The 230,686-nt window shown below is 66.0% G+C and carries 182 protein-coding genes, 7 tRNA genes, 1 other RNA gene, 1 pseudogene and 1 riboswitch; of the genes and pseudogenes, 103 read left to right on the forward strand and 88 right to left on the reverse strand.

The annotated features are described in order from the left end of the window. Positions 1-46: 46 nt before the first annotated feature. Positions 47-346 (reverse strand): hypothetical protein, encoded by a 300-nt coding sequence (locus KF724_09360; GenBank protein MBX3355892.1) that lies wholly within the window; start codon positions 344-346, stop codon positions 47-49. 45 nt (positions 347-391) lie between these two features. Between KF724_09360 and KF724_09365 the strand changes: the two genes are divergently transcribed. After that, positions 392-961, forward strand: a complete 570-nt coding sequence (locus tag KF724_09365; protein MBX3355893.1) for a thioredoxin family protein — start codon at positions 392-394, stop codon at positions 959-961. A 79-nt stretch (positions 962-1,040) separates the two neighbouring features. Here the strand turns inward: KF724_09365 and KF724_09370 are convergent, their stop codons facing one another. The 6 genes from KF724_09370 to gltX form a co-directional block, all read right to left on the reverse strand. Then, positions 1,041-1,721, reverse strand: coding sequence for a methyltransferase domain-containing protein (locus KF724_09370; protein ID MBX3355894.1), 681 nt, complete (start codon positions 1,719-1,721; stop codon positions 1,041-1,043). A 23-nt stretch (positions 1,722-1,744) separates the two neighbouring features. Further along, on the reverse strand, positions 1,745-4,474 hold the full coding sequence (locus KF724_09375) for an HAD-IC family P-type ATPase (GenBank protein MBX3355895.1): 2,730 nt from the start codon (positions 4,472-4,474) through the stop codon (positions 1,745-1,747). After that, positions 4,471-5,178, reverse strand: a complete 708-nt coding sequence (locus KF724_09380) for a class I SAM-dependent methyltransferase (protein MBX3355896.1) — start codon at positions 5,176-5,178, stop codon at positions 4,471-4,473. Before KF724_09380 ends, KF724_09375 begins: the two co-directional genes overlap by 4 nt. Further along, positions 5,175-5,933: a DUF1080 domain-containing protein gene (locus KF724_09385; GenBank protein ID MBX3355897.1), complete on the reverse strand. Its 759-nt coding sequence runs from the start codon at positions 5,931-5,933 to the stop codon at positions 5,175-5,177. Before KF724_09385 ends, KF724_09380 begins: the two co-directional genes overlap by 4 nt. Beyond that, positions 5,933-6,006, reverse strand: a tRNA-Val gene (locus KF724_09390). The genes KF724_09385 and KF724_09390 overlap by 1 nt, the downstream gene beginning before the upstream one ends. Positions 6,007-6,087: 81 nt before the next feature. Beyond that, on the reverse strand, positions 6,088-7,860 hold the full coding sequence (gene gltX / locus KF724_09395) for a glutamate--tRNA ligase (protein ID MBX3355898.1): 1,773 nt from the start codon (positions 7,858-7,860) through the stop codon (positions 6,088-6,090). 27 nt (positions 7,861-7,887) lie between these two features. Here gltX and KF724_09400 point away from each other — a divergent pair, with 27 nt between their 5' ends. The 13 genes from KF724_09400 to rpoD all read left to right on the forward strand — a co-directional run bounded on the left by KF724_09400 (position 7,888) and on the right by rpoD (position 28,417). Continuing rightward, positions 7,888-8,364 carry a YfcE family phosphodiesterase gene (locus tag KF724_09400; GenBank protein ID MBX3355899.1) on the forward strand — a complete coding sequence of 159 codons (477 nt, stop codon included), beginning with the start codon at positions 7,888-7,890 and terminating at the stop codon, positions 8,362-8,364. 54 nt (positions 8,365-8,418) lie between these two features. Next, on the forward strand, positions 8,419-9,636 hold the full coding sequence (gene corA, locus KF724_09405; GenBank protein ID MBX3355900.1) for a magnesium/cobalt transporter CorA: 1,218 nt from the start codon (positions 8,419-8,421) through the stop codon (positions 9,634-9,636). Between the two features lie 56 nt (positions 9,637-9,692). Then, complete coding sequence (locus tag KF724_09410; GenBank protein MBX3355901.1) at positions 9,693-11,114, forward strand: magnesium chelatase; 1,422 nt, start codon at positions 9,693-9,695, stop codon at positions 11,112-11,114. After that, positions 11,114-12,883: a hypothetical protein gene (locus KF724_09415; protein ID MBX3355902.1), complete on the forward strand. Its 1,770-nt coding sequence runs from the start codon at positions 11,114-11,116 to the stop codon at positions 12,881-12,883. Before KF724_09410 ends, KF724_09415 begins: the two co-directional genes overlap by 1 nt. Then, on the forward strand, positions 12,880-16,881 hold the full coding sequence (locus tag KF724_09420) for a DUF748 domain-containing protein (protein ID MBX3355903.1): 4,002 nt from the start codon (positions 12,880-12,882) through the stop codon (positions 16,879-16,881). Before KF724_09415 ends, KF724_09420 begins: the two co-directional genes overlap by 4 nt. 192 nt (positions 16,882-17,073) lie before the next feature. Continuing rightward, positions 17,074-19,224, forward strand: a complete 2,151-nt coding sequence (locus KF724_09425) for a glutamine synthetase III (protein MBX3355904.1) — start codon at positions 17,074-17,076, stop codon at positions 19,222-19,224. Positions 19,225-19,330: 106 nt separating this feature from the next. Then, a complete protein-coding gene (gene tig / locus KF724_09430) occupies positions 19,331-20,794 on the forward strand; it encodes a trigger factor (GenBank protein MBX3355905.1) in 1,464 nt (487 codons plus the stop codon). Beyond that, on the forward strand, positions 20,791-21,111 hold the full coding sequence (locus KF724_09435; protein ID MBX3355906.1) for an SHOCT domain-containing protein: 321 nt from the start codon (positions 20,791-20,793) through the stop codon (positions 21,109-21,111). The genes tig and KF724_09435 overlap by 4 nt, the downstream gene beginning before the upstream one ends. A gap of 104 nt (positions 21,112-21,215) precedes the next feature. Then, complete coding sequence (clpX, locus tag KF724_09440; protein MBX3355907.1) at positions 21,216-22,664, forward strand: ATP-dependent Clp protease ATP-binding subunit ClpX; 1,449 nt, start codon at positions 21,216-21,218, stop codon at positions 22,662-22,664. Then, on the forward strand, positions 22,661-23,332 hold the full coding sequence (locus tag KF724_09445; protein MBX3355908.1) for a GAF domain-containing protein: 672 nt from the start codon (positions 22,661-22,663) through the stop codon (positions 23,330-23,332). Before clpX ends, KF724_09445 begins: the two co-directional genes overlap by 4 nt. A gap of 258 nt (positions 23,333-23,590) precedes the next feature. Further along, positions 23,591-23,857: a 50S ribosomal protein L28 gene (gene rpmB, locus KF724_09450; protein MBX3355909.1), complete on the forward strand. Its 267-nt coding sequence runs from the start codon at positions 23,591-23,593 to the stop codon at positions 23,855-23,857. Between the two features lie 550 nt (positions 23,858-24,407). Beyond that, positions 24,408-26,504, forward strand: a complete 2,097-nt coding sequence (dnaG, locus tag KF724_09455) for a DNA primase (protein MBX3355910.1) — start codon at positions 24,408-24,410, stop codon at positions 26,502-26,504. 74 nt (positions 26,505-26,578) lie between these two features. Continuing rightward, on the forward strand, positions 26,579-28,417 hold the full coding sequence (rpoD, locus tag KF724_09460; protein ID MBX3355911.1) for an RNA polymerase sigma factor RpoD: 1,839 nt from the start codon (positions 26,579-26,581) through the stop codon (positions 28,415-28,417). 307 nt (positions 28,418-28,724) lie between these two features. On the opposite strand, the gene KF724_09465 is transcribed toward rpoD, so the two are convergent. After that, on the reverse strand, positions 28,725-30,194 hold the full coding sequence (locus tag KF724_09465; protein MBX3355912.1) for an NAD-dependent succinate-semialdehyde dehydrogenase: 1,470 nt from the start codon (positions 30,192-30,194) through the stop codon (positions 28,725-28,727). Between the two features lie 138 nt (positions 30,195-30,332). On the opposite strand from KF724_09465, the gene KF724_09470 reads away from it, so the two are divergent. The 4 genes from KF724_09470 (at position 30,333) to KF724_09485 (ending at position 35,632) form a co-directional block, all read left to right on the forward strand. After that, on the forward strand, positions 30,333-30,605 hold the full coding sequence (locus KF724_09470; GenBank protein MBX3355913.1) for a WXG100 family type VII secretion target: 273 nt from the start codon (positions 30,333-30,335) through the stop codon (positions 30,603-30,605). A 63-nt stretch (positions 30,606-30,668) separates the two neighbouring features. Further along, positions 30,669-31,412, forward strand: coding sequence for a hypothetical protein (locus KF724_09475; GenBank protein MBX3355914.1), 744 nt, complete (start codon positions 30,669-30,671; stop codon positions 31,410-31,412). Next, positions 31,409-31,627, forward strand: coding sequence for a hypothetical protein (locus KF724_09480; GenBank protein MBX3355915.1), 219 nt, complete (start codon positions 31,409-31,411; stop codon positions 31,625-31,627). The genes KF724_09475 and KF724_09480 overlap by 4 nt, the downstream gene beginning before the upstream one ends. A 30-nt stretch (positions 31,628-31,657) precedes the next feature. Further along, positions 31,658-35,632, forward strand: a complete 3,975-nt coding sequence (locus KF724_09485; GenBank protein ID MBX3355916.1) for an AAA family ATPase — start codon at positions 31,658-31,660, stop codon at positions 35,630-35,632. 53 nt (positions 35,633-35,685) lie between these two features. Here the strand turns inward: KF724_09485 and KF724_09490 are convergent, their stop codons facing one another. The 4 genes from KF724_09490 to KF724_09505 form a co-directional block, all read right to left on the reverse strand. Then, entirely contained in the window at positions 35,686-36,054 is a 369-nt protein-coding gene (locus KF724_09490) for a cupin domain-containing protein (GenBank protein MBX3355917.1), read from the reverse strand. A gap of 59 nt (positions 36,055-36,113) precedes the next feature. Beyond that, positions 36,114-37,397: an HRDC domain-containing protein gene (locus KF724_09495; GenBank protein ID MBX3355918.1), complete on the reverse strand. Its 1,284-nt coding sequence runs from the start codon at positions 37,395-37,397 to the stop codon at positions 36,114-36,116. A 211-nt stretch (positions 37,398-37,608) separates the two neighbouring features. Further along, on the reverse strand, positions 37,609-37,848 hold the full coding sequence (locus tag KF724_09500) for a DUF167 domain-containing protein (protein MBX3355919.1): 240 nt from the start codon (positions 37,846-37,848) through the stop codon (positions 37,609-37,611). Between the two features lie 47 nt (positions 37,849-37,895). Next, a complete protein-coding gene (locus tag KF724_09505; protein MBX3355920.1) occupies positions 37,896-39,509 on the reverse strand; it encodes an excinuclease ABC subunit UvrC in 1,614 nt (537 codons plus the stop codon). Between the two features lie 231 nt (positions 39,510-39,740). Here KF724_09505 and KF724_09510 point away from each other — a divergent pair, with 231 nt between their 5' ends. The 6 genes from KF724_09510 to KF724_09535 all read left to right on the forward strand — a co-directional run bounded on the left by KF724_09510 (position 39,741) and on the right by KF724_09535 (position 48,953). Next, complete coding sequence (locus tag KF724_09510; GenBank protein ID MBX3355921.1) at positions 39,741-40,115, forward strand: hypothetical protein; 375 nt, start codon at positions 39,741-39,743, stop codon at positions 40,113-40,115. A 165-nt stretch (positions 40,116-40,280) separates the two neighbouring features. Next, complete coding sequence (locus KF724_09515) at positions 40,281-41,582, forward strand: dihydroorotase (protein MBX3355922.1); 1,302 nt, start codon at positions 40,281-40,283, stop codon at positions 41,580-41,582. A 140-nt stretch (positions 41,583-41,722) separates the two neighbouring features. Further along, the gene (locus tag KF724_09520) at positions 41,723-44,350 is read left to right on the forward strand and encodes a hypothetical protein (GenBank protein ID MBX3355923.1); all 2,628 of its coding nucleotides are present in this window, start codon (positions 41,723-41,725) and stop codon (positions 44,348-44,350) included. Positions 44,351-44,460: 110 nt separating this feature from the next. Continuing rightward, positions 44,461-45,492, forward strand: a complete 1,032-nt coding sequence (locus KF724_09525) for a hypothetical protein (protein MBX3355924.1) — start codon at positions 44,461-44,463, stop codon at positions 45,490-45,492. A 246-nt stretch (positions 45,493-45,738) separates the two neighbouring features. Beyond that, positions 45,739-48,462, forward strand: a complete 2,724-nt coding sequence (locus tag KF724_09530) for an MMPL family transporter (protein MBX3355925.1) — start codon at positions 45,739-45,741, stop codon at positions 48,460-48,462. Continuing rightward, positions 48,459-48,953 carry a heavy-metal-associated domain-containing protein gene (locus tag KF724_09535; GenBank protein ID MBX3355926.1) on the forward strand — a complete coding sequence of 165 codons (495 nt, stop codon included), beginning with the start codon at positions 48,459-48,461 and terminating at the stop codon, positions 48,951-48,953. The genes KF724_09530 and KF724_09535 overlap by 4 nt, the downstream gene beginning before the upstream one ends. Positions 48,954-48,987: 34 nt before the next feature. Here the strand turns inward: KF724_09535 and KF724_09540 are convergent, their stop codons facing one another. Then, the gene (locus tag KF724_09540) at positions 48,988-50,067 is read right to left on the reverse strand and encodes a DHH family phosphoesterase (protein MBX3355927.1); all 1,080 of its coding nucleotides are present in this window, start codon (positions 50,065-50,067) and stop codon (positions 48,988-48,990) included. Further along, the gene (gene ribF / locus KF724_09545; protein MBX3355928.1) at positions 50,064-50,996 is read right to left on the reverse strand and encodes a riboflavin biosynthesis protein RibF; all 933 of its coding nucleotides are present in this window, start codon (positions 50,994-50,996) and stop codon (positions 50,064-50,066) included. The genes KF724_09540 and ribF overlap by 4 nt, the downstream gene beginning before the upstream one ends. A 114-nt stretch (positions 50,997-51,110) precedes the next feature. Here ribF and KF724_09550 point away from each other — a divergent pair, with 114 nt between their 5' ends. Beyond that, entirely contained in the window at positions 51,111-54,074 is a 2,964-nt protein-coding gene (locus tag KF724_09550; protein ID MBX3355929.1) for an NAD-glutamate dehydrogenase, read from the forward strand. A gap of 81 nt (positions 54,075-54,155) precedes the next feature. Here KF724_09550 and KF724_09555 read toward each other — a convergent pair whose 3' ends face one another. Together KF724_09555 and KF724_09560 are read right to left on the reverse strand one after the other, a co-directional pair. Further along, positions 54,156-55,382, reverse strand: a complete 1,227-nt coding sequence (locus KF724_09555; GenBank protein MBX3355930.1) for a patatin-like phospholipase family protein — start codon at positions 55,380-55,382, stop codon at positions 54,156-54,158. A gap of 47 nt (positions 55,383-55,429) precedes the next feature. Continuing rightward, a complete protein-coding gene (locus KF724_09560; GenBank protein MBX3355931.1) occupies positions 55,430-56,806 on the reverse strand; it encodes a patatin-like phospholipase family protein in 1,377 nt (458 codons plus the stop codon). Between the two features lie 194 nt (positions 56,807-57,000). On the opposite strand from KF724_09560, the gene KF724_09565 reads away from it, so the two are divergent. Both KF724_09565 and KF724_09570 read left to right on the forward strand, forming a co-directional pair. Beyond that, positions 57,001-58,689, forward strand: coding sequence for a mucoidy inhibitor MuiA family protein (locus KF724_09565; GenBank protein MBX3355932.1), 1,689 nt, complete (start codon positions 57,001-57,003; stop codon positions 58,687-58,689). Then, positions 58,686-59,192, forward strand: a complete 507-nt coding sequence (locus KF724_09570; GenBank protein ID MBX3355933.1) for a hypothetical protein — start codon at positions 58,686-58,688, stop codon at positions 59,190-59,192. The genes KF724_09565 and KF724_09570 overlap by 4 nt, the downstream gene beginning before the upstream one ends. A gap of 72 nt (positions 59,193-59,264) precedes the next feature. On the opposite strand, the gene KF724_09575 is transcribed toward KF724_09570, so the two are convergent. Further along, positions 59,265-60,257 (reverse strand): sugar phosphate isomerase/epimerase, encoded by a 993-nt coding sequence (locus KF724_09575; protein MBX3355934.1) that lies wholly within the window; start codon positions 60,255-60,257, stop codon positions 59,265-59,267. Between KF724_09575 and KF724_09580 the strand changes: the two genes are divergently transcribed. Together KF724_09580 and KF724_09585 are read left to right on the forward strand one after the other, a co-directional pair. After that, positions 60,241-62,052 carry a hypothetical protein gene (locus KF724_09580; GenBank protein MBX3355935.1) on the forward strand — a complete coding sequence of 604 codons (1,812 nt, stop codon included), beginning with the start codon at positions 60,241-60,243 and terminating at the stop codon, positions 62,050-62,052. The genes KF724_09575 and KF724_09580 overlap by 17 nt on opposite strands. Positions 62,053-62,087: 35 nt before the next feature. Further along, the gene (locus KF724_09585; GenBank protein ID MBX3355936.1) at positions 62,088-64,082 is read left to right on the forward strand and encodes a hypothetical protein; all 1,995 of its coding nucleotides are present in this window, start codon (positions 62,088-62,090) and stop codon (positions 64,080-64,082) included. 35 nt (positions 64,083-64,117) lie between these two features. Here KF724_09585 and queG read toward each other — a convergent pair whose 3' ends face one another. From queG to KF724_09620, 7 genes are all read right to left on the reverse strand, one after another. After that, the gene (gene queG, locus KF724_09590; GenBank protein MBX3355937.1) at positions 64,118-65,245 is read right to left on the reverse strand and encodes a tRNA epoxyqueuosine(34) reductase QueG; all 1,128 of its coding nucleotides are present in this window, start codon (positions 65,243-65,245) and stop codon (positions 64,118-64,120) included. Next, a complete protein-coding gene (gene hpnE / locus KF724_09595) occupies positions 65,242-66,690 on the reverse strand; it encodes a hydroxysqualene dehydroxylase HpnE (GenBank protein MBX3355938.1) in 1,449 nt (482 codons plus the stop codon). Before hpnE ends, queG begins: the two co-directional genes overlap by 4 nt. Next, positions 66,639-67,550 (reverse strand): phytoene/squalene synthase family protein, encoded by a 912-nt coding sequence (locus KF724_09600; GenBank protein MBX3355939.1) that lies wholly within the window; start codon positions 67,548-67,550, stop codon positions 66,639-66,641. The genes hpnE and KF724_09600 overlap by 52 nt, the downstream gene beginning before the upstream one ends. Then, positions 67,547-68,545, reverse strand: coding sequence for a squalene/phytoene synthase family protein (locus KF724_09605; GenBank protein MBX3355940.1), 999 nt, complete (start codon positions 68,543-68,545; stop codon positions 67,547-67,549). Before KF724_09605 ends, KF724_09600 begins: the two co-directional genes overlap by 4 nt. 87 nt (positions 68,546-68,632) lie before the next feature. Then, positions 68,633-70,210: an RNA polymerase factor sigma-54 gene (gene rpoN / locus KF724_09610; protein MBX3355941.1), complete on the reverse strand. Its 1,578-nt coding sequence runs from the start codon at positions 70,208-70,210 to the stop codon at positions 68,633-68,635. Between the two features lie 2 nt (positions 70,211-70,212). Further along, positions 70,213-70,854, reverse strand: coding sequence for a recombination mediator RecR (recR, locus tag KF724_09615; protein ID MBX3355942.1), 642 nt, complete (start codon positions 70,852-70,854; stop codon positions 70,213-70,215). A gap of 132 nt (positions 70,855-70,986) precedes the next feature. Then, the gene (locus KF724_09620) at positions 70,987-72,360 is read right to left on the reverse strand and encodes a PIN domain-containing protein (GenBank protein MBX3355943.1); all 1,374 of its coding nucleotides are present in this window, start codon (positions 72,358-72,360) and stop codon (positions 70,987-70,989) included. A 97-nt stretch (positions 72,361-72,457) separates the two neighbouring features. On the opposite strand from KF724_09620, the gene ffs reads away from it, so the two are divergent. Further along, an RNA gene (ffs, locus tag KF724_09625) (signal recognition particle sRNA small type) lies at positions 72,458-72,554 on the forward strand. A gap of 29 nt (positions 72,555-72,583) precedes the next feature. After that, a complete protein-coding gene (dnaX, locus tag KF724_09630; protein ID MBX3355944.1) occupies positions 72,584-74,308 on the forward strand; it encodes a DNA polymerase III subunit gamma/tau in 1,725 nt (574 codons plus the stop codon). On the opposite strand, the gene KF724_09635 is transcribed toward dnaX, so the two are convergent. The 19 genes from KF724_09635 to KF724_09725 form a co-directional block, all read right to left on the reverse strand. Further along, on the reverse strand, positions 74,259-76,025 hold the full coding sequence (locus KF724_09635; GenBank protein MBX3355945.1) for a flagellar hook-basal body complex protein: 1,767 nt from the start codon (positions 76,023-76,025) through the stop codon (positions 74,259-74,261). The two genes, dnaX and KF724_09635, sit on opposite strands and share 50 nt — an antisense overlap. 15 nt (positions 76,026-76,040) lie before the next feature. Then, entirely contained in the window at positions 76,041-76,529 is a 489-nt protein-coding gene (locus tag KF724_09640) for a hypothetical protein (protein MBX3355946.1), read from the reverse strand. Next, a complete protein-coding gene (locus KF724_09645; protein ID MBX3355947.1) occupies positions 76,466-77,464 on the reverse strand; it encodes a flagellar hook-length control protein FliK in 999 nt (332 codons plus the stop codon). The genes KF724_09640 and KF724_09645 overlap by 64 nt, the downstream gene beginning before the upstream one ends. Continuing rightward, on the reverse strand, positions 77,412-78,119 hold the full coding sequence (locus KF724_09650; GenBank protein ID MBX3355948.1) for a hypothetical protein: 708 nt from the start codon (positions 78,117-78,119) through the stop codon (positions 77,412-77,414). Before KF724_09650 ends, KF724_09645 begins: the two co-directional genes overlap by 53 nt. After that, a complete protein-coding gene (locus tag KF724_09655; GenBank protein MBX3355949.1) occupies positions 78,116-78,559 on the reverse strand; it encodes a flagellar FliJ family protein in 444 nt (147 codons plus the stop codon). Before KF724_09655 ends, KF724_09650 begins: the two co-directional genes overlap by 4 nt. Then, on the reverse strand, positions 78,556-79,983 hold the full coding sequence (locus tag KF724_09660; protein MBX3355950.1) for a FliI/YscN family ATPase: 1,428 nt from the start codon (positions 79,981-79,983) through the stop codon (positions 78,556-78,558). Before KF724_09660 ends, KF724_09655 begins: the two co-directional genes overlap by 4 nt. Beyond that, a complete protein-coding gene (locus KF724_09665) occupies positions 79,983-80,696 on the reverse strand; it encodes a hypothetical protein (GenBank protein MBX3355951.1) in 714 nt (237 codons plus the stop codon). Before KF724_09665 ends, KF724_09660 begins: the two co-directional genes overlap by 1 nt. A 27-nt stretch (positions 80,697-80,723) precedes the next feature. Beyond that, the gene (gene fliG, locus KF724_09670) at positions 80,724-81,764 is read right to left on the reverse strand and encodes a flagellar motor switch protein FliG (protein ID MBX3355952.1); all 1,041 of its coding nucleotides are present in this window, start codon (positions 81,762-81,764) and stop codon (positions 80,724-80,726) included. A 47-nt stretch (positions 81,765-81,811) separates the two neighbouring features. Next, complete coding sequence (locus KF724_09675) at positions 81,812-83,437, reverse strand: hypothetical protein (protein MBX3355953.1); 1,626 nt, start codon at positions 83,435-83,437, stop codon at positions 81,812-81,814. Positions 83,438-83,581: 144 nt separating this feature from the next. Beyond that, positions 83,582-83,923, reverse strand: a complete 342-nt coding sequence (gene fliE, locus KF724_09680) for a flagellar hook-basal body complex protein FliE (protein ID MBX3355954.1) — start codon at positions 83,921-83,923, stop codon at positions 83,582-83,584. A gap of 6 nt (positions 83,924-83,929) precedes the next feature. Next, on the reverse strand, positions 83,930-84,355 hold the full coding sequence (gene flgC, locus KF724_09685; GenBank protein ID MBX3355955.1) for a flagellar basal body rod protein FlgC: 426 nt from the start codon (positions 84,353-84,355) through the stop codon (positions 83,930-83,932). Positions 84,356-84,582: 227 nt separating this feature from the next. Continuing rightward, entirely contained in the window at positions 84,583-84,999 is a 417-nt protein-coding gene (locus KF724_09690) for a hypothetical protein (protein ID MBX3355956.1), read from the reverse strand. Positions 85,000-85,026: 27 nt separating this feature from the next. After that, a complete protein-coding gene (locus KF724_09695; GenBank protein MBX3355957.1) occupies positions 85,027-86,466 on the reverse strand; it encodes a sigma-54-dependent Fis family transcriptional regulator in 1,440 nt (479 codons plus the stop codon). Further along, a complete protein-coding gene (locus tag KF724_09700) occupies positions 86,454-87,497 on the reverse strand; it encodes a hypothetical protein (protein MBX3355958.1) in 1,044 nt (347 codons plus the stop codon). Before KF724_09700 ends, KF724_09695 begins: the two co-directional genes overlap by 13 nt. Further along, entirely contained in the window at positions 87,494-87,844 is a 351-nt protein-coding gene (locus tag KF724_09705; protein ID MBX3355959.1) for a hypothetical protein, read from the reverse strand. The genes KF724_09700 and KF724_09705 overlap by 4 nt, the downstream gene beginning before the upstream one ends. Beyond that, positions 87,841-89,886, reverse strand: coding sequence for a hypothetical protein (locus tag KF724_09710; protein MBX3355960.1), 2,046 nt, complete (start codon positions 89,884-89,886; stop codon positions 87,841-87,843). The genes KF724_09705 and KF724_09710 overlap by 4 nt, the downstream gene beginning before the upstream one ends. Before the next feature lie 144 nt (positions 89,887-90,030). After that, the gene (locus KF724_09715; protein MBX3355961.1) at positions 90,031-91,611 is read right to left on the reverse strand and encodes an RDD family protein; all 1,581 of its coding nucleotides are present in this window, start codon (positions 91,609-91,611) and stop codon (positions 90,031-90,033) included. Beyond that, positions 91,608-92,633 (reverse strand): hypothetical protein, encoded by a 1,026-nt coding sequence (locus tag KF724_09720; protein ID MBX3355962.1) that lies wholly within the window; start codon positions 92,631-92,633, stop codon positions 91,608-91,610. The genes KF724_09715 and KF724_09720 overlap by 4 nt, the downstream gene beginning before the upstream one ends. Then, complete coding sequence (locus tag KF724_09725) at positions 92,633-93,151, reverse strand: hypothetical protein (GenBank protein MBX3355963.1); 519 nt, start codon at positions 93,149-93,151, stop codon at positions 92,633-92,635. Before KF724_09725 ends, KF724_09720 begins: the two co-directional genes overlap by 1 nt. A 7-nt stretch (positions 93,152-93,158) precedes the next feature. Here KF724_09725 and KF724_09730 point away from each other — a divergent pair, with 7 nt between their 5' ends. Together KF724_09730 and KF724_09735 are read left to right on the forward strand one after the other, a co-directional pair. Then, entirely contained in the window at positions 93,159-94,163 is a 1,005-nt protein-coding gene (locus KF724_09730; GenBank protein MBX3355964.1) for a diadenylate cyclase, read from the forward strand. Positions 94,164-94,165: 2 nt separating this feature from the next. Next, positions 94,166-95,221 (forward strand): hypothetical protein, encoded by a 1,056-nt coding sequence (locus tag KF724_09735; GenBank protein MBX3355965.1) that lies wholly within the window; start codon positions 94,166-94,168, stop codon positions 95,219-95,221. A gap of 201 nt (positions 95,222-95,422) precedes the next feature. Here KF724_09735 and KF724_09740 read toward each other — a convergent pair whose 3' ends face one another. Genes KF724_09740 through tal form a run of 3 tightly spaced genes read right to left on the reverse strand, consistent with a single transcriptional unit; the run spans position 95,423 to position 98,533 of the window. Beyond that, entirely contained in the window at positions 95,423-96,712 is a 1,290-nt protein-coding gene (locus KF724_09740) for a tyrosine--tRNA ligase (protein MBX3355966.1), read from the reverse strand. Between the two features lie 4 nt (positions 96,713-96,716). After that, positions 96,717-97,457, reverse strand: a complete 741-nt coding sequence (locus KF724_09745) for a hypothetical protein (protein ID MBX3355967.1) — start codon at positions 97,455-97,457, stop codon at positions 96,717-96,719. Further along, positions 97,454-98,533, reverse strand: a complete 1,080-nt coding sequence (gene tal / locus KF724_09750) for a transaldolase (GenBank protein MBX3355968.1) — start codon at positions 98,531-98,533, stop codon at positions 97,454-97,456. The genes KF724_09745 and tal overlap by 4 nt, the downstream gene beginning before the upstream one ends. Positions 98,534-98,640: 107 nt before the next feature. On the opposite strand from tal, the gene pgi reads away from it, so the two are divergent. Beyond that, positions 98,641-100,320 carry a glucose-6-phosphate isomerase gene (gene pgi, locus KF724_09755; GenBank protein MBX3355969.1) on the forward strand — a complete coding sequence of 560 codons (1,680 nt, stop codon included), beginning with the start codon at positions 98,641-98,643 and terminating at the stop codon, positions 100,318-100,320. Positions 100,321-100,467: 147 nt separating this feature from the next. On the opposite strand, the gene KF724_09760 is transcribed toward pgi, so the two are convergent. From KF724_09760 to recA, 3 genes are all read right to left on the reverse strand, one after another. Continuing rightward, a complete protein-coding gene (locus KF724_09760) occupies positions 100,468-101,655 on the reverse strand; it encodes an aminotransferase class V-fold PLP-dependent enzyme (GenBank protein ID MBX3355970.1) in 1,188 nt (395 codons plus the stop codon). Positions 101,656-101,789: 134 nt separating this feature from the next. Further along, positions 101,790-101,873 (reverse strand) — tRNA-Leu (locus KF724_09765). A gap of 201 nt (positions 101,874-102,074) precedes the next feature. Then, positions 102,075-103,427: a recombinase RecA gene (gene recA / locus KF724_09770; GenBank protein MBX3355971.1), complete on the reverse strand. Its 1,353-nt coding sequence runs from the start codon at positions 103,425-103,427 to the stop codon at positions 102,075-102,077. Between the two features lie 347 nt (positions 103,428-103,774). Between recA and KF724_09775 the strand changes: the two genes are divergently transcribed. Beyond that, positions 103,775-104,329 carry a hypothetical protein gene (locus KF724_09775; protein MBX3355972.1) on the forward strand — a complete coding sequence of 185 codons (555 nt, stop codon included), beginning with the start codon at positions 103,775-103,777 and terminating at the stop codon, positions 104,327-104,329. 85 nt (positions 104,330-104,414) lie between these two features. Here the strand turns inward: KF724_09775 and KF724_09780 are convergent, their stop codons facing one another. After that, positions 104,415-105,386, reverse strand: coding sequence for an SDR family oxidoreductase (locus tag KF724_09780; protein MBX3355973.1), 972 nt, complete (start codon positions 105,384-105,386; stop codon positions 104,415-104,417). Beyond that, entirely contained in the window at positions 105,386-108,157 is a 2,772-nt protein-coding gene (locus KF724_09785) for a serine/threonine protein kinase (GenBank protein MBX3355974.1), read from the reverse strand. The genes KF724_09780 and KF724_09785 overlap by 1 nt, the downstream gene beginning before the upstream one ends. Before the next feature lie 86 nt (positions 108,158-108,243). Between KF724_09785 and KF724_09790 the strand changes: the two genes are divergently transcribed. From KF724_09790 to KF724_09835, 10 genes and pseudogenes are all read left to right on the forward strand, one after another. Next, positions 108,244-109,386, forward strand: coding sequence for an anhydro-N-acetylmuramic acid kinase (locus KF724_09790; protein ID MBX3355975.1), 1,143 nt, complete (start codon positions 108,244-108,246; stop codon positions 109,384-109,386). A 108-nt stretch (positions 109,387-109,494) separates the two neighbouring features. Then, positions 109,495-110,202: pseudogene (locus KF724_09795) on the forward strand (response regulator transcription factor). Between the two features lie 28 nt (positions 110,203-110,230). Continuing rightward, positions 110,231-111,427 carry a PAS domain-containing protein gene (locus KF724_09800; GenBank protein MBX3355976.1) on the forward strand — a complete coding sequence of 399 codons (1,197 nt, stop codon included), beginning with the start codon at positions 110,231-110,233 and terminating at the stop codon, positions 111,425-111,427. 150 nt (positions 111,428-111,577) lie between these two features. Continuing rightward, complete coding sequence (locus tag KF724_09805; GenBank protein ID MBX3355977.1) at positions 111,578-112,573, forward strand: PstS family phosphate ABC transporter substrate-binding protein; 996 nt, start codon at positions 111,578-111,580, stop codon at positions 112,571-112,573. Between the two features lie 140 nt (positions 112,574-112,713). Then, positions 112,714-113,874, forward strand: a complete 1,161-nt coding sequence (pstC, locus tag KF724_09810) for a phosphate ABC transporter permease subunit PstC (protein ID MBX3355978.1) — start codon at positions 112,714-112,716, stop codon at positions 113,872-113,874. Beyond that, the gene (locus KF724_09815) at positions 113,871-115,100 is read left to right on the forward strand and encodes a phosphate ABC transporter permease PstA (protein MBX3355979.1); all 1,230 of its coding nucleotides are present in this window, start codon (positions 113,871-113,873) and stop codon (positions 115,098-115,100) included. Before pstC ends, KF724_09815 begins: the two co-directional genes overlap by 4 nt. A gap of 38 nt (positions 115,101-115,138) precedes the next feature. After that, positions 115,139-115,984, forward strand: coding sequence for a phosphate ABC transporter ATP-binding protein (locus tag KF724_09820; GenBank protein MBX3355980.1), 846 nt, complete (start codon positions 115,139-115,141; stop codon positions 115,982-115,984). Positions 115,985-116,018: 34 nt separating this feature from the next. Further along, positions 116,019-116,675 (forward strand): phosphate signaling complex protein PhoU, encoded by a 657-nt coding sequence (gene phoU / locus KF724_09825; protein ID MBX3355981.1) that lies wholly within the window; start codon positions 116,019-116,021, stop codon positions 116,673-116,675. A gap of 394 nt (positions 116,676-117,069) precedes the next feature. After that, positions 117,070-117,204: a 50S ribosomal protein L34 gene (locus tag KF724_09830; protein MBX3355982.1), complete on the forward strand. Its 135-nt coding sequence runs from the start codon at positions 117,070-117,072 to the stop codon at positions 117,202-117,204. Continuing rightward, positions 117,201-117,758 (forward strand): AAA family ATPase, encoded by a 558-nt coding sequence (locus KF724_09835; GenBank protein MBX3355983.1) that lies wholly within the window; start codon positions 117,201-117,203, stop codon positions 117,756-117,758. Before KF724_09830 ends, KF724_09835 begins: the two co-directional genes overlap by 4 nt. 6 nt (positions 117,759-117,764) lie before the next feature. Here KF724_09835 and rnc read toward each other — a convergent pair whose 3' ends face one another. Together rnc and KF724_09845 are read right to left on the reverse strand one after the other, a co-directional pair. Next, positions 117,765-118,520 carry a ribonuclease III gene (gene rnc, locus KF724_09840; protein ID MBX3355984.1) on the reverse strand — a complete coding sequence of 252 codons (756 nt, stop codon included), beginning with the start codon at positions 118,518-118,520 and terminating at the stop codon, positions 117,765-117,767. A gap of 175 nt (positions 118,521-118,695) precedes the next feature. Next, a complete protein-coding gene (locus KF724_09845) occupies positions 118,696-119,049 on the reverse strand; it encodes a PilZ domain-containing protein (protein ID MBX3355985.1) in 354 nt (117 codons plus the stop codon). A gap of 377 nt (positions 119,050-119,426) precedes the next feature. Between KF724_09845 and KF724_09850 the strand changes: the two genes are divergently transcribed. Beyond that, on the forward strand, positions 119,427-120,431 hold the full coding sequence (locus tag KF724_09850) for an undecaprenyl-diphosphate phosphatase (protein ID MBX3355986.1): 1,005 nt from the start codon (positions 119,427-119,429) through the stop codon (positions 120,429-120,431). Between the two features lie 144 nt (positions 120,432-120,575). Then, positions 120,576-121,052, forward strand: a complete 477-nt coding sequence (locus KF724_09855) for a hypothetical protein (protein MBX3355987.1) — start codon at positions 120,576-120,578, stop codon at positions 121,050-121,052. A gap of 48 nt (positions 121,053-121,100) precedes the next feature. Here the strand turns inward: KF724_09855 and ligA are convergent, their stop codons facing one another. Genes ligA through KF724_09875 form a run of 4 tightly spaced genes read right to left on the reverse strand, consistent with a single transcriptional unit; the run spans position 121,101 to position 125,792 of the window. Then, positions 121,101-123,155 (reverse strand): NAD-dependent DNA ligase LigA, encoded by a 2,055-nt coding sequence (gene ligA / locus KF724_09860; protein MBX3355988.1) that lies wholly within the window; start codon positions 123,153-123,155, stop codon positions 121,101-121,103. 39 nt (positions 123,156-123,194) lie between these two features. Then, positions 123,195-123,530, reverse strand: coding sequence for a hypothetical protein (locus KF724_09865; GenBank protein ID MBX3355989.1), 336 nt, complete (start codon positions 123,528-123,530; stop codon positions 123,195-123,197). Further along, complete coding sequence (locus KF724_09870; GenBank protein ID MBX3355990.1) at positions 123,527-124,357, reverse strand: sugar phosphate isomerase/epimerase; 831 nt, start codon at positions 124,355-124,357, stop codon at positions 123,527-123,529. Before KF724_09870 ends, KF724_09865 begins: the two co-directional genes overlap by 4 nt. A 19-nt stretch (positions 124,358-124,376) precedes the next feature. Next, positions 124,377-125,792, reverse strand: a complete 1,416-nt coding sequence (locus KF724_09875; GenBank protein MBX3355991.1) for a thioredoxin family protein — start codon at positions 125,790-125,792, stop codon at positions 124,377-124,379. 114 nt (positions 125,793-125,906) lie between these two features. Between KF724_09875 and KF724_09880 the strand changes: the two genes are divergently transcribed. From KF724_09880 to KF724_09900, 5 genes are read left to right on the forward strand one after another with little or no spacing between them, the layout of a single operon-like run. After that, the gene (locus KF724_09880) at positions 125,907-126,635 is read left to right on the forward strand and encodes a hypothetical protein (protein ID MBX3355992.1); all 729 of its coding nucleotides are present in this window, start codon (positions 125,907-125,909) and stop codon (positions 126,633-126,635) included. A gap of 6 nt (positions 126,636-126,641) precedes the next feature. After that, positions 126,642-127,877, forward strand: a complete 1,236-nt coding sequence (locus KF724_09885; GenBank protein ID MBX3355993.1) for a hypothetical protein — start codon at positions 126,642-126,644, stop codon at positions 127,875-127,877. Between the two features lie 27 nt (positions 127,878-127,904). Beyond that, positions 127,905-129,401: a DUF1800 domain-containing protein gene (locus KF724_09890; GenBank protein MBX3355994.1), complete on the forward strand. Its 1,497-nt coding sequence runs from the start codon at positions 127,905-127,907 to the stop codon at positions 129,399-129,401. Between the two features lie 48 nt (positions 129,402-129,449). Further along, a complete protein-coding gene (locus KF724_09895; GenBank protein ID MBX3355995.1) occupies positions 129,450-130,751 on the forward strand; it encodes a DUF1501 domain-containing protein in 1,302 nt (433 codons plus the stop codon). A gap of 59 nt (positions 130,752-130,810) precedes the next feature. After that, a complete protein-coding gene (locus KF724_09900) occupies positions 130,811-132,496 on the forward strand; it encodes an AarF/ABC1/UbiB kinase family protein (GenBank protein MBX3355996.1) in 1,686 nt (561 codons plus the stop codon). A gap of 87 nt (positions 132,497-132,583) precedes the next feature. Here KF724_09900 and KF724_09905 read toward each other — a convergent pair whose 3' ends face one another. From KF724_09905 to KF724_09920, 4 genes are read right to left on the reverse strand one after another with little or no spacing between them, the layout of a single operon-like run. After that, positions 132,584-134,647, reverse strand: a complete 2,064-nt coding sequence (locus tag KF724_09905) for a DEAD/DEAH box helicase (protein MBX3355997.1) — start codon at positions 134,645-134,647, stop codon at positions 132,584-132,586. Next, a complete protein-coding gene (gene rsmG, locus KF724_09910; protein ID MBX3355998.1) occupies positions 134,640-135,503 on the reverse strand; it encodes a 16S rRNA (guanine(527)-N(7))-methyltransferase RsmG in 864 nt (287 codons plus the stop codon). The genes KF724_09905 and rsmG overlap by 8 nt, the downstream gene beginning before the upstream one ends. Before the next feature lie 36 nt (positions 135,504-135,539). Next, on the reverse strand, positions 135,540-136,760 hold the full coding sequence (locus tag KF724_09915; GenBank protein MBX3355999.1) for an FtsW/RodA/SpoVE family cell cycle protein: 1,221 nt from the start codon (positions 136,758-136,760) through the stop codon (positions 135,540-135,542). After that, a complete protein-coding gene (locus KF724_09920; GenBank protein ID MBX3356000.1) occupies positions 136,757-139,093 on the reverse strand; it encodes a hypothetical protein in 2,337 nt (778 codons plus the stop codon). The genes KF724_09915 and KF724_09920 overlap by 4 nt, the downstream gene beginning before the upstream one ends. Positions 139,094-139,301: 208 nt before the next feature. Here KF724_09920 and ychF point away from each other — a divergent pair, with 208 nt between their 5' ends. Beyond that, positions 139,302-140,390, forward strand: a complete 1,089-nt coding sequence (gene ychF, locus KF724_09925; GenBank protein MBX3356001.1) for a redox-regulated ATPase YchF — start codon at positions 139,302-139,304, stop codon at positions 140,388-140,390. Between the two features lie 165 nt (positions 140,391-140,555). Here the strand turns inward: ychF and mraY are convergent, their stop codons facing one another. From mraY to queA, 4 genes are all read right to left on the reverse strand, one after another. Continuing rightward, the gene (gene mraY, locus KF724_09930) at positions 140,556-141,755 is read right to left on the reverse strand and encodes a phospho-N-acetylmuramoyl-pentapeptide-transferase (protein MBX3356002.1); all 1,200 of its coding nucleotides are present in this window, start codon (positions 141,753-141,755) and stop codon (positions 140,556-140,558) included. After that, positions 141,752-143,215, reverse strand: coding sequence for a UDP-N-acetylmuramoyl-tripeptide--D-alanyl-D-alanine ligase (locus KF724_09935; GenBank protein MBX3356003.1), 1,464 nt, complete (start codon positions 143,213-143,215; stop codon positions 141,752-141,754). The genes mraY and KF724_09935 overlap by 4 nt, the downstream gene beginning before the upstream one ends. Then, entirely contained in the window at positions 143,212-144,954 is a 1,743-nt protein-coding gene (locus tag KF724_09940) for a UDP-N-acetylmuramoyl-L-alanyl-D-glutamate--2,6-diaminopimelate ligase (protein MBX3356004.1), read from the reverse strand. Before KF724_09940 ends, KF724_09935 begins: the two co-directional genes overlap by 4 nt. Before the next feature lie 276 nt (positions 144,955-145,230). Next, the gene (queA, locus tag KF724_09945; protein MBX3356005.1) at positions 145,231-146,520 is read right to left on the reverse strand and encodes a tRNA preQ1(34) S-adenosylmethionine ribosyltransferase-isomerase QueA; all 1,290 of its coding nucleotides are present in this window, start codon (positions 146,518-146,520) and stop codon (positions 145,231-145,233) included. A gap of 602 nt (positions 146,521-147,122) precedes the next feature. Here queA and KF724_09950 point away from each other — a divergent pair. The 3 genes from KF724_09950 (at position 147,123) to KF724_09960 (ending at position 148,685) form a co-directional block, all read left to right on the forward strand. Next, on the forward strand, positions 147,123-147,413 hold the full coding sequence (locus KF724_09950; protein ID MBX3356006.1) for a hypothetical protein: 291 nt from the start codon (positions 147,123-147,125) through the stop codon (positions 147,411-147,413). Continuing rightward, positions 147,410-147,727, forward strand: a complete 318-nt coding sequence (locus tag KF724_09955) for a hypothetical protein (GenBank protein MBX3356007.1) — start codon at positions 147,410-147,412, stop codon at positions 147,725-147,727. The genes KF724_09950 and KF724_09955 overlap by 4 nt, the downstream gene beginning before the upstream one ends. A gap of 454 nt (positions 147,728-148,181) precedes the next feature. Further along, positions 148,182-148,685 (forward strand): hypothetical protein, encoded by a 504-nt coding sequence (locus KF724_09960; GenBank protein MBX3356008.1) that lies wholly within the window; start codon positions 148,182-148,184, stop codon positions 148,683-148,685. Between the two features lie 4 nt (positions 148,686-148,689). Here the strand turns inward: KF724_09960 and KF724_09965 are convergent, their stop codons facing one another. Next, positions 148,690-149,769: a hypothetical protein gene (locus KF724_09965; protein MBX3356009.1), complete on the reverse strand. Its 1,080-nt coding sequence runs from the start codon at positions 149,767-149,769 to the stop codon at positions 148,690-148,692. Between the two features lie 36 nt (positions 149,770-149,805). Continuing rightward, positions 149,806-150,327 (reverse strand): peptide deformylase, encoded by a 522-nt coding sequence (gene def / locus KF724_09970; protein ID MBX3356010.1) that lies wholly within the window; start codon positions 150,325-150,327, stop codon positions 149,806-149,808. 164 nt (positions 150,328-150,491) lie between these two features. On the opposite strand from def, the gene KF724_09975 reads away from it, so the two are divergent. Beyond that, complete coding sequence (locus KF724_09975; protein MBX3356011.1) at positions 150,492-151,979, forward strand: hypothetical protein; 1,488 nt, start codon at positions 150,492-150,494, stop codon at positions 151,977-151,979. A gap of 53 nt (positions 151,980-152,032) precedes the next feature. After that, entirely contained in the window at positions 152,033-152,788 is a 756-nt protein-coding gene (gene kdsB / locus KF724_09980) for a 3-deoxy-manno-octulosonate cytidylyltransferase (protein MBX3356012.1), read from the forward strand. On the opposite strand, the gene KF724_09985 is transcribed toward kdsB, so the two are convergent. After that, complete coding sequence (locus KF724_09985; protein MBX3356013.1) at positions 152,748-155,486, reverse strand: HEAT repeat domain-containing protein; 2,739 nt, start codon at positions 155,484-155,486, stop codon at positions 152,748-152,750. The two genes, kdsB and KF724_09985, sit on opposite strands and share 41 nt — an antisense overlap. Before the next feature lie 137 nt (positions 155,487-155,623). Here KF724_09985 and KF724_09990 point away from each other — a divergent pair, with 137 nt between their 5' ends. Further along, positions 155,624-157,474 carry a CTP synthase gene (locus KF724_09990; GenBank protein ID MBX3356014.1) on the forward strand — a complete coding sequence of 617 codons (1,851 nt, stop codon included), beginning with the start codon at positions 155,624-155,626 and terminating at the stop codon, positions 157,472-157,474. Positions 157,475-157,614: 140 nt separating this feature from the next. Beyond that, a tRNA-Met gene (locus KF724_09995) sits at positions 157,615-157,688 on the forward strand. Between the two features lie 15 nt (positions 157,689-157,703). Here KF724_09995 and KF724_10000 read toward each other — a convergent pair. The 4 genes from KF724_10000 to KF724_10015 form a co-directional block, all read right to left on the reverse strand. Next, positions 157,704-159,137 (reverse strand): hypothetical protein, encoded by a 1,434-nt coding sequence (locus tag KF724_10000; protein ID MBX3356015.1) that lies wholly within the window; start codon positions 159,135-159,137, stop codon positions 157,704-157,706. A gap of 78 nt (positions 159,138-159,215) precedes the next feature. Further along, a complete protein-coding gene (locus tag KF724_10005) occupies positions 159,216-160,658 on the reverse strand; it encodes a hypothetical protein (GenBank protein ID MBX3356016.1) in 1,443 nt (480 codons plus the stop codon). A 292-nt stretch (positions 160,659-160,950) separates the two neighbouring features. Then, a tRNA-Arg gene (locus KF724_10010) sits at positions 160,951-161,024 on the reverse strand. A gap of 49 nt (positions 161,025-161,073) precedes the next feature. Further along, entirely contained in the window at positions 161,074-161,211 is a 138-nt protein-coding gene (locus KF724_10015) for a hypothetical protein (GenBank protein MBX3356017.1), read from the reverse strand. A 99-nt stretch (positions 161,212-161,310) separates the two neighbouring features. On the opposite strand from KF724_10015, the gene KF724_10020 reads away from it, so the two are divergent. The 3 genes from KF724_10020 to KF724_10030 all read left to right on the forward strand — a co-directional run bounded on the left by KF724_10020 (position 161,311) and on the right by KF724_10030 (position 164,071). Continuing rightward, on the forward strand, positions 161,311-162,324 hold the full coding sequence (locus KF724_10020) for a hypothetical protein (protein ID MBX3356018.1): 1,014 nt from the start codon (positions 161,311-161,313) through the stop codon (positions 162,322-162,324). Beyond that, positions 162,321-162,830 carry a tRNA (cytidine(34)-2'-O)-methyltransferase gene (locus tag KF724_10025; protein MBX3356019.1) on the forward strand — a complete coding sequence of 170 codons (510 nt, stop codon included), beginning with the start codon at positions 162,321-162,323 and terminating at the stop codon, positions 162,828-162,830. Before KF724_10020 ends, KF724_10025 begins: the two co-directional genes overlap by 4 nt. Before the next feature lie 170 nt (positions 162,831-163,000). Continuing rightward, positions 163,001-164,071, forward strand: a complete 1,071-nt coding sequence (locus tag KF724_10030; protein MBX3356020.1) for a prepilin-type N-terminal cleavage/methylation domain-containing protein — start codon at positions 163,001-163,003, stop codon at positions 164,069-164,071. Between the two features lie 123 nt (positions 164,072-164,194). Here KF724_10030 and KF724_10035 read toward each other — a convergent pair whose 3' ends face one another. Continuing rightward, the gene (locus tag KF724_10035) at positions 164,195-164,989 is read right to left on the reverse strand and encodes a hypothetical protein (protein ID MBX3356021.1); all 795 of its coding nucleotides are present in this window, start codon (positions 164,987-164,989) and stop codon (positions 164,195-164,197) included. A gap of 170 nt (positions 164,990-165,159) precedes the next feature. Here KF724_10035 and KF724_10040 point away from each other — a divergent pair, with 170 nt between their 5' ends. Further along, a complete protein-coding gene (locus tag KF724_10040; protein ID MBX3356022.1) occupies positions 165,160-166,254 on the forward strand; it encodes an Mrp/NBP35 family ATP-binding protein in 1,095 nt (364 codons plus the stop codon). A gap of 27 nt (positions 166,255-166,281) precedes the next feature. On the opposite strand, the gene KF724_10045 is transcribed toward KF724_10040, so the two are convergent. Genes KF724_10045 through KF724_10055 form a run of 3 tightly spaced genes read right to left on the reverse strand, consistent with a single transcriptional unit; the run spans position 166,282 to position 168,866 of the window. Then, positions 166,282-167,502 (reverse strand): aminotransferase class I/II-fold pyridoxal phosphate-dependent enzyme, encoded by a 1,221-nt coding sequence (locus tag KF724_10045; protein ID MBX3356023.1) that lies wholly within the window; start codon positions 167,500-167,502, stop codon positions 166,282-166,284. Positions 167,503-167,538: 36 nt separating this feature from the next. Continuing rightward, positions 167,539-168,540 (reverse strand): NAD-dependent epimerase/dehydratase family protein, encoded by a 1,002-nt coding sequence (locus KF724_10050; GenBank protein MBX3356024.1) that lies wholly within the window; start codon positions 168,538-168,540, stop codon positions 167,539-167,541. 29 nt (positions 168,541-168,569) lie between these two features. Further along, a complete protein-coding gene (locus tag KF724_10055) occupies positions 168,570-168,866 on the reverse strand; it encodes a hypothetical protein (GenBank protein MBX3356025.1) in 297 nt (98 codons plus the stop codon). A 104-nt stretch (positions 168,867-168,970) separates the two neighbouring features. Between KF724_10055 and KF724_10060 the strand changes: the two genes are divergently transcribed. The 3 genes from KF724_10060 to KF724_10070 all read left to right on the forward strand — a co-directional run bounded on the left by KF724_10060 (position 168,971) and on the right by KF724_10070 (position 171,203). Then, positions 168,971-170,014, forward strand: coding sequence for a hypothetical protein (locus tag KF724_10060; protein MBX3356026.1), 1,044 nt, complete (start codon positions 168,971-168,973; stop codon positions 170,012-170,014). Between the two features lie 97 nt (positions 170,015-170,111). Beyond that, positions 170,112-170,183 (forward strand) — tRNA-Thr (locus tag KF724_10065). Between the two features lie 180 nt (positions 170,184-170,363). Next, positions 170,364-171,203 (forward strand): DUF3883 domain-containing protein, encoded by an 840-nt coding sequence (locus KF724_10070; GenBank protein ID MBX3356027.1) that lies wholly within the window; start codon positions 170,364-170,366, stop codon positions 171,201-171,203. A 188-nt stretch (positions 171,204-171,391) separates the two neighbouring features. Here the strand turns inward: KF724_10070 and KF724_10075 are convergent, their stop codons facing one another. Continuing rightward, positions 171,392-173,563 carry a hypothetical protein gene (locus KF724_10075; GenBank protein MBX3356028.1) on the reverse strand — a complete coding sequence of 724 codons (2,172 nt, stop codon included), beginning with the start codon at positions 173,561-173,563 and terminating at the stop codon, positions 171,392-171,394. 212 nt (positions 173,564-173,775) lie between these two features. After that, positions 173,776-173,990: riboswitch (cobalamin riboswitch) on the forward strand. Between the two features lie 205 nt (positions 173,991-174,195). On the opposite strand from KF724_10075, the gene KF724_10080 reads away from it, so the two are divergent. Together KF724_10080 and KF724_10085 are read left to right on the forward strand one after the other, a co-directional pair. Then, positions 174,196-175,200 (forward strand): hypothetical protein, encoded by a 1,005-nt coding sequence (locus KF724_10080; GenBank protein MBX3356029.1) that lies wholly within the window; start codon positions 174,196-174,198, stop codon positions 175,198-175,200. Next, positions 175,197-176,012 carry a type II secretion system protein gene (locus KF724_10085; protein ID MBX3356030.1) on the forward strand — a complete coding sequence of 272 codons (816 nt, stop codon included), beginning with the start codon at positions 175,197-175,199 and terminating at the stop codon, positions 176,010-176,012. The genes KF724_10080 and KF724_10085 overlap by 4 nt, the downstream gene beginning before the upstream one ends. Before the next feature lie 216 nt (positions 176,013-176,228). Here the strand turns inward: KF724_10085 and mutL are convergent, their stop codons facing one another. Further along, the gene (mutL, locus tag KF724_10090; protein MBX3356031.1) at positions 176,229-178,127 is read right to left on the reverse strand and encodes a DNA mismatch repair endonuclease MutL; all 1,899 of its coding nucleotides are present in this window, start codon (positions 178,125-178,127) and stop codon (positions 176,229-176,231) included. Here mutL and KF724_10095 point away from each other — a divergent pair. Beyond that, a complete protein-coding gene (locus KF724_10095) occupies positions 178,126-179,016 on the forward strand; it encodes a metallophosphoesterase (GenBank protein ID MBX3356032.1) in 891 nt (296 codons plus the stop codon). The two genes, mutL and KF724_10095, sit on opposite strands and share 2 nt — an antisense overlap. Here the strand turns inward: KF724_10095 and KF724_10100 are convergent. The 3 genes from KF724_10100 to pckA form a co-directional block, all read right to left on the reverse strand. Continuing rightward, positions 178,937-180,625 (reverse strand): NAD+ synthase, encoded by a 1,689-nt coding sequence (locus KF724_10100; protein MBX3356033.1) that lies wholly within the window; start codon positions 180,623-180,625, stop codon positions 178,937-178,939. The genes KF724_10095 and KF724_10100 overlap by 80 nt on opposite strands. Positions 180,626-180,767: 142 nt before the next feature. Continuing rightward, positions 180,768-181,361, reverse strand: coding sequence for a helix-turn-helix domain-containing protein (locus tag KF724_10105; protein MBX3356034.1), 594 nt, complete (start codon positions 181,359-181,361; stop codon positions 180,768-180,770). Between the two features lie 119 nt (positions 181,362-181,480). Further along, positions 181,481-183,100 carry a phosphoenolpyruvate carboxykinase (ATP) gene (gene pckA, locus KF724_10110; protein MBX3356035.1) on the reverse strand — a complete coding sequence of 540 codons (1,620 nt, stop codon included), beginning with the start codon at positions 183,098-183,100 and terminating at the stop codon, positions 181,481-181,483. Positions 183,101-183,243: 143 nt separating this feature from the next. On the opposite strand from pckA, the gene KF724_10115 reads away from it, so the two are divergent. From KF724_10115 to KF724_10135, 5 genes are all read left to right on the forward strand, one after another. Further along, positions 183,244-183,316 (forward strand) — tRNA-His (locus tag KF724_10115). A gap of 207 nt (positions 183,317-183,523) precedes the next feature. After that, positions 183,524-184,342, forward strand: coding sequence for a hypothetical protein (locus KF724_10120; protein ID MBX3356036.1), 819 nt, complete (start codon positions 183,524-183,526; stop codon positions 184,340-184,342). A gap of 101 nt (positions 184,343-184,443) precedes the next feature. Beyond that, positions 184,444-185,115, forward strand: coding sequence for a hypothetical protein (locus tag KF724_10125; GenBank protein MBX3356037.1), 672 nt, complete (start codon positions 184,444-184,446; stop codon positions 185,113-185,115). Next, positions 185,106-185,178 (forward strand) — tRNA-Phe (locus KF724_10130). Before KF724_10125 ends, KF724_10130 begins: the two co-directional genes overlap by 10 nt. Before the next feature lie 35 nt (positions 185,179-185,213). Then, on the forward strand, positions 185,214-186,620 hold the full coding sequence (locus tag KF724_10135) for a hypothetical protein (GenBank protein ID MBX3356038.1): 1,407 nt from the start codon (positions 185,214-185,216) through the stop codon (positions 186,618-186,620). Between the two features lie 6 nt (positions 186,621-186,626). On the opposite strand, the gene KF724_10140 is transcribed toward KF724_10135, so the two are convergent. Continuing rightward, positions 186,627-187,103, reverse strand: a complete 477-nt coding sequence (locus KF724_10140; GenBank protein MBX3356039.1) for a hypothetical protein — start codon at positions 187,101-187,103, stop codon at positions 186,627-186,629. Positions 187,104-187,268: 165 nt separating this feature from the next. On the opposite strand from KF724_10140, the gene KF724_10145 reads away from it, so the two are divergent. After that, positions 187,269-188,156 carry a hypothetical protein gene (locus KF724_10145; GenBank protein MBX3356040.1) on the forward strand — a complete coding sequence of 296 codons (888 nt, stop codon included), beginning with the start codon at positions 187,269-187,271 and terminating at the stop codon, positions 188,154-188,156. Between the two features lie 179 nt (positions 188,157-188,335). Here KF724_10145 and hflX read toward each other — a convergent pair whose 3' ends face one another. Then, entirely contained in the window at positions 188,336-189,826 is a 1,491-nt protein-coding gene (gene hflX, locus KF724_10150; GenBank protein MBX3356041.1) for a GTPase HflX, read from the reverse strand. A 180-nt stretch (positions 189,827-190,006) separates the two neighbouring features. On the opposite strand from hflX, the gene tsaD reads away from it, so the two are divergent. The 22 genes from tsaD to KF724_10260 all read left to right on the forward strand — a co-directional run bounded on the left by tsaD (position 190,007) and on the right by KF724_10260 (position 218,673). Then, on the forward strand, positions 190,007-191,128 hold the full coding sequence (gene tsaD / locus KF724_10155; protein MBX3356042.1) for a tRNA (adenosine(37)-N6)-threonylcarbamoyltransferase complex transferase subunit TsaD: 1,122 nt from the start codon (positions 190,007-190,009) through the stop codon (positions 191,126-191,128). Between the two features lie 66 nt (positions 191,129-191,194). Then, positions 191,195-192,601 (forward strand): hypothetical protein, encoded by a 1,407-nt coding sequence (locus KF724_10160; GenBank protein MBX3356043.1) that lies wholly within the window; start codon positions 191,195-191,197, stop codon positions 192,599-192,601. Then, a complete protein-coding gene (locus KF724_10165; protein MBX3356044.1) occupies positions 192,598-193,692 on the forward strand; it encodes a hypothetical protein in 1,095 nt (364 codons plus the stop codon). Before KF724_10160 ends, KF724_10165 begins: the two co-directional genes overlap by 4 nt. Continuing rightward, positions 193,689-194,246 carry a peptide chain release factor-like protein gene (locus KF724_10170; protein MBX3356045.1) on the forward strand — a complete coding sequence of 186 codons (558 nt, stop codon included), beginning with the start codon at positions 193,689-193,691 and terminating at the stop codon, positions 194,244-194,246. Before KF724_10165 ends, KF724_10170 begins: the two co-directional genes overlap by 4 nt. Positions 194,247-194,308: 62 nt before the next feature. Beyond that, positions 194,309-195,502 (forward strand): amidohydrolase, encoded by a 1,194-nt coding sequence (locus KF724_10175; GenBank protein ID MBX3356046.1) that lies wholly within the window; start codon positions 194,309-194,311, stop codon positions 195,500-195,502. A 120-nt stretch (positions 195,503-195,622) separates the two neighbouring features. Then, a complete protein-coding gene (locus tag KF724_10180) occupies positions 195,623-197,857 on the forward strand; it encodes a hypothetical protein (GenBank protein MBX3356047.1) in 2,235 nt (744 codons plus the stop codon). Then, a complete protein-coding gene (locus KF724_10185; GenBank protein MBX3356048.1) occupies positions 197,845-199,698 on the forward strand; it encodes a hypothetical protein in 1,854 nt (617 codons plus the stop codon). The genes KF724_10180 and KF724_10185 overlap by 13 nt, the downstream gene beginning before the upstream one ends. Positions 199,699-199,848: 150 nt before the next feature. Next, positions 199,849-200,274: a 50S ribosomal protein L11 gene (rplK, locus tag KF724_10190; protein MBX3356049.1), complete on the forward strand. Its 426-nt coding sequence runs from the start codon at positions 199,849-199,851 to the stop codon at positions 200,272-200,274. A gap of 5 nt (positions 200,275-200,279) precedes the next feature. Then, positions 200,280-200,990, forward strand: a complete 711-nt coding sequence (gene rplA / locus KF724_10195) for a 50S ribosomal protein L1 (GenBank protein MBX3356050.1) — start codon at positions 200,280-200,282, stop codon at positions 200,988-200,990. A 31-nt stretch (positions 200,991-201,021) separates the two neighbouring features. Then, the gene (gene rplJ / locus KF724_10200) at positions 201,022-201,582 is read left to right on the forward strand and encodes a 50S ribosomal protein L10 (GenBank protein ID MBX3356051.1); all 561 of its coding nucleotides are present in this window, start codon (positions 201,022-201,024) and stop codon (positions 201,580-201,582) included. Positions 201,583-201,708: 126 nt separating this feature from the next. Next, positions 201,709-202,116: a 50S ribosomal protein L7/L12 gene (gene rplL / locus KF724_10205; protein ID MBX3356052.1), complete on the forward strand. Its 408-nt coding sequence runs from the start codon at positions 201,709-201,711 to the stop codon at positions 202,114-202,116. A 349-nt stretch (positions 202,117-202,465) separates the two neighbouring features. After that, positions 202,466-205,450, forward strand: coding sequence for a DNA-directed RNA polymerase subunit beta (gene rpoB / locus KF724_10210; protein MBX3356053.1), 2,985 nt, complete (start codon positions 202,466-202,468; stop codon positions 205,448-205,450). Next, the gene (locus KF724_10215) at positions 205,447-206,310 is read left to right on the forward strand and encodes a hypothetical protein (protein ID MBX3356054.1); all 864 of its coding nucleotides are present in this window, start codon (positions 205,447-205,449) and stop codon (positions 206,308-206,310) included. The genes rpoB and KF724_10215 overlap by 4 nt, the downstream gene beginning before the upstream one ends. Before the next feature lie 112 nt (positions 206,311-206,422). Continuing rightward, a complete protein-coding gene (gene rpoC / locus KF724_10220; protein MBX3356055.1) occupies positions 206,423-211,072 on the forward strand; it encodes a DNA-directed RNA polymerase subunit beta' in 4,650 nt (1,549 codons plus the stop codon). A gap of 13 nt (positions 211,073-211,085) precedes the next feature. Then, on the forward strand, positions 211,086-211,559 hold the full coding sequence (locus KF724_10225) for a YkgJ family cysteine cluster protein (protein MBX3356056.1): 474 nt from the start codon (positions 211,086-211,088) through the stop codon (positions 211,557-211,559). After that, positions 211,556-212,164 (forward strand): hypothetical protein, encoded by a 609-nt coding sequence (locus KF724_10230; GenBank protein MBX3356057.1) that lies wholly within the window; start codon positions 211,556-211,558, stop codon positions 212,162-212,164. Before KF724_10225 ends, KF724_10230 begins: the two co-directional genes overlap by 4 nt. Positions 212,165-212,177: 13 nt before the next feature. Next, entirely contained in the window at positions 212,178-212,741 is a 564-nt protein-coding gene (locus KF724_10235; protein ID MBX3356058.1) for a DUF4190 domain-containing protein, read from the forward strand. 15 nt (positions 212,742-212,756) lie between these two features. Next, entirely contained in the window at positions 212,757-214,388 is a 1,632-nt protein-coding gene (gene rimO, locus KF724_10240; protein ID MBX3356059.1) for a 30S ribosomal protein S12 methylthiotransferase RimO, read from the forward strand. A 1-nt stretch (position 214,389) separates the two neighbouring features. After that, complete coding sequence (locus KF724_10245; GenBank protein MBX3356060.1) at positions 214,390-215,130, forward strand: hypothetical protein; 741 nt, start codon at positions 214,390-214,392, stop codon at positions 215,128-215,130. Beyond that, the gene (locus KF724_10250) at positions 215,130-215,645 is read left to right on the forward strand and encodes a hypothetical protein (GenBank protein MBX3356061.1); all 516 of its coding nucleotides are present in this window, start codon (positions 215,130-215,132) and stop codon (positions 215,643-215,645) included. Before KF724_10245 ends, KF724_10250 begins: the two co-directional genes overlap by 1 nt. Before the next feature lie 73 nt (positions 215,646-215,718). Further along, positions 215,719-217,527 carry a translation elongation factor 4 gene (lepA, locus tag KF724_10255; protein ID MBX3356062.1) on the forward strand — a complete coding sequence of 603 codons (1,809 nt, stop codon included), beginning with the start codon at positions 215,719-215,721 and terminating at the stop codon, positions 217,525-217,527. Positions 217,528-217,944: 417 nt separating this feature from the next. Continuing rightward, complete coding sequence (locus KF724_10260) at positions 217,945-218,673, forward strand: OmpH family outer membrane protein (protein MBX3356063.1); 729 nt, start codon at positions 217,945-217,947, stop codon at positions 218,671-218,673. A 53-nt stretch (positions 218,674-218,726) separates the two neighbouring features. Here the strand turns inward: KF724_10260 and lipB are convergent, their stop codons facing one another. Continuing rightward, a complete protein-coding gene (gene lipB, locus KF724_10265; protein MBX3356064.1) occupies positions 218,727-219,395 on the reverse strand; it encodes a lipoyl(octanoyl) transferase LipB in 669 nt (222 codons plus the stop codon). A gap of 89 nt (positions 219,396-219,484) precedes the next feature. On the opposite strand from lipB, the gene lpxA reads away from it, so the two are divergent. The 5 genes from lpxA (at position 219,485) to KF724_10290 (ending at position 225,759) form a co-directional block, all read left to right on the forward strand. Next, entirely contained in the window at positions 219,485-220,378 is an 894-nt protein-coding gene (lpxA, locus tag KF724_10270) for an acyl-ACP--UDP-N-acetylglucosamine O-acyltransferase (protein MBX3356065.1), read from the forward strand. Between the two features lie 50 nt (positions 220,379-220,428). Then, positions 220,429-221,208 carry an MBL fold metallo-hydrolase gene (locus KF724_10275; GenBank protein ID MBX3356066.1) on the forward strand — a complete coding sequence of 260 codons (780 nt, stop codon included), beginning with the start codon at positions 220,429-220,431 and terminating at the stop codon, positions 221,206-221,208. Continuing rightward, positions 221,205-223,139 (forward strand): hypothetical protein, encoded by a 1,935-nt coding sequence (locus KF724_10280; GenBank protein ID MBX3356067.1) that lies wholly within the window; start codon positions 221,205-221,207, stop codon positions 223,137-223,139. The genes KF724_10275 and KF724_10280 overlap by 4 nt, the downstream gene beginning before the upstream one ends. 85 nt (positions 223,140-223,224) lie before the next feature. Continuing rightward, on the forward strand, positions 223,225-223,824 hold the full coding sequence (gene rpsD / locus KF724_10285; protein ID MBX3356068.1) for a 30S ribosomal protein S4: 600 nt from the start codon (positions 223,225-223,227) through the stop codon (positions 223,822-223,824). Between the two features lie 36 nt (positions 223,825-223,860). Then, a complete protein-coding gene (locus KF724_10290; protein ID MBX3356069.1) occupies positions 223,861-225,759 on the forward strand; it encodes a hypothetical protein in 1,899 nt (632 codons plus the stop codon). A 93-nt stretch (positions 225,760-225,852) separates the two neighbouring features. On the opposite strand, the gene KF724_10295 is transcribed toward KF724_10290, so the two are convergent. From KF724_10295 to KF724_10310, 4 genes are all read right to left on the reverse strand, one after another. Next, on the reverse strand, positions 225,853-226,296 hold the full coding sequence (locus tag KF724_10295; protein MBX3356070.1) for a hypothetical protein: 444 nt from the start codon (positions 226,294-226,296) through the stop codon (positions 225,853-225,855). A gap of 92 nt (positions 226,297-226,388) precedes the next feature. Continuing rightward, positions 226,389-229,238, reverse strand: a complete 2,850-nt coding sequence (gene ileS / locus KF724_10300) for an isoleucine--tRNA ligase (protein ID MBX3356071.1) — start codon at positions 229,236-229,238, stop codon at positions 226,389-226,391. An 83-nt stretch (positions 229,239-229,321) separates the two neighbouring features. Continuing rightward, on the reverse strand, positions 229,322-229,501 hold the full coding sequence (locus KF724_10305) for a hypothetical protein (protein ID MBX3356072.1): 180 nt from the start codon (positions 229,499-229,501) through the stop codon (positions 229,322-229,324). Then, positions 229,498-230,646: a ZIP family metal transporter gene (locus tag KF724_10310; protein ID MBX3356073.1), complete on the reverse strand. Its 1,149-nt coding sequence runs from the start codon at positions 230,644-230,646 to the stop codon at positions 229,498-229,500. The genes KF724_10305 and KF724_10310 overlap by 4 nt, the downstream gene beginning before the upstream one ends. Positions 230,647-230,686: the final 40 nt, after the last annotated feature.

A 230,686-nucleotide genomic window follows, 5' to 3' on the forward strand; every position in this document is an offset into this window, starting at 1 on the left:
GGGGCATTGCCCCACGCGGATGCGCGTGGGCTGCGCGCCCGGGGGCTCAGAAGCGCACCAACATCGGAAGCAGGCCCAGCACGGCGAGCACCAGCACGATGGCCACCAGCACCATCGTGCGATCACGGAAACCCTTCGCTTCCGGCGGCACGCGCGAAGTCGCGCCCTGGATGGCTTCGAAGCACTCGGGACACTTCACGGCATCGTCATAGACCTCGGCACCGCAGAAGGGACAGTGCGCCTCGTCGCCGCTGAAGCGCTCGAGATCCTCGTCCGATGGACCGAGATCGACCGAGTCGCCCTCGTCATCGGGCTCGTTGCATGGACGAATGCCGCAGCACGCCATGCGAGCATGGTAGAGCGGAGGCCATCTCGGGGCTACGCTGACCTCATGCCACCGCTTGCCTCCACCATGGTCCCGCTGGGAACCCCCTGCCCCGACTTCCATCTCACCGATGTGACCTCTGGACGCGTGATCTCGCGCGACGACATGGCCAAGGCACCGGCGCTGCTGGTCATGTTCATCTGCAACCATTGCCCCTTCGTGAAGCACATCCGCGCGGAACTCGCGCGCCTGCCTCGTGAGTACGCGGCGAAGGGCCTCGCCACGGTGGCGATCTGCTCGAATGACCCCGTCTCCCACCCCGCCGACGGTCCCGGCCCCATGAAGCAGGAGGCGATCGACGCGGGCTACACCTTCCCCTATCTGCACGACTCCGAGCAGCGCATCGCCCGCGCCTTCGATGCCGCCTGCACGCCGGATTTCTTCCTCTACGACGGAGCTCGTCGGCTCGTCTACCGAGGCCAGCTCGACTCCAGTCGGCCCGGGATCAACCTCCCCGTCGACGGCGCCGATCTGCGGGCCGCCATCGACGCGGTGCTCGCCGGGCGTGCGCCATCACCGGAGCAGAAGCCCGCGATCGGCTGTTCGATCAAGTGGCGCGCGGACGCCGTGGCCTGAGCGGGTGAGTTTGAGCCGCCTTGCCGCTCCTCGAAGCACTGCATTGCGGCGCGGTGACTCGCCTCGCTCGCGGACTGACTCATGGCTTCGTCAATCGGACGACCATCAATCCCCATGCCGGTGGGATGTGCACGCGCTCGGCCACTTCCACTTCAAGGCCCGCGCGCTTCGCCATATCCGCGAGTAACCCCCGGGTCAGCACGCGTCGGCGCGTGCGCTGGGAGACCTTGAGCCACCACGCCAGCCAGCGCATCTGAAGCGCCTCGAGGGTCCAGTCGAGGATGACCACGCGCCCGCCGGAAGCCGTGACGCGCGCGAACTCGGAGAGGGCCGCCTCCTGGCGATCGAGCAGGTGGAAGGCATTCGCACAGACCGCCAGGTCGACGCTCCCGGATTCAACCGGCACCTTCTCCGCAGGGGCCTCGCACAGGTGAATGCCTTCGAGACCGAGCGCTTCGAGGCGCTCCTGCGCTCGCGCAAGCATCGCTTGGGAAAGATCGACCCCGACGATCTCGGCCTTCGGGAAGTGATCCGCCAGCGCGGCCGTCACGACTCCGGTGCCGCAGCAGACATCAAGCACGCGCGACGCCGGCGGCAGGTCACGGATCGCATCGAGCACGATGGCGCGCGACCACGCGGTGTAGCGCCGGAAGCGTCGGTCATAGTTGGGCGCATAAGCGCGGTACCTGGAGCGCACCATCTCATGCTGATGCTCCGGCGCTTCAGGTGAGGTTCCCGTGGCACTCAGGCTGTCACCCATCGGCCACCATCCTAAGACACCGCTCAGGAGAGCGCTCGACCTGCCGCCGGTGGTCCCTTCGCAGCGCGACGGTCGAGCGCACGCCGCCTGAGCCACTTCTCAAAGCCCACGATGATCCCGATGAGCCACGCGCCCGCGACAATGAGCGTCCACGCTGTCAGGTCCGGTCCCTCGGTGCTGAAGAGCGCCTGCATCGGCCCCCAGTGGGCAAACGCAACCTGCACCAGCACCATGCCGAAGACACCGAACCAGAGCCATCGGTTGCTGAACCAGCCGACGCTCCAGACCCCTCGCAGGAGCGAACGGCAGTTGAAGAGATAGAAGATCTGGCACCAGACGACACCACTGACGACGATCGTGCGAGCCTGCGCTTCGCTCATCTCCCGCGCCAGCGCCCACTCGAAGAGGGCGAAGCCCATGCCCGAAATGAGGATTGTCATGAGGCCTGTCCGCATGAAGACCTCGAAGGTGAAGAGCGGCGCACCGGGATTCCGCGGTGGGCGCTCCATGAGGTCGGGCTCGTGCGGCTCGAAGGCGAGCATGAGCCCGAGCAGGAGCGCCGTCGTGAGATTCAGGTAGAGCGCCTGCACCGGCAGAATGGGAAGGGCGACTCCAAAGACGACCGCCGCAAGGATGATCATCGCGGCACCGCCATTGGTCGGCAGCGTCCAGACGATGAACTTCGTGAGGTTGTCGAAGACACCGCGCCCCTCTTCAACAGCCGCTTCGATTGTTGCGAAGTCATCGTCGGCCAGGACGACATCGGAGGCCTCCTTGGCGGCGTCAGTCCCGTTGCGTCCCATCGCGACGCCGACATCGGCCTGGCGGAGCGCGGGCGCATCGTTGACGCCATCTCCCGTCATGGCGACGACATGACCGAGCGATTGGAGCGCCTTGACGAGCCGGAGCTTCTGCTCCGGGGTCATGCGGGCGAAGACCGAGACTCGATCGGCGAGTTCCGGCAGCGCTTCATCCGAAACATGGCCGAGTTCAGCGCCGGTGACGACCTCGCCCTCGCGCTTCTCCGCGGCCACGAGTCCGAGCCTCCGAGCGATGGCGAGTGCAGTGCCCGGATGGTCTCCGGTGATCATCTTCACCTCGATGCCGGCGCTCCGGCAGCGCAGGATCGCCTGCTTCGCCCGCTCGCGCGGTGGATCGATCATGCCGATCAATCCGAGGAACTCGAGATTGGGCGGCAGGTGATGGGGGTCGAGCGCCGCATCGGGTGCCAGCACACCGCGGGCGCAGGCGATCAGGCGCAGTCCTTCGTGGGAGAGCCGCGACGCCTCGGCGCGGATGCGCGCCCGATCGATCGCGACGGATCGATCGCCATCGAGCATGGTGGCGCTGCCTTCGAGCACGCGCTCGACGGAGCCCTTGAGCATCACTTCGCGCCCGTGGCGTGACGCCATGAACTGCCGCTCCGACTCGAAGGGAATGAGATCGTCGATGGGCGAGGCGTCGCGCAGCGCCCGGGTGTCGATGCCCGCCTTCTCCGCCGCGACGAGAATGGCGACTTCCGTCGGGTCGCCGTCGAGGCGCCATCCCTCCGCGCCCCGGTGCAGAGCCGCGTCATTGGCAAGCGTTCCGGCACGAAGACAGCCCGCGAGCGCCGGGTGATCGTCGAGTCGATCGGCCTCCTCGATCGCGCCGCCCGCAGGCGTGTCGCCATGGCCCGTCACGGCGTACTCGCGCGCCGCGGTCCAGATCGAGCGCACCGTCATGCGGTTCTCAGTCAGCGTGCCGGTCTTGTCCGAACAGATGACCGTGGTGCTTCCCAGCGCCTCGACCACGGGCAGCTTGCGGATGATGGCGTTCCGCGCCGCCATCCGGTGCACGCCGATCGCCAGCGTGACGGTGATGACCGCTGGAAGCCCCTCGGGAATGGCGCCGACGGCGAGCGCCACGGCCGCCATGAAGGTCTGGAGCGCCCCCGCGCCGTGCATGAGACCCACGAAGAACATCAGCGAGGCGACCAGCAGGATCGCCCAGGTCAAGAGACGACTGAACTCGGCGATGCGCCGCGTCAGCGGAGTTTCGATCCGGTCGGCCTGGCGAACCAGCCCGCTGATACGGCCGATCTCCGTCGCGTCGCCGATCTCGACCACCACCGCGACGCCCTGCCCGCGCGTCACAACCGTCCCGGCGTAGACCATGCCAGCGCGATCGGCGAGTTCGGTGCCCTCGTCCATGGCGTGCACCCTCTTGGCAATGGGCACCGACTCTCCGGTCAGCGCCGACTCATCGACGAAGAGGTCGCGCACCTCGACGAGCCGCATGTCCGCCGGAACCGCGTCGCCCGATTCGAGCAGCACGATGTCGCCCGGCACGAGATCGGCCGCGGGCACCTTCGTCCGTTGTTCATCACGGCGGACTCGCGCCGAGACGCCGAGAGCCTGAGCGAGCGCCTCGATCGCCGCCGAGGCGCGCCGCTCCTGGATGAACCCCACGATTCCATTGACGACCACCACGCCGATGATCACCCCCGAGTCGATCCACTCGCCGAGAAGCGCAGTGATGACCGCCGCTGCGATGAGGATGAGCACAAGCTCCGAGGTGAACTGGCCCAGCAGCATCCGCCAGGCGCTCGTCCGCGCCTGGCGGGTGATCCGGTTGAAGCCATGGATGCGGCGTCGCTCCTCCACCACTCGCGCATCAAGGCCGCGTCGCGGATCGACCTCGAGCATCGAGAGCACGGCGGCCGCATCGAGCGCATGCCACACCGGCGACGAGGGCCGTGATGCGCCGCTCACGATCGCCTCCTCGCGACGAGGTGATGCACATGCCAGCGCTTCCGCACGCCGGGGAGCGGTTCGCCCTCGCGCTCGACCTCCTCGTGGGCGAGCAGATCAAATGACTCGAAGAGACGCGGCAGATCCACCGCGGTGTGAGCACTCATGGTGCCGGGGTCACTCTCCACCACGAACTGGTCGCGCGGTCCAAAGAGCTGGCCGACGAAGAGACCGCCGGGAGCAAGCGACGCGGCCAGGCGCGCCCAGAGCGCCTCGAAGTGATGCTCCGGGCAGAAGGGCAGTGCAAAGCCGGCGTGCACCAGGTGGAACGCCGCAACGGGGAGCGGCGTGTTCTCAAATGGAGCGTGCACCAACTCCAGACGATCGAGGGCCGCGAGCCGTTCCGCCCGGGCCCGGGTCGCGGCCAGCATTCTCGCACTCGCATCGGTCGCGACGACGCGCCAGCCGCTCGAAAGGAGGAACTCCGCTTCCTGCCCGAGACCGCAGCCGAGATCGAGGGCATGAAGGACGTCAATCCGGCCGCCAGAAGCTCGCGTGATCGAATGTTGGTCGAGGGCCTTCACCAGCCACTCGCGGGGACCGAGTTTCTCCGTCGCGCGCTCATAGAGCGCCATGCGCTCGGGTCCGAATGAGGGGATCGGAACCTCGTTCGGCGCCGACGGTGCCGCGCCACTCAGCCCAGCCTCGGCGCCACCATCACTCACCGGATCGGACGGATCTTGATGTTCCTGAAGGCGACCTCGTCGCCGTGATCTTGAAGCGCGATGTGCCCCGAATCTTTCGTGGCAAAGGCGGGCATGTCCTTGAACTTGCTCTTGGCGATGCGCTCCTTCCAGTCATCGCTCGAGGTATCGAAGGTGGCCGTCTGCACGCCATTGAGCCAGAGTTCAACCTTGCTGCCCTGGACGAGGATTCGCGCACGATTCCACTCCCCCGCGGGCTTCACCGCGCCCTCGGGCGCGGGGTAGAGGGCATAGCACGCGCCCGCCGAGGTGTATGGCGTCCGCCCGTCGACATGGCCCGCGTCGTCGAGGATCTGCATCTCGGGCCCGGTCTCCCAGGGGTAGTTCTTCTCCTCGCCGACATGCCACATGACGCCCGAGTTGCCGGCAGGCCCCACCTTCCACTCGCAGACAAACTCGAAGTCCTTGTAAGTCTCGCGCGTGACGATGTCTCCGCCCGGCCCCTTGCGCACGAGCGTCCCATCGACGACCTGCCAGCCGTCGGGCAGCGACTCCTTGCGGAATCCGCGGAAGTGCTGCGATGCATCCTTGCCGTCAAAGAGCAGAACCCAACCGTCGGCCCGCTCCTTGTCGGTCAACTCGTTCATGGCGCTCTCCTCAGCCGGAGCGTTCACAGCAGGCGAATGGGGAGGTCCCGGCGCCCGAAGCGGTGGATCCGCCATCGCGCTTCCGAAGGCGAGGTTGACCACAGCCGCCAGCAGGTGAATGTTCATCATGGACCGTACTGGACTTGAACCAGTGACCTCCTGCGTGTCATGCAGGCGCGCTAGCCAACTGCGCCAACGGTCCGAGGGCAGGAAGTGTAACGCGCCACACCCCGAGAGACCAGTGGCAAGCGTTCGTGACGGAGCCGGGGTGGCGTGGATCCGGTCAGCCCGAGGCACCTGAAGTCACTCGGTCAAGCGCGCGGGCGATTCGGGTGAGGGTGCTCGCCCGCCCGAGGATGGCCAGGGTGTCGAAGATCGGCGGACTCACCGTACCGCCGCTCACCGCCACGCGAAGCGGCTGGGCGACATCGCCGAGACGCCCCTCGGCATGGCGCTCCGCATACGCCTTCACCACGGCTTCGAGGTCAGACGCCGTCCACGAGGCACACTCTTCGAGCCGCGTCTTCAGTTGCTCGAGGTGCGCGACACCCTTCGCATCAAGCACCTTCGAGACAGCCTTTGAGTCGAACTCGAGTGCTTCGTCGGGAATGACCAGGAAGCGATTGGCACGAAAGAGATCATCGAGCGTCTTGCTGCGCGCACGACTCGCCTCGGCCAGCGCGGAGAACTGTTCGCTGGTCAGTCGCACCATGAAGGCGGGGTGCTCTCGCTCGCCGTGATCGCGCGCCAGCCGCTCGAACTCCTGCGGCGAGAGGGCCTGAATGGCGTCGAGGTTGAATGCAAGGAGCTTGGCGCGATCGAACTTCGCCGGGGTCTTGAGCACCCTGTCGAGATCGAAGTGACCGATGAGGAACTCGAGATCGAACTTCTCCAGATCGTTGCCCGGACTCCAGCCGTTGAGCGCCAGGAAGTTGCAGAGGACTCCGGGCAGATAGCCCGAGCGACGGAAGTCATCGACATTGATCTCCGGGAGATTCACACCAAGGGCGGTCGCGAGCGCCGTGGACTGGCCCACGGGAAGCTGCACAGTCTTGTCGGCGAGCCACTTTGTGAACTGCTCCTGACTCGGCATGGCCGCGGAGATCGCCGCCGCCTCGGGCCCCGGCGGCACGGCGGGGAGTTCGCGAAGGCCGCGTTCCTGCACCGCCTTGCGAAGCACCTTGTCCTTGTCGCGCTTGCTCATCTTCGAGCCATCGGGGTTGAAGATCAGCGGCAGGTGGCCATAGACCGGACGCCGAAACCCGAGGGCATCCTGAAGGAGCATGTGCCGCGCCGTGTTGTTGAAGTGCTCCTGCGCTCGCAGCACATGGGTCACGCCCATCAATTCATCGTCGACCACCACAGCGAAGTGGTAGGTCGGGAAGCCGTCGGCCTTGCGGATCACGAAGTCATCGATCTCGCCGGGGGGCAGAGTGGCGTCGCCGAGGACGGCGTCGCGGATCACCACCTCGCCCTGCGGCGCGGCGAAGCGGATGACCGCAGGCATGCCCGCCTTGAGGCGGCTCTCGACTTCTGATGACGACAGCGATCGGGCCGCGCTGCCGTCGTAGCGATAGGGAATGTTCCTCGCCTTGGCGTCGCGACGATGCGACTCAAGCTCCTCGGCGGTGTCGAAGGCGTAGTAGGCACGCCCGCTGCGCAGAAGCTGATCGAGGTAGCGCTGGTAGATCTCCAGCCGCTGCGCCTGGAAGTATGGTCCATGGTCGCCGCCGCCGGATTGGTCGAAGACGGGGCCTTCGTCCCAATCAACGCCGAGCCACGCCAAGTCCTGAAGGAAGGCAATGCTCGCTGCGTCGCTTGAGCGCTTCTGATCGGTGTCCTCGATTCGAAGAATGAACTTCCCGCCGCGCCCCCGGGCGTAGGCCCAGCAGAAGAGCGCGGTTCTCGCACCGCCGACATGGAGGTGACCTGACGGACTCGGCGCAAAGCGGGTGACGACGACCTGACCGTCAGCGGACGCCCGGCGATCGTCGACGCCCGTCTGCGTCGCCGAGCCGTGACCGCCGTCAAGAACTTTCAGTGGACCCTTCTGCATGACTCCCCAAGGCTACCCTCCTCGCGGATGCGCGTCGGACTTCTCTCAGATAGTCATGGCCGAGCCGCCCGAACGAGAGACGCGGTCCGCCTGCTGGTCGGTCGCGGTGCGGACATCCTGCTCCATATGGGTGACATCGAGACCGAAGAGGTTCTCGACCAGCTTGCGGGGTTGACCGCGCATGTTGTCTTCGGCAACAACGATGACGAAATCTCCCTCGGCCGATATGCAGCCTCAATTGGCCTGACGGTTGCCCATCCGCTGGGTCAGCTCTCGGTCGATGGCAAGACGATTGCCTTCACCCATGGCCATCTCGGGTCCAGCCTTCGGGATTGGCGGGGAATCGACTACTTCGTTCACGGACACACCCACCAGCGGCGCGATGAGCGGCGCGAGGGCACACGCATCATCAACCCTGGCGCGCTGCACCGGGCGCCCGTCTACTCGGTGGCGCTCCTCGACCCTGCGTCGGACGCGCTCGAGTTTCTCGATCTCGGGGAGTGAGGCTGCGCCCCGCCCCTGCCGTGCCCGCACTCCCGCGAAGGTAGTCTTCAATCCGTGAGCCGTCGTCGTCGTCGACCGCGTGCACTTCCGACGCCCGGGCTTCCGCCCGGGACGCTCTCGGTCGACCCCGAGGCGGGTCCCACGCGAATCCGCGCCTTTGGTTTTTCGCCCGAAGGCTTCGAGGAACTCCCCTCGGCGGACCGGGCCGCGCTGACCCGGCTTGCCGAGAAGTGGCCCATCATCTGGGTCGATGTCGAGGGCCTCGGGGATGCCGCAGCCCTGACCATGATCGCCGACCACTTCGGACTCCATCCGCTGGCGATGGAGGATGTCGTGGACACCTCGCAGCGCGCCAAGGTGGAACCCTATGGTGAGATCACCTTCATCGTCATGCCGATGCCGCGCAGCGGCGATGAGTTCAACACCGAGCAGCTCTCACTCTTTCTCGGTCGTCAATGGGTGGTGACCTTCCAGGAATCATCTCCCGGCGATTGCCTCGGCGGCATTCGGGACCGGATCCGATTCGGTCGCGGGCGGGTGCGGCGCAGTCCCGCGGCGTATCTCGCCTACGCGCTCATCGATGCCGTGATCGACGGGTACTTTCCCATCGTGGAGCAGCTCGGCGATCGGCTGGATGCGCTCGAACACCGGGTGCTCGAACGCCCGGATCATCGCCAGATCGTTGACATGCGCGTCATCAAGCGACAGCTCGCGCGGCTTCGTCGAGCCATCTGGCCTATGCGAGATGCCGCGACGACCATGATCTCCCTCGACACGGTCTTCGCCCCGGAACTCCGCCTCTTCATCCGCGATGCTCACGACCATGTCGTGCGGCTCATGGACATCATCGAAACCGATCGTGCAATGGCCAGCGACCTGATCGAGATTCACCTGAGCGCCATCTCCGCCAGGCAGAGCGAGGTCAACAAGTTCCTGACCATCATCGCGACCATCTTCCTGCCCCTGAGCTGGATCGCCGGCATCTACGGAATGAATTTCGAGTTCATGCCGGAGCTTCATTGGGCCTTCGGCTATCCGATGGCGCTCCTGATGATGGCGGCATTCGCCGCGGGGCTCCTCATCTACTTCTATCGCAAGGGCTGGCTCGCACCGAGCGGATTCGGGAGCCTCAAAGAGGAGCGACATGCCGATGGCCCCCGGGGCGCGCCGCCAAAGGAGGCATCCGCGCTTGGGGCTCCGACCGGAGGGGACCGACCTTCGCCTCCGCAGCATCCAGTCAGGGACGCGCCGCGAAATGCTCCGCTGGAGTGACTGCGCCCCAACCTACCCTCACGAGTGACCGGCGGGTGCCGGACTCGCCCTGCGCCATGCCCAGCCAACCACCTGCCGTTCGAACTCTGGCCGAGCTGCGCGCAAGCGGCTGGGTGTCCCGTCGGGTCAAGGATGAGCTTCGATCCAACTTCGAGCGAGCCCTCGCCATCGGAGAGGAGCTCTTCCCCGGCATCGTCGGTTACGACGACACGGTTCTGCCCGAGGTGGCCAACGCGATTCTCGCGGGTCACGACATGCTCTTCCTCGGCGAGAAGGGTCAGGCGAAGAGCCGGCTCATGCGGCTCCTTCCGCGCCTTCTTGATGAGTGGCTGCCCTATGTCGAGCTGCCCGAGTGTCCCGTTCACGAGGATCCCACGCGACCTATCACTGCCATGGCGAAGCGCTTTCTCGCGGAGACGCCCGCGGAGAAGGTGCCGATCGCGTGGTGGCATCGAAGCGAGCGTTACGCCGAGCGCCTGGCACCGGGGACGCGCTTCGCCGATGTGATCGGGGAAATCGACCCTTCAAAGCTGGTTGCGGGTCGTTCGCTCGGCGCGGAAGAGGCGCTCCACTTCGGCCTGATTCCGCGCATGCATCGCGGCATCTTCGCCATGAACGAGCTGCCGGATCTGGATGACTCGGTCCAGGTCGGCCTCTTCAATGTGCTTGAAGAGCGCGATGTGCAGATTCGAGGCCACCCGGTTCGCTTCGATCTCGATGTGATGATCCTCTTCAGCGCAAATCCCGCCACCTACAACCGGTCGGGCAAGGTCATTCCGCAGCTCAAGGACCGGATCGGTTCAACCATCGTCACCCACTACCCGCGAGAGCGAAGCGACGGCATCAGGATCACGCGGCAGGAAGCGGGCGTTGATCTCGGTGGCGACTTCCCGGTGGTCGTGCCGCCTTTCATGGAGGAGATCATCGAGGCGATCAGCGTGGCGGCGCGGAGGAGCCCCCATGTCGATCAGGCGAGTGGCGTGAGCGCCCGCTTCAGTGCGGCCAACTGGCGCACGATGGTGGCGAGCGCCAGGCGTCGCGGCATTCAGCTCGGTGAGCGCCCCGCCGTGCCGCGCGTAAGCGATCTCGCCCACCTGCACGCTTCGGCGCTCGGCAAGCTCGAACTCGACCTCATGGGCACGCATCAGATGACAGAACGACAGATCATCGATGCGATCGTGGCCGAGGCGATCGGCGTCGTCTTCACCGAGTACTGCGACGAACACGGGCTCGAGGAGATCGCCGACATCTTCGCGAAGGGCGTGCGGATCGAGGTCGGCGACCAGCTTCCCTCGCAGCACTATGCGGAGCGCTTGAGCCGCGTTCCTCCCGCGTGGGAGAAGGCCTTTGAGGTCAATGTCGCCGGCGATCCGGCCGTGCGAGCGAGCTGCGTCGAGTTCGTGCTCGCCGGGTTGCACGCGACCGACCGCATCTCCCGCTCGCAGTCGCACGGGCGCATCGTCTACGAGGTCTCCTGATGTCGGAGCCGCCGCGCCAACCATCGCCGGCAAACCCCGACCCCGCTCGATCGACGCTCGGTGGTGTCATTCACGCGTACCTCGGATACGACCCGGTCAACTTCCCTCCGCCGCGGAGTGCGCCGCCGGACATCGCCGGGGCCGCCTTCGAGCACATGCTTCACCATGGCTCGCTGCGCCGACTCACTCCCGAAGAGCTCGCTCGAGCGGTGACGATCGATCCCTCGCAAATCAAGGGCTTCGGACCGAGCATCGAGTCGTTGCTGGCCTTGCTCGAAGAGCGCCGCGCGAAGATCCTGGCCACCTGGGAGAGCGACTCCGTGCGGCGCCGCGCCGATGAGGCCTTCCGCACCCTCGCGGCATCGATGACCCCACCACCCAAACTCGCTTCCCGCTTCGAACGAGAAGTCCGCGAAGGCCAGTTGCGCGACCTCGAGCGTCTCTGGTACGAGGTCGACGAGCAGTCACCCTTCGCGCGCCAGCTCGTCCACCTCGTGGAGCGACTGGGCGACCGCTTCCAGGTCGAGGCGCTCGCCTCCCGCTGGGTGTTCACAGGGCGAGCGCCGCTCTCGATCGAAGAGGCGCTGCGGCTCAAGGAGGAGCTTGAAACAATCGAGCGCCTCATCGAGCAACTTCGTGAAGCGCTCAAACACGCGAGGATCGCGCTCATCGACCTCGAGGCGCTTGAACAGTTCGCGCCACCTGAGGAGATCGAGGGGCTGCGCGACATTGAGCGCCGGGTGCAGGAGATGATCGAGCAACTGGCCCACGCCCAGGGCATCGAGCGCTCGGCGCAGGGCTGGTCGCTGACGCCGAGGGCGATGCGTCTCTACCAGACGCGTCTGCTTCAGGAGATCTTCAACGGCCTCTCAGCGGGCCGCAGCGGTCGCCATGAGGGTGTGCAGGCCCTCGAAGGCGAAGTCGAGCTGCCCACGACACGCCCATGGAACTTCGGCGACCCGCTGAGCGGGCTCGACGCGGCCGAGTCGATCACGAACGCGCTGCTGCGCCGCGCGGCCGACGCGGCGGGCGCCCCGGGGGCCGACGCATCGGAAGCGCCGCTGACCCTGACCCCCGAAGATCTCCGGATCTTCAAGAGCCGTCGGACTCCACGCTGCGCAACGGCGGTCATTCTCGACATGTCAGGATCCATGCGCTACGGAGGGCAATATGTCTCCTGCAAGCGGATGGCGCTTGCGCTCGACGGACTCATTCGTCGCGAGTACCCGGGCGACTCTCTCTTCTTCGTCGAGATGTACACGCTCGCGAAACCTGTCCGCAGCGCCGACCTCGCCTCCCTGATGCCCAAGCCGGTCTCGATCTCGCGGCCGGTCGTTCGGCTCCGCGCCGATCTCGCCGATCCGCGCCTCGGCGAGATGGATCTCCCCCTTCACTTCACGAACATCCAGCGGGCTCTTCAACTCTCCCGCCACTTCCTCGCGGCCCAACCAACCCCCAATCGTCAGATCATTCTGCTCACCGACGGCCTGCCCACGGCGCACATGGAGGGGTCGAACCTCTTCATGCTCTATCCCCCCGATCCTCGCACCGAAGCGGCCACGATGCGCGAAGCGCAGATGTGTCGGCGTGACGGAATCACGCTCAATGTGATGCTGCTGCCCTCGTGGTCGCAGGATGAAGATGATGTCGGCTTCGCCTATCGCATCGCCGAGTCGACGGGTGGCCGCGTCTTCTTCACCGGCGGGCGGGAGCTCGACCGCTTCGTGGTTTGGGACTACCTGACGCGTCGGCGTACCATCATCGGATGAACTCCGCGGAAGCGAGGGGTGCACCACAAGTCACCGGCAGGCGAAGGCGCCGGCTCCGATGGCTCATCGTTGCGCTTGTGGCGTTCATGGTCATCTATCTTCCCGGCGGCTTCCTCGGCGTCCCCTGGGCGGCGAATCGCTGGGTCCTGCCCGCGATCAATGGAGCGATTCCGGGCACGCTCGAAGTGGCGGAGATTGCCTTCAATCCGCTGAGCCTGACGCTCAACCTTGGCCGCGGACGCCTCACCTCACCCGAGGGCACGACGCTTCTTGAGTTCGACGCACTTCGCTGCGGAGTCTCCCCCATCTGGAGTGTGCTCACGGCAAGCTGGTGCGTGCGCGAGCTGATCATCGAGCGCCCCTCTCTCTCGGTGGTGATCGATGAGGAAGGTGATGTCGATCTTCTGCGGGCGCTCGTGACTCCCGGAGCGGCGACCTCCGCTGAGCCGAAGCCGCTGATCTCGAGGATTCCCCACCTGCGCATCGCGCGCGGCGAAGTCCGCGCAGCGTCGGCCCGCTTCACCGATCGCTCGCGAGGCGAAGTGTTCGAGGCGTCATGGTCGGACATCAACTTCGATTTCGGCTCGCTCGACCTCCGACCTCACCGACGAAGCGGCCACCTTCTGACGGCGAGATCAACCAACGGGGCCACCGCGCGCTGGGAGGGCTCATTCACGGTCGATCCACCGACGGCGCGCGGCGAAGTGACGATCGAGGGTTTCCCGATCGCGCCGCTCATGCCCTACCTCGCCCGTGCCACCTCGGCAACGATCGTCGACGGACTTTTGAACGCTCGCCTGCGCTACGAAGCGGCTCCCACCGATCGCCCCGCCGTGCTTCGCGCGTCCATTCCCATGGCCACACTCGAGCGGCTCCGGATCCTCGATGGCCGGGACCTGCTCATCGAGTCACCTCGCCTGACCCTGACCGACGCCGATCTGGATCTTGTCGCTCGCACCGCAAACATCCGCTCGCTCCGCCTCTTGAACTCAACGCTCCACCTGGTTCGCGCCGAGGATGGCCGACCGGCCATTCTCCGACTCTTCCCGTGGGCCGATCGGGAGGGGCTTGCAGCCCTCGAGGAAATGCACGGACGCGACGACGATCAAGGTGCCGACCTCACCGAATTCCCGGTCGAACGCGTCGCCGCCGCGGTGAACGCGATTGTGCGCGGCGCGACCGGAGAGTGGACCATCGATCTCAAGAGTCTTGCTCTGCACGATCAGGTGGTCTCCTACATCGATCGCTCCCCACGACGGGTCGTCGAGACGACGCTGCGCCGCGCTCGACTTGACGCAGGGCCGATTCGAAGCGCGCAGGAGTTGGCGGCACCGTTCTTTCTTGAAGGCGTGCTGGGGACGAACGGCGCGCTCCGTCTCGAAGGAATGCTTCGCCCGCTGAGCGCCAAGGTCGAGGTGCAGGTCGATGCCGATGAGATCGACCTCACACCTTTCGCCCCCTATCTGCCGCCGCAATTCCTTCAGGATCTGCCCCCCACGGAACTCACCGATGGTGTCGCCCGAGTGGCGGGCCGCGTCGTGGCGAGCGTTGATCTGGCCGCCGACACCATTTCCGTTGACTGGCGCGGAGCGGCGCTGTTGCGCCAGCTTGAGTTGAGTTTCGCCGAGCGTCAACCCCTGCTGGCGCTCCAGGCGATCGCAGCCGATGGACACATCACCGCACTACTGCAAGGGGATGAGTCGGTGAACGCGTCGTGGGATGGCGAGGCCCATCTGGAGGGCCTCTCACTCGGCGTGCCCCTGCCCGACCTGAAGGCGGAGACCTCGCTTGAAGGGGCCACCGCCAAGGGCCAGGCGTCGATTCACCTCGTCAATCAAGTTCGATCCGAGGCGGCTTGGAGTGGAGCATTCAGCACCAAAGCGCTTGCCGCCCGAGCCGAGCGCAGCGATCTCAACGCGGCCGCACAGCTTGCAACCTTCAAGTGGGATGGCGCCCTTCGCGTGGTCGCCGGTGAAGGCGAGAGCGATCCGCTCCGAGTCACCTCCGAAGGGTTGATTCATGCGACCGCTGCCGCCGGAACCGTGCGGCAGGATGGCGGCGATCGCTCGGCCACCATGAGTTCCTTCAAGCTCGACGGGAACAGCACGCTCCGCCGCGTCACGGACGGCAGTGCGCACCTCGAGTGGATCGGCCGATTCGACTTCGAGCAGGTCTCCGCGGAAACGCCGCTCGCGCCCGCCGGAGTCGCCCGGGTCGAGTGTGGCGCCCTTCGCTATGCCGGGGTCGTGATGGCCTCGTCCTCTCCCGATGGAACTGCGAGCGCGCGAAGCGAGGGTGCGCTGACCGCGGTTCGCGCCCAGGCGAGCGCCGAGGGAACCGAGTTTGGCGCACTCACGGCGGGCGCCGAGGAGCTCACCTATGCCGGTGTTGCCGCGATCGAGCGCGGCGCTGCGGTCGATGCCCTGCGCGAGCGTTCAACTTCGGATGCCCCCGGCGCTCAGGCCACGCGCGCTCTGCCATCGAGAGGTTCAAGCGCCGCGCCATCGGCCGAGCCCATGCCGTTGCTCGTCGCCGCCGGTGAAGTCACGGGCCGCGAACTCGCCCTTGCAGCCCCGCGCTTCGACGACGCGCAAGTGTCGATCGGCCATCTGCGGGCGAGCCACATCGATCTCGTCTCGATCGGACCTCGTGTCGAAGTGGGCGAAGTGGTCATCACGCGCGCTCGCGCGGAGTTGGCTCGTGCACTCATCGGTCCAATGGCCGAGGGTGAGTCGAGCGCGACCGATGAGCGCAGCGCTCCTTCGATCGCCGACGACCGCACGCGTGCACCTGAACCCACTGCACCGGCCACGACGACCTTCGAGCACGGCCTCGACACCTCGTCGCTGCCCGAGGTCCTGATCCGTCGTCTCGAACTTGCCGACGCTTTCCTTCGCCTTGTTGACCTCTCGACCTCACCCGCCGCCACGCTTCTCGTGAGCGAGGTGAATGCCGAGATCGATGGCCTCGGCACACGAGCCGCTGAGCCAGCCGAACTCACCATGACGGGCCTCGTTCAGGAAGCAGGCCGCTTCGACCTTCGGGGAACTCTCGATCCCGTTGATCCCACGCGCCAGACCGACATTCAGTTCACACTGTCGAGCCTCCCCCTCAAACCCTACGACCCCTACGCCAATCGCTTTGTAGGACATGAGATCGACTCAGGTCGACTGGCAGTGCAAATGCCGGTCTCGATCCACGAGGCGCAGCTTCGCGGCACGCTCGACGCCACGCTTGATCGCTTCTTCCTCGGTCGCAGCGTGCCGAGTCCCGAGGCGATCAATCTTCCCGTGAAGCTCGGCCTCGATCTCCTTCGGGATGGTGACCAGCGCATCGCCGTCAGTGTTCCCTTCGAGGGCGACCTTCGGGATCCGTCATTCAGACTTGGCGGAGTGATCTGGCAGGCCATCGTGAATCTCATCCTTCGCGCGACCACGGCGCCATTCACCCTGCTTGCCGCGCTGGTCGGCGCCGGGGACCGCGATCTCTCGATGGTGCTCTTTGAGCCGGGCTCGTCGGAACTCACCTCGGAGCGCAGCGCCGACATCGACATGCTGGCCAAGGCGCTCAACGAAAGGCCGGCGCTCTCCCTGCGCGTTGTCGGCATCACCGGCGCTTCCGCGGACGAAGGGGCCCTTCGTGCGGCGGGTCTCGATGACCGCCTTCGCGCCGCAGCGGGTCGTGAGACTTCGGGGCCCATCCAGGGTGAGGCCCGTCGTTCGGCGATCTCCCGCGCGTATGCGCTTCTGCCTGCGGAAGTGCGCACCGCCGTCGAAGCGAAGTCGGGCTCGCGGCCGCCGGTCGAAGCGATGGAGCGGGCGCTCCTCGACTCCATCGAGATTGATGACCAGGCGTGGCAGGCGATCGCCCGAGCGCGGGCGGAGGCCGTGGCCCGGGAACTCATCACGGTGAACGGAATATCGGAGGAGCGGATCACCGTCGATGTCGAGGCGGGTGACGCCGAGGGCCCGCCCCGCGTCGCCTTCGAGATCCGGTAGCCCCCGCCATCGTCGATCCGTGGCAATCACAGCGAAAGCACGCAATTCATCGGCCCCGCCAGCCGATCCGCCTCCTCTACACTCAACCGTTTGATTCGGCCTGGAACACGACGTTCCAGGCACCGCCGCTCGCACGCCTCCGACACCACCCCCATGACCATCCCTCGGCCAAACTCCAAGGACTCCGCCGCCATGACCTCCCCGCGTCTCACGCCCTCCGGCGCCCCCGTGCGCGGCAGTGACATCTTCGGCCAGCTCACCTTCAGCGGCGACACGATGCTGAAGCGTCTTCCCGGCGATGTCTATCAGAAGCTTCAGAAGACGATCAATGAAGGTTCTCCGCTCGACCCCGCCATTGCCAACACCGTCGCCGTGGCGATGAAGGATTGGGCCATCGAGCATGGCGCGACCCACTACTGCCACTGGTTCCAGCCGCTCACGGGCATGACTGCCGAGAAGCACGACGCGTTCCTCTCACCGCTGCCCGATGGTGGCGCGATCGAGACGCTCTCCGGCAATCAGCTCATTCAAGGTGAGCCCGACGCATCGAGCTTCCCCTCGGGCGGCATTCGAGACACCTACGAAGCCCGCGGCTACACGATCTGGGATGCGACCAGTCCCGCCTTCCTTCTTCGGAACCCCAGCGGTGTCGTGACGCTCTGCATTCCCACGGTCTTCGTGAGCTGGACCGGCGATGCGCTCGACAAGAAGACTCCGCTGCTGCGCTCGATCGACGCCGTGAGTTCGCAGGCGATGCGCATTCTGCGGCTCTTCAACGCCGACGCCGGAGTAACCCGTGTCATCACCACGCTCGGCTGCGAGCAGGAGTACTTCCTCGTCGACCGATCGCTCTTTGAGAAGCGCCTCGACCTCGTCATCACGGGCCGCACGCTCATGGGTGCCACGGCACCGAAGGGCCATCAGCTCGACGACCACTACTTCGGCTTCATCGCCGATCGTGTCATCGCCTTCATGGCCGATGTCGAAGCTCGGCTCTTCGAACTTGGCGTGCCCGTCAAGACCCGTCACAACGAGGTGGCGCCGGGCCAGTACGAGATCGCCCCCATGTTCGAGAACGCGAACATCGCGGTCGACCACCAGATGCTGACCATGCATGTCCTCCGCATGACGGCCCGCGAGCATGGCTTCTTCTGCGCCATGCATGAGAAGCCCTTCGCCGGCATCAACGGCTCGGGCAAGCACAACAACTGGTCGCTCTCAACGAGCACCGGCGTGAACCTGCTCGACCCGCGGGACGAGACGCACTCGAACATGCAGTTCCTCGTCTTCCTCTGCGCGGTGATCCGCGCGGTGGATGTCTACGCCGACCTGCTCCGCGCGTCGATCGCGAGTGCGGCCAACGATCACCGTCTCGGCGCGAATGAGGCACCGCCTGCCATCATGTCCATCTACCTCGGTTCGATGCTGACGGACATCCTCGACCAGCTCGAGAATGGCAGCGCGCGGAAGACGCTCAAGGGTGGCACGCTCGATCTCGGCGCCCACACGCTCCCTCATCTGCCGCGCCACACCAGCGATCGCAACCGCACCTCGCCCTTCGCCTTCACCGGCAACAAGTTCGAGTTCCGCGCTGTCGGCTCAAGCGCCAGCGTCGGCTGGCCGAACACGGTCCTCAACACGATCGTCGCCGAGAGCCTTGATGTGCTCGCCACCGAGCTTGAGAAGAAGGCGGGACGCAACTCCACTCCGGCCAAGCTCGAAGCTGCCGTCCGCGCGGTCCTCAAGGAAGTCGTCAAGAAGCACCGGCGCGTCTGCTTCGATGGCGATGGCTACAGCGAGGCGTGGCACAGGGAAGCGGAGAAGCGCGGCCTGCCGAATCTCCGCAGCACTGCCGACGCCCTGCCGGTCTTCGGCTCGAAGAAGGCGATCGACCTCTTCACGAAGTACGGCGTGCTCACCAAGCGCGAGCTGGCGGCGCGACACGATGTGCTCATGGAGTTCTATGTCACCGTCGTCGGCATCGAGGCGCGCACCATGGCCCGCATGGTTCGGGGCCAGATCCTCCCTGCGGCGCTTCGCGCTCAGACGGAGCTCGCCGATGCCCTCGCCGCCGCGGAAGGTGCCGAGATCGACGCCGAGGACACCCGCCGCGAACTCCTCTCGCTCGCATCGACCATCACATCGCTGCGGAACGCCTGCTCTCAACTGGAGAAGGCCGAAGCGCACGATGACGATGACACCGCTCGGCACATGCGCCATGTGCATGAGAAGGTCGTCCCCGTGATGGCCGAAGTTCGGCGTCTCTGCGACGAACTGGAGCGAGTGGTTCCAGCGGATCTCTGGCCCCTGCCGACCTACGCCGAAATGCTGCTCATGCGGTGATCGGAGTCGGCTCGGCCGATCGCTATACTCGTTTCCCCGTCGAAGTGGCTTCGACGCCGGGCGCCCTGTGGCGCCGCCATTCACCCACCAACGGATCGACTTTCTCATGGCCGACAGCGAGACCACGACCCTCACGCCCACCGTTGATGTTGCCGACGCGGGACCTGCGCGGAAGCGTCTGACCATCACCATTCCCGCAGAGAATGTCGATGACCGCATCGAGACGAGCTTCGGCGCGCTCCAGATGGAGGCTGCCGTGCCGGGGTTCCGCCGTGGACGGGTGCCTCGGGCGCTCCTTGAGAAGCGCTTCGGAACCGCGCTCCTGAACGAGGCGCGGTCGCAACTCCTGGCCGACGCCTACTCCAAGGCGCTCGAAGAGAAGGGCCTGAAGCCCGTCTCCCAGCCCGAGCTCGAGACTGCCGCCAAGGAACTTTCGCTCGCGCGTGGCAAGTCGCTCACCTTCACGGTCGATGTCGAAGTGGTTCCTGAGTTCGAGCTTCCCAAGCTCGAAGAGGTCCCCGTTCGTCGCCCCACGGCGGAAGTCACCGCCGAGCATGTCGAGGCGGAACTGCGCCGCAACCAGTACCGCTTCGGCACGCCGAGCCGCATTGACGGCCCCTTCCAGCCGCTCGATCGATTGCTCGGTCGCGTCGTCGTCAACCTGAACGAATCGAGTGATGTCTTCTTCGAGAGCAATGAGGCGCTCGTGGTGGTCCCCGATGTGGCGGACCAGGGCCGTGGTCAGCTGCTCGGTCTCCTCTTCGAGGACCTTGGCCCGCGCCTTGAAGGTCACTCCGTCGGCGAAGAACTCATCTTCGAGACGACCGGACCCATGGGTCATGAGCGCGAGGAGCTGCGCGGCGCGAAGGTGAAGATTGCCTTCACGATCCGAGAGGCCGAGCGCATCGAACCGGCCACGCCGGAGTCACTCGCCGAGCAGTTCGGCCTCGGCTCATCGGAGAACCTCCGGGAGCAGATCCGAATCGGACTCGAGCGGCGACGCGACAACGAGCAGCGGGCCGCCATGCGCGAGCAGGTCTTCCGCTATCTCGTCGATGCAGTGAACTTCGATCTTCCCGAGAAGCTCTCGCAGGCGCAGGTCCAGCGCAATCTCGACATCATGCGCATGGAGATGCTCCATCGCGGCATGGAGGGAGAGGAAGTGGAGCGTCGATTGGCAGAGCTCCGCAGCGCCAGCGAGGATGACACCCGTCGTCGCCTGAAGCTCTTCTTCATCCTGGCGCGGCTCGCCGAGCACTTCAAGGTGGAGGTCAGCGAGGCGGAAGTGAACGGTCGCATCTCGCAGATCGCCATGTCGCGCAACATGCGCCCCGATCAGGTCCGCCTTGAGCTCGAGCGCTCCAACCGCATCAACGATGTGGCGCTCTCGATCCGCGAGGCGAAGACTGCGGACCGCATCATCGACCGCGCGATCATCACCGATGTCGATGCCGCAAGCTGGAATGCCGAACTTGAGGCGGCCCGCAAGGGTGCCACCGCCCCGAAGGAGGCAAAGGCAGCTTCGAAGGCGGCCGGCAAGGGCCGAGGCAAATCCGGATCGCCCGAGTGACCCCACTCTCGATCATGGCGGCGACCCCGGCTCCCGGCGGAACACCCAACGCCTCCGATGTCTTCATGACGATCCTGCCCTACGCGGTCGTCATCATCCTGGTGGCGATTGCGGGAGGCGTGATCATGATGATCAGCCGTCGCAAGATCGACTCGGCCGCCGCGGCGGGACCGGTCGGATTCACGCTCGCCGATCTCAAGGAACTTCGAGATCGCGGAGAACTCAGCGAGGAGGAGTTTGAGCGCGCGAGACAGGAAGTGATCGCCCGCGCGCGGAAGGCGTTCCGTGCCGGTGGTGACGGTCCTGCTGTCCGGTAAAGGTCGCTGCATCGATTCTGAACGGGACGCGCGCGACTCGCTCGGTACACTTGGAAGTTGGCGGTCAAAGGAGAACCGCCGTGGTCCCCCATTGGAGATCCTGGATGCCGCCGACCGATCGTCCGTCGCGCCCCGCAAGTCCCCGCTCACCATCTGCGACCAACGGAGGTCAAGGCACGACCGGTTCTTCGGGTGGTCCGGGCGGCGGAGCAGGTGGCGGCTCTGGTCCGTCGGGAGGTGGAGGCGGCGCTTCGGGCGGAGGAGGCCCACCACCCGGGGGCGGTGATGGCGGCGGTTTCCGCGGTCGCAAGGTGACGACCTGCTCCTTCTGCGGCAAGACGAGTCGCGAAGTCGGGCCGATGGTGGAAGGCCCGAGCGATGTCTACATCTGCTCCAACTGCACGGACCTCTGCCAGAACATCTTCAAGCAGGAGAAGCGGCGCATTTCCGGAAGCCGGCCTCTCTTCAGCCAGATTCCCTCGCCTCGCCATGTCAAGGAGTTCCTCGATCAGTATGTGATCGGGCAGGACCTCGCGAAGCGCACGCTCTCCGTGGCGGTGCACAACCACTACAAGCGCCTGACGCAGGTCGATGCCGAGGGCGTCGATGTCGAACTCGACAAGAGCAATGTGCTCCTCATCGGTCCGACTGGAACGGGCAAGACGCTGCTTGCGCGAACGCTCGCGCGGGTGCTCAATGTCCCCTTCGCGATCGGTGATGCGACCACGCTGACCGAGGCCGGCTATGTCGGCGAAGATGTCGAGAACCTTCTGCTCAAGCTTCTCCAGGCCGCCGACTTCGATCTCGAGAGTGCGCAGCGCGGCATCATCTACATCGACGAGATCGACAAGATCGGCAAGACCTCTCACAATGTCTCGATCACGCGCGATGTCAGCGGCGAAGGCGTGCAGCAGTCGCTCCTGAAGATGCTCGAAGGCACCGTCGCCAATGTGCCGCCGCAGGGAGGCCGAAAGCACCCCGAGCAGCAGTACATCCAGATGGACACGACGCACATCCTCTTCATCTGCGGCGGCAGCTTCGAGGGGATCGACAACATCATCCGCAAGCGACTCGGTCGCAAGCGGATCGGCTTCAGCGCCGATGGTCCTCGAGCACCTCGCCGCGAGGCGGAAGTGGCCGACCTGCTCGCGCAGATCACGCCCGAGGATGTCCTCGAGTTCGGCATGATTCCCGAGTTGATCGGGCGCCTGCCACTCCTCTGCCCGCTCATGCCGCTCTCCGTCGAGGCGATGGTCTCGATCCTCACTGAGCCGCGGAACGCCCTCATCAAGCAATACCGGCACCTCTTCCGCCTCGAAGGCGCAGACCTCGAGTTCATGCCCGACGCCCTTGAAGCGATCGCCGAGAAGGCCCTCGCGCGGCAGACGGGTGCCCGCGCACTTCGAGCCGTCTTGGACGAGCTGATGCTTGACCTGATGTATCACCTGCCCGAGGTCGACAACACCGGCGTCACCTATGTCATTGATCGCGCCGCGGTCGAGCATGGCCACAGCTTGCATCAGGTGGCGCGGCGACGAGCCGAGTCCGCATGACTCCCGAGCGGGCCGCCGCGTATGAGCGCCTCGCCGAGGCGTTTCGCGCGCCACTCGCGCGAGATGCAGGCGACGCGAGGCCGGAGCGGGACGGCACGACCGCTGATCGGGCACTCCGCATGGCTCGCTTCATCGATGTCGCGTGGCCTGTTCTTGCGCCGACGGGCGTGAGTTGGATCGGCTTCTATCTGGCGGTCGAGGTGCCGACCTCGGACTCGACCGGCGCGTCGGGCGCTGCCGCATCGGGCACTGCCGTTTCGGGCGCTGCCGCGCCATCGACGGGCACTCCGTCACCGGATCACATCACCGAGGCTGTGGAGCTCGTGCTTGCCGCGCGGGCGCCGAAGCCCGCCTGTTCTCCGATCGGACTGCACGGCGCCTGTGGTCGATCGCTGCGGACGGGCCGCCCACTCGTGGTCCGCGATGTGCGCGATCTTGGTGTGAACTACATCGCCTGCGATCCGCGTGACCGGAGCGAAGTGGTCGTTCCCTGCCTCGATGCATCCGGTGTGCCCTGGGGCTTGCTCGATGTGGACAGCCACGACCTCGCCTCATTCGACGACGACGATGCCGACCGGCTCAACGAGCTGCTGGCGCTGGCCGGGCTGAGCGAAGCTTCGCAGGCAGGCTCGTCGCACCCGTCTCGTGCCGTGATGCACGGCCATTGACGCATGTGCCAAGCCTCGCCGATGCCGCGGGGCTGGCCGAGGTCGATTGAACCGCCGACGCCGCCGAGATTGCAGCGGTTGTCGAGATCATTGATCCCCGTCTCTCCCGCACTATGGCCCCCCCGACGGGTGAATCTCCCGCGACCGGCGAGGCGGCGTGTTCAGCCGACCGAAACTCCAAGCCGGCCAGGGGCTTGCATGACCGCGAGGGGTCCTGATACCCTGCCCGGCTCGATTCACGGTCTCTGGAGTCCCCCCATGCCTCGCGTCTGCCACTTCACCGGTGCCCGAACCTCCTCTGGAAACAAGCTTCAGCGTCGCGGCAAGGCCAAGTACCTCGGTGGCGTCGGCATCAAGACCACCTCGGTCAAGAAGCGGAAGTTCAAGCCAAATCTCCAGACCGTCAGCGCCGTCATCGATGGCGCCCCGAAGCGGATCAAGGTGTCGACGCGAGCCATTCGACAGGGTCTGGTCGTGAAGCCCGTGCGGCGTCGCTATGTCTACGGCGCGGGCAAGACCGCCTGAAGATCGCTGCAAAACTCGGGCCAATCTCGGGATTGATCGGTCACGCTCGTCGGAATCGGGGGTGAGTCGGCCCTGCCGTTGCGGTGCGCCATGATCACGCCATGATCGTGCGATGATCATCCCTTGATCGCGCAGAGATTGCGGCTGCACGCATCGACAGAACTTTGACCCGACGAGCGTTTCAGCCTGGTTCAGGATTGACTTGGGCCGCGCGTGGACTATTGTTTCGCGTCCTCGCGGTAACCCACCGCTCGTTTGTCCACCACCGCGGGCCATGGTTGGCCTGATCAGGACTCGAGCAACCACTGCCTACCGCGACGACAGCGTTTCGACCGCCTCGGGCGGTGTGTGGCTTGACGATGCAACGCCGGCGCTCGGCTGCATCGCTCGATCCAGACTCCCTCACGGTGTTCGAATCGTCCATCCGGAGCATCCGTCGCGGCAAGGGCGCCCGCGGCGTGTGGTTGAGCCCTGGTCGCGTGTCGCGGGTGTGTTGAATCACAGTGGCGGTGCAACGGCACCGACCTCAGAGGGCGTTCGCGTTCCGTTCATGCAGAGTGATCGAGATCGAGTTCTGGAAGCCACGGACCTCGTGGCCCTGATCGGCGAGCATGTCGCCCTGCGCCCGAAGGGGCGCGAGCATGTCGGTCTCTGTCCCTTCCACGACGATCGCACGCCGAGCATGGCGGTGGTGACCCACAAGGGGAACGCGTTCTATAAGTGCTTCGCCTGCGGGGCTGCGGGCAATGCCATCGACTTCATGATGCAGTACCACCGGATGGAGTTTCCGGAGGCGCTGCGCACGCTGGCATCACGGGCGGGCATCGAACTTCGTCGCATGGAGCGCGACGCTTCGAGCAGCGACCCCGCGTCCAGTCGCACGATGCTGCGCCGGGCTCATCAGTTGGCGCAGCGTTTCTTCCGCCATGCCCTCGGTGATGAGAAGCTTGGGGCACCCGCGCGCGACGCGCTCACGAAGCGGCGCCTCGCTCCCGAGATGGTCGAGCGCTTCGCGCTCGGCGCAGCACCCGATGGCTGGGATCACTTCGTGCGCCATGTCGAGCGCCTTGCGCGACACGCCGGTGGCGCCGGCGGATCATCGCGCGGGTCGGCCTCGTCTGCAGACGCCGATGAGTCGGCCCCCGTGCGTGCGGCCTTCGAAGCCGCCGGATTGATCCGACAGGGTCAGCGCGGACCCATCGATGGCTTCCGCAATCGGCTCATCTTCCCGATCTGTGATGAACTCGGCGCTCCCATCGCCTTCGGCGCTCGCAAGATCAATCCCGACGACGAACCCAAGTACCTGAACAGCCCCGAGAGCGCCATCTTCCACAAGGGGCGAAGCCTCTACGGCCTTCATCTGGCGAAGCGATCGATCATCGAGCGGCGGGTCGCCCTCGTCTGCGAGGGCTACACCGATTGCATGGCGTGTCATGGCGCGGGGTTCGACCACGCCGTCGCCACGCTCGGGACCGCGCTCACCCATGATCATGCCAGGATGCTCCAGCGACTCGCGGAGCGCGTCATCCTGCTCTTTGACGGCGATGAAGCAGGCCAGCGCGCGGCCGATCGTGCGGTTGAAGTCTTCTTCGCCGAGACCGTCGATGTCCTCATCTGCACGCTTCCCGACGGGCTCGATCCCGATGAGCTCCTCTCGCAACCGGAGGGCGCCGAGCGCTTCCGCGCAGCGCTCGAGGGCTCCGTCGATGCTATCACCTATCAGGTGCGGCGCTTCGAGTCGCAATGGCGCCTCGCCACGGGCTTGAGCGGCCGCCAGCAGCGCCTTGAAGCGATGGTTCGACGCCTGAGTGACCTCGGTCTCGGACGCATGACAGGCATCAGAAAGCAACTGGTCCTCTCGCGCCTCGCGGATCTCTCCGGCGTGAGAATCGATGAACTCGAGCGAGCGATCGCGTCGCTCACTAAGCCAGTCAGCGGCCGACCCGATCGAGTGGCCATCGGACAGCCTGCAGGCGCCGGGCGACCCGCGGTCATGTCGTCACCCGCGAGCCCGGCCGTCGAAGTCGGCCGAGAGGACACGACCGATGATCGTGGCGATGCGCCTCGAGCGACGCCGACATCCCCGCGCGGAGGCGCGGAACGCAGCGAGGCCCTCTCGGCGCGGCAGCGCGCTCGCTTGGACGCGGAGCGGAACCTGCTCGCGCTCCTGCTGGCGGCGCCGGAACTCGCCGGGGAGTCGCTTCCGACTGAAGATGGCGCCCTCCCCATCACCGAGGCCTTTGCCCCAAGTGCCTTCGAGGGCCCCGGCCATCAGGAGATCGTCGACGCGTTATGGCGCGGGATCGAGTCCGGGAACGCCCCCACGCTGCAATCTGTTCTCGCAGATCTCGAGAACGGCGTTGACAAATCGCTCGCATCCAGCCTCTTTTCAATCGGGGCGAGGCGTCTCGACCCCGCGTTCCGCTCCGAACGGAGCCCCAATCAGGCGGTCCAGGAGGCCGCCGCAGACCTCGATCGCATCCTGCGACGCGAGACCCTGGATGCTGCGCGACCGATTCCGGACGCGCCGCTCACGCCGGATCTGCTGGTCGCCGAGCTTGAAAGGCTCCGCCGGCTTGGTCCGAATCCCGCCGCCATCGCCCGAACGGGTGGCGGAGGTTCTTCGTTCAACCGGGCGCGCCTATAGTCGTCGCCCAAAATTCGACCTCGCATTCTCCCTTCCCGCAGCACACATTCGTCGTTCAAACCGGAGTCACCGCCTTGAGCCTTTCGATCACCGATCTCCCGCCCGTCCTCCGCAACCTCGTGGAGGCAGGCCAGAAGCGCACCTGGATCTGTTACGAGGAACTCAACACCTGCCTTCCGGATGAGTTCGTCGACCCTGATCGGCTGGACGAACTCCTCGAGCTCTTCCGCGAGCTCAGCATCCTCATGATCGACATGCCCGAGGTGCGGCGCAATTCGTGGCGCCTCTTCGAGGCTCCCCTTCAGACCAATCTGAAGTTCCAGCGCGACGACCCGAAGAAGACCGCCAAGGTGCCGAAGCCTCCGATGATCGAGGAGGACGGCGTCGTCATGCCGCCGGATGATCTGCCGCCGTTGGACCATCGCGATCCGCAGCTTCCGGAGCCGCCGGAGGAGGAGGATGTCCTCGACGACCTCGACGCGCAGGCGGCGGTCGAGCAGGCCATCGCCGAACAGGGCAGCAAGCGCATCGACGATCCGATCCGCATGTACCTCACGCAGATGGGCACCATTCCGCTGCTCACGCGCGAGGAGGAGATTCGTCTCGCGAAGAAGATCGAGACGACCCGCATGATCTTCCGTCGCATGGTGCTCGAGAGCGACTACGCCGCGAACCAGGCGATCGAGATTCTGCGCCAGGTCCATGCCGGCCAACTCCCCTTCGACCGAACGATGCGCATCTCGACGGCGGAGGCGAACGCCAAGGACAAGATCGCGGCCCGTATTCCCTACAACACCGAGACGGTCGTGCGACTCCTCAACCTCAATCGCGAGGCGTGGGAGACGCTCGATGCGAAGCAGACCTCCGAGACGAAGAAGGCGGCGCTGCGCGATGAGATTCTGAAGCGTCGCCGCAAGATCGCGACGCTTCTCGAGGAGTGTTGTCTCCGCACGGGGCGCATCCAGCCGCTCTACCGCAAGCTGGTCGCGATCAACAAGAAGATCAAGGAGATCCAGCGCTCGATGCAGAAGGCGGAAAAGCATCCGGAGCGCTTCGACCCCGAGGACCTCGTGGTCATGCGGGAGGAACTCGACGGCATGCGCCATCTTGTCCTCGAGGAGCCCGGAGATCTCGATCGCCGCATGCAGGCGATCGCCCGAGTCTTCGGCGAGTACGAGCAGGCGAAGCGAGATCTTTCCGGCGGCAACCTGCGACTCGTGGTCTCGATCGCCAAGAAGTATCGCAACCGCGGCCTGCCCTTCCTCGACATCATTCAGGAGGGCAACACCGGCCTGATGCGCGCGGTCGACAAGTACGAGTACAAGCGTGGCTACAAGTTCAGCACCTATGCCACCTGGTGGATTCGACAGGCCATCACGCGGGCCATCGCCGACCATGCCCGGACCATTCGCGTTCCGGTGCACATGATCGAGACGATGAGCAAGCTTCGGAACATTCAGAAGCATCTCCTTCAGGAGCTCGGTCGCGAGCCCACCGTCGAGGAGATCGCCGTGAAGGCGAAGATGCCCATCGAGGAGACGCGGCGGGTCATGAAGATCAGCCGCCATCCGATTTCGCTCGATCGACCCGTCGGCGAGAGCGAAGACAGTCACTTCGGCGACTTCATCGAGGACGAGCGCCAGGAGAGCCCGACGGAAACCGCCACCAACGACATGCTTCGCTCGCGCATCAACGATGTGCTGAAGACACTCACCTATCGCGAGCGGGAGATCCTGAAGCTCCGCTACGGCATCGGCGACGGCTACACCTACACGCTGGAAGAGGTCGGTCGCATCTTCAAGGTCACGCGCGAGCGCGTGCGCCAGGTGGAGAGCAAGGCCCTCAAGAAGCTCCAGCACCCCGTCCGACGACAGCGGCTTGCAAGCTTCCTCTCCGGCGAAGACGAGACCTGATCGAGGTCGACGGCCCCCACGAGTGTGACAGTGACTGCTGTTCTCCCCTCTTCGAGGGGGGAGATCAGGAGTTCCGTGGCGCGCCATGGCGTTGATCCCCGTCGGATCCGCACTTGTCGCCATCCGCCACGGTGTCTCTCCCGATCATCCGATCGATGGGCGCGGCCCCCTGTCGGTGGGGAGGTGGGAGTCCAACCTCGAACTCGTCCCGGGTGCAGATGTCCCGGCGCTGTCCCCCGGCAAGGGGCATGGGAGTCGGCCAGCGCCCTGAGGGACTTCGAGTTCGAAGCTCAAGTCGATCGAGCCCTCAGAGCCCGAGGCTGATGTAGCGCAGGTCGATGTATTCGCGCAGGCCGTGGTGGCCACCTTCGCGACCGAAGCCCGACTGCTTCACGCCGCCAAAGGGCGCTTGCGCGGTACTCGGCAGCGCGTCATTGGCGCCGATGACGCCAAAGTCGAGGCGTTCCGCCACGCGCCAGAGCCGACCGACATCCCCCGTATAGAGATAGGCCGCCAGGCCGTATGGCGTGTCGTTCGCCAGTTCGATCGCCTGCGCCTCCGAATCGAAGACCTGCACGGGCGCGACTGGACCGAAGGTCTCTTCGATGGTGCAGCGCATGCCGGGCCGAACCCCGGTGAGCAGCGTCGGTTCGAAGAAGCGATCGGCGAGCGAGCGACCGCGCGGGTCGCGCGGTGTCGCGCGCCGGCCGCCCACCACGACCTGGGCGCCGCCGTCGCGCGCCTCGGTGACATGCGCCTCGACCTTCCGCATCGCGGCGTCGTCGATGAGCGGACCGATCGAGATCCCGTCGACATCTCCCGGACCGACCGTGAGCGACGACATCGCGGCAGCGAGCCGTTCGACGAACGCATCATGCACGGAGCGCTCCACGAGAAAGCGATTCGCGCAGATGCAGGTCTGACCCGCATTGCGGAACTTGCTCGCGATGGCCCCCGCCACCGCGCGGTCGAGGTCCGCATCGGCGAAGACGATGAAGGGCGCGTGACCTCCCAGTTCGAGGGAGAGTCGGACCACTCGATCGGCAGCGCGCCGCATCAATTCTCGCCCGACTTCGGTGCTGCCCGTGAAACTCACCTTCCGCAGCACCCGGTGGGCGAAGAGCGCCTCGACGATGGGCACCGGTTCGCCGGTCACGACATTCAGCACTCCGGGGGGGACACCCGCGTCTCGCGCGAGCGCACCGAGCGCCAGCGCCGAAAGCGGCGTCTGCTCCGCAGGCTTGACCACCTGCGTGCACCCGACGGCGAGCGCGGAACCCAGCTTGCGCGTGATCATGGCCAGCGGGAAGTTCCACGGCGTGATGGCGGCGGTCACGCCCACCGGCCGCGCGAGCACCAGCAGGCGCTTCGCTGCGCTGTTCGCGGGAATGATCTCTCCGCCGAGGCGCTTTCCCTCTTCCGCCGCCCACTCGAGAAAGGTCGCCGCGTACTCGACCTCGCCGCGCGCCTCGGCGAGCGGCTTCCCCTGCTCCGCGGTCATCACCATCGCGAAGCGCTCCCGATCGGCGCGCAGTCCCTGCGCGAGCGCCAGCAAGACGGCGGCGCGCTCCGACGCCGGGCGATCACGCCACTCCGGGAACGCCGCCGCGGCGGCATCGAGCGCCGCGATCGTCTCCTCCCTGCCCGCCGATGGGGCCGAGCCCACAACCTCATCGGTCGCCGGGTTCCGAACTTCGAAGCGCTTCCCGGACGCAGCCTCCTGCAACACTCCGCGAATCAGCATCTTGCCGTGGCTGCTCACCGCGTCCAACTGCATGCGCGAAGCGTACACTCCTGAGGAAATCGCTCGGGGCAATCCCGCCTTCAGAGCGACGCTTCGCTCGCACGAGCGACTGTCAGGGACTCCGCCGGTTCACACTTCGGCGCACCATCCGGCGCCACCAAGGAAGCAGCCATGGCCAAGGCCGTCGTCGACCCCGTCGAACTTCGCCGATTCGCGACCGATCTCCGCCGCTTCGTGGGCGACATTCAGCAACAGATGTCCACGCTCGGCGCGCGCATGGGTACCCTCAGCCAGACCTGGAAGGATCAGGAGCAGGCGAAGTTCGCCGAGGAGTTCGACGCCACGCTCAAGGTGCTTCAGCGCTTCGTGAAAGCTGCAGAGGTGCACGCGCCATTCCTGATGCGCAAGGCCGATCGCATCGAGGCCTATCTCCAGCAGCGATGATCGCGCCGGCTGCTCGCCTGCCGGTGGCTCTTCCGCCGACGGCATCGCCGCTCGAACCACCCCATGTCTGAAGCCGCGAAGGTCCTTGACCTCGACGAACTCGCCCGTTTCCGCGCCGCGGTGATCAAGGCGCTTGATGAGCTGCGCCTGGCCGTTGATGAGGCCGACTCGGACATCGGCCGCTTGCGCGTCTGGATCGAACGCGACCAGGTCCGCTACTGGACGGGGCAGACCCGCAAGGCACAGGAACTGGTCGCCCTCTGCAAGAGCGCTCTCTACCGCAAGCAGATGGTCACCAGCAGCAAGGACCAGAAGCCCTCCGTTGTCGATGAGAAGAAGGCGCTCGAGCGCGCCAAGGCGCGACTTGACCTATGTGAGCGCAAGATGGCGATGACCAAGCGGTGGGCGATTCAGATCTCGCGCGAGGAGATCCTCTTCAAGGCCGGCATGGCCCCGCTCACAAGCTTCGTCGAACGCGACCTGCCTCACGCCGTCACGCTGCTCGCGCGCATGCTCCAGCACCTCGAGGCGTACATGCGCGTCGAGGCACCGGACCTCGTCTCGTTGCTCGGGGATCGGCAGTCGCAGGAGATGATCTCGGAGATGCGCCGCCAGGGAACGACGCGCACCGCCGACGCCATGGCCGAGGCCGTCGCCGAGGAGGACGCTGCCACCGATGAGGGCGAAGTGCCGGAGCCGTTCGACGCCGCTTCCGAAGCGCCTGACCAGTGCGACAGCGGCTCATCGCCCCCCGCTCCCTCACCCGGTCGCCCCCGTTCACCCTCTGACTCGGAGAATTCCCCATGAGCGTCGCCGGCGCACGCATGAGAATGGACCTTGCGATCAAGGACCTTCGGACCAAGTGGGCCCAGGTGCGGGATCGCTGGAACGATCCGGTGAGCCACGCCTTCGAAGAGAACTACCTCAATCGGCTCGATGACGCGGCGCGCATCGCCGGTGGCGCACTCGACAAGATGCGCGACACCGTCGCCCGCGCTCGCCGCGACTGTGACGACCGGTAGAGTCGCGCGCCACCCTGTTACGATCCGAGCGTGGAGACGAACGACCCCGCGGCCCTGGAGCGACAGGCACTGAACCTCGAGCGGCGTGCGCTCGTTGATCTCATCGCCGGGTCCGAGGCTCGCTCGACGCGCCTGGCGGAGATCGCCGCGCAGCGACAGCGGGATCTCCAGGTGAACGACACCACGCATGCGGAGCGCATGGCGGCGATTCAGGAGACCTTCTCCCGATCGACCCATGGAGCGAAATCTGCGAGGGACCGGACCATCGCCGAGGCGGAGGCGACCTTCGCCGCGGAGATGATGAAGCTCGCGCGAAAGCGTGAGACGGTCGTCCAGAAGGCGCGCACGATGGCCGACGAGGCGCGCACCGCGGCGCAGCGCCAGCACGATGAGGCCATCTGGCTTGCCGAGAGCATTTACGAGGGAGCGGAGGGCACTCCGCGCACCGACTACGAGCGCACCCGCGAAGAGATCTCCACCCGGCGCGGCGAGCTTCAGGGCGTGGCGGACCAGGCGCTGGTGCTGATCCGGCGCTACCGCCAGCGCGTGCCCGCCCGGGTTCCCCCGACCGAGGCGCAGCGCGAATCGGCGATTCGCAATTCCTCGATGGCGATGACGACGGCGCTCGCCGTCGCGCAGAACCAATTGACGGTGCTGCGCGGGCTCCCCATTCCGAAGCTCTTCCGCGGACCGATCCTGCTCGTGCCGTGGATGATCCTCGTGGGTGCCACTGTGGGCGCGGTGGGCGCGTGGCGTGGATTCACTGATGGCGTCGCATTGGTCGGCGCGGGGCTCGGCGCGACGCTCCTCTTCGTCGCCGTCATCGCGCTCCTGTGGGTCGTGGCTCGGCGCCAGGTGCGGAACGCCTGGGCGCCGGTCGCCGAGTCGATGGCCACCTTCAGTGCCGCCGCCGACTTCGCTCTTGAACAGGCCTCGAATGAGCGCGCCGAGCGCGAGCGGCAACTGGTCGAAACGCGCGACAGGGAGATCGCACGGGCGCAGGCGGCGCTCGCGCCGCGCCTCGCCGAGATCCAGGCCACTGAGGCCGATGCGCTGCGCCAGATCGAGGAGCAGATTCCGGCGCGCCGCCATCGCATCGCCGACACGAGAGATCGCGAGGTGACGGCGGCCCGATTGAAGTATGAGCAGGAGAGCGCCGATGCGACGGCCCTTCGGGATCGGGAGAACGCGACTGAGATGGCGCGGGTGGCCAGCCGCCGCGCGGAGATCGATGCACGCGCCGATCGAGACGAGCAGGAGACCGTGGCGGCCTGGCGCGCGCTTCAGGAGCGGACGCTCGAAGTCAGCCAAGCCCTCGCGACCGCCGATCACGCCCGATCGCCGGGATGGAGTGACCCCTCGTGGACTCAGTGGACGCCACCGCGCACCTTCGCACCGGTGGCGCGGCTCGGTGCGCTCAAGGTCGATCTTGCGGCGATTCCCCACGCGCTTCCGGAGCAGCCCGAACTCGCGTGGCCTCTCGACGGGCGACCGCCCCGCTTCGACTGGCCGGTCACGCTGACCATTCCTGAACGAGCCTCGATGCTGATCGAGTGCGATGCACCGGGGCGGGATCAGGCGATCGCCACGCTCCAGGCGACGATGATGCGGCTGCTCACCGGCCTTCCCCCGGGCAAGGTGCAACTGGTGGTCGTCGATCCAGTCGGGCTTGGCCAGTCGTTCGCGGGATTCATGCACTTGGCCGACTCGAGCGCGAAGCTCGTTGGCGATCGCATCTGGACAGAGCCGCGGCACATTGAGCAGAAGCTCATCGACCTGACCGAGCACATGGAGACGGTCATCCAGAAGTACCTGCGCGATGAGTTCCCGACCATCCGCGACTACAACGAGCAGGCGGGTGAACTCGCCGAGCCCTATCGCTTCCTGGTCGTCGCGGACTATCCCGCGAGCTTCACCGAGCCCGCCGCGGCTCGACTCAACAGCATCGTGAGTTCAGGCGCCCGCTGCGGAGTCTTCACACTCATCATGCGTGATCTGCGCCGCGAGCTGCCGCCGACTGCCGATCCGGTGCTCCTCCGCCGCGACGCTCTTCGCCTCGAGTGGCGGGAAGACCGCTTCCGACTCATGGAACCGGAACTCGAAGCGCTGCCTCTCAGCCTCGACCCGGCACCGCCTCCGGAACTGGTCATTCCCACCATGCGCCGCGTCGGGGAAGCCGCCGTTGACGCGGGGCGCGTGGAGGTCCCCTTCTCAGTGATTGCGCCGAAGCCGGAGCGCCTCTGGAGCGAGTCGTGTGCGGCCACCCTGCGCGTGCCGCTCGGTCGCACCGGTGCGACCAAGCTCCAGTCGCTCATCCTTGGCGAAGGCACCAAGCAGCATGTGCTGATTGCCGGCAAGACCGGCTCCGGCAAGTCGACGCTGCTCCATGCGCTCATCACGAACACCGCGCTCTGGTTCGGTCCCGACGAGGTCGAGATGTATCTCATCGACTTCAAGAAGGGTGTCGAGTTCAAGACCTACGCGGAGCATGCTCTTCCCCATGCGCGGGCCATCGCCATCGAGAGCGATCGCGAGTTCGGCTTGAGCGTGCTTCAGGGACTCGACGGAGAGTTGAAGCGGCGCGGTGATCTCTTCCGTGATCTCGGACTCCAGGATCTGCGTGGCTATCGAGCGCTTGGGCGTCCGGAGCCGATGCCGCGCATTCTGCTCATCGTCGATGAGTTCCAGGAGCTCTTCATCGATGATGACAAGGTCGCGCAGGAGGCCTCGCTGCTGCTCGACCGACTCGTCCGCCAGGGTCGAGCCTTCGGCATGCATGTCATTCTCGGCTCCCAGACGCTTGGCGGCGCCTACTCGCTGCCGCGCACCACCATGGGCCAGATGGCGGTCCGCATTGCCCTCCAGTGCAATGAAGCGGATGCGCAGCTCATCCTCTCCGATGACAACACCGCCGCTCGTCTGCTCGGGCGCCCGGGCGAAGCGATCTACAACGATGCAGGCGGATTGGTCCAGGGGAACTCACCCTTCCAGATCGTCTGGCTCAACGACTCGGAGCGCGATGCTTGGCTCGATCGCTGCACGCAGGCGATTCGACAACGGGCCGACGGACGCCCCACTCCCCCGCCACCGATCGTCTTCGAGGGCAATGTTCCCGCCAATCTCGCGGCGAATCCGCTGCTGCGCCGCGCTCTCGACGGCACAGGATGGTGTCCGGCGCCGACCGGTGCCGCACCCTCGGCGTGGCTCGGAGAGGCGATCAGCATCAAGGACCCGACTTCGCTTCTCTTCCGTCGCCAGAGTGGCGCGAACGCCGTGGTCGTCGGCCAGCAGGACGATGCCGCAAGCGCGGTGATGATCTCCTCGCTCATCTCGCTCGCCGCGCAGATGGCTCCCGCGCGGAGTCGCTTCATCATCATGGATGGTCTCCCCGCGGACGGTCCCTTCGCCGGCGGCCTCGAGCGCGTGGCCAGAGAGTTGCCCCACCCGATCGAGATCGTTCCCTACCGCGAGGTCGACCAGGCCATCCGCCGCATCGGCGAAGAGGTCGCCCAACGCACCGTGGCCGACGATGGTGAGCCGGCGGCGCTCTTCGTCATGATTCACGCGCTCCACCGCTTCCGATCACTGCGGCGCAGCGACGATGACTACGGGTTCGGCGGCGGCGACGCGGCACCGACGACGGCCTCGCTTCTCGCCTCGATTCTTCGCGACGGTCCGACCGTCGGCGTCCACACGATCACCTGGGTCGACACTCTGGCCAGCCTCCAGCGCAGCCTCGATCGAGGGGGTTTGCGCGAGTTCGACCAGCGCGTCCTCTTCCAGTTGAGTTCAACGGATTCAAGCACGCTCATCGACTCGCCGGCCGCGACGCGACTCGGGGCCAATCGAGCCCTGCTTTACAGCGAGGAACAGGGCACGCTCGAGAAGTTCCGGCCCTATCGAATGCCCGGAGAGGAGTGGCTGCGCTCCTTCACCGATCGCCTGCGCCAGTGGGCGAGCGCACCATCAACTCCGCAGGGAACAGCCGCAAGGCGGAGTCCCTGAGCGCACCGGAAGGCGCGCCGCACCGCGCCGTGACTTTGGACTGAAGGGCCGCCTCAACTTCCGGGCACGGGCTTGCCGCAGTCGAAAGTGACCGGCACGAAGCACAGGAACCGGAGTGGATCGCGTCCGGTGTTGCGGAACTGATGCATCTGATTGGCCTCGATCAGGAGCGCCGACCCCGCGGAGACGCGGTGCACCTCGGCACCGTGCTGTACTTCGGCTTCGCCTTCGAGGATGACCACTTCGTGCTCGTAATTGTGCGCGTGGTGTGGAGTGTGCCCCCCCGGCTCGACCACAAAGTGACGCATCGAGAAGGTCGGGGCGCCATCGGCGCGTCCGACCAGAACCTCCATACGGACACCGCTCACTCCATCCATGGCCAGCGGCGCTGCACTCTCAGGGCGGATCGATCGAACCAGCATCACCGCAGTGTAGGAGACCGCTCTGGAACCTCGGCTTTGCCGAGATCGCGCCGACGGCCTCACCCCTCGGCAGATGAACCTTCCGGAAGATCGCGCAACCCACCTCGCCAGCAGAGGCGCAGCGGCTCGCGACCTTCAACGAAGCGCTCGATCCAGTCGCCGAGGGCTTCGCGCCGCCAGTCTCCGGCAGCAAAGAGCGGTGGATCTCCCGTCGATGGCGCGGTGTCGGTCTCCGCGCCGCCATCACCGGAAGATGCGACCTTGCCTCGGTTGCCCCCTGCGGCACGACCCATCCGCGCCAGGCGGGCCGCGTACCACTCGGAGAATCCACTGCGGCTCATGAGGAGCCCGGGGGCAAGGTCGAGCGCCAGGCAGCGAGCCTGCGCCGCGAGCCACAGGGCGTCGATCTCCGCACGAACCGAGGCGTCTTCCAGCAAGGCCGCCGGATCGCCACTCGCCTGAGGAAGCGTCTTCGCCCTCTCCACGGCCGCGAGAATCTCATCCGCGTGATCCTGCACGATCTTTCTCGGAACTCCGCGAAGCGAGCCCAGTTGTGCCTTCGTCGCCGGTCGTCGTCGTGCAAGTTCGAGCGCCACCGCGTCAGGGAGAAGCGCCCTCGGCGGCATATCCTCGCGCTCGGCAAGGGCATGCCGCACCAGGATGACCTCGCGCAGCGTGCTCATCGCGGTGGGCTTCAGCGACTCACCCCGCGCCGCCCGCTTGATCTGTCGCGCCGGGTCGAAGACGAGATCTCCAGCCAGCACCTCCTCGCTCTCGCGAAGGGCCCACTCGCGCCGGCCCCGGCGATCGAGTTCCCGCTCGAGTTCCATCCACGCCAGCGGCAAGTAGCGCACATCATCGGCGGCGTAGCGAAGTTGCGACGGGGTCAGCGGCCGCGCATCCCAGTTGGTGAAGGTGTGCGCCTTGGCGGGTCGATGCCCGACGAGTTGTTCAACCATCGCGCCGAGACTGCATGGCCACGGCATGCCCACCATCGCCGCAGCGATCTGCGTGTCAATCAGCCTCTCGGGTTGTCGGCCGAGCGCCAGGCGCACCGCTTGCACATCCTGCTCTCCCGCATGCACCACGGTGAGCATCGCCGGGTCGGCCACCAACTCCCAGATCGGCTCGAGCGAGTCGAACTCAAAGGGATCGACGAGCGCCACGCGCTCCGGAGTCGCAAGCTGCACGAGGCAGATCCGCGGACGGAAGCTCTCCTCGCCGATGAACTCGGTGTCGAAGGCGAGGACCTGGTGCCCCCGCGCGTGCGCAACAAACGACTCAAGGTCGCCCGGCGTGACGATCATCTCCGGCGCTCCACCGGGAACCATCGGGTGCGACATGACCGCCATCGCCCGACCGGATGAATGCTCCTCGGCGGCGGCGTGCTGTCGGGATCTCTTGCGTCGTCGATGGTTCACGAGTCAGAACAACTTGGCCCCGGGTACCCGCCCCAAGCGGATTGACAATGCTACATTCGCGCTCACGACTTCCAAACACCAAATCCGACAGCGATCGATCCTCCTGCGGGGTGAAGTCGTCAGCGCGCGGCGCTCATCCGATATCTTCGAGGCGCTCCGGCGCGAGGCCTTCAATCCTGACCTGCTTCTCCGGGGACGCATGGCCGCTCAGAATGTGAATGGATCGGCGCGACACTCCGAGGGCGTCGGCGAGCACCTCGACGAGCGCCTCATTGGCGCGTCCATCCTCGGGTGGTTCCTGCACGCGGACCTTCAGTCGATCGCCGACGACTCCGCCCGCACCTCGGCGCGATGCTCGAGGCACAACCTTCACCCGAAGGACTACGCCTTGCTCGTCACTCGACACCAGGAACGGCGGCCTCACGAGGGCTCGCCCTGCGACGGCGCGTCACTTCCGTCGATCGACTTCCGCTTCGGTGTGCGCAGCGGCTTCGGCGTACGCCGGTGTTTCGGCGGCGGTCCCGGGACACTCGGCGGATCGCCTTCATTCGGTGGACGCTCCGCCAACTCGCCCGCGGCGCTGGCTCCGGACGGCGCCGCCTTCGACTGCGCTCTCTTGCGCCGCCGTGCGCTCCCGATGAGCGGCGCATCAACTCCGGTGACCGCGCGGCGTCGCAGGACATGGTGATAGTGCCTCGCGAATCGGTGCGCTTCATCCCTGATGGCCTGACAGAGCTTGAGGCCGGGGTTCTCCCGGCCAAGCCGGATCGGCTCGCTCTCATGCTGCACAAAAATGAGCTCGTCCTTCTTCGCGAGGGCAATCACCATCGGCGGCTGCTGCTCCAGCGCCTCGAAGGCATCGAGCGCCGCGCGAAGTTGCCCCGCTCCTCCATCGATGAGGATCAGATCGGGAAAGAGCTCTTCACCTCGACCCGCTTCGCGGTATCGGCGCCCGACCACTTCGCGCAGCGCCTGGTAGTCATCGTTTGAGGCACTGCGGACGCGAAAGCGCCGGTACCCATCCTTGAAGGGTCGGCCATCGACAAACGCCACCTTGCTCGCGACCGTCTCGCCTCCGCCGAGATGCGCAATGTCGAAGGCCTCCATGCAGCGGATCGGCTGCTCCAATCCCAGCGTGCGGCGCAGGCTCCGCTCCCCCGCCGACGGATCGCCCGCCACGAAGGTCACCTCCGGCTGCCAGTCGTACTCGACCTCGCCGCGGCGGCGCTCGCGGTCATCAAGCTTCTCGATCGCGGTGATCTGGTCGCGGAGTACGGCGGCCTCTTCGAAGCGCCGCGCGGCACTCGCCTTCTCCATCTCCTGGCGCAGCTCGCGCAACATCACGCTTCGCCGGCTCTCGAAGAAGCGCAGGAAGCGGTCGATGTCCCGTCGATAGCGTTCGCGCGAGACACGATCAGCACACGGCGCCGTGCACTGCCCGATCGAGTGAAGCAGGCAGGGCCGGACGCTCCGGTTGCGCGGATCACCTTCGCGGATCTCCAGCTCACAGGTGCGGAACTGGAAGACGCGCTGGAGGAGCTGGACCGCGTGACGCAGGCTGGCGACGCTCGTGAACGGCCCGAAGATCCTGGCTCCCTTGAAGCGCTCGCTGGCCGGGTCGCGCGTCACGAACACACCAGGGAAGTCGTCCCGCATCGTCACCGCGAGATAGGGAAAGGTCTTGTCATCGGTGAGTCGCGCGTTGAATCTGGGGCGCAGGTCCTTGATGAGGCGCGCCTCCATCAGCAGCGCCTCCCACTCCCCTTCACACTCGATGACATCGAAGTCTCGGATCGCCTCGAGCATGGGTTCCTTGCGAAGCCCGTGGTCGGCGCTCTGTTGGAAGTAGCTCGACACGCGCGACGGCAGCGACGACGCCTTGCCGACATAGATGACGCGCTCCTCAGCGTCCTTCAACAGGTAGACCCCCGGGCACCTGGGGAGCTCCCGGGCCCGCGCGAGGAGCCGTGCGCGGACTGTGTCACCATCGTCACAACCACCGCCGGGGGGCTGATCTGGTGCGGGCTCTTGCATGGATCCTGTCACGGAAGAAAGGGTAGATCTCTCGATGATTTCGGGGGGAAAGAGCGCTCTGGCAGGCCTGCGCGTGCGAGGAGCACGGCTCGCGACCGAGAGCGCGGAATCTGCCGAAGAAGTGGCATCCCGCCTGCCCCAAGCCGATATCATCGCCAACGGCCAGTGCGCACTGGCCACTCATTGTGTTTCGGAACACGAGTTTGGAACCCTTCGAAGGAGAGTGATTTCATGAAGCGATTCTGCATGTTCGCGGCTGGCCTCGTGCTGGCCTCCATGGCCGCCTGTAACACGACCCCGAACGCCTCGCAGGCGAGCCCCGGTACCGTCAGCGGCACCAAGGCTGGCTGCTGCGCGAAGGCCTCGTGTGGCGACTCGGCCGCCCCCGGCGCGGTCAGCGGCGAGAAGAGCGGTTGCTGCGCGGCGAAGGCCGGCTGCGGCGACAGCGCTTCGCCCGGTGCGGTCAGCGGCGCGAAGAGCGGTTGCTGCGCGGCGAAGGCTGGCTGCGGCGACAAGGCTGAGGTTGCTCCCGGCGCCGTCAGCGGCACCAAGAGCGGTTGCTGCAAGTCCAAGAGCGGCTGCTCCGGCAAGACCACCACGAACTGACGCCCTCCGGCCAGTTCTCGCTGGCCGACAGGACGCATGATCGAAGGAAGGGCTCGCTCCGATTTCGGAGCGGGCCCTTTCCATTGGCCATTGATGGTCCCCTGACAACAGCCGGGGCGCAGACCGATGCCTTCGCCGGCCGATCCGCGGCTATATTCCGCGGCGATGCCGTCGACAGAAGCACCACGCGTCTTGCTCCGAGGCGGGCGCGTGATTGCCCCGAATCACGGCCAGGACGGCCCTGCCGACCTCCTCGTCGTCGGCGACCGGATCGAGCGCATCAGCACCACCCCACTTCGCGACAGTGACGCGCAAGTGGTTGATTGCGACGGCTGCCTCGTGGCACCGGGCCTGATCGATCCGCATGTTCACCTTCGTGAACCGGGTGCCGAGTACAAGGAGACGATTCGTTCGGGCGCCGAGGCGGCAGTCGCCGGCGGATTCACGACGGTCTGCTGCATGCCGAACACAGCGCCGGCGATCGACCTCCCGAGCCTCGTTGACTTCGTGCAGATGCGGGCGCGCGAAGCGGGCTTCGCTCGTGTCTTCTGCGTTGGCGCTGCCACCGTCGGTCGGCGTGGCGAGGCTCTCGCCCCCATCGGCGCCATGGCCCGCGCCGGTGCGGTCGGCTTCACTGACGATGGCGACTGCGTGGCTGAAGCGGCCGTCATGCATCGCGTGCTCCTCACCTGCCGCAGCGTCGATCGCGCATTCATGCAGCACTGTCAGGAGCCGTCGCTGACGCGCGACGCAGTGATGCACGCGGGTGCCATCTCTGCCAAACTCGGCCTCACCGGCTGGCCGAGTGTCGCCGAGTCCCTCATCGTGGAGCGTGATCTGCGGCTCAATCGCAAGATCGGCTGCCGCTGGCACGGCCAGCATCTCTCGTGCGGTGACAGCGTGGAGATTCTCAGGCGAGCCCGCGCTGAAGGCGCGCCTGCGACCGGCGAAGCGTCCCCTCACCATCTGCTCCTCACCGACAGCGCCTGCGAAGGCTACAACCCGCAGGCGAAGATGAATCCACCGCTCCGCGGCAGCGCCGATGTCGAGGCGCTCCGCAAGGGCGTCGCGGACGGCACGATCACCGTGCTCGCCACCGATCATGCGCCGCACACCTCGAGCGAAAAGGCGCGCGACTTCGCCGCGGCGCCATTTGGAATCATCGGGCTCGAGTGCGCATTGCCGCTCTATGCGAAAGCGCTCGTTGAGACTGGATTGATCGAGTGGCCGCGCCTGATCGCCCTCATGACCATCGAGCCCGCTCGATTGTGCGGCCTCGATCGAATGGGCCTCGGCACGCTCTCCGTGGGTGGACCCGCTGACATCACGGTTATCGACCCGGCGCTGAAGTGGACCATCGATGTGGCCTCATTCAAGTCGCTGAGCCGGAACTGCCCCTTCGATGGCTGGAGCGTCACCGGGCGTGCGATCAAGGTTCTCGTCGGCGGCCGGCTCTTTGAGAATTGACGAAGCGTTGTCTGTTGACTTCCGAGAGTCCCCGATTACGCTCCTCAGTGTGTTGCCAAGGGACTCGAGGGTCCCGGCACGGCGTTTGGCGAGCCGTTCGTCGTGGGCGTCGCAAGCAACTGAAAGCTGTGGAGAAGGTGATGAAGAAATTGGCTGGAATCGTGGTGGCGGGTCTCTTCTCGTCCATCGTGGCGGCGGACATCAATCCCAACTGGACCATCGCACGCGTGTGGGACGAGGAGACTCTGGCCGCTATTCGGCTGAGCACGCCTCGGCCACCGGTGCATGCTCGAAACCTCTACCACATGTCCTCGGCCGTCTACGACGGCTGGGCGACCTACGACCCGGTCGCGCGCGGACGCTTCTTCTTTGAGAAGCACACGGCGAAGGACATCGAGGCCGCGCGGCACGAGACGATCAGCTTCGCTGCATACCGAATCCTGAAGAATCGTTTCGTCGCGGGCAATGGTCCGAACATCGTCCAGATCAACGCGAACATCGATGCGACCTTCGCGGCGCTGGGCTACGACAAGAACTTCACCTCGACGGTCGGCAACTCGCCCGCCGAGATCGGCAATCGCATCGCGTCGATCATCATTGCTCAGGGCAATGTCGACGGCTCGAACCAGGCCGGCAACTACGCACCGAACAATGGCTACACGCCACAGAACCCGCCGATGCCCTTCAAGGTGCCCGGCACCAACATGTTCCAGCCCAATCGCTGGCAGCCTCTCGCCTTCGACTTCCTGATTCTCCAGAACGGAGAGATCGTCGGTGCGTCGATTCAGGGCGTGCTCTGCCCGCACTGGGGCCCGGTGACCTCGTTCGCACTCACGACCTTCGATCGCGATCCCGTCACGGGGATCTATTTCAGCGCCGTCGATGGAAGCGGTCCGCCAGTGCATGGCTCCTTGCAGATGAAGCTCGACGCGGTCGATGTCATCCAGAAGAGTTCGCTGATGGACCCCACGGATTCGCCGCTCATCGACATCTCTCCCGCCGTCTGGCACAACTGCCCCCTGGGCAGCTATGTCATGAACGGCTACGGTCTCAACCCGGTCACCAACGAGCCGTACGCGCCGAACATCGTGAAGCTTGCTGACTACGCCCGCGTGGTTGCAGAGTACTGGGCCGACGGCCCGACCTCGGAGACGCCCCCCGGTCACTGGCACAAGCTCGCCAACGAAGTTTCCGATGTCATGGCCGCGCAGAACATCCCCTTCCAGATCGGTGGCGTTGGCCCGGTCCTGGACCGCCTGGAGTGGGACGCGAAGCTCTACATCACGCTCGGTGGAGCGAATCACGATGCGGCGATCGCCGCATGGGGCCGCAAGGGCTACTACGACTCCGCTCGTCCGATCTCGCTCATCCGCTGGATGGCGCAGCTTGGACAGTCGAGCGATCCCGGCGCGCCAAACTACCACCCGTCAGGTCTTCCGCTCATCCCCGGACTCATCGAGCAGGTCACCGAGGAGGATGTCCTTCCGGGCGGTCGCTTCGCTGATTTCCCTCACCTCGTCTATGAGCCGCTCTCCGGCGAGCCGATCGGCATGAACTCCCATGTCGGCAGCCTGGCCATTCGAACCTGGCTCGGCGGCTTCTACGGAGGCGTGACTGGTGTCGCCAACTTCGGCGCTTTGCCCGGCCATGTCTATCGCACGGGATCGGGCTGGCATGTCGGTGGCTGGCATGTCGGAACCAATGACTCACCGGGCGTTCTCAACCCCGGCATCCGCGCTCGAACCCCGATGATCACCGAGATTCGCCTGAGCCAGGTGGGCGATCCCGTGGATCAGTTCATCGAGCTCAGCGGTCCCCCCGGAATGTCGCTCAATGGACTGACTTACATTGTCATTGGTGATGAAGTGCAGACCAAGGTTCCGAGCCCCCAGGGACGCATCCAGAATGTCGTTGATCTCTCCGGCCACCAGATTGGTGCCAATGGAACTTTCGTGATCGCCAAGGCGAGCTACACGCTCGGCAAGGCCGATGCGATCATGGACCAGCCCATCCGGAAGATCGGCAACTCGACGCACCTGCTCGTGAGCGGATTCAACGGCTATCTCGGCCAGGATCTCGACTTCTTCGACGCGGGCGAACTCGACTGGGAGCAGTGGGACTCCGTCATCGACTCGGTGGGTCTCCGCAGGACGGCAGACCAGGCTGGCCTCTATACCACCACCGTCGTCGGCCCAGACCTCGCCACGAACCAGCTCTACGGCGTCGGCTGGGAGCTCGCGGATCGCTGGATGCCCTACCAGTCGTCGGCCTTCGTGACGCCGCCCTTCCCCGGCTACACCTCGGGTCACAGCACCTACAGCCGCGCGGCGGCCGAGGCGATGGTCGTGTTCACCGGCAGCCAGTACTTCCCGAACGGCCTCTTCTCATTCACCATGCCGACGGGATGGTCACACTTCGAGATCTCGCCCTCTGAGAACATCACGCTCCAGTGGGTGAGCTACTACGACGCCGCCGATGAGGCGGGTATCTCCCGCATCTACGGCGGTATTCATCCAATGGCCGACGACCTCCCAGGTCGAGTGAGCGGATCCTCGGTCGGCAAGCGCGCAGCGGCTCGTGCGCTGGCCCTCTTCCGAGGCCACTGGCAGTCGCCCGACATCAACCTTGACGGCAATGTCGACGGCGCGGACCTGGCGATCGTGCTTGGCAACTGGGGTCAGCCCGGCCTGTCGGACCTGAATGGTGACGGCACCACCGATGGTGCCGACCTCGCCATCCTGCTCGGCCTCTGGGGGACTCAGGGCTGATGGGTCACGGTTGACCTCGTGACTGATCGAGTGTGTGCTCAAGGCGCCGGTGTGCGTTCCTCACGGGACGGCGCCGGCGCCTTTCTTGTCGGGATGCGGAGACTCAAGCCATGTTCATGATCGAAGCCCTCGCTCTTGCCTGCGCCCTGCACGCGTCGACTGCAGCGACGACTCCCCCGACACCGCCGGCTCCGGCGCCTCGGGCGGTGCCGGACGCTCCGCGCGATCCTGCCGAGCCTGCGCCTGCCCCGGCGCCGCAGGAGAGCGCCACCGAGGCGGCGCCCCTTCCTTCCGCCACCGAGATTCTCGATCGATATGTCGAGGCCCTGGGCGGCCGAGAGGCGTGGGCCAGCGACACCAGGCGAACGGTCAGAATGCGAGTCGAGATTCGCTCGCAGGTTGGCCCTCAGGGGCTGCCGAATGAGGCCACGGGTACCGTCGTCGTGCATCGCAAGGCGCCCGACCTCTTCGTCTCGACCATGAACATCGAGGGGGTCGGCACGATGGTCAAGGGGTACGACGGAGTCAATGCGTGGAGCATCTCGCCCGACGGTCGAGTGCGTCGCCTCGAAGGCGCGGAACTTCGCGAGCAGCAGCGCGAAGCGTGGATCGATCGCGATCTACGACTGCAAGAACTCTACGAGAAGGTCGAGGTGATCGGCGCCCGCGAGTTCAGCGGTGAGCCTTGCTGGCTTGTGCGTTTCACAGATTCCGATGGCGCCGTGGCCCAGGGGTGGTTCAGCGTCGACTCGGGGCACATGCTCGGATTTGGACGGCGATTGCAGAGCCCCGTGGGATTGCTCTCGGTGGTGCAGCGCTTCGATGCCTTTCGCGACTTCAATGGGCGCGTGGTTCCGACTCGCATCTCGCAGACCGTCGGGAACACGACGCAGACGATGGTGATCCAGTCGATTGAGACCGATGCGATCGACGAGGCGCTCTTTCAGGCACCGGCGAATCTGCCGCCGCCCACCGAGGTCGACGCGCCCAGGGATTCCCCCGATGGGGCCGCGGAGATAGCGGCGCCGAGCGCTCCGAACGGCGCGGCCAATGGCTCGGATCAAGACAACACGAAGCACAACCCGCCCTCTGAGGGTTCCGCGAAGCCGTCGGCCGACGAAGCGCCGAGCGCTTCGCCATGACAGTCCTCCGCCGGTGAATTCGGGTTACGATCTCTCGCTGCGCGCCCATGCCTGACACGGACTGAGCCGTGTGGCGGCCTTCGTCGCCCTCGCGCGCGAAGCCACGAGTGTCGTGATTCGACCATGCCTTCGAGCCACCTGACCACAAGTGTCGTGACGGGCCTCTGTGCCAGAGTGCTTCCCTGGAGCACCGTCATGACAACGCGTGTGCCCGGAGGTTCGGCCTGAGGCCGAAGTGATCACCAGATGCGCCGCCGATTGATGGACACGCTTGCGGCCTTCCTGCTCCAGCATCGGCTTCGAGTGCTGACCCTGCTGGTGGGATTGGCGCTGGCCGCGTCGATCTATGCCGCCCGGACGCTCCGGCCCGATGCGGACACCGACTCCCTGATCGGTGAACACCACCCTTTCATGGTGGAGTATCGCGACTTCAAGCGCATCTTCGGAGACCTCGAGTACCTCATCATCGCCGTGGATGCGAAGCCGCTCGGTGCCGTGCGGCCGCGCCACGCCGAGGCGAAGCAGGCGGTGGTGGCGCTCGTCGAAGCGCTCCGCGCAGATCCCGAGCTGCCCGAAGTGCATGGCTTCATCACTTCAGATGAGCAGTGGCGTCTGGCGCCATGGAGCCCGGGGATGAGCCAGGAGGAGTTGCGAGGTCTCCTGCTTGCCTCCGATGCGTTCCCTTCGCTCCTCTCCCGCGCCCCCGCCCACGAGGTGCTCGCCCAGGCGCAGGCGCGCCTTGACCGCCTCCTCTCACCCGGGGCCGAAACCGGCGGACGAGCGGCGCTTGAGCGCGAAGGCGCAGCCGCCATCTTCGCCCTTCGGGCCATCGCGGCGGGGCAGAGCGCAGGAGATGCCCACTTCGCGCTGGCGACCGAGCGGCCACTCCGATTTCTCTCGATTCCCGATCCACCGCATGAACTCGGTCGCTTCCTCTTCGTGACGATCCTCCCAAGGAAGGACTACGGAACGCTCTCGGTGATCCGTGAGCCGCTCGATCGGATTCGCGCGGTCATCAACCAGGTGCAGCGGCAGGTTCCCGATGTCGAGATCGGCCTCACTGGAAAGCCGGTGCTCCAGGCCGATGAGATGTCCACGACGAACACCGACATGACCCGCGCCGCAATCGCCGGCGTCGGCCTGGTGTCGCTGCTCTTCATGGTCGTCTTCCGAAGTGTGCGCCGGCCGCTCCTGGCCGTGGTCGCGTTCGGAGTTGGCGCCGCGATGACCTTCGGGCTCGCGTCGCTTCTGGTGGGGCGATTGAATCTGCTGAGTCTCGTCTTCATGCTGGTGCTTGTCGGTGTCGGACTCGACTACGGCATCCACATGGTGGCCCGCTACTCCGAGGGGCGTCGGCGCTTGCAGCGGCGCGGCGCCATCCGGCACATGATCCGGACGGCAGTCCCGAGCAATCTCACCGGCGCGCTGATTGCCGGGGGCACCTTCCTGATCGCGCTTTTCACTCCATTCCAGGGATTGCGCGAGCTGGGGATGATCGCCGGCATCGGGCTCGTCGTCTGCATGATGACGATGGCGCTGCTCCTGCCCATCCTGCTCGACCTCTTCGACAATGGCGGCAAGATCAGAACGACATTCATCATGGGGCGCGAACGGCCCGCGACCGCTCGAACCGATCGCGCCGAACTCGCGACGAGGCACCTGGCCATCCTCGTGATCGGACTCGGTCTCGCCATCACCGCTGCCGTGGTCGCGCCCGGGCTCGTTCGCTTCGAGAGCAACCTGCTCAAGCTCCAGGCTGACACGGTCGATGCCGTGCGCTGGGAGAAGCGGATCATCGAGGACGATGCGAGCGAGACCTGGTTCGGAGCGGTTATCGTCAATGAGATCGAGGACATTCCCCCGGTGGTTGAGGCGGCTGGCCGCGAGCCCGCCATCGGTGCCGTGCGGAGCGTGCTCGACCTCGTCGCCATGCCGACGCCGACGCGGACGACACTCCTTGAGGCGCTCGGCGAGGCGACGCGGATTCCGGGCTTGAGTGCGGCCGCTTCGCCGACCGCCGCAGCACCGGCGAGCGCTCGATCGAACGGTCTCGCCAGTGCGGGCGCCATTTCGCGCGACGACCTTCTCAATGCGGCGGGGTCAGTTGGCAGGATGGCGCTTCTTGCGGCGGTCGCTGCACCGGCGCAGGCGAGCGAGCTGCGAGACCTCGGCCGCCGTCTTCACGCGCTCGCCGACGAACTCGACCCCGCCGTGCACTCCGAGGCGATGATCTCCGCGCGACATCTGGCGATCGAACTTGGCCTTCGGCAGGTTGCACGATCACTTGCGCAGATGGGCCTCGGCGCACGAGGCACGCTGCGCGACGCCTTGCCCGACGCAGTGCGCGATGAGTTCACAAGCGAGAGCGGGCACTTCTGCGTTCGGCTTCACCCGGCGCAGGATGTCTGGGAGTTCAAGCCCATGCAGGCGTTCGTCGCCGCGATGCGTCGAGTCGATCCGCAGGTGACCGGGGTGCCGATCACACAGTTCGAGTCGATGCTCCTGCTTGAACGGAGTTTCCTCATCCAGGGCGTCGCCTCCGCGATCTTCGTCGCCCTGGTGCTCTTCCTCGATCTGCGCTCGATCAGGGAGACCGTGGCGTGCCTGGTGGCTCTGGGCGCCGCGCTCGCCTGGACCCTCGGGATGATGGCGCTTCTCGGCGTGAGCTTCAACCTGGCGAACTTCTTCGGTATCCCCATCGCCCTCGGCCTCGGTTCAGATGCGTGCATCCACATTGCCCATCGCGCCCGCGAAGGTCTGAGGGCCGGCTTCGGCAGCACCCGCCGCGCCGTGATGGTGACGGCGCTCACCACCGTGATCGGCTTCGGCGGCCTCCTCTTCGCCCACCACCGGGGGCTCCAGAGCCTTGGCGTGCTGATGGTGATTTCCACCCTCTCGATGCTGGCCGCGACCACCCTCCTGCTGCCCGCCTTGCTCCGGGCGGCGGCCCGCCTACCATCCCGATCATGAGCACCTCGAGAACCTTGACCGGCATCGTCATCGGGGCCTTGACCTGCTCCCTTCCCTTCGCGCTGGCGGGCTGCGACTGCAGCGTTTCCGAGAGCGCCACTTCGCAAGTTGCCAAGACCAAGGCGAGTGATGACGACGCCGCCGATGCGCATCACGGACCGACTCCGGTCGCCGAGATCGACCTCCACGACCCCGAGGCGGGCTTCGATCCGAACGCCATTGCCGCGACCTTCGAATACGAAATCGAAGGCATGCATTGCAAGGGATGCGCTTCGTCGGTCCGCCGCCGAATCGCGCGCCTGCCCGGAGTCGCCAACTGCACCGTGGACCTCGAGACCAAGCGTGCCGTGGTCGAACTCGAAGAGCCGCAGAACGATGCGGCGATCCGCTCCGCCATTCTCCGTCTCGGCTACAAGATTCGAGTTCCCATCGCCTCCGCCGACACGCCGAAGTCCGACGCATTCGACAGCAAGGCTGACTCCGCAAGCTGAGGGAAGAACTGACCCCGCGTCACTCGGGGCCCAGTCACACCTTCAGCGTGTCGAGTTCCGCTCGCACGCATTGAAGGACTTCGTCGAGTGTTCCCTTGATCCGTGCGCCGGCGGCATGGACATGGCCACCGCCGCCGAAGCGTGCGGCAAAGGCATTCACATCAACGATGGCACCGCCGGCCTCGATCGGCGGCTTGCTGCGAAAGCTGAGCTTCACCTCTCCAACTTCACTCTGGGAGAGAAGGACGCTCACTTCGACTGAGCCGATCGCCATTGGCACATTGATCAGGCCGGAGAGATCCTCGGGACCGCCGCCCGACGAGGAGAAGTCTTCGCGCGAGAGCACCATGACGGCGGCCTTTCCCGCCGCGTGCAACTCCAGCGAGGCGAGCGCCCGCGCGAGAATCCGCATGCGCTCCGGCCGCGCCGTCTCCTCGATGATCCGGTAGAGGCGATCCTTCGACACCCCGGCGCGAAGCAGGCGCGCGACGGCGTCAAAGACCGCGGCATCGGCATTCGAGAAGCGAAACCAGCCGGTGTCGGTCGCGAGGCCGATGAAGAGCGCTTCCGCGAGCGACCCCTGCTCGCGCTCTCCCGGTGCTCGCAGGGGAACTTCAAGCGCGTCGACGACTCGAAGAAGGAGCTGCGTGGTCGACGCGCACGCGGGATCAATGAGACGCTCGCTCGCGACCGTCGGATCACCACCACGATGATGATCGATGAGGAGCGTCTTCTCCGCCCTGCTCCGGACCCACGGCGCCATCAAGTCGAGCTGCGACCAGCTTCCGGTGTCGACGACGACCACCATGTCGGGCTCCTCGGTCGGAAGGGCGCGGCGCGGATCACCAATGTGTTCATCACGAAGAAACGCGCCGAGCGCGAGATCCACCGGCCCCCCAAGCCATGCGTGCGCCTCGCCTCCAAGGCGGCGCACCATGCGAAGGATCGCCAGCACGCTTCCGATCGCATCTCCGTCGGGCTTGACATGAGTCGTGACCACGACGCGCTTCGCCGAACGCAGGCGAGCCGCCGCGCGGGCCGCGTCGATGTTGCCCACATAGGGCCCCGGCGCCGACCCCTCAGGACCCGCCCTTTCGCCCGCTCCTCTGCTCATGCCGTGGCTCCCTGCGGCTCTCCCGCTTCTTCCATGACGCGACGGACCCTCTCGACATCGCGGCCCATCTGCGCAATGAGCGCCTCGACGCTGTCGAAGCGATACTGCTCCCTGATCCACGCGGCGAAGCTCAGTCGAAGCGGCCAGCCGTAGGCCTCCGTCCAACCGTTGAAGTCGAGCAGGAATGACTCGCAGGTGCGCTCGCTGCGCCCGAAGGTCGGCTTCGTTCCAACGCTGACAGCCGCCGCGCGGGTCGAGCCATCGGGTAACTCCGCTCGAGCGGCGTAGATCCCATCGGCGGGAAGCATCAGGTCGCCGTGGTCGATGTTGGCGGTCGGGTATCCGATGGTCCGGCCTCGCTGATCGGCGCGAACCACTCGGCCGGCAAGTTCAAAGGGTCTGCCGAGAATCCGGGCGACATCCTCGACGCGCCCCAGGGCGAGCAGCCAGCGCGCGAGTGAACTGCTCGCAGTGACCTTCGAGCAATCCCGAAGTGTGACCTGGACCCGGTCTACAGTGGCAACCGCGAATCCCATGTCGACGCCCAGCTTCTTCAGGAGCTCGAGGGTGCCCGTGCGGCCGCGACCGAATCGGAATCCGGGCCCCTCAACGACGAGCGTGAAGTGCAGGCGCTGTTGCAAGTCCCGGATGAAGTCGACGGCGTCGGTCGCAAGGAACGAATCGGTCGAGTTCAGGACGACCACCTCGTCGGCACCGGCTCGATGCAGCAGCTCCGTCCGCTCCTTCAGGGAGACCAGCCTCGGGGGGGCATCCCCCGGGCGAAGCACCGCAAGCGGGTGGGGATCGAAAGTGACCGCGACCACCCGCCCCTCCGGTCCAACACCGGCCCGGGCTCGATCCAGGAGCGCCCGGTGGCCGAGGTGCACTCCGTCAAAGTTGCCGATACAGCAGGCGGTTGGGGCGGGCATGGCGAGGGGAGCGAAGCACTCCCGGAAGCGTTATCCGGGAAGCTCACCGTTAGAAAGAGGGGTCAGCTTAGGGGAGTCCTTGATCCTTACGCCACCTAGGGGTAAGACAATCGGATGCGCTCGCCCTCTTCGGCTTCATCCAGCGGTACCGCCCCCACCCTCGGCGCTCTGCCGGATCCGACCCATCTCGTCGACGACCTCGTGCGCGGCTTCCGGGAGTCCGCCGACAACCTCGTGCCGTGGTTCGTGTCGCAGATGCCACCGATGTACTTCCAGGACACGCCGGTGGACGATGTGCGTCGCCATCTGCGTGCCATCATCGCGGCGCGCACCAGCGGTTCGCCGCTTGATACCACGCTCCGCAGCGAGGATGGCCGCATCCTGACGCGCATCACGCCGGGCAATCGTCCAGGCGTGCTCGCCGAACTCGTCGGCGCACTGCCGATGGAGCCGGAGCTCCGAGCGGCGAAGATCCACTCGAGCGCCGATGGCCAACTGGTCCTCGACACCTTCGAGTTCGGTGATCGCACGCCCTTCGATCCATCGGATCCCGCTCAGGCGGAGAAGCTGCGCCTCTTCATCGAGCACGCGAAGCTGCACATTCCCGAACTCTCCGAGGAGCAGGTCGCCCGCTACACGCAGGGCTGTGCCGCGGAGTATGTGCTGACCCTCACGCCCTACCGCTTCTTCAAGCACTGGCAGCTCCATCGCGCCGTCAGCGGCACCGATGGCACGCGCGTCGAGATCGAGGCCGAGGCCGATCCCTCGCAGACTCGCATCACCATCGCCTTCTCGAATGCCCGAACGCGCACCATGCTCGAGCGCGTCGCCATTTTGCTGAGCCGCGGTCGAATCAACATTCTCCGCGCGTATCTCGATCAGGTGAAGGATCCCCCCGCGGGCGCGGTGAGTTTCCTCGGCTTCGTGCTCCAGACGGCCGACGGCCAGCCGATCGACCCCGAGGGTGAGCTCTGGAAGCGCGTGCACGCCCAGTTGCTGCGGATCAAGTGGATTGACTTCGACATTCTGGACCTCGCGGGGCGCCATCCGGAGCTGACCCTGCCTCAGGCTGAAGCGATCATCGGGTTCGTCGACCTGGCCCACCAGGTGCTGGTCCACACGAATTCCTTCCTCTTCGCGACCGAGCGGATCATGTCGAAGGCCGAGCTTCACATGGCGCTCACGACGCGCATCGTCGATCTCTTCGCCGAGCGCTTCAACCCCGAGTCTCCGATGCCCGACGCCGAGTTCGACCGTCGGCTTGCGGAGTGCCGTGCGGAAGCGGAGTCGGTCAAGGGCGCGGACGGTGTCGGGACGATCCTGACGACCTTCGTGGACATCGTCGCGGCCACGCTTCGAACGAACTACTGGCTGCCCCGGCGATTCGGCCTCGCGCTGCGACTCGATCCGAAGCTGCTGGTCACTTCTCGGCGCCCCGAGCTGCCATACGGCGTCTTCTTCGTCCATGGTCGCGGCTTCAATGGCTTCCATGTGCGCTTCAAGGAGATTGCCCGCGGAGGTCTGCGCGTGGTCAGACCACGCACGGCGGCGGAGCACGCCCGCGAGAGCGAGCGCCTCTACGACGAGGTCTACGGCCTCTCCTTCGCCCAGCAGCTCAAGAACAAGGACATCCCCGAGGGCGGCGCCAAGTGCGCCATTCTGCTGGAGCCCGGTGCCGATGTCACCCGCTGCGTGAAGGCATTCGTGAACTCGATTCTCGACCTCATCACGCCCGATCCCGAGGTCACGCAGCTCATCGTCGATCGTTGGGGCCGGCAGGAGCTCATCTATCTCGGACCGGATGAGTACATCACGCCGACGCACATCGAGTGGATCGTTGCGCAGGCGAAGAAGCGGAAGTACCCGCTCCCGAACGCCTTCATGAGTTCGAAGCCCGGGGCCGGCATCAACCACAAGGTGTACGGCGTCACCAGCGAAGGCGTGAATGTCTTCCTCGAGGTCGGATTGAAGGCCAGGGGCATCGATCCCCGCAAGCAGCCCTTCACCATCAAGATCACCGGCGGTCCCGATGGCGATGTCGCCGGGAACATGATCCGCATTCTCAACCGTGACTACGGGGCCAATGCACGGATCATCGGCATCGCCGACGGCTCGGGCGTCGGTGAAGATCCCGCCGGCCTCGATCACGAGGAACTCCTGCGCCTGTTCCGCTCGGAGCTCCCGATCGCCCACTTCGACAAGGCGAAGCTTTCGCCCAAGGGTCGCGTGGTGGCGGTCGATGAGCCGGAAGGGCTGCTCCTTCGCAACACGCTGCACAATCGGCTCGTCTCCGATGCCTTCGTTCCCGGCGGCGGTCGTCCGGCCACGATCGACGAGCGCAACTGGATGGAGTTCCTGCGCCCGGACGGCACGCCATCGAGCCCGCTTATCGTCGAAGGCGCGAACCTCTTCCTGACCCCCGAGGCGCGGAAGTTCCTCGCGGCCAAGGGCGTCACCATCGTGAAGGACTCCACCGCGAACAAGTGCGGCGTCATCTGCTCGAGCTATGAGATCGGGGCGTGCATGGTGGTCGACGATGAGGAGTTCCTCAGGATCAAGCCGACCTATGTCGAGCAGGTGCTCGAGAAGCTCCGCGCCTTCGCGCGGGCGGAGGCGATGTTGCTCGTCGCGGAGGATCGGCGTCATCCCGAGACACCTCTCTCGGAGCTGGCGACAACGGCGAGCCGAGTGATCAATGCCGCGGCCGACGCGATCCAGGCGTCGATGGTCCGCTGGAGCGACAACGACCGGGCCATTGCGAGAAATCTCGTCCGCGCCCACCTGCCGGCGGTGCTCTTCGAGGTCGCCGAGGAGCGCATCTGGAGCCAGATTCCCGCTCCCTATCTCGAGTGGATGGTGGCCAAGCGCCTCGCCTCGAGCATCGTCTATCGCGAGGGCATGGACTTCTTCGCCAACCTCGATCCCGGCGCCATCGGCGGGCTTGCGCGGCGCTACCTGCGCAAGGACGAAGAGAACCGCAAGCTCGTCGCCGCGGTGCGCGAAGGTCGGATTCCCGATCCGAAGCGCCTCGCCGAGATACTCGAGCGGGCGGGCACGCGGGCGACGCTCCTCGACTGAGGCAGCGAACGCTTCAACTCATGGCGTGCATGGCATGCGCCGCGCGGCCATCGCCGCCACGGAGTCGCGGCGCGCCCACGCTCAACGGCCGGGGTCGAACCCCGGCGGCGCTGACGCCCACGGGTATCCGGCTCGCCCGAGCGCTTCGCCCACATCAAAAAGCTGCTTCATGTAGACGGGATCGAAGGCTTCCTTGCTCTCGGCATTGAAGTCGGGCGGAATGAAGGCGAGCCTGTAGTCGAGGCCGTCGCGTCGGCAGCCGAGATAGATGCGGTAGAGGTCGCCGATCCCCTGCGTGCGAATGAGGGTGTCAACCGCACGAATCGAAATCGGCAGGGTGCGGCGCGGGACCGCTTCGTAACTCGCCGCAAGGTGCGAGTTTCTGATCACATAGACATGACGCTCTCGCTGGATGCCGAGTTCCTTGTCGATCTCCTCGAAGCTGAACGAGGATGGATAGAGAAAGACCTGCGAACAGACGCCTCCGTCGGCGTGCATCTCGTCGTAGCGGGCCCCATCGGCCTCGACCTCGATCATGACGGGCGGGAACACCCCGGGAATCGCTGCCGATGCAATCAGCACATCCCGAAAGAGGCGAAGCGCATCGGGGTGGCCGCTCCGCGCGATGCGGCCCATGATCCAGATGACGGGCCGCTGGGCGTCCATGTGCGTGGTCGCGATGATGAGGACTCGACCCTCTCGAGAGGCCTCGCCGACCTTCTCCATGACTTCCTGCGTCACGAATCTCTCGACGAGATGTCTGAGTGGAGTGCTGTCCGCCATGCCGTCGGAGAGAAGCCCTCCGAGAACGCCACGCATCTTCGCGACATCGGCCGTCGAGACGGTGGTGTAGACCTCCTTCAGCACATGGTCGTACTCCTGCCCCAGAAAGGCGAATGGCGCAATGAGCGCCCCGGTCGAGACGCCTGTCACGATCTTGAAGGTCGGACGATCACCGCGCATCGACCATCCACAGAGGAGGCCGGCGCCGAAGGCGCCGTTGGAACCTCCACCGGAGAGTGCCAGGAAGTGCGCCGGGGGCAGTTGATCGAGTGAGCGAACACCGAGGGCGTCGGCTTCGCGCCGAAGGGAAAGGGCGAAGGCCTCCTCGAGCCGGTGATCCTCCTCGTCGCCCCAGTAGCGGACATCGTGCATTCCGGGAATCGTCGCCTGCTGCACGAGCTCCCTAGGAATGGCGTTGCGAGGCGGCGCCGAACAGCCGAGCGCCAGCAGTGGGATGGCGACGAGATGCGCAAGGAAACGTCGTGTGGTCCGGGACGCGCGGTTGCGAGAGCTTGATGGTGTCATCGAGTGTCCATGCTTCAATCGCGGAGTGAGTGAGCGATTCACCGGTGTCATCCCCCCCGGCCGGGATTGATCAAGCCTCCACCGTCGGTCCCGGGAGTTGCCTCGGGTGGCAGCACCGCGGGCTCACCGAAGCCGGGCGGCGCCGTGCGCCATGGGAATCCACCCTTGGCCATTTCGAAGCCGAGGTCGAAGAGCGCTCGCATGTGCTCCGGATCGAATGGTTCCGCGTTCAAGTCGACATAGGCATTCGGGATCGAGGCCAGCCGATACTCGAATCCATCGCGGAGGCACGCGAGGTAGATCCGGATCAGATCTCCGATGCCCTGCGTCTTGATGAGCGTGCCGATGGCTCGCCGTGCGATGGGGAGCGTCCGACGCTCGATGCTCTGAAAGGACGGCCCGATGCGCCCATTGCGGATGACATAGACGCTTCCACCGCGCGAGCTCACCTCGGAAGGCAGACCATCGAAACGGAATGACGACGGATAAAGGAAGACCTGCGTGGTCACGCCGCCATCGGCATGCATCTCGTCATAGCGATGAAGCGTGCCATCGACCTCCACCTCAACTTCGATCATCGCCGGTGGAAAGACACCTGGAATGGCGGCCGATGCGAGAAGCACCTTGCGGAAGAGCGCGAGGGCGTCGGGGTGACCGCTTCGAGCGATCGCGCCCATCGACCAGATCACCGGGCGCTCCGCGTCCATGTCCGTGGTTCCGATGATGAGCAATCGCCCCCTTCGAGACTCCTCCGCGACGGCTTCGAGGACCTTGTCGTCAACGAACTGCTCGACCAGCGCTCGAAGTGGATCATTGTCCGCGAGCGCGTCGGAGACGAGCCCCCTGATCAAACCTCGAATCCTGGCGATGTCAGAGAGCGACACGCTGGTGTAGACCTCTCTCAGGAGATCGTCGTAATCGGGCCCCAGGAACGCGAACGGCGCAATCAGCGCCCCCGTCGAGACCCCGGTGACCACCTCGAACTGCGGACGCGTGCCATGGACGGTCCAGCCGCAGAGAAGGCCCGCTCCGAATGCGCCGTCGGAACCACCCCCGGAGAGCCCCAGAAACTGCGCCTGCGGCAACTCCCTCAGGCTGCCCAGGCCAAGCGAGGCTCGCTCCCGATCAAGCGCGGCGACAAAGGCCTCCATCATCTGCGGGTCCGCGGCGTCGCCCCAGAAACGCACGCCAGGCATTCCTGGAACGGTCGCAAGTCCGCTCTTCTCTTCCGGGATCGGGTTGCGAGGCAGCGCTCCGCACCCGGGAGTGAGAAGCAAGGCGACCACCAGCATGACACCCAGCACCACGACCGCGGCACGATCGCCGCCAAGCCGAATCAGATGGCGTCGAACGCACCCACCCTGCGATGGAGCAGCGCCGAATCGACTGCGCCACTCGTGAACGACTTTCGCACAGGCCATCATTGCAGAATCCTGGTGAGCCGATGCCGTGATTCACACGAAGCAGGCCTCGACGCAGGGTAGCATCCACCTGCGAGAATCGCGGGCACATACCAGCGCTGCCGGCCATTCAGTTGAACCCAGGAGCCGACACTATGCACGGACTGTTCACGAGGCTATCCCGTCGACGGGGCGCAGTCACGGCTGCAGTCCTCCTTGTGTCGATCGCGGCCAGCGCCCACGCGCAAGTCGAGGGTCCACGGTCCATCGACATCAGGACGCTCAAGGTCGATGCGCCGATCACCGCGGTGACGGTCTATCAGGGCCGAGCAGCGATCACGCGAACAACCACGGTCTCTCTTGAACAAGGCGCTCATGCGCTCCACTTCGTCGGACTGCCCGCCTCCATTCGCCCCGAGACTCTTCAGGCGAGATCGACACCGGGTGCCACGCTCACCAATGTCGAGTACCTCGAGCAACCAGTCGCCGCCGACACCGGCTCCCCCGCGATGGTCGCGCTCGACGCCGAGATTCAGTCGCTCCGAATCGTCATCGAGCGCCTGGCGGAGGATCGCTCGCTGACGGCATCGCAGGCGCGCCTGCTCGACCAGATCGGCACCCGCGTCTCCTCTGACGCCACGCGGGATCTCGGCAACGAGCGACTGGATCTCGGAGCGCTTCAGAGTCAACTCGAGTTCGTTCATCGCGAACGAACCCGCCTCGTCGAGGCCGATCGTGCTCTGGCGGATAGGCAGCGCGAAGTCGAGCGGTCGCTCAAGGCGCTCGAGGCGCGACGCGCAGCCATGGGCCGTGGCGGCTCGGTCGAGCGCTGCGCGGAGGTCACGCTCGCCGTGCCCCAGTCCGCGGAGGTCACCGTTTCACTGACCTATCTCGTCACCAATGCGGGATGGGTTCCCGCCTACTCGGTCCGCGCGGCGACCGACCGAAGTGCCGTCTCGATCGAGTTCGATGCTTCGCTCCTTCAGCAGAGCGGCGAGGATTGGAACGATGTCGCCCTGACCATCTCGACCGCACAACCGACGCTCCGGGCCGATCCGCCCACACTGACGCCGCTCCTGATCGGCGTGATTCCGCCGCCTCCCCCGCCGTCACCCACCCGCTCGGCCGTCTCCAGCGAGCGACTGGCGGCGGCGCCGGCACCTGGCGGAGCAGCCCATGACTCCATGGCGTTCGCGAAGAACGCCGCCGAGCTCGAGGCATGGAGTGGCGGTGCCGCCGTTGTCGACGGTGGTACGGCCGTGAGCTTCGAACTTCCTCGCCGGATCAGCGTGCCGAGCAACGCCGATCGCCGGACGCGCACGCGCGTCGCCACCATTGCGCCGAAGGCGACCTTCGTCCACACGGCCGTTCCCCTTCTCACCGATGCGGTCTACCTTCGAAGCCGATTGATCAACGAGAGTCCCTACCAGCTCATCCCGGGGCCCGCCCAGGTCTTCATGGGCAGCGAGTATGTCGGCACGGCGCCGATGGGGCTCGTGGCGCCGGGAGGCGAGTGCATCGTGGACTTCGGCATTGATCGCTCGATTCGCGCGGTGCGCACGCTGGTCTCGAAGATCACCTCCGAAACCGGCGTCTTCTCCAAGTCAAGAGAGACGACGCGCCGCTACCGGATCGTCATTGAGAATGGCAGTGGCAGGCCGATCGGACTTGAAGTGCTCGACCGTCGCCCGGTGAGCCAGGATGAGCGCATCACGGTGACGACCGAAGGCTTGACTCGGCCCCTCTCGACCGATCCCGAGTATCTCCGGGACGAGGCTCCGATGGGCATCCTGCGCTGGGATCTCTCTGTCCCGGCCACATCGACCGGCGCGAACGCGATGACCGTCGAGTGGACGACCAAGGTCAGTGCGCCGCGCGACCTGCGCATCTCGGAGTTTGCCGATTGATCACCCGAGTCATCGTGGTCCTGCTGGTCATCCTTGCGATCGATGCGGCGATCGTGCTGCTCCTGGTCTCGTCGGGCCCCGCACTCGGCGTGCATTTCGCGGCGATCTCGATCGCGATGATCGCGCTCATCGCGCTCGTCTCTTTTCACCTGATCTGGCGCCCTGTCTTTGCCCGCTACCCACTTCAGCCGCGGGGGCTCGATGCGACGACCCGAAGATTCCAGAGCTTCAGTCTCGGCATCCTGAATCTTGGCTTCAGTGTTCACACCACCGCCGATGAGGAGTTCCTGCACCTTGAGCCGCTGATCATCTGGCAGCTGCTCGGGGCCATGCCCGCCAGTGTTCCATGGAGCGCCCTCTCCCCGCGCCCCACGCCCATCAAGCCCCTCATCGGCGTCGCGGTCCGGCTCGATGGCTGGACGCTCGTCGGACCTCGCTGGTGCCTTGAGCGCGTGGGTGCCCGCGAGGAGCCCGTCTCGCCTTCGAAATCCCAGACGCGGTGACGGACGAGCGGTTCGACAGTGATCGCCGCAGCCCACGACGGCGCCGGTCGACGGACTCCGAGTGGCGCACGCTCAGGTCCACCAGGGCTTCGCGGCCGGCTCCTCGATGATGCACTGCGAGAGAAAGTCGACTGCGCGGAGGAAGCCCTCTTCCACGCTCATGAGCGCGTCTTCGTGCTCAATCGAGAGCACATGGTCGTAACCGTGGCGGCGCAGCATGCTCACGAACGGCTTCCAGAACTCGGTGCCATGTCCGTCGCCACAGGTGCGGAAGCTCCATGCGCGGTGCTTCAGATCGCCATAGGGGCGCGCATCGAGGTAGCCGTTGCGAGGCCCTTCGCTCGGACAAAGTTCGGTGTCCTTGGCATGCACATGGAAAAGGAGCCCCGCCTCGCCGAGATCGCGCGCCGCGAGAATCGGATCGATCCCCTGCCAGAAGAAGTGTGATGGATCGAGATTGGCCCCAAGCACGACTCGGCCCTTGAGACCGCTCGCCTTCATGGCACGAGCGCTGAGGCGAATCAGCGTGTCGGGGTTGTAGACGCAGAAGCCCGGATGCGCCTCCCACGCGATGCGAACACCATGCTTCGACGCAAGCTTCGCCTGCGCCGCCCAGTAGGGCACGAGCACTTCATCCCATTGATAGCGAAGCGTGTCGAGAAAGTCGCCGGGCCATGGGCAGGTGACCCAATTCGGCGACTTGTCGCCCCGTGCGCCGCCAGGGCAGCCTGAGAAGGTGATGACGATGTCCGTGCCGAGACACGGGGCGAGCTTGACCGCGGTCTCGAAGGCGGAGTGATGGTCGCGCGCCACACCGCGACTGGGATGCACTGGATTGCCGTGCACCGCGAGGCCCGATAGCGAGAGCCCGTGATCAGCCAGCAGCGAGCGAATGCGCCGCTGCTCAGGCGCGCTCGCCAGCACGCGACGCGGATCGAAGAAGGGCTGCCCCGGATAGGCACCGACGGGGAGCTCGATTGCCGTCAGACCGTTCGACGCCACAAAGGCGCAGACTTCCTCAAGAGGACGGCCCGCAAAGAGTGCACTCATGACGCCAAGCTTCATTGGACGAACTCCTCCGGGAAGGCCCTGGGAGGCGCACGACGCCATCCACAACGGCTCCTCCGACCATGCTCCGGATGGCAGTGTGCCCGATCCCGGGGTGATTGTGGGGCTGCATCACCCCGAGAGTTCGGAACCAGCGCGAATCCTCGGTAAGATGCCGCGCTCCATGACTGGCTGGCTTCTGAGTTGCGTGCTCGTGGGGAGCGCGGGCGCCTTCGATGACTCTCCTTCGCCGCCTCCGGCGCCGCAGGATGCGCCCGTGCCGGTGCAGCCGGTCCCTTCCCCGAACTCACCCTCCGCGAGCCCGCCCGCATCGGCTCCCGAGCCAGCCCCCGCGCCAGTTCCGAGTGCCGCGCCGAGTGAGCCTGCGCCAACTCCTGCGCCAAAGCCGACGCCCGAGCCAACAGCGCCGCCCGCGGCGGAGCCCGCGCCCGCATCCGACTCTTCGAGAACGAGCCCGCCTCCTCGACCGCGCCGAGTCTGGGTTTTCATCGACCGCTACAAGGAAGCGGGCGGCGTGGTCGAGTCGGAAGATGACTCGACGCTGGTGATCCGCGACAGCACGGGATCGGTCGCAAGCTTCTCGAAGGGTCGCCTCGTCGGCATCGTTCGGCTCGTCGACCCTGAAGAGGGCGGACAGGATGGCATCATCCATCTCCGTGACGGCACCGACCTCAGAGCCCTGATTCACTCCGATGATTTCAGTGAGGTCGTGTATGAAATCGCTGGAATCCGAACCCGCATGCCGCGTGAGGCCGTCGCGGGCGTGACCCTTGAGCCGGGCTTCGAGGAGAAGTACCAGCGCTTCAAGGAGACCATCCGGGAGAACGAGATCGACAAGCGGCTCACCTTCGCGCGTTGGCTCGTGGCGGAGAAGCGCTTTGAACTGGCCGCCGATGAACTTCGATCGCTCACTCGCGAGATCGATCTTCCCGAGGGGCGCGACCTCCTGCGACAGGTTGAAGCGCAACTCGCGATGCAGGCGGCGGCCGCCAGGCGACGGGCCGCACGCGGACAGACGGAGGAGACCGAACCAGTCGGCGGCGAACCTCGCGCTCGGCGCACGACGGGCCCGGTGGAGTTGAGAGACATCCTCCCCTCACGGCTGCTCTCCCCCGACGATGTGAACCTGATCCGCGTCTATGAAGTGGATCTCAAGCGTCCGCCGCGCATCGACATCCCGCCGGATGTGATTCGCGACCTCCTCACGCGCTACGGCTCGAGCCCGCTCGTGCCGACCGGTCACGACGAGCGAAATCGAATGTTCTCCTGGGAGCCGACGCGAGTGCTGCGGCTCCTCTTCGAGTTGAAGGCGCGGGACCTCTACCCCCGCGTCCGGGTGACGAGTGAGCCATGGGCGCTCAATGTCTTTCGCACCAAGGTGCATGATGCGTGGCTGATTCCGAACTGTGCCACCAGTCAGTGCCACGGCGGCATTGATGCGGGGCGCTTCTTCCTGCACCGGCAGGACAGCCGGACTGATCGAGTGCGATACACGAACCTGCTCATCCTGCTGCGATCGAAGCTCGACCACCCGCTGGTCGACTTCGAGGATCCCGAGTCGAGCCTGATCATCCAGTACGGAATGCCGCGCGCCGAAGCCCGCTATCCGCACCCCGATGTGAAGGGATGGCGGCCGGTCTTCACGGGCACGGCCAAGGCCCTCAAGGGCGACACGATGCAGTGGATTCGCGGCATGTACAGCCCTCGCCCCGAGTACCCGGTCGACTACGAGCCGCCGCGGCTCCAGAGCCTCGACCGGACGGCGGTCGACGGTGAGCCCGTCGAGCGGTGACGGCGGCGGATCCCTCCGCTATCCTTCACACTCTCATGCGTTTCGACACTCGCCGATCGATCGTGACGGCCGCACTGGCCGCGCTTCCACTCCTGCTCCTGCCCGCGTGCGAAGATGCGCAAAGCGTCTCGGAGCGAGTCGCCACGGCCAAGCTCGAAGAGGCGCTGGCCCAGGCGGCGAAGGTCTATCGCGATGATCCCTTCAATGCCGACGACGAGCAAGCCCTTGCCGCCGCCGGTGAGCTGCGTCGAATCGCCCAGTCGATCTCCTCCGTGCAGGGTGCCTCTCCCGGGCAGCGCAGCGCGCTCTTGATGGCGGCATCGTCGCTCTCACGACAGGCAGCGGCCCTCGAACTCCAGGTGGCGATGCGCCTTGAGCAGCACCTTCGATTCGAGCGATTGGCTGTCAATCAGGCGGCCGGTGGCGCCGCAGGCCTCGAGTCCCTGGCGACGCCGCTCGAGCGCATCGACTTCGCCTCGGCGCGGACGACACTCGCCACGCAGCGTGAGCAGACCGAAGCGCAGCTTCGACAGTTCCAAAGCCAGATCAAGGCGCTGGAGGGCGCGATGGCGCTCATCGACCAGCAGATTGCGACGCGCAACGCTGAAGCGCAGTCCCTCGAGCAGGGCGCCAGCCAACTGCGACTCCAGGCGCGGGAGCTCTCCGCCCGCCAGGCGTTGCCTCTGATTGAACAAGCCGCCGATTTGCAGCAGCGCAATGCTGAGATTCGCGGTGCGCTCGGCCTGCGCCAGTCGGAGCGCAACGCGATTGAACCGGAGCTGTTCAGCGCCCGAGCGCTCGGCACCGGCGGCGCCGCGATGATGGAGTCAACCGACGCGGCCCTCCAGAATCTCCAGGCCCTGACGGACACGGCGCGGGACGCGGCGAATCGCGCCCGTCGCAGCGCCAGCGAGATCCGCGGCCAGGGCAAGACACGGATTGAGGCGGTCATGGCCTCGATGAGCGAGACTCTTGAGCCGCGCTACCAGGCGGCGGTCGAGGCGCTCGAGCGAGCGGCCACGCTGGCCTCACAGGCGGCCAGCGGAACCGACGCCGACGGCGCAGACTCCGCCAAGATGGCGCAGGCGTCCGCCCAGTTGGCCCTCGCGCGGGCCATGTGGCAGCGGGCCGGTGCTCTTGAGGAACATGTCGATCTGCTTCGTCGGCTCGAATCCGCCGGCGGATGGGGCCAGTCATCGCAGATCGCCGCCGCCATCGAGGCGACGCAGGCGACGCGAAACGAGGCGCTCGAGCGAGCGGGCGACCTCTTCAGCGAGGCCGTCGATTCGCTGGGCCAGCTTCGCACCGCCGCTCGGGTGAACAGCCCCGAGATCGCGGGGCTCACGCGGCAGGCGCAGCAGGCGCTGCGTCGACTCGGTCGGCCCGAAGGAAGCGCCCCCGGCGGGGAGATGCACGATGACCTCGACCGTGGCGTCGCTCCGATCGTGAACGATGGACTGCCCGGCGCCCCCAGTGTTGAAGCTCTCGTTGCGCTCCTCTCAGGTGGTGCCGACGGCGATCCAACGGCCAGCGCACGCGTGATGCGCTCACGCTCCGCTCCGCAGCTCATTGACGCCATGGTGGGCATGGCCACTGCGATGGAGCCATTGCGCGCGGCCATGGTACGGCAGTTCGGATCTGCGGGCGTGCTCGCAGCGGCGAGTTCCGCGGCGGGCATGGCGCCCCCCGGCGCGGCGCGAATCGTGAGCCAGAGTGAGACGGGCGCCGAGATCGAGCTTGCCGGTCCGGGCGGCTCCGTGACGGCCACCGCCTTCGTCGAGGACGGTCGCTGGTTCCTCGACTTCGATGCCTACATCGAGAAGATCGCCCCGGGGCAGAGCATGATGATGGCCGCCGCGCTGCCCATGATGACCGCCATGACCAGCGCCAGCAAGAAGGCGGCCGAGGCCATCGCCGCGCGCGTCGATGCGGGCGAGTTCGCCAGCGCCGAGGAGGCCTTTGCGGCCTATCAGCAGGAGATGGCCAAGGCGATGAGCGGAGCCATGGGCGGCATGGGCGGCGGCTTCTGAGCAAGCGTCAGGTCTTGAGGTGGACTTTGAACCGATCACGGGCTTGAGTCAGCCCGGGCCAGCGCCCGGCGCGCAGTTTCTCGCACCACTGAGTCCTCACTCTCGTCGCTTGTGATCGCTGCCAGGCGCCGCCGGACCGTCTCATCGCGCGGGTGTCGCCCGAGATGTGCCCCGAGCAGAATGACCGCGTTGCGTCGCCACATGGAGCGCGTCGCCCGGCGGAGAATCGCCGTGGTGGCCGCTGCTCGGTGGTGCGCCTCACTCCAGCCGAGGACTTCAAGAAGGTCGAGGGGATCGATGCGCGGTTCATACCCGGCGCCGACACCGGCCCGACGCGATCGTCTGGTCGGCTGGTTGTGGGGACAGACCTCCTGGCAGTCATCGCAGCCATAAAGCCAACGCCCGGGCGTGGCTTCAAGGCGTGGATCAACTTCTCCCGAGTGCTCGATGGTCGAGTAGCTCAGGCAGCGCGAAGCATCGACCGACCAGGCGGTGATGGCCCCGGTCGGACAGGCGTCGATGCAGCGCGTGCAGCTTCCGCATGGGTCGGGCGAGGCGGCTCGAGGCTGCGCGAGGAGTGGCATGAGCGGAAAGGTCGTGACGATTTCTCCGAGCGAGAGCCAGCTTCCGAGGCCCTCGGCGATGAGCAGCGTGTGCTTGCCGATTCGACCGAGCCCCGCCCGCATGGCATGCTCGCGCTCGAGAATCGGCGCCGTATCGACGCAGATGCGAAAGCGATGGGGAGTGTGCCGCGTGCGCCACTCTCTGGCGAGAGGCTCGAGTCGTGAGCGGATGATGGCGTGGTAATCACCGCCCCGGGCGTAGCGGGCCACGAGACCGCGGCGATCACTCGCGTTCTCCGAATCGAGCATGGCTCGCCGCCCATCGTGATAGCGATCGGCGACACAGATGACGCTCCGCGCTCCCGGGACGAGCACGCGCGGGTCGAGGCGTTCCGCCACATGCTCGGCGAGCCACGCCATCTCTCCGTGACGACCATCGTCGAGCCACTGCCGAAACTCCGGGGCGTGGTCACTTGCAACCGCGTCGCAGATCCCGACCAGCGCGAAGCCTGACTCGCGGAGACGCTCCACCACTTCGTCGGTGAACGCGCGCCGCTCCGACTGCGACGGTTCAGCCGGTGTCGAGTCGCCGGGCTTCATCTCAGACCCAGCCAGCGGACGAGGCGACCGATGGGCAGATCGGCGATGACACCACCGCTTCCCGTAATGGCCTGGGCCGTGTGATATCCGCTGCGCACAGCACCTTCCATCGTGGCAGGCCAACCCGTTCGGCACCAATCACCGGCGATGAAGAGATTGCGGCACCCGGCGCCGATGCCGACGAAGTCCGGCGTGCACCCCGGTCGGAACGCATCGACACCCGCTTCGCAGGCGAAGGTCGCTCGCTTCTCCTTGACGGAGCGGACTTCAAGGGGCTCCAGACTACCGCTCCCGGGATAGGCCCAGCGGATGTCGTCGAGCACGCGCCGAGCAATCTCCCGTTCATCGAGCTCCATCCATGCATCAGCGGCGGAGATGACCGCGTGAAGGTGAGCGCGACCGCTCTCATCAACGCCCTTGTTGAAGAGCCACTGCGTCGCCCGCCCCGGAAGCACCAGATGAGGCGTCTGCATGATCGGCTCGGCGAAGAAGAGATGCACTCCGAGAATGGGCGAGGGCCTCAGGGCATCAAGCCTCTGAAGACGACGATCGGCGGCTCGAAGCGTCTCCGAGCAGAGTTTCGAGAGACGATCCCAAGGCACCGTGGAAATCACCGCTCCCGCGGGGATGAACCCCTCGTCGGTCACAACGCCAGTGACGCGATCTCGCTCAAACGCGATCGCCTTCGCGCTGAGGCCAAGGCGCACCTCACCGCCGCTCCTGGCGAGGAGCGCTTCCGCAGGGTCATAGAGATCGACCAGCGGCACACGGCTCAATCCGATCGCGCTGGCGAAGTCGGAGCCGAGGAACCCCTCCTGGAACACCTGCATCGCGGAGGCTGCGTCAACCTTGGCGCAGGGAAGGTTGCAGGCGCTGACGACAACCGGTTCCCAGAAGCGCTCGATCGCACCGGCGGGCTGACGAACTGCTTCGAGGAAAGCGTGGAACACTTTGCCGCGCCACGCCTCGCGGCCGGCGAAACCCATGCGAATGAGCCGCCACATGGCGCGACCGACCGCGCGCCGCTCAGCGAGCGTGAGCACGCCGAAGCGAAGGAAGCTCCCCGTGAAGTGAAGCGGTGGCGCCAGACGACCCGGCCGCAGCTCGCGCGGCGGTCGCGGCGGATCCGCCCACCATGTGGAGCGATGCCATTCGATCCGATCGAGGACGCCTAGGCGATCGTAGAGATCGAGCAGGTTCGTGCAGCACCCCATGACGACATGCTGACAGTTGTCGAGGGTGCGCCCCGAGCGCGGGTCAACGAAGCTCGTGGCGCGCCCTCCCAGTCGAGGTCGCGTCTCAACAACGACCGCCTTCACACCCGCTTCCGCCAGTCGAAGCGATGCGGCGATGCCCGCCAACCCCCCGCCGATGACGACCACCGACTCGGGGGTCATGGTCGTCCCGATGACGCCGCCTTGAAGCGGGCCCTGAAGGCGATCCACGCCTTGCGTGCGGCGCTCAGTCGGATGCGTCGCTCGCGCACCACGCGCTCAGGATCCGCAAGAATCTTCTCGAGGAGCCCGCGATAGATGGTCGTCATCGCCCAGAGCGTCGGCTCGCAGCTCTGCGTGATCATGCCGTCGAGAGCGAGCGAACTCTGGTAGTGGGCTCGGGCCCGATCAGCCTGCGCCTTGATGAACTCCGTGCAGCGATCCGCGGGAGTCCATCGCCGCACCATCTCGGGCGTGAGCTCCATCGCCTCGAAGTCTCGTGCCGGCAGGTAGACATGCCCCTTGTCGAAGTCCTCGCGGAAGTCACGCAGCACATTCGTGAGTTGAAAGGCGATGCCGCGATCGATCGCCAGCTTCGGTGCCTCGGGATCATTGAATCCCCAGACATGGATGCAGATGAGCCCCACCGTGCTCGCCACTCGATAGCAGAAGCGCCGGAGGTCATCCCAGGTCTCATGGGTGTCTCCGCGGATATCCGCGAGTTGACCATCGAGCATGTCGTGGAAGTCCTGCCGCCGGATGGGCCATCGCTGCGTGACCTCACTGAATCCGATCCAGAGCGGCGAATCATCGACCGGCTGCCCCCGGAAGGCCGCATCGGTCGCCGCCCGGAACTCCGCAATCCGCTGGCAGCGCTCCTCGGGTCCGGCACCGCCGGCGTCGGCGAGGTCATCGGCCTGGCGCATCCACGCGTAGATGATGAACATCGCGAAGCGCTCCGGCTCCGGCGTCAGGCGCAGCCCGTAATAGAAGTTCCTCGCGCGGCGACGGGTGATCTCCTCGCAGGCGCGCGCCGCTTGGAGCAGCGCCTCGGTCGGGGGTCCAAGCGAGATGGGGGCGACGGTGCTCATGCCGGAACCCTCGCCGCGCTTGGCACGCTTGGTGCGGCCGTGGACCCCGCGCGGCGTCGCTGCGCCCGCGCCATCCAGAGCGCCTGGAGCACGAGCGTCGCCTTGCGCACGCGGGCGAGGCGCGGTCGGGTGATGCAGGTCTCAAGGCCCCACGCCTCGATCTTGGAGAGCACATGGCGCCCACCGGCGCAGAAGAGCCAGATGATCGGTCGATGCGCCGGAGCGACCCGTTGAAGCAGGACCTCGCCCGCCTCCCACATCGCCCAGGTCCGATCGATGCACTGCCGAAGCACACCGCGATAGAGCTCGAGGAAGTCGCGATCGGGGGCGTACCCGAGCGCCACGGTCCGTTCGAGGCGTCGCTCGAAGTCGGGAATCGCCCCGAAGAACTCCCTTGGAATGTAGAGACGCCCCCGCTCCTGCCAGTCGCGCCGGACATCCTGCCAGTGGTTGGTGAGCTGGAGCGCAGTGCAGATTCGATCACTCGGCTCGAAGTGATCGGCGTCGCGCGGCTCCCCCAGGATCATCAGGACCAGACGCCCGACGGGATCTGCGGAGAGGCGGCAGGAAGCCATCAATTCATCCCAGGTCTCCCAGCGCGTGCGCCGCTGATCCCACTCAAAGGCGCGGATGAGATCGTCAAAGGGCGCGATCGGCAGATCGTGACGAACGATCGTCGGGTGGAGCGCCGTGAAGACGGGATGCCGAGGAGCCCCGGCGAAGCACGCTTCGAGTTCCCTGCGCCACCATCCGAGCAGTTCGAGTGATCGCTCGGGAGAGCCCATCTCATCACCGAGGTCGTCGGCCCAGCGGCAGAAGGCGTAGAGCGCCGCGAAGTCGTCGCGCCGATCCTCGGGGACGAGGCTCGTGAGGACGCTGAAGTTCTCGCGGCTCTGCCGGGCCATTCGTGCGCACCACGCCCGCGCCGACTCCGTCGTCATCGTGTCGCAGCGGTCGGGTCCGTACGAGTCAAGAAGCTTGGCAATGTCGGTCACGACTCGCGTCCGTCCTTGCGGAGAATCTACCAAGGCCCCCGCCTCAGTGAGAGGAGCGTGCATGGGACGCGCCATGCGCCCGACATTTCACCCCTGCTCCGGTGGCGACGAGCGGGCGGGAAGTTCATGCAACTTCCGCAGCTTTGCCGCAGGAATTCCAAGCTGATCGCGATACTTGACCACCGTGCGCCGCGCAATGTCCACGCCACGCTCGCGCAACACCTTGGCGATGGCCTCGTCAGAGAGCGGGCGATGCTTGTCCTCGCCGTCGATGACCTCCCTGAGCAGGGTGCGGATGGCCTCGAAGCTCATCGACGCCCCATCTCGAGTCTCAAGACCGCCGGTGAAGAAGCGCCGGAGTTCGACCAGTCCGCGCGGCGTCGAGAGCCACTTGCCGGCGACGGCTCGGCTCACGGTCGCCACATGAATGCCGAGCTGATCGGCAATGTCACCCATCGGCAGCGGCTTCAGATGCTCGGGCCCTGCGTCGAACCACTCGCGTTGCCGCGCCACCACGGCGGTCACGACACGCAGGAGAGTCGCCTGCCGCTGCTCGAGCGCGTCGATCAGCCACTTGGCGCTGCGGATGCGATCGGTGAGATAGCGCCTCGTCTCTGGATCGGCGCGGCGATCCTTGACCATCTCGCGGTACTGCTCGGCGATTCGAAGCGAGGGGACGGTGCCGTCCGCGAGGGTGCAGACATAGTCATCGCGCTCGCGGTCGTACTCGACGATCACATCAGGCACGATCGGGCGCTCTCTGCGGGAGACCAAGTCGGATCCTGGCGCGAGCGAGAGGCGCCGCAGCAGCCGCTTCGCATCGGCAATGCGCTGGAAGTCGAGCCCGCTCCGTTCCACGATCTGCGGGATGCGATTGGCGAGAAGATCGTCGTAGTGATCGCGGAGCAGCGTTTCGGCATCGCGCCATCCCTGGAGATCATCGGGCGCCGGTGGCTCGGGAACACCCGCGAGTCTCGCGCCAACTTGCAGTCGCAGCGATTCGCGCTGATCTCGCGCCAGCAGCCCGGGTGGCTCGAGGAATGCCTGCGCCACCAAGAGCGCTTCTTCGAGCTGAGCCGCCGTCCATGGACCGCCGGGAGCCTCGGCCGACTGCGCCGCGATCGTCTCGAGGTCGGCACCGAGCAGACCGTCGTCGTTCGCGTAGGCAATCAGCCAGCGACCTCGTGCTGCAAGATGCTCCGGCACCTCCGCGAGCGCCCACTGGCGCTCGAGCGACGACGAGAGCGTGAGCTCGCGATCGGGGGCGTTCGCCATCGCCTCCATCTTGCGATCGGCGCTGCCTTCATCGGCCCGGTGCACGATGCGCGGCGCGCCATCGTGATCCTCACCCTCTCCATAGACGCGCTCGAACTCCCGCGCCAATTCGAAGTTGGCGCCATCCTCGGAGATCTCGAGCGGCCGCTCGGTGAGGGCCACCGACGAGGCGTCCTCTCCGTCATGGTCCTCGGCGCCGTCGTCATCTCCCGGCATGGACTCCGCCTCGGGCTCGACCAGTTCGAGCGCCGGGTTCTCCTGAAGCTCCTGCTCCACGCGCTCGCGGAGTTCCTGCGAGGCGAGCTGGAGCATCTCCATCGCCTGGATCATGCGCGGCGCCATGCGCAACTGCGAGGAGAGGCGAAGTTGGGGTGAGGCCTCGAATCGCATGGCTACTCGAGATCCCGCCGACCGGCGATGGCATCGGCCAGAACGGCGCGCGATGCGTACTCGATGTGGGAGCCGCTCGGCAGTCCCCGGGCAAGCCGAGTCACGCGGACGCCGAGCTTGCGCAAGCGATCCGCGACGACAAGGCCCGTCGTATCGCCCTCGAGGTCGGGGTTCATGCCGAGAATAACCTCGGCGACGGCCACTCCGCGAGCGTTGCGAGCAGGCTCGCGCACGCGTCGTTCGAGATCGGCCAGCGTGAGCGAGTCGGGGCCGACGCCATCGAGTGGATCGACGCGTCCCATGAGCACATGGTAGAGGCCTCGGAACATGCCGGTCTGCTCCATGCTGACCAGATCGCGCGGCTGTTCAACGACCAGCACCACGCTCGCATCGCGCCGCTCATCGGCACAGAGGTGGCAGGGATCTCGATCGGTCAGGTTCCAGCAGGTGGAGCAGTGACGCACCTTCTCCTTCACGGCACGAATCGCATCGGCGAGGCGCAGGGCTTCCTCACGATCCGCCTTCAGCACCCAGAAGGCCATGCGCTCCGCCGTGCGCCGTCCCACTCCCGGCAAGTTCGACAGCTCATTGATGAGCTCCTGCACCGACTCGGGATAGCTCGACTGGGAACGACTCTCGCTCACGAGGACAGTCTAGGGGCTCCGGGATCGCTTCCGAAGCGGCGCGCGAATCGTCTTCCGCGCGAATGGCCGGTCCGGTCGACCGTGGGGTCCCCCCAGCGGAATCTTGATGTGGGGTCTTGACTCGGTGCTCGATCAGCGCCGCGGATTCCTGCCTCGCGATGGCGCACTCTCGCTTCGGCCAGCCGGGCGCCCCGTCACGCGCGGCTGCGAGGTCGCGGCCTCGGCCATGCGCGGAGCGGCGCTGGGCGATCCATCGGGCAGGCGCGGCTCGACCCGGGCGAAGACCAGCCGACCCGCCTGCGTCTGGAGCGTGTTGGTCACGGTCACCGCAAGGACTTCGCCCACGCGCGATGCCGCGTCGTCAACCACCACCATCGTGCCATCAGGCAGGAAGCCGACGCCCTGCCCTTCATTCTCACCTTCACGGGCGATGGTCACGGTCAGCGCGTCACCGACGCTTGCCACCGGACGCACGGCCGCTGAAAGTTGGTGGAGGTTGAGGACGGTGACGCCCTGAATGCCGCCCAGCTTCTGGAGATTCGAGTCCGTGGTCAGGACCCGCATGTTCTCCTTTCGCGCCACTTCGAGCAGCATGCGATCGACCGGCATGCCCTCGACCGAGTACGCCTCGATCGAGACATCGGCCTCCGGCGTGCGCTGAAGCTCGGCGACGAGATCGAGGCCGCGCCGACCGCGCTGCCGCTTCTGGCGGTCGCCGCTGTCGGCCAGCCGCTGCAACTCCTCGAGCACGAAGCGGGGAATGATCAGCGACGCGTCGAGGAAGCCGCTCGCAGCGAGTTCGCGCACGCGACCGTCGATGAGCGCGCTCGAATCGACCAGCATCGGGCGGAGCCCGCGTCGCTGCCGGGCGAACTCCACATAGGGAATCACGAGGCGGAAGTCATCCTTGGTGGTCAGGACCACGATGACCGTCAGGTAGCAGATGATCAGGCCGATGACGACCTTCACGAGGTTCGTGTAGATGCGAACCAGCGGAACCTTGTCCAGTTCCCACGCGCTCATGATCATCTCGATGAGCGCACCGAAGCCGACGGCCGCGACCAGGCCGACGGAGATGCCGATGTAGACGCCAACGACGCTCGAGAGGCGCTTGTTCGGCGTCATCAGGTCGACAAGGACCACGATGACTCCGACCATCGCACCGGCAACGAGCACGCCGAGCAGCGTCCACCCAGTGAAGTGCGTGTTGGTCGTGCTCGAGAAGACGAGCGCCGTGACCGTCACGATCAGCACGATGAAGATGCTGCGGACCGTCATCATCAATAGACGACCGGCTCGCTGCGACGATCCTTCGAAGCCCAGCGGCATGCCGACTCCGCGGCGGACCGGCTCGGCGTCCCGCGAGGACGGCGCCTCCGGGGCGACGGGCGCGGCGCCGCTCTCCATGCGCTCCAAGCGCTCCGGGCTCACGGCGCTTGGCGCATCTCCCCCGATTGTGTGTCCGTTGGCGACAGCCGAGGGAGCCTCCTGATCGTGATCATCCACGGGCCTCGGCGAACCTTCCATCATCGTGAGTCTATGCATCGGCTTCGGGAGCACCATGGCTTTGCTAGGATGCCCCCCTGCGACGGCGACGGAGGACGGTCGGGTCCGTTGGACGGTCGTCCCGGGAACCAGGTCAGGGCCTGACGGCAGCAGCCTTCAACGGCGGCAACCGAGCCCTCGGCAACCTGGCCGTCCTCCGCGTCGTTGCGCTTGAGGTCGCGGCGTGGCCACACGAAAGACTCCATCCAAGCGCGCCGCTGCAGAGCCGAGTGTCGAGGGCGATGCGCCCCGGGGTTACACGGTTCTCGCGCGGCGCTACCGCAGCCGGAGCTTCGACGAGATCATCGGCCAGGAGCCGATTGCCCGGACGCTCAGGAACGCCATCGCCCAAGGGCGCGTTGCGCATGCGTACCTCTTCTGCGGCACGCGTGGCGTGGGCAAGACGAGCATGGCGCGCATCTTCGCCGCCGCCCTGAATGTGAGCGATCAGGCGGAAGCCGAGGCGATCCGGGACGCCATCATGCGCGGCCAGGACATGGATGTGATCGAGATCGACGGCGCGAGCAATCGCGGCATCGACGATGCCCGCGAGCTCATCGCCGCCGCGGGCATTGCTCCGGCGCGAAGCCCCTCCAAGATCTACATCATCGACGAAGTTCACATGCTCACAACGCCGGCGTTCAACGCGCTCCTGAAGACCATGGAGGAGCCACCGCCAAATGTGAAGTTCATCCTCTGCACGACGGAAGCCCACAAGGTTCCGGCGACCATCCAGAGTCGCTGCCAGCGCTTCGACTTTCGCGCGATTCCCCCGAGCCAGATCGGGGAGCATCTCCGGGATATCTTCGCCCGCGAGGGGATTTCGGCCCAGGACGAAGTCGTGCGCCTGCTCGCGCGCCAGGCGAACGGATCGATGCGGGATGCGCTCTCTCTGGCCGATCGCCTCATCGCCGCGAGCGAAGGTGAGCTCACACGCACCCTCGCCGAGGAAGTCCTTGGCCTTCCGGATGAAGAGCGTGTCTCCTCGCTCGTCGAGGCGATCCGGGCTGGCGATGCGGCGCTGGCCCTTGAGCGAAGCGCCGAGCTGCTCGAGCAGGGCATTCCCGTGGAGCGAGCGCTTGAGTTGCTCGCCGATCGCTACCGCACCCTCATGCTGACGCGCGTCTGCGGCGCAGAATCAACGCTCCTTGACCTTGGCGCCGAAGCGCGGCGCGCTGTCGCGTCGCAGGTGGCTGACACTCCACCGGAACTCTTCGTTCATCACATCGCCCTCTGTGATGCGGCCGCGCGGCATGCCCGCGGTGCAAGCACGCCCCGCACCATCTTCGACGCCACGATCGTGCGGCTCGCACTCTCCGATCGCTTCACCTCGCTTCGCGAAGCGCAGCGCGACGCCTCGGGAAAGGGTCCGCGAATGGACGCTCCACGGGGAGCGCCCGCGGCCGGAGGTGCATCCGTTTCGGACGCACCCGGTCGGGCTCGCGGTTCGCTGCCCGCCGCCGTGGCGCCTGCTCGCCCGCAGTCGGCCGCTTCGGGCGAACCGCCACGACCTGCGCCGCCGCGCAGCGTCTCGGCTGAGGCACTCACGCCTCGGCAGAGCTCGACTCAGGACCATCCCCCACGCCCCGGCGCATCTGTGTCGCAGGGAGCATCACCCGCAGCCGAAGCACCGCGGCCCGCGTCGCCTCGAAGCGCGACCGGTGTTGGCGATGCGACGCGCGCGACCGAGGCTGCATCCGCGGCGAGTGGCGTGCGCCGCACACCGCTGCACGGTGCCGATCTCGTGGCGGCGCGCAATGAGGTGGTCAACCATCCCGTGGTCCAGCGGGCCATGGACCTCTTTGACGCATCCATTCATCGAATTGAGCGGATCGAGCGGGCCATGCCCGCCGCGCCCGTCAGCGACCCAGCGTCAGAAGACCCCGAAGAAGCTCATCCGCCGTCGTGATCACGCGACTGGCGGCACTGAACCCGGTGGTCGCCTGCACCATGTCGACGAACTCCTGGGAGAGATCGACATTGGCTTGTTCGAGAGCGCCGCTCAAGACCCGGCCCATTCCGAAGGTGCCCGCGCCACCGACGATGGCATCGCCCGAGAGCGAGGTGGCGCCGAACTGATTGTCTCCGAAGTCCATCAATCCGTCGGCATTGGCGAAGCGGGCGATCGCAAGTTGGGCGAGCACCTGCGTCAGTCCGTTGGTGAATCCACCGACGACGAGCCCATCGGCACTCACCGCGAACTGGCTCAGCGTGCCGGGTGGTGCGCCGTCATTGGAGACGGTGGCGATGGCGCCGTTTGAATCAGCCAGCGCTCGAAGCGGACCGAGCGCACTCGTGAGATTGATCGAGAGCGGCTGCCCCGGGCCGTTGTTCGGAGGTGTCCCCTGCGGCACGATCAGTTGCATGTTCTGCACCGAGGTGAGCTGCCCGTTGCCGTTGAATGAGACGCTGCCCACCTGGATCACGCGGGGAAGCACCGTGGGATTGTTGCTCTCAACCAGCATCTGCCAGGTCGTCGAGCCATCGGGCTGCCGAGCCTGCAGAACGAAGGTCACATCGACGAGCGCGGGGTTCCCCAGCGAGTCATAGACCGCGATGGTGGTTCGAACGCTCTCGCCGTTGGCCTCCTGCACCTGCGCGAGCAGGAATGGGTTCGTCTGCCCCACCGAGCCGCCGTTGACGACAATGTTCGCATTGGTGATCGTGAGCGACTGGACCGTGCCCTCGTTACCGGTGATGACGAGTTGCCCGTCGACGATGGCGACACCGCCACCGAGCGACTGACCATTGACCGTGGTCGAATCCAGGCCGAGCGATGCAGCCATGAACGCGGCGAAGTCGGCGAGTGTGACTCCATGCGCAATCGCTCCGGGAACCGGATCGGCGGAGATCGCGAAGGTCTGCGACGGAATCGGCTTCCCGCCCTTCAGGATTCCGGTGAGCGTGATGGTGCGCGGGTCATCGGCCGGGTCGAACGCGACGATCGAGGTCCCCGTGCCGGTGCCATCATCGATGTAGAGCGTGGTCTCGGTGAGATCCTCATCGCCCACCGCGAGTTGAGTCATCTCGGGATCGAGATAGAAGACCTGACTCAGGTGCCTCGACCCCTGCGAGGCCACGATGCCGGAGGCGTTCAATGTTCCACCGATCGCGACGGTGCTCGTTGCCGCCGCAATAGTGAGCGTGCCGAGCGGAATGTTGATAGGTTGCGTGGCGGTCTGCACGATCGAGCCGTTCGCATCGACCGGGAAGCCCTGCAGGAACAGGCCATTGCGGGTGACGAGATTCCCCGCGGCATCGAGAAGGAATGTCCCGTCGCGCGTGAAGCGCATGACCGGACCGTTCTGCACCATGAAGAAGCCTGCGCCGTCGATCGCCATGTCGGTGGCGATGCCCGTCGCCGCAATGGGACCCTGGATCCAACTTCGCGAGAGGCCGCTCGAGATCGAGCCCATGCCGACACTCGCCGGCAGAGGGCCGCCGCCACCTCCGGACATCATGCCGCCGATTGATCCCGAGACACCATAAAGCGGCGTGAAGTGAACACGGTTCGCCTTGAAGGCGGTGGTGTTCACATTCGCGATGTTGTTACCGATGACATCGAGGCGCCTCGTGTTGGAGAGGAGCCCCGAGAGACCGGTCATGAGTGCGTTGACACTGGCCATGGGGAGTTCCCGCGATCAGGAGTTGCCGTCCTTGCCGTCGGTTCCATCGTTGCCGTCAGAGCCGCCGTTGCCGGACGCATCGCCGCTGCTGTTCGGCGAGGGCTTCGAGGCGTGGATGCTCTGCACGAGCCCCATCGGAACAAGGTGACCGCTCTCCAGTTCGAGCAGCGGGCCGTTGGCGCTCTGGATGACGCCGATCACGCTTCCGGACACCGGCAGGAGTTCCGTGGAGTACCCCTTGATGTAACGGCCGATCATGTCGCTCGCGCCCCAGCTTGAGGCGGAGTCTGCGACCTTCGAGAGTCGCTGACCGAGCTCCATGTTGGTCTGGATGCTGCGGATCGAGTCGATCTGACGCAGCAACTCCGAAGAGTCGTTCGGCTTGAACGGATCCTGGTTGCGCAGTTCGGTGAAGATGAGTTTGACGAAGTCCTCGCTCTTCAACTCGCCGAAGCGGCTGGGAAGGAGCGTGGGGCCTGGAGAGGTGGAGGCGATGACGGACATGAGGCGGATCCTTCAGCGTCTCCGGGCGCCTCGAAGATGGGTCGTGCGACTGACGCCATGGCGAAGACAACTTCGCTTCGTCGGCGCAGCTCGCGTTCGGCCTCCTGCCGACCCTGGCTGGCGTGGCCTCCCGCGTCGAAGGAGTCACCGAGTCCCTGGCGCGTCGTCTCCTCAACGCGCCGGAACTCGGTCGGCTCAACACCGAGCCGTCCGACGGAGATGCCCTGCCGCTCGAACGATTGCCGGAGCATGCTGAGGTTCCCCTCAAGCAAACGGGATGCCTCGGCGCCTCCCCGGAAGAGAACTTCGATCCTCCCTGCCTCGAACCGCATGCGGATCTCCAAGGTCCCCAGTTCCGGCGGCGAGAGACGCATCACGAGCGTGCCGCCTCGCTGCTGGAGGAGCGCGTGAACACCTCGTTCAACGAGCCGAAGTCCGGCGGCTCCTGCGCCAGGCGCAGGAAGTGCGCCTGAGGACGCGTGGGGCGACTCCTGCACTGCGGCGTTTCGGCCGGCCGAGATCGCCCCGGTGGGCAGCGCCGCAGGATCATCGGCCGCCACGGCACCGACGAGAAGCTCCGTGACCGGTTCAAGTTGGGGCACACCCAGCGCCTCGTTGTCGACCGCAAGAGTGGCCATCAGCAGCGCAGCGTCCTCATGACGAAGGGGACGCATCGCGGGAGCAGCGCTCGCGTCTGCCGCGGGCGCATCCGCTCGAGGCGAGGCATCGTCACGAGCCGCTCGACCGCGCCCCTTGCCCTGATCGCTCTCAATGGGCGACGACGCACCCGATTCCATAGGGCTCTTCACCGTCGCCGCCTGCCCCTGCTCAAGGCGCCATGTCGTTGTTCGCCCGCCCACGGAGTTCGGCGGCGCAGCCAGATCAGCGATGGGGTGCATTGGAATGGGCATGGCCACCTCGCCCCTGGAGGGCATGGAGAAGATCGGCTGCCAAGGCCGCCTCCTCTGCACTCTTCATCTCGCGCAAGATGCGATTCGCGTTGAATCGCGACATCTGCTCGAGATACCGGACAGCATCGTCGATGCGACCTCCCCGGGCCGCCTCAACGATCCACTCCTTCGCCTGCCTCGGTGACGCTCCCTCGAGCAGGGCCACGGTGCGACGGAACTGCTGATCCCTGCGACTGGCTTCATCGGTGTCGAGTTGGGCGCGGCGCGCGGCAACCTGTCGCTCGAAGGCCGCCTCTTCATCGCGCAGGAGCGTGGCTCGCTCATCGAGCGAGCGCCCCAGAAGGCGCGCCTCTTCGAGCACCATGCGCTGCCTAATCTGCGCCTGGTCGAGAGCCCTGTCGATCTCCGCCGCACGCTCACCGGCGGTTCGAGGTGGAGTCGCCAGACGAACGCGCTCGATCTCCATCGAGGCCACCCGCTGCTCCTCGGCCTCAAGATGCTCGCGCCGGGCGCGGGCCTCGGGAATCGGCGTGAAGACGAGCGCCCGCAGCTCGCCGAACCGTTCACCATCCATGCGCTCGGTCGCGAAGAGCCAGCCGAGGAAGATGGCGAGCGCCACGAGATTGACGGCCGCCAGCACACCCAGCGCGAAGAGGAGTCGTCTGACCACGGCGCTCATGCCCACTCTCCCGTGCAGCGAGCGGCGATCTCATCAAGCGACGCCTGCTCAGATCGCTCACGCCGTGCCACTTCTTCGCGTTGCCGTCGCTCTCTGAGGAGTTCGACCGCGCGGCGATCCGCCGACGCCGCCGCGAGCACCGCTCTCGCGTGCTGAAGTGCTGGTGCCATCGAGAAGAGCGCCTGCGTCGCCCGGCGTCGATGACGCTCTTCAATCAGGGCCGCATGCGCCGTCAGGCGAAGGGTCGCGGAGTCAAGACGCCCCTCGAGGGCATCGCGTAACTCCTCCTGGGCCGCTTCGATCCGTGCGCCAGCAGCACGAATCGCCTCTTCAGCCGCGAGCTTCATCCGCTCCTGCTCGGCGAGGGCAACAGCCACGCGCAGCTCGGTGTGACGACGCACGCGCAGCACCGATTCAAATGGCCGCGGTGCGGGGCTCATGCGGCGACGCCCTCGGACTTGACGGTGTTAACGCGAGGCGCGGCGACCGCCCTCGTGGCGGCGGCCGTCGTGCCCGCGTTCGAAGCGGGCGCCCGGCGCCGCAATGCCTCGGCCTCGGCACAAAGCTCGGCGAGCGTGGCGAGCGCCACCTGACGCGGCGCGGACTCATCGAGCTCCTGCCGCAGGAACTGATCGATCCGCTCGCGCAGGGCGATTGCCACATCGGCATCGGGGTTCGATCCGCGTGCATACGCACCGATCGAGAGGAGCTCCTGCACTTCCCGATGCGCCGCGAGCAGTCGCAGCATTGCACGACGCGAACGACCATGCTCCGCCGCGGAGACCGCGTCGGCGGAGCGGGAGACGGAGTCGAGCACCTCGATCGCGGGAAAGTGCCCGCGCGACGCAAGGGCGCGAGAGAGCACGATGTGGCCATCCAGCGCACTGCGAGCCGTATCAGCGATGGGCTCCTGCAGGTCATCGCCGTCAACGAGTACGGTAAAGAACGCGGTGATGGCGCCGCGTCCCTCGATGGCCCCCGCCCTCTCAACAAGGCGCGCCATCGACGCGAAGACGCTGGGCGGATAGCCGCGCGTCGTCGGCGGCTCACCGGCCGAGAGCCCCACCTGGCGCTGCGCCTGCGCCAGGCGCGTCAAGCTGTCGAAGAGGAGCATCACCTGGCGACCGGCGTCACGAAAGTGTTCGGCGATGGCGAGCGCCGAGTGACACGCGCGCACGCGCATGAGTGGCGACTCATCGCCGGTCGAGGCGACGACCACACTGCGGGCGCGTCCTTCGTCGCCGAGCACGACATCGACGAACTCGCGCACCTCGCGGCCGCGCTCGCCCACGAGCGCGAGGACGACCACATCGGCGGCACAGCGGCGAGCGAGCGTCGCAAGCAGCGTGCTCTTGCCCACACCGGCGCCTGAGAAGAGCCCCAGTCTCTGCCCGCGCCCGACCGGCAGCATGGCATCGATCGCGCGAATGCCCGTTTCGATCGGCTCTCGCACCGGCTGTCTCAGCAACGGATTGATGGACCGTGGATGCAGCGGACGCGGCCGCAAGCGCGGCGCTTCTCCGCCTCCATCGAGCGGTCGACCGAGTGCATCAACCACACGCCCGATCAGGGCGTCTCCCGCCATCGCCACCGCAGGCAGCGGATCGGCGATGACGCGATCACCCGCAGCAACACCGGAGACCGCGTCGAGCGCCATGACCACCGTACTCCCGCCATCAAAGCCGACCACTTCGCCCATGGCGCTTCCACTCGACTCACCCCGCGGCTCGATGCGAACGGTCGCGCCGATCGGCAGCCGCAATCCTTCGACGGTGAATCCCAAGCCGCGACAGGCGCGCACGGTTCCGGAGAGCCGGCGGGGCTCGAGATGACGGAGCGTCTCGAAGTGGGAGACGAGATGCATCAGATCGCACTCCCCTCGGGCAGCGGTCCGAGCAGCGTTCGCACGACACGATCGATCATCGGGTCAACGGAGGCGTCGACTTCACCACCCGCGGCGCGAGCGATGCAACCGCCACGACCGACGGAGGCGTCCTCGACCAGGCGCACTTCGCCACTGGCCATGCGATGAGCCAGCGGCGCGAAATGCCGCTCGACTGCAGCGCGATCTTCGGGATGGACCACGATGACCGCCTCGCTCGGAGCACCGAGAACCTCGAGCGCCCGGGCCGCCTGCACGGCGGCGAGGTCGGGATCGCCTCGCGGCGCCGCATGCACCACGCGTCGTCCGATCTCGGTGCCTAGACGCACGGCCGCACGAGCGAGCGAATCGATCAGTTCATCGCGTCGGGCGCGGAAGAGGTCGAGCGCCGTCGTCCACTCGGCGGCCACGCGATCGAGCTCGGCCTTCGCCTCGGCGTGAGCCGCTTCGCGGCCTTCGCGGAGCCCCGCCTCGCGCCCTTCGGCACGGCCGCGCTCGAACCCCTCGCGCCACGCCTCAAGCCGCCGCGTCTCCGCATCCTGCTGGGCTTCAAGCGCCGCACCGGCGCGGAGCGCCTCGGCCTCCACGCGGGCGCGCTCGAGCACCTCGCGGGCCGCACGGTCGATGTGTCGCAGGTCAAGGACCGCGCCTGGTCCAAGCGTGCTCGATGTGCGTCCCTGCTTGATGACTGCCATGATCTGAACCGTCCCTCAATCTCTCGCCTAGACGACCAGATCGCGCTCCCGGCCCCGTCCGGCAATCACGATCTCACCGGCATCCTCGAGACGCCGAACAAGGTCGACGATCCGCTGCTGCGACGACTCGACCTCGCTCACGCGAACGGGTCCCATGTACCCCATCTCCTCGCGCACCAGTTCGGCGGCGCGGGAACTCATGTTCGCGAAGATCTTCGCCTTGAGCGCATCCGACGCCGTCTTGAGTGCGAGACAGAGCTCCTTCTGATCGATCTGCTTGAGCACCGCCTGAATGCCGCGATCGTCGACCAGCAGAATGTCCTCAAAGACGAACATGAGCCGCCGGATCTCCTCGACGAGCTCCGGATCCTGACCCTCGACGCCTTCCATGATGGTGCGCTCGGTGGATCGATCGCAGAGATTGAGCATCTCCGCCACGCGGGCGACGCCCCCGACCTTCTCCGCCGCATGATTGAGCATGTTCGAGAGGCGCGCCTCAAGCGCCGCCTCGACCTCGCGCACGATTTCCGGATTCGTCTGCTCCATTTCCGCGACGCGCCGGACCACTTCAACCTGCTTCTCTGGCGCGAGCCCCACGAGGATCTCACTCGCCTTGTGATGAGGCAGGTGACTCACGATGAGCGCGATCGTCTGGGGATGCTCATCCTGGATGAAGGTGAGCAGGTTCTCGCTCTCCGCCTTCTGAAGAAAGGCGAATGGTGTCTTCTGGACCTGCGTCTGGATCTGCTGGATGACGCGATCAGCCTCCTTGGGATCAAGACTGCGCCTGAGGAGCGCCCTCGCGTAGTCGAGGCCACCATCCTTCAGGTACCCCTGCGCCAAGGTGAGCGAATAGAACTCGCGAATCACCGCAAGGCCGAGGGCTTCGGGCACATCACCGAGTGTGGCGAGCATGCCGGTGACTTCCTCCACCGCCTCAGTCGGCATCTCGCGCAACAGCTTGCCTGCCGCTTCGGAGTCGAGCACAAGCAGCAGGATTGCCGCCTTGGTCGTGCCGTCGAGTTCAGCGGGGTCGTTCGGGAGCTTCTGTCCAGGTCGCCATGCCATGGGGAGGTCGTCTCAGCACTCAAGGTGCAGTCACTGCATCGGCCGGTTCAGCCAGCAGCGCGCATCCACCGACGCAGGAGGGATGCCGCTTCCGTCGGACTTCGATCCACCATCTCGTTGATCTGCTTGAGCATCTGGCGCCGTCGAAGGCTCTCATCGTCGACTTCGCGCCCTTCAAGCGGCGGGGTCTCCGCTTCAGCTTCGCCCACGACATCCGCAGCCATGCCCGGAGACACGGAGCCGATCGGCTCAGCGGGCTCGCTGCTCTCGGCACTCGCCGCCACCGCAGTGGTCGGCGCGGCCTTCGGCAGAGCGCGCCACGCGATCAGGAACATCAGTCCGAGCGCCACAGCGCCGATCGCCATGAGCCCGATCATCGGGCCCATCGATGAACCCCCCGTGAGCGGGCCGAAAAGACCGACGAACGCAGCGGTGGGCACCGGCTCGGGTTCAGGCTCAGGGCGCACATCGGCATAGACACTCACGGTCACCGTGCCGCTGCGCGAGCCATCGAAGGTGTCGGTGTCAATCAGCGGCTCCACGCTCCGGCGGATGCGATCGAGCTCCTCGAGCCGAATCGCCTCGAGCGCCGCTTCATCGGGCTCGCCACTGCTGCCCGGGCGCACACGCCACAAGTGCACGATGTAGCTTCGCGGGACATTGATCGAGGCGTTGATCTTCGCGGCGTAGCCGGTCGGGTCTCGGATCAGCGCCGTCTCGCTTGGGAAGCGCGGATCGAGGCGCTGCTCCGACTGCTCCGAGGATGCGCTCTGTCCCCGATTTGACTGGATGACACTCACACCGACATTGGGTCGAAGGCCGACATCTCCGCTCGGCGCGGGCCCCTGTGTGTTCGTTGCGCTCGATCGCTCGGAAAGCGGGCCGATGACCGGCTCCCGGAAGCTCTGCTCGCGACGACTGATGTCCTTCGTCACAACCTGGGCGTGCACGGCCACCATCACGCCGGGAATGAAGGCGAGGTGCTGCTCGATGCGTCGCTGCACGACAGCCTCAAGCCGCGTCTGCTGCTCGAGATTGGTGCCGACGGCAAGGTCCTCGGCGCGACGGGCATGGCGACGGCGCCCCGCCATCGCGTCCGTGACGGTGACATTCTCAACCTTGAGCCCGGGATGCGCGCCGGCGACGAGTCCGGCGACCGCGTCCACGAGGTCCTGTGACATTTCATCGCGCTGCATGACCACGGTGACGCTCGCGGTCGGCGGGACATGCGCCATGCCGAGTCCGGTGGTCCGCTGCGGATCGGCGATGACCACGCGAGCACTGCGAACCCCACGGTACTGCGAGATCATGCGCTCGAGCACGCCCATCGTGGCCGCCAGGCGCAGAAAGCGTGACTGCTCCTGACTGTGGAACGGACTCTCCTGCTCAATCAGCGTGTTGAAGTCGATGAGTCGATCACCGCCGACGCCACTCTCCGAAAGCCCGGCGAGCACCGCGGTGCGCCGATCGGCGGCCACCAGCAGCCGTCCCTGGCGTTCCTCGTGATCGACCCCCTGCTGCTGAAGCCAGAGGCGTGCGGCACCGATCGACTCGGGACTGATCGCGAGCGGGACCTTCGCCGGTCGCCCACCCGCGTACATGATGGCCAGAAAGAGTGCGAGCGCAGCGACAATCGCGACGGAGCCGATGAGCACACGACTGCGAGGGCTCATCTCCGACAACTTCCGTCCAAGAGCGTCGTATGCGTCTCTGAAGCGCTCCACGCGCTGGGCCTCCATGCCGTTCCGATCTCACGCGGGATCAACCCGCGAACTCCGTGCGCCATCCATGGCGCAGCGGTCATTCATCGATCGGACTTAGATGCGGATCTGCTTGACTTCCTCGTACGCCTCCATCATGCGATTTCGAACGGCCAGCAGCATTCTGAATGCGGTGTCGGCCTTCTGGGTCGCGATCATGACGCCTTCGACATCGGAACGACGACCGGCCACGAGATCTTCGGCGGCGAGATCGGCGTCTCCCTGAAGGCGATTCACTTCATCGATCTGTCGGGCGACTTCGGCGAGGAAGTCGCGCTCGAAGCTGGGGCCATCGGCCGAACCCGTTCCAGCAGCGGAGCGATCGGCTCCCGGCGCGGCCGGATGAAGCGCACCAAGGTGGCTTCCAGCGGGTCCGAGCATGCTCAGTGGATCACTCATGGCAGGTCACGCAAGCAGGCCCAGCGCAGAGGCGTAGATCGACTTGGACGCCTCGACCGCTGCAATATTGGCTTCATAGGCTCGAACGGCATCGAGGGCGTCGATCTGCTCCATGACCGGATCCACATCGGGGTAGCGGACATAGCCCTCGGCATCGGCGTAGGGGTGGCCCGGCTGATAGCGCAGGTCGAAACTGTCGCTCTCACGGATGTTCGCGACCCGGACACCGAGGGGCTGCTCGGGCCAGGCCCCGGCGAGCGAACCTGCGGCTGGGTCGCCCACCGCGAACTCGACGCTGCGGCGGCGCCACGGTGCAAAATTGCCGTTGGCGTCGAGCAGCGTCTCCTGATTCGCGAGATTGGCGGCGATGGTCTCGAGGCGCACTCTTTGCGCGACGAGTCCGGAAGTGCTGATGTCGAAGAGGCCATACATGCGCGATCTCCTGCCGTTTGGTCGGCGTGAGGTCTCCTGATGCAAAGCACGCGCCAGGAGAGGAGCACCCGCTCCGCCGCCGGCCGCTCGAGCCTTCGCGGGTTCGTCGCGCGATCATCGCCATCGAGACGCTTCGCCCGACGCGACAACGGGTGTTGCAGGAAATCTGCCATCGAAGACTGCGATCCCGCCCCCGCCGCCGCCAGTTGGCTCCGAACAGCCTCTGCTTACGGCCGCTCGCGGATGGCGCTCAGGATCTGCGCAGTGCGATGGCGATGGAGTTCCGCCGCGGCCCTGAAGGCAAGCACATTCTCAGCGAGATCGGAGAGGAGCCGATCGCCGTCAGCGTCAGTGCGGTCGTGGAAGAGGATGTTCTCGCTGCGCGGCCGAGGCTTGAGCACGACCTCCTGCCCAACGAATCGCACGGTCTCCGAGTCCTGCGGAGCAAACGGCGCGGCACCCTGCCTGGCCCGATCGATCGCGTCGCGAAGGCTCTCCTGAAACGCATCCACGGAGACATCTACGGGTCGAAAGCCGGGGGTCGAGAGATTGGCGAGGTCATGGGCCAGCACGCGCTGCCGTGCCGCAGCGAAGCGCATGACCGTCTCAAGGGTGCGCGAAGTGGTTGTTTCGAGCGGATCCATGCTCACGATTCTGAAGTCAGCGTTGCATCACACGGTCGGGGCGATGCGGCCCTCATCCTTCCACCGACGGAGCTTCAGGCCCAGGGTGCGGACTCCGATGCCGAGCGCTCGAGCCGAACGCTCACGATGGCCGCGATGACGCTCGAGCGTCCGGAGGATCACATCGCGCTCCAGCGTCTCGAGCGTGATCGTGCCGTCGCAGATCGGCAGCCCGCCGGGCAGGACCTCAACGGCAGCCGACTCTTGCGGCACCAGAGCATTTCGCGCGGAGTTCCCGTTCAGGTGCGGCGGCAGACCGATCCACGGCGCAAGCAGACGCGCGGGAATCATCTCCTCGGAGGCGAGCACCGCAGCTCGCTCACAGACATTGCAGAGCTCGCGGACATTGCCAGGCCACGCGTAGGAGCGAAGCAGTTCCGCCGCATCGGGAGAGAGTCGGCGGCGGGGCCGACCTTCGCGCCGCGCCACCGCCTCGAGGAAGTGCTCGGCGAGCTGTGGAACATCGTCGAGCCGCTCGCGGAGGGCGGGCATGCGGACGGGAAGGACATCGAGTCGGAAGTAGAGGTCGCCGCGGAAGTTGCCCGCCTCGACTTCCCGTCGCAGGTCCCGATTGGTCGTCGCGATGACACGAACATCGACCTTGATCGGATGACTCGAGCCGACGCGCTCGAAGCAGCGCTCCTGAAGGACGCGCAGGAGTTTCGCCTGAAGTTCAGGTGGGATCTCACTCACCTCGTCGAGCAGCAGAGTGCCGCCGTCGGCGAGTTCAAAGCGACCCTTGCGGAGGCGATCGGCGCCGGTGAAGGAGCCTTTCTCATGGCCGAAGAGTTCGCTTTCAAGCAGAGCTGGGGAGAGGGCCGCACAGTTGACCGCGAGGAACGGCGCACTGCGGCGAGGACTGTGGGCGTGCACGAATCGCGCCGCCACTTCCTTGCCGGTCCCGCTCTCGCCGGCGATGAGGACGGTGCCATTGCTCTCGGCGAGCCGCTTCAACTCCTCTTGAAGCTGAAGCATGCAGTGACTGTCGCCCACAAGTCGCCCCGCTGCATCGGGCGCTCCGTGGGGTGCATGAACGACGCGCAGAAGCTGATTCTCACGAAGGAGCCGAACATGCTCGATGGCCCGCTCGACCGTCAGCGCGAGTTCATCGCCGGTGAAGGGCTTCGTCACATAGTCGAAGGCACCGGCCTTGAGGGCCCGCACCGCCGTCTCGACCGTGCCGTACGCCGTCATGAACACCACGGGCAGCGATTCGTCGATGCGCCGGATCTCCGCGAGAAGCTCGAGCCCATCCATGCCCGGCATCTGAAGATCGGTCACCACGGCGTCGACCCCTCGCTCCGCGAGCCGCGTGAGCGCCTCGCGTCCTCCCGGTGCCGCGATCACACGATGTCCTCGGCGAGCGAGCACGGTGCCGACCGAGTCGCGCATGAGTTCCTTGTCATCCACCACCATCACGCTGCCCATGATTCACTCCTGGGGTCATCCCCGGACTGTTGCTCCCCGCACCGAGGAAGAAGAAGTTCGACTCGAGCGCCGCCGAGCGAGCTTCGCTCGATCCGGACGGCTCCACCGTGCGCATCCGCGATGCGATGCACGATGGCCAGTCCCAGCCCGGTGCCGCTCGCCCGGGTGGTGACAAAGGGGGTGAAGACTCGATCCATGATCGCCGGATCGAACCCGGTGCCACTGTCCTCGACGGCGATGCAGATCATCGGTGTGCGGCACCCATCGGCGCCGAGGCGCTCGCGCATGCCTGCGTCGATTCGAATGGAACCACCATCGTGCCCCGCCGCCACGATGGCCTCCACGGCGTTGCGCACGAGATTGACGAGCGCCTGCACAATCGACTCGAGATCGCCTGAAACTTCGAGTTCGGACGGGACGCGGACTTCAACACTCGCCCCCTCGCTCTCGATCTCGGCGCTGCACGCCGCGAGCGCCTCCTGCACCGACTCAATCACCAGCGCACTTCGCGTGGCGCTGCGGGCACTTCGAGCGAATCGCAGCACTCCACCCACGATCGAGTCGAGCCGCGTGATGGCACGGGCGATCTTGTCGAGCACTTCGCACTGCTCCGGGCGATCCGCGAGATCTTCACGCAGCACTTCCGCATGCAGGGCGATGCTGGCCAGCGGATTGCGGATCTCGTGGGCGATCCCGGCAGCCATCTCGCCGAGTCCGGCGAGCGCGCGACTGCGCCGAAGGCCGTCGCGGGCCTCTTCAAGTTCGCGCTGGAGACCTGCCACGCGCTCCTCGAGACGGCGATGCGTCTCGCTCAGCCGCGACGACACCTCGTTGAAGACGCGCAGGAGATCGGGCAGGTCGGGAGGCGACGCGTCGGATCGGGGCGAAGTCCCCGTCGATCCGGACCCAGGCGTCGCTTCGATCGGCATCTCATCGAGCCCCTGCTCTGCCGCGTGAAGGACCGGCCGCGCCTTCGCGGCGCGGATCGCAGATGCTCCTGCACGACTCACTTCCACCGACGCAGGTGTCATGCAATGCGCTCCGTGAATCGCGCCTCGTGGCGCTCACGATGGCGCGCCTCGGCTGGCAGCGCGAAGGCTTGTCGCAGCGCGTCATCTCGGCTGCGATTCGCGGCCTCGCTCATGGCACGGGTCGCGGCCTCCACCCGTTGCAGCAGGTCGGCAAGGCGTCGTCGCTCTTCCGGAGTGGCCGACACAAGAACCGTAGGCGTGCACGCACCACCGAGCTTCCAGATGATCTCTTCTCGCCTGGAGAGGTGCGCCTCGACCTCCTCGTCGGCGGCGGATGCGAGTGGCGGATGCGCCTCCGACAGTGAGGCGAGCTCTTCAGCAATTGCACAGAGTTCACTGAAGGTCATCGGGCACCTCCTGCCAGCAGCGTCGAGCGTTCGTTGGCCGGATTGTCAATCGCAGCGTGATCATCGCTGCCCTCACTCACGGCGAACCACCGTCGCCACTCCGCCCGAGTCATGAGGCGAGGTTCGGAGTCAAGGACCTCGATGCGTCGAAGCGCACGACGGCGAAGCGCTTCGATCTCGCCTTCACCGACGACCATCAGACGGGCCAGCGCCACGAGAGCCGCCTCACTGCCTGCATGGCGGCGATCGGTCTCCTCATAGGCAAGGATCGCTCGCTGCACATCGCCCAGAGCCTCAAGCGAGGCGGCAAGTCCGAGGCGAGCAAAGGCGCCTCGATCGCGTGACCACTCGTCCTGCGTGGTCAGCTCCTCAAGATCAATCCGCGCCACGGCGAGCGCAAAGAGATCGGATGACTCCCGCCACGCCAGTTGAGCCTGGCGCAGGGCGTGGGCCGCGTCGGAGGGAGCCGCCGGGCCGCGCGAGATCTCCTCGAACGAGAGCGCTTCGCCGCGCCATGCATCAGCAAGGAGCAGCGTCACCTCGAGCGACGCGGGATGCCCAGGGTCCCGGCGCCGAGCTTCATCGAGACGGCGACGGGCGGTCACCGAGTCGCCCAACGAAGAAGCCAGCCGTCCACGCTCGATCAGCGCCTCGACAAAGACGGGTGACTCAGGGTCGATTCCTCCGCGACCCTGAATCACCTCATCGAGAAGAGCCACCGCGTCGTCTGTTCTTCCGTCCGCACGCATGGAGCGAGCCGCAGCAATGGTTGCTCGCGCCGCGTGGGGACTGTTGGGATAGGCCTTCAGGAGATGACGCCACGCATCCACCGCCTCACCGAAGCGCCCGAGACCGTGAAGGGTTTCAGCGACCCTCGCGAGCACCTCCGCGCGCATCGGATCGGAGGTCGGCCGCGCAAGCAGCCACTCACGCCAGGTCACGACCGCATCGTCCCCAAGCCCAACCCGCTCCCAGCACTCCGCGGCAAGATGCAGCGCCGCGGTTCGTCGCTCGAGCGTCGATGCCGACGAGTCGGTCGCCATCCGCTCGGCGACCTCGCGCGCCGCCGCGGCTGCCGCCAGCAGTCGCCGATTGATCCGCTCCGCCGCGGTGGGATCAATGGGGTCGCTCCGCTCAAGCAGATCGATGGCATCGGCGCGGCTCAGCGCCGCCAGCCGCTCCAGCAGTGCGAGACGAACGCTTCCCTTTCCCCCCAATTCGAGCGCGATCTCATGAAGCCTGATCGCCGCACTTCGAGCATCGCTCGAAACGGCCTCGTCGGCGAGTTCGATCGCCACGGCAAGCATGCGCGGCTGCCCGAGGGCGCTCCGGGGGTCAAGCGAACGATCCAACTGGAGGGCACTTTCGAGCGCCGCCGCGGCAACAGCGTGGTCTCCCCGCGACGAACGCAGGAGCGCCTCCGCCAGCCGGAGCCGCGACGCGGGAACCGGTGAAAGAGCGCGATCGAGCCAGGGTTCCGCGACGCGCCTGCCTGACGCGAAATCTCCGGCGAGGGCGAAGTCGAGGGCGAGTTCCGCGTCAGCCCAAGCTCGTTCGGGATGTTCATCATCCATCGAGCGCCGCCAGGCGAGACACTCCGCCGAAGCGACTTCGGCTCGCCCGGCAACCCGCAGTGCGTGCAGCCGGAGTGAACGCCAAGCTCCGTCAGCGGTGACACTGCCACTCAGTTCCTCACTGGCCATCACTTCAAGGGCGCGCTCCGCTTCCTCAAGCGCCAGCAAGCGCCGGACAGTGAGCATCATGTGGCGGCGTCGAAGATCGCGATCCGCTCCGGGGGGCAGCGAAGGGAGTTCGACTCCCGCGCCATCAATGCCCAGAAGCGCGAGTTCGGCCTCCGCGAGCCGTTCAAGTGGAGTGCGCTCGACGGGAGGTGGCGGTGCCGATCGAATCCACCACACCGCGCCCGCAGTGACCACCAACACGGCGCCGAGGACCACCGCGCTCCAGCGCTTCGAGAGCCTCCAAGTCGCTGTGCCCTCCGTCGAAGCGGGGGCGGGTGTCACATCGGGCTCGTCGCGCACGAGATCCTCTCTTCGCCGGGACGCCGGCGAGTCGACCGCGCGGCGAGTCCATTCGCCGCGTCGCACTCCGATATCGGCAGCGGGCCGCTCACCCCTTGAAGGAGGGGCGGTTGCCTCTCCCCGCTCCCCCACGACGGCGAAGAGCTACGCCGTGGGGGCGGCTTCAGTTACCGCGCGGCGTCGGACCACGCAAGTGGCCGAGATTGTCTCGCCCACCCCCTGCCCCAGCGGATGCAGAAGAGTGAAGATTGCCAGGAGCTGCATCTGGAGAACCACCGACTTGAAGATGTTCCGGGCCAAGGTCTGCCCCGGAGTCGGATCGATCGATGGGGCGTCCGCCCTCATCGAAATGACGCGTCCACCGAAGATGCGCTTCCCCGGGGTCGTGGCGAAGGCGAACTCCCAGAGCATGGCAATGAAGACGGTGACGATCGGGGCAACGATCATCGGCAGCGCCGCATCGGAGTCGACGACGAGCCAAGGCAGGGAGAGGAACGCCGACCACGGCACCCCGAGCATGAACTTCGTGATGACGATTCCCGGAACGAGGTCGACACCGAGCGCCGCGAGGCGCAGGGTGAATGGCATGGGCTCCCACCCCTCGGGAAGACGCTGCTCCCGCTCATCACGGATCGAGCGGACGAAGAAGACCACCATGAGCAGGGAGATGACCACGGCGCCGAGAATGGGCAGATGACTCCACGCCGAGGCGAGCGAGCGCTGCGGGCTCAGCACGACCGGCGCAGCGATCGAGCCCTCGATCGGATCGATGCGCCTCAATCGCGGCGAGCCGGTGGCACCATCGATGAGGTAGGGCGCTTCACGGAACCAAGCGAGGGCGCTCCCCTCGGGGATTGAGTCATCCAGCGTGAGCAGGAGTCGCGGTCCATCATCGGGAAGCGTCATGACCTTGCGTTCAAGGGTTGTCCCCGCTTCTCCTCCGCCACTTCTGGTGACCAGGGCGATCAGCGCCGGTCCTCCCACCGGCTGGATTTCGAAGTCTCCGTCAAGGCCAAGCGGATGCTGCGTCCAGACCTCGCCGTCGCCGCGCCATCGATCCCATGTTCCTTGCGCACCCGAAGTCGCGAGCACCGACAGCCCCGACTCACGCGGTTCAAGTCGCCGCTTGGATGCGCTCTCAACGGGCTCGGGCAACGACAGACGATTCCATGATCCGCGGCGCAACTGCCACGCGGTCGGCTCCCCTTCGAAGATGGCAGTCACCCCCTCGGGTGACGCGACCATCGATTCGACCAGCGCTTCGCTCGGAACCTGCGGCTGCAGAATGAGCCGATCACCCGGCGCCGAGATCCAGAGTCCTGTCGCGGGATTGCGACGAGTGCCCGTTGCAAGAAGATGCGATCTCGGAAGGAGCGCACTCCTCGGAGGAAAGAGGAGCCATGCGTCACCGCCCCAGGCACCGATCGCCGCGGGGTGCGCCGAGATCGGGAGTCCCGGGCGATACTCACCCTCGTTCATGCCCGGTGCCACATGACCAAGGGACGCGGCCAGCGCTCCGCGCCGAAGCACGAACCAGAGGTGTTCGCCACCTCCCGAGGCCGCGATCACACTCGGGTGCGGGGCAATGGCCGGCGCCTTGGCCGCTGGATTGGTCGGCGCTGTGTTCGCGGTGTGGGCAGCGCCGTCATCGCCCATGGCGACGCCCGTTCCGATCAACACCATCGCGAACATCACGCCGTGGAGGAGCGTCCTAAGAGTGGTCACGGCGCCCCCTCGTCGCTCTCTTCGATGTCCGCTCGAAGTGAGGTTCGGACCACCACGGGATCGAAGAGGCGGTCCACGATCCGATCACTCGTGGCCACCGGCCGATCGAGTTCAATCAACCACTCGGAGGCTGATCGACCCTCGCGCGGTGGAATCGTCATGCGAAGGCGCGTGGCGACGACGGGCCACTCACCGGGGGCAACGCCCCGTCGCTCGACGCGCCGATGAGCGTCGTAACGCACGGACGCCACCGCTTCGTCGTCGCGATCGAGGAGATCAAGCCCCACCAGGACCCACTGCGCCGATCCCTGCACTCGAGACGGAGCAAAGAGCGCCCGCAAGGGCACGCCTCCGGACTCCGGCTGAGGTTCGATGCGCACTGCTCGTTCCGTCGGATCCGTGGGTGAGAGTGGATCCCACCCTGCGGCCTTGCCCAGCGACTTCAGCCCGAAGAGGAGCAAGAGGGCCTCCGCTTCCACGCGATCGCTGCCGGCTTCCGCGACGGTGCCCGCGCCGCGCTCGCTCCCCGTTGCACCGCTCTTCGCATCTCGATGACGCCGAAGTTGAAAGCGCGTCGGCTTGCCGAAACCGTCGTACCACCACCAGAACAAGTCGTTGGTCCCGGCGACAAGGAAGACCTCGCCCAGTTTGCTCACTCGAAGCGACGCTTCGCGCGGGGCGCGATATCGAAGATCAAGATCGCCCTGTTCGAAGTGGCGAGCCTCCCCATCGCGCCAGTTCACCTGCACGATGCCCGACGACACAAGGAAGGGAAGGCGTGACACCTCGGCGTCATGGGCCGCGATGAGATTCTGAGGCGTCAGTGCCTCGGCATCGACCCCACGCGCATCCCCGGCCGGAGTCGTGTCCCGGCCGGGACCTGGCCCGATCAACGCAGGCCGTTCAGACGCGGGCCACGCAGCGCCTTGCGGACCACTCTCAGAGCAGCACCCCGCGGCCGCGAGCGGCAGGAGTGGAACGAGCGCACGCCAGCGACCCAGCATCCGACCGGTCATCGCCATCACGCAAGATCCGATTCGACGAGGGCTCCGATCTGCTCCGCCATGACGCGCAGATCCTCCTCGGAAAGGTGCGGATTGACGACGCGCAGCACCGGGGCATCATCGCCACCCCCGCGCCGTTGCAGGAGCCACACTTCGCGATCATCCTCCCGCTCCACCCGGAGGTGCTTCAACCGCCGCTTCCGAAGAAGCATGAGCGCCACCAGCCATCGAAAGGCCTGTCGCTCGGCACGCGGATCATCGGCGAGTCGATCGAGCATCTCATCGAGCACCTCGTCGTCGATGACGATGCCGCGCCGCTCATCGGGATGGGGGACGACCGTCCGCCAGAAGTAGAAATCGCCCGAGGGTCTTGCCCCGCGGTCCCACGCGGCGAGTGAGTAGTCGAGTCGCTCGAAGCCATCATCGCCGCCGTCGCGCAGGACCGCCACGCAGGCGCTGCCGGCCTCCAACGCTTCGCCGGTCGCGGCGCAGCGCCCCGTGGATCGGCCGATCGCGAGTCGTGGTGCCGTGGACATCCATCCCATGCTAACCGTCCAATCACTGGATGGCGCGGGCTATACTCGGCTCAGGCGCATGCAGGATCGCATTCAGCAGCTCTTCCGGGGCCATGACCCGCTCGCCGTCACGGTCGAGATGGCGGTCATTTTCTTCGGCGTCTATCTCATGCTGCGCTTCATCCAGGGGACCCGAGGCGCCGGTGTCTTCAAGGGTCTGATCGTGCTGGTCGCGGGCCTCTTCCTCGCGCTTCGATTCGTGGGGCTCTTCAGTGACGCCTTCGCGCAGCTTCGTTTTCTCAGCGAAGGATTGCTCGGGGCGCTGGCGCTGTTCCTGCTGGTCGTGTTCCAGCCTGAACTGCGTCAAGGCATGGTGCGCCTTGGACAGACGACCGCGCTGGGCACCGATCGCCGACGCGATGACCAGACCGTCGAAGCCGTGGCCGAGGCTGTCGAGTTCCTGAGCCGGAACTCCTTCGGCGCCGTCATTGCCATCGAGCGCACCGTTCCCCTCAAGGGCCTTGCCGCGTCCGGCGTGGTCGTCGATGCGGCGATCAGCGCGCGATTGCTCGAGTCGATCTTCTGGCCGAGCAGTCCCCTGCACGACCTGGCTGTCGTCATCCGAGGCGACAGGATCGCTGCCGCGAGCGTGCAACTTCCATTGGCCGAGGAGACTCCCGGCTGGAGGCTCGGTTCGCGTCACCGCGCCGCGCTCGGCGCGACGCTTGAAACCGATGCGCTCGTCATCATCGTGAGCGAGGAGACGGGGGTGATTCGCATGGCGGACAATGGACGCATGAGTCAGGAGATTCGCGCCGACGATCTCCTGAGCGCCCTTCGTCAGCGACTGCACGCCCAGTTGCCCGCCGCGCCGACTTCGCTGGTCGATCGCCTGCGCCGCTTGGCCGGCTCTCCACCACGCCCCCCGCGCGGAGCGACTTCCGGCGTGGCTGAATCGCGCGTCGCAAGCTCTGGTGACGCTGCCGCAGATAGCGCCAGCGCGCATGCCGACGCCGTCGCGCCACGAGGCTGATCATGGGCAACTGGACCAATCGACTCTCGACCGGATTGATCGCCGCAGTGGTCACGCTCCTCATCTGGACATGGGCGGCGGAGAAGACGCGCGAGGAGACGACCATCACCGGCACGGTCCGCTTTGTGACCGCGGAGGGACAGCCGCTCTCCGTCGACCCATCGAATGCGCTCACCGCCACGCTCCAACTCCGCGGCTCGCGGCAAGCGTTGCAGCGAGCCGGGGCGATTCTTGAGGGCGGCGCGGACCTGCGGCTCGGGCTCGGCGGCGTTCCCGCGGAAGCGGGGCGCTTCCAGGTCGAACTGGCGAAGGTCTTCGCCGAGTTGCCGGAGATCCGCCAACTCGATCTCTCGGTCTTGAACGCGAGGCCCGACACGGTCACGCTCACGATCGGGCGCCTCGTCACTCAGACGGTCCCGATCGTCGCCGCAATTCCTCTCGCGCAGATCTCCGGCTCCGTAGTCATCGAGCCACCTGAGGCCCAACTCACGCTGCCGGCATCTCTCGCGGAGAGCATCGCGCAGCCTCGAATCGAGGCCTTCGTCGATGTGCGGAACCTCGAACCGGGTCGCCGACACACGGTGGATGCCCCCCTGCGGCTCCCCGAGTCATTACAGTCAGCACGGGGGCTTGCGCGCGTCGAGCCCGCCGTAGTCCGCGTCTCGTTCATTCTCGGATCGCGCGATCGAACTGCGGTGATTCCCACCGTGCCTGTCCAGATCGCAGGCCCACCCGCCGACCTTCGCAACTACGAGATCGTCGTCGAGCCGGGAAGCGAGTTCCTCCGCAGCGTCACCATCTCCGGTCCCGGCGATGCGATCTCGCAGATCGAGTCGGGACGCGCTCGCATTGCAGCGATTGTCCATCTCGGGGCCGAAGATCTCGTTCGTCGCTCGGTGTCAAAGCCAATCACGCTCTGGCTGCTCCCGTCGGGAGTGACAGTGACACGCATCGGAACCTCGACAGACACCGCTCCCGCCATCCCGCTCCGCATCACCGAGCGACCGCGGACCTCGCCGCCACCTGCGGTCGAGCCGACGCCCTCGCCGCGGCCGTGACGGCACCGAATGTCGCGCCTGACTCCGGCGCCACCCCCTGGAACTCTCTCTGCCTCCGATCGGCGGCGGCTTCGCAGCAGGGCGTCGAGATCATTCGGTTGCGTCCCAGAAGCCCGTCCGGCTCGCGCTCGAAGGGCCACTTGCCCTGACCTGCGTCTTCCCCGCTCGCTCCGGGCAACGCGGGGCTTCAAAGAGAGCCTCTCACCCGCTTCGACCACCGCGTCGAAGGGCGTGCCAGTTCCGCTTGCCGCGTCGAAGAAGCGCTACCTCGCCATGCAGGAGATCGCTGCTTCGAACCCGATGCTCCGCCGAAGCCTTGTCGCCATTGATGAGCACCGCGCCTGCCGCGAGATACTCGCGAGCCTCGCGACGGCTCTTCGCGAGCGTCGTCTCGGCAAGAAGCTCGACAAGCGGCGTTCCCTCGCCCGCGAGACGCTCCTCTGACACTTCGCTCGAGGGAAGCTCCGCGGCGATCTCACGGACCATGCCCTGATCGAGGTCACACACGCGGCCGGAGAAGAGTGCCTCGGCCGCGCGGCGGGCCCGATCGGTCTCGCCGGCACCATGAAAGAGCGTTGTCAATTCATCGGCCAGCACGCGCTGCCCCTCGCGTGCCTCGGGTCGCTGCGTTGCGATCGCCTCGAGTTCCTCGATGCGCTCGCGCGGCAGGAAGGTGAACCAGCGCAGGTAGCGTCCGACATCGGCGTCGGAGGTGTTCAGCCAGAACTGGTGAAAGCGATAGGGCGAAGTCCGGTCGGCCGTCACGAAGATGGCCCCCTTCTCACTCTTGCCGATCTTGCTGCCATCCGCCGCGGTCACCAGAGGATTCGTGATGCCGAAAGCCTCGATGCCTTCCTGCCTCCGAATGAGATCGATGCCCGAGACGATGTTTCCGAACTGGTCGCTGCCGCCCAGTTGCACGCGGCAGCCACGCGTGCGGCAGAGATGGAGAAAGTCATAGGCCTGCAGGATCATGTAGCTGAACTCGGTGTAGCTGATGCCCTGCTCACGCTGATTGAGGCGCGCCGCCACGGAGTCGCGCGCGATCATCTGATTCACGCTGAAGTGCTTGCCCACATCGCGAAGCACCTCGATGAAGCCGAGCTTCGCAAGCCACTCCGAGTTGTCGACGATGGCGCCGGCGTGGGCTCCCGTGAAGTCGATGGCGCGCTCGAAGATGGCGCGCTGACTGGCGACATTGTGGCGCACCTGCTCCTCGCTCATGAGGGTCCGTTCGACACTCTTGCCACTCGGGTCGCCGATCAGACCGGTGCCTCCACCCATGAGAACAAGCGGCCGATGTCCCGCCCGCTGCCAGCGAGCGAGCATGAGCATGGGAATCGCGTTCCCAATGGTCAGGCTGTCCGAGGTCGGATCAAAGCCGGCATATCCAAGTTGTCCGGGCGCCGCGAGAAAGGACGCGAGTGACTCGGAAGTCACCTGATGGAGCAGTCCGCGCCAGCGCAGTTCGTCAAGAAATCCGTGAGCCATGGGACTATCGCCGAATGAGCGGCGCGGCGGCGATCGTAGCAGGGTCGATTGCCACCTCTGACGCCGCCGGGCGCTGCCGGCGCCTTCTCCGGGGCACGAGCGCCAATCCGACGACCACAATGAGCGGCGCCGCGGCTTCCATGTGCTCTTCCACGGAGCCCATCATTCTCGTCACACTCCCGGAGAGCATCACACCGGCACTCTTCAGCGTCGAGGGCGCGGCATCGAGAGACTTCGCGAACAGGAGCAGCCCCAAGGCGAGCGCTGCACAGCGAGCCCACTCCGACCGCCATCCGCCGGACGCTCGAAGATGCAACCAGATCGCCCGGCCGACCAGCACGATCGAAGCGGCGAGGACGAGGATGACCAGGACGCCGCACACCTTGGCACCGACGCCGATGTCAGGGGAGAGGAAGAACTTCAACTTGAAGAGACCGATCTCTGTGAATCGCTTGTGAAAGTCCAACTCTCGAGCCGCCGCACCAAGACAGAGCAGCATGCCGGCGACCACGGCCGCTGACGCGCGGCGCAGGAAGACGGGGATTGCGATGGCGGCCGCGACCCAGAGGCCGACGGAGGCGAACTCGATGACGCTCTCCTCGCCCCCGTGAATCGCGTGCAACTGCGAGTGCGGAAGAACCAGCGGCAGTGCGAGCGCCACCGCCACCCAGCCGACCACGGCACCAGCGATCAATCGCAGGCGGCGGCATCCCGTGCCTTGAGGTGGCTGCTTGCGGATGGTCAATGGACGAGCGCCGACGACTTCGATCGAATCTGCTCCAGCAGATCGTCCCAACTCCTCTTGAAGGCATCTCGACCCTCGAGTTGAAGCTGTTCCGCCGTTGCCTTGATGGAGACGCCCGCCTTCTCGCAGTCACCGAGAATGCGATGGGCATCACCACCGTCATGTCGAAGCATGTCCTCGACTCGCCCGTGATCCTGGAAGGCGAGCAGTGTCTCCTCGGGCATTGTGTTCACGGTGCGCCCGGCAGAGAGCTCGGTCACATAGAAGGTGTTCGCGAGTCGCGGATCCTTGGTACTCGTGCTCGCGAAGAGGAGTCGCTGCGGCCTCGCGCCGGCGTTCTGAAGTCGGAGGAAGCGATCGGTCGCATAGCGATCGGCGTAGGCGCGGTAGCACTCCATGCCGATCGCGACACCGAGACGATTCTTGAGAGACGGCGGCAGGCGATCCGCGGTCTTGCGATCCCATCGGCTGATGAAGACGCTCGCCACGCTTTCGACGCGCAGGCTCTTGCCTTCGCGATGGCGTCGCTCCAAGCCGCGGAGGTATGCCTCGGCAGCATCGAGGTACTGATCTGAGGAGAAGAGCAGCGTGACATTGACCGAGATGCCGCGGGCCGTCAGCTCCTCGATGGCGGGCAGGCCCTCGGGCGTACCGGGCACTTTGATGTGCAGATTCGGGCGCTTCGCCTTCGCGTGCAACTCGAGCGCCTGTTCGATCGTGCCTTGCGTGTCGTTGGCGAGGTTGGGGCTCACCTCGAGGCTGACCCAGCCATCCACGCCGCCGGTGCGCTCATGCGTCGGCTTGAAGAGATCGGCCGCCTGCTGGAGATCGGCGATGGCCAGTTCAAAGAAGATCGACTCCTCATCGAGGCCCTTCGACGCGAGCTCGCGAATCTGATCGTCATAGTCACGCGAGCCGGCGATGGACTTCTCGAAGATGGTCGGATTGCTGGTGAGGCCAACCACGGAGAACTCGCTGATGTACTTCTCGAGCGTGCCGCTGGTGAGCAGACGACGGGAGATATTGTCCAGCCAGATGCTCTGGCCCGAGATCGAGAGGAGTGCGGTGGGCTTCATGTTGAGCGAGTATAACCCCGCAGCGCCGCAAGTCAGCGCCATGTGAAGCGGTTCCCCGTGCGGGGTCCTCCGCTCCGACGGCCATTGCAACTCCAGCGGAGATTCCCATGAGCAACCCCACGACGACCTCTTCGCACGCCGCCGCCGCGGGTCGATCGACACCGCGGCTCGATGCCCTGCCGGAGTACCGCGCACTCCGAGCCTACGCCGACGGTCTGCGTCAGCGCCACTTGCGGGAGTTCTTCGCGGCCGAGCCGAATCGCGGCGCCGCGATGGCGACGGAGGCGCTTGGCATCCACCTCGACTGGTCGAAGCAGCGCGTCGATGCGGAGGCGATAAGGCTGCTCCGCGCCCTGCTCGCCGCCGCGGGATTCTCCGCGCGCCGCGAGGCGATGTTCACCGGCGTGAAGATCAATACGCCGGAGCAGCGTGCCGTGCTGCACACGGCGCTTCGGGCGCCGAAGGATGCCGTCATCGAGGTCGATGGCGTCAATGTCGTACCCGAGGTGCACGCAGTGCTCGATCGAATGGCGCACTTCGCCGCCGCCGTGCGCAGCGGCGCGTGGCTCGGCCACACGGGCCGGCGCATCCGGCATGTGATCAACATCGGAATCGGGGGAAGCGATCTCGGGCCGGCGATGGCCTACGACGCCCTGCGCGTCTACGCCACCGATGAACTCGACTGCCGCTTCGTGAGCAACATCGATGCGAATGACTTCGTCGAGAAGACGCGCGGGCTCGACCCGGCGGAGACCCTCTTCATCATCTCAAGCAAGACTTTCACCACGCTCGAGACGATGACCAATGCCCGGACGGCGCGCGACTGGTCGCTCAGAGCATTCAATGGCGACACGGCGGCAGTGGCGCGGCACTTTGTCGCCGTGTCGACCAACGCGAAGGAAGTGTCGGCCTTCGGCATCGACACCGCCAACATGTTCGGCTTCTGGGATTGGGTCGGTGGTCGCTACTCGATGGACTCGGCGATCGGTCTCTCAACGATGATCGCGATTGGAGTCGACCACTTCCGCGCGATGCTCGAAGGCTTCCGGGCCATGGATGAGCACTTCCGCCATGCGCCCGTCGAAGCCAACCTGCCCGTCACGATGGCTCTGGTCGGCTTCTGGAACAACAATCTGCTCGGCGCCGAGACCGTCGCGATTCTCCCCTACTTCCAGTACCTCGATCGATTCAGCGCCTATCTCCAGCAGCTCGAGATGGAGTCCAATGGCAAGCATGTCACGCTCGATGGCGAGCGCGTGGCGTGGCAGACCTGTCCGGTGATCTGGGGACAGCCCGGCACGAACGGCCAGCATGCCTTCTATCAGATGATCCACCAGGGAACGAAGCTGGTGCCCTGCGACTTCATCGCCTTCGCCCAGCCGTTGCATCAGCTCGGCGATCACCACGATCTGCTCAACGCGAATGTCTTCGCGCAAACGCAGGCGCTCGCGTTCGGGCAGACGGTGCAGGAGATCGAGCGCGAAGGCGTGCCCGCATGGCTCGCCCGGCACAAGGAGATGGAAGGCAACCGTCCCTCGAATGTGCTTCTCTGCGATCGACTCACGCCGGCGATGCTCGGCAAGCTGGTGGCGCTCTATGAACACAAGGTCTTCACCCAGGGAGTGCTCTGGGGAATCAACAGCTTCGATCAGTGGGGAGTCGAGTTGGGCAAGGTGCTCGCGAAGCGCATCGCGCCGATGCTCTCCAAGGGCGCGGCGATTCCAGCGGGCGTCGATTCGAGCACCAAGGCCCTCGTCGAGCGCTACCGGCAGTGGCGCGACGCTTGATCGCGAGGGCCTCGTCGCAGTGAGCTGTCCGAGTGAGCGCTCCGAGTGCGCGAGCCGATGAGCATCGGGCGCATGCACCGCGCGCGTCGATTGAGTCAGGCGTTCGCGTCCACCACGGTCACGCGCCGAAGAAGTGCCTCGTCCTGATCACGAGCGCATGGCCGTGGGCAGCGCTCGCGAGCTCGCGCGCAGCCGTGCGGCGCACTCGAGAATGAGCTTCGCGCCCACCTCGATCTCCTCGTCGGTCGTGAAGCGGCTCAGGGAGAAGCGCACCGAACCGTGCGCAAGATCGGGGGGAACATCCATGGCTCGGAGAATCGGCGAGGCTTCGAGTGAGCCGGAGGAACACGCCGACCCTGCGCTCGCACAGATGCCGCGCTCCGAGAAGAGAAGCAGCATCGCCTCCGCCTCCAAACAGGGGAAGCCGATGTTGGTCGTATTCCAGATGCGCGGCACCAGCGCCCCGTTCACGCGAGCATTGGGCGCCCCTTCGAGCAGGAGCATCTCGAGTCGATCGCGTCGGCGCCGCACCGCGTTCGGGTGCTCGGGATCGGAGATCCACTCTCGAGCGCACTCGGCTGCAGCTCCGAAGCCCATGATCGCCGGCACCGCCTCGGTCCCGCCTCGTCGCTTTCGCTCCTGCGGACCACCGACGACCAGCGAACCGAGCCTGACCCCCTGCCGGACAATGAGGGCGCCGACGCCCTTGGGGCCATGAAACTTGTGCGGCGCGAAGCTGAAGAGATCGACCGCCTCTTCGGCAAGGTTCGTCGGCATGCGCCCGGCCCACTGCGTCGCGTCGCAATGAAATCGCACGCCATGCTCCCGGCAAAGGCGGCCCATGTCACGCCAGTGCTGGATGACACCGGTTTCATTGTTGGCCGCCATCACACTCACGAGCGCGATCTCCTTCGCGCGCGCCGCAAGAAGCGAGCGAAGGGCGTCGGTGTCGACCACTCCATCGCCGGAGTTCGGCAACCAGATCACCTCGACCCCGCGGGCCGCCAGTTGCTGAGCCAGCTCACGCACGGCGCTGTGCTCGATCCGCGTGGTGACGATCACCTGGCGGCCTTGCTGCGCCTGGAGCGAACCGACGAGAGCGAGATTCGCGCCCTCTGTCCCGCCCGAGGTGAAGATGACATCGCGGGCGACGCTGCCGACCAGGTTCGCGACCTTCTCACGGGCGAGTTCGACCTGCTGCTTCGCCTCGTTGCCGAAGCGGTGAATGCTCGATGGATTCCCCCATGTTCGCACCATCCCCTCCTGCACTGCACGGATCACCTCAGGAAGAGGCTGAGTGGTGGCGTTGTTGTCGAAGTAGATGAATGGGGGCATGCGATCGTTTGTTCACCCGGAGAGACTCCGCCCAAGTGCACCATCGAGTGTGCAACTCAGGATAGTCACCTGGCGATCCCCGGGTTTCGCCGCCGGGGCGGACGGCTGGTGCCATCCGCCCCGGGACGACCTCATGCGGATGAGAGGAGTCGAACCTCCACGGGTGTTACCCCACAAGAACCTGAATCTTGCGCGTCTGCCAATTCCGCCACATCCGCGATACCGAAGCGAGGGAGTGTACGCGGCTCCCGCATGAACGAGCAAGGCGGCACTCGATCGAGCGCAGCAAAGAAGCCCTCGGCCTCCGACGCCGAGGGGCCCCCTCCGTGTGCTTCTCACGCCCGGGCACGATGAGCGAACCCGAGACGATCCCGCTGTCGGCGTTCGCTCTGAGCGCGCGCCGACTTCGATCCGACGGGTCACTCGTCGTCGTTGGCTCGCCGACCACTTCCCGCAGGATTGGCGAGCCTCCGACGCATCACCTCGTTCCGGATCTGGGCCATGGTCTCCGGGTTCTCGCGAAGGAAGCCCTTCGCACCCTCGCGCCCCTGTCCGAGGCGCGTGCCGGAGAAGCTGAACCACGACCCGCTCTTGTCGACGACTCCATCGGCCACCGCGAGGTCGAGCACATCGCCCGCCGTCGAGATGCCCTCGTCGAACATGATGTCGAACTCAGCCTCGCGGAAGGGTGGCGCGATCTTGTTCTTCACCACCTTGGCGCGAACGCGGTTGCCGACATTCCGCTCGCCGTCCTTGATGGAGCCGATGCGGCGAATGTCCACTCGGACCGACGCGTAGAACTTGAGGGCGCGACCACCTGTCGTCGTCTCGGGGCTGCCGAACATGACTCCGATCTTCTCGCGGAGCTGATTGATGAAGATGACGATCGTCTCACTCTTGGCGATGGCGCCAGTGAGCTTCCGGAGCGCCTGGCTCATGAGGCGAGCCTGAAGTCCGACATGGGAGTCACCCATCTCGCCCTCGATCTCCGCCCTCGGAATGAGGGCTGCGACCGAGTCGACCACGACCACATCGACGGCGTTGCTGCGAACGAGCATTTCGCAGATCTCGAGAGCCTGTTCCCCGGTGTCAGGCTGCGAGACCAGCATCTCGTCGAGGTTCACGCCGAGCCGCTTCGCCCATGAGGGGTCGAGCGCATGCTCGGCGTCGATGAAGGCCGCCACTCCGCCCGCCTTCTGGGCGTGCGCGATGACCGTCAGCGCCAATGTTGTCTTACCGCTCGACTCCGGACCGAAGATCTCGATCACTCGGCCTCTCGGCAGCCCTCGGCCACCCAAGGCCAGGTCGAGGCTCAGCGCGCCGGTTGAGATCGCCGGAATCTCCGGGATCTTCTCGCCGTCGAGGCGCATGATCGAACCCTTGCCGTAGCTCTTCTCGATCTGGCTCATGGCGGCCTCGAGCGCCTTCCACTTGCCCTTGGTATCGGGCGCCGCTGCGGCCGCTCCCGGACCGGTCGTCGACTTCGAGTTTCCAGCGGGCGCTCCTGCACCCCCCGAGGCTCGGTCCCCGGGCTTCGGTTCGACGGACTTGGGTTCAACGGACTTCGATTGGCTCACTGGCGCCTCCTGCACGCTGCGCTGGCTCGCCGGGCCGACGGAACGATCCGACGCCACGGGCCCACGAGTTGTACCCGTGCGTCCCTCCGGGCTGGAGGCGGTCCGTGCATCCGAACCAGCGGGAGACTTGACGACCCCGGACGCTGGCTGAGGGGATCGAGAGGAGGGAGAAGCGTTCGTGCTGTTGCTGACCATGTGACCTTCCTTGGAATGCGGTTCCTGAATGAGCCCTGTGTTGCGAACTGGGGTGAAAACTGGTGTGAGGCCTGACGGCCGAAGTTCGTGTCCCTGCCTGATTTCCTGCGGCGAGCGGCCTTCGGCCGCGGTCCGTTCGGTGTCTGTAAGGATCGCCAAAGACATCGGCGCCGTCAAGGCCTGTTCGGTAGATTTTTGGTTCGTGATTGAAGTCACTTCTAGACCATCTGCCCAGTGTGATCGCCCCGCCCGGCCCGCGAGAGGGGGCCATTCTTGGAGGTCCACGGCCCCTCATTCAAAGCCCTTCCCCATTTTCCGGCGATTCCCCCCGCTGTACATTCGATCCCATGGCCCGACTCAGGTCACTCGCAACCAGCCTGCTCCCGATGGCCCTCTGCGGAGCCGCATCGTCCGCGCTGGTCACTCCCCCGCCGGTTGACCTCCCGCAGGCGGACCTCTGGTTCACGGTCGCGCCCGACGGCCTCGGCGGCTCGGCCATGCAGTCGATTCAGCCGGTCACCTTCGATCAGTGGACGATCACACTCACGAACGCGTCAGCGAGCGCCTGGGCGGGCTTCGAGATTCGCTTTGCCGCGACGGGTGGCGGCGAGCTTCTCAACTTCGTGACGCACTTTGAACCACGGTTCATCGCCGGCGCATGGATCGGCGGCGTGGCGCTGATCGATGAGACCTTCGCCTTCGCGCACTTCGATGCGGCGGCGCAGGGACTGTCGCCGCTTGCACCTGGACAGTCGGTGCAACTTCAGGTGACCGTGTTCAATCTCACGAACGATCCGCAGCTCTACCAGCTCGATCTTCGCGCACTCGCGGTGCCCACGCCGGCAGTGCTCACTCCATGCGCACTGCTGGTTCTGGCCCGTCGGCGCCGACGAGGCCAATAGCCCGGCTGTAGTGACCTCAGACGCCCGGCAACGGCGCGCTCAATCGTCCGGCGTCAACGGAATCAGACGCCCGGCAACGGCGAGATCAATAGTTCGGCGTGGGCGGGCGATAGGCGCTCATGTCGATCGACTTGAACCAGGCGATCGTGCGCCGCAGGCCTTCATCCAAGTGAACCTTCGGCTCCCAACCGAGCTTCGCCTTGGCGAGCGAGATATCGGGGCAGCGCTGCAGCGGGTCATCCTGCGGGAGCGGCCGACCGCTGCCGACGGTCGATGAACTTCCGCTCAGCTTGACCACTTTCTCCGCGAGTTCGCGAATGGTGAACTCGCCGGGATTGCCGAGATTCACCGGGCCGACGAAGTCATCCGGCCCCGCCATCATCTTCAGGAAGCCGTCGATGAGATCGTCGACGAAGCAGAACGACCTCGTCTGCGAGCCATCGCCGTACATCGTGATCGGCTCGTTCCGCATCGCCTGCCGGATGAAGTTGCTGACCACGCGCCCGTCAAAGGGGTGCATGCGAGGTCCATAGGTGTTGAAGATCCGAACCACTCGAATGTTCACCTTGTTCATCCGGTGGTAGTCGAACATGAGTGTCTCGGCGGCGCGCTTGCCCTCGTCGTAGCAGGCGCGCGGCCCGATGGGGTTCACATTGCCTCGATACGCCTCCGTCTGCGGATGCACATCGGGATCGCCGTAGACCTCGCTCGTGCTCGCGTGAAAGACCTTCGCGCGGATGCGCTTGGCGAGGCCAAGCACATTGATCGCGCCCATGACCGAGGTCTTCATCGTCTTGATCGGATTGAACTGATAGTGGCCCGGCGCTGCAGGGCAGGCAAGGTTGAAGATCTCGTCGACCTCCACCTTGAACGGGTCCGTGACATCGTGCCGCATGACCTCGAAGTTCGCGTGATCGCGCAGGTGTTCGATGTTGGACTTCTGGCTCGTGTAGAAGTTGTCGAGGCAGATCACTTCGTGGCCGGCCGCCACGAGTCGGTCGCAGAGATGGGAGCCGAGGAAGCCCGCTCCGCCAGTCACAAGAATCCGCTTGAGCATCACGATGAAGGTACTAGAGCGGCGGCCCCGCCGCGGCGAGCCACCAACCACGCCGGCGCCGAGCGACCGGCCACGGCCGCCGCCAGCCCCGCCCCCGACAGCACGAGCGCCAGGACGACCCCGATCAATCCAATCGAGAAGAACCATGCCCCGGTGTCACTGGTGACCGGGAAGAGAGTGAGCAGCGAACCCACCACCTGTGAGCCGAGAATGGCCACCAGCCCGTATCGCATCAGGAGGATGAGCAGGATGGTGGCGACCAGGCTGCCGAAGACGATGCCGGAGAGGAGCGTGGGCGAACTGAGCAGGACCGACGCCGAATAGATCAGCCAGAAGAGCCCTGCCGCGACCCACGACCTCCTGACGATCATGCGCATCACCACCAGAAAGAGAAGCGACACCATCGGCACGATGACTCCTGACTGAATCGCCACGAGCATGATGCCCACGGGGCGCACACCGCCCATGAGTGGGATGAGCCAGAACGGCGCCCCCGCCAGGGAGAGGTCGATGACCGACGGCTGCCCGAGCGCACGATCCACCATCAGGCCTGCTGTGCCCGCCAGCAGGTAGAGGACGCCGCCGATTGCTCCGACAATCAGATCGCGGCCCACCAGCGGATCCCGGAACTGTCCACGCACCAGCCGCTGCCATGACACCATTGTGGCGGGCCAGACCCGTCGAGCGAAAGGTTCAAGCGCGATGTAGAGGACCCACGCGATGGCGCCTGCGAAGAGCGACAGCCCAACACCGGCCGACACCAGGCGATCGAACATGGTCGGCGACCAGACGAAGTCGCAGAGCATCAACCAGCGAAGCAGGGCAATGCCCATCACCGCGAGGGCCAGCGCCCGGGCGCCCCGAAGATCGCCGCGCCCCTGACGAAGATGTCGAAGCGCCAGGAGACTCATCACGGTGATCGCGACCAGCAGCAGCGTGAAGATGAGCCACCCCGCCACCCGTGCCGGCGCGTCAGATCGAGTCGACCGTTCAGGCGCCGTTCGCCCCACCTCTTGACCCGCCCTCATCCACGGTCCCACCACTTCGAATGAAACGACCGCGCCCTCCAGCGTGGCCGCCTCCACTCGCCACGGTTCGGCGCCGTCGTCGTTCACTTCCTCCCACGCCAGCACGCGATCGGCGAAGACGCGAGGACGACGCTGGGGCTCGGCGCTCCTGAGCGAGCCTGGATCGAACCCCGCGTCCCGAATGAGCGCCGCGAGCGTCTCCTCGCTTGCGACCGCGCGAGGCGCGCTCCCGGCTTCGTCGCCGAGGGCATCCACGCGCCGGGCGGGAACCCGCTCGAAGTGTCGAAGTCGTCCGTCGGAAAAGAGCTGAATCACCTCCATTCCCGCGCGATCGACGGCAGGATCATCAAGCGTCACCCGGGTCATCGAGTTGAGCGGCAGCATGGCGCGCGGCGAGCGTCGCACAAGGAACGAGACCGGATCGGCGCGCTTCACCGCCGACGAGAGGTCCCGGTCGGTGCCAGACTCACGGCGCAGCCATTGGGTGATCGACTCGTCGAAGACGAAGCTCTGCGCCCGGCCTGGGAGCCGCTCCTCGCTGCCGAGGCGCGCCAGGATCTGGTCAACGCGATCGGCGAGGACCGCGGGTGGCTTCCGAGGCGGGGCGAGGTCCCAAGGTCGGAGCGGGCTGGGCAGAACCACCCATGTCAGGAGCGCCGCAAGCAGCGTGACGCCGAGAATCACGGCATGAGTCGGCGAGATCCGGTCGACCCGCCCGGCGGCTGCCACCATGTCCGGCGACGGTGTCTCGCCCGCGGCAAGCGCCGTCGCGATCGGATCTCCTCCCGGAAGCATCGCCGACACGGCCAGCGCCGAGGCCGGGCGCTCGGAGGGATCCTTCGCGATGCACGCGAGAATCACGCGCTCGATCTCTGGATTCACTTCGGAGAGGGAGTGACTCACACTCTCGACCGGCGTCGAGAGATGCCAGCGTCGGTAGGCATCGATCGACTCCCCCTGCGCCGCACTCCGACCGGTGAAGAGCTCATGAAGGATCAGCCCGATGGCGTAGACATCGGTCGCCTCGGTGACGGGGCCACCCGACCACTGCTCGGGGGCCATGTAGCCCGGAGTTCCCCCGGCGGACCGAGCGGCACCGACGGAGGAGCCATCGACCTGCTGACGCAACGCGAGCCCGAAGTCCATGATCCTGACGCGCCCGCGTCCGTCGAGCATGATGTTCGCGGGCTTCAGATCCCGGTGCAGCACCCCGCGTTCATGCAGTGCGGCAACTCCCGCGCAGATCTGCCGGACGATCTCCATGGCCTTGTCCGGATTGGGTCGCCCCACCCGGCGCAGGAGTGAGGCGAGGTCTTCACCATCGACGAACTCCATCGTCAGGAAGTGCTCGCCCTCGAAGTCACCGATGTCAAAGACGCGCGCGACATTGGGGTGCGCCACCTCACGCGCAAGTCGGACTTCCTGGTTGAGCCGGGCGAGCCTCGCCTCGTCCTTCTCAACCAAGGCGGGTAGGAACTTGATCGCCACCGTCTGTCCGAGTCGAAGATCATCGGCCCGGTAGACCTCCCCCATGCCACCACGGCCAAGCAGCGAGACAACCCGGTATCGCCCGGCGATCATGGCGCCCGGCACGAAGCGCGCATGAGCGCTCGAATCCCCGCTGCGGCGGGCGTCATCCGCGCCCATCAACGAACGCTCGCCCCCCCCTCCACCACCAAGGGCCGGATCACGGCGGGGGTCATCCGGGAGATGTTCCGCCGTCTGTTCGCCGGAGTTGGTCACGCACCGATCGTACCGCTCACGCTCGGAAGACGATCCAGTGCAGAGCCCCGCTTGCCCGCGGCGCTCGAGCCGTGGACCATGGAGCCATGCGCACTCGACGAGTGATCGGCGCGATGAGCGGGACGAGTCTCGATGGACTCGATCTCGCGCTCGTCGAGATCGAGGGCGAGGGACTTGCCATGCGCGCGCGATTGATCCGCGGCCGGAGCGCATCGCTTGGTGCCCTTGAACCGCGATTGCGCGCCGCCGCAACAGAAGCACCGCTTCGCGCTCGGGAGTTCGCTGAGTTGGGCCGCGACTTCGCGCTCCTGCACGCGCAGGAGTGCGAGCGACTCGCCGGGGGCGAGCGAGTGGATCTCATCTCGGCGCACGGACAGACGATCCTGCATGCGCCCCCCCTTTCGTGGCAACTGCTCCAGCCACAGCCGATCGCTGCCGCGCTCAAGTGCCGGGTGATCTGCGATCTCCGCAGCGCAGACCTTGCTGAAGGCGGCCAGGGGGCTCCCCTCACTCCGCTCGCCGACTGGATTCTCTTTCGAAACGCGCAGCCTCGCGTGATCATCAATCTCGGCGGATTCGCGAACGCCACCGGGCTCCCGTCGGCGAATGAGCCTGCGGAGCAGGCGCTCGCGGCCATTCGCGGAGCCGATTTCTGCGCCTGCAACCAGTGGCTCGACCTGGCCGCGCGGCGCATGCTGGGCGAGCCCTTCGATCGCGACGGCGCTTCCGCGGAACAGGGTGAGGCGTGTCCGGCGATCACAGGGCGGCTCGTGGCGTCGCTCACAGCCATGACTGCCAGGGGCCGAAGCCTCGGCACTGGTGATGAGCTTGACCGGGTGCTCAATCTCGTGGCGCCTTCGGCGACATCAACTCCCCCCCGATCCGTGGCACAGAACGCCCTTGCATCGATGACGCGGGCGATGGGTGAGGCCATCGCCCGAGGTGTTCGAACACTGGCGCCCGATGCCGAGGATTGGGTCCTCGCGGGCGGCGGATCGCGAAACCGAGCCCTGCTCCGCGCGATCACGAAATCGAGCGGTCGCACTGTCGTGACCAGCGACACCCTCGGCATTCCGATCGAGCTCCGTGAGGCCGTCTGCTGGGCCGTCCTCGGAGCACTCGCCGAAGACGGCGTGCCCATCTCCCTCCCCCAGATCACGGGACGGAGCCACTCGCGGCTTCACGATGGAATCACCATTGGTCCCCGAGAAGCACCGAGCCCTTCATAGACTCTGAACAGAATCTGAACCCGTCGAGTCTGAGATACCGATCAGTCGCCGGCACGGACCGGATGGCGCCCGCACCTCAAGGAGCCGCCCGTGGCAGAGAAGACCAGTGTCCTGATCGTGGAAGATGAACCTGCGATCGCAGAGCTGATTCAGTTCAACATCGAGCGTGATGGAATGGTGGCGCGCGTGGTGCGATCCGGGCGCCAGGCGCTCGATGCCATCAAGCGCGAAACGCCGGATCTCGTGATCCTCGACCTGATGCTGCCGGAAATGAGCGGCATGGAAGTCTGCCGTCGCCTGAAGCAGCAGGAGGCAACTCGCAACATCCCCGTCGTCATGGTGACTGCCAAGGGCGAAGAGGCTGATGTGGTCGCCGGCATTGAGCTCGGCGCCGACGATTATGTCACCAAGCCGTTCAGTCCGCGCGTGCTGGTCGCGCGCGTGCGGAATGTTCTTCGCCGCCGACAGGGCGGCGACCCGGCCGAGGAAGCGACACCCGATCGAATCGTCGTGGCCGGAGGCGACCTGGTGATCGATCCGGGTCGTCACACGGTCATCTGCCGCGGCAAGACGCTCGACCTCACGCTCACGGAGTTCATGCTGCTGCAGTACCTGGCGCAGCGACCGGGCTTCGTTCGAACACGGGATCAGATCATCGCCGCCGTGCATGGCCGTAACACGGTCCTCTCCAGCCGAACGGTCGATGTGCACATCACCGCGCTGCGTCGAAAGCTAGGTGATCTCGCCGATTGCATCGAGACGGTGCGGGGAGTCGGCTATCGTTTCTCCGAAGGCGTCGGCGCCTCATCGGAGTGACCCCGCCATCGAGACAGATCCCGCCATCATGGTTGCCACCCTTCTTGGTGCGGCCGCCATCGGCGCCACGGTGGGCGCCATGCTCATGGTCCGCTCGCATCGTCGTGCGACGGCCGACCTTCAGGCCCGCGCTGCGGCGGTCGAGAGTCGGGCCCGGCTCCTCGAAGCCCAGCTCGCCTCGCATCAGCTCGTCCTCCAGTCGATGACCACGGGCATCGTGGCGCTCGATGAACAGCAGCGGATTGTCTCGATGAACGCCGCCGCCGAGCGTCTCTTCGGCATTCCCGGCGGCAGTGCGCGGGGTCGCCTGCTCCCCGAAGTCGTCCGCGCTCCGGAGGTTCATCGCTTCGTCAATGATGCGATCGCCGCAGGTGGTTCAGCGCGCCGGGAGATCACGCTCGACTCCGCATCGGCGGGCATTCTCCAACTCGCCGCCGAACCCATGCTCGACCCGCGCGGCACACCGGCTGGACTCCTGATCGCCGCCGACGATGTCACCGCCGAGCGCCGCCTCGAGGCGATGCGGAGCGACTTCGCCGCCAATGTGAGTCACGAGCTTCGAACACCGATCACCAACATCAAGGGCTATGTCGAGACGCTGCTCGACATCGGCTGGGAGGACCCCGGGCGCGCGCAGCAGTTCCTCGGTGTCATTCGTGACAACGCTCGACGGCTCGCGCAACTGGTCGAGGACATTCTCTCGCTCTCTTCACTCGAACAGCGCCAGGTCCATCGACGACTTCAGTTCGAGCCGGTGGAGTTGCGAGAACTGGTCACCGGCGTGCTCGATGAAATGCAAGGCACCGCCGAAGCTCGTGAGATTCAACTCATGAACGAAGTCCCCGAGGGGCTCACCGTCACCGGGTCGAAGTCGCTGCTCGGGCAGGCGGTGGTGAATCTCGTGCAGAACGCCGTCCAGTACAGCGCACCTCGCACCACCGTGCGCGTCCGCGCTGAGGCTTCAGGCGGGCAGTGCACCATGTCCGTGCACGATCAGGGACCGGGCATCGCGGCGAAACATCTTCCGCGACTCTTCGAGCGCTTCTATCGAGTCGATCACGGTCGATCGCGAGAGGCGGGCGGCACCGGCCTGGGGCTCGCGATCGTGAAGCACATCGCCATGGTGCATGGGGGCAAGGTGTCGGTCGAGAGCGAACTTGGGCGGGGCAGCACCTTCACCATTCAGCTTCCCAAGGATCAACGGCAGGTCGAGCTCGCGGCGTAGCGTTCCCGTGGTGTTTCGGGAGGGCTGCAGACCTCAACTTGCCAGCATTCGCATCCCCGATTTACACGATCTTCACATACGCTGGAGAAAGTGTGGCCGTGGGTGGCGGGGTTGCCACCCGCAACTCGATTTCCCCAGGAAGGACTCAACATGACATCTCCCAAGATTGCCACCCTCTCCGCGTTGACGCTCGGCGTCGCGGCGCTGGCTGCCGCGCCGCAGGACTACAAGGGCCTGCCCCGATCCGCAATCCGGATCGATGGATCTTCCACCGTCTTCCCGATCACGGAAGCCGTCTCCGAGGAGTTCGCCAAGGTGGCGCCGCAGGTGAATGTCACCGTCGGCATGTCGGGAACCGGCGGCGGATTCAAGCGATTCTGTGCGGGTGAGACGGACATCTCGAATGCGAGCCGTCCCATCAAGAAGAGCGAGGCCGACCAGGCGGCCACCAACAAGATCGAGTTCATCGAGGTCCCGATCGCCTTCGACGGACTCACGATCGTGACCCACAAGGACAACACCGCCGTCGACAAGCTCACGGTCGATGACCTCAAGAAGATCTTCCTTGCGGGCAGCCCCGCTCGCACCTGGCAGGATGTGAACCCCGCGTGGCCGGCCACTCCCATCAAGATCTTCATCCCAGGAACCGACAGCGGCACCTTCGACTACTTCAAGGAAGTCGTCGTCGGCAAGGATGGCAATGTCCGCCCAGACATCACCGTCAGCGAGGATGACAATGTGCTCGTCACCGGCGTCGCCGGCGATCGCAGCTCCATCGGCTTCTTCGGTTGCGCGTACTACTTCGAGAACAAGGACAAGCTTCGCTCCATTCCGATCGTGAACTCGAAGGGCGTGGCGGTTGCCCCGACCACGGAGACCATCAGCAATGGAACTTACGAGCCCCTCAGCCGACCGCTCTTCGTCTATGTGAATCGCAAGGCAGCCGATCGCCCCGAGGTCGACGCCTTCGTTCGCTTCTACCTCGAGAAGGTTCCGACCCTGGCCGGCGAAGTGGGCTATGTGAAGTTCCCCGAGTCGGTCTACGGCAACGCGATGACGAACTGGAAGAACCGGCGAACGGGCTCGCAGTTCATGGATGCCCAGGGCAATCCGGTGCACGGCCCGATCACGACCGTCTACAAGTGACCTGAAGCCGGGGCATCCGGTGCGGATGCCCTCGGTGTGATTGAACCAGACCCGGGCGGCGGCTGCCGCCGCCCGGGTCATTCGTCCTCGGCGAACCATCTTCAGGCCACAGTTCGCCGCCCTTGGCGTGCCTCCTCACGATGAGCAGCAGCTTCCAGGCAATCCGAGATGCCGCCGCAGCAGCCGCGGCCGCCGCAACCCGAGGCAAGGTGCGTTCTCGCGCCGGCCGGGCTGCGAGCGATCGCACGATGCGCGTTCTTCTCTTTGCAGCCGCGCTGTTTTCAATCGTGACAACAGCGGCGATCATCATGGTGCTGGTCGTCGAGACCGCTGGCTTCTTCACCACCACCTTCCCTGCCCCGTATCTGGTGCAGGAGGGGGACAACGCCGACTCACTTGCCGCCCGATTCGGTGGGACCGAGGCTCTGATGGCGGTGAACGACGGCGCTTGGCCTCCCGATCGTGGCCTTGAGCCGGGGACTTCCATTCGCATTCCCAAGCGCGTCTCGCCGACGGAGTTCCTCTTCGGCACTCGATGGGAGCCGCTTCTCGGCGCCGAACGACACTTCGGAGTGCTCCCGCTCGTCACCGGAACTCTGATGGTGACGGTGATCGCCGCCGCGTTTGCGCTTCCGATCGGACTCATCACCGCCATCTATCTGAGCGAGTACGCCAAGGAGCGCACCCGGGCGGTCATCAAGCCGATTCTCGAAGTGCTCGCCGGCGTCCCCACGGTCGTCTATGGCTTCTTCGCGCTGATGGTCATCACGCCCTACGGTCTTCAGGCGCCGGCGAGTTTCATCACGGGACTTCTTCGCGGCGAGCCCATGCAGGTCTTCGGTGGCTTCAATGCAATGGGCGCCGGATTGGCTGTGGGCATCATGATCCTGCCGATCATCAGCTCCCTCTCCGACGACGCGCTCCGAGCCGTTCCGCGTTCGCTCCGCGAAGCCGCCTTCGGGCTCGGCTCGACGCGATTCGATGTCAGCGTCCGTGTGGTCGTGCCCGCGGCTCTTTCGGGGATTACCGCATCGTTCCTTCTGGCGATGGCGCGGGCGGTCGGCGAGACGATGATCGTGGCTCTCGCCGCCGGCGGCATGGCGCAGCTCTCGCTCAATCCCGCCGACCAGATGCAGACGATCACGGCATACATGGTGCAGATCTTCCTGGGTGATGCGCCGGCGTTCAGTATCGAGTACCAGTCGAGCTTCGCGGTGGCCGCCGTCCTCTTCGTCATGACGCTCACCATGGCGGTGCTGGGGTCGATCATTCTTCGCCGCTTCCGGGAGGTGTACGAGTGAGCCGCGCCCTCTCACCCGGTCAAGCGCCGCCCACCGAGCCGAGGCGCCGCACGGCCGCGCAGATCCTTGACGCGGCCGTGCCGACTTCATTGGCGGCTCGAAACAATCTCAATCGCGCGTTCCTCGTCATCTGTCTCTTCTGCACGACAGTGGCGATCATCGTTCTCTCCCTGCTGCTCATCTCGATCACGATCCAGGGAGGACACTGGCTCCTCGAAGCCGAGAAGGTCGCCGCGTTCAACACGGCGTGGTCGCTTCCGGGCCCATTCGAGAGCTTCGGGAATGCCACGCTCTACCTTGGTGCTGGACTGGCCGCGCTCCTTGGCGTAATGCTCTTCGTGCCTCTCCCGCGGCCCGTGCTGCGCACTGGCCAGATCATCTTCGCGCTGCTCTTCGTGTGGGCGGCGTGGAATCTGTGGGGCTACCTGCGGTGGGACTTCTTCACCTCGTATGCCTCGCGCTTTCCGGCTCAGGCTGGAATCCGCGCGCCACTCTGGGGCAGCATCTGGGTCTGCGCCATCTGCGGGCTGGTGGCGCTTCCGACCGGCGTGGCCACCGCCATCTATCTCGAGGAGTTCGCCCCCAAGAATCGCCTGACGAACTTCATCAGGTTGAACATCTCGAACCTCTCGGGCGTGCCGAGCATCGTCTACGGAATCATCGGACTGACCGCCTTTGCTCGCCTCTTCAACATCTTCGGGACCGCCCGCGACAAGCCGGGATTCGAATTCGGTACCCCGGACAGTTGGTTCTACATTCGCCTCCCCTTCGGCTCGGGAGTCCTCGCCGGTGGACTGACGCTGATGCTGGTGATCCTGCCCATCGTGATCATTGCGAGCCAGGAGGCGATCCGTGCCGTGCCGAACTCCCTGCGACAGGGAGCGCTCGCGATGGGCTCGACGCGCTGGCAGATGGTGTGGCGCATGACGCTTCCAGCAAGCATTCCAAGCATCATGACCGGCGCCATCCTCGCCATGAGCCGGGCGATCGGTGAAGCGGCGCCGCTGCTGGTCCTGGGCGTGCCGCTCTTCCTGCGGAGAACTCCTGAGAACCTGATGAGCGAGTTCACCGTGCTGCCGCTCCAGATCTACCGCTGGGCGGCGGATCCCCGAGTTGACTTCCGCGATCTCGCCGCCGCAGGAATCGTGGTGCTGCTCGTGGTGCTCCTGACCTTCAATGCCCTGGCCATCTTCATTCGCACGAAGCTTCAGAAGCCGCTCTCATGACCCAGACCTCCCGCGATCCGCACCTGAAGGGATCTACCATGACCACCCCGCCCAGCCGCGGGCCGACACTCGCCTCCCCGACTGCTGGACTTCCGACCAAGGCCCCGGACGCGGCCGAGAGCGCGGCGCCACCCGTGGCGCTGACGACTCGACAGTTTTCGAGCTGGTACGGCACCTTCAAGGCGCTGCATGAACTCAATCTCGACATCCCTGCGCGGCGCGTGACGGCGTTCATCGGCCCCTCGGGCTGCGGCAAGAGCACCTTCCTGCGCTGGATCAATCGGATGAACGACACGATCCCGAGCGCGCGGGCCGAGGGTGAGCTCTCGCTGCATGGCATCGATCTCCTGAGCCGACAGGCCGATGTCGTCGAACTCAGGCGCCGCGTCGGCATGGTCTTTCAGAAGCCCAATCCCTTCCCGAAGAGCATCTACGACAACATCGCCTTCGGACCGCGACTGCACCGCCGAATGAATCGGAGCGATCTCGACGAGGTGGTCGAGCAGTCACTGCGTGCAGCCGCCATCTGGGATGAGGTGAAGGATCGACTCAAGGCCTCGGCGCTCGGGCTCTCCGGCGGTCAACAGCAGCGCCTCTGCATTGCGCGAGCGCTGGCGGTCGGCCCCGAAGTGCTGCTCATGGACGAGCCCTGTTCGGCACTCGACCCCCGCAGCACGGCGAGCATCGAGGAGCTGATCCGCGAGCTCCGCGCGCAATACACCATCATCATCGTCACTCACAACATGCAGCAGGCGGCCCGCGTCTCCGACCAGACCGCCTTCTTCTTCGAGGGCAAGCTCATCGAGAGCGGCCCCACCGACACGCTCTTCACCAACCCGAAGGAACGGCAGACCGAGGACTATGTCACCGGTCGCTTCGGCTGAGCCCTCACCCGCCGCCCGCACGGAACATCCATCCATGGCCGTTGATCTTCGCAACGAACTGGTCGAACTCCGACGCAACCTCCTTGCCATGGGCGCGCTGGTTGAACAGCGTGTCACCAAGGTCATCGAGTCGATGATCGACGGCGATGTCAGCGCCGCGGAAGCAGTCCGCAATGGCGACAACGAAGTCGACGCGATGGAGGTGGAGATCGAAGGCATCTGCATGCGGCTCCTCGCGCTCGCGCAGCCGGTGGCAAGTGATCTCCGGTTCATCCTCGCCACAATCCGAGTGTCGGGGGAACTCGAGCGGATCGCCGACCTGGCCCGGGGCATCGCGAAGAAGCTCATCAAGCTCTCCGCCGTCACCGAGATCGAGATGCCGCCGGCCATGACCGACCTCGCCTTCGCCGCGCGCACGATGCTGAGCGATGTGCTCGCCGCGCTCGCGAACGAGGATGCCGCCCTCTGCCGGCAGGTCCGCCGCGCCGATCGTCGCGTGGACGATCTCTACAAGGAGATCCTCGCCTGGGGCCGGAAGGAGATTCCCGAACATGTCGAGGCGACAGGAGCGGCCATCGACATCCTGACCGTGGCCCAGCGCTTCGAGCGCATGGCCGACATGACCACGAACATCGCCGAGGATGTCATCTTCCTCGTCGAGGGTCGGGTTGTCCGCCACGGCGGGCAGTAAGCAATTGACCGACGCGCGTTCGAAGAATTGAAGCCGGGGCAAAGGGGAGAATCGCGGCCACACCCGGGTTGAGCCCTGCTTGCGGCACCTCACCTGCGACAGAGACTCCCACCTGAGCCCAAAGGGCAAGCGTCGGCCGCTTGTCGGTGGTGGCCTCCTCACGCATCGCCCAGACACTCCCACGGGACCCACGAGGCAATCGTCACCCGCTTCCCGGCAATGGCTTCCAGGCCTCGGGCGGACCGTCACGCGGGCACCCAAGAGGCGCGCATCGGCCGCTTGCCGGTGCTGGTCTCCTCACGCCTCTCGCAGATGCTTACGCGGGGCCTCGAAAGGCCTGTCTGCATGACCTCTTGCTCCCCCGCCAAGGGGTCGTTAGACTCCCCGATTCGCCATGCACTACCCCCACCGCGTCAGCCGAATCAAGAAGGTCCGATCCGTGGGCTTCCGCGCTCGGATGAGCACGCGCAAGGGCCGCAAGATCATCAACCGGAAGCGCCGGCTCGGCCGCCGCATCCGCGTTCGGTGAGCCCGCCCCCCAATCTGGTCCTGATCGGCCTCCGCGGCAGCGGCAAGAGCACGCTCGGGCGAGCTCTCGCCGAGCGTCGGCGGGCTGAGTTCATTGATCTGGACGATCTCATTGCCCTCGACTCGGGTTTCGAAAGCGCTGGCGCCGCCCTTCGATCGCTCGGTGAGCCGGCATTCCGGGCTGTCGAGCGTCGAGTCTTCGAGCGACTGCTTGCGTCGTCCGCGTCGGGGGCCGCCGAACCTGCGCAGCGGGTGATCGCGCTTGGAGGGGGTACGCCCACGGCGCATGGCGCCGAGAGCCTGCTTGAGTCGGCGAAGGCGCGGGGAGCCATTCGCATCGTCCTTCTGCACGCGGACACCGGCACGCTCTGCGACCGCATCGCGCGCAGCGGAGTCCTTCGCCCCTCACTCACCGCTCTCACACCGAGGGAGGAGATGGACGCACTCGCCGCCGCGAGGCTCGGCCTCTACCGGCGGCTTGCTGAAGGCGAGATCGACACGACCCTGCTTGATGCCCACGCGTCGCTCGATGCGCTCGATGCCGCGTGGAAGTGACCTGGCTCACTCCTCGTCGTCGGAGGTCGTCACCGGCAGCGACAGATCAGTGAGCATCGGCTCGCCCGAGTCGGTCTCGACGACCAATCCCATCGTCCGCAACGCTTCGAGTGCGGCGAGCTGCTCCGCTTCCTTCTTCGAGTTCCCCCAGCGGGGCGGGAAACGGTCAGTTCCGCTCTGCACACAGACCTCGAAGCACTTCGCGTGATCGGGCCCCTTCTCATCGAGAATGGTGTAGATCGCCGGAGGCCTCGATTGTTCGAGGAGCGCCTGCTGCAATGCACTCTTGAAGTTGTACTGGTGACCGAGGCGCGTCGCCTGCTCCACACGACCTCGCATGTGCTTCAGGATGAAGTCGCGCGTCACCTCGGGACCTGCGTCGAGATAGAGCGCTCCGATCAGTGACTCGAAGACCGCCGCGGAGACCGACGGAGGAAGCCCGAAGCGGGCGGACATGCCCTTGCCCAGCAGAAGCAGACGATCGAGCCCGAGTTCGACGGCGATCTCGGCGCAGGCGCGTCGGCTCACCACATGGCTCTTGATCTTGGTGAGCTCGCCTTCGAGGAAGTCCGGGTTCGTCCGGTAGAGGTACTCGCAGATGATCAGTCCGAGCGCCGCATCGCCAAGGAACTCGAGGCGCTCGTTGCTCTCCACGCGCGACGACGCGATGCTCGCGTGCGTCAGCGCACGGTCGAGAAGGGACACATCGTTGAAGGTGTGCCCCAGGATGTCTTCGGCGGCGGAGCGGATGTCCGGATCCATGCAGCAGACCTGCATTGCCTCGATCGGGGAGGCCGTGCACGAGATGCCGCGCCCGGTCCAGGGCGCTCCCGGTGGGAGCGTGCTGGATCGATCGCGATTGAAGCCCGCCCGACCGGGCTCCCGATGTATGGCCCGCCGGAACAGTGGCGGAACCGTGGCGAACGATCACCGCGCCTCAGGCGGCGCGGATCAATTGGTACGAGTCGAGGAGCCCTTCGAGGCGCGCCTCATCTCCCGGAGAACTGAACCCGATGAACTCGGCGCCCATCCGGCGTGGCCCGGGATCATCCGCCTCGTCGTAGACGCGCACCACTCGTGCGGTGACTCGAATCGACTCTTCCGGCGGCACGATCAACTCAAGTTCAATTGCGGAGCCGACCGGGAGTGCCCGATCCACTTCGAACCGGAGGCCCTTCTCGGAGATGTCATAGACATGGCCGGTGAGCCGCTCCGTGCCATCGTTGGGAGTGACCGCCACGCTGCTGTACGCAGGCTTGACGGGGAAGCGGCTGGCATCGCGGCGATTCATTGGACCTTCGTCAGATGTACGCGAATGCGGGGGGTCTCGATCGCCCCCTACGGCTTCTTTCTTGGTTTCCACGACTCTGGCCTCGCCTCTGTTCTCGGTACGGTCGCTCATGGAGAGTTCCTTTCTCCGTTATCGGGAATCCTGCCCCTGACCTGAACCGCGCTTACCCCCTCGGCCAAGCCTCGTCTAAATCTGCCGCGAATCATCAGCGATACAAACCAAAACATCAAGGTTTCCGGTCCTGTATCCCCCCGAATGGTCGATTCTGGATCCCATACCCTGTCGCCCCCCCCAAGCCCTCCCATGATTGAGCCCCGCCACCTGATCCCCGTTCCTCATCTGTGTCGCTGCCGCCCGGGGATGAGAAGAGGCTCGCGTTGACCATCCTTGACGCCATCATCCTTGGGGTCGTCGAAGGGATCACCGAGTACCTCCCGGTGAGTTCAACCGGCCACCTGATCCTCACGGCCACGCTGCTGGGAGTGGGCCACGGGGCTCCGGGCGATCCAGCGGCCGCCGGCGATCTGCAAAGTGTGAATGAGGCCGTCAAGAGCTTTGAAATCGTCATTCAGGGCGGGGCGATTCTCGCGGTCGCCGGGCTCTATTGGAAGCGTGTCCGCGACATGGTGGCGGCGCTCGCGCTGGCCATTGCGGCGTTGGCGGGCAGGCTCGGGGGCGCAAGAAATGCAGCCTTGCTGGATGAACCCACCTGGCGAAGCCTTCGCCTCTTTCGAAATCTGGTGGTCAGCTTCCTGCCCGCGGCGATCGTCGGCGTCACCATCGGGTCGCTCATCAAGAGGCACCTCTTCTATCCCGGGCCGGTCTGTGCGGCGCTCCTGGTCGGTGGTGTCATCCTGATCGCCACGGGGCGCTGGCAGAGGCGGCGACATGCGGAGAGTCGCCATCTTGCGGCGGAGGTTGATGACTTCCCCGAGGTCACGCTGCGCCAAGCGATCATCATCGGGTTCGCCCAGATTCTCGCGCTCTGGCCAGGCACGAGCCGCAGCATGGTGACGATTCTCGGCGGCGTCTTCAGCGGACTCTCCCCGCGGCGGGCTGCGGAGTACAGCTTCCTGCTGGGGCTACCCACGCTGGGCGGAGCGACCGTCTACGAGTTGCTGCGTGCATGGCGCGGGGCCCACTCGATCGACGGCGGCGAACCCATGCGCGGGTGGGCGGGCATCCAGGCGCTCGTCGACGGTAACGGCGGCTGGGTCCCGGTCACGGTGGGCGTGGTGGTGGCGATGATCTCGGCGGCGCTCGCGATCAAGTGGCTGGTGCGCTGGCTTCAGAATCACTCGCTCGAGATCTTCGGGTGGTGGCGCATCGTGGTGGCGCTCGGTTTCATCGGAGCGATCTGGATGGGGTGGATCACCCGCTGACGCTGGGGATCGACGGGGCTTGTCATCCGCGGGCGAGTCGGGCGACGAGTGACGCACACCGGGAGTGATGTGTGGGAACGCAGCGTGTTTGCGGCCAGCGAGGTCGAGCCGGATGCGCCCTTCACCTTGCCCTAGAATCGGGCCATGGGTCAGGTCGCCCTCGGATTGCGAAGTCTTGCGTTCCGAGTTGCGACCTTCGTGGCGCTCGCCGCGCTCTTCGCCTGGATGGTCGGCGGCACGCTCTTCCCCGCGGCGCATCGGGTGAACCTGCCTTCATGGGAGTTCGGCGGAAGCCGCTGGAATTGGCGCGTCACCGGCAGCAGCACCCAATCGGGACCGACGGCCTGGACCCTCTTCGAGCGAATCAACGATCGCCCGGTGGAGCGGCGCTTCGACCTCGCGGGCACCTGGCGCGAAGTGCGCGGGCCGGCTTTCGATGGCGAAGCGATGGTGCTCGCCATCCTCGTCGAGCCCGGAGCGCGGGATCGCCCCCCCGAGTGGTGGTCACTGCGGATCGACGCCTCCCCGGCCCCGGAGCGGCGTGTCGAGCGAAGTCGGCTGCCTGAGGCACCGATGGCGAGCGGATCGACTCCGCTCTCAACCGAGACGCGCGAGCCCTGAGCGACGGCGCCGATCACTGCGCTGCCGCGAGTTCGGCCGCGGATCGCATCACGAGGCTGACGACGCGCCGCCGAGCGCCGCCAGAAAGCGCGCTTCATCCCAGACTTCGATGCCCAGCGAGTGCGCCTTCGCCAACTTGCTGCCCGCCTCCTCGCCGGCAATGACGAGATGCGTCTTCGAGGAGACGCTGCCGGTGACTTTGGCTCCGAGCGCCTCGAGTTTCGCGGTGGCCGTCGGGCGATCCATCTGCTGGAGCGTGCCGGTCAGGACCACGGTCTTGCCGAAGAAGGGCGACCCGGTGGCCGCGACCCGGCTCTCCCGGCTCGCGAGATCGACGCCGCTTGCGGCAAGGTCACGGAAGATCGACATCGCCCGCGGCGAGTGCAGCCACTCCGCAACTGAAGCCGCGGTCACCGGGCCGAAGTCATCAAGTGCCGCGAGGTCGCTCTCCCCTGCGGCGAGCAGTTCGTCGGCATGCGCGAAGCGCCGCGCGAGGGTCCTGGCCGCGCTCTCGCCCACATGGCGGATTCCGAGGCCTGCGAGCACGCGAGCAAGGCCGCGTGACTTCGCCTCCTCGATCGATGCGAGCAGATTGTCGGCGCTGCGCTCCCCCATCCTCTCGAGCCCGAGGAGCTGCTCGCGCGACAGCCGGAAGAGATCGGCGAAGGAGCGAACAAGCCCCGTCTCGACAAGCTGATCGACGAGCTTCTCGCCGCACCCCTCGATGTTCATCTGGCCTCGCGCGACGAACCACTTGAGCTTCTCGCGCAGTTGTGCCGGGCATTCGGGATTGGAGCAGAAGAGCTTCGGGCCATCCTGGGTCACCTCGCTCCCGCAACTGGGGCACTGCGTTGGCGGCTCGATGGGCGCAGCACCCTTCGGCCGCTTCGCAGCGACGACCTCAACCACCTGCGGAATGATCTCCCCCGCCTTCTCGATGACCACCGTGTCGCCGAGGTGAAGGTCCTTGCGGCGGATCTCCTCGATATTGTGGAGCGTTGCGTGGGTCACGGTCGTTCCCGCGACGAAGACCGGTGCGAAAGTGGCGCGCGGGGTCAGCGTGCCCCCCTTGCCCACCTGCCAGTCAACTCGCACGAGCGTCGTCTCGCGCCGCTCAGCGGGGTACTTGAAGGCAACGGCCCAGCGCGGCGCCTTCGCGGTGCTGCCGAGTTGCTCCTGCTCCGCGAAACGATCGACCTTGGCGACCATGCCATCGACCCCGAAGTCGAGCGAGGCCCGCGTCTCGCGGAAGCGCTCGATGGCGTCAATCGCGTCCTCCAGCGTTGCGCAGCGGCGCGTCAGCGGCGAGGTCGGTACTCCGAGCGTGCGAATGACCGCGAGGAAGTCGAAGTAGCTCTCGACCGGGCCGCCCCCCGGATGAGCAAGGCCCTGCGACTCACCGGCACCATGGGCGAGGAATCGAAGGTGCCGAGCGCGAACAACGGCGGAATCGAGGCTCTTGAGCGTGCCGGCGGTCGAGTTGCGCGCGTTGGCAAAGAGGGGCTCTCCCTGGCGCTCGCGCTCTTCATTGATGCGATCGAAGGCGCTCGTCGGCATGAAAATCTCGCCGCGCACCTCGAGGACCTCGGGACACGCGACCCCCTTCGCCCGAAGCCGCAGCGGCACGCTTCGCATGACCTTGACATTGGCGGTGATGACATCGCCCTTCTCCCCATCGCCTCGCGTGAGAGCCTGCACGAGCACTCCATTCTCGTAGCGCAGCGAGACGGCGACGCCGTCAATCTTCGGATCGCAGACGATCGCGGGGTCATGGCCAAGGGCGTCGGTACAGCGCCGATACCAGGCGCGGAAGTCATCGACCGAGTAGGTGTTGTCGATCGACCGCATCGGCACTCGATGGGCAGCGCTCTCGAATCCATCGAGCGGAGCACCGCCGATGCGCTGCGTCGGACTCGCCGGGTCGGCGAGCTCCGGATGCTTCGTCTCAAGAGCCGCGAGTTCGGCGAGCAGCGCGTCGAATTCACTGTCCGCCATGAACGGATCGTTGTCCGCGTAGTAGGCGATGTTCGCCCGATCGAGAAGATCGCGCAGCTCGGCAATGCGAGCACGCTCCGAAGTTGGCGAGGCGGCGTCACCCGTCATGAAGCGGACGGTACTGCCCCGCTCGGGGCACGGTCCAGTTCAGCGCTGAATGACATCGGGGCCGGAGCCGGCTTTCTTTTCATAGATGCCGGAACCCGCTCGTTCGTACTTGGTGAAACCGAGGCGATCGAGATTCTTGTTCGAGAGCTTCGCCTTCTCGGTGGTCGTCTGAAACTGCGGCGCCACTGGCACGCGGCGCACCGGCTTCCCGCTCTCCGGGTGCTTGGTCAGCGGCGGATCGCTGATGCGCTGGAAGACCTCGAAGGTCTCGCCATCACTTCCGTCGGGTCGCACGATGGCATAGAGGTAGGTTGGCATGAAGCTCCTTGGCCGCGTGGCGAAGCGCCCGCGGCGGCGGCCGGGGGCGTGCGTCACTCGGACATCATAGATCGCGCCATCGTGAGGGCCGCCCGGACATCGTCCAATCGCTGCCCGCCTGACTCCCGTTCGATGATGAGATCAACCGGCGGGTCCAGGCGCCGAAGTTCCCGGGCGAACGCGGGCCAGTCAACGGCGCCCGAACCGACTGGAACTTCGCGTCCCCATGTTCCGGGCTTCTCCGTCGGTTGCGCGTCCTTCAGGTGCACCTGTCGTACGCGCGGCGCGAGTAGGCGAAGAGCATCGACGGGATCGCCCATGCCGTAGAGAATCATGTTCGCGGGGTCGAAGTTGACGCCGAGGTTCGCCGCGCCGACGGCATCAAGGAAGTGAACCAGCGCCTCCGCTCGCTCCTGCCCGGTTTCGAGCGCCACCATGACATGCCGCCGTGCAAAGACATCGGCGATGGTCCTGAGGCGCTCCACCATGATCGCCATGAGCGGATCGCTCCGATCCTCGGGAATGAACCCCGCGTGCACCGTGATGAGCCCGAGCGCATGATCGGCGCAGAGATCAGCGAGCCGAAGAGCGCGATCGAGGTTCGCCTTCCAAGTTTCGTCGGGGCGAAAGCCGCCCGTGCGTCGAATGGACTCGAGCGTGCGATAGTCCTCGCCCACCGTCGCCATCATGCCGCTGAGCACTCGAACGCCCTCGGCGCGGAGAATCGCGATTGCATCGCACCATTGGCGCGGTTGTTCGATCAGCGGCACGAGCGCCAACTGCACTGCATCGAGAGGAATCGAACGCACCTGCTCGGCGAGGCGCGCGGGTGACTCCGGGCGCAGACTCCAGGAGCAGACGCCGATGGATCGCTCAACGCTCATGGCGGATCAAGGGGCCGGCTCAGGGCTGGCCTGCATCGGCCGGTGTTCGCGGCCCAAGCTGTGCTTCGACGCTCCTCTGGATGCGCTGCAATCGTTCGACCGCAGCGGGCGGGAGCTTCGTCGCTTCGCCGTTCGCCGCCTCAGCACCCTCGATCGCCTTGATCAGCCACTCGCGATGCATCGTGTCGACGGCCTTCGCGCGCTGCGCCGCGGCGACGATCGCTTCAAGCATCTTCGGATCGGTGTCGAGCTCCATGGCGGCGACCGCGGCCTGTCGCGCCTCTTCCCTCCGGCCCGCGGCGAGCACGGCCGCGTGAATCTCCGCCGCGTCCTTGCGCCACATGCTGTCGTTCAGGCCCGTCTGATCCGGAGCGACGCCCTCCCTGGCCATGTCGAAGATTCTCCGGCGCACGCGCACGGAGCTCTCCGGATCATCGATCAACTCTCCAAGGTCCGCCCAACGCCCCTCCGCCTTCAGCATGTCGTTCAGCCGATGGTGCAGTCGCGCGAGCAGAGGCTTCACGGACGGATCATCCTTCACCTGGTCGAACCACGCGAGGGTGGCGTTGGGCTCATTCACCACCTCGTTCAAGATCATCCAGTCCTGCGCGGCTTGCCACACCTGTCGCGAATCGGTGAGCGCTGCGGCGTCGAGGGCGCGGCGTGCTTCGTTCCGAAGGGCGAGGAATCGCTCCCGCGCGGCAGGATGGCGGGCCGCGAGCGTCTTCATGTCGCTGGCCATGAACGAACCTCGCACGCCTCCGAAGCCCGGCGCATCGGCCGTCGCTCCCCACAGGAACTCGAAGTTGTCCGTGGCTTCGTCGAACTTCCGGTCCCGGAGTTGCTGTTGCGCCTCCTGGTAGCGCGCCATGGGTCCGTCGTCGTCCTGCGCGCGATCGCGAGCGGCACCTCGCGGATTGGGGTCCGGCGCCTGACCGCGATTTCGCACCGGAGCGGCGCGCTTCTCCCCTCGGTCGATGCCCGCGAGCCAGGCCACAAAGGGTTGCGGCCCGACATTGCCCATGACCCGATCGAACTCCTCACCGCCCCTGAGGGCCATCGTGGTCGGAATGCTCCGAATGCCCATCGAGCGAGCAAGGTCGGGCTCGACATCGGTGTCGAGCGCGTACACGATGGCATGCTCCCTGAGCCACTCGACGACCTTCGGATCGACCCAGGTGGTGCGATCCATCTGCCGACAGGGGCCGCACCAGACCGCGGTGGCCTTCACGATGAACCACTTCCCCGCCTCCTCCGCCGCCTGCTTCGCGTCGAGATAGGGGCGACCGTCGAAGATCTCCGGCTTCGCCACGGCTGCCGGCGCATCTCTTCCTTGCGCGGCTTGTTGCGCGGCGGACTCGGTCGTCACCGCGCCCCCGAAGGTGATCGCGAGAACCGGGATCCAGAGCTTTGATCGTGGAGTCGAGAGTGGCATGAATTCCGCCTCCTGAGTGCGTGGTTCATCGAAGTGTCCCCGGAAACGCCCCTTGGAACAAGTCCCCGCTTCTTCGCGCGGCTCTTGCGCTTCGCGGCTACCATGCCGACTCACATGACCACGGTGAAGCTCGACCACGACGGCCTGGAGCAACTCCAGGCGATGCGCGACCCGAAGGGGCGTGCCGTGGGCTCGCCCCGTGGCGCCGACACCGATGATCGCCGGACGCTCTCCCAGCGCCTCGAAGCGTTCATCAGTCGGCTGAGCACTCGCAATCGCTTCTGGCAGAAGGTCTGCTCGCTCATCTGGCTGCCCTATGCCTTCCGGAGCGGAATCACGATGAAGCGGCTTGATGCCAAGCGCTTCACCGCGGTGCTCCCGTTCCGTCGCTTCAACCGCAACTGGTACAACGCGATGGCTGGCGCGGCGCTCCTGGGCAACAGCGAAGTCGCCGGCGGCATGTACCTCTTCTCCCGCGTCGGCAGCGAGTTCATCGTCGTCTGCAAGGAAATGAAGTACCGCTTCCTGCGGCCGTGCGTGGGACCGGCGGTCTATCACATCATCGACGCCGAGGATCTGGATGCGAAGCTCGAGGCCGGTGGTGAGTTCAATATCCGCCTGGTGATGGACATTCGCCAGCAGGTCCGACGCCATGGCCGCGAGCCGCGCGTGGGCCGTTGCGAGATCACCTTCCACTGCACTCCAAAGGCGATGATGCGTGACCGAGCCGAGCGTCGTGAGCGCGCCCGTGAGGCCCTTGAGCCCGGTGCGGCCATCACCGCGACCACGGCGACCATCGCAACCACCACCGCCGACATCGACACGGACGGGTCGGCCCGCTGAGTGCCGATGGCGGAGCCGCTGCGCTCACCCGCGCTGACCTCGATCGCCCGCGGGCTCTTTCTCGCGTCAAGCTGGACCTGGTGCATCGGGGCGTTTCTGCCGCTGCTCCTGCTTCGTGACTTCGGATGGTCGGGCTTCCTGGTCTTCGCCCTCCCGAATGTGCTCGGCGCCGCGGCTGTTGGGTTTCTCTGGAACCGCGAGCGCTCCGAGCGCTTCGTTCGCGCGCATCCGACGCTTCTTGCGTGGTTCAGCACCGCGACTCTCTCCTTTCAGGCGTTCTTCATCGCGTGGATGGCACCGTTCGTCATCATGGCGGCGCGCGGTCGCACGGGCGAGGGAGATGCGCTGACGGAGCTCATCACGGCCCACGAGGCGCCGCTCCCGATGGTGGAACTCCAGCGCGCCCTCACGCCCGATGGGAGCGCATGGTGGATGTGGCTCGCGGCCATGGTGCTCTTCGCCGCCGTCGTCGGAAGCGCTCGAGCCATGCCGCGGGCGGGCGAGCGTGCATGGATCTGGCTTGGTGTCATCGTCACCATCGGATCACTGCTTCTCTGGGCATGCGAGGGGTTTCGACTCGGTGAAGCGGGCCTTGCCGGAAGCAGTGCGCTCGCCGATCTCGGCTGGCTGGCGCCGGCGATTGCACTCGGCTTTCTTGTCTGCCCGCACCTGGACGCTTCGTTTCACCGCGTGGTTCGACACGATCAAAGCCGGTGGCCCTGGATCACCTTCGTACCGGCGTTCACGGCGATGATCCTGATGACCACGAGCGCGTTCCTGCTCAACGCGCCAGGCGAACCGGTGCTGCTTCTGGGTGGAGCATTCGTCGCGTGGTGGTTCATGCAGGTGACCTTCACTGCGGCGGTTCATGCACGCGAGCTCCGCGCTCTTTCGCTGCGACACGCCGGCTGGATGGTGCCCGCGGCGCTCCTCATCGGGGCCGTGGCCGGGCGCCCTGGCTTCGGCAGCGAAGCGACCTACCTTCGCTTCCTCGGTCTCTACGGCGCGGTGTTTCCCGCGCTGGCGCTGCTGCGCTGGCGGGGCTATGGCAGCGCCGCAATTCTCGGATTTCTCGCGATCGCGATTCCCGCGTTCGAGGTGGGTTTCATCGGACCCAGGGGCCTTGAAGGTCCGCGTTGGGCATGGGCGGTGCTGATTCCCGTGCTTCTCCTGCTTGTTCTGGTGGTCCCGCCGCGCACAATGGAGAAGAATCGACAAGGGACGCCCCGAATCGCCGAATGAGTCGGGAGCCCTTCGCTTCACCTGACCATGCCGACTCCCTCACTGAAGCCGCTTTCTCCAGAGAAGTTCGGCTACTGGCATGCGCATCACCTGCTCTTGAGGGCGGGCTTCGGCGGAACTCCGGCGCAGGTGCGGCAATTGGCGGACCTCGGACTCAGCCGGGCGGTCGATCTCCTCGTCGACTTCCATCGCCTGCCCCAGGACGCCTCCGAGTCCGATGACGAGAGTCGATTCGACGCCGACATCATTCGTCCGCTGACCGAGGCGGAACGGCGCGAGCAGCGCGAGGCGCGTCGCCGCAACGATGAAGCCGTGCTCGAGCGCTTCCAGCGCATGCGCAATGATGCCACACGGCGAGATCGCGAACAGCTCGGCGCCATGCGGCGCTGGTGGCTGACGCGGATGATCGAAACTCCGCGCCCCCTGGAAGAGCGGCTCACCCTCTTCTGGCATGGACACTTCGCGACGGGCTATCGCACCATCGAGGACAGCTGGCACATGTATCGCCAGAACCTCTTCTTCCGCGCGAATGCAGCGGGCAACTTCGGTGATCTTGCGCGGGGCATCATCCGCGACCCCGCCATGCTGCGCTACCTCGACAACAATCGCAACCGCCGGCAGCAGCCCAATGAGAACCTCGCGCGCGAACTCATGGAGCTCTTCACCATGGGTGAAGGTCGCTACAGCGAGCGCGACATCAAGGAGGGTGCCCGCGCACTCACGGGGTACACCTTCGAGGACGACACCTTCGTCTTTCAGGAGCGCGAGCACGACAACGGGACCAAGACGATTCTCGGCCGAACCGGCCGCTGGAACGGCGATGACTTCGTGAACATCCTGCTGGAGTCAAAGGCGACCTCGGAGTTCATTGCGCTCAAGCTCTATCGGGAGTTCGTCTGTGATCTTCCCGACCCCCTCTCCTCGGAGCGACGGCGCTTTGTCGACGCACTCGCTCGGCAGCTTCGCGAGTCGAAGTATGAGCTGCGGCCGGTGCTTCGCGCGCTCTTCCGCAGCGAGCACTTTCACGACTCCGAGCACCGCGCCTCGATGATCCGCAGCCCGGTCCAACTCATCGTGGGCACCATTCGCAGCCTGCACACCCCGGCACGCGACCTCACGCTCCTGGCGAGCGCCTCGGAGATGATGGGGCAGCACCTCTTCCAGCCGCCAAGCGTCAAGGGCTGGGATGGCGGTCGTGCGTGGATCAACACTTCCACGCTCTTCGTGCGGCAGAATGTGGTCGTCTACCTCATGACCGGACAGCGCCCTGCCGGCATGCGCGGACAGGCGGACACCTCGACCTTCGATCCCATGCACCTCGTGGCCGATCTTGGTGATCGATCGCGCGATCCCGTGGCGGTGGTCGACTACCTGACGCGCTTCCTGCTGGGAGGCGAGATTCCCCCCGAGCGGCGCGAAGTCCTGCTCGCGTTCCTCCGAGACCACGGCGATCGGATTGACAGCCACCGGCTTCGAGGCGTGCTTTGTCTCATTGCCGCGATGCCCGAGTACCAGCTCTGCTGACCCGCGAATCACGCGACCACCAGCGCCTGCGAAGCAAGGAGTTCGACCATGCACGATGATCAGGTCCCCTACAGCCGCCGTCGCTTCATTCAGCATGGCGTGGCGCTGGCGTCACTGGCGAGCACGATTCCATCGTTCATCCAACGCTCGGCGCTGGGCATGCTGCTTCCGGGCACGCAGGGGCGCACCAGTCTCCCGGGTGTTCCGCAGGATCATGTGCTGGTCATCGTGCAACTGGGAGGCGGCAACGATGGTCTCAACACCGTGGTGCCCTATGGTGCCCCGGAGTACTTCCGTGCCCGCCCGACGCTCGCGGTCGCCGAGCCCGGCGGGCAGGCGCGCGGCGGTGCCGGCGTCGCGCTCGAACTCGATCGCTCGCTCGGCCTGGGGCTGAACCCGGCTCTCGAGGCCATGAAGGCGCTGCACGACGACGGATTGCTCTCCATCGTGCAGGGCGTCGGCTATCCGAACCCGAATCGATCGCACTTCGCCTCGATGGACATCTGGGAGACGGCACGCCTCGATGGCAAGGGCGAGGGGTGGATCGGACGCTACTTCGACAACACCTGCGGAGGAACGCCCATTCCCGAGGGAGCGATTCACATCGGTCGCTCGGCGCCGCTCGCCATGATGGGCACGATCCAGAAGCCGGTCTCCTTCGAGAGCGCCGACCTCTTTCGATGGCTCGGCGACGATGTGCACGAGGCGCTGCGCGATCCATATCAGGCCATCAATCGAGCGGGTCCGGTGGGGTCCCCCGCGCCGGGAAGCCAGCGGGACTTCCTCATGCGCACCGCGCTTGATGCGCAGGTCGCCTCCGACCGGATTCGCGCGGCGGTGCGCAAGCAGCCGCTGGTGCGCTATCCGCAGAGCGACATTGCACGGCAGTTGCAGGTGGTGGGCGCCCTCATCCGCGACGGCCTCCAGACGCGCGTCTTCTATGTCAGCAAGGGCGGATTCGACACGCACGCCAATCAGCCGGGCGGACACGCGAACATTCTGCGCCAGGTGGCGGAAGCACTGCGCGCGTTCAACGACGACCTCCGTGCGCAAGGCAACCAGGAGCGCGTGCTCACGATGGTCTTCAGCGAGTTCGGCCGCCGCGTGCAGCAGAACGCAAGTCAGGGCACCGATCATGGCACGGCGGCGCCGATGTTCCTGATGGGCCCGATGGTTCGGCCGGGCATCGTGGGCCATCATCCGAATCTCGCGGATCTCGACTTCGGCGATCTCCGATTCGGCCTTGACTTTCGAGGCGTGTACGCGGCCATCCTCGAACAGTGGATGGGCGTTGCGCCGGAGAAGGTGCTGGGCGGGCGCTTTGCGCAACCGCCGATCCTGCGAGCCTGATCCCGCGCCGTCGCGCGCATCTCCTATGCTCTCGCGCCGAGCGCAGGGCTCGCGGCCGCATGGACTTCCTCCACATCAATCAGACTCTGCGGAATGTCCGGCGCTATGGAGAGATCCTCTCCACGCTCGCACGGCATGGCTTCGGCGATGTCATCCAGGAGATGAAGCTCGACCGTCTCGTCGAGCGCGGCGTGAGTTTCATGACGGCGGGGCATGTTTCCCCGGAGTTCGATCGCCTCCCTCGAGCCGTGCGTCTCCGGAAGGCGATGGAGGAGCTGGGGCCCACCTTCGTGAAGCTCGGACAGGTGCTCAGCACACGGCCCGATCTTGTGCCGCCGGAGTGGGCCGAGGAGTTCAGGGCTCTTCAGGACAATGTCCCGCAGGTTCCCTTTGAAGAGATCGAGAGGCGCCTTGATCAGGAGTTTGGCGAGGAGCGATCGTCGATCCTCCGTTCGGTGCAGCACAAGGCGCTGGCGGCCGCGTCGATGGCGCAGGTGCATCGAGCCGTGCTTGCCGACGGCACCCATGTGGTGCTGAAGATCCTGCGGCCCGGAATCCGCGAGCAGACCGAAACCGACATGGAGATCATGCGCGCCCTCGCGGGGTGGGCGGAGCGCTCCTTCTCGAACATGGGCTACAGCCCCGTGGAGGTCGTGGCCGAGTTCGCACGCGAACTCGCCAAGGAGGTCGACCTCACCCATGAAGGTCGCGCCACCGAGCGCTTTCGGGCGCAGTTCAAGGACGACCCGGACATTGTCTTCCCCGAGGTGCACTGGAGCGCCACCACGCAGAATGTCCTTGCGCTCGAGGAGATCAAGGGCGTGCTCCTCTCTCGCCGCAAGCCCGACGATCTCACTCCCGAAGAGTGCAAGAAGGTCGTCGCCAACGGCGCCCGCGCGGTGCTGCGGCAATGTCTCGACTTCGGCTTCTTCCATGCCGACCCGCACCCGGGCAATCTCTTTGCGCTGCCTGGAGGGCGCATCGCATTCATCGACTGCGGCATGACGGGACAGGTCGAAGCGCGCACCGCGCAGCGCCTGGCGGAGCTCGTCTCCGGCGTCGTGAGCGGCGAGACGGAGCGCGTCATTGCGGCGGTTGGCGCCCTCGGTGATGTGGATCCTTCGATCCTCGAGCAGGCGGCAGTCCGCGCCGATGTCCGCGACTTCGTCGGGCGCTTCCAGAATGTACCGCTCGACCAGCTCGATCTCGGGCCCCTGCTTCGCGACTTCTTCGCTCGGCTCAGGACCCATCGCGTGCGCTGCCCCGCCGATCTGGTGCTGCTCATCAAGGCACTCACGACGATCGAGTCGGTCGGCGCCGAGCTCGACCCGGAGTTCCAGATGGTCGAGTTCGCCCGGCCCTATGTGGAGCGCCTCGTCACGCGTCGTTACAGCCTTTCGGCGATCCGCCACCGACTCGCGGCCAGCCTTCTCGGCTATGCCGAGCTGGCGGAGGATCTTCCCGGCGAGGTGCGCTTTCTTCTGACGCAGGTGAAGCGCAATCGCCTCGCGGTGAACCTCGAACATCGCGGGCTCGGGCGCCTCGTGAACACGATCGAACATGCCAGCCGCAATGTCGCCTTCGCACTCGTGATTGCGTCGATGCTCGTCGGCTCCTCGATCCTGGTGCTCGCGGCGAAGGAGCCCGGGGTCGGGTCGCTTTGGTTCCTGGGCGTCGCGGGATTCCTTGCAGCCACGGTGCTGGCCGTGCTCATGATCGTGAGCAATCGACGCCTGAAGGAGTGAGGCTGCGTCCGTATTCGGCGGTGGTGCGTCGAAGTGCCGTCAATCGGAGTCGGTTGCGGCGCCAGTTCGGCTGCGCGGAGAGAGCTCCTACGCGCTCTCCGACGCCCATGGGTCGCCGCCTGTTGCGCCTTCCTCCCAGGTCAGATCGATGCCATCATCAATCGGTGTGACCCCTTCGGGCAACGCTGAAAGAAATGCCCTTCCATAGCGCTTGGTCACGATGCGCGGGTCAAGCACGACCACGCGCCCGGTGTCGGTGCTCGATCGAATGAGCCGACCGAAGCCCTGTCGGAAGCGAAGAACCGCTCGGGGAAGCTGATCATCCATGAAGGGCTGACCGCCGCGAGCCTCGATGAGTTCACGCCTCGCCTCGACCAACGGCTGATCTGGCGGATCAAAGGGCAGCTTGCAGATGATGACATTCCTCAGGGCGCGGCCCCGAACATCGATCCCCTGCCAGAAGCTCGCCGTGCCGAAGAGGACGCCTCGCTCACTCTCACGAAAGCGCCTGAGCAGCAGGCCTCGCGGAACACCGCGCCCCTGCACCAGGACCGAGTGGCCGTTGGAAACCAGTTCGTCTTCCAAGCGCCGCGCCACTGATTCAAGCATCGTGAAGCTGGTGAAGAGCACGAACGCGCCGCCATCGGTCGCCTGGAGATGGCGCCGAACCCTCGGCACAAGTGCGTCGACGAATCCTGGCGCATCGGGTGACGGCATCGATGAGTCGACATGCAGGCGGACCTGCCGCGCGAAGTCGAAGGGGCTCCCGAGTTCGAGCGTCTCCGCATCGGTGCAGCCGAAGCGGGCGACGGCATGACTGAAGTCGCTGTGCCCGGTCGTGAGCGTGGCGCTCGTGAGCACGACCGAAATGTCGCGGCCGAAGAGATGCTCCGCGAGGATCGGCGCGGCATCGATGGCGGCGCAGCGCAGGCTCATTGAGCCGCGCCGGGTGCCCCGCCGCCGCGCCGAGGCACTGCGCTCCGCCCAGTAGACGCACCCGGGGAGCGATTGCGACGCAAGGATCTCAATCGACGAGGCCAGCTCGGTCGCCCGAACCGCATAGGCGTTCAGCTCGAACTGGTCCTCCTCATCAATCAGGTGTCCCTTCAGCAGGCGCAGCGATGCGGCAAGCCTGCCAAGCGCTTCCGCTGCGGGAGCGCCCTCTTCAAGCGTCGACCTCAGACGCGTGGCGCCATCGCTGTCGCCGATGTCCACCGCGACACCGTCGAAGAAGGCGCGAGATGCCTCGGCGGCATCGGAGACGCGCGTGAGCGCCTCGGCAATGATCGAATCCGCGCCGGGATTCGCCTTCAGCGTCACGAGCACCCCGCGCTGCTGACCGGAGTGATGCAGCGTGCGAAGGAGATGCTCCACGCCTGCCTCGCTCACGCGCAGGCCGAAGTGTTCGGAGGCGACCATCTCCGCGTCGTGCGCCTCGTCGATGATGACATGGTCGTAGGCCGGCAGGAAGCTCGCGCCGCGCGATCGCATGGCCAGATCGGAGAAGAAGAGCGCATGGTTGCAGACAAGAAGGTCACCGTGCTCCATGCGACGCCGCGCCGCCTGATAGAAGCACTTCTCATAGGTGGGGCAGCGCCGCCCCATGCAATTGTGCGCGTCGCTCTGGGCGAGCTCCCAGACGGAGGGCCGTGCGAGCTCTGGCAGTGTGCTGAGTGAACCATCGCGCGTTTCATAGGCCCACTGCTCGATCTGCTGGAGCGCGTGGCGCTCCTCTTCATCGGGAAAGAGACGATCGGCGCGCTTGCTCGCCAGTTGCAGGCGTCGCAACGAAAGGTAGTTGCCCCTTCCCTTGACGAGGACCGCACTGAACTCCTCGGGAATCACCGCGTTGAGAAGCGGAATGTCCTTCTCGATGAGCTGCTCCTGAAGGTTGATCGTGTGGGTGACGACCACCACGCGCTCTCCGGAGCGAACGATGCGCTCGATGGCGGGAATGAGATAGGCGAAGCTCTTGCCGACGCCGGTGCCCGCTTCGACGAGCAGACGCCCGCGCTTCGCCATGCACTCGCGGACCGCCGCGGCCATCGCCATCTGCTGAGGTCGAACCTCGAATCCCTCAAGTCGACGCGCGACCGCGCCCGCTTCAGAAAGCAGCGCTTCCGCGGTGACCATGGGTGCGCTCTCAGCCACGCGCTCTCCCTCCCGGAGGCCGTCGACCACGCGGGGCCTTCGCCCGGGGCGCAGCGTGCCCACGGCGCTCGATCGATGGAGCCTTCGCGGGTGATGACGCGGAGCGCGGTGCCCGGCGTCCGGGCCCCAGCAGCGGCCGGCGGGCCGGTTCACCGGGCAGTCGCGGAAAGGTGCGCGGCGTGCGCGCATTCTTGGAGAGCCGCACGAGCGTGCCCGTCGGAGTCTGGCGAAGCTCGGCGACCGCGCCTCCGAGGTGCCCGATGACGAAGCGCGCCTCCTCCACTTCCGCCTCGGCGCGCTCGCCCTTGATGTAGATCGCCATGCCACCCGGGCGAACAAATGGCAGCGTCAACTCGACCAGCACCGGCATCGCGCCCACGGCCCGGCTCACGACGACATCGTGCTGCTCGCGATGGCGGCCCCGGTCATGCGCCGCCGTCTCGGCGCGCTGCGCGTCGACTGACACACCCTCGAGCCGCAGCGCCTCAACGGCCCGCCGAAGGAACGCGGCCTTCTTGGCCGTCGTCTCGAGCAGCGTCACGGTGCTGCCCGGCGCGATCGATGCGAGCGCCACCGCCATGGGAATGCCGGGGAGTCCACCGCCGCTTCCGACATCGAGCACCTTCAATGGCCCGCCCACTTCCTCGGCGAGCGACGCAAGCCATGGCACCGGTGTCAGACTGTCGAAGATGTGGCGCATCCACGCCTGTTCAACGGGCACGCGCGTGAGGTTCATCACCTCGTTCTCGCGATAGAGAAGCGCGAGATAGTCGCCGAGTCGGGCTCGATCGCCCGAGTCGAGTTCCACGCCAAGTTCGGCGAGGGCACCTTCGAAGGCCTGGTCCGGCGGCTGCATGGGCATCTGGCGGAGAGAGGATACGCCGCCCCAGGCTCACGCCTCGCGGAACTCGAAGCTCGGGCGCTCGAAGTACCTCGGGCGCTGCAATCCCACCGAGAGAATCAGCCCGACCAGCATCCATGAGGCGACCATGCTGCTTCCCCCGTAGCTCACGAAGGGCAGCGTCATGCCAGTGATCGGAAGGAGTCCGACGGTCATTCCGATGTTGATCGTCGATTGCGTCGCCATGAGCGCCACCGCGCTCACCACGACCAATCGTCCGAAGGGGTCGCGTGACATCGCCGCCGTCCAGAGTCCCGCTGCAACGAAGAGAATCACCGCACATGCCACGAGCGCACCGCCAACTGCACCCCAGCGGCAGACGATCACCGCGAAGATCATGTCGTTGTGCTCTTCGGGCAGCGCGTTGTGGATGATCAGCGCGCGGGCGTGGTCCTGCCCAACGCCCCAGGCGCCACCGGCGCCCGCGACCGTCATCGCGCGATCGGCCTGGAAGCCGATGTCCTGCGCGAAACGATCATCGCCCCGGATCTGCGCCACCATTGCATCAATGCGCTCGCGCTGGTGCGGCCTGAGGAAGGGATAGGTGAGCGGCGCCGCAATGGCGCACGCCAGGAGGATTCCCGCAACATGGCGCTTCTTCGCTCCTGCGGCGAGAATGACTGCAAAGAGCGCGGGGACGAAGAGAAGTGTCGTTCCGAGATCGGGCTCGATGAGAATCAGGATCGCGGGCACGAGCGTGATGAGAAACGGCACGAAAAGCCCCGGCAGTCGTCGATGCTCATCACCGCGCCGGAGCCAATCGGCCATGACCAGGCACCACGCGAACTTTGCAAGTTCGCTCGGCTGAAGATCGGTGAACCCCAGACTGATCCAACGGCGCGATCCGTTGCGCGGGCGGACGATCCATTCGGGGATCCCGGGAAGCATCACGAAGACGAGCAGGACGATCGCCACCGCGAGCGCCAACCAGGCACCCCGGCGAAGCCAGCGCTCGGGAAGCACCGTCACGCCAAGCAACGCGATGAGGCCGACTGCCATGAAGAGCGCCTGCCGCGCGGAGCGCCCGGGATCGGTCGTGCCGATCGCCTCCACGCCGATCACGCTCAGGAAGAGCGCCGCGATCACCACCAGCCACGCGGGGGTGAGCCAGTTGACGCGCCCCCGTCCAAGGCCGCGCGCATGGCGGGCGGCTGGCGCCACGCCGAACGCTCTCGATGGCAGCGACGGAACAGGCAGCGCCTGTGAACTCACTGGCGCGGCCTCCGGTCGGAGCGCCGCGGCGAGTCGGCTTCGAGATACCCCTCCTCAACGAGCGCGCGAATGACCTGCGCGGCGACCGGCCCGGCAACCTTGCCGCCCGAGCCGCCATACTCAACGAGAACGGCCATCGCATACCGCGGCCGATCGCGGCTTCGATCGCCGACAAGCCCCGCGAACCACGCATGATCGAGCCCCGAGATCGTGCGATCGACGGTGCCGTCACCATCGATGTCGAGGCGCAAGGGCGGCGCTTGCGCCGTCCCCGTCTTGCCGTAGACACGCACCCCCGGGGTGTCGAAGATCGGCTCACGCGCCTCGCCGAACTGAAGATGATGGGCCGTACCGTAGGACGCTTCGACCGCGCGACGAAGGCCATCGATCATCTGCGCTACGGCGCGCGGCGGAAAGTCCATCGCCTCACCGGGCGCCTCGTGCGGCCGCGACGCCTCGATCGCCTCGCGCGGCGCTCGAATGAGCGTCGCATCGCGCCGGACACCCTCGCGTGCGATGGTGGCGTACGCATTCGCCGCCTGAAGCGGCGTCCATGCGATGGGCCCCTGCCCGATGCCGAGGATGATCGGCGTCAGCGCATCGCGTCGCTCACGCATGGAGGAGACCATCGCCTCGGTGGGGAGCGAACCTCCCGACTCACCGATCATGCGCGTCGAGCCGTCGGTCCCAGTCACCTCGCGCAGCAGCCCGATCCCCAACGGTGCCCCAAGACCGAAGCGCCGCATCCACGCGGTGAAGCGCTCCGGTCCAAGGCGCTGCGCCAAGGTGTAGAAGTAGATGTTGCAGCTTCGCGCAAGCGCCTCGGCGGCGGTGAGTGCTCCGCCGGTTCGCGCCGTGTGAGACCCCATGCCGTAGCGCGGCCGGAAGATCCAGCAGCGCGCCACCTGCGGATTGTCGGGAAAGAAGTGGCCGTGGCAGGCCACGGTTCCGTCGATCGGGAAGGCGCCCTCGGCGGTGGCGGCGAGGTAGACGAGCGGCTTCAGGATGCTGCCAGGTGAGTAGATGCCATCGATCGCGCGGTGGATTCCGGGAGCAAGTCGCTCTCGCTCTCCCGGAGGTAGTGACGCCGCGAGACTCGGTGGCGGCCACGACGCGGCAACGAGAATCTCGCCGAGGTCGACATCGATCACGACGACGGCGGAGGCGAGCGGCGTTCCCTCGGCAAATCCCGTTGAGCGCGACTCATCTTCGCCAGCACCCGCGTCATGCCAGGGGTGCCGCGTCGTGAGCCCGACCGCCGGGTCAAGCAGCGCCTCGACGCGCGCCTGGAGAGCGATATCGAGCGTGAGCTGAAGGTCGCGCCCGGGCTCGGCATCGCTCCGCTCCTCCGCGCCGCTGTCGAGGCGCGTGGTGACGCGCCCGCGAAGGCCGCGCAGCACCTCTTCCTGCGTGCGCTCGACCCCCGAGTGACCGATCAGATCACTGCCCGGTCGATAGCCACCGAGGTCCTCCTGTCCATCGGGACGCATGAAGGGGCGCCGTTCGAGGTCCTCGCGCCAGGTCTCCGTGCGGCAGCGCCCCACGATGTGCTCGGCCACACCATCGACGGTGACCGACACGGGCCTCGCGCTCCTGAGCGGCGACGGGAAGGTGCTGCGATCGACCTCGATGGTCGCGGTTCGCCGGGGATAGACGCGTCGCACGCTGTCGGTGACGGTCACGATGCCAGGCACTGCGTCCGCCAATCGGCGCAAGGCGAAAGCAGTGCTGTCGCTCACCTCGGGAATCACCTCGTGCGCGCGGCGCTCTTCGTTGATCGGATCGGCACGAAAGGTCTCGAGCGCCCCGTCGCCGTAGCGCGCCACCCACGCGCGCTGTTGCCGCTCGCGCACGACGGCGGCGCGACGGGTGACCTCCTCGTAGACACGATCGAGCCGGGCATCGAGTTCCTCGCGCGGCAGGCCGGTCGTTCGGCAGACTTCGTCGAGCACCTCATCGAACTGCCGCTGAGCGAGCGGCTCGAAGCGCTCGGCCGCCGCCTCGCGCCCGCGTCGAGTGAGCGACGACCATGTCGCCGCACCAAGTTCGCGCCGCGCGAGGCGTCTCGCCTCGCTCCGCACCCATCGACCGTCGATTGCCGCGAACTCGATCGCGACGCCGTAGGCGGGCACATCCTCGGCGAGCACGCGCCCCTGTCGATCGGTGATGCGACCGCGCACGGTCGGCAGGAGCTTCGTGCGCCCCAGCCTCGACTCCGCTTCGGCCAGCCGCTCCTGCCCCTCGGAGATCGTGAGACTCCAGATCCTCGCGCCGATCGCGGTGAACGCCAGCGCCACGATCACGCCGATCGCCACCAGGCGACGGTGAAACATGCCGAAACGGAAGAGCGAGGAAGAGGGGTCGAAACCGCGGTGCACAGGTGATTGAAGCGTATCGGTCGAACCTCATCGGCGGCTACACGCGGAACGCCCTTCCCTTCGTTACCCTGTCGGCCCCCTGCGCCAGGCTCGGGCTCGTCGGCCGCAGGGTGTTTGGCGGTGACGAGGACGAGCGGTTGACCACACCTCCCCGGAACGACTCATGGAATGCGGCATCGTCGGACTTCCCAATGTCGGCAAGAGCACTCTCTTCAATGCGCTGACGGCGGCGAAGATCGAGGCGGCCAACTACCCCTTCTGCACCATCGAGCCCAATGTCGGCGTCGTGCCGGTGCCTGATGCGCGCCTCGGCGTGCTCCAGCGCTACATCACCACGCAGAAGGTGATTCCCGCGTCGGTGCGCCTCGTGGATATCGCCGGCCTCGTGCGCGGTGCGAGTGAAGGCGCCGGCCTCGGGAACAAGTTCCTCAGCCACATTCGAGAGGTCGATGCGATTCTGCATGTCGTCCGCTGCTTCGAGGACCCCGATGTCACCCATGTCGACGGCTCGCCCGACCCGGTGCGAGACGCCGAGACGATCGACACCGAGCTGATGGTCGCCGATCTCCAGGTCGTTGACGGCATCCTTGAGAGGAACCGCCGCATTGCCCGGAGCGGTGACAAGGAGGCGATCGCAAAGGTCTCTCTTCTCGAGAAGGCGCGCACGGAACTTGACGCCGGGCGACCGCTCCGGCGCGGCTCATGGACTCCCGAGGAACTCAAGCTCCTCCGCGAGTTCGGGTTGATCAGTGCGAAGCCCGTGCTCTTCATCGCCAATGTCGACGAGGACGATCTGCACGGGACGGGTGCACTTGCGACGCGCCTTCGCCAGGCGGCCGAAGCGGCGGGCGCCCGCGTGGTCCCCGTCTGCGCGAAGATCGAGGCGGAACTCGCGGAGCTCTCCGAGAGCGATCGCGCGGAACTGCTCGAGAGCCTCGGCATGAAGGAGCCGGCGCTCGCCTCCGTGGCGCGTGCGGCCTACGAACTGCTCGGGCTTCAGAGCTACTTCACTGCGGGTCCGAAGGAGATTCGTGCCTGGACCATTCACAAGGGTGACACCGCGCCGCAGGCTGCGGGTGTCATTCACACCGACTTCGAGAAGGGCTTCATCCGTGCCGAGTGCTACGGCGTGAAGGACCTCGAGGAGCATGGCAGTGAGAAGGCGATCCGCGACGCCGGACGCCTCCGCAGCGAAGGGCGCAACTACATCATGCAGGATGGCGATGTGGTGCACTTCCTCTTCAATGTGTAGCGGTTGAGGCGTAGCGGTTGATGTGTCGCGGTTGAGCACGGCCACGGCGGCGGTGCCGCCGCCCGTGTTACATCGCCCAGGCCTGATCGACTTGGAGGACCGGCGCGACATTCCCGCCCCCGGCTACTCGTCGTCGCGATGGCCCGACCACGCGCCGCGCCGCCGTCAGCGCACCTTCAGGCTGGCAAGCGCAATCATCGTCAGCATGACGCTGACGAGCCAGAAGCGGGTCACGACCTGCGTCTCGGTCCATCCGACGAGCTGGAAGTGATGATGGATGGGTGAGCAGCGGAAGAGTCGACGCCCCTCGCCGAACATGCGGCGCGTGCTCTTGAACCAAGTGACCTGGAGCATCACGCTCATCGCTTCCGCGAAGCAGATGCCCGCGATGAGAATCAGCAGGATCTCCTGCCTGATCGCGACCGCCATCGTCGCGAGCACACCGCCCATCGCGAGGCTGCCGGTGTCACCCATGAAGACGCTCGCCGGGGCGCAGTTGAACCAGAGGAAGCCGAGTGTCGCGCCGGCCATCGCCCCCGCCATCACCATGAGCTCGGCGGTGCCCGGCACATAGGGCAGGTTCAGCGTGTAGGCATGGCTCTGCGAACCGGCGATCAGGCAGAGAAGCATCATGGCGAAGCTCGCCACCAGAATGACCCCGCCCGCGAGACCATCCATGCCATCGGTGATGTTCACCGCGTTCGAGGTGTACGCAATGAAGAGCGTGCCGATGAGGAGAAAGAGCGGCAGCGACAGCACCAGCACGCCCGGCTCAAGCGGAAGCGCCTGAAGGAACTGCTCGGCCGCCGTCGGCGGATGCGTGCGCTGGAATGGAAGGTTGAGCACATGGCCGTCAGGCAGCATGCTCGCGTGGTAGATGAACCACGAAGCAATCAGGCCGATGCCGAGTTGAAAAAGCAGCTTCTCCCACGCCAGCAGGCCGTCACGCGCACCTTCGGCCCGTCGCGCCGCGGTCAACTTGAGCCAATCATCGAAGCCGCCGACCACGGCCAGCCAGATGAGCACGGCGAGGGTGACATGGATGTAGCGGTTGTGGACGACATCGGCGAAGAGCAGCGTCGTCAGCAGCACCGAGCCGCAGATGAGGAGGCCGCCCATCGTCGGCGTCCCCTTCTTCTGCTTCATGAGCTCATTGAGATCGGAGCGATGAAACTCGGGGTTGTCACCGATCTTGAGGCGCCGCAATCGCTCGATGACCCGAGGTCCCGCGAGCATGACGGCGGCAAAACTGAAGATGACCGCGGCGAAGGCGCGGAACTCCAGTTGCATCATCAGCCGCACCACGGCCGAGAGCCCCCACGACTGGAGGGTCTCCTGAAGCAGCTCAACGACGCGCGGAATCATTTGCGGCGAACCCCCGACGAAGATCCTCCGCCCGACGCCGTCGCCGAAGCCTGACACTCCTCGCGCAGGCCGGCGATGAGCTTCTCGAGCGCTGCGCCACGCGAAGCCTTGACGAGCACCGAGTCTCCCGGCCGGAGCGCCGCAAGGAGCGTCTCGACGCTGGCCGATGAAGTGTCCGGCAGACGCACGAGCGGCGCGCCCGGCGCGGCGCGATGGAAGCTCTCGGCCATCGGGGCGCTCCCTTCGCCGACGAAGATCGCAAGGTCGGGCGGTGCGCCCGCCATCGCTGAGGCGAGCCAGGTCCCGAGCGATTCGTGAAGCGCGTGACTCTGCGCTCCGAGTTCGAGCATTTCACCCAGAAGCGTCACCCGGCGCGTGGCACCACGCTCGATCTCTGCGAAGGCGGTGATTGAGGCGCGCATCGCCTCGGGATTCGCGTTATAGGCGTCGTTCAGAAGCGTGAACCGGCCGAGCGATTCACGGACGAAACGCATCTCCGAAGGGCGCACGGCCATGAGGCCGTCCCGGATCGCGTCGGCGTTGGCGCCGAGTGCATGAGCGGCAGCGGCGGCGGCCACGGCATTCATCGCGTTGTGTTCACCGGAGAGCGCAAGACGCAGGTGAAGGACGCCCCACGGCCCGGCGATCTCGATGTCATCGCCCGCGGGGCCTGCGGAGCGAGAGAGGAGTCTCGCATCACCCTGCCGCAATCCGAAGGTGAGGCGCGGCGTCGAAGCGCAACGACCGTGGTGTTCAAGCGCCTCGTTCACCGCGTGAGTCGCGAGCTCACTCGCGGCCGGAAGAACGACCGTGCCATCGGGCTCGAGTCCCGTCACGATTGATGCCTTCTCGCGCGCGATCGCCTCAACCGAGCCGAGGCGCTCGAGGTGCGCATGTCCGATCATCGTGATGACTGAGACATGCGGACGCACCAGTCGAACCAAGGGCTCGATCTCCCCGGGCGCGTTCATCCCCACCTCGGCGACGAGGTGCCTGTGATGGGACCGCAGCGCGAGGATCGTGAGCGGCACACCAAGGTCGTTGTTGAAGCTCCTGGGGCTCTGCACCGTCGGGCCGATCTGCTCGAGAATCGAGGCGATCAGTCGGCGCGTCGTGGTCTTTCCGCAGCTTCCGGTCACCGCTGCCGCGCGACCGGTGAAGCACTCCCTCGTGTGCCGGGCGAGCGCCGTAAGGGCCGCACGCGTCGATGGGACGAGCAGGCACGGGCCCGGCGTTTGCGCCAGTGGCCGTTCGATCAGCGCCGCGCGAGCCCTGTGCACGAACGCGTCGGCCAGGAAGTCGTGGCCATCGAGCCGCTCCCCCCGGATCGCCACGAAGAGGAACCCGTCGAGCGATTCACGCGAGTCGATCCCGACACCGCGGAGAGCGCCCTCGGGCGGCGGTGAGAGCCAGCGCCCGCCGACCACCGCCGCGGCCTCTTCCGAGGTGAGGTCCATCATGAGGCACACTCCGACAACTCCGCGCCACTTCGTGCCGGGCGTACACCAACACCCAGTCGCACGAGCGATTCGCGCGCCGCCTCGCCATCATCGAAGTGGCGCCGCTCGCCGCCGATGATCTGATAGTTCTCGTGGCCCTTGCCTGCAATCACGACCACATCGCCGGGACGCGCCGCGCGAATCGTCGCGTCGATGGCGAGGGCACGATCGACCTGACGCTCCACCCGTGAGCGATCGCTCGGCTCGACACCCTGCATGATCGCGTCGATGATTGCCTCGGGATTCTCGCTGCGAGGATTGTCACTGGTCACGGTCACGAGATCGGCGCCGGCGCATGCGACGCGCCCCATGCGGGGGCGCTTGGTCGGGTCACGATCGCCGCCGCAGCCGAAGACGACCCGGAGTCGAGCCGGTGGCGTCACCAGCGGCCGCAGCGCCGAGAGGACATTCTGAAGCGCATCGTCGGTGTGGGCGTAGTCGACGAAGACCTGGAAGGGCGCATCGATCGCGGTGATCGGCTCCAGTCGTCCGGGTGGCGCGGCAAGTGAAGTCACGGCCGATTGAAGTGTCCGTGCATCGAGGCCGATGGCGTGCGCCGCGGCAATGGCCTGAAGTGCATTCATCGCATTGTGTCGACCGGTGAAGGGCACGCTTGCCCGGAACTCCCCCCACGGCCCTCGGAAGGTGAGCGCCGCGCCGGCGATGGTCATCTCGTGGATCTCAACCGACGCGCGAGCGAGCCGAGCGCTCGCGGGCGCAGTTCCAGTTGCAGGGTTCGCCGCCGTGTCCTGCGCGGTGCCATGGGCTACTGCACTTCCTCCCGCGCTCCCTCGCCCAGCCGGGCTCGCCGTTTCAAGCCCCGCCGCGCTGCGGTCCTGCGCGTTCATTCGCCCCATCGCATCACTCCGGGCCACCTGCCCCTGTTCCACGATCTCGCAGAGGATCACCCGCGCCGAACAATCTTCAAGCATCCGGCGATGCCACGGGTCCATCGCGTTGACGATCGCCAGCGCGTCAGAACGAAGCGAGGCGAAGAGCCGTGCCTTCGCCGCGGCGTAATGCTCCATGGTGCCGTGATAGTCGAGGTGATCACCTGTCAGGTTCGTGAAGATCGCGGCGTCGAAGTCAAGCCCGGCATTGCGCTCCTGGTCGAGGGCATGACTCGAGACCTCCATCGAGAGCGCGCGACAGCCGTTGGCCCGCATCGCACTGAGCGCGGCGACGATCGACTCCGCATCGGGTGTGGTCAGTGTCGCCGGTGTCGAGCGCACACCATCGTGAATGCTCACGGTGCCGATCAGGCCGCAGCGCCACTCCGCCGCCGCAAGAATCTGCTGCGTGAGTGTGGCGGTGGTGGTCTTGCCGTTCGTGCCTGTGACACCGACCTGCTTCATCGAGCGACCCGGCCAGCCGGCAATGGCATGCGCCATGAGCGCAGCGCTTCGCGCCGGGGTTGCCGTCGACACCCATCGCACGCCGCTTGACGCGACTTCGGCCTTCGCACGCCAACGCGAGATCACTCCATCGCTCGCGGCAATCGCCACCGCACCGCGCGCAATCGCCTGCGGAATGAAGCTCGCGCCATCACCACGCTGCCCCGGCCGCGCGATGAAGATCGAACCGGGCCCGACGCGCCGCGAATCATCGGTCGCATGGGTGACCTCGGGGTCGCCTCCCGCGGCGGCGCTGCCGTGCCACGCGAGCCCCGGGACCTTCTCGATCAGTTCACTCAGCCTCATCGAACGACCTCACCTGGAACGCGCTCCGTCGCCAAACCTTGCGGCAGTTGTATCGGCTTTCGCGGTCGAAATGGAACAGAGCGGACGCCGCTTCTGGACGAGGTTCCGCGTCCCCCGCGCCGGCGGTGCTCACTCCGGTCGGAGCGGCGCGAAGTCCGGGGGGGCGGGCACGGCCCGTGTGGTGCGGCCCGCGTTGCTGGCGCATGCGCCGGGCGGCGGCAGCTCGGGGGTGAAGCGAGGTCTTCCGCACCCCTGAGTTCGACCCCCGAGAGGGTTTCAGAGGATGAGCATGGCGTCCCCGAAACTGAAGAAGCGGTAACGCTCCCGCTGCGCCTCGGCATAGAGCCGGTGGAGACGCTCGAGTCCGACGAATGCGGCGACCAGGGCGAGCAGGCTCGATCGGGGCAGGTGAAAGTTCGTGAGCAGCGCATCGACGCGCCGGATGGGCGTTTCAGGGAGGATCATGAGCGAACTCTCCGTGGACCACCCTGCGGTGAGCCACGCCTCGTCCGGAGGCCACGGCAGGCTCTCGAGCGTGCGCACCGAGGTGGTTCCGACGGCGACGACCCTCCCCCGCCCCTCCCGACGACTCGGCTCCTTGGCGGCGAGTGCATCGAGCGTCTCGCCCGGAATGTGGATCCACTCTGAGTGAATGGGGTGATCGTCGACAAACTCGGTTTCGACCGGCTTGAAGGTGCCCGCCCCCACTTGCAGTTGCACATCGGCGAAGGTCGCCCCGCGATCTCGGAGCGCCTCGAGCAGTTCAGGAGTGAAGTGCAATCCCGCCGTCGGCGCGGCGATCGAACCATGCCCGTCGGGTCGGGCGTAGACGGTCTGGTAGCGCTCGCGGTCGAGGCGATCGATGGCGCCGTCGTCGGGCCGATGATCCGCCTGACGGGCGCGGTGAATGTAGGGGGGCAGCGGAGTCCAGCCGCAGCGCTCGACGAGTTCGTCGATGGGTTCATCCCCTTCAAAGCGGATGGCGGTGCAGTCAGCGTCGGGGCCTTCAATGACGACAGTCGCATCGGGCGACGCTCGGCGCTGGGCTTGGGGTTGGGCATGGGGGTCCAGCTCTCCCGGCGGCTCGACGCGCAGGCGATCGCCGGGATTGAGACGCTTCGAGTGCTTGATTCGAGCGCGCCACGAACGGCCTCCCAGCGGCGCATCGAGCAACCCCTCGAAAGACTTCCCGTCGCGCTCCCTGCGGAACTTGAGGCGGGCGGCGAGCACGCGCGTGCGGTTGATGACAATCAAGTCACCCGCGCCGAGGTAATCCGGCAGGTCACGCACCGTGCGATGGTCGACGCGATCGGCATCGCGATGCACCACCATCATGCGAGCGGAGTCGCGCGGTGTGACCGGCTCGCGCGCGATGCGCTCCGGATCGAGCGAGTAGTCGAGCTGCGAAGTTGGCGTGCGCGTGCGGTGCATGACGGCGGAGATGGGCGCGGCGATGAGGGCGATGATGGCATTGGCTGCGGCGACAAGGGCAGCAATGTCGGCGACGACTGCGGAAGTGATGGCGGCGCTGAGGGAAGCGATGACTGCGGCAACGAGGGCAGCCATGACGGCATGAGCTGCGGCGGCGAGGGCGTCGATGATAGAGGCGATGGTTCGGTCGAGACGCGCTCCTGCCAATCAAGGGACCGGCTGCACCCGAGCGAGCATTCGTTGGAGCTTCCGGCACTCGATCGGCCTGCGACCTCGGCGGGTCGCACCATGCAGCCATGCTCCAAGTCATGAGGCGAGTGCGGCATTGGTCTGATTCGCTGCTGGTGCCGGAAGGGATCGCTCTCATCGGTCCACACGGCCATCGCTGCACAAGCGTGCCGCAGCCTCATCTCTCCCTCCGGCCCGGCCAGTCCCGCGAACGACATCGCAGCGCCAGTGCTTATAGGCCTTGATACTGAACTTCGGGGCGGGCCCAACCTGCGGACTTCGCCAGCGTTTGTCGCGTGACTTCAGGGGCAGTTCATGGGTCGGCTGGGGAAGCCGCCCTCGCCCGCTTGAGGGAGAAGTGACCCGTGGTGACCACAGCACAGCACATCAGCGCTCGGGTCTCTGATCCTCCCATGGCGATTGTCGTTCCCATCGGAGATCTGACCTCGGAGGGACGCATCCGAGCTCTTCTCGTGGCCTGCCGAACGATGCTGCGGGTCGAGTCGCGAATGATGATCGAACTCACCTGGGTGACGGCCGCGGACACCAAGCTGGTGGCAGCGCTTGTGGAGGTGTGGTCGGCCGCGCAACATCTGAGAGTTCAACTGCACATCAGAGTGTCCGAGCCGGTCGCCCGTTGGCTGCAGATCTGCCGGATCGACTGGATTCAGAGTGCACGGACCGAATGCGAGGAGATGCCGGATTCCTGGCGGAGTCTGCCGAATGATGTCGCGATCATTGACACGGCACGCAATGTGCGGGCCGCCCTTACCAATCCGATTGAGGAGAACTTGCCATGAGGACCATCACGATTGTCCGTGCTTCACTCTCGCTTGCCGCTGCTGTGGCCCTGGTGCTTGGTGTGCAGCGCGACTGCACCATCCTGGGCAATGCCGCTGACGAGGTCTCGGTCGCTCCGAATGCACCGGCGTGTGCTTCGAGTCAGGACTTCGAAGCATCGGGCCTGGAGCTCGCGTCCTTCATGCTGTTCACGAAGCCCAGCCCATGGACGCTTCCGCATTGGTCCTCACCTGCGGGAGAGAGCTTCATGACGAACCCGCACCGGTTTCACCGTCCCGATCCGCGGCATCTGCGCCGCTTCCAGTACCTCTGATCCATCCGCAACGCCCACGACACTCCGGGACAGTCGCAGCGCCACGGGACACAAGCCCCGTGGCGCTGTTCATGCGCTCTCACCTCGAGAAGTCATCGCCCGTGGACACAGCGATGCGCGTCCGCTCAGCGGCGAGTCGACTCTGGGAAGCTCCGACTCGTCCTGTGCATCCCGCTCGTCTTGACCTGCGCGGCGCTCGCGCTCACGACCCCGCGGACCCTACGCAATCGAGATTCGGCGCCGGTATCTGCGCTGCAGCGGACCCTGGCGTGACGCGCTCATGTTCGGATGCCCTTGCGGTCCATCGACGCGGAGCGACGGCGGATCCTGCGGGCATAGGCGAGCAAGGCCCCGGAGACCGCACAACCCGCACGGCCGGACCAGAGTGACCGCATCGCCGGCACTTTGTCGCATTTCGGCTCATGTTCCGGCCTGCACTCATCACAGTAGAGGCGTGGCGGTTCTGTTGGTCGTTCCTGTTCAGTCGCTGCATCCGGCGCTTCAGACGCCGCCGATGCCGCCGCCTCCACCTCCACCCGCACCCCCTGCTCGCGTCGACTGCTGGCATCACGGAGTGAAGCCAGCCGACGCAGCCATGCTCCGCGCCGATCGAATGCTGGAAGAGCGCGCTCTCGCTGAGGTCGAGCGACTGCGAAACGAGCTTGGCGCCTCGGACATGGCTCTTGAAGCCACGCGCTCGCTCCTCGAGCGAAACAGATTCGAGAGCGCCCTCGACCGTCGGGCGACCGTGTCCGAAACGAACGCGGCAGCGGCACGCGCCGCCGTTGCGTCCGAGCCCTTCAGCCAGCCGGTGCCCGGCTCGATGACCGTCGGTCGCCCCACGCAGGGCGATGACGCGGGCGCCGCGCCGCTTGCCGCAGCGAGCGCCCGGGCCATGCACGCGGCAACCGAGCTGGTCGTCGTGCGACAGCGCTCCATGGTCGATTTCTTTGCTTGAGCCGTCACACTCGCGGTTCGGAGCGGAGTTGAAGCACGCCCGCGGTCGGCGACTCGCCCCGGGCACGGCCGCGTCGCCAAGCCTCAAATGACATGACGCGACCTCCGGGCGGCTGCACTTCGAGAAGTTCAACTTCGCCCTCTCCGCAGCGGACGATCCCGTCGCCTCGAGTGGTGCCAATCGCGGAGAGGCCCGCCGCGCGCTGGCCGACCGTTTCAGGCGCCTCGCCCGCAAAACTCCCACCCTCCACTCCGCTCCCACCGCCGACAGAGCCTCCACTACCAGCAACACCACCCTCGACTCCGCTCCCACCGCCCGCCCGAACGACTCTCGCCCGCAGGAGCTTGATGGGCGCGCCATCGATCGTCGCCTCACATCCAGGCCACGGGGAAAGGCCATTGATCCGCGCTGCCACCAGCCTCGCCGGCTGTGACAGATCGACCCATGCATCGGCCCGAGAGAGCTTCTTCGCGCGCGTCACGAGCGAGGGGTCCTGAGCCTCTCCATGCACCGCGCCCGCCGCATGCTTCGCCAGCACCTCGTCGATCACCGCGGGCCCGAGCTGCGCTAGCCGATCATGCAGCTCCCCCGCCGTCTCCGCGGCGCCCACCGTCGTCGTCGCGGAGGCATAGATCACACCCGCGTCCATGCGCTCGGCAATCGAAATGACCGTCACGCCGACCTCGCGGTCACCCTCCATCACCGCACGCTGGATCGGTGCCGCACCGCGCCAACGGGGCAGGAGCGAGCCGTGCAGGTTGATGGCGAAACGACCCTCGACGAACTCCGGCGCAAGCTTCTGACCGAAGGCGATCACGACGAAGATCGGCGCGGCGCCCCTGATGCGATCGAGGTCCGGCGCCAGATTGACATTCTCACTGCGAAGAAGCGGAAGCCCAAGGGCCAAAGCTCGCTCCGAGATCGGCGTCGCCTGCGAGCGCTGGCCTCGCCCCGCGGGGCGATCGGGCTGCGAGACGACCAGCGCCACACGCCCCGTGGCCGCGAGGCTCTCAAGGCCGGGCAGGCCGAACGCCCCCGACCCGAGAAAGACGATCGGCGGACCCTTGGGCTCACCGCCGGTCACTGCTGCGCACCTCGGCTCACGAGTGCCATTCTCACTTCACTGCGCCGCATCACGCTCGAGGGCCTTGAGCGGTTTCCGGGCGCGAAGCCGGTCAGCCGGTGCCATGCGATCGATGATGAGCACGCCATCAAGATGATCGCACTCATGCTGCCAGACGCGGGCGAGCATTCCCGAGTGCGTACGCTGGTGCCGAACGCCGTCGAGGTCGCTCCATGAGAGCGTGACTGACAACGGTCGCCTGATGTCCCCTCGAATCTCGGGCAGGCTCAAGCACCCCTCGTTCATCGAGTCGAGTTCGCCTTCCGCCTTCTCGACGATCGGATTGATGTAGACACCCGCCTCCTCCCGCTCATCGGGCCGCGCTTCCGTCACGAAGATGCGAAGACTCTCGCCGACCTGTGGAGCAGCCAGGCCCGCCCCCTCCTCATCGCGCATGACGCGGAACATGTCCTCCACCAGCGCTCGAATGGAGTCATCGACGGTCGCGACCGACATGGCCTTCCGTCGCAGCACCGGGGCGGGATAGAGCACGATCTTGCGCGTGGCGATCTCCTTCACGGCCACATGCTACGCGACGCTCGAAAGGCCCCGGAATCGTGCCCGCGTTGACCCAGCGGCACGGCCGCCATACCTTGCTCCATCCGGCAATTCGAAGCGCCTGCGCGCCTCGGAGCCGCCGGGTGCAGGCACGGTTGTCCCAGCGAGTCCCCGAAGGAGTCCGCGTGTTCTTCAAGTTCAAGAAGAGCGAGAGTGGCGGCAGCGCATCGAAGGGCTTCCAGCCGCAGCCCGACAAGGCTCGGAAGTTCCTCGAGCACGCCGAGACCCAGGCGAATTCGTCGAGCTATGACTACGCGCTGCTCCTCTTCGCCCAGGGCATTCGGCTCGACCCGGCCAACATGGTGGCGCACCAGCACATGTATGAAGCCGCCGTCCGCTATGTGACCGGCGGCGGGCGCGCCGCGAGCAGCAAGGACCTGAGGCAGATCGATGACGGCACAGCCGTCGGCCGCTTTGCCGCCGCCGAGTTCGCGTGGATGAAGGACCTCAACAACGCGCAGGGCGCACTGCGCATGCTGGAGCGCGGCGTCGGCGTGGCCGAGATCGGTGTCGACCTGAGCGAGTTCGGCTCATGGGCCGCACCCAAGGTGCTGAACCTGGTCCGCGTGCAACTCAAGAAGAAGCCGAACAAGAGCCTTCTCATTCAGGCGAAGAATGCCTTCGAAGGGGTCAACGCCTGGGACGAGGCGATGATCTGCGCGGAGGAGGCCTATCGACTCGATCCCTCCGACAGCAAGCTGATGGATGAGATCAAGCAGCTCACCGCTCAGCGTGCCATCCAGCAGGGCGGCTATCAGCAGAATGCGAACCAGGAGGGCGGCTTCCGCGCCAACATCCGAGACGCCGACAAGCAACGCGCCCTCGAAGAGGCGGAGAGCCTCTCGGGCAACGCCGACATCGAGTCGCGCAACCTCGAGCGAGCAAAGAAGGAGTTCGAGGAGAATCCTCTTTCGCTCGAGGCGATCCGTCGCTACGCGCAGCTTCTCAAGCGGCAGCAGACGCCCGAGGCGGAACTCAAGGCGATCGAGGTGTACGAGGCGGGTTTCGCTCGAACCAGCGACTTTGCGCTGCGAGCGGCGGCCAATGACATTCGGCTCACACACATGCGGCGCGAAGTGAAGGCGCTCGAGGAGTCTGCGTCGGCCAACCCCGCCGACGCCGCCTCAACCGAGGCCGCAGCCGCCGCGCGCCGCCGCCTGCTCGAAACGGAGCTCGCGGACTACACCGATCGCATTGCCAAGTATCCGACTGATCGCAAGCTCCGCGCGGAAGCGGGTCGCGTCGCCCTCGAACTCGGCAAGATCGAGGATGCCATGGCCTTCTTCCAAGCGGCCAAGGAAGAGCCGCGACTGCGCGTCTATGGCGCTCAGATGCTGGGCCGCTGCTTCGCCGCCGAGGGGTGGCACAACGAGGCGATTGGTGAGTTCCGAGAGGCGATCAGCGCTATCGACGCAACCACCAGCGAACTCGAGCTCGACATCCGCTATGACCTCATGACCAGCCTGGCCGCCCAGGCGAAGCAGGAGAAGAGCATCGCGCTGGCGAAAGAAGCCGTGGAGATCTGCTCGGTCATCATGCGGCGCGACATCTCCTTCCGCGACATCCGTGCGAAGCGCAAGGAGTTCGATGGGCTCCTCAAGGATCTGAGCTGAGCTCCGGCATCGCCGGCCTCCGCGCCGGTACCCAGGCAGGTGGTGAGCCCAACATGCGAGATGTGGCCGTCGTCATTCCTGCTCGCTACGCCAGCAGCCGCTTTCCCGGCAAGCCGCTCGCGCCGATCCTGGGAAAGCCAATGATCCAGCATGTGCACGAGCGAGCCGCGACGGTCGCCCGGCGCGTGATCGTCGCCACCGACGATGAACGAATCGCGACCGCCGTCAAGGCCTTCGGCGGCGAGGTTGTCATGACTCGGGGCGATCATCCCAACGGAACGAGCCGGATCGCCGAAGTCGCGGCGACCCTCCACGAAGATGTCATCGTGAATGTGCAGGGCGATGAGCCTGGCCTCGAACCGTCGCTGATTGAGCGCGCCGTCAAGGCGCTTCGCGCCGCGGGCCGGGGCGTGCCGATGGCGACCATCGCGTCACCCTTTTCGCACGGCGAAGATCCGAAGAGCCCGCACCTTGTCAAGGTTGTTGTCGATCGCCGCGGCCGGGCCCTCTACTTCTCGCGAAGTGTGATTCCCTTTGCACGCGACGATCAACCTCGCGACGCAGCCGACTCGACCCACGCGGCGCTGCTGCGCCATGTGGGTCTCTATGCCTACCGACGCCCCTTCCTCGCCACCTTCGTCGCCCTCGAAGAGTCACCGCTCGAGCGCACGGAGCAGCTCGAACAACTGCGGGCGATCGAGCACGGCTATCCGATTGCAGTCGCCGTGGCCGAAGCAGCCGTGCACGGAATCGACACGCCTGAGCAGCTCACGGCGTTTGAGCAGGCTCTTCGCCGCGAATCGCCCTGAGCCATCGCTCCGCTCGCTCTCGCCGCCCCGGGTCACGGTCGCTTGAGGCGATCGCCTGGAGTCGATCGGTGGCTTCCGTCGCACGAAGCGTGGCGAGCGCCTCGCCCGCCGCGTCGCGGCTTCGACGCTCGGGGTCATCGAGCATCGGCAGGAGTGCCTGAATGATGCGGTCCCGGTCGGCCGACTCGGCCATGCCGCCCAGCTTCGCGAGGGCGCGGATCGCATCGGGGCGAGCCCGATCGAAGTTGCCCCGCGCCGCCAAGGCGAGCGCCGGCTCGATCGCCCGAAGGTCCTCGATGGCCACGAGCGCCTCGATCGCCGCGCCCCTGATGCGCTCCTGGTGACTCGGCTGCTTCGTGAGGGTGAGGAGCACCTCCGCCCGATCACTCGCCTTGATCGATCCCAAGATGCTCGCTGCGGCGGCGCGGCACTGGTAGCTGCGATCATGCAGCGCCACCTTCTCGAGGCGCTCTGCGGCATCATCCTTCGGCTGCTTCTGCAAGGCGCGAACGAGCGCCAGTCGCACGCGCGGATCGGCCTCCCCGCGATCGAAGAGGTCGATCAGCTTTGCAAGCGCTTCCGGAGTTCCGAAATCCGCAAGCGCCTCGATTGCGCGGCGCCGACTGGTGCGCGGCGCCCCCACCGCCGTGGCAACATCCATGAGCATGTCGAGTGATGCGGGTTCGCTGCGGGACGCCAGTGCATCAATCGCAAACCGCCGCGCCGCCTGCGTAGGGCCGCGCCACGCCGCCGCCGTGAGCAGCTTGGTCTCCATGTCCACTTCGAGCGTCTTCAGCGTGGCCAAGCGCGGATCAATCGCCACCATCGTCGGCGGTCCGTCGAGATCGAAGCGGCGCTCCGCAACGCGCTCACGGATCTCCCAAGGCATGGTCCTCGCCCCGCTCGCCGTCTCGATGTAGATCGGCAGATCGAAGCGGAAGGCCGGGGTGCGCTCGTCGATCTTCTGTGTCTGCTCGACGCGGACAGTGAGCGCCCGCGACTCCGCGTCGTACCTGACGGTCGCCTTCAGATTGGGCGAGCCCGGCCGCAGGCACCACTGATCGAAGAACCACTCGAGACTGGTGCCCGATGCCGCTTCGAGAGCCTTGCGGAAGTCATCGGTCTCAGCGAGCCCGCCTGCGTGCGCGGCCATGTAGCGGCGCGTGCCGTCATAGAAGATCTCCTCACCCAGCCGCTCCCGCAGCATGTGCAGCACACTCGCCCCCTTGGTGTAGGGATTGGCTGCACGGCTGAAGGTCTCCCACGGATTGCGATAGATCGGACTCACCATCGGAAGCTGGTTGTTGGTCGAGTCGCGCTGCGCGACACCGAAGTTGCCGACCATCGAATCGAAGTAGCCGACTTCGCCGTCGCGCTCCTCGAACCAGAGCGCGGTGGCATAGGTCGCCCACCCCTCATTGAGCCAGATGTGCGCCCATGTTCGACAGGTGACCAGATCGCCTGCCCACTGATGCGCGAGCTCATGGGAGACGAGGCCGTCGAGATCCTCCTCCTCACCCGCGATCTCATCGAAGAGGGAGCCCGGGTGGAGCGTGGTCGCCGCCACATTCTCCATGCCGCCCGCACCGAAGTTGCGGACGACAAGCTGGTCGTAGCGCGCCCATGGGTACCTCTGTCCGAAGACATGCTCGTAGAGGCGCATCATCGCGTCGGTGTTGCCGAAGGTGCGCTCGACATCGCCTTCGCGCTCCGGCGGCACCCAGACATGCATCGACACCCCGGACTCGGGTGCCTCAAGCGGCACGCGCGCGAAGCGCCCCGCGACGATCGCCACGAGGTAGGGCACGATCGGCTCCGCCTGCCGCCAATGCCAGAGTTCGCGGGCTTCGCCCACCGGCGCAGCGCCCGTCACTCCGCCGACCGGCGAATCTCGCCGCTCAATCAACGCTCCGTTCCCTGAAACCAGCAGCCCCTTCGGGGCCGTGATGTAGAAATCCACCGCCACACGAACATTCGGGAAGTCGTGGCATGGGAACCAGTGGTGATTGCTTTCCGCCTGCCCCTGTGAATGCACTTCCGGCGCATCGGTCCCCTCGCCGGACCCGAGTGATGGCGTGAAGATGAGCCCCTGCGCCGGCCGGTCGCCCGAGTAGCGAATCGCGACTTCGACTTCGCGTGGCGGCAATGGCTCGGCGAAGCGGATCCCCAGCTTTGGACCATCGTGGAAGAACTCGATCTCCTCCCCGGCGTTCGCCATGCCCTTGCCCCAGCGGACCCACTTCACATCGAGACCGGCGCAGTCGAGGGTGAGGCCTTGCACAGGCACGCCGATCGGCGCGATCCGATAGGTCGCCAAGCCTTCGAAGCGTGCGCGGTCCATGTCGACCAAGTCGAGATCAAGCCGAAGGTGTCGGTACTCAACGAGCGGATCGGGCGCCCAGTTGCGATTGTCCGCTCCGGTCGCAGGGTCGAAGGCTCCGCGCCCCCGCTCCCCGGCGACTTCCATCATGCGGCCGCAGCCCCACTCGCCCCATGCCGTCTCCTCAGCCGCCGTGGCGCGCGGTGTCGCCTGGAGTGCAGCGACGGCGAGGGCGACGACCGCGAGGCTCCCGCCGATCACTTGAAGGGAGCGCGCCAGAGGTGACCACGCGCCTGCCGATCGCCCGACTGTCGCCGGGTCGCCAAGACCCGAGTCACCGCAATCGGCCACCGCCGATGTCGCCTGTCCCTCGGCCAAGCCACCCCGTCGAAGGCCACACCTTGTCCACTTCAAGCCTGGTCCCATCACCTTGATTCGTCGCATATGCCCACGATAGCGACTTGGATGGGCAATCCGCCCTTGTTCATGCGAGGCCCGGCGCGTTACGATCAGACATGCCCCTCAGCGAACGCCGCGACGCGACCAGGCCTGATTCCGGAACTGGCTTCTTGTCGCAGTTCAGCGATTCGCAGGAAGCAGGCGAGTGGTTTTCCCCGGCACCGGCGGGTTACCAGCGCGGACGCACGCGCTTCGTGGTGGTGATCGGCACCGTCATGAGCGGTCTCGGCAAGGGAATCTTTTCGAGTTCGCTCGCCAAGCTGCTGAAGGACAAGGGCCTCCAGGTGGCACCCATCAAGATGGAGGGCTACCTCAACATCGACTCGGGCACGCTCAACCCATTCCGGCACGGCGAAGTCTTCGTGCTCGATGACGGTCTCGAGACCGACATGGATCTCGGCACCTACGAGAGGATTCTCGATCAGGATCTCTCGAGACGGAACTTCGTGACCGCAGGCCAGATCTACACGGAGATTCTCGAGCGAGAGCGGCGCGGCGGCTATCTCGGGCGCGATGTGCAGATGATTCCGCATGTGACCGGCGCCGTGAAGATGCGCCTTCGAGAACTCGCCATGACCGGCGGGCCCGGCGGTCGCCCCGCCGATGTCGTCTTCGTCGAAGTGGGTGGCACCGCAGGCGACTATGAGAACGGCTTCTACATCGAGGCGCTGCGCGAGCTCGCCTTCGAGGAGGGGCCGGATTCGACCTGTTTCGTTGCGCTCACCTACATCCTTGAACCGACGATTCTCGGAGAACAGAAGTCGAAGGCGGCGCAGTTGGGCATCAAGCGACTGATGGAGGCTGGCATCCAACCGCAGCTCATCGCCTGCCGCGCGAAGAACCCCGTCTCGGACAAGGTGATGCAGAAGATCGGGATGTTCTCCAATGTCCCGATCAAGCGCATCTTCTCGATGCACGATCGAGAGTCGATCTATGTCATTCCCGACGCCATGCGCGCGGGGGGCCTCGACCGCGAGATTCTCTCGATCCTCGGCCTGCATGACCGCGTGCACGCCCAGCATGAAGATGACGCCCGGCGCCGCTGGGGCGAGTTCAGCGCGAAGCTCGCCGCGCCTCGTCGCCATGCCGTGCGCATCGGCATTGCCGGCAAGTACGCCTCGCTTCGAGACGCCTATGCATCGATCGACAAGGCGATCGAGCACTGCGGGATTCATCTCTCCGCCTCAGTTGAGGTTGCGTGGCTGGACACGAGTGACATTCGCACGCTCGATGACGCAGGGCGGGCGCTCGCCGGCTGCGATGCGATCATCGTGCCCGGCGGCTTCGGGGTGCGCGGCGTCGAAGGGAAGATCCGCTGTGTGGAGTGGGCCAGAACGAAGGGACTTCCCTTCCTCGGCATCTGCCTCGGCTTCCAGGTGGCCGTCATCGAGTTCGCTCGGCATGTGCTTGGCTGGGATGGCGCGAACACCACGGAGCTCGATCCAGCGACTCCCTACCCGGTCATCTCCGAGCTGCCCGAGCAGAAGCGCATCGAGGGAATCATGGGCGGCACCATGCGACTCGGGGCGCAGGATGTGGTCATCGAGCCCGGCACACTCGCCTCGTTCCTCTTCGGCGGGCAGCCGCTGGTGCGGGAGCGCTTCCGCCATCGCTACGAAGTCGACCCGGCGCACATCGAAGCGTTGACCGGGGCGGGACTCGTTTTCAGCGGCCGGCATCCGAAGTTCCCGGTGATGCAGGTCGTCGAACTCCCCGCGCACGCACACCCATACTTCATCGGGGCGCAGTTCCACCCGGAGTTGACGAGCCGACCCCTCAGGCCCCAGCCGCTCTTTGCGGGACTGGTGGCCGCGGCCCTCTGCCGCGTGAGGCCGGAGGTGGCGAACGAACCCGCGATTGCACGCTGGCACCGCCCCGCCGAGGTCGCGAACGCGACGCACGCCTGACGCAACGAGCCACTTCAAAGTGGCGATCCAGCCACAGCTCTCGCCGCGCGGATCCGCCTCGCCTTCCGGCGTTGACGGACAAGACCATGGCCGTTGAGCAAGACCCCGATGGGCGCTCTTCGGCTACACTCTCCCGCCCCGGCGATGTAGCTCAGCTGGCTAGAGCGAGGGATTCATAAACCCTAGGTCGGCGGTTCGAGCCCGCCCATCGCCATTGGACGCTCGCGGCTTACGGGCACGGCCCCCACGCGCCCAGCAGGATCGCGAGATCGGCGCCATCGACGCTTCCGCTGCCATCGAGGTCGCCGCTGCCGGAGCCTCCCCACTGCCCGAGCAGAATCGCGAGATCAGCGCCGTCGACGGTGCCGCTGTCATTGAGGTCGCCGACGCAGACCTCGACCTCGGGTGTCGCGGGCACCGGCACATTCACTGACACAGAGCTTTCCTCGCCCGGCTTGAAGAGTCCGATCGATGCGGCACCGGTCACGGGCGGCTGATCGGCCACGAAGCGGAAGTTGAACATGGTGCTCCAACGCAGCGCGTTGGCGTTCGCATTCTGGGCGAAGGTCTGGGTACTCCAGAGCAGCTCGCTCCCGGATGCCGACATCACCCACGGATCGGTCGAGTAGGGCTCGCCCGAGTGGTGATTGATGATCGTCTGGCCCTGATTGGTGACCGTTACACCGGGCGCCACCGGGATTGACCACGACCCTGCGGCCCGGTCGACATTCTGATTGAAGACGGCGTACTCGTAGCTCCAGGTGCCGTTGCCGTTGACGCTCACCTTCGAGCCGACGATGAAGCGACCGTCGCCGGGAACATCGATCTCCTGAATGACGACATCGGGATCGGGGATGCCGACGCCGAGACCATGATCCTTCCACGCATAGATCGCGTGGCGCTGTTGCACCGTTGGCCCCACGAAGCTGAGCGTGTAGGAGCCGCTCGAGAAGGCACCCACCGTGAAGCGCCGATAGGCGCCGTTGTTGTTCGCATTGCCCGCCGCCGCGTCATCCGCCGCGATGTAGTGGCCCTCGCCGATATAGATGGCACCCGAGTTGAGAGCGGGGTCGAGCGCATCGATGGGAACCTGAATGCGTCGACCGATGATGTTCGGGGCAGCCGGTGCCGAGAAGGGATACGGGAACGCGCCGGTCAGGGGATTGATCTGCGAACGGGGCCCAAGCCAGGTGGTGCTTCCGTTCAGGCTCGCGCTGTAGGGATCGGAACATCCCACGCCAAGCGTGTCGCAGTTGGTCGCCTGACACGGCCCGCACAGCGTGCCGCTGAGCGCACAGAAGCCGTGCTTCACCCAGCTCATGCCGATCTGTTCGAAGCGGCCGTCCACGATCCGATACATGTTCTGCGCGATGACCGGGTGCTGGTCCTTGGTGCAGAGCCCGGGGACATCGGCATCACACCAGAAGAGCACCTGATCGCCGATGTTGCACGAGGTCGTGCCGATCGCATAGGCCGAGATGCCATTGACCGTGCCGTACTTGCCGATGTCCGGCATCGCGCCGATGATCACATCGGGACCAATGACCGAAGCGACGCCGCCATCATCGTCTGCGGCGACTCGGGGCTGGGCATCGAGGCGGCCAACTGCCACAGCCACGGACGCGAGTGAGGTGAGCACGATGAGGCGACCGATCAAGTTCATCAGAGACTTCTCCAGGAAAGGCAATGCAGCCGCGGCTGGAAGAGGCGCGGCGACGGGCTGAGCTTCACGCGCGTTGTATCAGCAATCGCCCCACGCTCCAAGCACGATGGCGATATCGGCGCCGTTCACGACGCCGTCGTTGTTCAGATCACCGGGTCCGGTTGTTCCCCAGGCTCCGAGAATGATCGCGAGGTCGGCGCCGTTCACAAAGCCATCGTTGTTGAGGTCCGCTGGGCACAGAAGAATCGGCGCCGACGGAACCGGTACTGAGACGACGGGGTCCGACGCCACGCCGCTCTTGAAGAGCTCTAGCACCGCACTGCCCGCCACTGGCGGCGTATCCGCCACAAAGCGGAAGTTGAACATGGTGCTCCAGCGCAGCGCGTTGGCATTGGCGTTGACATCGAACGCCTCGGTCGCCCAGAGGATCGCCTCCGACGCGAGCGTCATCGTCCACGGGAGCGTCGAGTACGGCTCGCCCGAGTGGTGATTGACGATGTTCTGATCCTGAGCCGTGACCGTCACGCCATCAGGTCGAGCCACACGCCAGCCTCGCGCGGCGCGGTCGGAATTCTGGTTGAAGATGGCGTACTCGTAGCTCCAGGTGCCGTTGCCGTTGTCGGTGACCTTGGACCCGATGATGAAGCGGCCGTCGTCCTCGATGTCCAGTGTCTGGATATGAACCGATGGATCGGGCACGCCGATCCCGAGGCCGTGATCACGCCACGCGTAGATCGCATGCGTCTGGGTGAAAGTCGACTCCTGCATTGAGAGGGTGTAGGCGCCATTCGCGGCGAGATCGCCCACGGAGAAGCGGCGATACGAGGCGTTGTTGTTGGCATTTCCGGCGGCGGCGTCATCCGCGGCGATGTAGTGACCCTCGGCGAAGAAGAGAGCACCAGAGTTGAGCGTCGGATCGAGAGCCGACAGCGGCACCTGCACGCGCCGCCCGAGCGCGCCGCCTGCGGGAGGCGCCGTGAAGGGATAGGGGAAGATGCCCGTGACGGGATTGATCTGCGATCGAGGGCCGAGCAGCGACTGCACGCCATTCAGCGAACCGGAGTATGGATCGGAGCAGCCAACGCCGAGGGCGCTGCATCCCATCGACGATGCGATGCAGGAGCCGCAAAGACCGCCATCGAGTGCACAGAAGCCATGCTTCACCCAGCTCATGCCGATCTGCTCGAGCCGCCCGTTCTTCAGCCGGTACATGTTCTGTGCGATGACCGGATGCTGCGTGTTGGTGCAGAAACCGCTGACATTGTTCGAGCACCATTTCAGCTCCTGATCGCCGAGGTTGCAGGAGACAGTGCCGATTCCGTACGCCGCGATCGGTCCCACGGCGCCGAAGTTGAAGAGGTCGGAGATCATGCCGACGATCACATCGGGTCCGATGCCTGCCACGCCACCCTCATCGCCGCGCGGTGAGGCCTCGGCGTTCGGCACCATCGCCATGCGTCCCACGAGTGCGCCGAGACAGACCACAGGCGTGATGGACAGGACCTTCGCAATGCCCTTCATGCTTCTCTTCTCCGAGTTCGATCTCGCGTGGTTCGCAGACCTCGCGGCGACCCTCACAGGGTAGCCCGCCAGCCCCATCGGGCCACCGCGGTTGCGGGGAATGCTCTTCAATTCTCACTTCCACCTGCGCCTGTGCCGACGGAGCCCCGCGCTGCTCGCGGCGATGGTGGCAACAAAGGGTGTTGTCGGACCCGATTCGGCTTCTGTTCCGTGGCGACCTCGACCAATCTGCAATCAATAACACCGGACTCTCGCCCGTGCTTGTCCCCGAGTCGATCCAGGATCTGCGAAACGCCCCAGGCGCGGCTCGAACGCGCGACCTCCAGTTTAGGAAACCGGTGCTCTATCCAACTGAGCTACTGGGGCTCGAAGCGATGGCCGACAGCCGAGCAAGAACTCCGGCCGTGGTTCAGCGTCAATCCGCCGGCTCGACATAGGGCGGGTATCGATGGCCGCCACTCTTCTTGTCGGCACCCCTCTGCCAGAAGTAGAGGATGCACCATGCGGAGAGAAACGCGAGCCAGAGAGCGTTGGCGAAGAGAACTTCCTTCATGGTCGTGATTCCAGAGGGCGAAGTGTACGCTCAAATCGCGGCGGGTGCAGGCGGACCGCGCCCCCGACGGGCGCTCGAGCGACCTTTCGCAGTCACCTGATGTTGACGCCGCTTCCCACACCGTTCGGTCTGTTCGCGATGGTGGCCCTGATGGCGGTCATGGTGCTCGTCGCCATGACCGGCGGCATGCTCATCGCCCGAGCCCTCCGTGGCCGGTCGATCGGCGTCACCCCCTTCTGCACGCGCTGCCGCTTCGATCTGCGCGGCATGACGCTTGAAGCGACGAGCCGCTGTCCGGAATGTGGCAAGATGCTCGCCGGGCATGTGGAGGTCGGTCCGCGACGCGTGCGAGTCCGCTCGCTGATCACCGGCGTTCTGCTGGTGCTCGTCGCAGCAGTCGTGATGGTCGGCACACCGTTGGACTTCCCTCGCCGGGCCAACGCGTGGATCGTCAACCAGCGCTCCCTCGGGTCGTTCGCTGGAGCACTCGAGCGCGGCGACGAGCGGGCGTGGACCATTGCCTTCACTCGGATGCGAGACGGCCAACTCTCCCCGAGTGACCTTGAATGGCTGCTCGATCGCTCCCTTCGAAGTGTCGTTGCGACCGGCGTCATCGGCAACCGGGATCATCAGCGCATCAACCGACTCATGGCGGAAATGGCCCCGCCCACAGGCGATGCCGCGACTGACACTTCTCGAGAGCGACTGATCGCGCAAGTCCTCGAGACCCTCTCCGATGTTCCGGGTGCAGTCGTGCTGATGGCTCATCACTCGCAGGAACCTCGCTTCCTTCGAGAAACCCTCGTCTTCACCGCGTCGCTCTCGAACTGGCCGGCGCTGACCACACCACCCGCCTCGCTGCGCATCGTCGACCTGATCGGTCCGGATCAAGCGAGCATGCCGGAGATTGAGGATCCGCGGTCCTCCCCTCCTGAGGGTGGATCATCGCGGAGCCTTCGCGTTGTTCTTGCACCCGAAGGCGGCGACGAGGTGATCACGGTGCGCGCCATCATTGAGATTCGCGCGGGCTCCCGTGATGATGGAACGCCCCTCTGGATCAAGTCGGTGGAGCGATCGCTGCCCATGCGCCTTCGAAGGCCCCCGCCACCATGACCCCTGAACCGCTCCTCAATGTGGTGCTCTTTCAGCCCCAGATTCCCAACAACACGGGCAACATCGGACGCACCTGTGCGACCACGGAGTGCCGATTGCACCTCATTCATCCGCTCGCCTTTTGCATGAGCGAGAAGGCGCGGCGCCGCGCCGGCCTCGACTACTGGCACCTCGTCGACTGCCGCGAGCATGAGTCGTGGGAGGCCTTCCTCGCTCGCGAGGCACCAAAGCGCCTCTTCCTCTACACCACCGCGGGCACGCGCCCCCACTGGCAGGCGACCTTCGATCGCGGGGATTTCCTCCTCTTCGGTCGAGAGAATGGCGGAGTCCCGCAGGAGCTCCACGACTGGGTGGACCGTGAGCACTCTCCCGAACACCGCCTCTCGCTGCCGATGCGCCCGATCGAGGGTGCCCGAAGCCTCAATCTGGCGACGGCGGTCGCCTGCGCGGTCTACGAAGGATTGCGGCAACTCGATGCGCGCGGGCAACTGCCCTGGGCCCGGTAGCTGCCCAAAGTCGCCAACATTCCCTTCCAATCCCGCGGCTGGACGCTAGTATTCCTGAGTCAGCGGATGAGCGTGACGAGGCCAAGGCCCGTTTCGCCCCGCTCGTGCTGCGCCACATCGCGATGATCGCGAAGGTCAGGCCCGGGCAGTTTCCTCGGGAGACCGTCCCTATGCGTCGTGCACATTCATCTCGTCGACCGCTCGGCTTCACGCTGACCGAGCTCCTCGTCGCCATCGGCATCATCGCCCTTCTCATCGGGATCCTGCTGCCGGCGCTCGGAGCAATCTCGCAGCGATCGAAGAAGGCTGCGACCCAAGCGCTCATGCAGCAGTTCGCTGATGCGTGCAGCCTCTTCCAGCAGCAGGTCGGCTACCTGCCCGGGGTCATTCCCGAGGATGTCCTCGCCTTCGATGCCGCCCAGAATGGCGGTGTCGCGCGAATCAGTGGCATGGAGAATGCGCTGCTCCACCTGCTTGGCGGTGGCGTGCGTTCCGACGATGTCACTGCGGCGGAGTGGGCAAGCCTGACCTCTGGCAACGGATGGGTGACGGTTTCCTTCCAGCGACCACAGGGCGGCACACTCGATCTCAAGGTCAACCTGAACGAGATGGTCTCAGGTCGCGGACCTCGGATCGCAGGCAAGCAGTACGACCGCTTCTTCAATGCCAAGCCAACGGAACTGGTGGCGGTGCAGGGTCAGTTGGGTGAGCTTGATTTCAATCCGAACGCGCCTGGTCTCCAAGGTCTTCCCGACCTCGTGGACGCTTGGGGCCAGCCGATCATTTATGTCCGAGCGGCGCGCGGAACCGGGCCGCTGGTCGGCGATGTGCTGAGTGCCACAGCGCCAGCGCAGTTCGGTCGCTACTCGATGACCCCGTACACCAACTCGACCTTCCTCGGCGAGTTGGGCCGCGATCAGACGGATCTGAGCCTGCTTTCCGGCAACAACGCCACCGGCAATGATGGCGGCGCGGGAACCGGCAACACCTTCTTCGCTCAAGTCATCCGGCATGCGGGTATGGGTAACCCCTCGCAGCCGGTGACGAGCGGAGTCGCACGAGGTCGTTTCGTGGTCATCAGCGCCGGACGCGATGGAATCTACTTCTCACGGACCGATGGACCGGGCAGCACCTCGACTCCGGTCACGAACATCATCACCAGCGACTTCACCAACGGCGGCAACTTCGGCCCGACGGTGGTCGAGTCCTATGACGACATCCGCATCTTCGGCGGAAGCTGATCAGCGCTCGGCACGCAATGAAGCCGCCGACCAACGAAGAGCCCCGCGATCGTCATGACCGCGGGGCTCTTGGCATTCCTGAGCAGCGAATCGCGCTGCTCGTGGGTGGGTGTGTTCGTTCAATCACTTGGCCGACGGCGTCTCGCTCGGAGTGTCGCCGCCGCGCGGAGGTGCGCCTGCGCCTGTACCGCCGGGCATGCCGCGGCCGGGACGCTCTCCGCCCGCGCCGCCGCGACCACGGACTCCGTCGCCACCGGGACCTGCTGGTGACCCTTGGCCACCGCGACCGCGCGGGCCGCCTTCGATCGGAGTGAGCGCCGCCATCTGCTTCTGGAAGGCCTCTCGATGGGCCACGACCTGCTCCGGTGTGAAGACCTGGGAGATCTTGGTCCGAGTCTCATCGAACTTCGGACGGGACTCGATCAGCAGTCGCATCTGATCCATGAGCGCGGGATCGGGTCGACCGCCATCACGGCGACCTTCCGAGAGCTTCCGCTGGAGATCGCGCATCTTCTGGCTGTTCTCATCGCGCCACTTGTCGTTGGTCTGCTTCCACTCGTCCCGGAGCACCTTGATCCGAGCGAGCTGCTCTTCAGAGAGATCGCGGGCGATGTCATCAACGGCCTTGAGCCACGCGTGAACCTCCGCCTCGCCGCCTCGCAGCATTTCGCGCGGGGCGCCGCGGACGGGAGCACGATCTCGACCTGGCGCAGCGCCGCGATCAGGAGCAGCACCGCGATCAGGAGCCGCGCCGCGGTCGGGAGCAGCACCGCGATCACCGGGGGTTCGCTCGCCGCCGGATGGCCGCGTGGGTGGTGGCTCGCCCCGACCCGGAGTCTCCTGAGCAAGGACGGCGCTGGTCGGCACGAGGGCCGCAGCAATAATGAGCGATGCAGTACGGAAACGATAGATGGTCATGTCCTCTCCTTGTGGCTGGCCGCCACCCGAGCAGCGACCTCTCGTCAACGAATGAGCCCCGGACGCATTGCGACCGGGAACGGTGAACCCCCCCATCATCGGTCCTCGAAGGCCCCTCCCGACGCACCGGATCACCGGAAATTCGAATCTCCCCCTACCATCTCCACCCCATGCCACTCTCGAAAGATGCCGCTCTCGACGCCCTTCGAACCGTGCCAGATCCCGATCTGGGTAAGGATCTTGTGACCCTGCGGATGGTGAAGGAGATCGAATCCGACGCCAAGTCGGTCCGGGTGACCATCGAGCTGACCACTCCAGCATGCCCGATGAAGGATCGAATCAAGTCCGATATCACCGCGGCCATTCACGCCGCCATGGATGCGGCTGGCGAGCCGCGAGTCGGTGTCGAGGTGACCTTCACCGCGCAAGTGAAGACGACGCAGCGCCCTGAAGGCGCGAATCCGCTGCCCGGAGTCCGGCAGATCGTGGCGGTGGGCGCCGGCAAGGGTGGCGTGGGCAAGAGCACGGTCAGCGTGAATCTCGCCGTTGGTCTCGCGCGGCGCGGGGCGCGAGTCGGCTTGCTCGATGCGGACATCTACGGACCGAGTCTTCCAACCATGCTCGGACTCGACGATGTGCCCACGGAGGCGCGCGGCAACACGCTGCTGCCCTTCGAGGTGCATGGCCTTCGCGCGATGACGGTCGGCAAACTCGTCGACCCCGACAAGGCGCTCATCTGGCGAGGGCCGATGGCGCACAAGGCGTTCACGCAGCTTGCAACACAGACGGAGTGGGGCGAACTCGACTACCTGGTCATCGACCTCCCTCCGGGCACCGGTGATGTCGCGCTCACCATGTCGCAGGTGCTTCCACTCTCGGGGGCGGTTGTCGTCTGCACACCGCAACGCGTGGCGATCGACGACGCTCGCCGCGCCGTGCGGATGTTCCAGCAACTGGGCATCCCGGTGCTGGGCGTCGTCGAGAACATGAGCAGCTTCACCGGCGACGATGGTCGAACCTATGACCTCTTCGGGCGTGGCGGCGCGGAGACGATGGCCGCCGCCATGGATCTTCCATTCCTCGGCGCACTGCCGATCCATCCCTCGCTGCGCGAAGCTTCAGATGAGGGAACACCGCTCAGGAACTTCGAGGCCGCCGCTCCGCAGCGAGCACCGCTGGAACACCTCTGCGGCGAAGTGGCACGACAACTCTCGATCGCTGCGGCGAATCAACAGCTTCAGCAGCCGACCCTGACGGTTCGATGAGCGTGCGAGAGGTGCACGGATCTCGATTCAGAACTCGCTTCGCACGCGCTTGAGCGCCGTCACGAGCGCGTCGATGTGCTCAGGTCGGTGCGCGGCGCTGATCTGGACGCGCAGGCGCGCGTGCCCTTCGGGGACCACCGGATACCCGAAGCCGATCACGAAGACGCCGAGTTCAAGCAGGCGCCGACTCATCGCGATCGCCTTCGCGGTGTCGTGGACGATGATCGGACAGATGGCGGTCGGGCTCTCGAGCACCTCGAAGCCGACGCCACGGATGCCCGCTCGCGCCGCCGCCACATTGGCGCGGAGGCGTTCGACAAGGCCAGGTTCGCGCTCGAGAATCTGGATCGCGCGCAAGGCGCTTTCCGCCACGCTGCACGGCAGCGCGTTGGAGAAGAGCGTCGGACGACCCCGCTGGACCAGCAGTTCGATCATCGCCTTCGATCCGCTCACATAGCCGCCCGCTGCTCCGCCGAGCGCCTTGCCGAGCGTGCCGGTCATGCAATCGATCGATGCACCGAGCATGCCCCAGTGCTCATGCGTGCCGTGGCCGGTTCGCCCCATGACGCCGGTGCCATGGCTGTCGTCGACGATCAGGAGGGCGCCGTAGCGATCGCACAGCGCTCGCATGCCGGGCAGGTCGGCGATGTCACCCTCCATGCTGAAGACACCGTCGGTGACGACCCAGATGGTCCCGGTCACCTCGGGATTCGCGCGAGCCTCCTTCAATCGGCGCTCGAGCGCCGTGAGATCGTTGTGCGAGTAGACCGCGCGGAGCACGCCCTTCTTGATGGACACTGCCAGGCGGATGCCGTCGATGATCGACGCGTGATTGAGTTCATCCGAGAGAATCAAGTCGCCCGGCTCGCAGAGCGTGGGAAAGATCGCCTCGTTCGCGTTCCAGCAACTGGTGAAGGTGTACGCGGCCTCGTGACCGTAGAACGCGGCGATGGCGCGCTCGAGCCGTTCATGGCACTCGAAGGTGCCGCAGATGAAGCGCACGCTTGCGGTGCCCGCACCGTAGCGGCGAAGACCTTCATGGGCCGCCTCGACCACCTCGGGGTGATTCGCAAGACCGAGATAGTTGTTCGAGCAGAAGCACGCCACTTCGCCATGGCCGCGCATGCGCACGGTGGCGTCCATGGGGCCCTCGATCATCTGGAGGTGCTTGAGCTGACCGCCCTGCTGAAGCGAGGCGAGGATCTCCTGCGTTCGGCTGGCGAAGGTCGGTGAGTCGGTGGTGGGCATATGGGCTCATCGTAGAGCCTCGCCCGCCCGACGCGGTCAGGTTCGCACGCCGTACCGCGCTCGCACGCTCGGGGCGAGATAGTCGTCGAAGGCGCTCTCGAGGGTGTGGGTCGGTCGCCACCCCCACTCCCGCCGGGCGGCCTCGTCGTTCAGATCCTCGGGCCAACTGTCGACGATCGCCTGGCGACCGGCATCGGGTGCAAAGGTCACCTTCGCCTCGGGGAAGGCTCGACGCACCACGCGCTCGAAGTCGGCGGCGCTCGGACTGAAGCCCGCGATGTTGTAGACGACGCGCGAGAGGCGCTCCTTCGGCGCCGCCGCGAGTTCGAGAATCGAGCGGATCGCCTCGGGCATCGTCATGAACGGGATGCGCGTATCGGGCCGCACGAAGCAGGCGTAGGGTTGACCCGACGCCGCCGCATGAATCATCTCCGGGCCATAGTCGCTGGTTCCGCCGCTCGGCACGGTTTCGGCCGAGAGGATGCCCGGAAAACGAATCGAGCGGAAGTCGACGGCCATCGGGAGGCGATCGCGCGCGAGCAGCCGATAGTGCCGCTCGTAGTAGCGACCCAGGTGCTCCCCTTCCAGCTTGTTGACCCCGTACATCGTCCGGGGCTCGAGGAACTGCGATTCATCGACGCGCCCCGCGCGCGCCTTGGTGGCGAGGTCCGGCAATCCGTAGACGGCGATCGAACTCGGGAAGAGGAACTTCACCGCGCGCCCATGTGTCCGCGCCTGCTCCGCGGCCAGGTGCAGCAGGTTCAGCGTGCCGCCGACATTCACCGCGTGGGCGGTTTCGGGCGCGAACTCTCCTCGCGTCGAGAGGAGCGCCGCCAGGTGATAGATCTCATCGATCTCGTAAGCAGCGAGCAATCGCTCGAGCAGTGACGGATCGCGAATGTCGCCGGCGATCGTCTCCCGGCAGAGCGATCGAAAGGCGGGATCGAGCTCACGCACATCAATGGCGACGATCCCCCGGCCGCGCTCCGCGAGGGCGTGGAGAAGCCCATGCCCCATCTCGCCTCCCGCTCCGCTCACGATGACTGCTGCTTCGCGACGGAATCCGCTCACTTGGTGAACCGCTCCGCCATGTCATCGACGCTGGTCCAGCGATCAGCCTTGACATGCACAACAGTGGCGACGACGGCCATGACCAGCGGCACGACGATCAGCGCCGCAATGACCTTCATCTCGATGGGCGACGGCAGATAGTCGAGCATGATCATCCCGGCGAACGCGCTGCACGCCAGGAAGAGGACGGCATTCAGGATGAAGAGCTTGACACCATGTCGGCCTCCCTGGCGGCGCGGTGCATGACCGCCGCCGTGGCCGTGGTGCGAACGATGATCTTTGTCGTGTGACATGCGGGCGACCTCGAGGAGCGGCGAGGATAGCCGCAGAGAGTGTCCGGCGCGGTAGCATCCCTCCCGTCGTCCCACACTCGCACCGACTTCTGAAGGATCGCACCATGCGTACCCGACGCTCGCTGGCCCTCGCTTCTCTCGCCCTTCTCGCTTCGACGGCACTGGCCGCGGCGCAAGGAGGTGCAGGTGGTTCGGGTGGTCAGAGTGGCGGCGCTTCCGGCGCCAGCGGGCAACCCGGCGGCACGGCCAGCCAACCCCCGGGGATCGTGGCCGCGCTCGTGAATCTCCAGATGGAGATCAACGCGCTCGACACCATGACCAACGCCATCGCCCAGCAGCTCGATGGAGCGAGCAGGCGAATCGACATGATGAACCGCTTCCTCGCGTCGAAGAACCTGGCCGATGACTTCAAGACTTTCCGACAGTCGTGGACGCCGACCTCCGCTCCACTCTCCTTCCAGCAGGCCTATCAGACGGCGATGCAGGCGGAGCAGCTTCGAGGCGGCGTGACGCCGTCGAGCGACGACTTCGACCTTCTCACTCGCGAAGTCGGCGCGACGACCACGATGGTCCGTCAGCAGTGGGACACGCTGAACAGCCGGCGCCGCGATGTTCAGGCGATGACGCAGTTCCTGCACGATCGCAATCTGCTGGATGAGTACCACACCTACGCCGGCGCGCAGACCAAGGCGGCGAAGCAGGCTGATCAGACGCTTCAGCAGCAGCAGCAGGCTGCGGCTCGCGAGCAGGATCAGAAGGACGCGGCGGCGAAGCAGGCCGCGAAGGTCCATCTCCAGAAGCAGTGGGATGCGCAGAGCCACGCGGCAGCGAGCGGGGTCAACTACAACTATTCGTTCAGCCAGGGCTTCTCGCAGGCGAGTCAGTTCAGCCAGACGCCGTGGACGGCGTATGACGCGGGAAGCGGCCAGCAGGCGCCGACGCCCGCGCCGGACCCATACCCCGGTGTCTTCGACTACTGGACGGGCACCTATTGGAACGGCTACGCCGACCCCTATTACGATGTGAACGGCGCCCCGGATGGCTACTTCCGAGGCAATGTGACGCCAGCCCAGATGTACAACCGGATGGAGCACGGCAACGCCGGACGAGCCCCCGCGGCCGCTGCAGCGGCTTCGCGGGCCCGCTGACAGCGCATCCCGCCCAGACGAGCGAGCCGGCGCGGCCGTGACTCGCCGGTGGGCTGCTATCCTTTCGCCCTTCCGCGGCAGCATCCGCCGCGAACACGCCACCCTAGCTCAGTGGTAGAGCAGTGCTTTCGTAAAGCACAGGTCGCCGGTTCGAATCCGGTGGGTGGCTTTCTCCAGACCTGAAGCGAAGCGGAAAGCGACCCGCAGCGTGACTGCGGGCTCGAGAGCCGACGGCGGTTGCGCGAGGCGCGATGGGTATCGGGTGGGGCTTCCCCCATCACTCGCTCGTGAATGCCCCGAACGCGTTCTCGCTCCGGCCTTCGAGGGCCAGGTAGTCTCCGGGCACGCCATGCGAGCCGGTCATTGGACGGTCGAAGAAGTCGAGGCCACCGTCGATGACTACCTGTCGATGTTGAAGAGCGAACTGGCGGGACGAAACTTCAACAAGACCGAGCATCGGCGACGGCTCTTTCCCCGGTTGCGCGGTCGAACCGAGTCCTCGATCGAACTCAAACATGCCAACATCAGCGCCGTCCTGATCGAGCTCGGTTTCCCTTACATCTCCGGGTACAAGCCGCGTGGCAACTATCAGCGACTCCTTCGCGAGGTCATCCAGAATCGTCTGGCCAAGGATCGGGCGATTCAGCAGCTCGCGGCCGTCGACGCAATCTCTCTACCCCCGATCCCGGAAGTCAGCGACATCCTGAAGGTCGTTACCCAACCGCCCAAGCCCACGAAGGGCTCGGCCGCGAGGACTCGCAGGTTCGTGCAGAGGAACGGGGTGAACTACCTGGAACTCGAAGCACAGAATCAGGCGCTCGGACTCGCAGGTGAGGAGTTTGTCCTCAGGTTTGAGCGAGCGCGCTTGATTGCTGCTGGCCGCGATGCCCTCGCGGACAGAATCCAGCATGTCTCCCGCGATGTCGGGGACGGCGAGGGATATGACATCAGGTCATTCGAGGCGAGTGGTTCCGACCGCTTCATCGAGGTCAAGACCACGAAGTACGGGCGCGAGACACCGTTCTATCTCTCTCGCAATGAACTTCGGGTGTCCCAGTGTCAATCCGACCGCTATCACCTCTACCGGGTGTTCACCTTCAGGACGAGTCCCCATCTGTTCACGCTGAAGGGCGCGCTTGACAGGACATGCACGCTCGACCCGGTCACCTACATCGGGTCGGCGGCATGACATCACACGCGGATGTTTGACGGCGCGAAACCACCATCAAGCGGCGAAAATGACCGCATTCCGCGCGAGGCGCTGACCGCGCGGCAAGCCCGATCGCAGTCCGGCGGGTGCGCGCGGCGTTCAGCCGCCTGAAGCGAACACCGCTCCGCCGAGAACAGTCACCTGAAGTTCAGCGACTCAGGCAACGACTACTTGAGGATCAGCTTCACGGCCTCTTCGGCGGGAAGGCCCAACGCACCGTAGGCGATGGCGGACGCATCGGCGGTGGTGCCGCTGCTGGTCTGCACCAGTTGCCTGAGCGCGGCGATCTGTCGCGGCTCCGCACGGTTGCCGTTGCGGCGTCCACTCGCAGCGACCGCTTCGAGAAGCTCCGCCTGTTCATCGCTGCTGGCGAGCAGGGCCACATCGAGAAGCTTGATCTGGGCGCTGTCGGTCGGAATCAGCGCCATCACATTGGCAACCGCGAGCCGGAGCGCGCCACTTCGCGAGACGAGCGCCTCGGCGAGTGCCCGCTCACCATCCTCGATGCGCAGCACCGGGTTTCGCGAGAGGGCAATGTCCTGAAGCACTTCGAGCGAGCGCATCGCGTACTCGATCGCCTCGCCCTGATCCATCAGACCGCCGCTCGTTCGCTTCACCAGATCGGTAATGGTGCTGATCATGGTCTCCTGCGGGGTGCCCGCAGTCCAGACACCAACGCGACGATCGAGAGCGAAGAGCCGCTCAACGCCGGGGCGGTCCTCCTCGGCAACGATCAGCAGCACCGGGGCCGCCGTGGTCGAGGCATTGCGGCGGACACCGCTCACAGTCGCCTGAAGTTGATCGCTTCGGCCGCGAGCAGCAACGAGGTCGAGCATGCCGCCGACGAGGGCGCTCGCGACGAGGTCATCCCATGTCCCAGCCGTGCCGACCACGGTGAAGCCCTCTTCAGCCAAGGCCGCGGCCATCTGCCGTCGGTCCTCTTCTTCGGGAGCGACCACCGCGGCGTACTGCGAGCCCGCGGTTCGTGCGGCGGCGGCAAGGAGCGGAACAACCGCGGTGTCCTGCGAGAAGTTCGTCGTGGGCAGAGCGGCACCGAGAAGGATCGCCGCGTCGTACTGCACGCGTCGGTCGGGATAGCTCAGGCACTCGATGATCGGCGTGCGACCCTGCGCGCCCGTCACGACGGCCGCGCCGCCGGTGTGCGCGAGAGCCCCGATCGCCTGTCGCACGAGCGCGGTGTCCTGCACATCAAGGGCGAGCGAAAGGACGCGCTGCCCCACCGAGCTCCCGACCACCGTCGCGAAGAACTCGGGCGAGCGATCGAGATCGCCGTAGACCGGATCAACGGTGCCCTCGGCAAGGTCCTGCTGACGACGCAGATTGGCTGCGACGAAGATCGCGAGCGCCTCAGTGTTCGCCGGATTGGTCCGCAGCGCCCGCTCCGCGAGGCGCATCGCCATCACATCGGCAAAGATCTGGGTCGGCACCGGAGTCGGCGTCAGGCCACCGTAGGAATCCCAGACCCAGATGTTGTTGACCGGCTCATCGGGGTAGGGAATGAGCGGCAGGTCACGCCGGAAGAACTGTCGGGCAAGCGAAGTGAAGGCATCGGACACTCCGACCGAGGTTCCCCCGAGACGGCTGATACCGCGCGACGCCGCCTCGCGCACATCGCTCGGTGCCGTTGGCTGTTCATAGACCTCGAGGAGGAAGGGCACGGCCGTCGGCCAGCCGATCTGGCCAAGAATGTCGCACACCTTCCGCTGCGAACTCGGGTCAAGATCGGGCAGCGCCATGGCCAACGGAAGCACGCTTCGGCGACCGATGGTGACGAGCACATCGGTCGATGCGATTTCAACCGACGGGTTGCGGCCATCGACGATCTGCGCGAGCAGCATTGGAACGGCGTATTCACCGGCGGCTTCCAGGCGGCCGCGCCCCAGGCCCTGCTGCCTGATGGTGCCGCTGAGCATCTCGATCGCTTCGCGCATGCGCTCGACTTCGCGAGCACGGTCGAGGCGGCCTCGCTCGAGCTTCGTCTCGAAGCGTCCGACCAACTCGGCGACGCCGCCGCTCATCGCTCGACCGCGACGGATGGCGCGGTCGAGCTTGTCGCCCAGGTTCATCGAGTCGACCACTTCGGCCAACTGCGAGGGCGTGATGTCATCCGCAACGAGAACCTCTCCCGCGCTCGCCGCGAGATCAGGCCGCGCCATCATGATGTGATGGAGGAACTGGTCCACCACCATCGCCGTGCGCGACTGGGCGGCTGTCTGCCCCGCCGCGTCGGTCGTTGAGTCCTGCGCCCACCCCATTGGAAGGAACGCGAGGGCGGAGGCAATGGCCAGGATCGACGCGCGCGATTGCAAGCTGCTCAACGCAGGGCTCCTCGAACGGACGGGGCGCAGAGTGGACGGAGACGCGTGCACCTCGTCACGCCGCCGACGGCCTCTCCGACGCCTCGGAAGTCGGCGAATCTATCGGTTGCTGCGCACCCTTGTCAATGAACGGCTCCCCCAAAGGACCCCGCAGCTTCCTGATCGGCTACGCTCCGCCGGTCGAGATGCCGGGAGCAGCGAGTGCTCCCGGCGGCATGGCTCCCGAATCGGATCGGCAGCCATGTGAGGGAAGGCGGTGCAAGACCGCCGCGGACGCGCCGCCGTGAAGGGTGCGTCGGAGCCGAGGAATCGGCCTGACGCGCGTCCCGCCATGAGGGCCACTGGTCGCCGTGCAATGCGAGCGATCGGGAAGGCAGGCGGGGCTCACCCCTGAGCCGGAAGACCTGTCTCGACCATCGGCCGCGCCCTCGCGCAATGGGCTCACGGCACGACGCTCCTTCATGGAGTCCGCCATGTCCGCGATTGATCTCTTCCTGTTCGGCGACCACGGGTCCGTTCGGCCGCGGCCACTCCGCATCGGGCCGCGACACACCGCGAGCCACCACACCGAAGTGCCCAGCACACCTGCCGGCCTCGCTGGGGCGCGGGTGGTCGAGACGAGGTCGAATGCGATGACTTCTCCCAAGGTCCGTCGGGCCGCCGTGCGATGGACCAGCGACCGTGTGACTGTGTCGCGCCATCTGGCCATGGCCAAGATCATCTGTTCGGCGCTGCTCGGCGCAACCTCGCTCGCGGCAAGTTCAGGTGAAACCCCTCCAGCACTCCACGCCACCTCGTGGGTCTCCTACACGCCCGGCGCAGGCGTGCCGCTCTCATACCAGAATCCAAACTCGGCGCTGGGGCTTCCGACTCGATACAGCGGCTTCGGCATCGATCCCGGCGTCGTCAGCCCGTTCCATCCGGCGTTCCTTCCGAGCGAGGTGGTTTCGATCGGGCCGGGTGGTTCGCTCGTGCTCGCCTTCGATCGCGATGTCATCGACCATCCGGCGCACCCCTTCGGCATCGACCTGATCGTCTTCGGCAACAGCTTCATGGCGGACCTCTCCTACCCCGAGGGCGTCTGCGGCGGGATCTTCTCCGAGGGTGGCTTCATCGATGTGAGCGCCGACGGCGTCGTCTGGCACACCAATCCCGGAGTTGATGCCGACGGTCCCTTCCCGACCCTCGGCTATCTCGACTCGGGTCCCTACGACCTCGTGGCGGGCGCGATTCCGAGTGACTTCCACCGCCCGGTGAATCCCGCGCACCTCGCGCTCATGACTCCGGGCACCACCTACGCACAACTGCTGGCGCTCTACAACGGTTCGGGAGGTGGCGCTGGCGTCGATCTCGCCGCGGTGGGCCTCTCAAGCGCTCGCTTCGTTCGGATTCGCGTGCCAGTCGGCCACTGCTGCACTGTTGAGATCGATGCGGTCACACTCGTGCGGCCCGAGACCGTGCCGCTCACGGGAGACCTCAATAGTGACGGCCTCGTGAATGGCGCCGACCTTGCACTCCTGCTCGGCGTCTGGGGCTCGCCCGGCTCCCTGCCCGGAGGTGGAAGCGCCGATCTCAACAACGACGGTGTGGTCGACGGCGCCGACCTCGCGATCTTGCTCGGAGCGTGGAGTGCATGATGCCGTCGCACGACTCACGGCGCTTCGGCGTCACCATCATTGAACTGCTCGTCACGCTGGGCGTGGTCACGCTGCTGGTCGCGCTCCTCATGCCCGGGCTCGCCCTCGTTCGACGGGAGTCCCGATCGCAGGAGAACCTCTCCAATCTCCGCCAGCTTGTGATCGGCGCGTCGGGCTACGCGAATGTGTCGCGCGAATGGCTCCCCCCGGCGGTGCTCTTCTTCGCCAAGGGTGCATCGATCAAGACCCGCGGCTGGGACTACGAGGAACAGGGGGGAGCGTTCTCCCCGGGAGTCATCTGGGCCTTTGTCGGCGATGGTCGCATTTTCCAAAGCCCGGATCTTCCTCCTCCGGAGCGCCTCGCGAGCGGCGTGACGGGCATCGAACCCTTCACGGGCTACAACTACAACACGACCTATCTGGGAAGCGAGGGCGCTCTGCCCGGCGTGAGCGCCGACGGCCAGATGCTCGACGGCTGGGCGAACGCTCGACTGGGCGCTCGCCCCGCGCAGGTGCGCCGACCGGATTCGACCGCGTGTTTCGGCGAAGGTGGCTGGAAGGATGGCCCCAACCGGTTCATGCGAGCGCCGGGGAACTCGGTGGAGTTCAATCTCGGCACGGTCTACGCAGGTGGACAGGCTTTTCGAGGGCGAGGCGGCACACATGTCGCGTGGCTCGACGGTCACGCGAGTCGGGTGAGCGAACCGCGCGAAGGCATGCATGCCGCTTCGAACGCGTGGCTGCTCACTTCGCTCATGGACTTTCCGAGGAATGGCTTCCTGAGCGACGACGACTCGGCGTACGCCCCGTGATCACAGGCGCCCGGCCGCACGCCCGACCAACCCACACGGCTCATTGGCGATGAATGGCCTTCCTGTTGCGGAGCGAAGGGTGTCCAAGGCGCACTCTGATGAGCATGGCTGTTCTGGGGTTCCTCGAGCCAGCGCCAGCAACGGATGAGAACCCGCGCGAGGCAGCGTCTCCACCACTTGCATCCCGCCGAATCGCACGACTGTCTCGGCACGCTGCTATCGCCCGAACCGACGCTCGATTTCGTGCATCGGAATGCGGAGCGAGGTGGGACGACCGTGGGGGCAGTTCGTCGATCGCTCGACTCGCTCGCGCGCGGCAAGAAGTCGGGTGATCTCCTCATCGGTCAAGCGCTCCCCCGCTTTCACCGCCGCCTTGCAGGCCATCATGTCGATGATCCGGTGAATCGCTGCTTCGCTCGCACCGGCGAGGTCCGCGAGATCGGCGTGCTCAAGGTCGTCGTGCCCGAGGAGCTCGGCAAGGAACGCGCCCGCATCGACACGCCGCGACGCGAGGAAGCTCGGCACCGCATGCACGGCCACGGTGCGGGCGCCCGCAGGAGTCGCGTCGAATCCGAGGCGAGCCAGCAGCGGCGCCATCGACTCCACCCGTTCAACGGCGCGAGTGTCGCACTCAAGCATGATCGGCGTGAGCAGGAGCTGCTGTTCCAAGCCGCCCTGCATCACTCGTTCGAAGAGCTGCTCATAGAGGACGCGCTCATGGAGCGCATGCTGGTCAATCAGAAGGATCGCACCGGGCACCTCCTGCACCAGGTAGCTCTGGTGCACCTGGAGGACGGCATCGGCGCGAAGGAGCGTCGGCAGTGCGGGCGCTTCGTAGTCTGAGTCGGCTGGCGCACCGAGATTCGCAACGGCGGGCGCGTCGCGCAACGGCGCCTCGGGTGCTCGCAGCGTGCGCTCGAGCGACTGGTAGTCGAAGCCGGGTGAGCGGCCCGCGCCGGTCTGGGCGCGATCGGGATAGCCGCGCTCGAACACCGCACTTGAGCGAGGCCCGCTCCAAGCGCCGCGCGACTCGGGCTGGGGCGCCGCCTCTCGGCGATCTGCGCTGGCCACACCTTCTCCCGGCGGTGAGTCGAGCGAGAAGAGCGGAACAAGATCGGCCGCGCGGAGCGCCGATCGAACCGCCCGCAGCAGGAACGAATGCACCGCCGAGGGTTGCCGGAAGCGCACTTCGCTCTTGGCGGGGTGGACATTGACATCAACTTCGGCGGGATCGACCTCGAGTTGAATCACGGCGACCGGAAAGCGGGCCGGGTCGATGACTCCGCGAAAGGCCTCCTTGACCGCGTGGAGCAGCGAGCGATCGACGATGGCTCGCCCATTCACATAGATCCGCTGGTGGCGACCGGTCGGCTTGGACGCGCTCGGCCGCGCGACCACGCCCCAGACCGCGAGCACGCCGCTTGGCCCGCTTCCCCCGCGGGCGTCAACTTCGAGCAGTTCGGGAACGAGCTCTTCACCAAGGAGCGCGTGCACACGCTCGCGCCGGTTCGAGGCGGCGGGCAGATCCAGCACGCGACGAGGACCATGATCGAGTCTGAACGACACGGCTGGGTGTGCGAGCGCCATCGTTTCGAGCAGCTCAGTGATGCGCCCCGCTTCCGCTGACTCGCTCTTCAGAAACTTCCGCCGAGCGGGCACATGACCGAAGAGCGTCGAGACGCGAACCGTCGTTCCTGGAGCCCCCGACGCGGGCATGGGACCGGTGACCCTTCCCCCATCGACCTCGATGCGCCCCGCCTCGGGCTGCTCCCGCGGACGACTGATGACCTCCAGTCGCGCCACGCTGCCGATGCTCGCGAGCGCCTCGCCGCGGAAACCAAGCGTGGCGATTGACGCGAGGTCATCGACCGAAGTGATCTTGCTCGTGGCGTGGGCCGTGACGGCGAGCGCGAGTTCGCCGAAGGGAATGCCCGCACCATCATCCGAGACCTCGATGAGATCCCGCCCCCCGCCCTCGGTCCGAATCTGGACCCGCGTCGCCCCCGCGTCAATCGCATTCTCGACGAGCTCCTTGACGACGCTCGCCGGGCGCTCGACCACCTCGCCGGCGGCAATCTGGTTCACCAATTCGGGGGTCAGGAGGCGAATCGCCATGCGTCGATGCTACCCCGCGACCCCGCGGCGCACGGTGATCGCTCACTCGATCTTTGCGCCATGCTTTGAACTCCATGGCGCGCCGAAGCCGAATAATGTCATCATGGTCTGCGTGAGAACGGGCACTCTTGCGATCGGCGATGTCCACGGGTGCGGCGAGGAGCTCGCCGAGCTCCTGGCTCGCTGCGACCGCTGGTACCCGGAGGGTCGCCTGATCTTCGTCGGCGATCTCTTCACCAAGGGACCCAACCCCGGATTGGTCGCTCGCCTGATCCGTGAGCGACGCGACCGCGGCCAGCGCATCGACCTCGTCTGCGGCAACCACGACCTGCGCCTGCGCGATGCAATCCGCCGCCGAGCCGAGGGGGCTCACCTCGACACGCTGCCCGAAACCGAAGCGCAGACGCTCAAGCTCCTCGAACGCGCCGACATGCTTCGCACCGCCACCGATCTCACCCTCGAAGCCTGTGGCCGAGTGGAGATCCGCGATCCGCGCGGTTGCTGGACGGTGCTTCACGCGGGCATCGACCCCGAGCGCGGGCTCGTCGACACCGCCGACCATGTGAAGGTTCACATCAAGGCGCTCGAAGGCATGCCCCACTGGTGGGAGCGCTACGACGGTCACGAAGGTCTGATCGTGGTCGGCCACAAGCCACTTCCGGACGCGCTCATCCGCCGACGAGAGTCGGGCGAGCCGTTTGTCGCGGTCATCGATACGGGGTGCGCCTACGGAGGGGCCCTCACCGCCTACTGCCTCGAAGACGATCGGCTCATTCAAGTGCCCAGCACGCAGGCGCCGTCGAACGGCTTCATGGGTCCGCCCGCGGCACTCCTCGCGAGCGAGCCACGATCGGCATGGGGCGCCCTCGCCCGAACGCTCGCGCGCTGACCTTCAGGATGACCGGGGCCTGATCGCGCTTGTACTGCTCACGATCGATCACCTGGCACCAGCGCTGCACGAAGTCCGGAGCTTCACCGCATCGATGGGCGATCGTCGCCGGATCGAGTTCCTTGTGGACGAAGTGGTCGATCAGGCGATCGAGCTGGTCATAGGGCGGGAGCGTGTCCTGATCCGTCTGATCGGGGCGAAGCTCCGCCGAAGGCGGCTTCGAGAGACTTGCCTCGGGAATCGGCGCACATCGGAAGCCAAGCTGCTCCCAATGCGCGTTCACGAAGCGGGTAAGTTCATAGACCTGCGTCTTGAGCAGGTCGCCGATCGGTGCGAGGCCGCCCGACATGTCTCCATAGAGCGTGGCATAGCCGGTGGCCAGTTCGCTCTTGTTGCCCGTCGTCAGGACGAGGGCGCCGGTGGCGTTCGAGAAGGCCATGAGCGTCAACCCGCGCAAGCGGCTCTGGAGGTTCTCATCGGCGACGCCTTCGAAGGTGCCGAGCATTCGCTCGAAGCGACCGCGAAGGAGCCCATGCGCCTCGGTGATGCCGATCACTTCGCGACTGGCGAGGCCGAGGCGTTCGGCGACCTCGATCGAATCGACGAGCGATCCGCTCGAAGAGTAGGGTCCCGGCATGAGCAGCCCGTGCACATGCATCGGACCGATGGCGGCCGACGCGAGGGCGGCGACCAGCGCCGAGTCGATACCTCCACTGAGCCCGACAACAACGGTGCTGTGGCCCGTCTTCCGCAGGTAGTCGCTGACACCGAGAAGCAGCGCGGACCACACTTCGGCCATCGGCTCGGTCGGCGGCGGATCGGGTCGAGGCGAGTGCCCCTCACCCGCAGCGGGAATCTCGAAGACCTCGATGCGCTCCTGAAAGCGCGCCAGTTCGGTGATGCCGCTCCGTGCAGGCAGCGCCAGCATCGAGCCGCCGTCGAAGATGAGGTCGTCATTCCCCCCCACCTGGTTGCAGATGAGCACCGGAACGCCCAGCCGTCTCGACGCTTCAGCCGCCAGCCGCTGCTGCACCTGGTGCTTGCCGATCACGAAGGGGCTCGCGCTCGCGACGAGCAGCACCTCGGCGCCGGCGGCAATCGCCTCGGCCGCGGGATCGTCGCGATAGCGTCGCGCGTGACCGGCGTCGACCGCCCGCCAGAGGTCTTCGCAGATGAGCACACCGATGCGCCGCCCTTCGAAGTCGAAGACGAGCGGCGCGTGTCCCGGGGTGAAATAGCGCTCCTCGTCGAAGATGTCGTAGGTCGGCAGGAGCCGCTTGTCGTAGAAGGCCTGAATCGCCCCGCCGCGACAGAGGGCGATCGAGTTCGCGCATGGACGCGGCCCGTCGGGAGTCGGACGCACGAGGCCGAGGAGCATCGTCATCTCCGGGTAGGCCGCGGCCAGACGCTCCGCGGCTCGCACGCATCCCTCGGCAACGCCCGCGCGAAGCACGAGGTCGCGCGGCGGGTACCCGAGCAGACCGAGTTCGGGGGTCACCAGCAGGCGCGCTCCCGCGCGACGCGCGGCAGCAACGCCAGCCGCGACCATCTCGCTGTTGGCGGCGATATCGCCGATCACCGGATTGAGTTGCGCAGCAACGACCAGCACGGGCGGGATGCTACCCGCAGCGGAAATGACCGACACGCCGCGGATCGGGACCTTGCACAGGTCCCGATGCGTGGCGTGTCAAGTCGGAGCCCCCCGGAAGTCGCAGTCGGTCCAAGGAGGACCGTGGTCGGAGGCGTGGGGATCAGGCGGTCAGCGCGTGGGTGCGCTCGATCGAATCCACCACCGCGCGGGCGGTGAAGGGCTTGCGGAGAATGCGGTCATAGCCGAGGCGGCCGAAGCGGAGCTCATCGCTCTCGACGAACTTCGCACCGGTCGCGATCAGGCGCGTTCCGGCGAAGTCCTCGCCGCGACGAACAAACGCCGCAAAGGACTCCATCTCGCGCGTGCCGATCGACTCATCGACGAGCACCACATGGGGACGGAAGCGCTCGCACTCGATGCCGGCGTTGAACGCCGTGTCGGCGATCTTCACCTCGAAGCGAGTCTGTGAGGTGAGCACCTCGCAGAGCGTGTTCGCGGTCTCCTGGTCGGCATCGACCACAAGCACGCGGGGGTTGCCGCTCATCGAGCCGTCGAAGGGAATGTTGTGCTTCTTCATGAAGGCCAGCAGGTTGGCCACCGGAACGCGGCGGTCCTTGCTGCCCGGAATTCGGTAGCCCTCGAGACGCCCGGAGTCGATCCACTTGCTCACGGTTCGAGCCGCCACATTGCAGATCTTCGCAACCTCGCCGGTGGTGAGGACATCCTTGCCTGTGCCGAATGGATTGTTTCGCATGTCTCTGGTCCTTCGTGCCTTGTGCCGCCGTCGCGTGACGCCACGCAACGACGCACCGGTGCATCGGTCGCACCGGGGGGCAGGTTCAGTCAGAGTGAGCGAATTCCCGAATGACCCGGTCAGACCCGGGGGCCGGCCGCCCGGACCGCGTCCGAAATGGCGAACTTCCGATCGTTCTCCCTGAAGAGCGTCGCCAGCTCCTTCGCCTTCCGGTCGTAGGCGGCGGGGTCCTTCCATGTGTTCCGGGGGTCAAGAACCTCGCTGGGAACTCCCGGCACGGCCGTGGGCATTCGAAGTCCGAAGATCGGGTGCTCCCGACACTCACCCTTGCAGAGGGAGCCGTTGAGCATGCCCGTGATCATCGCTCGAGTCCACGCAAGCTTGAAGCGCTGACCGGTCCCGTAGGGTCCGCCCGTCCAGCCGGTGTTCAGCAGCCAGACATCGGCCTTGTGATCCCGGATGCGCTTGGCGAGCAGTTCCGCGTAGACCATCGGAGGTCGCGGCATGAACGGGGCGCCGAAGCACACACTGAAGTTCGGCTGAGGCTCGGTCACACCCGCTTCGGTGCCGGCGAGCTTCGAGGTGTAACCGTTCAGGAAGTAGTACATCGCCTGCTCGGGAGAGAGCTTCGAGACCGGCGGGAGCACGCCAAAGGCATCGGCCGAGAGGAAGATGACATTCCTCGGATGGGACGCGATCGAGGGAATCACCGCTCCCTCGATGTGCCGCAGCGGATAGGTGACCCGCGTGTTCTCCGTCTTCTTCGCGCTGTCATAGTCGGGCACCCGCGTGACCGGGTCGATCACCGTGTTCTCAAGCACGCTGCCGAAGCGGATCGCGTTCCAGATTTCGGGCTCGCCCTCCTTCGAGAGCTTGATGCACTTCGCGTAGCAGCCGCCCTCGATGTTGAAGACGCCCTTGTCGCTCCAGCCATGTTCGTCATCACCGACCAGAGCCCGGTTCGGATCGGCGCTGAGGGTCGTCTTCCCCGTGCCGGAGAGGCCGAAGAAGACCGCGACATTCGAGGGGTCCTTGCGATCGACATTCGCCGAGCAGTGCATCGGGAAGACCCCGAGCTCCGGAAGGTCGAAGTTCATCGCATAGAAGATCGACTTCTTCATCTCGCCGGCGTAGCGGGTGCCGACGATGATGACTCGCTTCTTCTCAAGGCTCTGCACCACGGCGATGGGGCTCTTCAAGCCGAACTTGGCCGGATCGGGGAGTTTGAACGCACCGGCGTTGATCACCGTCCAATCGCTCTGCCAGTGGGCGAGGTCGGCGGGCTCCGCGTTGATGAAGAGCGTCTTTGCGAAGAGGTTGTGCCAAGCCTCCATCGTGTAGACGGTGACTTTGCAGCGGTAGTTGGGGTCCGCGCCGGCGTAGCCGTCGAAGCGGTAGAGATCCTTCTGGAGGCGAAGCTGGCTGAGAGCGAACTCCTCGATCGCATCGAACTGCTCGGGCGTGACGGGCTGATTGACCTTGCCCCAGTCGATCGAGCTTCGGACTCCGGGGGTGTCCTCGAGGAACTTCTCATGAGGGCTCCGGCCCGTTCGCTCGCCCGTGTCGCAGGCCAGCGCGCCGTTGCTCGCGAGCACACCCTCGCCGCGGGCCAGGGCAGCCTCGACCAGGTGGGCAACTGAAAGGTTCCTGTGAATCGTGGCCTTGCCGAAGTCGAGGGCGGGCCGAGACGCGGTAGCTGGAGTCATGTTGGGTGGATTCCGTGCGGCGGGATGCGCCATGTCGCCATGGGCGTCGGAGGCCCGAAGGCGGTTCTTTCGAAGCGTTCGAGATCGTACCGCCCACCCGATGCAGCGATCAATGAAGAGCGCCGACCAAGGCGTTGACCGCCCGAGGTCCGCCTCCGTATGCTGCGATCTGTTCGGCGGCCGTAGCTCAGTTGGCAGAGCACCTGGTTGTGGTCCAGGACGTCGCGGGTTCAAATCCCGTCGGTCGCCCTTTTTCGTGTGGACTCATTATGCGGTGTGTTGATCGGATGAGTTGGGTCGTCATTCAATTGCGACCCGACCGCGGTTGTGCTCCTGTACTCTCAAAGTGATCGACCTCGACCTTTGAGATTGCGCCGGCGGATCGCCAACGACCCGAGTCGTTTCACTTCTTCGATCGCGAGCGCGCACCGCGCCAGCCGTACGATGCCTCTCGTCATGCGAGTGCTGCTCCTTCAGATGGACCCAGTGTGGCAGGACCCGAAGACGAACCGCGAGGAAATCGAGCGGCAGATCTCCAAAGCGAGCCCACCGCGCGGTGCGTTCATCCTGAACCCGGAGATGGCCGAGACCGGATTCGTGCCCGAGGTCGCGGCGTCCGACGATGGCCAAGGCGCGTCATTCGCCGCCGCAATGGCGAGGAAGTTCGGAGTGTGGTTCCAGCACGGCTGCGTTGAACGGGCGAGCGATGGCTTCGGGCGCAATATGGCGATCGTCGCCAATCCCGAGGGGCGCATCGTGGCCCGGTACGCCAAGATCTTTCCTTTCGGCTTCGGTGCGGAGACCCGTGGCTTCCGGGGCGGCGCGACGATCGCCCCGTTCGCCGTCGGTGAGGCGCGAGTCTGCCCGTTCATCTGCTACGACCTTCGTTTCCCCGAAGTCTGGCGGCTCGCGGCACTTGCAGGCTCTGAGATCTTCTCGATCGGAGCAAGCTGGCCCGCCGTGCGCCATGAGGCGTGGCGCGCGCTCTGCATTTCGCGTGCCATCGAGAACCAGGCCTTTGTTCTCGGCTGTAATCGAGCTGGTCGCGATCCGACGCACGACTATCGCGGCGGCTCCATCGTGATCTCTCCGCAGGGCGAAGTGCTCGCCGAAGGCGCCGCAAGCGCTTGCGTTCTTGAAACATCGCTCGATCTGAAGGCACTTCGTGAGTGGCGCGAGAGGTTCCCGGCCCTGCGCGATGTTCGACGGCGCTTTCTCGGACGGGTGCCGACGACAACTTGCGATTCCTCTCAGGACAAAGTCACGACTCGTTGACGGGCCACGCACGGTCGTTAGAGTGACGCTCGATCTCGAATGACTTCCATCGACACTCGGCCATGACGATCATGCGCCTGAATGAACCTCGGAGGGGCCCGATGACACGAACCACTGACGCACCGACCGCGAAACGGCCACGCACATCGCACGATGGAGAGGCCGAATCTCGGAAGGGCGTTCGCCGTGGGGGCGCGCGAGCGCAGGGGGCGCTTGATCCAGCGCTTTCTTCGCTGCTGCGCCGTCAATTCTTCTGTTGCGCCGAGTTCGCCACCTGTCGCCGTGTCGGCCTCGAGGAGGTTGAAGCGCACCTCATCAATGCCGGTCTCTCCATCACGCCGAGACCGCAGCGCGTGCTGTCGCATCTGCCCGATGTCATGCAGGCCATTGCGTGCATTCGAGGTGATGTGACCGCATGGAATGATCTCGTCAACGCGCACGCGTGGTGTCTTGATCGACTCTGTGCAGAACAGCTCGGTGCCAATGATGGTCTGATCTTCGCGCGGCGCTTCTGGAGGGATCTGCGCCGCGCCACCGTGACGGCTTCGGGAGAAGGCCGGAGCCAGCCTTCACTTCCCAGAGGTGTGGCGCCACGACTTCAGCAGTACTCGGGCGTTCGCCCTCTGCGACTCTGGCTTGCGGACCGGATGATCGGCGCCGCCGCCACCACGAACGGTACACCCGGCGCCCGACGCCCCGCAATGCTTGACAGCGAAGAGGGATCGCGTACCCTTCCCCTTCTCGCCGGTTCATTCGGCGCGTCGGCAACTTAGCTCAGTTGGTAGAGCATCGCATTGAAAATGCGAGGGTCCGCGGTTCAAGTCCGCGAGTTGCCATTGGCCGAGACGGCCCCCGGGTCTACGCTTGAGCCATGCTTGGCTTCGCTCGCCGCGACTCGATCACCCGATCCACTCGTTGGCTTCCGGCTCTTCTGATTTCTGGTCTCTTGGGGACGACCTCGAGCGCGTGGAGTGATCTCGCGCAACCCGGCCCCTTCGCGCCGGGCATCCGGCAAGTCACGGTCACGCGGCCGAACGGTTCCACCTTCACGGCGACACTGCACTACCCCGCAACGAGCGCCGGAACGAACGCGCCTTTCGATGCCTCGGAGGCGCCCTGCCCAGGAATCACCTTCGGGCATGGCTTTCTCCAGCCGGTGACCCAGTATGCGAGCACGCTCTCGCACCTGGCGACCCACGGATTCCTCGTCATCGCCTCGCAGAGCGAGGGCGGACTCTTCCCGAATCATGCGAACTTCGCGAGCGACCTTCGCTCCTGCCTGACCTGGCTCGAGACGCAGAATGCGTCCCCCACTTCGGAGTTCTTCGGTGCCGTGAACACTGCCGCCTTTGGCGCGAGCGGACACAGCATGGGTGGTGGCGCCTCGATCCTCGCGACGAAGGACGACCCCCGCATCAAGGCACTCGCCCCGACTGCGGCAGCGGACACATCGCCCTCGTCAATCGCCGCGATGAACTTTGTGAGCGTTCCTGTTCGACTCATGGTCGGAAGCCAGGACACGATCGTGCCACCCGGCGGTACGGCCGGCCCGATGTACGCCAATGCCAAGGGTCCGCGGCAGCTGCACTCGATCGTCGGCGGCTTCCACTGCGGCTTCACCGATGCGAGCTTTGCGTTCTGCGACTCCGGAGCGATCACGCGGGCGCAGCAACTCGAGATCACGAGGAGGGAACTCACTCGCTTCTTCCTGCTTCATCTGCGCGGTGAACAAGGTCTTTGGAGCGAAGTGTGGGGACCCGGCGGTCCCGCTCCCGCGCAGATCACCGTCACGCGCGACCCGAAGCTGAACCTCTCGCTCACGCCGAGCGCCGTGGTCGTCGCGCCGAACGCTTCGACCATTGTGGCAGTGACGGCGACGAACACCGGTCATGCAGCCACAGCGGTCAGCATCGCCGTCGAGCCGACGCCGGGCTGGAGTGCCACGCCTGCCGAGAGCACCACGGCAATCCTCGCGCCGGGGGAGTCGACGACGGTCCCGATCGAGGTGCAGCCTGGTCCCGGCGCCGCGTCGGGCGAGCTTCTCCTCTCCGCCCGACGCGAGATCGACTCAGCCACCCGCGCCTTCGCGTGGCTCGCTGTGGAGCTCTCCGCACTCAGCGCCGATCTCGACGGCAACGGCGTCGTGAACGGCGCCGATCTTGCAATCCTGCTCGGAGCGTGGGGCCCCTGCCGTACCGCACCATGCCCTGCCGATCTCAACGGCGACGGCGTGATCGACGGCACTGACCTCGCGATCCTGCTCGGCGAGTGGTCCTGAGGCCTGTCACGCCGCCCTGCGATGCACCAGGACACTCTCATCCATGCCCGGGAATGGATGGTGACGGGCCAGCGCCCGCGCGAGGCTCTTCGGATCGGTCACGACCAGCGTGACGGCACCGGGCACCACCGACGCCATGAAGCGCCGCGCCTGCGCCAACCGCTCCGCGACCGTGGCAACCACCAGCGTGTCGTCTTCATATCGCAAGGGAAGTACGGCAAACTGCCATGCCTGCCGACGCGAGACGAGTCGTACACACTCGGGATCGAACGAACGCAAGCGCGGAGCGAGGTCAGCGACCAATTCCGCGTACTGTTCCGCCCACGCCGCCTCAACGACACGCGGATCAACTCCAAACATCTGCTCGCACACGAGGCCGAGCGGCTGCCCCGTGTCATCCTGTCGCTCAAGCGCAGCGCGAAGCTGCTCCTCCGAGATTGTCCCCTGACGGACAAGTCGTTCCCCGATTCGAACCGGCTCCATACAACCCTCCTTGAAACAACACCTGCGACTTCGAACCAATCCTCCCACCAGTGTTTCGGCTCGACGGGGCGATCAAATCATCAGACTTCGTGAAAGATCTGCACGAACTCTTCCCGCCGGTCCGACTGTGCCGGTTCTTCTCTCCTTGCCGCTTCTGAGGCCCGCATGCGCCTGAAATCGCGAAGTTCGCTCAAGTCTCCCTCACGATACCGCCCGAGCGGTGATGCACTCCTCGCGGAGGCGGCTGTCGAGCGTCTGCTCCTGCGGCATGGCTGCGATCTTGAGCGCGAAGTCATCCAGCCAAGCGGCCACACGACGGACTTTCTTGTTCGGCGCGATGGGTCCGCGTTCCATCTGCATGTGAAGTGGCTCTCTGCACCGATGCAGGCCCCGCGACTCGGCCCCATTCCACGCGTGCTTCGCGAACTGGGCGAGATCGAGCGCCCGATCACGGTCGCGCTGCGCTGGCGTCCCGGTGCGGGCTGCACCGCATTCCGTCGGATGGTGCGCGAGGTGACGCCCTTCCTCCGCGCGGCTCGCCTTGGCGATGAGCGCGTGGCGAGAGATGCCAAGGGAGCCATCATCGGCTCCGTGCGGGTGATTGCTCCCGGACCGCGCGGCTCACGCGTGGCTCTGACCGATGCGCGGGTCATCGACCACCTCATGGCCCAGTCGATTCGAGTTGAGCGACTCCTTCGCAAGGCGTTGGTGCAGTTCATGCCGCGCGCCGTGAATGTCATTCTCATTGCAAGCGCCGACGCCGCCGATGCTCAGGCCATCGACCTCGCGCTTCATGGAAGCCTTGAGGAGCGATGGGACCTCTTTCCGATGCGGGGCGATCGCATCGCGCACGGTCGCAGCGATGATGGCTTCTGGGCACCGGGACGCTCCAATGGAAGTCGCGCGGTCGCGTGGCTCCGCGCCGGAGACTCCCCTTCGACTCGGAGCGAGCCGACTCGCAGGTCTCGTCGAGAATCGAAACTCTGGCTTCGTGGCGGGAGCCCGCTCTCGGCACCGACCGAGGCGCTCCTCCGGGAGCTATTCGATCACTGAGTCGAGTGACCGAGTCCAATCGACGGCCAGACGAAAGCTCGAGAAGCCGGACGGTGCCAGCGCGTGGACCACGGACCCCACGCCGATGAGTCGCGCCATTCTCTGGCACCGCGATGTCGCGTGCGAGCGGTGACGCATCAGTTCGGCCGCGCCACCAACACACGACCTTCGCGCCGCGCCTACTCCGCCGAGTCACCTTCCGGCGACACATGGCGCTCATGCAACCGCTCCCGGCGCTTCGATCGACTGAAGCCCCCTTCCGCCTGACTGCGGAGATCGACTCCATCGACAAGGAACGGCGCGCCGCTCGCCATGAGCTGCTCCAACTGGCGTCGGCCGATGCGGACCCGAAGCTGCACCCGGCCATCCACATAGGTGCGATCGAGCACCTCGGTGCGTCGCTCGATGAAGTCGATCGCGCGTGATTGGCTGGTCTCAAGCTCGATGACGCGCTCCGCCACCTCCCCACGCATGAACTCAAGCGCACGGATGCGAAGCGCTTCGAGCCCCTCGCCGGAATGGGCGCTGACGGCGATCGCCTCGGGCTCCGCTTCGAGCCAGCGCTCGAGGCGCTCCGCCAACTCGCGGGCTCGGCGCCGATGCTCGGAGACACCGAGGCGCGGGCGTCCATCGGCATCGAGCGACGCGCCGTCAGCAACGCTCGCCTCGGGATTCGCAAGGCGATCGACCTTGTTGAGCACCAGAAGCCTCGGCTGCGAGGTGGCGCCGATCTCATCGAGCACCTCGCGCACCGTGGCCATCTGAAGCTCGGCCTCGGGGTCGGAGACATCGACCACCAGCAGCAGCAGGTGCGCGTGCACCGCATCTTCAAGCGTGCTTCTGAAGCTCGCGACCAGATGATGCGGCAGACGGCGGATGAAGCCGACCGTGTCGCTGAGCATGGCGATGTTGCCGCCGCCAAGATTCCACTGCTCCACGCGCGTGCCGAGCGTGGCGAAGAGTTTGGAGTGAGCGAAGGCGCCGCCGCGGGTCAGCGCATTGAAGAGCGAGCTCTTGCCAGCGTTGGTGTAGCCGACAAGGCCGATCGTGAAGTGCTCGGCGCGGCGGGCCATGACCTCGCGCGACTTGCGGGCCTGCACCTGCGCCAATTCCGTCCGAAGGCGATCGAGCCGCGACTTCACCAGCCTGCGGTCGATTTCGAGCTGCTGCTCACCCGGCCCGCGCGTGCCGACGCCCATCGGTGCACCACCGGTCACCTGGCCGAGGTGCTGCCACATGGCGCGCAGCCGCGGCGCCGTGTACTGAAGCTGAGCGATCTCCACCTGAAGTCGGGCGGCCGCGGTTGTCGCACGATTGGCGAAGATGTCGAGGATCAGCTCGCTCCGATCGAGCACCTTCGCCGAGAGCTCCTTCTCGATGTTGCGCACCTGACCCGGCGAAAGGTCGTGATCGAAGATGACGACCTTGGCTCCCAGCGACTTGACCATCGCTGCGAGTTCTTCAACCTTGCCCTTGCCGATGTAGGTCGCCGGGCGAGGCGTTCGTATCCGCTGTTCCATCTCACCAACGACGCGCACGCCAGCCGTCTCCGCCAGCGAGCGGAGTTCGCGCAGGGGATCCTCGACCTCTTCGTCTTCGCGTCCGACCCGAACGCTGACGAGCACGGCCCGCTCCGATTGGATGTTCAGTTCCTGCGTTCCGGTTTCCACAGGGGCGATTCTAGGGGAGCGTTCGGGTGAAGCTGGATCACTCCCGGGCCGCGTGGTTCGAACCCCGCGCGCTCTCGAATGGCTCGCGCCATGTTGCCGTACGGCCAGTGGTCCGCGTGGAAGCGACCTCAAGCCCCGCGCGCTCTCGAATGGCCGACACGACTCGGATAGCCTCGAAGCATGGCACAGGTGCTTCGAGTGCTGGGAGTCGAAACGAGTTGCGACGAGACGGCTGCATCGGTGGTTGACCTCGATGCGGGCCGCCTTCGCGTGCGCTCGAATGTCGTCTCGTCACAGATCGCGGTGCATGCGGAGTATGGCGGCGTGGTGCCTGAACTGGCGAGCCGCGCGCACCTTGAGCGACTTCTCCCCACGCTTCGGGCAGCGCTCGAACCCGTGGCCGAGGGCCGGGCGTGTCGCGAGACGCTCGCCTCGCTCGACGCGATCGCAGTGGCGTCGCGACCCGGCCTGATCGGCTCGCTCCTGGTCGGTACCAGCGCCGCGAAGGCGCTCGCCTGGAGCATCGATCATCCCGTGCTCGCCGTCGACCATGTGGCGGCGCATCTTGTCGGCGCCATGCTCGATGCCGAACCCGTCGCATTCCCGTCGCTGGGATTGGTGGTGTCGGGCGGCCACACCGCGCTCTTCCTGATGCGCGATGCGCTCACGCTCGAGCCGCTCGCAGGCACCCCCGATGACGCCGTGGGTGAGGCCTTCGACAAGGGCGCGGCGCTCTTGGGACTGCCCTACCCGGGTGGACCGCAGATCGAACGGCTGGCCGCGAGGGGCGACTCCTCGGCGGTGAAGTTCCCTGTGCCGCAACTCGACTTCAGTTTCAGCGGACTCAAGACGGCGCTCCTGCACGAGATTCAGCCGCCACCTCGGCGTGCGAAGGGTCGAGCCGATGCGGTCAGCGGCGCACCACTCACAGACGACCGTCGCGCGGATCTGGCCGCGAGTTACCAGCGAGCCCTCGTTCGCGCCGTGATCCACGGCATGGAGCACCTCTGGTCCGAGCGCTGGTCCGACGCCAGCGCTCCGGAGCGCCCGAAGACGCTGCTGGTCGGCGGCGGCGTGGCGGCCAACGGGCTGCTGAGATCGGAGCTCGCCGCGTTCGCCAATGCACAATCGATCGCCCTCCAAATCGCTCCGCTGCACTACTGCCTCGACAATGCCGCGATGATCGCCGGCGTCGGTGCACTTCGCGCCGCACGCGGAGAGCGCGATCCGCTCGATTTCGCGCCACAGCCGATCTCCCTGCTTCGCCCGACGCGCACGCTCTCCGTGGGCCGCCCATCCTGATTTGGATCACTCTCGCTCGGTCTCAGCGACTCGGGTGTTCTGTGTCGCTCCCTTACACTCAACCACATGCCGGCAACGGTCACGATTGCCATCGTGGTGGCGTCGCTTCTCCTGATGGTGTCGGGGGTGGTCCTCTTCACCATGGGGACACGGGGTCGATGGACTCGCTGCGAACCCTCCTGCGCCAAGTGTCGGCATCGCGTGGGCTCCCATGAAATCGTTGCGAGCGCTCGCTGCCCTGAGTGCGGACTCGTGTTCACGACCTCCGGAGCGGTGCGTTTCTTCGCCCGTCGTCGTCGAATCGGCTGGATGGTCCTCGGTCCGTGCACACTCGTTCTCGGCCTGGGCGCTGCCATGGCCGGCGCTCTCGCGGAGGCGAACATGCGGAGGATCGTTCCGCCGCAGACCCGCACGACGGCCGAACTCATCAGCGCGCTCTCCGGAATGGTCGCTTTCATGGAGCTTCAGGAGCTTGAGTCGCGAGCGCTCGCCGGCGCGCTGACCGACGAAGAACTCGAGGCCGTGGTCCGGGCGCTCATCCAGATCCGCGAACCGCAGGATCAGCGGCGACTCAATCAAACCTCGAAGCGCCTGCTGGTCATCGCGCGCGGACAAGGTGTGCTCACCGATGAGCTGGCGCTTGAGTTGCTTGACTCCTGGTATCCCGCCGAGGCGCTCGTAGCACCTCCACCTGTCGTGCGCCAGGGATCCACGGTGGTGATTCGTGCCGCCAACTGGGATCGCATGCCCCCGCTGACCGTATCGCTCGTCGCGGATGACTTCGCGATTGGCGAGCAAAAGGTGAAACCCAGAGACATGGCCTCTCAAGTCCCCGGAGGGGAAAGGAATCTCGACCTCGGGGCGATCGTCACCTTCTCCGAAGAGCCCGGTGAGTACCGCTTCACGGCGCGGGTCATTCGCAGGCTTCGCTTCGGCGCCGCAATCGGTGAAGACTCCGATCCCGACACACCGCGACGACTCGACTTCACCGACGAACGCACCGTCTCGCTTCCGCTTCGGGTGATCGGCCGCGACGATCCGACCTTCCTCGAGGTCGTCACCGATCCTGCTCGTGCGGCCGAGGTGCGCGCCGCGCACACCGTGCGCGCCGCCGCCATTGACCGCAACCCGACCAGCGACACTTGCGTGATCTCGATCGACCTCGTCCCCACCGGGGTTGATCGCCTCCTCCTCTCCTTCGATGTCATCGTCCTCGTCGACGATCGCGAAGTGAATCTGGGTTGGTTCACCGTGGAGCGCCAAGGCTCCGCGGTCGGTTCGACTCGCTCGCTCAGCAGTGCGTCGATATCTCCCTGTCCTGATCCGATCCCCGAGCGAGTCACCATTCTCCTCAGGCCGCAGCCGAAGCACGCTGAGAATTCCAACAGCCGCCTGCCCGCATGGGGCTTGGAGATCGAGATCGCCGATGTTCCAGTGCGAAGCAATGTGCGTGACGGGAGCGCACGGCCATGATCGTGTTCGGCGCCTTCGTGCAGTGCTTCCTTCTGCTGCTGGGCGCCGGCACGATTGCGATCATCACGCTCGCCATCGTCGGCCGATTCGACCCGACGCGCCCGCTCTGCACCGCGTGTCGAGCACCGGTGCCAGCGACCGTTCTGGTCTCAGAGCAGTGCTGCCCTGCATGCGGAGCATCTCTTGCCCATGAGCGCGCCGTGAAGTTGAAGCGACGCGTGGCCGGCGCACCCGTGTGGATCGGCGTGGCCATCGTGGCGCTCCTCTGGGTGGCCCTCTTCACGGTGCCGCGATGGATTTCCAGGCGCGCCGCGGGCGGAGCTGTCGGCGCGCTGGTCCAGACCAACCCAACGGCGACCACTCCGACCGATCAGCTCGTGGCCGCTGCCGCCGTCGAACGGGCGGGCATGGGTGGATACGCCGCCGAAGTGCTTCGCCGCGCTGCGGAGGGCACCTTGGATGTCAAGGTCGCGCGAACGGCGCTCCTGAAGGAACTTGCCACACTCGCAACGGCAGGCCAGACCTTCCCGGGGACGAACGCCCTGCTTGTCGCTGTTCCGATCCTCGAAGCCAACCCGAACGACCCCGAACTCCTCGACGCCCTGATCAATGCGACGGTTCCCGCTCCACAGAGCACGGTCACCAGAGCGAATGGCACGATCACGCTTGAGATCCAGCCCCTGAGAACGCGCATGTCGTTGCCGGACCGAGCGCTTCAGCCGATCGTGCTGCTGCGTCGGATCACGGTGAACGGCGAGCCCGCCTCTGTGAGGACACTGTTCCGAGCTCGTCAGGGTGGCGACGCCACCGAGCCCATGCTCATCCTCCACAGACCTCATCGACTCACGGTCTCTCACGACGCACTCGACCGCGCCACGGAGATCGTGCTCGAGATTGAGGCGATGCTCTTTGACACTTTCGACGCCGAGCGGATGGCTGCCGCAATCGACGCAGAATTGCCTCGCGAATCGTGGCCATCACCCATGGCGACGCAATCACGGCGCCTCGTGATCCCACTCACTGCACATGAACCGACGATCGAGCCGGCTCCTTCCGACGATGGCTCGGATGCGGGAGCGGAGACGCCATGACCTATCGTCCGCCCTTCGTCTCCGACGCCTTTGTCCTGCTCGAACCGCCCCATCCGGCGACCCTCGAGGAAGCTGATCTGCTCCGCCAGTGCAAGATCGAGTATGGACGCGTCGGCGGCCCGGGCGGACAGCATCGCAATCGCAACGACACGGCCACATGGATCGTGCACTTGCCGAGCCACATCGAGGCGCAGGCGACCGAGCGACGGAGCCAGGCGCAGAATCGACATGAGGCCATCAAGCGCCTTCGCCGAAAGCTGGCGGTGCGAGCGCGGACGGTGACGAGCCGCGATCACCATCAGGTCAGCGAACTCTGGAGCCGTCGGCGCCAGGGCGAGAAGATGAGTGTCAATCCCGACCACTCGGACTATCCGGCACTTCTGGCCGAAGCCCTCGATGTCGTGGTGGCTCGCCGCTTCGATGTCGCGGGCGCTGCGGGCGTCCTCGGCATCACGATGAGTCAGCTCACTCGCCTCATCCGCCATGAAAAGCATGCCTTCGCCATGCTGAACTCCGGTCGCCAGTCGGTTGGGCTGCCGCCACTGCGAAGCTGAGGCTTCGCGTCACACACCCGTGTGGTGCGCCTTGAGTGACACCTCACTGCTACGCTGCGGACATGCACGAGCGAGTCCGTGCCTTGATTGCCGAGGAACTTCCCGGGGTGATCGAGCTGCGCCGTGATCTGCACATGCATCCTGAACTCATGTACGAGGAGTTCAGGACCGCAGATCTCGTGCGGCGCGAACTCGCCCGTGCCGGAGTCGAATTCGTGCCCGGATTGGCTGGAGGCACCGGCACACTCGCGGCCATTCCCGGCAATTCCGCTCGCGCGATTGCGCTGCGAGCCGACATGGACGCGCTACCCATTCACGAGGAGTCTGAGTGCCCATGGCGCAGTCGCATCGATGGGAAGATGCACGCCTGCGGTCACGATGGCCACACGGCCACCCTCATCGGCACCGTGCGCGTGCTCGCTCGCCTCTCCCGCGAGGCTCCACTGCCCCGACCGGTGACCTTCATCTTCCAACCGGCCGAGGAGGGCGGCGCTGGCGGTCGACGCATGGTTGAAGAGGGCGCCCTCGACGGCAGCCGTCTTGGCGCGCCGGTGGACGAGGCCTACGCCCTGCACGGCTGGCCGCACTTTGAACTGGGCACGGCGGGCACGCGCATCGGTCCCATGCTCGCCGCCAGCGATCGCTTCGAGATCCGCGTCGAAGGTGAAGGCGGCCATGCCGCGTGGCCCCACGCGACGCGCGACCCGATTCCCGCGGCCTGCGCCATCGTCGCGGCGCTCCAGACGATCGTGAGCCGCAACGCGCATGCGCTCGATCCGTCGGTCCTGAGCGTCACCACGGTGCAGGCTGGGACGGCGTTCAATGTGATTCCCTCCCACGCGACCATCCAGGGCACGGTGCGAACACTGAGCGCGGAATCCCGACAGCTCTACGAGCGCCGAATCGCCGAGATCGCCTCGGCCATCGCGCTCGCGCACGGGTGCAGCACAGAATCCACCTACCGCCACGGCTATCCGATCACCTCCAACCATCCAACGGCGGTCGATCGCTTCGAACACGAAGCGAGGCGCATCATCGGCGCCGACCGCGTGCGCACGGTGCCTCACCCGGTCATGGTCGGTGAAGACTTCGCGTTCTACGGACAGGAGGTTCCGAGCTGCTTCTTCGCATTGGGATTGCGCCGGCCTGAGTGGAACTCGATGCCTGACCTGCATCAGCCCGACTTCGACTTCACCGATGACGCGATGGCCCTCGGCATGGAGCTCTTTGCATCGCTCGCGCTGCGCGCTTCGTGAAGCGAACCGGAAGGGCCGAAAACCTACGGTGCTTGCATCGCGGCCAGCGTCCACATGAACTCCGTGATTTGACGCCTCCCCGACTTCCGCGGGCCCGATTGCGCGGCTAGTCTCTTCGTCATGCTCATCGCTCCTCTCATCGCCATGGCGCTCGTCGGAAGCGCCGAGCCCACGATTCCTCAGGTCGGCATCCTGCCATCGCCCCTCGTTCGATCGGCGGCTGCGTTCTCCGATCGCGCCGATGTGAACCTCGCGGTGTCACGCCTCGAGTCGATCGACTCGGCGTGGTTTGCGCTTGATGGCTTGGAGACGGTGGTGCTCGCGGGCGTTCCGCTCGCGCCGGGCATCGAGGTCGATGCGGCTCTTCGACGACTTCAACCTCTTGCCGAGGATGGCGTAGTAGTCGCCGCGATCTCCGATGGTCGGGGCGGCACACTGATGCAGACCATCCCGGCTCCGGCTCTTGAGTGCTGGGCCGGCCCGATCCTCGGCCATGACGGCGGGCGTCTCTTCCTGGCTCGCAGTGACTCGTTCACCCATGGCTACGCCTTCGTCGATGATCGCACCTTCATCATCACCAGCGGTCCACCCGGCGGTGTGCGCCCCCTCATCGCCTATGAACTCGGATTGCTCCCAGCCGATGCGATCGTCTGGAGCCCATTCGAGTGCACGACGGCGATTGAAGGCCACTTCCCCCGCGCGGAAGCGAACGAGGGTGGAGTCGCCTCGGGCCCACTCCCCTGCCGCCATGTGAAGATCGCGATCGACTCGGACAACGAGCTTGCCGAGGTCTTCGGGAACAATGTCACCGCCACCGCCAGCTACATCCTGCTTCAGGCGGCGGCCATGAGCGAGATCTACACGAGCCAGATGAACCTTCGGATCCAGGCGTCATTCGTCCGGGTCTGGACGACGCCTGACCCTTGGACCCAGGGCTCGGCCGGCGCGCAGCTCGGACAGTTCCGCGACTTCTGGGAGGCGAACATGGGCTCCGTGACCCGTGACGCGGCCATGCTTCTCTCAGCCCGATCGCTCGGTGGAGGTGTCGCATGGCTTTCAGCGATGTGCGGGCCGTGGGCCTACTCGGTCTCGGGCAATCTGAGCGGGTTCTTCCCCTATCCGCTGCTCGACAACGCCGGCCAGAACTGGGACATCATGGTGACTTCCCATGAGCTGGGTCACAATCTCGGCACACCCCACACGCACAACTACTGCCCACCGGTTGATGAATGTGCGCCAGCGGGCTGGTACGGCCAGTGCCAGTCGCAACAGGTCTGCACGAACCAGGGCACCATCATGAGCTACTGCCACCTCTGCAGCGGCGGGCTCTCCAATGTGAAGCTCACCTTCGCCGACGCATCGATCCAGAGCATGGATGCGCACCTCAACAGTCTGCCGTGCAACTACTCCGGCGCCACACTGGCGCCGTGGGCGGTGCCGGACTTCGTCGCGGGTTTTCAGTCGACCTTCGTCATCGATGTGCTGGCCAACGATCTCCCCGTGAACTGCCAGGATGTCGTGATTCACTCGTTCACTCAGCCGACCAGCGGTCCCGGCGTGGTCACGCTCCTCTCGGGAGCAGGCCCGAATGGCCGCGATGTGCTCCAGTTCTCAGCGCCCACCTGGTTCAACGGCGTCTCGACCTTCAGCTACACCATTCGGAACACGAGCAACTTGGTGAGCGCCGCAAGCCCGGTCACGGTGACGATTCCCACGCTCACGCTGGGCAAGAGCGTGGTGAACGCCCTTCCGAACCTGAGCGTGCTCTACTTCGACCTCGTCAACCCCACGCAGCTCCCGATCTTCGATCTCTTGAACCCCTACCTCCAGACCACGACGCCACACATCAACTATCCCTCGACCAACGGCAACTTCGCCAACAGCAATCGAGCGGACAATGTCGGAGCACTGTGGACCGGCTGGATCCAGATTCCCGAGCCCGGGCTTTGGACCTTCTTCCTCGAGTCCGACGATGGATCGCGTCTTCTGCTGAACGATCAGCTCGTCATCAACAACGACGGCCTGCACGGCATGCTTGAGAAGAGCGCAACGGTGGCGCTGGGTAAGGGCCATCACAAGCTGCGAGTGGAGTTCTTCGAAGCAGGTGGCGGCGCTGGCTGCATCCTTTCGATGTCGGGCCCCGGAGTCCCGAAGGCACCAGTCCCGCCGGCCCGCTTCTCAAGGGGCGGCTCGATTCTCGCGGCCGATCTCAACTACGACGGCGTCGTCAACGGCGCCGACCTCGCGGTGATGCTCGGCCTCTGGAACACGCCTTCGCCGCTCGCGGACCTCAATGGTGACGGCAATGTCGACGGTGCCGACCTTGCGATTCTGCTCGGGTCGTGGTCGAACTGACCATGACCGATGAGCATCAACGCATCGCACCAGGTGGCTGCGGCTGCAGAGTGACGCGTTCGCGCGTCGGGCTGTTGGCGCATGGGATCAGCGCCGGACTGCTGCTCACTTCGACAGCGTGGTCGGCGGCGGCCGATCAGATGCCGCCCGTTCTTCCTTCACCACTCGTCGTTCACCCACAGCTTCCCGCTCCGCCGGGCACGGTGGCGCTCGCGCTTGACCCGGAACGAGTCGCCGCCATCGAGCGTTCACTGGGTCCTGGTGCCATCACCATTGAAGACTTCCCGGTTGCCCCCGACACGCAGCGGCGTCTTCATCTGCGACGCGCCGTGCGAATGCCGGAGCTCGCCGTTGAGGTGGTGCATGGCAGCAGCACACTGGGATTCACCGTCGCGAAGCTCGCCGCCGATGAACTCGCCCAAGCGGAAGGGTTAATCCTCGTCGGCGCTGTGGCCGGCGTACCCGCGTCGCGCGCAGTGGTCTCGATCGGCCCGGCGGGTGTCTTCGCGATGATCGATGAGGAGGGCCATCGATTCGTGGTCTCGTCGGGACCAGCGGGGCTTGATCGCACGCCACTGGCCTTCGACATTGTGGCGACGCCGTCGTTGATCGATGTCGTGCCGTGGAGTTGCGCCTCAGGGGAGGACATTCTTGAACGGCCGGATGCGTCAAGTCCCCCCAGCGAAACACAGAAGGAGCGCGAGGAGGGCGGCGTCGCCTCCGGCGCGCCCTGCACGCAGGTTCGCGTGGCTTTTGAAAGCGATCACGCCTACTTCAACCTGATGAATGGCGATCCGATCGCCGCTGCCAACTACGCCCTCTTGCTTTCGGCAGCCGCCGGCGAGATCGCCGCCGGCGGACCGCATGTCCGAATCGGATTGGTGTATCTGCGACTGTGGGCCACGGCCGAGGAGCCTTGGAACAAGCCCTCCGCCCCAACGCAACTTGATCAACTCCGCAGCGTGTGGAACGCGACGATGGACGGCATCCCGCGCGAGATCGCGCACTTCCTTTCCGGTCGCGTGCTCGGCGGCGGCGCAGCGTGGACGAAGTCGCTCTGCTCGAACAAGGCGTACAGCCTCAGCTCGAACATGAACGGCTTCTTCCCCTACCCGTTGCTCGACAATCATCCGCAGAACTGGGATGTCATCGTGGTCGCGCACGAGCTCGGGCACAATCTGGGTGGCAAGCACACGCACGAGTACGGCATGGAATCTCCCGATCTCTGCGGATTCGGCGAGTGCCTGGTCGGCCCCCAGGGCACCATCCTCAGCTATTGCTTCATCTGCCCCGGTGGCATGGCGAACATCAAGCTTCTCTTCGCGCCGATCTCCAATGCCTCGATCAATTCGCACATGGCGGCGGTGGCCTGCCTGCCGCCAGCGGACGACCCGACGCCGATCGCCGTCGAAGACTTCGCCTTCACCGTGAACGGCGCCACCGTCGAATTGGACCTGCTCGCAAATGATCTTCCGGCCAATTGCCTCCCGGTGGTGATGACCTCCGCCGAGTCAGTCTCTGTGGCCGGCGGTGTGGTCAAGGCCCCCGGCGGTCTTGCTCCCGTCCTCTACACAGCGCCGATCGGCTTCATCGGCCTCGACAGCTTCGCGTACGCGATCGTGGCGCCGGGGTCATCCGGAGGTCAGACCGCCATTGGGCAGGCGTTCATTTGGGTCAAGCCGCGGGCGTCGGACCTGAACGCCGATGGCCGTGTGGACGGCGCCGACCTCGCCATGCTGCTTGGCGTCTGGGGAAGCGGAGGCCCGACCGGCGATCTGGACGGCAACGGAACCGTCGATGGGGCTGATGTCGCCGTGCTTCTCGGTGAGTGGACCGGCTGACCGGCCCCGGGAGAACGATTCGCCCCGACGCTGGACTCCTCCGGCGGCTCCTGTTACTCTTCGCGGCTCGACATTCCAGACCGCACGCACTGCCGCGCGGCTTCGAACCAGGCCGGTTCGAGCCACTCACGCGGCGGGAGGTTCAAATCAATGGCCAAGAAAGTCACCAAAGTCTTCAAGCTCATGGCGCCGGGAGGGAAGGCGACGCCCGCGCCGCCCATCGGTCCCGTGCTCGGCGCCAACGGCGTCAATCCGGGCCAGTTCATCACGCAATTCAACGAGCGGACCAAGCAGTTCAACGGACGCCTGGTCGGCTGCGTGGTCACGGTCTACGGCGATCGCACCTTCGACATTGAGATCAAGAGCTCGCCCGCCTCGGCGCTCATCAAGGATGTGCTGAAGCTCGAGAAGGGCTCGGGCACGCCCAACACGGCGAAGGTCGGCAAGATCACCAAGGCTCAGATCCGCAAGATCGCCGAGGAGAAGATCAACGACCTCAATACGACCTCTGTGGAGGCAGCGATGCGCATGATCGAAGGTTCCGCCCGCTCGATGGGCGTCACGGTGGAGGGCTGACCAACATGAGCACTTCACCAACCACACGGAAGAAGGCGCGGCTCCCCGGCGGGAAGCGCCATCGGCACAATCTCGAGCATCAGCCGACCTCGCCGCTCGCTCCCGCAGACGCGATCAAGGCGCTGCGGAAGTTCAAGAGCCCCAAGTTCGACCAGACCGTGAATGTCGTCGTGAACCTCGGCATCGACCCGAAGCAGGCTGACCAGGCGCTGCGAGGCTCGATCGCCATGCCCAAGGGCATCGGCCGAAGCGCACGCGTCATCTGCTTCTGCGGGCCGGACAAGGTCGCCGCCGCCAAGGCTGCCGGCGCCGTCGAGGCCGGTGGCGAGGACCTCGTCGCCAAGGTCGAAGGTGGCTGGTTCGACTTCCAGATCGCCGTCGCCAGTCCCGACATGATGCGCGTGGTGTCGAAGCTCGGAAAGGTCCTTGGTCCGAAGGGACTCATGCCCTCCCCGAAGGCCGGCACCGTCGCCCCCGATGTTGTCTCCGCCGTGCGCGAGTATGCCGCCGGCAAGCAGGAGTACCGCAACGACGACGGCAGCAATGTCGCCTGCGTGGTCGGCAAGCTCAGCTTCAGCGACGAGGATCTCACTGAGAACCTCAATCACTTCATCACCATCATTCACAAGATCAAGCCCGCCTCGGCCAAGGGCACCTATATCAAGAAGTGCGTCATCAGCGCTTCGATGAGCCCGGGCATCCAGGTGATCGCCTGAGCGATCGCATTCCGGCCACGGAGCAAGAGCCATGAGCAAGACCGTCAAGGACATGATCGTTCGCGACTACCGAGCCCGCTTCGAAGGCGTCGAAGGCGCCGTGGCGGTGGAGTTGCGAGGTCTCGATGCCATCACGACGAACCGCATGCGCAGCCACCTTCGAGCGAAGGAGGTCCGCGTCACGGTCGTCAAGAACGCACTCGCGAAGAAGGCCTTCGCCGGTGGCGCACTCGAAGCTCTCGCGCCCAGCCTGAAGGGACCGACCGCGGTCATCTACGGCCGTGGACCGAGCGTCGTCGATGTGGCCCGCGAAGTCGTCGCCTGGGTGAAGGAGAACGACAAGAAGCAGGAGCGCTGCCACTTCAAGGGTGCCGTGCTCGAAGGCGTGTACTACGACGGCCCGGCCGGCGTCGACAAGCTCTCGAAGATGCCCACTCGCGAAGAGGCAGTTGCGCAGGTCATCACCATCGTGCTCAGCCCGGCGCGGAAGCTCGTCAGCGCCGCAGTCGGCCCCGGCCGACGCGTGCTCGGCATCGTCAAGGAAATCGAAAGCCGTCTGGAGAAGGGCGAGACCATCTCGGCCCGCGCGTGAGCTTTTCCCCCACTCCGAATCCCCGAACTCACCAATCCTGTCCCAACTCGCCATTCGACTGGCCCCACCCGGGGTTAAACGCCGCGCGTCGCGGCGCCTCTCGACGGCGTCAATGGAGCGTGTTCCATGTCTGAATCAGAAGCGAAGACCTTTGATGCGAAGATCACCAAGCTCGGCGACGAGATCGCCGGCCTCACCCTGAAGGAGGCCGTTGACCTCGCCGACTACATGAAGGACAAGTACGGCATCGAGCCCGCCGCGGGTGGAGCCGTCGTGATGGCCGCCGGTGGCGGCGACGCCGGTGGCGCTGCCGTTGAGGCGCAGACCGAGTTCGATGTCATCCTCGAGAATGCCGGCGCGAACAAGATCGCCGTCATCAAGGCGGTCCGCGAGGCGACTGGCCTCGGCCTCGCCGAGGCGAAGGGCCTCGTCGACGGCGCCCCCAAGGCCGTCAAGGAGAAGATCTCGAAGGACGATGCCGACAAGCTCAAGAAGGCCCTCGAGGAGGCGGGCGCCAAGGTCACCCTCAAGTGAACCTTCGGGGGCGCCTGTCGCCCCCGCTCCGACCGCCGAACGCCCGGCCGACCTTTCATGGTCACGGGCCGAGGAAGGACGACCTCAACAAGACCTCCCGGTTCTGCCGGGAGGTCTTTTCTTTCGCTTCCATCGGCCGAGTCCTATAATTGAATCGACAAGAAATTTTTGAGATCAGATCAAGTCCCGCCATCGGGTGACTTGCTCTTATCGGCGATTGGACTACACTGCGGGGCTCTTGGCGTCAGGCGGCGGCACCACCAATCTCGAAGACAGTGTGAATCAATGACCCGGACTCACGCGGGTCATGTCGTCGCCCCGCGCGAATCCTCACCCTCCCGGAAGACGCATGGCCACGAAGACCATTCGCGAGCGCATCGAACACGGCCGACTCGACTTCTCCCGTCTTGGCGATGCCGTTCCAGTCCCCGACCTGGTGCGCGTGCAGCGCGCCGCGTACGAACGCTTTCTCCAACAGCAAGTTGATCCGAGCGAGAGGAATCCGATCCTCGGGCTCGAAGCACTGCTGCGGGAAGTGTTCCCCATCCAGAGCTACGACGAGTCGATGAAGCTCGAGTACCTCCGCTACACGCTGGAGGAGCCGCGCTACACCCCCGATGAGTGCCGTGAGCTTCGGCTCACCTACGGCATGCCCTTCAGGGTTGCGGTGCGCCTCGTCAAGGGCACCGGCGAGTCGATCGCCGAGGATGAGATCTATCTCGGCGACATCCCCATCATGATGGGCGGCGGCGAGTTCATCGTGAACGGCGCCGAGCGCGTCATCGTGAGCCAGCTTCATCGCTCGCCCGGTGTCGACTTCGCCAAGGCGAGCTCGATCGGCGATCGTCCGCTTCACTCCGCCCGCATCATCCCGGAGCGCGGAAGCTGGATCGAGCTGGAGGTGACCAAGAAGGATGTGCTGGCGATGCGCATCGACCAGTCGACCAAGCTCGCCGCCACCACCTTCCTCCGAGCGCTCGATGAGAAGTACAGCAGCACCGAGACGATGCTCGAACTCTTCTACGATGTGGAGGAGATCAAGGTCGAGAAGCTGAAGCCCGAGCATTACTCCGCGGAGCTCATCATCGACTCCGACACGGGCGAAGAGCTCTGCAAGGTCGGCGCTCCCTTCGGCGACAAGGTCGTCGACATCCAGAACAGCCCGCTCAAGAGCGTCAAGGCGATCGTCAACCCCGGCGACCCGCTCATCCTCAACACGCTCGCCGAGGAGAAGCTCGACTTCCTTGCCGAGGTCACCGAGCACGAGGCCGCGCTCCTGAAGATCTACGCCAAGCTCCGCCCCGGCAATCCGCCGCAGGTCGACAAGGCGAAGGCGCTCTTCAAGGAGAAGTTCTTCGACGAGAACCGCTATCGCCTCGGTCGCGTCGGTCGCTTCCGCGTGAATCGGAAGTTCGAGCACCTCAAGTGCTACAAGGTGCGCCCCGAGTCGCAGCAGTCGCTCTACGCGGAGGACTTCCTCGCGGTGGTGCAGTACATGCTCGACCTCCGCAGCAAGCGGCCGCCCGCCGTCGAGGATGACATCGATCACCTCGGCAATCGCCGCCTCCGCACGCTCGACGAGCTCGCGGTCGAGGAGATGCGCAAGGGCTTCCTCAAGCTCCGTCGCACCGTGCAGGAGCGCATGAGCGTGAAGGAGCAGAGCGAACTCGCGAAGATCGCCGACCTCGTCAACAGCAAGAGCATCTCGAGCGCCATTGAGTTCTTCTTCGGTCGCAGCGAGCTCTCGCAGGTGGTTGACCAGACGAATCCGCTCTCGATGCTGGTGCATGAGCGGCGCCTCTCGGCCCTCGGGCCGGGCGGTCTCAACCGCAAGCGAGCCGGCTTCGAGGTGCGCGATGTCCACATCTCCCACTACGGCCGCATCTGTCCGATCGAGACGCCGGAAGGCACGAACATCGGTCTCATCGCGAGCCTCGGCATCTACTCCGAGATCGACGACTACGGCTTCCTGCTGACCCCCTATCGGGAGGTCAAGGGCGGACGGGTCCAGGTTGACGGCCGCAGCAAGCCCGTCGTGAAGCGCCTCCGCGCCGATGAAGAGCGCATGCGCATCCTGGCGCCGTCCGACGCCCTCTCCCCCGAGGGCGTGCTCAAGAACGAGATGGTGCTCGCCCGCCGCGATGGTGAACTCACCGAGGTGGCCGCCGGCGAAGTGGAGTTCGCCGACATCTCGCCGAAGCAGATCATCGGCGTCTCGGCATCGCTGATTCCCTTCCTCGAGCATGACGACGCCAACCGAGCGCTCATGGGTTCGAACATGCAGCGCCAGGCGGTGCCGCTCATCCGCGCCGAGCCGCCATGCGTGGCGACCGGCATGGAGCGCGTCGCCGGCCAGTTCAGCGGCATGATCGTCAAGGCCGAGCGCGGCGGCGTGGTCACGGAAGTCGACGCCTCGCACATCGTCATCGACAACGCCGACGAGTATCCGCTGCGGAAGTTCGTGGGACTCAACGAGCGCACCTGCCAGAACCAGCGGCCGGTCGTCCGACTGGGTCAGCGCGTCAAGGCCGGTGACATTCTCGCCGACGGCGCGAGCACCGTCATGGGCGAGCTCTCGATCGGCAAGAACGCCCTCGTCGCCTTCAATACCTTCGACGGCTACAACTTCGAGGACGCGATCGTCATCAGCGAGCGCCTGGTGAAGTCCGATGTGTTCACCTCCATCCACATCGAGAGCTTCGAAGTGGAGATTCGCGACACGAAGCTCGGCCGCGAGGAGTTCACGCGCGACATTCCCAATGTCAGCGAGAAGCTGCTGCGAAACCTCGACGAGCACGGCGTCATCCGCGTCGGTGCCCGCGTCGGCCCCGGCGACATCCTCGTCGGCAAGGTGAGCCCCAAGTCGAAGTCCGAGCTCTCCCCCGAAGAGAAGCTTCTTCATGCCATCTTCGGCCGCGCCGGCGAGGATGTGAAGAACGACTCGCTTGAAGTTCCCGCGGGAACCGAGGGCATCGTCATCGCCACGCGACGCTTCAGCCGCCGCATGCACCTCAACGACGAGCAGAAGAAGGCGCAGAAGAAGGAAATGGCGGTCTACGAGGAGGAGATGCACCAGAAGCAGATCGTCCTCTTCAAGCAGATGGTGGCGCAGATCAACGCCCTCATGGGCACGGAGATGGTCGATCCCAGCACGCGACAGAAGGTCGGTGCGAGCGACATCACCGAGGTCATCCTCGAGCAGATCGAGAACTTCACCACCAAGTGGATCAAGGGCTCCGCGGAGTCGCGCGAGAAGGCCGAAGTCGCCTACAACCAGTTCTGGCCGCGCATCCAGGCGTTCGCAAGGAGAAGGAGCGCAAGAGCGGTCACATGAAGCGGGGCGATGAACTGCCCTCCGGCGTGCTCGAGATGGTGAAGGTCTATCTCGCCACCAAGCGTCGCCTTTCCGTCGGCGACAAGATGGCGGGCCGTCACGGCAACAAGGGTGTCATCGCCCGCATCGTGCCCGAGGAGGACATGCCCTTCCTCGAGGACGGCACCCCCGTCGATGTGCTTCTCAATCCGCTCGGCGTGCCAAGCCGCATGAATGTCGGCCAGATCCTCGAGGTTCACCTCGGCTGGGCCGCGCAGGTGCTCGGCTTCCAGGCGGTCACGCCCGTCTTCGACGGCGCCACCGAGCATGAGATCATGGACGCCATCGAGGCGGCGAATGAGCATGTGCGCGAGCGCGTGCGCCACTTCGAGGCGACGGGCCAGAACCCCGGCCACCCGCGTGAGCTTCTCGCCGAGATGCCCTACGGCGGCAAGGTGCAGCTCTATGACGGCCGCACCGGTGAGGCCTTCAACCAGAAGACCACCGTCGGCTACATGTACCTCCTGAAGTTGCACCACCTGGTGGATGACAAGATCCACGCCCGTTCCACGGGCCCCTACAGCCTCATCACGCAGCAGCCGCTCGGCGGCAAGGCGCGGACCGGTGGTCAGCGCTTCGGCGAGATGGAAGTGTGGGCGCTCGAGGCCTATGGCGCTGCCTTCGTGCTTCAGGAGCTCCTGACCGTCAAGAGCGACGATGTCGAGGGCCGCACGAAGATCTACGACGCCATGGTGAGCGGCAAGAACACCCTCCAGGCCGGAATGCCCGTGGTGTTCGATGTGCTCTGCCATGAGATCAAGGGTCTCGCCATGAACATCCAGCTCGAGAAGGAGCAGACCGACTCCGTCGCCGTGCTCTGAGTGACCCCGCTCGCCGCGGCGACGCTCCTGCGTCGTCCCGGCTCCGTTCGCCCCGCCCCGCCCGCCTTCGATCTTTCGAGAGATGACTTTGGACAACCGCAACGCCAATTCGATGTCCGACAGCGTGTACGACCGAGTCAACGACTACGGCAGCGTCAAGATCACGCTTGCCAGTCCGAATGACATCCGATCGTGGTCATTCGGTGAGGTGAAGAAGCCCGAGACCATCAACTACCGCACCTACCGCCCGGAGCGCGACGGTCTCTTCTGCGAACGCATCTTCGGCCCCGAGCGCGACTATGAGTGCGGCTGCGGCAAGTACAAGGGAACGAAGTACAAGGGCATCATCTGCGATCGCTGCGGAGTGAAGGTGACCCACAGCCGCGTGCGCCGCAAGCGCATGGGCCACATCAACCTCGCCGCGCCGGTCGTGCACATCTGGTTCTTCAAGGCGATGCCGAGCCGTCTCGGCAACCTTCTCGCGATGAAGACGAGCGACCTCGAGAAGGTCGTCTACTTCCAGGATTATGTCGTCACCGATCCGGGCGACACCGACCTCAAGTACCAGGAGGTGCTCGAGGAGGCGGAGTACCAGGTCGCCCGCGAGAAGTACGGCAACGCCTTCACCGCCATGATGGGCGCAGAGGCGGTGCGCGAACTCCTGAATCGCCTCGACCTCGATGACCTTGAGATCGAGATCCGTCAGGACCTCTCCGAGACCAAGAGCAAGCAGAAGCAGAAGGAACTCGCGAAGCGCCTGAAGATCGTCACCCAGATCCGCGGCTCGGAGAACAACCCGGCGTGGATGGTGCTCGATGTCGTGCCGGTCATTCCGCCCGATCTCCGGCCGCTGGTGCTGCTCGAGAGCGGCAACTTCGCGACCAGTGATCTCAACGACCTCTATCGCCGCATCATCAACCGGAACAACCGCCTCAAGAAGCTGATGGACCTCAACGCCCCCGAGGTCATCATCCGCAACGAGAAGCGCATGCTCCAGCAGGCGGTCGATGCCCTCTTCGACAACGGCCGCTGCCGACGCCCCGTGCTCGGCTCGAGCAACCGCCCGCTCAAGTCGATCACCGACATGATCAAGGGCAAGCAGGGCCGCTTCCGTGAGAACCTGCTCGGCAAGCGCGTCGACTACTCGGCCCGCTCCGTCATCGTCGTCGGTCCCGAACTGAAGCTCCACCAGTGCGGTCTGCCCAAGAAGATCGCGCTTGAGCTCTACCAGCCCTTCATCATCAAGAAGCTGAAGGAGCATGGTCTCGCCGACACCATCAAGGCCGCCAAGCGCATGCTCGAGCGGCGCGATCCTCATGTGTGGGACATCCTCGAGCAGGTCATCCGCAACCATCCGGTGCTCCTGAATCGCGCGCCCACGCTTCACCGCATGGGCATCCAGGCGTTCGAGCCGGTGCTGGTCGAAGGCAACGCCATCAAGATCCATCCGCTCGTCTGCACCGCGTACAACGCCGACTTCGACGGCGACCAGATGGCCGTGCACCTGCCGCTTTCGGTCGAGGCGCAGACCGAAGCGCATGTGCTCATGATGAGCGTGCACAACATCTTCTCCCCCGCGAACGGCAATCCGATTGTCTCGCCGTCGCAGGACATCGTCATGGGCGTCTACTTCCTCACCGTGGGGCCCGATGACGCTCCCGATGAGAAGAAGGATCCCGAGCGCTACGCCAAGTGGCGCGGCAAGCTCCGCCGCTTCCGCCATGTCCACGAGGCGTTCATGGCGCAGGAACTCGGCACCGTCGGCATCCATGATTGGATCGATGTGCGGGCCGAGCGCTTCTCCGAGGTCGTCAACTCGCAGACGGGCCGTCCCGAGCCGATGCCTGAGAGTCGGCGGCTCGTCACCACCGTCGGCCGCCTCCACTTCAGCGAGATCCTGCCCGACGGCATGCCCTTCTACAACTGCGCCCTCGGCAAGAAGGGCGCGGCGCGCGTCATCGACGACACCTTTGCTCGCAAGGGCAAGGCGGCCACCATTGAGCTCTTGGATCGGATGAAGGAGACGGGCTTCCGCTTCTCGACGATCAGCGGCCTCTCCTTCGGCATCACCGACCTCCGCATTCCCGAGGACAAGGAGAAGCTCATCGAGGCAGCGCGCAAGCAGGTCAAGAAGGCGCATCGCAGCTACGACACCGGCGCCATCACCGATGGCGAGCGGCGCAACCAGGTGCTCGAAGCGTGGTCGAAGTGCCGCGCCGACATCTCCGACCGGCTCATGGAGACGCTGAAGCACGACTGGCGCGATGCGAAGTCCGGCCGCGAGGTGCCCATTCCGACTCCGGACACCGCTCCGGCCTCGGCGCGGCGCTACCTCAACCCCGTCTATCTCTTCGCCGACTCGGGCGCTCGAGGCAACAAGAGCCAGATGCAGCAGCTCGCCGGTCTTCGCGGCCTCATGGCGAAGCCGTCAGGCGAGATCATCGAAACGCCGATCAATTCGAACTTCCGCGAAGGCCTCAGCGTGCTTGAGTACTTCACCAGCACGCACGGAACCCGCAAGGGTCTCGCCGACACCGCGCTCAAGACGGCCGACTCGGGCTACCTGACGCGCAAGCTCTGCGATGTGGCTCAGAGCGTGGTTGTCACTGAGCGTGACTGCGGCACGCGCCAGGGCATCACCAAGCGCGCCATCTACAAGGGCGAGGACATCGATGTCCCGCTCCGCGAGGTGATCCGCGGGCGCACCGCGCGTCAGGCCATCATCGATCCCCGTACCGATCGCGTCATCGTCAAGGAGAACGAGGTCATCGACGACTCGGTGGCGCGGCAGATCGAGGCGCTCGGCATCGACACGGTGCAGGTGCGCAGCCCGCTCAAGTGCGAAACGGCCCGCGGCATCTGCGCCTACTGCTACGGCATGGATCTCGCGGCCGGCAAGCTCGTCGAGGAAGGCATGGCCGTCGGCATCATCGCCGCGCAGTCGATCGGCGAGCCCGGCACGCAGCTCACGATGCGCACCTTCCACACGGGCGGCATCGCCTTCAGCTCGGTGGCCGACACGACCTACCTGGCGCAGAACAACGGCTCGGTGGAGCTGCGCGACTGCAACGAGGTCGAGGTCGAGACCGACGGCGTGAAGCTCCTCACCGCGCTCAAGAAGACCGGCGAAATCGCCGTGCGCGACGACAAGGGTCGCGAGGTCGAGAAGTTCAAGGTCCCCTACGGCGCCATCTTCGAAGTGCGCAGCGGCGACAAGGTCAAGAAGGGCCAGCAGCTCATGCGCTGGGATCCGCACCGCACGCCGATTCTCGCCGAGAAGAGCGGCATCGTGCAGTTCAAGGATCTCGACGAAGGTGAGACCGTCAAGGTGGAGACGAAGGGGTCCGTGCGCGAGCGCATCGTGACCGAGCACACCGGCGATCTGCATCCGCAGATCAAGGTGGTCGATCCCGTCAGCGGCGTCGTCCTCGACTTCCACAACATCCCCGCGAAGGCGCGTCTCGAGGTGGAGGATGGCCAGCAGGTCCGGGCCGGCCAGATGCTCGCCCACACGCCGAAGGAAGCGCAGCGCTCCGCCGACATCGTCGGTGGTCTCCCGCGCGTCACCGAGATCTTCGAGGCCCGCACGCCGCGCGACCCCGCCGTGCTCGCCAAGATCTCAGGCCGCGTCGAACTGCTGCCTGAGCGTCGCAAGGGCAAGATGACCATTCGCGTCACGCCGCCATCGGGTGACGCCGACGCCGAGGAGCATCATGTCCCGCAGGGCAAGCACCTCCGCGTGCACACAGGCGACCATGTGCAGGCGGGTGATCCCCTCTGCGAAGGTCCGGCGATTCCCGCGGACATTCTCCAGATCAAGGGCGAAGAGGCGCTCCACGCCTACATGCTCGAGGAGATCCAGAATGTCTATCGCGCTCAGGGCGTGCCGATCTCTGACAAGCACATCGAGGTGATCCTCCGCCAGATGCTCGGCAAGGTGCGCATCAGCGACCAGGGTGACACCGATGCGCTGCCGCTCGATGTCGCCGACAAGTTCGCGATCGTGCGCAAGAACGAGGAGCTCAAGGATCGACTGGTCGTCGAGGACAGCGGCGAAACCGCCCTCCAGAAGGGCCGGATCTACACGCGCGACGAGGTCAAGGAGGCCAACGCGGTCGCCGAGTCCAACGGCAAGAAGCCCTGCAAGACGCGCAAGCCGAAGCCGGCTCGCTACCGCACGCTTCTCCTCGGCATCACGAAGGCGTCGCTCCAGGCCGAGAGCTTCCTCTCGGGCGCAAGCTTCCAGGAGACGACCAAGGTCCTCACCGAGGCGGCACTCAAGGGCGCCGTCGACACGCTCCAGGGCCTGAAGGAGAATGTGCTTCTCGGCCACCTGATCCCCGCGGGCACGGGCTTCGGCCAGTACCCGAAGATCAAGGTCAAGCCGCTGGTGGAGCTGCCCGCCCTCGACGAAGCGACCGAGGCCGCCATGCGAGCCGACGCCGCGAGTCGCGCCGAGAATCTCGGTGCCGAGCGCATCGGCATGGGCACCACGGTCGCCGACATGGTCGCCGCCCAGAGCGTGACCTCCAGTGCCTCTCACTCCTCCGATGGTGGAGTCGGAGTGGCCATGGAAACGCTCGGTGGAGATGGCGAGGACTTCTCGCTGCCCCATGACAGCGATGAGGGCGACGATGGTGATGACTCCGAGTCTGAGGAGCGTTCAGGATCGTTCGTCGATGCGGACGATGCGGACGATGCGGGCGATGCGGACATCGGTGACTCCGACTCCGAAGAGGACGACTCCGAGGAGAACGCATGATCCTCGGCGACTCGTGAGCGGCGGCGAGCCCTGGTATCGCGACGGTCTTCGATTCGCCTGTACGCAGTGCGGCAATTGCTGCACCGGCGCTCCGGGTGCCGTCTGGTTCGACGACGCCGAGGGCGCCGCGATGGCCGAGGCGCTCGGTCTCGATCTGACGACCTTCCTCGAGCGATACGCGCGCCAAGTCGGTTCGCGTCGCTCCCTTGGAGAGCGCGAGACGGAGCATGGCTTCGACTGCATTCTGCTCGATCGCGACTCCTCCCCCGGTCGAGCGCTATGCCGTGTGTACAGGGCGCGCCCGTCCCAGTGCCGCACATGGCCCTTCTGGGAGCAGAACTTGAAGACACGCCGGCACTGGGAAGATGCCAAGCGACGCGTGCCCTGCCCGGGCATGGACGCGCCCGAAGGTCGACTTCACCCGCTGGTTGAGATTCGCGTCCTGCGCGAGCGCGATGTCGAGCGCTCGCAGGAGACCCCGTGGTGAGCGATTCAGCGGCGCCTTCGCCCGGCGGCGCAGCGCACGATGCCGAGGCCACCTTCGCGGAGCTTCGAGAGCGATGGCAGCGTGCCGCCGCCGACCCCGATGTGGACGCGGAGATCGTGGCGATCTACGCCGAAGCGGAGCGCGAGATCGAGGAGCGGCGTCCCATCTGCCTCGCGAGCGGTCACTGCTGCCACTTTGATCGCTACGGCCATGATCTCTTCGTGACCGCCCTCGAAGTGGCGTGGTTCATGCGGTACACGGGCGGCTCACACCCGGCGATGCGCGTTGCAGCGACCGAGCGCGAAGATCCGCGCTCCAGCGCCGGAAGTGGCGCGATGGCGACGCGGGTTGAGGTCAATCTTCCGCTCCTTGAAGAGGAGACGGGCAGGCGGTGCCCATGGCTCGTTGGTCGCCTTTGCGGAGCCAGGCATGCGCGGCCCCTCGGCTGCCGGACCTTCTTCTGCGATCACCGCGCCGAGGCATGGTCCAATCCCCTCCATGAGCGCCTCCACGCACGCTTTCGGGACCTCCACGACCGCGTGGGCGTTCCATATCGATATGGCGAGTGGATCCGTATGCTGAATGCGTTCCGTCCGAATACCTAAGAACCCGCTGACGATGACACCGGACTCTGGCACCTACACGCTGAAGCGAGGCAACGACTCCTTCGGACCCTACACGGCCTCTGAAGTCGCGGCCTATCTCTCGTCGGGCAACATCGTCGCGGCGGACACGCTCTTTGATCACGAGACGCAGGCGTGGATCACGGCCGGCGCGCTCGTCGCCCGTTTCAAGGGCAACACGATTCCACATGAAGGCGCCTCGCCCGGGTCGGGAGGCGGCGCTTCCTCGGCGTCTGACGCGGCGTGGTCGCCACCGGCGGTGACCATCGCCGCCCAAGGTGCTCCTTCGAGCGGGGCGCCCCCGCTCCACCGCGGTCCCCCCTCGGCTTTGGGCGCTCCCGACCGATCAGGCCAGGCGATCGCCGCCTTCGTGCTGGGCATCCTCTCGGTGACCGGTTGCGGTCTGGTGACAGGGGTGATTGCCATCATCCTTGGATACGGCGCTCGCGACGACGTCAAACAGGGCACGCTCGCCAAAGTCGGTATGGTGCTCGGGATCGCTGGGACCGCCCTCTCCGTGCTCGGTGGGGCCTGCTTCTTCCTTGGCGCTATCCTCTGACCGGCCCCCATTCCCATGCCGCGCGCCAAAGCCTCCAAGCATGCCGAGGGCTTCACCCCAGGCACCGTTGCGTTCGTCAGCCTGGGATGCCCGAAGAACCTGGTTGACAGCGAGAAGATGCTCGCCACGCTGCGCGACTCTGGGCTGCGCCTCGTCAGCGAGCACGATGGCGCCGGCGCCATCGTCATCAATACCTGCGGCTTTCTCGACGCGAGCCGGGAGGAGTCGCTCGAGGTCATTCACGAAGCGATCGAGCGCAAGACGAAGGGGCGCGTCGGGCGCGTGGTGGTGGCGGGCTGCCTGGTGCAGCGTCACCGCGTGAAGATGCTCGAGTGGGCCCCCGGCATCGATGCGATGATCGGCGTCTTCGACCGCGACCGCGTGGTCGAGGCCGTGCTCGGTGAGGCACCGGAGCGCACACACCCGGGAGACACTCCCCTCCCCCGCTTCTGGATTGCGGCGAATGCGCTTCAGGCGGCGGCGGAGCGCGGCCGATCAGTCGTCGGGCTCACGGTGAACGGCGCCGACGGCAACGGCATCGGCTACTTCGAGGATGACTCCAATCGCTTCCGCCTCACGCCGCGCCACTGGGCCTATCTGCGCGTGAGCGAAGGGTGCAATCAGCGCTGCGCGTTCTGCACCATTCCCTCGATTCGCGGGAAGATGCGCTCGAAGCCAGTGGACGCCATCCTGCGGGAAGCGCGCGAGCTCTTTTCCCAGGGGTGCGTTGAACTCAACCTCATCGGGCAGGACACGACCAGCTACGGGCATGACATCGGCGATCGCGGGGGTCTGGTCGGCTTGCTTGAAGCGCTCGACCGCGAGGCGGCTTCACACGGCGGCGCCTGGATCCGCCTGATGTACGCCTATCCGAGCAAGTTCACCGACGAGATGATTGACGCATTCGCGCGGCTGCCGAACTTGCTTCCCTACATCGATATGCCGCTCCAGCACGCGAGCGATCGCATGCTCACGGCGATGCGGCGGCAGACCACCGCGCGGGCCCAGCGCGCCCTGCTCGAGAAGCTTCGAGCTCGCGTCCCGGGCATGGCCGTTCGGACGACCTTCATCACGGGCTTCCCCGGCGAGCGTGAAGAGGATCACCGGGAACTCCTCGACTTCGTGCGCGAGATGCGCTTCGAAATGATGGGCGTCTTCCGCTACTCACGCGAGGATCACACCCCTGCGGGCACGATGGACGAAGACCCCGGCCTGCATGTGCCCGATGAGATCAAGGCGCAGCGCGAGGAGGAGCTCATGCTCGCGCAGCAGGAGATCGCCTTCGACCGTGCGCGCACCCAGGCGGAGTCACGCCACCAGGTGGAGGTTCTCATCGATGCCGCCGCGCCGGGCCGCAGCAGGGCGCGGCGCACCAGCGGCGTCAGTCGAGGCGGCGAGCTCTACCAGGGGCGAACGGCCTTCCAGGCCCCCACGATCGACTCGGTGACCTGGGTCATGAGCGCGGAGCCGCGCTCACCCGGAGAGATTGTCCGGTGCACCATCGTCGACGCCGACGGGTATGACCTCGTGGCCCAACCAAGTGAGGATCTCGACCGCAGCGTGTCGCTGCCCCTTCTCGGCAACCGCGCCGGAGGGAAGTCGAGGGGGCGATCCGGGGGAGGGCGCAAGAAGTCTGAGGATGAATGACATGTCCCGCGTGAACCGACCCCTTCGATCATCACCTTCGCCTCGGCACCTCGCGGCGTCGCTCTTCGCCGGAGGCCTCTGCCTCGCCCTCGCGGCCTGCGCCAGCGAGCTTGAGAAAACCACGAGCAATCCGACGCTTGCGGCTCGCTATGACTCGGCACCACTCACCATCGACCCGACCAAGCCCGTCGAAGTGCTGGGCTGGTGGTCCAACGGCCGTCAGCTACTGCAACTCTCCGATGACGGCGCCTATCGCCTCTGGGCCGGAACGAATCGCTTCGATGCTCCCCTGCAGACCGGTCGCTGGTCGAGGCTGCACTACGCAGCGGTCGAACTCATTCCTTACGGCACGCGAACACCGGAGCGGACTCGCTGTGATCTTGAACCGGCGGGAAGCGAGATCAGGTTGTTGGTTCCCGACCTCAATCCGATGGTTCGATTCGAGCAGCCTCCACCGGCGATGGAGGATCGCCTCGTCGGGACCTGGCGCGGCGCGGGTGGCACGCTCGATCTCGGGCCCGATGGCCGCTATCGCGCCACCGCGCCGGCATCAGAGAGCAGCGGGCGCCCCGTGGCTCTTGCGGGTCATGGCGGGCGCTGGCTCGTCGACAGCGGCAATCTCATGCTCGTCCCCGATTCGCCGAGCGTCTCCATGGTGATCCTCGCCATTGAGCCGGTGGGACTGGAAGACCTTCGTCTCCGCGCGGGCGATGGCCGGTACACCCGCATCACTTCACCCTGATGGCGCGAGGCCCAGGGATCAAACTCAAGGGGCGTGAGAAAGACCGGGTGCTCTCGGAGTACATGGAACTGCTGCCATCGCATCACCCAACGGCGGCGAAACTCCCCGGGGCGGCCTCGATCTCGATCGTCCTCGTGTCGCTGTCGGCCGTGCCGCTTCTCATCATTGGTGCGGCGAATTGGTTCGGCCTTGGGCACGCGGTGCAATTCTCAGCCATGGCGATTGGGGTCGTGGGACTCCTGGTGGTCACCATCCTCCTCTCGACGGGGTTGGTTGGTCCGCGCCGACGGCTCTGGTGGGCGGCGATGCGCAAGTGCGGCCACGATGTCTGCGTGATCTGCGGCTATCTGCTCGAAGGTCGAAAGCCGGGATCGGACCGCTGCCCCGAGTGTGGGACACTCGACGCGGAGCAACCACTGCCGTTGGGCGAGCGAAAGGGGGAAGCATCTTGGCCTCGATTCGAAGTCGCTGCTCCGGAGGAGCCGACTGCTCCCGAGCCGAGTTCCCGCGAGTGAGGCGACTCCACTCGCTCGTCTCCCTCGCCGCTCCCCCTATCATGCTCACCCCCGCCGTCGCGGGTCTCACGCCGTGCAGGTCCGCAACTTCTCCATCATCGCCCACATCGACCACGGGAAGAGCACGCTCGCCGATCGCCTGCTCCAGGCGACGAAGGCCGTCTCCGCCCGCGAGGCTCGCGATCAGCTTCTTGACTCGATGGACCTTGAGCGGGAGCGTGGCATCACGATCAAGGCGAGCGCGGTCACTGTCCACCACACTTACAACGGTGAAGATTTCCAGCTCAACTTCATCGACACGCCGGGGCATGTCGACTTCGCCTACGAGGTGAGCCGAGCGCTCACCGCCTGCGAAGGTGCGGTGCTGGTCGTCGATTCGACGCAGGGCGTGCAGGCCCAGACCGTGGCCAACGCCTATCTCGCCGTCGCACATGACCTCGAGCTGATTCCCGTCATCAACAAGATCGATCTGCCCGCCGCCGACCCTGACACGGTGGCCATGGAGGTGGAGCAGGTCCTCGGTTTGAAGGCGGAAGATTGCCTGCTCGTCTCGGCAAAGACCGGCCAGGGCATTCAGGAGTTGCTCGACCGCATCTGCCATCGATTGCCACCGCCCCGACCGGCACAGACCGACAAGCTGAGGGCGCTCATCTTTGACTCGGTCTATGACGACTACCGCGGCGTGGTGATCTATGTGCGCGTCTTCGACGGCAAGCTGCGCGTGGGTGACAAGATCCGAATGATGGGCACCGGCCGGACCTTCACGGTCTCGGAGCTTGGGCGCAACACGCCCTTTCCGCAGAAGGTCAAGGAGTTGGGCTGGGCGGAGGTGGGTTACCTCTCGGCGAGCATCAAGAGCCTTGGCGATGTGCGCGTGGGCGACACGGTCACCCTTGAAGCGCAGCCCGCCGAGACGGCGCTTCCCGGCTACGAAGAGCCGAAGCAGATGGTCTTCTGCGACTTCTACCCGAGCTCGAGTGGCGCCGAGGGTGGCAAGAAGGGCGACTTCGAAGCGCTGCGCGAGGCAATCGAGAAGCTGCACCTGAACGATGCCAGCTTCACCTACGAGGTGCAGCACTCCGAGGCGCTCGGCTTCGGCTTCCGCTGCGGATTCCTCGGGCTGCTGCACATGGACATCATCCAGGAGCGCCTCGAGCGCGAAGGTGGAGTCGATGTCGTGCAGACCGCACCGACCGTGAGCTATCAGGTGGTCAAGACCGACGGGACGGAGATTGAGATTCACAATCCCGCCGATCTCCCCGACGGCAGCGTCATTCATGCCATCCGCGAGCCGATCGTGAAGTTGGAGATCATCTGCCCCACGGAGAACATCGGCGATCTGATGAAGCTCTGCGACGCCCGCCGCGGCATCTTCAAGACCCAGAAGTTCGTCAGCGACGGTCGCCAGATCCTCGACTACGAGATGCCGCTCGCGGAGATCATCTACGACTTCTACGACAAGCTGAAGTCGGTGACGCGCGGCTACGGCACCATGGACTACGAGCTGATCGGCTTCCGAGAGGACCGGCTGGCCAAGGTCTCCATCCTCGTCAATGGCGAGCCGGTCGAGGCGCTCTCGCTCATCTGCCACCGCGACAACGCCGAGCAGCGCAGCCGAGTGATCCTCCAGAAGCTGAAGGGGCAGATCGACCGTCACCAGTTCGAGATCCCGCTTCAAGCGGCAATCGGCGGCAAGATCATCGCCCGCGAGACGATCAAGGCCGTCCGCAAGAATGTCACCGCGAAATGCTACGGCGGCGACATCACGCGAAAGAGGAAGCTCCTTGAGAAGCAGAAGGAAGGCAAGAAGCGCATGAAGCAGATCGGCTCCGTGTCGATCCCGCAGGAGGCGTTCATGGCCATCCTTGACCAAGGCGAGTGACGCTTGCCGACCGCAATCTGATGCTCCCCCCGGGGTGTCGCGCGAAGTGACTGGTCGGGCTCCCAACTCGTGGAAGCGCACGGCGAGCCGTCGCCCGCACCGCCCGCTCTGCCCGCTCTGCCCTCCGCGCCCACCTCGCCCACCCCGCATCGTCATGCCTCGTCTTTGGATTCGACTGCGTTCCTGCATGGTGATGCCACCTCTTGGAAACCCTCGTCGACCCTGCATCGTGATGGCACACCTTGGGAAGCGTCGGTCACCCTGCATCGTGATGCGACCTCTTGGGAACCGTCGGCGCCCCCCCACTGCAATGCCACATTTGGGGAACCGGCGTCGACCCTTCGACGCGATGACGCCGATCCCGACCTGCCGGTTTCCTCGCCTCGCGATCGGCCCGCGGGCGACTACGCTTCCCTCATGAGTCACCGCGTGCGCTTCGTCAATCATGGTCTTCTCGTTCTTGTCGTCCTTCTCGGCGTGGCGGTCCTCTCGCAGGATCGCCCCGGCTCGCGCGCCGATGCCGAGGCGAACCAGCGCGATGACCTCGGTCCCACCGACGGCCTGATCCTCCGAGGCACCAAGGGCGACCTGAGAGTGCGCGACGCCGAGGGGCGCCTCGCCTGGGGCGATCGCCCCACCGATCGGGTGACGAGCATCGCCTTCGTGCATGTCGACCGCATCATGACCCTGCTGATGGATGCCCCGCGCCTCAGTGACGAGCGGAAGGCACTCGAAGATCGCGAGCGCTCGAAGATGGAGGAATTCCAGGCGAAGCGCGATGAGTTCATCCGCCAGTACGGGCGGGTGAATCCCGACCACCCCGACTTCGAGCGGGCCAGCGAAGCGTGGCGCGTGCTGCGCGAATCGCTCGATCAGTGGCAGCAGGAGATGAGCAAGGACAACGAGCGCCTCCTGAAGGAGCAGATCGATGTGTCGTGGAAGGAGATCCTCTCGGCCATCGATGTCGTTGCAGAGCGCAAGGGCGTGGACATCGTGCTCCGCTTCGTGCCGACCGCGGAGCCCTTCGTGGCTGAAGATCCGACCGGCGGCATCTCGCAGCTTCTTGGCCGCACCGTCCTGAAGATGCCCGAGACGCTCGACCTCACCTCCGATGTGATGAGGCAACTCAACTTGCGCGACGAGTGACCGACGCTCTCTCCGCGCTGAGCGTGATCATCGGGCGCCCCGCGCCGCGCCCTTCAGTGGGAGGGCGTTCGCGCCTGCTGAAGGTGCCGCTCGAGGTGATTGACCAGCGAGTTCTTGACCACGGTCATCGGCGGTGGCGTGCCGCCCTTCGCTTCGACTTCGCGCCGAAGGCTTGTCACCGGGCGCCCGTGCAGCCCGCACGGCACGATCAGTTCAAACGACGCGAGATCGGGGTCGACATTGAGTGCGAGCCCGTGCGTGGTCACCCAGCGGCTCACCCGGACGCCCATCGCACAGATCTTGCGTGAGCCGACCCACACGCCCGTCGCGCTCGGGTCGCGGTCACCCTCCACTCCGAGGTCGGCGATGAGATCGATCACGACCTGCTCAAGAAGCCGCATGTAGGGGTGGATTCGAAGGCGAAGGCGATCGAGCGCGAGAATCGGATAGGCCACGAGTTGCCCGGGCCCATGCCAGGTGATGTCACCGCCGCGATCACTCTCTTCGACTTCGACACCGAGCGCCGCCAATCGGTCTGGCGCGGCGACCAGGTGTGACCGCGACTCGCTTCGGCGCCCGAGCGTGATCACGGGCGGGTCGTGCTCGACCAGCAGCACTTCGCCCATCACCGTCATGTCGGCGAGCACGCGGGCATGGGCTTCACGCTGGAGCGCGAGCGCCTCCCGATAGCGCATCCTGCCGAGGTCGGTCACGCGGAGCATCGACCTTGGAGCGTAGGTTCACAACGGAGACATGTCCGGGCGAATCGGAATCACCACCGCGGCTTGCGCGTTGCCCTAGACTCCGCGGCGTGGCCAAGATTCACCCGAGCGCCGTCATCCACGGCGATGTGCAGCTTGCCGATGATGTCGTCATCGGCCCCAACTGCGTCCTCTTCGGTCCAATCTCGCTCGGGGCGGGCACGCACCTCATCGCCGGGGCCTATCTCCACGGTCCTCTCCAGATGGGCGAGAACAATGCCCTCTATCCCGGCGTGGCCATTGGATTCGCGCCGCAGGACCTCGGCTTCGACCGGAGCCAGCCTGGAAGCGGATGCGTCATCGGCTCGGGCAACACCTTTCGCGAACATGTGACGATCCATCGCGGAAAGACGGCGCACCCGACGCGCGTGGGCAATGACAACTACTGGATGGCGTGCAGCCATGCGGGCCACGACGCGGTCGTCGGCAATCGCTGCATCTTCGCCAACAGCACGCTGCTCGCCGGGCATGTCGAGATCGCCGACCGAGTGATCACCGGGGGCAACACGGCCATCCACCAGTTCGTGCGGCTCGGCCGAGGGGTCTTCATGTCGGGAGGCGTGTCGCTGTCGCTTGATGCGCCACCCTTTGTGATGGTGACGGGGACGAACATCGGCGGGAGCCTGAACATCATTGGCATGCGGCGCTCGGGCATGCCGCCCGAGGAGATCGACGCCGCGCGCTGGTGCTATCGAACGGCCATCCGCAACAACCTGCCGCGAGCCAATGCTCTGGCCAAGCTGCGTGAGCGTGCGGGAATCCCGATCGTTGATGAGTACATCCGCTTCATCGAGAGCGCCAAGCGGCCGTTGATTCACTCGACCGGGCGCGCGGTTCGAGGAACTCACGCAGCGGCATCGAGCGACTCGGCCTCGGCGCGACAGGACGCCGCCGGCGCGGATGGAGCTCCTGCGGCTCCGGAATGGGATGGCGCCGACGAATGAGTCCGCGGCTCTGTGTCCTCGGATCGGGTAGCGGCGGCAACGGGTCGTGGGTGTCGTTGCCATCGCACGAGGGGACGCTTGAGTGCTTCATCGACGCCGGACTTTCACCAAAGCAGACGGGCGAGCGACTTCGCCTTCGCAATCTGCTGCCGATCAAGCCGCGGGTGCTCATCCTGACGCACGCCGACAGCGATCATTGGCGCCCGACATGGGCACCGCATGTGGAGCGCCTGCACATCAGAGTGTTGGCTCGGCGCGAGCATCATGCGGCACTCCTCGAGGCGGGCATGCCCCAGCGCCACCTTGAGGTGCTGCCGACGGGAACAGCCATGGAACTCGCTCCGGGCGTCACGCTGCACGCCCTGCCGACCCCGCATGATGAGCACGGTTCGACAGCGCTGCGCTTCGAGAGTTCGGCTGGACGCTTCGCCTGGCTCACCGACCTTGGCCGCGCCGAGCCCGAGGTCATCGACTTCGCCAAGGACTGTGAAGTCGTGGGCATTGAGAGCAACTACTGCCCCGACATGCAGATGGCGAGTCGCCGTCCGCTCTTTCTCAAGCAGCGCATCATGGGCGGCAGGGGGCATCTCTCGAACGAGCAGTGCCTCTCCGCAGTCGAGGCGATGGTGGCGTGTCGGCAGACGGTTCAACCCCACCGCTTCGTGCTCCTCCATCTCTCGCGGGATTGCAACAGCCCTTCGCGGATTCGGGACCTGTGGCGCCAGCGTGTTCCGGGACTGCTTGACCATGTGGTCATCACCTCGCAAACGATCCCAACGCCGGTCATGTCGATGGCCTCCCCCGCCCGCTACGATTGCATCGTTCCATGAGTGATCGACTCACCCACGAGTGCGGCCTGGCGCTGGTCCGCCTGCGGCATCCGATCTCGTGGTACGCACGGGAACTGGGCGACCCCCTGTGGGGACTTCGACGCCTCTTCCTGCTGATGGAGAAGCAGCACAACCGTGGGCAGGATGGCGCCGGCGTCGCGTGCGTGAAGCTCGACATGCCACCGGGCGACTCTTTCATGGAGCGCTCGCGCACGGCGAAGCGCAACGCCATCGAGCGTCTCTTCGATGAAGCGATGCGCCCCTTCGACCGGCTCGGCCGCGCTGGTCTGGCCCACCTCGACGAGACTGACCTGAAGCAACACTTCCCGATGCTGGGCGAGACGATGCTCGGTCACCTGCGCTATGGCACGCACAGTGGGAACTCGACCGAGACCTGCCATCCCTACATCCGGCGCCACTCGGTCGCCTCGCGCAATGTCGCCGTGGCGGGCAACTTCAACCTGACGAACGCGCGCGAGATCTTCCGGCAACTGGTCGACTACGGACTCGCGCCGGTGGGTGAGACGGACACTGGTGTCGTGCTCGAGAAGGTCGGATGGTCCATTGATCGCGAGCACGAGAAGCTCCGTCTTCACATGGGCCCGGGTTCGATCATGAATCTCGAAGGTCGCGTGCTGGCCGAGGCGATCGGCCGTGAGCTCGACCTGACCGAGGTCCTCCGCCGCGCGACGGAGACCTTCGACGGCGCGTGGGTTCTGGCGGGACTGCTCGGGCATGGCGATGCCTTCGTCTGCCGCGACCCGGCGGGCATCCGTCCCGTCTACTGGGTCCAGACCGAAACGGCGGTGGCGGTCGCCAGCGAGCGAGCGGCGATCTCGACCGTCTTCGACCTCGATCCCTCCGCCATCGAGCCGATTCCGCCGGCACACGCCCTCATCATGAAGGCCGACGGCCGCATCGAGTGCCGCGCCTACACCGAGGCGACGCCGCAGCGCTCCTGCACCTTCGAGCGCATCTACTTCAGCCGCGGCAACGATCGCGATATCTACCGCGAGCGAAAGGCCCTCGGTCGCAATCTCGCCGATGGCGTGCTCCGCGCCATCGATCACCGCCTCGATCAAGCCGTCCTCGGCTTCATTCCGAACACCTCGGAGACGGCGTACCTCGGCCTTGTGCAGGAGCTCGAACAGCGCTGGCGCTCGGAGTGCATCTCGAAGATCACCCAGCTTCAGGCCAGTGGCGAAGCGACCCCCGACGCTCTCGCTCGCCTGCTCCGCGGCGGCCCGCGATTTGAGAAGGTGGCCCACAAGGATCAGCGCCTGCGCACCTTCATCACCCATGACGAAGCGCGGCGCGATCTCGTGAGCCATGTCTACGACATCACGCGCGGCACGGTCGGACCCGATGACGCCCTGGTGGTCGTCGACGACTCGATCGTGCGCGGAACGACGCTGCGCGAATCGATCATCACCATGCTCGCGCGGCTCAACCCAGCGAAGATCGTCGTGGCCAGTTCCGCGCCGCCCATCAAGTACCCCGATTGCTACGGCATCGACATGGCGCGCCTCGGCAACTTCATCGCCTTCGAAGCCGCCATCGAGGTCATTCGCGAGCGGGGTGAGGAGGCGCTCCTCGAGGAAGTCGAGGATCGCTGCACCGCCCAGGTCGAATTGCCTCCAGATCGACTCCAGAACTGGGTGCGGTTGATCTACGACCATGTGGGCGACGAGGCCCTCTCCGCCAAGGTGGCCCAGCTCGTTCGCTCGCCAACCCTCGAGTGGCGCGGCGAGATCGCGGTCGTCTACCAGAGCGTGGAGGGGCTCCGATCGGCCATGCCCGAGCACACCGGCGACTGGTATTTCACCGGGGAGTACCCCACCCCCGGAGGCCTCCGGATCCTGAACACGGCCTACCTGCGGTGGCGACGAGCCGATGAGCGACGGGCCTACGAACCCGAGCCAACCGCTTGACGCATCCGGGGGGCTCTGTTCTACTGGCCAATCTTCGCCCCGGAAGGGGCTTGTCGCCCCCGTCGCCCGATTGGCACCCCCTCTTATGGCTCGATACACAGGCCCCAAGGTCAAGCTCTCCCGTCGCGTCGGCGTGCCCGTCGCGGATATCCCCAAGCACACCGCGAAGCGCCAGCTCACCCCTCCCGGGATGCACGGCTTCCGCGGCAAGCGAAGCAAGGCCTACGGCATCCGCAAGGATGAGAAGCAGAAGCTTCGCTACCACTACTCGGTGCTGGAGCGACAGTTCCGGCGCTACATGGGTGAGGCGAGCCGCTCCAAGGGCAACACGGGCGAGGTGCTCATGCAGCTCCTCGAGCGACGGTTGGACAATGTCGTGCGTCGCGCCGGATTCGCTCGCACCATCTGGGCGGCTCGTCAGCTCGTGGCTCACGGCCAGACGCTCGTCAACGGTCACAAGGTCGATCGCCCCAGCTTCAGCGTGAAGCCGGGTGATGTCATCACGCTCAAGCCGAAGATCCACACGCTCATTCGCGAGAACATGGAATCGCTCGCCGGCCACATCGTGCCCGGTTGGATCGAGGTCAATCCGTCGGAACTCTCCGTCCGTGTGGTGGCCGTTCCCACCTCGGATCAGATTCCGTTCGATGTCAACATCAATCTGATCATCGAGTTCTATCGCTGATCGAGAGGCCGCCGCGACGAGCGGCGGTCGGGGCCCATGTTCAAGTTCCTCCGTCAGTACAACAAGTGGATCCTGGTGGTCTTCGGGGGCCTCCTGATGGTCGTCTTCCTGGTGCCCACCACCATCCAGGAGTTCTCCCGCCAGAGCGCGACGCTCGGCGGAACATGGGCGCATCACGGCGGCTCGAAGGTCTCCGAGGGTGAGCGAGTGCGCCTTGCCGGACAGCTTCAGACGCTTGATACGCTCGAGCGCGGCGGTGGCATGCCGATCCTCACGCAGCTTCGCGTGCTGACCGGCCTCGATCCGCGCAATCCGGAACACTGGTTCCTTCTCGTCCGCGAGGCCGAGGCCGCGGGCTTCATCGGAGGCCCCGAGGAGGGCCGCGCGTGGATCCAGGATCAGATCCTGATGAGCGACGGCAGCATCACCGAGGCGGAGATCCTCGGGCGCCTCGCCGGCAACTCACGCCAGACGCCCACGCAGGTGCTCGAAGCGCTTGCGAACGCGCGCGGTGTCGTTCGCCTGCTCAACATGGCGGCCCTGCTGCCGATCTCTGACGCTCGAGCGCGGCTCGCGGCGCTCGAGACGCAGACCAATGCGTCCGCCGATGTTGTCGTCATCGATGCGTCGAAGCCCCTGCCGAACGATGATCCCGCCCCGCCGACGCGCGAGGCGATGGTCGCACACTTCGAGAAGTACCGGGATGTGGCTCCGGGCATCGGCGAACTCGGCTTCGGCTACCTCGTGCCGAACAGGGTTCGGCTTGAGTGGTTCCGTATTCCCGCCGAGAGCGTGCAACTCAGCCTTGAGGGCGATCCTCGCCTGAGCGAGCTTGAGGTCCGCAAGACCTATCTGCGAGACCCCGGCGCGTTCTTCCCTCCGGGCATCGGCGGCGGCTTCCCCAATTTCGACGATGTCGCCGGCGAAGTGCGCGTGAAGGTCACCGATCGCGTCGCCCGCGAACGCATGTCGGAGATCGAGCGATTCGTCGAGGATCAGTTCGCGATGGCGTTGCGCGGCGCCAACCGTCGAGGTGGGTACTTCGACCTCACGGCCGATCTCCGCGCGGCGCAGCCGAGCTTTGACTCGATCGTCAAGGCGGTCTCCGAGCAGTTCCAGATTCCGGTGCCCGAGTACACGGCATCCGAGGAGTGGATCCGTCCGATGGACGCGGCGACCCTGCCGCGCATCGGCGCGGCGACCACCACGCGCTTCGGTCCACGGGCCCGGCGGCTCGGTGAGCTGCTCGAAGTGCTCCGTGAGTTCGGCGGTTCGCCGACGATCGTCGTCCAGGAGGGCGTCGCCGGTCCACCTCTTACCATGCCGTCGCTGACCGGCGCCGTGGGTGATTCGTTCTTCTTCCGCGTGGTCGAGGCGTCACCGGCCCATGCACCGGCGTCGCTCGAAGAGGTCGAAGATGCCGTTCGCAACGACCTTCTGCGGCTTGCTCGCTTCGAGCGCCTGAAGAGCGAGATCCCCGAGATCGAGAAGCTCGCTGTGACCGAGGGGCTTAACGCCGTCGCCGATCGCTTCGGCACCTCGGTGCAGTTCATGCCGCGCATCAGCGAAGGTTCGCCGGTGAACATCCCCGGCCTCGGACAGGATCCGCAGGCGATCAAGGCGATCATGGAGCGGGCTGTGCAGCTCCCCAAGACGACCCCCGTGGCCGATGTACCGGACGCCGATCGAACCTTTGTCGTCTCGGCGCCCACGAAGCTTGCGCTTCTGGCCGTGCGATTGACCTCGCTGCGTCCCCTCTCCGCCGAGGACTTCGAGCAGCTTGCGTCGATGGGCCTCCTTCGGCGGAACATTGCGTCGCGCGTGCCCAACGCGCCGCTGGTTGAACTCTACGGACTCGAGCCGCTGAAGAGCCGACACGACTTCAGACTCGCGCGGCAGGAGACCGACAACGAACCAGGCACCGCGAGCCGCTGAGCATCGCACCGAAAGTCAAGGCTGTTCGAGGAGCTCGCCGCGCGGCTGTCGCGCAAGCCCCAGCCTGCCGGAGCCGAGACGCTCAAGCGCCGATCAGCTCACCTTTGAACCGGGCTTGACGGGCCGCTCAACCGCAAGGATCACGACATCGCGCTCGACCGTCTTGGGATCCGCTCCGGCGGCGGCGCCATCGGCGAGATCGCTCGCGGCGAGCACCATGCCCTGGCTGATCTCACCTCGAATGGTGCGAGGCGCGAGGTTCGCCACGATCACCACCTGTCGGCCGATCAGCGCAGCCGGGTCGTACCACTGCCGGATACCGGCGCAGACCTGACGACCTTCGGGAGTGCCATCATCGAGCCGAAGCTTCAGCAGCTTGTCGGCGTTCGGATGGTGTTCAGCATGCAGGACCGTCGCCACACGAAGATCGATCTTGGCGAAGTGATCGAACGAGATCGTCTCGGGCGCGGTGGCGGCGGCGGTCGCCGGCGCTGCGCCTGCGGCCGAGGGCTGGGGGGGATTCGTGGGGTTGGTCATGGGGACTCCTGAGTGGCGCCGAGAGTGGGCCGCCGGCTCGTGGTGACGGAAGAAGACCGGGCCCGGGACATCCGGGCCGTCGGCCTCTTGATTCAGGTGACGCCGACCGCCTCCGCATCGCGATCGGAGAGCCAGCCGCCATCACCTCGCTGCCTGACGGTGCGATCGCGGCGCCAGCTACGCTCGCAGCGCGGCTCCTGACGAAGGTCGTCGATCTCTGGCCCGCGCTCGTCGGCAGCCGTGCGGTCGAGGGTCACTCGGCTCACTCCGAAGAGGTCCGCAAGCTCCGCAGCAAAGGGCTCGAGCGCTCCGTCGGGGTCGGGAAGCGAGACGCCCGCGTCGAGCGGATTCTCGATGCCCCGAGCCTTCGCCTCTTCAAGCGCCTTCAGGACCTGCGAGCGTCGCGCCATCACGCGCTCCCAACCTGCATCGGCGGTGAAGGAGAGCCCTCGATGCACTTCGAGTTCGAGCCGCGCCGAAGCGTCCTGCCTGAGCGCCTGGAAGGCCTCATTCGCCGTGTGCGGAGTGAACGGTGCAAGCAGGCGACAGAGGACCTCGACGCACTCCCACATGACGCGCTGCGTTCGTCGGCGGCGCGGCGCATCGGGGCGATCGCAATAGAGACGATCCTTCGTCGCCGCGCAGTAGATGGTTGAGAGGGTCTCGTTGCAGAAGTCGAAGATCGCCTGCGACGCGCAGCGGAAGTCGTACTCCCGGAGCCCTCGGCGGACCTCCGCTTCGAGTGCCGCGAGTGCAGCCAGCGCCCAGCCGTCGATGGAGCGAGGCGGAACCTGGGCGAGCGCTGGATCCGCCGCGCCCTGCTGCGCCGCGGCGTGCCGAATCGGTTCGGGCAGGTCACCCAGATTCGAGAGCAGGAATCGAAGCGTGTTGCGGATCTTGCGATAGCTCTCCCCCGAGCGCTTGAAGAACTCGAGATCGGCACGAATGTCGCCGTCGTAGCTGATCCCTCCAAGCCACCAGCGGCAGACATCGGCGCCGTAGTCGCGGAAGAGGTCGTCGAGGGCGATGGCATTGCCTTCGGACTTGCTCATCTTGCGGCCGTTGCGATCGACGATGAAGCCGTGCGTGAGGAGCGTGCGATAGGGCGGCTCCCCCGTCGTTGCGAGTGCCGGCAGCAGGCTCGCCTGGAACCATCCGCGGTGCTGATCGCTGCCTTCGAGATAGAGATCGGAAGGATTGCCGAGACCCCGCGACTCCATCACGGTGAACCAGGTGACGCCCGACTCGAACCAGACATCGAAAATGTCGTGGAGCTTCTCGAGCTTCGAGAGATCAAGGCCCTGCGGCGCCTCGCGATCGCGCGATGCGTCATAGGCCGCCAGAAGCTGCTCCGGCGTCTCCGCGCACCAGGCATCGGAACCCATCGACGCGACGCGAAGCGCGACTGCGCGAACACTCGCGGCGGTCATGAAGATTCGACCGTCGGGCATTCGGAACGCAGGAATCGGAAGTCCCCACGAGCGCTGCCGGCTGATGCACCAGTCGGGTCGGCTTTCGAGCATGCCGCGCAGCCGATTGCGGGACCACTCGGGCAGGAAGTGGATCTTCGCCTCCACCGCTTCAAGCGCCATGGCGCGCAGCGAGCGCTGCCGCGAGGCCGTGGGCATGTCGACGCCGATGAACCACTGCTCGGTGGCCCGGAAGATGACGGGCGTCTTGCTGCGCCAATCGTGCGGATAGCTGTGCAGGAAGGTCTTCGAGTGAACGAGGTGTCCGCTCTCCTCGAGGCGAGCAAGCACCAGCGTGTTCCCCTCCCAGACGCTGCGCCCGCGAAGCCACTCGGGAACGGAGTCGTCGTAGGTTCCATCCGCGCGCACCGGGCAGTAGATCTCAAGCCCCTCGCGCAGGCCCGTGTGATAGTCCTCGCTGCCGTGGCCCGGCGCGGTGTGAACCAACCCCGTGCCGTCCTCGAGGGTCACATGATCCGCTGCGACGATGCGACCGGTGCGATCAATGAAGGGATGGCGATACTCGGCACCGACGAGTGCCGCGCCGTCGCACTCGGCAATCCGCTCGACCGCCTTCGCGTCGACCGCCTTCACCACGGCATCCACGAGATCGGCGGCGACGATCGTCTCCGCGCCATCCATGCGAATGAGGGCGTATCGCGACTTCGCCTGCACCGCGATGGCGAGGTTCGCCGGCAGTGTCCAGGGGGTCGTCGTCCAGATCATGAACGAAGGCGTCGCGTCGAGTTCCACCCCGAAGGCCGACGCCACGCGATCGCGCGACGCCGCCTCGAAGTCGACATAGATCGAGGGATCTTCGCGCTCCTTGTACTCAAGCTCCGCTTCGGCAAGCGCCGTCCGGCTCGCGATCGACCAATGCACTGGCTTGAGCGCTCGGAAGACCAGTCCCTCGTCGATGATGCGCGCGAAGAGTTCGAGTGCCGCCGCCTCGAAAGTGGGCTGCGTGGTCAGATAGGGATTCTCGTAGTCACCGAAGGTGAGCAACCGCTGGAGCTGCGAGCGCTGGAGTTCGACATGCTTCGTGGCGTGCTCCGCGCACTGCCGACGAATGACGAGACGACGCTGCTCCTCGGGCAGCGCCAGGATGCGCTCGAGCTTTCCCTTCTTCTCAAGCTCCGTCACCACCTGGTGCTCGATCGGGAGCCCGTGACAATCCCAACCCGGCACGAAATCGCAGCGAAGACCTTCCATCAGCGCGCTGCGAACCACGATGTCCTTCAGCCCCTTGTTCAGGAGGTGACCCATGTGGATCGCGCCGTTGGCATACGGCGGGCCATCGTGAAAGACGAACGGTCGGGCTGCCGCCCGCGCCTTCTTCACCCGATCGAAGAGGCGCTCCTCCGCCCAGAGCTTGGCCGACTTGGGCTCCTCCTGCGCGAGATTGGCCTTCATCGCGAAGGCTGTCTTCGGGAGGTTCAGCGTGCTGCGGTAATCCTTGCTGGTGTCGGGCATAGCGGGACGCGGATCATAGCCGCCGCCCTGCGAAACCCGCCGCTCGCTCGTTGCATGAGGCCCGCAGGCCACACGACCGCCCGTCACTCCTCGGGTGACTCGCCGGGCTTCACCACTTCATCGAGGTAGCGCTGGAAGTCTCCCATCTTGTAGCTGATGAAGCAGAACGCATGATGGAGCGTGAACCACTCGAGGTCCGTGGGGTCACGCTCGAGGTCATTGCGGAGTCGATTGAGTTCAGCGAGCACGCGTTCAGCCTTCATGGCGCCTCCGTGGTCCACGCCACGATGTGTGGCGGTTCAAATGAAAGTGAGGTCGCCGCGCCATTCAGTTCCGGCGCGGCAGGCGCAGCGGGGCGTGGGTCGATCGGGCGCCGGTGATCGTGGTCATGATCATGGTCGTGGTCATGATCGCAATCGGGGCCATGCACATGGCCAGGTGCGGAGTGATCGTGACCGCAGTACTCCGATTCGAGCAGGCCGATCGCCCATGCGCCGGCAAGCCCGAGGATGAGCGCCGCCGAGAGGCTGCCGCGATCGTGCTGGTGGAACTGAAGTTCGGGGAGGAGATCACTCGAGGCGATGCAGAGGAAGGTGCCCGCGGAGAAGGCGAGCGCCAGGGGCACGATCATGCCCATCGCTCCCGTGCCATCAACTGTGCCCTGCATCAGCAGCAGTGATGCGAACGCGCCAACGGGCACGATCAGGGCAAAGAGAAGGTTGAGCATCATCGCCTTGCGGCGCGCCGCCTGGGGATGCGCCGCTCGGACGAGCGTCAGCAGCGTCATCGAATCAAAGGGCTTGTGCAGCAGGATCACGAGGAAGGTGCCGAGCCCGGCAATCGCAGCGTCATCGTGCACATGTCCGGCGAGAACACTGGCCGCGAGCGCCACACCTTCGAGCACCGAGTGAAGCGTGAGTCCGATCAGCGCCCCACCCCAGTGAAGGGCGCTCACCTGGGCACCATGCCCATGGCCATGGCCGTGACCACCGTGGTGATGGCCATGCCCCCGACCGCGGTCGGCATTGTGCTGGTGCGTGTGCCCCGGTGGCTCCCCGGTGCACGGATCGATCGAGTCGAGGACCTCGCTCTCAGATTCGTGGCGATGAAAGCGAGCGAAGCGCTCGAGCAGGAACATCGCGAGGAATCCCCCCACGAGCGCGATCGTGATCCGATCGAAGTCTCCGTGGCCGAACGAACCACCGGCTCGGGCGTTGATCGAGATGGCCTCGAGCACCGCATGCGGAAGCATGTGAAAGAGCGCCACACCCAGCATGGCACCGGCCACAAAGCTGAGCGCGATCTGGAGGCGCCGATGCGTCAGGCGCAGCAGGCTCGGCAGCGCACCGCCCAACAGCGAAGCGCCGACGATCCCGAGGCAGTACATGGCGAGGAGTGTGGCGGTCACCGAACGGGCGAGGGTAGCCCCCGCCCCCGCGTGACGGCAA

It is taken from the genome of Phycisphaeraceae bacterium, from assembly GCA_019636735.1.
Lineage (GTDB): Bacteria > Planctomycetota > Phycisphaerae > Phycisphaerales > SM1A02 > VGXK01.

What these genes read in the sequence shown, in the direction of transcription:
- KF724_09360 (MBX3355892.1), bottom strand. Translation starts at nt 346, where the DNA reads ATGGCGTGCTGCGGCATTCGTCCATGCAACGAGCCCGATGACGAGGGC.
- KF724_09365 (MBX3355893.1), top strand. Translation starts at nt 392, where the DNA reads ATGCCACCGCTTGCCTCCACCATGGTCCCGCTGGGAACCCCCTGCCCC.
- KF724_09370 (MBX3355894.1), bottom strand. Translation starts at nt 1,721, where the DNA reads ATGGGTGACAGCCTGAGTGCCACGGGAACCTCACCTGAAGCGCCGGAG.
- KF724_09385 (MBX3355897.1), bottom strand. Translation starts at nt 5,933, where the DNA reads ATGATGAACATTCACCTGCTGGCGGCTGTGGTCAACCTCGCCTTCGGA.
- gltX (MBX3355898.1), bottom strand. Translation starts at nt 7,860, where the DNA reads ATGCAGAAGGGTCCACTGAAAGTTCTTGACGGCGGTCACGGCTCGGCG.
- KF724_09400 (MBX3355899.1), top strand. Translation starts at nt 7,888, where the DNA reads ATGCGCGTCGGACTTCTCTCAGATAGTCATGGCCGAGCCGCCCGAACG.
- KF724_09410 (MBX3355901.1), top strand. Translation starts at nt 9,693, where the DNA reads ATGCCCAGCCAACCACCTGCCGTTCGAACTCTGGCCGAGCTGCGCGCA.
- KF724_09415 (MBX3355902.1), top strand. Translation starts at nt 11,114, where the DNA reads ATGTCGGAGCCGCCGCGCCAACCATCGCCGGCAAACCCCGACCCCGCT.
- KF724_09420 (MBX3355903.1), top strand. Translation starts at nt 12,880, where the DNA reads ATGAACTCCGCGGAAGCGAGGGGTGCACCACAAGTCACCGGCAGGCGA.
- KF724_09425 (MBX3355904.1), top strand. Translation starts at nt 17,074, where the DNA reads ATGACCTCCCCGCGTCTCACGCCCTCCGGCGCCCCCGTGCGCGGCAGT.
- tig (MBX3355905.1), top strand. Translation starts at nt 19,331, where the DNA reads ATGGCCGACAGCGAGACCACGACCCTCACGCCCACCGTTGATGTTGCC.
- clpX (MBX3355907.1), top strand. Translation starts at nt 21,216, where the DNA reads ATGCCGCCGACCGATCGTCCGTCGCGCCCCGCAAGTCCCCGCTCACCA.
- KF724_09445 (MBX3355908.1), top strand. Translation starts at nt 22,661, where the DNA reads ATGACTCCCGAGCGGGCCGCCGCGTATGAGCGCCTCGCCGAGGCGTTT.
- rpmB (MBX3355909.1), top strand. Translation starts at nt 23,591, where the DNA reads ATGCCTCGCGTCTGCCACTTCACCGGTGCCCGAACCTCCTCTGGAAAC.
- dnaG (MBX3355910.1), top strand. Translation starts at nt 24,408, where the DNA reads ATGCAGAGTGATCGAGATCGAGTTCTGGAAGCCACGGACCTCGTGGCC.
- KF724_09465 (MBX3355912.1), bottom strand. Translation starts at nt 30,194, where the DNA reads ATGCAGTTGGACGCGGTGAGCAGCCACGGCAAGATGCTGATTCGCGGA.
- KF724_09470 (MBX3355913.1), top strand. Translation starts at nt 30,333, where the DNA reads ATGGCCAAGGCCGTCGTCGACCCCGTCGAACTTCGCCGATTCGCGACC.
- KF724_09475 (MBX3355914.1), top strand. Translation starts at nt 30,669, where the DNA reads ATGTCTGAAGCCGCGAAGGTCCTTGACCTCGACGAACTCGCCCGTTTC.
- KF724_09480 (MBX3355915.1), top strand. Translation starts at nt 31,409, where the DNA reads ATGAGCGTCGCCGGCGCACGCATGAGAATGGACCTTGCGATCAAGGAC.
- KF724_09490 (MBX3355917.1), bottom strand. Translation starts at nt 36,054, where the DNA reads ATGCTGGTTCGATCGATCCGCCCTGAGAGTGCAGCGCCGCTGGCCATG.
- KF724_09495 (MBX3355918.1), bottom strand. Translation starts at nt 37,397, where the DNA reads ATGTCGCACCCGATGGTTCCCGGTGGAGCGCCGGAGATGATCGTCACG.
- KF724_09505 (MBX3355920.1), bottom strand. Translation starts at nt 39,509, where the DNA reads ATGCAAGAGCCCGCACCAGATCAGCCCCCCGGCGGTGGTTGTGACGAT.
- KF724_09510 (MBX3355921.1), top strand. Translation starts at nt 39,741, where the DNA reads ATGAAGCGATTCTGCATGTTCGCGGCTGGCCTCGTGCTGGCCTCCATG.
- KF724_09515 (MBX3355922.1), top strand. Translation starts at nt 40,281, where the DNA reads ATGCCGTCGACAGAAGCACCACGCGTCTTGCTCCGAGGCGGGCGCGTG.
- KF724_09520 (MBX3355923.1), top strand. Translation starts at nt 41,723, where the DNA reads ATGAAGAAATTGGCTGGAATCGTGGTGGCGGGTCTCTTCTCGTCCATC.
- KF724_09525 (MBX3355924.1), top strand. Translation starts at nt 44,461, where the DNA reads ATGTTCATGATCGAAGCCCTCGCTCTTGCCTGCGCCCTGCACGCGTCG.
- KF724_09530 (MBX3355925.1), top strand. Translation starts at nt 45,739, where the DNA reads ATGCGCCGCCGATTGATGGACACGCTTGCGGCCTTCCTGCTCCAGCAT.
- KF724_09535 (MBX3355926.1), top strand. Translation starts at nt 48,459, where the DNA reads ATGAGCACCTCGAGAACCTTGACCGGCATCGTCATCGGGGCCTTGACC.
- KF724_09540 (MBX3355927.1), bottom strand. Translation starts at nt 50,067, where the DNA reads ATGAGCAGAGGAGCGGGCGAAAGGGCGGGTCCTGAGGGGTCGGCGCCG.
- ribF (MBX3355928.1), bottom strand. Translation starts at nt 50,996, where the DNA reads ATGCCCGCCCCAACCGCCTGCTGTATCGGCAACTTTGACGGAGTGCAC.
- KF724_09550 (MBX3355929.1), top strand. Translation starts at nt 51,111, where the DNA reads ATGCGCTCGCCCTCTTCGGCTTCATCCAGCGGTACCGCCCCCACCCTC.
- KF724_09555 (MBX3355930.1), bottom strand. Translation starts at nt 55,382, where the DNA reads ATGACACCATCAAGCTCTCGCAACCGCGCGTCCCGGACCACACGACGT.
- KF724_09560 (MBX3355931.1), bottom strand. Translation starts at nt 56,806, where the DNA reads ATGATGGCCTGTGCGAAAGTCGTTCACGAGTGGCGCAGTCGATTCGGC.
- KF724_09580 (MBX3355935.1), top strand. Translation starts at nt 60,241, where the DNA reads ATGACGCCAAGCTTCATTGGACGAACTCCTCCGGGAAGGCCCTGGGAG.
- KF724_09575 (MBX3355934.1), bottom strand. Translation starts at nt 60,257, where the DNA reads ATGAAGCTTGGCGTCATGAGTGCACTCTTTGCGGGCCGTCCTCTTGAG.
- KF724_09585 (MBX3355936.1), top strand. Translation starts at nt 62,088, where the DNA reads ATGCGTTTCGACACTCGCCGATCGATCGTGACGGCCGCACTGGCCGCG.
- queG (MBX3355937.1), bottom strand. Translation starts at nt 65,245, where the DNA reads ATGAAGCCCGGCGACTCGACACCGGCTGAACCGTCGCAGTCGGAGCGG.
- KF724_09600 (MBX3355939.1), bottom strand. Translation starts at nt 67,550, where the DNA reads ATGAGCACCGTCGCCCCCATCTCGCTTGGACCCCCGACCGAGGCGCTG.
- rpoN (MBX3355941.1), bottom strand. Translation starts at nt 70,210, where the DNA reads ATGCGATTCGAGGCCTCACCCCAACTTCGCCTCTCCTCGCAGTTGCGC.
- KF724_09635 (MBX3355945.1), bottom strand. Translation starts at nt 76,025, where the DNA reads ATGGCCAGTGTCAACGCACTCATGACCGGTCTCTCGGGGCTCCTCTCC.
- KF724_09640 (MBX3355946.1), bottom strand. Translation starts at nt 76,529, where the DNA reads ATGTCCGTCATCGCCTCCACCTCTCCAGGCCCCACGCTCCTTCCCAGC.
- KF724_09645 (MBX3355947.1), bottom strand. Translation starts at nt 77,464, where the DNA reads ATGCCCTCCAGGGGCGAGGTGGCCATGCCCATTCCAATGCACCCCATC.
- KF724_09650 (MBX3355948.1), bottom strand. Translation starts at nt 78,119, where the DNA reads ATGAGCGCCGTGGTCAGACGACTCCTCTTCGCGCTGGGTGTGCTGGCG.
- KF724_09655 (MBX3355949.1), bottom strand. Translation starts at nt 78,559, where the DNA reads ATGAGCCCCGCACCGCGGCCATTTGAATCGGTGCTGCGCGTGCGTCGT.
- KF724_09660 (MBX3355950.1), bottom strand. Translation starts at nt 79,983, where the DNA reads ATGCATCTCGTCTCCCACTTCGAGACGCTCCGTCATCTCGAGCCCCGC.
- KF724_09665 (MBX3355951.1), bottom strand. Translation starts at nt 80,696, where the DNA reads ATGGCAGTCATCAAGCAGGGACGCACATCGAGCACGCTTGGACCAGGC.
- fliG (MBX3355952.1), bottom strand. Translation starts at nt 81,764, where the DNA reads ATGGCATGGCGACCTGGACAGAAGCTCCCGAACGACCCCGCTGAACTC.
- KF724_09675 (MBX3355953.1), bottom strand. Translation starts at nt 83,437, where the DNA reads ATGAGCCCTCGCAGTCGTGTGCTCATCGGCTCCGTCGCGATTGTCGCT.
- fliE (MBX3355954.1), bottom strand. Translation starts at nt 83,923, where the DNA reads ATGAGTGATCCACTGAGCATGCTCGGACCCGCTGGAAGCCACCTTGGT.
- flgC (MBX3355955.1), bottom strand. Translation starts at nt 84,355, where the DNA reads ATGTATGGCCTCTTCGACATCAGCACTTCCGGACTCGTCGCGCAAAGA.
- KF724_09690 (MBX3355956.1), bottom strand. Translation starts at nt 84,999, where the DNA reads ATGGATCCGCTCGAAACAACCACTTCGCGCACCCTTGAGACGGTCATG.
- KF724_09695 (MBX3355957.1), bottom strand. Translation starts at nt 86,466, where the DNA reads ATGGGCAGCGTGATGGTGGTGGATGACAAGGAACTCATGCGCGACTCG.
- KF724_09700 (MBX3355958.1), bottom strand. Translation starts at nt 87,497, where the DNA reads ATGACACCTGCGTCGGTGGAAGTGAGTCGTGCAGGAGCATCTGCGATC.
- KF724_09705 (MBX3355959.1), bottom strand. Translation starts at nt 87,844, where the DNA reads ATGACCTTCAGTGAACTCTGTGCAATTGCTGAAGAGCTCGCCTCACTG.
- KF724_09720 (MBX3355962.1), bottom strand. Translation starts at nt 92,633, where the DNA reads ATGGCGATGACCGGTCGGATGCTGGGTCGCTGGCGTGCGCTCGTTCCA.
- KF724_09725 (MBX3355963.1), bottom strand. Translation starts at nt 93,151, where the DNA reads ATGTCCACGGCACCACGACTCGCGATCGGCCGATCCACGGGGCGCTGC.
- KF724_09730 (MBX3355964.1), top strand. Translation starts at nt 93,159, where the DNA reads ATGCTAACCGTCCAATCACTGGATGGCGCGGGCTATACTCGGCTCAGG.
- KF724_09735 (MBX3355965.1), top strand. Translation starts at nt 94,166, where the DNA reads ATGGGCAACTGGACCAATCGACTCTCGACCGGATTGATCGCCGCAGTG.
- KF724_09740 (MBX3355966.1), bottom strand. Translation starts at nt 96,712, where the DNA reads ATGGCTCACGGATTTCTTGACGAACTGCGCTGGCGCGGACTGCTCCAT.
- tal (MBX3355968.1), bottom strand. Translation starts at nt 98,533, where the DNA reads ATGAAGCCCACCGCACTCCTCTCGATCTCGGGCCAGAGCATCTGGCTG.
- pgi (MBX3355969.1), top strand. Translation starts at nt 98,641, where the DNA reads ATGAGCAACCCCACGACGACCTCTTCGCACGCCGCCGCCGCGGGTCGA.
- KF724_09760 (MBX3355970.1), bottom strand. Translation starts at nt 101,655, where the DNA reads ATGCCCCCATTCATCTACTTCGACAACAACGCCACCACTCAGCCTCTT.
- recA (MBX3355971.1), bottom strand. Translation starts at nt 103,427, where the DNA reads ATGGTCAGCAACAGCACGAACGCTTCTCCCTCCTCTCGATCCCCTCAG.
- KF724_09775 (MBX3355972.1), top strand. Translation starts at nt 103,775, where the DNA reads ATGGCCCGACTCAGGTCACTCGCAACCAGCCTGCTCCCGATGGCCCTC.
- KF724_09780 (MBX3355973.1), bottom strand. Translation starts at nt 105,386, where the DNA reads ATGCTCAAGCGGATTCTTGTGACTGGCGGAGCGGGCTTCCTCGGCTCC.
- KF724_09790 (MBX3355975.1), top strand. Translation starts at nt 108,244, where the DNA reads ATGCGCACTCGACGAGTGATCGGCGCGATGAGCGGGACGAGTCTCGAT.
- KF724_09800 (MBX3355976.1), top strand. Translation starts at nt 110,231, where the DNA reads ATGGTTGCCACCCTTCTTGGTGCGGCCGCCATCGGCGCCACGGTGGGC.
- KF724_09805 (MBX3355977.1), top strand. Translation starts at nt 111,578, where the DNA reads ATGACATCTCCCAAGATTGCCACCCTCTCCGCGTTGACGCTCGGCGTC.
- pstC (MBX3355978.1), top strand. Translation starts at nt 112,714, where the DNA reads ATGAGCAGCAGCTTCCAGGCAATCCGAGATGCCGCCGCAGCAGCCGCG.
- KF724_09820 (MBX3355980.1), top strand. Translation starts at nt 115,139, where the DNA reads ATGACCACCCCGCCCAGCCGCGGGCCGACACTCGCCTCCCCGACTGCT.
- phoU (MBX3355981.1), top strand. Translation starts at nt 116,019, where the DNA reads ATGGCCGTTGATCTTCGCAACGAACTGGTCGAACTCCGACGCAACCTC.
- KF724_09830 (MBX3355982.1), top strand. Translation starts at nt 117,070, where the DNA reads ATGCACTACCCCCACCGCGTCAGCCGAATCAAGAAGGTCCGATCCGTG.
- rnc (MBX3355984.1), bottom strand. Translation starts at nt 118,520, where the DNA reads ATGGATCCGGACATCCGCTCCGCCGCCGAAGACATCCTGGGGCACACC.
- KF724_09845 (MBX3355985.1), bottom strand. Translation starts at nt 119,049, where the DNA reads ATGAATCGCCGCGATGCCAGCCGCTTCCCCGTCAAGCCTGCGTACAGC.
- KF724_09855 (MBX3355987.1), top strand. Translation starts at nt 120,576, where the DNA reads ATGGGTCAGGTCGCCCTCGGATTGCGAAGTCTTGCGTTCCGAGTTGCG.
- ligA (MBX3355988.1), bottom strand. Translation starts at nt 123,155, where the DNA reads ATGACGGGTGACGCCGCCTCGCCAACTTCGGAGCGTGCTCGCATTGCC.
- KF724_09870 (MBX3355990.1), bottom strand. Translation starts at nt 124,357, where the DNA reads ATGAGCGTTGAGCGATCCATCGGCGTCTGCTCCTGGAGTCTGCGCCCG.
- KF724_09875 (MBX3355991.1), bottom strand. Translation starts at nt 125,792, where the DNA reads ATGCCACTCTCGACTCCACGATCAAAGCTCTGGATCCCGGTTCTCGCG.
- KF724_09880 (MBX3355992.1), top strand. Translation starts at nt 125,907, where the DNA reads ATGACCACGGTGAAGCTCGACCACGACGGCCTGGAGCAACTCCAGGCG.
- KF724_09885 (MBX3355993.1), top strand. Translation starts at nt 126,642, where the DNA reads ATGGCGGAGCCGCTGCGCTCACCCGCGCTGACCTCGATCGCCCGCGGG.
- KF724_09890 (MBX3355994.1), top strand. Translation starts at nt 127,905, where the DNA reads ATGCCGACTCCCTCACTGAAGCCGCTTTCTCCAGAGAAGTTCGGCTAC.
- KF724_09895 (MBX3355995.1), top strand. Translation starts at nt 129,450, where the DNA reads ATGCACGATGATCAGGTCCCCTACAGCCGCCGTCGCTTCATTCAGCAT.
- KF724_09900 (MBX3355996.1), top strand. Translation starts at nt 130,811, where the DNA reads ATGGACTTCCTCCACATCAATCAGACTCTGCGGAATGTCCGGCGCTAT.
- rsmG (MBX3355998.1), bottom strand. Translation starts at nt 135,503, where the DNA reads ATGCAGCCGCCGGACCAGGCCTTCGAAGGTGCCCTCGCCGAACTTGGC.
- KF724_09920 (MBX3356000.1), bottom strand. Translation starts at nt 139,093, where the DNA reads ATGTTTCACCGTCGCCTGGTGGCGATCGGCGTGATCGTGGCGCTGGCG.
- ychF (MBX3356001.1), top strand. Translation starts at nt 139,302, where the DNA reads ATGGAATGCGGCATCGTCGGACTTCCCAATGTCGGCAAGAGCACTCTC.
- mraY (MBX3356002.1), bottom strand. Translation starts at nt 141,755, where the DNA reads ATGATTCCGCGCGTCGTTGAGCTGCTTCAGGAGACCCTCCAGTCGTGG.
- KF724_09935 (MBX3356003.1), bottom strand. Translation starts at nt 143,215, where the DNA reads ATGATGGACCTCACCTCGGAAGAGGCCGCGGCGGTGGTCGGCGGGCGC.
- KF724_09940 (MBX3356004.1), bottom strand. Translation starts at nt 144,954, where the DNA reads ATGAGGCTGAGTGAACTGATCGAGAAGGTCCCGGGGCTCGCGTGGCAC.
- queA (MBX3356005.1), bottom strand. Translation starts at nt 146,520, where the DNA reads ATGGCTGCCCTCGTTGCCGCAGTCATCGCTTCCCTCAGCGCCGCCATC.
- KF724_09950 (MBX3356006.1), top strand. Translation starts at nt 147,123, where the DNA reads ATGATGATCGAACTCACCTGGGTGACGGCCGCGGACACCAAGCTGGTG.
- KF724_09955 (MBX3356007.1), top strand. Translation starts at nt 147,410, where the DNA reads ATGAGGACCATCACGATTGTCCGTGCTTCACTCTCGCTTGCCGCTGCT.
- kdsB (MBX3356012.1), top strand. Translation starts at nt 152,033, where the DNA reads ATGCGAGATGTGGCCGTCGTCATTCCTGCTCGCTACGCCAGCAGCCGC.
- KF724_09990 (MBX3356014.1), top strand. Translation starts at nt 155,624, where the DNA reads ATGCCCCTCAGCGAACGCCGCGACGCGACCAGGCCTGATTCCGGAACT.
- KF724_10000 (MBX3356015.1), bottom strand. Translation starts at nt 159,137, where the DNA reads ATGAACTTGATCGGTCGCCTCATCGTGCTCACCTCACTCGCGTCCGTG.
- KF724_10005 (MBX3356016.1), bottom strand. Translation starts at nt 160,658, where the DNA reads ATGAAGGGCATTGCGAAGGTCCTGTCCATCACGCCTGTGGTCTGTCTC.
- KF724_10015 (MBX3356017.1), bottom strand. Translation starts at nt 161,211, where the DNA reads ATGAAGGAAGTTCTCTTCGCCAACGCTCTCTGGCTCGCGTTTCTCTCC.
- KF724_10020 (MBX3356018.1), top strand. Translation starts at nt 161,311, where the DNA reads ATGTTGACGCCGCTTCCCACACCGTTCGGTCTGTTCGCGATGGTGGCC.
- KF724_10025 (MBX3356019.1), top strand. Translation starts at nt 162,321, where the DNA reads ATGACCCCTGAACCGCTCCTCAATGTGGTGCTCTTTCAGCCCCAGATT.
- KF724_10030 (MBX3356020.1), top strand. Translation starts at nt 163,001, where the DNA reads ATGCGTCGTGCACATTCATCTCGTCGACCGCTCGGCTTCACGCTGACC.
- KF724_10035 (MBX3356021.1), bottom strand. Translation starts at nt 164,989, where the DNA reads ATGACCATCTATCGTTTCCGTACTGCATCGCTCATTATTGCTGCGGCC.
- KF724_10040 (MBX3356022.1), top strand. Translation starts at nt 165,160, where the DNA reads ATGCCACTCTCGAAAGATGCCGCTCTCGACGCCCTTCGAACCGTGCCA.
- KF724_10045 (MBX3356023.1), bottom strand. Translation starts at nt 167,502, where the DNA reads ATGCCCACCACCGACTCACCGACCTTCGCCAGCCGAACGCAGGAGATC.
- KF724_10055 (MBX3356025.1), bottom strand. Translation starts at nt 168,866, where the DNA reads ATGTCACACGACAAAGATCATCGTTCGCACCACGGCCACGGCGGCGGT.
- KF724_10060 (MBX3356026.1), top strand. Translation starts at nt 168,971, where the DNA reads ATGCGTACCCGACGCTCGCTGGCCCTCGCTTCTCTCGCCCTTCTCGCT.
- KF724_10070 (MBX3356027.1), top strand. Translation starts at nt 170,364, where the DNA reads ATGCGAGCCGGTCATTGGACGGTCGAAGAAGTCGAGGCCACCGTCGAT.
- KF724_10080 (MBX3356029.1), top strand. Translation starts at nt 174,196, where the DNA reads ATGACTTCTCCCAAGGTCCGTCGGGCCGCCGTGCGATGGACCAGCGAC.
- KF724_10085 (MBX3356030.1), top strand. Translation starts at nt 175,197, where the DNA reads ATGATGCCGTCGCACGACTCACGGCGCTTCGGCGTCACCATCATTGAA.
- KF724_10095 (MBX3356032.1), top strand. Translation starts at nt 178,126, where the DNA reads ATGCGTCGATGCTACCCCGCGACCCCGCGGCGCACGGTGATCGCTCAC.
- mutL (MBX3356031.1), bottom strand. Translation starts at nt 178,127, where the DNA reads ATGGCGATTCGCCTCCTGACCCCCGAATTGGTGAACCAGATTGCCGCC.
- KF724_10105 (MBX3356034.1), bottom strand. Translation starts at nt 181,361, where the DNA reads ATGCGAAACAATCCATTCGGCACAGGCAAGGATGTCCTCACCACCGGC.
- pckA (MBX3356035.1), bottom strand. Translation starts at nt 183,100, where the DNA reads ATGGCGCATCCCGCCGCACGGAATCCACCCAACATGACTCCAGCTACC.
- KF724_10120 (MBX3356036.1), top strand. Translation starts at nt 183,524, where the DNA reads ATGCGAGTGCTGCTCCTTCAGATGGACCCAGTGTGGCAGGACCCGAAG.
- KF724_10125 (MBX3356037.1), top strand. Translation starts at nt 184,444, where the DNA reads ATGACACGAACCACTGACGCACCGACCGCGAAACGGCCACGCACATCG.
- KF724_10135 (MBX3356038.1), top strand. Translation starts at nt 185,214, where the DNA reads ATGCTTGGCTTCGCTCGCCGCGACTCGATCACCCGATCCACTCGTTGG.
- KF724_10140 (MBX3356039.1), bottom strand. Translation starts at nt 187,103, where the DNA reads ATGGAGCCGGTTCGAATCGGGGAACGACTTGTCCGTCAGGGGACAATC.
- KF724_10145 (MBX3356040.1), top strand. Translation starts at nt 187,269, where the DNA reads ATGCGCCTGAAATCGCGAAGTTCGCTCAAGTCTCCCTCACGATACCGC.
- tsaD (MBX3356042.1), top strand. Translation starts at nt 190,007, where the DNA reads ATGGCACAGGTGCTTCGAGTGCTGGGAGTCGAAACGAGTTGCGACGAG.
- KF724_10160 (MBX3356043.1), top strand. Translation starts at nt 191,195, where the DNA reads ATGCCGGCAACGGTCACGATTGCCATCGTGGTGGCGTCGCTTCTCCTG.
- KF724_10165 (MBX3356044.1), top strand. Translation starts at nt 192,598, where the DNA reads ATGATCGTGTTCGGCGCCTTCGTGCAGTGCTTCCTTCTGCTGCTGGGC.
- KF724_10170 (MBX3356045.1), top strand. Translation starts at nt 193,689, where the DNA reads ATGACCTATCGTCCGCCCTTCGTCTCCGACGCCTTTGTCCTGCTCGAA.
- KF724_10175 (MBX3356046.1), top strand. Translation starts at nt 194,309, where the DNA reads ATGCACGAGCGAGTCCGTGCCTTGATTGCCGAGGAACTTCCCGGGGTG.
- KF724_10180 (MBX3356047.1), top strand. Translation starts at nt 195,623, where the DNA reads ATGCTCATCGCTCCTCTCATCGCCATGGCGCTCGTCGGAAGCGCCGAG.
- rplK (MBX3356049.1), top strand. Translation starts at nt 199,849, where the DNA reads ATGGCCAAGAAAGTCACCAAAGTCTTCAAGCTCATGGCGCCGGGAGGG.
- rplA (MBX3356050.1), top strand. Translation starts at nt 200,280, where the DNA reads ATGAGCACTTCACCAACCACACGGAAGAAGGCGCGGCTCCCCGGCGGG.
- rplJ (MBX3356051.1), top strand. Translation starts at nt 201,022, where the DNA reads ATGAGCAAGACCGTCAAGGACATGATCGTTCGCGACTACCGAGCCCGC.
- rplL (MBX3356052.1), top strand. Translation starts at nt 201,709, where the DNA reads ATGTCTGAATCAGAAGCGAAGACCTTTGATGCGAAGATCACCAAGCTC.
- rpoB (MBX3356053.1), top strand. Translation starts at nt 202,466, where the DNA reads ATGGCCACGAAGACCATTCGCGAGCGCATCGAACACGGCCGACTCGAC.
- KF724_10215 (MBX3356054.1), top strand. Translation starts at nt 205,447, where the DNA reads ATGAAGCGGGGCGATGAACTGCCCTCCGGCGTGCTCGAGATGGTGAAG.
- rpoC (MBX3356055.1), top strand. Translation starts at nt 206,423, where the DNA reads ATGTCCGACAGCGTGTACGACCGAGTCAACGACTACGGCAGCGTCAAG.
- KF724_10235 (MBX3356058.1), top strand. Translation starts at nt 212,178, where the DNA reads ATGACACCGGACTCTGGCACCTACACGCTGAAGCGAGGCAACGACTCC.
- rimO (MBX3356059.1), top strand. Translation starts at nt 212,757, where the DNA reads ATGCCGCGCGCCAAAGCCTCCAAGCATGCCGAGGGCTTCACCCCAGGC.
- KF724_10245 (MBX3356060.1), top strand. Translation starts at nt 214,390, where the DNA reads ATGTCCCGCGTGAACCGACCCCTTCGATCATCACCTTCGCCTCGGCAC.
- KF724_10250 (MBX3356061.1), top strand. Translation starts at nt 215,130, where the DNA reads ATGGCGCGAGGCCCAGGGATCAAACTCAAGGGGCGTGAGAAAGACCGG.
- KF724_10260 (MBX3356063.1), top strand. Translation starts at nt 217,945, where the DNA reads ATGAGTCACCGCGTGCGCTTCGTCAATCATGGTCTTCTCGTTCTTGTC.
- lipB (MBX3356064.1), bottom strand. Translation starts at nt 219,395, where the DNA reads ATGCTCCGCGTGACCGACCTCGGCAGGATGCGCTATCGGGAGGCGCTC.
- KF724_10280 (MBX3356067.1), top strand. Translation starts at nt 221,205, where the DNA reads ATGAGTGATCGACTCACCCACGAGTGCGGCCTGGCGCTGGTCCGCCTG.
- rpsD (MBX3356068.1), top strand. Translation starts at nt 223,225, where the DNA reads ATGGCTCGATACACAGGCCCCAAGGTCAAGCTCTCCCGTCGCGTCGGC.
- KF724_10290 (MBX3356069.1), top strand. Translation starts at nt 223,861, where the DNA reads ATGTTCAAGTTCCTCCGTCAGTACAACAAGTGGATCCTGGTGGTCTTC.
- KF724_10295 (MBX3356070.1), bottom strand. Translation starts at nt 226,296, where the DNA reads ATGACCAACCCCACGAATCCCCCCCAGCCCTCGGCCGCAGGCGCAGCG.
- ileS (MBX3356071.1), bottom strand. Translation starts at nt 229,238, where the DNA reads ATGCCCGACACCAGCAAGGATTACCGCAGCACGCTGAACCTCCCGAAG.
- KF724_10305 (MBX3356072.1), bottom strand. Translation starts at nt 229,501, where the DNA reads ATGAAGGCTGAACGCGTGCTCGCTGAACTCAATCGACTCCGCAATGAC.